A 230,686-nucleotide genomic window follows, 5' to 3' on the forward strand; every position below is an offset into this window, starting at 1 on the left:
GTCCGTCGCGTGGGCGGGCGTCGGCGGACAGCGCAGACTGCGCTATGCGAAGGGCATTGCATTCGTTCTTACTGCCGCGTTGATCTTCGAAGGCGATCATCACGGTCACTTCGTTCTTTCGATCCTGATCGGGCTCGCGTTTATCTTCGACGGCCTGTTGCAGGCGACATCGGCGCTTGTCGTGCGTTACCGGCGCTATCGTGTCGCACTCGGCTTCGCCATCTTCGAGATCGTCCTCGGCATCTTCATGATTCAACCGTATCCGACGCATTACAAAGGCACGGTGCCGTATTGCATCGGTGCGTTCTTTATCTTCGCGGGCTGGAATCTGATCATGATCGGCATGCGCGTGCGCAAGCTGACGAGCAATCCGGCCGTATGGGGCGATGCAAGCGCGGAAGCGGCGAGCGTTGCGGACAAGGCGCGCGATAACGAAGCGCGCGTCTTGCAAGCCAGCGAATGGGACGGCCCACCCGCCGATAACGAACCGGCGCTCACCGTGCATGTGTGGACGCCGGTCGGATCGTCGAAGGCCGAAACGCAATGGCACCCGATCGTCGATCGTTATATCGCCGCGGTGGATCGCAATGGCGTGATCTCGACGGGACACGCGGCGCTCGAATCGCCGGAAGGCATCTATGTGAGTCTCTATCCCGCGGTTGAAATCGACCGCTCGCCCGATGACTTCGCGCGCCTGCTGCGTGCCACGCGCGAGAACGATGTGCCCGGCGTGTTCCAGCCGAGTTATGCGATCGAATCGAAGGCATGGTGTCCATCGACCGTGCGCGTGCGTATCCGCAATTACGACCCGGCGCGGCTCGATAGTTTCTGGCGCAACTATCGCGCGGATACGACTTATAACCTCACGCACCGCAACTGTTCGAGCAGCGTGTCGCGCGCACTCGACGCCGCGCTCGAAGGGGCGGCAGGGCGCCTTTACGGTTCGCGCGCGGGTTGGGGCGCGCTCGTCAGGATGATCGTGACGCCGGAACTGTGGGTCGCGGCGCAGATACGCAAGCGCGCGGTGACGATGGCCTGGACGCCCGGCCTCACGCTCGACTATGCGCGCGCGCTCAGCATGGTTGCCGATCCGCGTCCCTATGGCTGGCTAAAGGTCGCGCGCATGGCGCTTACGAAGATGCGCAAGTCGCGGCGTGCATGGCGCGAGGAAGGTGCGCTTGCGCAGAACGGCGGATCGAATGCCGATCCGCCCGCACGCGTTTGATGCGCTGCGCCGCTACGCTATAGATCGAGGTCTTCGGCTTCCTTGCGTGCGCGGCGTTCCTCGTTCGCGCGCCGTGCGCGCAAGCGCTGACGCGATAGCTGAGCGATCACTTCGCCCGTCGACGCGCCCGGCGGAATCTCATTGCGAATGACCTTCGGTACCATCGGCAATCCCATGCGCTGTCGACGCAGCGCGCGGGCGATGGCGGTGCGGCATTCCTGACCGTGACAGTCCCATTCGTCACGGATTCGCTCGCAGTAGGGACATTTTTCCATCCCTCAAGTCTACCGCGAAACAGTGGCGGCTTCGTGCGTCACACATCCCATACGCCGCTCGCCGCGGCTCGCGTGGCGTAGTCCTCGAACGAGCAGGCTTCGCGATGCAACGCGGCGCGCACGCCATCGGCGGGCTTGTCGTTGGGGCCATCCAGCACGGTCGTGAAGAGATAGAGAATCAGGTCGGTCTCGGGCTTCGGCACGCCAGCCGCGAGCAGAGCGTCGCGAAATGCATGGGGCGGCACGGGCACGAGCCGCATGTCACGTCTCGTCGCTTTCGCGATGCATGCGAGCGCTTCGGCGAAAGTGATCGCGCGACGTCCGGTGAGTTCGTAACGCCGCTTTTCGTGGCCTGGCTGCGTGAGTGCGGCGACGGCTGCATCGGCGATATCTTCCGCATCGACGAAAGGCTCTTTGATATCGGCGACGGGCAGCGCGAGCGTGCCCTCACGGATCGGATCCAGCAGAAAGCTCTCGCTGAAGTTCTGCATGAACCAACTGCAACGCAGGATGGTCCAACTCGCCCCGGAGCGTTGCAGCGCTTCTTCCGCCGCCTGCGCTTCTTCTTCGCCACGTCCCGACAACAGCACGATGCGTTCGGCGCCGCTCGACAACGACGCGTCGAAGAATACATCGAGATCGCGGAGAGCCGCGCGTGCGGCGCATTGCTGGCGTCGGCGATCCGGCGCGTGATGCCGCGTGCGGACAGCAAGCGCGTCAATGCGCTCGCGTTCCTGATCTGGCAGCTAGGCGAAGAAACAATGCGCCTCGCCGTCGCGCACAAGCGCGGTGAGGGCGCATTGCTCGTCGATGCCTATAAGCGAATGAGCTTGCGCGCCATCGAAGAGGCGTGAAAGGGGGGCCGCGTCATCCGCTCAACTGATTGGACGTGCTCGGCCGCCGCGCCCGCTGATGATGATCGAGGCTGCGGCGCAACACCTTTTTCACGAGGCCCTTGAGGAAGTGGATCGAGCGGTCCGCGCGTACGTTCAGATCGAACGGCTTCAGTTCGACAACCTGACGCTTGCCGCCTTCGGTGAGTTTCTCGCGCATCTTCCGATGATCGACGGCCATGGCCGTGAGCGTCTCGGACGCCTGCTTGAACGAAGCGCGATCGACGCGCGCGCAAACGTGGCACGCACGCTGAAAGAGCTTGTCGAAGACGGTGAGCCAGAAATCGTCCATGTCACTGCCGTCGCAACGTGCGAGCGCTTCCTGCCCTGTGAGGCGCAGATTGTGCATGTCGCGCAGCTTGGCTGTCTGCGTGATGCTGCCGAAGCGCCGCCGATAGCCGATCAGCGGCGCGGGAATCCGATAGATGCTTTCTGCGCGCAGATAAGTCGAGGGCACGAGGGCCATGTCTTCGTAGTTTCGTCCTTCGGGAAAGGGCGCTGCGTCGAACAGGTCGGTGCGATAGACGCGCGCCCACGCAAAGGTATGGAATCGATCGGCAAACTGCTGCAGCGCCGCGCGATCCATCGGATGACCGCCGCTCGTCGCATGGTCGACGAGTTCGATGTTATCGAGCTCGCGGTCGTCGTCATCGATGATCTTGACGTTGTACTCCACCACATCCCACTTGCGCTCGGCGAGCACCGGGATCATCGCTTCGGTGAAGCCCTTCAGATAGATATCGTCGCCGTCCAGGAAGCCGACATAAGGCGTTCGCACCGCCGCGAGGCCGGTATTGCGCGCGGCGCTCAGGCCGCGATTTTCCTGGTGTATCAATTCGATGTGCACGCCGCGATCGCGCTCCACGACCGAGCGCGCTGCCGCATAGGTCTCATCGCGAGAACCGTCATCGACCACGATGATCTTCATCGCGTCGATATGAGGTTGGGACAGGAGGGATTCGAGCGCTTCCTCGATGTATCCCTCGATGTTATAAGCCGCCACGACGATGCTGAGCAGCGGACTGGTGTCTCGCAAGGAGTCACTCTCAAACGGCATGGATGACGCTCTCCGTCGATTGATTGGGCTCTGTCTCTCCGCACGCACCATGCGAAGAGCCGTTGTCGATGTCCCGCCGTGCCGCCGCGCGCAAACGCGCATCACCTTGTGATTGATTGCGGCACGACCGGACATGCAGCTGGTCTGATGGATGAGGCTGGCTCGATCACCGTACAAGACGGGAAGCTCTGGCAGCGCATTATTGTTGGAGCATGTCACGTCATATGGCGGGCCCCGGACACCCCGGCCTGACGTGCATGTCGATGGAACAATCGTTAATAGAGCCGTTTTTGCCGGGCGGGTTCCCCGAGCAACTGCATGCTAGTCCTTCAAAGCAACGAAGCGATGACACTCGCCTCTTTCAGCGTGCAGGCAAATGCAGTCCACCGGGACATACTAGTGGAAAAACGGCCGCGTGAAGCTGGGATTTCATCGCCGCCGCTTCATATCGGCGACGCAGGATGGCTCGCAAACGTTATCGTCCTGAGTCGATGGTCGCAGTTCGGTGCGCTCGGCCACATGCCCGAGCATCTTCAGCATTCAGTCGTGACAAACGGTTTCTGCGTGCAAGCGACTGTAGCAATGCCCTGCATATTTTTCTCATGACTTTGGCGTCATGAGGTCGAAGAAGAAAAAAATACGCATTCGGTTGAAGCGGCACGCTATCAAGCTCAGACGTTCTCCGGCGTATAAAGCTGCGCCGGCAGCGGATACTGGCTGGCCTGTGCTGCTTCGCCCGGCAGCGCTTGCAACGCGCGCAGCATTGCCTGAATGGCCGTCTCGGCGATGCGCTGAAGCGGCGTGTCGATCACGAGATCGATGACGCCTTCGACGAGCGCCTCGTACCGGTCGGGCATCAGGTCGCTGCACACGGTGACGATGCGTCGTCCCGCGGCCTCTTCGCGCAGCGCGCGTATCACGCCGCCCACGCCGCCGCCGGGGATATAGAGGCCGGCGAGATCGGCATGACGCGCGAGCATCGCGAGCGTCGCCTCGTAAGCGAGTTGCTTGTCTTCGAGATTGATCTGCGTATCGAGCACGCGCAATCCGGGCGCATGTTCGCGCAAGTACGAGCGAAAGCTGATCTCGCAGCTTTCCTGACCGAGATAACGCGGCGTGCCGACGAACACGCCAACAGTGCCTTCGTCGCGACGCGTGAGGCGGCTCACGGCCCACGCGGCCGTGCGTCCGCTCTTGCGCGGATCGACGCCGATATAACCCGCGCGTAAGGGCGCACTCAGATCCGATAGCAACGTGACCGTCGGCTTGCCCTGCCCGTGAAGCGTTTCGATTGCGGCGGTCACATGCGGATGGTCCACTGCGACCACGCCGAGCGCATCCACCTGCTCGCCGAGCGTAAGCAGCGTGCGTGCGATGGAAGCCGGATCGAGTTCATCCATGTACTCGATGACGGCGTTGCAATGCTCCGGTTCGTGGCGCGCGGCGGCATCCGTCAGAATGCGCGCGAACGTCTGATAGAAGGGATCCGCACGTTTCTGCAGACAGAAGCCGAGGGCGTAGCGTTCATGGCGCTCGCCGCGTTGCGCGCGCAGACGTTCGCGCATCAAGCCTGCGCCGTGATAGCCGATGCGCTCGGCTGCCTCGATCACGCGCAATGCAGTGCCTTCGCGCACGCTGAGACGTCCGTTGAAGACGCGATCCACTGTTGCCGGACTGACGCCGGCAGCATCGGCCACGGATTGAAGCGTGGGACGCTTGCTCATCTTTGATGTAATTGATGGGTTTCCAATTCGCGCGATGATGCCTAAAGATAGCAAATGCGCGTGAAGATTGCGCGGGCGATGCATCCGCTTTTATCATCGAATCAGCAATGACGAATGATGCAAATCCAATCATCGCTTGAGGTGACATGATGGATTCCGAGCAGGCGCAAGGTGCGGGCGCGCGGGACGGCTATCGCGATTACCGGCTCATCGGCGGCGCAGGCGAGCGTGCGAAAGCGTCGGGCCTGGTCAATGCGGACTGGTACAAGTGCGCGGTGCCGCGGCCGGTCATGAAGAGCCTGATGCAGCGTGGCGATGCACGCGCCATCCGCGACACCTTGCTCTGGTATGCGTCGATCATCGCGAGCGGCGTGCTGGCGTGGTTCGCATGGCAAGCGCATTCGCTCTGGGCGATTCCCGCATTTCTTCTTTACGGCACGCTCTATTGCAGCCCCGCCGATTCGCGCTGGCACGAAAGCGGTCACGGCACCGCATTCAAGACGTCGTGGATGAACAAGGCGCTCTATCAGTTCGCGTCGTTTCAGGTGTTTCGCCGGCCGACGATCTGGCGCTGGAGTCACGCGCGTCATCACACGGATACGCTGGTCGTCGGAAGGGATCGCGAGATTGCCGTGCCGCTGCCGACGGACTGGCTGAGTCTCGCATTGAACGTCTTCGCGCTGAAGCACGCAGCAGGCGAAGTGCCGAAGATCGTTTCATCCGCGTTCGGCGATATCGGCGACGAAGAAAAGACCTACGTGCCGGAATCGGAATGGCCGAAAGTCATTCTTGAAGCGCGCGTGACGCTCGCGATCTATGCGGCGGTGATTGGCGCATGCTTCGTGTCTCATTCCATCCTTCCCCTGCTTTATATCGGCTTGCCGAGTCTGTACGGCGCGTGGCTCTATCTCTTCTTCGGCCTCACGCAGCATGCGGGGATGCCGGAGAACGTGCTGGATCATCGCAAGAACTGCCGCACGGTGATGATGAATCCCGTGTTCCGCTTTCTGTATCTGAACATGAACTATCACGTCGAACATCACATGTTCCCGATGGTGCCTTATTACGCGCTGCCGCGCCTGCACGAAGCGGTGAAGCATGACATGCCGCCGCCTTACACGAGCACGATCGCGGCATATGCAGAGATCATTCCGGCGCTCGTGCGGCAAACGCGCGATCCGTCGTATCACGTCGAAAGACCGATGCCCGCCGCGACGCAGGCATGACCAAGGAGGCCGTTCCGATGACGCAATGGATCGATGCAGCTGCGATGGACGATATCGAAGACGAAGACGTGATGCGTTTCGATCACGATGGCCGCACCTTCGCGATCTATCGTGTGAACGATGCCGTCTATGCCAGCGATGGCCTATGCACGCACGAGCACGTTCATCTGAGCGACGGATTCGTGATGGACCACGTCATCGAATGTCCGAAGCACAACGGACGCTTCGACATTCGCGACGGCCGGCCGCTGTGCGCGCCTGTTTGCGAAAAGCTGCGGACGTATCCCGCGAAAGTCGAGGATGGCCGCATCTTCATCGAGGTCTGATGCCCCGTCGACGATCGACGTCGGTATGTGGCGCGCACGACGACGCGCCACGTCCGCTTGAACCGCTATGAATGCGCGAAGGCTTAAACGCGGAACATGCTGACGACGCGCGCAAGCCGCTCGGCCTGATCGCGCAGTTCGGCGGTGGAATGCTCCGCTTCACCGACGAGCGCGGCGTTCTGTTGCGTCGCTTCGCCGATCAGCATGACCGCGCTGTTCACCTGCTCGATGCCGCTTGCCTGCTCGCGTGACGCAACGCCGATTTCATCGACGATGGCATTCACGCGCGAGACTTGCTCGACGATGCCGCCCATCGTGCTGCTCGCTTCCTCGGCGATCTTGTAGCCGTGCGAGACCTTCGCGGCCGATTCGGCGATCAGCACTTCGATCTCTTTGACTGCGCCCGCGCTGCGTTGTGCGAGCGCGCGCACTTCCGATGCGACCACCGCGAAGCCCTTGCCGTGCTCCCCCGCGCGCGCGGCTTCGACGGCAGCGTTCAACGCGAGAATGTTGGTCTGGAACGCGATGCCTTCAATCGTCGCGGTGATGTCGGCGATGCGTCGTGCCGATGCGTCGATCTCGCCCATCGTCGCGACCACGCGCCCGACTGCATGACCGCCTGCGCGCGCGGCATCGGATGCGGACGCGACGAGCGTCCCCGCCTGCGCCGTATTCGCAGCGTTCTGCTGCACGGTGCTCGTGATTTCTTCCATGCTCGCAGCGGTTTCTTCGACGCTCGCGGCCTGGGTTGCGATGCGCGTGGCGATATCGCTGCTGCCCGATGCAATGCGCGCCGTCCCTTCGTTCATGTCAGCCGATGCGCTGCGCACCTGCGCGACGATGCCCGCGAGTCCGCGCGCGATGCCGTCGATCGCACGCATCAGCCGGCCGATATCGTCCTCGCGCGCGCTGTCGATACGCACGGTCAGGTCGCCCGCGGCGATGCGTTCCGACGCGCGCGTCACGTCGTCGATGGGACGGCCCACGAGTCGCGTGACCGCATAGAGCAGCACGCCGACGAGCAGCGCCACGATGACGAGCCCGAGAACCAGGAAGCGATTGCGGCTCGCGTGAACGTCGGCGAGCACTTCGTCGCGATATGCAATGCCGCCGATCATCCATTGCCATTGCGGCACCGTCATATAGATGATTTCCTTGTTGCCGCCATGCACGCGCGAATCCGCGCCCGCGATATCGGGGCCGTCGAACGAGAGCTCGCCTTCGTGCGTGTCGAGCATCTGCTTGAAGGGCGCAACGCGCTCATCGGCCAGTTCGCCTTTCGAACCGGGATGCACGAGCAGCTTGCCGCGGTTCGGGCCAGTCGATGCATCGACGACGAAGTGATAGCCGCTCGCGCCGATCGCGAGCTTCGCGATGGTGTCCTGCAACGCTGCGAATTCGGATGTCACGTCGACGCCAACGAAAAGTGCGCCGATGATGCGTCCCGATGCATCGGTGACGGGCTTGTACGCGGTGATGTACTGCTTGCCGAAAAGCGCCGCGATGCCGATATAGGGCTTGCCTGCAAGGATCGGCGCATACGCGGGGCCCTTGCGGTCGAGCAGCGTGCCGATCGCGCGCGTGCCGTCCTGCTTCTTGAGCGACGTCGTCACGCGCACGAAATCGTCCCCGGTGCGGGCGAAGATCGTCGCGATGGCGCCGCTTTCCTCGAGGAACGCGTCGGGAATCGTGAAGTCGTTGTTCAGCGCCTTGTCGCCCGCGAGGAAAGTCGGCGTGGCTTTACCGTCGATGTCCACGGTGCGGGTTTCATCGAGCGCGAACGTCGAAGGCAGACGATGCGCGAAGATCGTCATGAAGCGCGTGACTTCCGCGCTCACGGCCTTGTCGAAGAGGCAGATCATCGTCGCGATCGAGCGATTCTCGCTTTCGACGCGCGCGAGCGCATGCGTATCGACTTGCTCGCCCGCGCTGCGCGTGACGGCGACGGTGAAGAACGCGACGACGACTGCCGTGAGCGCGCAGGCGAGCACGGCGAATTTGGTCCCGACGTTGGTCCGGGCCAGAACATTACGAAACATGGGGAATCACTGGGCGATAAGAGTTGTGATGATCCTTATCGGCAGATGCTTAAGAAACTTTAATTTGCCGCAGGCATGAAAGCCGATGCGATGGCATCGCGCGCGCCGAGCGGCTCCTGTTTCCCAAGACAAATCCTAGAAAACGATTAACTTTTCTTACGCGTCGATACGGGTGCTGAAAGGGCTTCCAACTCGCCCGTCAGCAACAGTTCTGCCACAGATTAGGGCAAATACTAGGATAGCCAGTAGGCAGCAAACCCACTATTCTTCGAAAAAACGTTTTCCAAAACCTCGGCGAGCTTGCGCTTTTAACCGGCGCAAAGCCATCGCCCACGGCGCTCGTCGCCGTTCACGCAACAAGAAACGCGGCACGACGAGCGCCGCCGCGTCCGGAGACTTACATGAACACTGTCGTTGCCGGCGTCGTGCGTACCGCCAGCCGCTATCGCTGGACCGTGTGCGCGCTGCTGTTTTTCGCCACGGTCATCAACTACATGGACCGGCAGATCCTCGGTCTGCTCGCCCCCATGCTGCAGCACGACATCGGCTGGACGCAGGTGCAGTACGGCCGCATCGTGATCGCGTTCTCGGCTTTCTATGCGATCGGCCTGCTGTGTTTCGGGCGTATCGTCGACTGGCTCGGCACGCGCATCTCTTATGCGCTCGCGATGTTCGTCTGGAGCATCGCCGCGATGCTGCACGCGGCCGTCGGCTCCGTGATGGGCTTCGCCATGGTCCGCGCGCTGCTGGGCATCGGCGAGGGCGGCAACTTCCCCGCGGCCATCAAGACGACCGCCGAATGGTTCCCGCGCCGTGAGCGCGCCCTCGCGACTGGTATTTTTAATTCCGGCGCGAACATCGGCGCGGTCTTCGCACCGGCACTCATTCCCGCGCTCGCGGTGGCCTTCGGGTGGCGCGCTGCGTTCGTGATGGTCGGCGCGATCGGCCTCGTGTGGCTCGTCGTGTGGTTCGTGATGTACCGCCAGCCGGACGGCCGCGCGCACGACGACGAAATCGCCGACGAAGGCGATGACACCAACGCCGCCGACGCGGCCAACGCCAAGGCGCGCGCGCCGGGGTTCAAGGAACTCATCAGGAAGCGTGAGACGTGGGCGTTCATCGTCGGCAAGTTCCTGACGGATCCGGTGTGGTGGTTCTATCTGTTCTGGCTGCCGAAGTGGCTCAACGAATCGCGCGGCATGGACATGCAGCACATCGGCTTGCCGCTCGTCGTGATCTACGCGATCACGACCATTGGCAGCATCGGCGGCGGCTGGATTTCTTCCGCGCTGCTGCGCGCGGGCTGGACCGTAAATGCGGCGCGCAAGACGGCAATGCTGATCTGCGCATGCGCCGTGTTGCCGATCGCGTTCGTTTCGCAGGCAGAAAACCTGTGGGTCGCGGTGGCCATCGTCGGTCTCGCCGCAGCGGCGCATCAGGGCTGGTCGGCGAACCTCTTCACGACGGCATCGGACTTGTTCCCGCGACGTGCGGTGGGCGCGGTGGTCGGCATCGGCGGCATGGCCGGTTCGATCGGCGGCGTGCTGTTCTCGGAAGTGATCGGCCAGGTGCTGCAACGCACGGGTCACTACTGGGTGCTGTTCGCGATCGGCGCATCGGCGTATCTCATCGCCTTCGGGATCATGCACTTGCTCACGCCGAAGATGACGCCGGCGAAGCTCGCAGCGTAATTCGTATTAGCGATTATTAGTCAAGACATGCGCCGCGCCGCCCGCACTCGCAACTTGCAGGCAGCGCGGCGTACGTCATGCAGCGGCAGCAGTCGATTCACGCACGATGAGCCGCGGCTCGAACATGGAGTTGCCCGGATCGGGATGACCGGCGAGGGCGTCGATGAGCTTCTGCATCGCGAGTTCGCCCATCTTCTCGCTCTGAATGTCGACGGTCGTGAGTCCCGGCGCGGCGTATGCGCCGTAGGGCACGTTGTCGATGCCGGTCACCGAGACGTCCTGCGGCACGCGAATGCCGAGCGAAGCGGCTTCCTTCATGAAGCCGAGCGCGATCAGGTCGTTGTAGCAGATCACCGCTTGCGGGCGCTTCGGACCGAGCATCACGCGCGAGCAAGCCTGTTCGCCGGCAAGCGACGTTGGCGCATGGGCTTCGTAGATGTCGAGTTCGAGGCCCGCTTCGGCGAGACACTCGCGCGCGCCGCGAATGCGTTCATCGTTGATGCGCGCGTGCTCGAAGCCGAGATACGCGATGCGGCGATGCCCGAGATCGAGCAGATGACGCGCGAGCATGTAAGTAGCGAGGCGGCTGTTGATGCCGACGCTCGGAATCGGCAGCTCGGCGTTACGCAGCAGCACGACGGGCTTGTCGAGATCGAGCATCCACTGCGCGTTTTCGTCTGCCAGGCGCGAGCTGACGAGCAGGCCGTCCACGCGTTGCGCGAGCGCTTCGATGAGCGGCCGCTCGCGCGCCTGATTCTCGTCGATATCGACGAGCAGCAGCGTGTAGTCGTGCCGCAGCGCAATGCGGTTCGCGCCTTTCACGACATGCGTGAAGTGCGGATTGCTGATGTCGAGGATCGTGAGACCGATGGTGCGCGTCTTGCCGGTAATCATCGAGCGCGCAAGCGGGTTCGAGCGGTAGCCGAGCGAATCGATGGCTTCCTTGAGCTTGGCCTCGACCGGCGCGGAGAAGCGCTGCGCGCCATTGATGTACTTCGAGACGGTCGCGACGGAGACGCCTGCCGCAGCGGCGACGTCGCGAATGGTCGGGGAAATTTTTTTCATTCGGAGGGTAACGTTTTCGCACTGTTAACGGATTGTCGCAGAAATTCGGGAAACGATGACATCGAAACTTGCGTTTTGCATGCGGCGTTTTGCATGCCAGACGGCGATTGACGGCGCGTCGCGCCGATCGATATAGTCCCGAAAACGTTTTCTTCCTTATTGCTTTCAACGCATCAGTACGTATTGACAGGAGTCTCGATGAATCAGCCAAACGCAGCGGCCAAGCCGTTCAAGCGTCTGCTTCTGACCGGCGCGGCCGGCAATCTGGGTCGTCAGTTGCGCGGCGCGCTCGCTCAATGGGCCGACGTCGTGAGGCTCTCCGACATCGCGCCGCTCGACGATGCAGCGAGCCATGAAGAGATCAGCGCCGTCGATCTCGCGGATCGCGACAAGGTGATGCAGCTCGTCGAGGGCGTCGACGCGATCGTGCATCTCGGCGGCATCTCGATCGACGCGCCGTTCGACGATCTGATCGAAGCGAATATCCGCGGTACGTACAACATCTATGAAGCGGCGCGCCGTCATGAGGTGAAGCGCATCGTGTTCGCGAGCTCGAACCATGCAATCGGCTTTCACCCAGTCACCGAAGTGCTCGACGCCGATTCGCCCCATCGCCCGGACAGTCTTTATGGCGTGACCAAGTGCTTCGGCGAATCTCTGTCGCGCTATTACTTCGATCGCTTCGGCATCGAGACGGTGAACCTGCGCATCGGTTCGTCGTTCGAGGAGCCGAAGAATCCGCGCATGCTCGTCACGTATCTGAGCTACCGCGATTTCATCGAGCTCGTGCGCTGCTCGCTGTTCACGAATCGCGTCGGTCATGCGGTGGTGTACGGCGCTTCTGACAATCCGGTGAAGTGGTGGGACAACTCGAAGGCGGGCTTCCTCGGCTTCAATCCGCAAGACAGCTCGGCCCAGTTCGACGGGCTCTTTCCGGTGACCGGACCGAGCGCCGATCGCGATGATCCGGCGCAGCGCTTCCAGGGCGGCCCGTTCGTATTGGGCGAGCCGATGGAGCGCAAGCGATGAGCGCCGCCGTGCGCGCGGAACGCATCGACGCGGCCGGGCGCGCGACCGTCGGCGAATGTCCGGTATGGCGCGCGCAAGAGGGCGCGCTGTATTGGGTCGATATTCCCGCGCGACGGATCGTCAGGCTCGAGATCGAAAGCGCGAGACGTACGGAATGGGCGTTCGACGAACAGGTGGCATGCTTTGCGTTCGACAAGGCTGGGCGCGTCGTCGCGGGCATGGAAAGCGGCATGTTCGGCGTGACGCTCGCCGACGCGAACCAGGCGCACGCCGTGAAGCTCGCCGCGCCTTCGTTTCCCGCGACGGGCATGCGCTTCAACGATGGCCGCTGCGACAGGCAAGGGCGCTTCTGGGCCGGAACGATGGTGATGGACATGTCGCTCGCGAGTGCCGTCGGCGCGCTGTATCGCTTCGATGAGCAGGGCGCTTTGTCGGAGCCGGTCGTCGATGGTCTGATCACGCAGAACGGCCTGGCATGGTCGCCGGATGGCAGAACGATGTATTTGTCGGACTCGCATCCGCAACGGCGCATGATCTGGGCATTCGACTTCGACCCCGACACCGGCACGCCGCACGCGCAGCGCGCATTTGCCGATCTGCATCACTACGCGGGCCGTCCCGATGGCGCCGCGGTCGATGCGGACGGCTGCTACTGGACGTGTGCGAACGACGCCGGCCGCCTGCTGCGTTTCACACCGCGCGGCGAACTCGATCGCGAGATCGTGCTGCCTGCGAGCAAGCCGTCGATGTGCGCGTTCGGCGGCAGCGATCTGAAAACGCTCTATGTCACGACTATTCGTCCGGCAATGAATGCCACTGACGACGACGGTCACGTGTTCGCATTCAACCCCGGCGTGCAAGGATTACCGGAGCCGGAGTACGCCGCGCTGTTACCGGTAGCATAAACTTCACGAAAACGGGGCGATCATTCGCCCCGTCCGCATTTTTTTCGCATGATTTGGGACGCAAACGATTCGAGCGCACTTTATTGGCGCGCATCGAAATGATGGACACGTCCCCCTTCGGAACCGATACCAAGCACAAACACCAATGCTGCAAGTCCTTCTGAAAGAGTAGTCTCCGCAGGTATCTCAAGCACCCGCGATCAACAGATTCTCTAATCCGGAGGAGACATTGATGGACCTTGAAGCTCGCACCATGAAGCGCGTGATGGTTCGCCTCGTGCCGTTCCTGATCTTGTGTTACTTCATCGCATATCTGGACCGCGTCAACGTCGGCTTTGCCGCATTGCAGATGAACAAGGCGCTCGGTTTCACTGCGAGCATGTTCGGTTTCGGCGCCGGCATTTTCTTCATCGCCTATTTCTTTTTCGAGGTTCCTTCGAACCTGCTGCTCGAACGATTCGGCGCGCGCCGCTGGATCGCACGCATCATGTTCACGTGGGGCATCCTCGCAGCCGCGATGGCCTACATTCCGCATATCGCGCAGGCGACGGGCCTCTCCAACGCATACGTGTTCTATGGCTTGCGCATCCTGCTCGGCGTCGCGGAAGCGGGCTTCTTTCCCGGCATCATCTTTCTGCTGACCTTGTGGTTCCCGGCGAAGTATCGCGGCCGCGTCGTCGGCTATTTCATGGCGGCGATTCCACTGTCCACCGTGATCGGCGGACCGATCTCCGGCGCGCTCTTGCAGATGGACGGCATCAACGGCATGGCGGGCTGGCAGTGGCTGTATCTGATCGAAGCGATTCCCGCGTTGCTGCTCGCGTTCGTCGTGTACTTCTATCTGACCGACAAGCCTTCCGACGCACACTGGCTTGCAAAAGAAGAGCGTGACTGGCTCGTCGATCGTCAGGCGCAAGAGCGCGCGCATCGCGAATCCGTGCATGCGTTCAGCGTGAAGGAAGCCATTTTCAATCCGCGCGTGCTCGCCATTGCCCTGATCTACTTTGGCGCGAATGCCACGAACTATGGGCTGAGCTTCTTCCTGCCGCAGATCGTCAAATCGTTCGGTCTTTCCAACTTGCAGACCGGCTTCGTCACGTCATTGCCCTATGCCGTGGGCGTGATCAGCATGGTGCTGTGGGGCCGTCATTCGGATCGCAAGCTCGAACGGCGCTGGCATGTCGCGATTGCGTTGATGGTCGCGGCGGGCGGCATCGCGGCATCGGCGGGCCTCGACGATCCGGTGATGAAGATGATCGCGCTGTCGATCGCGGGCTTCGGCATCTTCGGTTGCCTGCCGGTGATCTGGACGCTGCCGGCCTCGTTCCTTTCGGGTGCGGCGGCGGCGGGCGGCATCGCGGCGATCAACTCGCTCGGCAATCTCGCGGGCTTCTTCGGTCCCTATGCGATGGGCTGGATCAAGGACAGCACGGGCGGCTTCGGCGCGGGCCTGCTGTGCCTGGCGGGGGCGGGCATGGTCGGCGTGGCGGCGGTCCTGCTGCTGCATCACGATCAGGCACTGGAGACGATTTCCGGCGCGCATGACGTCGAGGATGGCGAGCCGAACATGGCGCGTTGATGTTGCATCGCGAGTACCGCGCCAACGCGCGGTACTCGCGTATTCATTCAAGCGACGACTGCGCGCGTCGCAATCTCTCCCGGCTGTTGATCAGATGCAGACGCATCGCGGTGCGCGCCGAATCGGCATCGCCGCGTTCAATGGCGTCCGCGATCTGTTCATGCTCGCGATTCACGCGCATCAGGTAATCCGCGTATTGATCGCGCGGAATCGGCGTCGCCGTGATGCGCGTGCGCGGAATCATGCGCGTGCCCAGATGCTCCATGATCTCGACGAAATAGCGATTGCCCGTTGCATGCGCGATCTCCATGTGAAAGCGCAGATCGGGCGATACGGTATCGCTTGCTTCGCCCACATTTCTTGAAAAGTCCGCGAGCGTCGAGCGCATCGTCGCAAGACGCGCGGCATCGCAACGCATTGCGGCAAGTCCCGCGCTTTCGGTTTCGAGACTGATGCGCAATTCGAGGATGGCGAGCGCATCCATAGAACCGGCGACATCGGCGGGATCGAGTTGCAGAAGAGGCGACATGCCCGCTTCACACACGAACGTACCGATGCCATGCCGCGTTTCCACGCGTCCTGCCGCTTGCAGACGCGACAGCGCCTCACGCACGACGGTGCGGCTCACGCCGAAGCGCTGAACCATTTCCGCTTCCGTCGCGAGCCTGCTGCCGCCCTTCAGTTCCTGTGCATCGATCTGGGCGCGCAAGGCGTCGACGAGTTGCGCGGTCAGACTGCGTCGCGCTTGCGGCGATGCAATCGAGGATGCGTCGGTGCCGGCATGAAGATCGGGCGATAGCGTCACGGTATTCTCGTTGGCGTGGGTTTTACACACATTGACAAATCGTTCGGCAAATGATGATATGCGTCATGCAGTGATATGACAACGTACAAGAAGATGCGCGCAGGGTAATCCCTAGCGACGACAGCCTTCAGGAGACACAACACGATGGAACAACAAACCAGCACGCCGTCCGCCGACGAAGATGCGCAATTCGATCGTCTGTTGCTGACGGGCGCCGCCGGCGGAATCGGCCGCGCGATCCGGCATCGCGTCGCCGAGTTCGCGCGGCATGTGCGGATCTCCGACTTGCCTGGCGTGTTGCAGGGCGACGCCGCGCCTCACGAAGAGATCGCTCCTTGCGATCTCGCCGACCGCGACGCCGTCGATGCGCTTGCGATGGACTGCGACGCGATCATTCATCTCGGCGGGGTATCGGTCGAGCGTCCGTTCGAAGAGATTCTCGAAGCCAACATCAAGGGCGTTTTCAATCTTTACGAAGCGGCGCGCCGTCAGGGCGTGAAGCGCATCGTGTTCGCAAGCTCGAATCACGTCACGGGTTTCTATCGGCAGGACGAACGAATCGACGCCACTGCGCGCAAGCGCCCCGATGGCTACTACGGCTTGTCGAAGTCCTTCGGCGAGGACATGGCGCAAATGTATTTCGACCGGTACGGCATCGAGACGGTGAGCATTCGTATCGGCTCCGTGTTTCCGGAGCCGAAGGACCGCCGCATGATGGCGAGCTGGATGAGCTACGACGATTTTCATGACCTGTTGCGCCGCAGTCTCTTCACGAAAGACGTCGGCCACACGATCGTCTTCGGCATGTCGGCGAACGCGCATACATGGTGGGACAACCGCTGCGCCGCGCATCTCGGCTTCGTTCCGCGTGACTCGTCCGAGCAGTTCCGCGAAAAGGTCGAAGCGACGCCGCCGCCGGCGCCCACCGATCCCGTGGCGGTGCTGCAGGGCGGTGCCTTCACGACGACTGGCCCGTTCGATCCGGTTTAATGCATGCGAAATGCAGTATCACGGCACTCGTAGTATGTCGTCATACATCCAGAGCGGGCGCACAGCGTGTTAGCGCCCACACCTGACAGGAACTCTTGCCGCCATGTTCTCTCTCGATTTTTCACCGCTGCTGCCGTACTGGCCGACGTTCCTGCTGGGCGCATGGCTCACGCTCAAGATGACTTGCGTGGCTGTGTTCTTCGGGCTGATTCTCGGCATGCTGGTGGCGTTCGCGAAGCGCGCGAAAGTGCCGGTCCTGACGCGCCTGTGCATCGTCTATATCGAGGCGGTGCGCAATACGCCGTTCCTCGTGCAGATCTTTCTGCTGTACTTCGGTCTTGCGAGCATCGGCTTGCGCATGCCGACGTTCGCGGCCGCCGCGCTCGCGATGACGATCAACATCGGCGCATATGCGGCCGAGATCATCCGCGCGGGACTCGAATCGGTGCCACGCGGACAAATCGAAGCGGCCGAATGCCTCGGGCTTCCGAAGTGGCGCATCGGCTGGCATGTGATGTTGCAGCCGTCGATCGAAAAGGTCTATCCCGCGCTGACGAGCCAGTTCCTGCTGATGATGCAGGCCTCCGCGATCGCCTCGCAGATTTCGGCCGAAGAGCTCACGGCGGTCGCGAACACTGTGCAGTCCGATACGTTCCGCTCGCTCGAAACGTACATCGTGGTCGCGGCGCTGTATCTGGCGTTGTCGCTCGTCATCAAGCTCATCGCGTGGGCGGTGGGAGAGCATCTCTTCAAGCGCCGCCGCGCGATCCGGCTTGCTGCTAAACGCGCCGGCAAGACGCCGCCCGATCCGCAGCGCATCGATACGGTCATTCCCGGAGGTGCGGCATGAGCGGCGGATTCACGTCATCGCACCTTGTCTATCTAGTGCAATCGATCGGCTGGACGCTCGTGCTTTCCGCGCTTGCGTTCGTGCTCGGCGGTATCGGCGGCTTTGCCGTGATGCTCGCGCGCATCTCGCCGCGCGCATGGCTTGCGCGCGTGGCGCTCGTGTATATCGAGGCGATTCAGGGCATACCGCTGCTGATCCTGCTGTTCATCGTGTACTTCGGCCTGTCGGTGTACGGCTATCAGGTGCCCGCGCTCGTCGCGGCCGGGCTCGCGCTGATGATCTATTCGAGCGCATATCTCGGCGATATCTGGCGCGGCTGTATCGAAGCGATGCCCAAGCCGCAGTGGGAAGCGTCGGAATGCCTGTCGCTCACGCGCTGGCAGACGCTGCGCCTCGTCATCATCCCGCAGGCGATGCGTCTCGCGCTGCCGCCGACCGTCGGGTTTCTCGTGCAGCTCATCAAGATGACGTCGCTTGCTTCGGTGATCGGCTTCATCGAGCTGACGCGCGCGGGGCAGATCATCAATAACTCGATCTTCCAGCCGTTCCTCATCTTCGGTCTGGTCGGCGCTTTCTATTTCGTCCTGTGCTATCCGCTTTCGCGCTGGAGCCAATCGATGGAGAACAAGCTCAATGTCAGCAATCGTTAAGGTCGGCGATATTCACAAGAGCTTCGGCTCCAATCATGTTCTCAAGGGCGTTTCCTTCGAAGTCAACAAGGGCGAGATGATCGCCGTGATCGGCGCGAGCGGTTCGGGCAAGAGCACGGCGTTGCGTTGCATCGACAGGCTGGAGACGATCGACCAAGGGCAAATCGAAGTGTGCGGCATTCGCGTCGATGATCCGAAGGTCGATCTGCATCTGTTGCGCCGCGAAGTGGGCATCGTGTTTCAAAGCTACAACCTCTTTCCGCATCTGACGGTCGAAGAGAACATCATGCTCGCGCTGCGTCACGTCAAGAAGATGTCGCGCGACGAAGCGCGGCGCATTGCGATGAACGTGCTGGAGCAGGTCGGTCTCGGACAGAAGGCCGATGCGTATCCCGAGCAATTGTCGGGCGGACAGCAGCAGCGCGTGGCGATCGCGCGCTCGCTCGCGATGTCGCCAAAGGTGATGCTGTTCGACGAAGTGACCTCGGCGCTCGATCCGCAATTGACGGGCGAAGTGCTGCGCGTGATGGAAGACCTCGCTGCCGACGGCATGACGATGCTGCTCGTCACGCACGAGATGGCCTTCGCGAAGCGCGTGGCGGATCGCATCATCTACATGCATCAGGGAAAGGTTTGGGAAGTGGGCGACGGCAGCATGCTCGATGCGCCGCGCACACCCGAATTGCGCGCATTCCTCGATAACGGACTTTGATAATCGCAGCATCAATTCAGCAACATTAATAACGACGGAGACGTAACTTGAAAGCGAAATCAATCATTGCACGCGCAACGCTCGCAACGTTGATGATGGCAGGCGCGGTTCACAGCGTGATGGCCGATGAACTCGACGACATCAAGAAGGCAGGCGTCGTGCGCGTCGCGATCGCCATCGGCACGCCGCTCTTCAGCTATGCCGACCAGAACCTGAAGCCCGCGGGATCGGACGTCGATACTGCCGCCGCGCTTGCGAAGGATCTCGGCGTGAAGCTAGAACTCGTGCAGATCACCAACGCCGCGCGCATTCCGACGCTGCAGGCGAAGCGCGCGGACCTCGTGATTTCCTCGCTGTCGGTCACGCCGGAGCGCGCCAAAGTCGTCGATTTCTCGAACCCGTATGCGGTCATCTCGATCATCGTTGGCGGCGTGAAGGCGGCGAACGTGAAGAGCTATGCGGATCTCGACGGCAAGACCATCGGCCTCACGCGTGCAACGGTGAACGACACGCTGACGACACAGCAGGCGAAGGGCGCACAGATTCAGCGCTATGAAGACGATGCGACGCTCATCACGTCGATGGTCACGGGACAGGTCGACATCTTCTCGAGCACGCCTTCGAACTTGAAGGAGATGCAGGATCGCGCTCCGCAACGCAACATCGAGATGAAGTTCGAGCAGAAGACGTTCGATCTCGGCATCGCGATGAACAAGGACCAGCCGCGCCTGAAGGAATGGGTGAACAACTGGGTCGGCGCGAACATGAAGAGCGGCAACCTCAACACGATCTACAAGAAGTATCACGGACGGGATCTGCCGGAGAACATGCGCAAGGGCGCCTGAGCGCAGGGTCTCGCTTCAGTCATGCGCAACGGCGGCGGGTCATCGATCCGCCGCCGTTGTCGTTTGCATTACGCATACCGGATTCCTTCCGGAATGATGCATTCAAAATACCGCGATCGCCTATCCTGAACGCCCGCACCACGCGGTCTCGACACGGTTCAGGACAAACCGCCGCGCTCCGGCGTACACTCCTTTTGCGTTTTGAATCCTGCATGCATTGAGCCAACACGGATGCGCGCCACGTCATTCCGTGCGCGGCTCCGTCGATCACTGGACATCCTCTCTTCATCACGGGACACATCATGGCCAAGGGCACGATAGCGGACTATCTGGCGAAGACACTGGCGGCGGCGGGCGTAGAGCGAATCTGGGGCGTGACGGGCGACAGCCTGAACGGTTTGGCGTTCAGCCTCGATCGTGTCGGCTCGATCCGCTGGATGCATACGCGTCACGAGGAAGCAGCCGCTTTCGCGGCCGGAGCCGATGCCGCCGCGACAGGCAAACTCGCCGTATGCGCGGGCAGTTGCGGCCCAGGCAATCTGCATCTCATCAATGGTCTTTACGACTGTCATCGCAATCATCAACCGGTGCTCGCCATCGCGGCGCACATTCCATCGACCGAAATCGGCCTCGGCTACTTTCAGGAAACGCATCCGCAGGAATTGTTCAGGGAATGCAGTCACTTCGTGGAGCTGGTGTCGAATGCGTCGCAGTTTCCGCGCGTGCTCGAACGCGCGATGCGCGCCGCGATCGATCAGCGCGGCGTCGCGGTGATCGTGTTGCCGGGCGACGTCGCATTGAGCGAAGGCCCGGCCGTCGAGCCGCGCTGGACCGCGAGCGCGCCGGGCGCGATCGTGCCGGCAGACGCCGATCTCGACAAGCTCGCGAGCCTGCTGAACGGCTGCGAAGCGGTGACGATCATGTGCGGCAGCGGCGTCGCCGGCTCGCACGACGAAGTGGTCGCGCTCGCCGATACGCTCGGGGCACCGATCGTGCATGCGTTGCGCGGCAAGCAGTTCATCGAGTACGACAACCCGTTCGATGTCGGCATGACAGGGCTCATCGGTTTCAGTTCGGGCTATCACGCGATGATGTCGTGCGACACGCTGCTCCTGCTCGGATGCGATTTTCCGTATCGCCCGTTCTATCCGCCGCAAGCGAAGATCGTGCAGATCGACTGGCGCGGCTCGCAACTCGGACGCCGCGCGCCGCTGGAAATGGGGCTCGTCGGCACGATCAAGGAAACGCTCGCGGCGCTCTTGCCGAAGCTCCAACGCAAGGACGAGCGGCGTTTTCTCGAGAACGCATTGAAGCACTATGCGACCGCCCGCAAGGACCTCGACGATCTCGCGACGCCATCCGCGCCGGGACGTCCGATTCATCCGCAATATCTGACGAAGCTCGTCGATGAAATCGCAGCCGACGACGCGATCTTCACCGTCGACGTCGGTACGCCGACACTGTGGGCCGCGCGTTATCTGACAATGAACGGCAAGCGCCAGTTGCACGGCTCGTTCAATCACGGCTCGATGGCAAACGCAATGCCGCAGGCGCTCGGCGCTCAGGCCGCGCGGCCGCAACGGCAAGTCGTTTCGCTATCGGGCGACGGCGGTTTGTCGATGCTGCTCGGCGATCTGCTCTCGGCCGTGCAACTCGATCTCCCGATCAAGGTCGTCGTGTTCAACAACAGCCTGCTCGGTTTCGTGTCGATGGAACTGAAGGCTGGCGGCTATCTCGACACCAACGTCGATCTCAGCAAGACCGATTTCTCGCAGATCGCGAAGGGCGCGGGCATCTGGTCGGTGCGCGTCGAGGAATCGGAGCAACTCGAAAACGCGCTGCGCGAAGCGTTCGCGCACAAGGGACCGGCGGTCGTCGATGTCGTCACGTCGAAGCATGAACTCGCGATGCCGCCGACCATCGAACTGTCGCAAGCGAAGGGCTTCAGCCTCTATATGTTGCGAGCGATCCTGAGCGGGCGCGGCGATGAGATCGTCGAACTCGCGCGCACGAATCTGCGTTGAGCCATGAACGAATCGAACGATACGCTGCCACTCGATCACGTTTTCGAATACGAAGGACAAGCCGTGCGCTACGGCATGATCGGCGAGGGCGCGCCGCTCGTGATGGTGCACGGCACGCCGTTTTCATCGCAGGTGTGGCGACGCATCGCACCGGTAGCGGCGCGTTTGCGGCGTGTGCATTACTTCGATCTGCTGGGCTACGGTGCGTCGGAGATGCGCGAGGGGCAGGACGTATCGCTCGGCGTGCAGAATCGCGTGCTCGCGGCGCTTCTCGCGCACTGGTGCGGTGAGTGGAACGGTGCCTTGCCCGATGTGCTCGCACACGATTTCGGCGGCGCGACATCGCTGCGAGCCGCGTTGATCGACGGCTGCGCGTATCGTTCGCTGATGCTCGTCGATCCGGTCGCCGTCGCGCCGTGGGGATCGCCCTTCGTGCGTCATGTGCGACAGCATGAAGCCGCGTTTGCGGGTGTGCCGCCGTACATGCATCAGGCGATGCTCGATGCGTATCTGCAGGGTGCGGCGCATCGGCGGTTGCAGCAAGAGACGCTGCGCGTCTATACGCGGCCGTGGACCGGCAAAGTCGGGCAGGCCGCGTTCTATCGGCAGATCGCGCAGATGGATCAGCGCTACACCGATGAAGTGCAATCGCGCTATGGCGAATTGAAATGCCCCGTATCGATTCTTTGGGGCGAAGAGGACGAGTGGATACCGGTCGAGCGCGGTGTCGAACTCGCATCGCTGATTCCGGGCGCGCGCTTTACGCGCGTGCGCGGATCAGGGCATCTGATGCAGGAAGATGCGCCCGAAGCGATCGTCGGCGAATGGCTGACGTTCGCGGACGCAATCCAGTAACGCGATCAGAAGCGCTATCAGAAGCGCGATCAGAAGCGATAAGTGACGCCGACCTTTACGATTGGATAGAAGCGCAACTTGTCCGCCTTGTTCTGCAGATCCTGCTGTTCGGCGTCGATGTTTTCTTGTCCCGCCGCCGCGACGATGTCCGCCGGAACGTCGAGCGTGACGCGCGGGCGGCCATACGCGACGCCTGCATCGAAGAACGCGGAAAAGCCTTTCTCGGCAACAGGCGTATGCCCGAAGCCGATGCCGATATACGGACGCACGGCCGGGAACTTAGCCTTGGCGTGAATGCTTTCCCCGAAAGTCGGATAAGCGATGCCGTCGATGGTGTAGGTGCCGTTCATGCTGGTCGCGGTGCCATCGACATGATCGCCGCCGATGAGCGCGCCAGCCGTGATGCGAAAACCGACCGTTCCCGGCGCCGGAAAAAAGTCGAAATAGAAGCCGCCGTGATAGATGCTCGCGGTGCCGTCGTAGTGGAGACCGCCAGCGTCGAAGTTATGCGAGAACTTCAGGCCGTTGAATTCGGCGCGCACGTTGTCGCGCGTGCCGAGCGGTTCCGAGTAGCCGATGCCCACGCCTTCGGTGCCGATCTGACCGTAGATTTCGCGGGCGTGCGAGAGCGGAGCGGCAAGCGCGGCGAGCGTGCCGATAGCGGCCGCGCATGCGGCCAACGACTTCTTCATTGCAGATTATCCGTGGAGGAGATGGACGAGAGGGCGTCCAGGCGAAAGCGGCGAATAGTGCCGGCTGGTGCGGGAGAGCCGTGCGCGACGGAGGCGTCGCTGTTGATGATTGTGTTTACGGAAACGTTTGCTGAAAACTTTAGCTAAATCGTTCCACAAAAATGCGGAACGGAACCGGCAAGAAATGATGACCGGTTCCGCATTCAACATCGCTCGTTTTTAGACCTTGTTCCTTGCGCTTTCAGCACGGAATGCCGCTTCGCCGGCATCGGAGATTTCGACCCATTTTTTATCGGGCGGCGCATCGTCGACATAACTGTCGTGCCAGTTCCACCACTTATAGGTCGGTGTCTGCGGATAGCCTTCAGGCGAGTCTTCCCAGAGTTCCTGTCGGCCGAGCGGCGTGATGTCGAGATAGTTCCAGGTATTGCCCATCTGCTCGTCGCCGCGATTGTTGAGAAAGTACGTGCGAAATGCACGTTCTCCTTCGCGGAAGAACACGTTCGTGCCGTGCCACTCGTCGACGCCGAAGTCGGCATCGAAGCGATCCGTCAGCGTGAACCAGGGAATGGTCCAGCCCATGCGTTCCTTCACCCGCGCGATGTCCTGCTGCGGCGCGCGCGATACGAAGACGAGCGTCGTGTCGCGCGCATTCAGATGTGCAAGATGCGCGACCTGATCCGCGACCAGCGAGCAGCCGCGGCACGCGTGCTCCGGCCATCCGAAGACGCCCGGCTCATAGAACGCGCGATAGACGATCAACTGACGCCGGCCATCGAAAAGATCGAGAAAGCCGATCTTGCCCGCGGGGCCTTCGAACATGTAGTCCGTCTTCACGGCGGTCCAGGGCATGCGGCGGCGTTCAGCGGCGAGCGCGTCGCGCGCGCGCGTCTGGGCTTTCTCCTTCACCAGCAACTGCTGACGCGCTGCTTCCCATTGCTCCTGCGACACGACGGGCGGCGTGCGCATCCCTGTTTCGTCGGATGTAGTCATGGCCTTGCAACCTCCTGAGTTGGACTCTTGCTCGTTGTTTGCCGTGATTCAGTCTGACTCGGATAGCGGAAAACGGAGAGTAACAAGTGTGACGCCATTTGCCCGATCGCGCGTTCCGATGGCCCGACGCGCGACCGCAGCAATCAGGATCAAGCCCACGAAGCGCGCAGCGCGTGCATCGTTTTCCAGTACGTGAAGAAGCGTCCCGCGAAGATGCCCGCGACGATGCCCGACACGGCGGCGTCGATTGCCGCATAGGTCGTGAGCGCGGGCAGATAGGCGACGGTCGCCATCTCGAAGCCGAGCCAGAACTTCGCGATGAACGTCGCGAGGATCAGCAGCATCGGCAACATGGAGCCGGGCAGCATCACGGTTCGCGCGATCGGATCGACGATGAAGCGGCTCTGGCTCGCAAGGAACACGCCGCCGACGATGCCCGCCCCCAGCGTGGCGATCCACACGGCGACGGCCATCCATCCGGCGAGCGGCGACGCGACGAGATGCGCGATGCCCATGCCCGCGAAAATAATCGGAACGATTGCGAGCTTCGACAGCGGGGTGGTGCTGGCCTGCATCGCCTTGATGCCGCGATACAAAAGGAATGCGAGCAGCACCCAGACCCACGTCGGCGTGCCTTGAACGATGGCGATTGGCGTCATGATCATCTCCTTGCAAGTGGTTGTTTGATGCGCATGATGACGCCGGAGAATGAGCCGCGAATGAGTTGGCGAGCGTATGCGCGCGTCGCGGGAATTAAGCGAATTCCGAAAACCCGTCGCGCGACGGGTAAAATGCGGCGCCTGCCCGACGATCGGCTAGAGAGACCGCGCGTGACCCGCGCGCGCCGGCATCGCGGGCAGCGTCCGCCCCACGAGGGCAAGCTTTCGTCCGTATGCGCCTGTCCGGTCAACCCGCGCACCGCCGCTTTCGCTGAACCACACACGACACGCAACGACATTCGAGGATCGTTTTCATGCTTGCCCGCATCACCCGCCTTTTCCCGCTCTGGGCCGTGCTGGTTTCCATCGCCGCCTATAGCGCGCCTTCATCCGTGACGGGCATCGCGCCGCACGTCACGACGCTTCTCACGATCATCATGCTGTCGATGGGCGTCACGCTTTCCATCGACGATTTCAGGCGCGTGTTCACGCGGCCCGCGCCGGTCATCGCGGGCATCGTGCTGCATTACCTCGTGATGCCGCTCGCCGCGTGGGTCATCGCGAAAGCGCTGCACATGCCGCCCGATCTGATGGCGGGCATGGTGCTCGTCGGCAGCGTCGCGAGCGGCACGGCGTCGAACGTGATGATCTATCTCGCGCGTGGCGACGTGGCGCTGTCCGTCACGATCAGCGCGCTCTCGACGCTCGTCGGCGTGTTCGCGACGCCGCTGCTCACGCGCCTTTATGTCGATGCCTCCATCGCCGTCGACGTGCACGGCATGCTGATGAGCATCGTGCAGATCGTCGCGCTGCCTATCGTCATCGGCCTCGTCGTGAACCATCTGTTCGGCAAGCTCGTGCGCAAGATCGAGTGGATGCTGCCGCTCGTGTCGATGGTGGCGATCCTGCTCATCATCGCCGCGGTGGTCGGCGGCACGCAGAAGAGCATCGCGTCGGTGGGCATGGTCGTCGCGGTGGGCGTGGTGCTGCACAACGGCATCGGTCTATTGGGCGGCTATTGGGGCGGGCGTCTGCTCGGCTTCGACGAAGCCGTCTGCCGCACGCTGGCAATCGAAGTCGGCATGCAGAACTCGGGGCTCGCGGCGACGCTCGGCAAGCTGTATTTCACGCCGATCGCGGCGTTGCCCGGCGCACTTTTCTCGGTGTGGCACAACCTGTCGGGGTCGATGCTCGCGGGCTATTGGGCGGGACGTCCGGCGAAAGGCTCGACGCGCGAAGCCCACGCGCAGGCCGCCGTCGCGCGGCACGGCTGAACGTGTGAATCGATCGAAAAAAAACGCGCCGATTGTGGCGCGTTTTTTTTCGGACGCGAAATCAACTCGCCGCGAGCGATGCTTCCGCGACCGGCCGGTCATCGATCGGAAAATGCAGCAGCGCCGCGACGAGTCCGGCGATTGCCGTCGCGGCCCAGATCAGCGAGTACGAGCCGGTCGTGTCGAGCACGTAGCCGCCGAGCCACGCGCCGAGAAACGATCCGAGCTGATGACTGAGAAACACGACGCCGAATAGCGTGCCCAGATGCCGCGTGCCGAACACCTTCGCGATGAGTCCGTTGGTGAGCGGCACCGTGCCCAGCCACGTCAGGCCCATCACGGCGGCGAAGACGACGACGGATACGCTCGTCGTCGGCAACAGGACGAAGAGGGCGATCGCGCCGCCCCGAATCAGATAGAGCCACGCGAGGACGTGATGCTGCCGCCAGCGTCCGCCGAGCCAGCCGCATCCCCAACTGCCGATCATGTTGAAGAGGCCGATCAGCGCGAGCGCGGTCGCGCCGAGTCCGACCGGCATGTGGCACAGCATCAGATAGCCGGGCAGATGTGTCGCGATGAACGCAAGCTGAAAGCCGCAAGTGAAAAAGCCGAGCGTCAGCAGCCGATAACCGCGATGCCGCGACGCATACGCGAGCGTTTCGCGCAACGGCATCGCGGCGGCTTGCGCGTGCGTTTCGTGCGATGCCGAAGATGCCTTGCTCCGGCGGCTCGCGCGATCGAGCGCGATGCCGAGCGGCGCGGCGAGCAGCAGCACGAAGGCGAGGGCATAGAGCGACGCCGGCACGCCCGCATGCACGCGCACTTCCTGCGCGAACGGCACCATCAGCACCTGGCCGAGCGAGCCGCCCGCGCTGGCCAGGCCCATCGCGACGCTGCGTGTTTGCGGCGACGCCACGCGTCCGACCGTCGCGAGCACGACGCCGAAACTCGTGCAACTGATGCCGATGCCCACGAGCAAGCCGAGACCGAGCACGAGCATCCAGCCGGAACTCGCGGCGGCGGCGAGCGCGAGCCCGGCGGCAAACGTGGCCGCGCCCGTCGCGACGACCGGCGCTGCGCCGTATCGATCGGCGGCCGCGCCCGCGAACGGCTGCGCGAAGCCCCACACGAGGTTGTGCAGCGCGATCGCGAAGGCGATCAGCGTGACGGGCATGCCGCGATCGAACGAAAACGGCCCGATGAAAAGCCCGAACGTCTGGCGCACGCCCATCGCGGCGCTCAGGATCAGCGCGGCCGCGCCGATGAGCACCCACGTCGTCGCGCGGTCCGTGGCCGATCGTGTGGTCGATAAAGACGACATGGCTCGTTCCTCCTTGCGGCCATCGTCGCAGGCGAACGTCCGTGCTGACAAACGAAAAGATTTCGCCGTCGGATGAGCGCAGTTCAACCGTTATCGACGAAACCGGCCGCTTGTTCGATCAGCCAGTTGCGAAACGCGACGAAATCCGCGCGCGCGCTCGCTTGCGGCGTCTCGCAGAGCCAGTAGGCGGTTTGCGTCTCGACGCTCGTCGCGGACGCTTCGACCAGCGTGCCCGCCGCCAGCTCGCGATCGACGAGCGGACGCCTGCCGATGACGACGCCAAGCCCGGCCGCGGCGGCATCGAAGCCGAGCTGAACGGTATCGAAGCGAAGGCCGCCGTGCAGATCGAGACCGTCGATGCCCGCGCCGTCCATCCACGCTTGCCAGTCCTGACTGGCCGTATCGATGTGAATGAGTGCGGCGCGGGTGAGATCCGGAACGGCGCCGGCGCCGGTCAGCATCGCGCGATAGGCGGGGCTGCACACCGGCACGAGTCGCTCGCTGAAGAGACGTTGCCACGACGATGCGCCATCGACCGGGCCGCGCGAGAGGCGCAGGCCGAAGTCGAAGCCGTCGACGGGAAAGCCCGCCTGGCGGCGCGAAGTGTCCACGGTGACGTCGATGTTGGGCCAGCGCGCGCGGAAATCGGCGAGGCGCGGCACGAGCCAGCGGGCCGCGAGCGTCGGCGCGCACGTAACCGAGATCGCGCGGCGCTTGCGCCTGTCGGGCAGCGACTGCGTGCCGACGACGATAAGCGAAAACGCTTCGGCGATGTACGGCAGATAGTGTTCGCCGGCGGCGGAGAGCGACAGCCCGCGCGGCTCGCGCACGAAAAGCTCGACGCCGAGCATCGCTTCAAGCGCGCCGATGCCGTGGCTCACGGCGCCCGGCGTCACGTTGAGTTCGGCGGCCGCGAGCTTGAAACTGCGATGGCGCGCCGCGGCTTCGAAGAGACGCAGGGCGTTGAGCGGCGGGAGGCGCTGAGACATGGTCGCGTGGGAATCGACGAAAGGTGCGCCTATATTGCCATTCCCCGACAGCGAAGAGGTCAGGCCGATGTCTGCCGCCGCGCCTTCCACCAGTCGAGAATGCGCCGCGCGATGAGCGCGAACGGCGGATTGGCGAACAGCACCGCCGCGCTCAACGCGATGCATCCGCACACGAGAAACGTGCCGCGATAGCCGAGCGCGGCCACGAGCGCGCCGGACAGAACGCCCGACAGGATCGATCCGACGCGCGACGCGTTGAAGAAAAGCGCCGTCGCCGATCCGGGGCTTTGCGGCATCAGATCCTGCATGTACGTCATGCCGAGGCACGACGTCACCGAGACGACGAAGGCGTTGAAGGCTTGCATCGGAATGAGGAAGTGGACGTTGGGCGACGCCGCCACCGCAATGAAATAAATCAGATGCACGACGGCGCACGACGCGAGCCATCGCTGCTTGTCGAGACGCGAAGCACGCGCGCCGAGCGCGAGCATCATCGGAATTTCGAGGAATGCGCCGAGGCCCAGCATGATCGATACGTCGATGCGCGTGCCGTGCATGCCGTGCACGACGTAGAGCGGCAGGACGATCATCGTAGCGCTCGCGGCGAGCCCGATGAGCGTCATCGCGACGGTCGCGCGCCAGATCTCGGCGCGAGAGTGCGACGCGCCGGGGTGCGGCGGGACGAGCTCCTCGGTGTCGGGCGCGGTGACTTCGAGCAGCGATGTCGGGTCGCCGGCGTAGTGCGCCGGTGCGCTGTGCGGGTCGCCCCTGGGCGAGCCGTGCATGCGCCAGACGATCGCGCCGCACGCGACGAAACAGGCCGCCGCGAACAGAAACAGGCCGTAGAAGCCGGCGCCGGCCAGCACCAGCGCGCCGACGGAGGGCCCGAAGACCCACGCCATCGAAAGAACGGTTCGCAAGGTGGCGAGCGCGAGGGACCGCTCGGCTTCGTCGTCGACGGGCAACGCGGCGCGCGCGAACGAGAACACGAGCGACATCGCGGAGCCGCCTGCGCCGAGAAACAGGATGCCGATCACGACCAGCGCGGTGTAGTTGCGCACGACGCACATCAACAGAAAACCGAGCGATGAAGCAATGAGCGCCGCGAGCAGCAATTCCCGATGATGGCCGTGCCTGTCGGACCATTTTCCGGCAAACGCGCTGGCCACGACGCCGCTCGCGGCGATGACCGTCATGAAGACGCCGAGCTTCAAGGGGCTCATATCCGCCTGTTCGACGCTGAACAGCGACAGATACGGCGCGGTGAACGACATCGCGACGCCGAGCATCAGGGTCGCGCTGGAGAGCGGCAGGAAGAACGGGATGCGGGTGAGACCGAGCAGGCGTGTGTTCATCGGGACGTGGGTCGGCTTGGGGACTCGGGCCGAAAAGGCAGGTCGTGCTTTGAGCGCAAGCGGCGTACCGCTTTGAATGCGGCAACGCGCGGAACTTGCGCAGTTTGCCATCGTTGTCGGAGGATGCGTGTAGCGATTAGTTAATCGACATTGACATAATGCAAATTAGCGCAGGAATTGATGCCGAGGCTCAATTGAAATGTCGTACTTGGAATTGCGACAGCTAGCGAATCGTCTATCCGTACGTGCCGCGGGGCGCCCGGTCGAACCCGACCGTGCGCGCTTCGGACGGCATTGGCAACGGCCGCGTTCAATGTTCGCTCTTGGCCGACTCCTTGCTGCGTTCCGCCGACTTTGCCCCGTTCTTCTTGCTCGCTGGACCGGACTTGTTTTGTTTCGGCTTCGCTTCGCCCTCGACCTTGGCGAACGTGATCGCGTCCTTGTCCTTGTCGTAGCTCACGTCTACCGTGTCGCCCGGAGCGAGTTTGCCGCCGAGAATCTCCTTCGCGAGCCGGGTCTCCAGTTGCTGGCGGATCTGGCGTTTCAGTTCGCGTGCGCCGAATTCGGGCCGATAACCCACATCGGCAAGATGATCGATGACCGGGTCCTGCACCCTGAGCGTGATGTCCTGAGCCGCCGCCGTGCGCGCGACGCGGTCCAGCTGTATCTGCACGATCGAGCGGATGTTCTCGCGCGAAAGCCCGTGGAACACGATGATTTCGTCGATGCGATTCAGGAACTCGGGGCGAAAGTGGCCTTTCAGCACGTCCATGAGCTTCTCGCGCATGGCTGCCTCGGTGTCGCGGTCCTTCTCGGTTCTCTCGAGGTTGTCCATGATGATGGACGCGCCAAGATTGCTGGTCGAGATGATGACGGTGTTGCTGAAGTCGACGACGCGGCCCTTGCCATCGGTGAGGCGGCCATCGTCGAATACTTGCAGCAGCACATTGTTCACATCGGGATGCGCCTTCTCGATTTCGTCGAGCAAGATCACGCAGTAGGGACGGCGGCGCACGCGTTCGGTCAGCTGTCCCCCTTCGTCATAGCCGACGTATCCCGGCGGCGCGCCGATCAGCCGCGCGACTGCGTGGCGCTCCATGTACTCGGACATGTCGATGCGGATCACCGCCTGCTCGTCACCGAACACGGTCTCCGCTAGCGCCTTCGCAAGCTCGGTCTTGCCGACGCCCGTCGGTCCGAGGAACAGGAACGTCGCGATGGGCCGGTGCGCTTGCCCCATGCCCGCGCGTGACAGCCGCACCGCATCGCTCACCGCGACCACGGCTTCGTCCTGACCGATCACGCGTTCGCGCAGCTTGCTCTCCATCTCGAGCAGTCTTTCGCGTTCTTCCTGCGTGAGTTCGGTGACCGGAATGCCGGTGAGACGCGAGACCACTTCCGCGACCGCTGCAACCGTCACTTCGAGCGTCTCCGATCCGGTCTTGCGCTGCCATGCCTCGGTCAGGTCGTCGAGCTTCGTCTGCTTCTCGTTGATGCGTTCCTCGAAGTTCTTCGCTTCATCGAAACGCTTGCGCGACGAGGCATAGGCCTGCTCGCGCTTCGACTGGGCGATTTCCGCTTCCAGCTCCTGCATTTCGGGCGGGCGCGACTTCGAGCCGATTCGCACGCGCGCCGCAGCCTGATCGATGAGATCGATAGCCTTGTCGGGCAAATAACGTGACGTGATGTAGCGGTCCGACAACTCCGCTGCCGCGACGAACGCTTCATCGGCGAAAGTGACCTGATGGTGCGCTTCGAGTTTGTCGCGCAAGCCGCGCAAAATGACGATGGTTTGCTCGACCGTCGGCTCCGGCACGAGCACCGGCTGAAAGCGCCGCTCGAGCGCCGCATCCTTCTCGATGTGCTTCTGGTATTCGTTGAGTGTCGTCGCGCCGATCAAACTCAGCTCGCCGCGCGCGAGCGCCGGCTTCAGCACGTTCGCGATGTCGAGTCCGCCCTCGCCGCCGCCCTGACCCGCGCCGACTATCGTGTGCAACTCGTCGATGAACACGATGAGTTCATCCTGCTTCGAAGTGATCTCGTCGATCACCTGCTTTGCGCGCTCTTCGAATTCGCCGCGATACTTCGCGCCCGCGACCATCGAATTGATGTTGATCTCGATGAGCCGCTTGTTGCGCAAGTCTTCGGGCACGTCGTCGTTCACGATGCGCTGTGCCAGCCCTTCGACGATCGCAGTCTTGCCCACACCCGGCTCGCCGATCAACACAGGATTATTCTTCTTGCGCCTCGCGAGCACCTCGATGGTACTTTCGATTTCCTGTGCGCGTCCGAGCACCGGGTCGAGTTTGCCTGCGCGCGCCATCGCGGTGAGATCGCGGCCGAACTTGTCGAGCGTCGGCGTGCCGGTCGGCGTATCGACGCGGCCGTCTTCCGCACCCTTGCCCACGACCTTCACCACTTTCTGGCGAAGCGCCTCGGGCGTGACGCCGTACTTTCTGAGGAGCCCCCCGGCGATGCTGTCGGTCACGGACGCAAGCCCTATCAGCACATGCTCGGGACCGACATAGGAATGGCCGAGTTCTCGCGAGGCCTGGAACGCGTACTGAAAAGCCTTCTTCAAGCGCGGCGAAATCGTCATCTTTTCGACCGGCGTATCGGGCGCGGCTTTGCCCTTTTGCGCGTGCTCGTCGATATAGCGGCGGATGTCGTCGGCAGAAAGCTTCAACTCTTTGAAGAGCGCCTGCACGACGTCCATGTCGGCCAGCACGTAAAGCACCTGCTCGGTGTCGAGTTCCGTCTTCTGCAATTCGTGCGCCTTTTCGGCGGCGCGTTGCAGAAGTTCCATCGTCTGCTCGCTGAAGGCATCGGTCACGTCGACGGACTCGCGCGGCACCGAAGCGACGATATCGTCCTCGTCTTCCTCGCCAGTGCCGTCCGTGTCACCCATCAGACGCGACAGCCCTCCGCCGCCCAGTAAGGAATCGAAAGGATTCAGCATGGTTTGATGCCGCATCAACTGGCGATAGTCGTACTCGCAAATCGACATCGATTTGCGGCGGCCGTTCTGCACGACGGTTACCTGCGCAACCGCCGGACGGGCATGACAAATCTCGCAAAGGGCTGGCATATCAATCGTCTCCGGTTGGGGCGATTCGATACCTATGGCGCACAGCGCTGAGTTCTTTCGAACCGCCGGGTGTCGAGGGGCATCTCCTGACAAGTCTCTTTCGAATGTGTTCCTCCGTGCGGCGTGTCGGCTAATTCGCCGGCCGCGATGAAACGGATGCCTGACTCATCGCTAACCTTCATCGTGAGTGAGCGGTGGTATCGGACAGCATTCGACGTTCCGTTAAATGCCTGCTCTCTTGCACCGATCTTCTTTTCGCGTTGAATCATCGCGACCACGGGCAACGGGTGGCCGGTGGCTTGCATCGGTGTCCACGCCAGGGGAAGCATCTCCGTGTGCTACGCGATGTGAGCGGTTCGCGAAACGGCTCGTCTCTGTGTCTGATCCGCGGCCCGTCACCAGATCGGTGCGCTTCGTCGTCCTGGACACGTGCTCATGACAAGGCATCACCGATGCAGACTATGCGTGCGCGTCAACTGACCGAATGGCGACCCTTCCGGTTCGCGAGCCGAGCCGCTGTTGCAACATCTGCAGCCAAGTGCAAGTTCTCCGCGATTACGCGATTACACGTCGCGCGCCACGCATCGATTAGATAGCCGTACCAATCGCACCGAATCTCGATGCTCATCCGCGAGCCGACTCTGTCGACATGAATCGGGCACGCCGATAGCTGCCGATTTCATCACGCACCGTCACGAATAATGCGCGTCGTTGGCACTCACTGTTTAGGATGGCGATAGATTGTCCGGATTCAACCAGCAATAGCAGAAGCTGTCTGCAAGGTGCCGGTCTGCATGAGAGGGGACGTCCCGCAGGGATGGGCTCGAGCGTCGCGAGCATGTCTGAGCACTCGCGTTGCACGAATCCGCAGGCGGGCCGCACTGGAGAACCAACCTATGCGAATCGCACAAATCGCACCGTTGCACGAAGCGGTTCCCCCGAAGTTATACGGCGGCACTGAGCGCGTGGTGTCGTATCTGACAGATGCACTCGTCGACCTCGGCCACGATGTGACCTTGTTCGCAAGCGGCGATTCGCAGACCCGCGCGAGGCTCGAACCAGCCTGGCCGCGCGCCCTGCGGCTCGATCCGGGCATCCGCGATTCGCTTGCCCCGCACATGCTGCTGCTCGAAACCGTTCGCCGCCGCGCGCATGAGTTCGACGTCTTGCACTTCCATCTCGAGTACCTGCCGTTCCCGCTGTTCTCTCAAAGCGATACGCCGTTCGTCACGACGCTGCACGGCCGTCTCGATCTGCCCGAGCTGCGCGCGATCTTCGCGACGTTCACGCACGCGAACATCATCTCGATCTCGGACGACCAGCGTAGCCCCTTGCCGCGCGCAAACTGGCTGAAGACGGTGTATCACGGCTTGCCGGACGGCCTGCTCACGCCGCAGCCGCACAAGAAGCCGGAATATCTGGCGTTCCTCGGCCGCATCAGCCCGCAAAAGCGTGCCGATCTCGCCATCGAGATCGCGGCGCGAAGCGGCTTGCCGCTGAAGATTGCGGCGAAGGTCGACAAGGCTGATGAGAAGTATTTCGCGTCGACTGTCGAGCCGCTGCTTTCGCAGGCGCACGTCGAATTCATCGGTGAAATCAGCGAAACGCGGAAGCCGGATTTTCTGTCGGGTGCGAAGGCGCTACTGTTTCCGATCGACTGGAACGAGCCGTTCGGCCTGGTGATGATCGAATCGATGGCGTGCGGGACGCCGGTGATTGCGTTCAAGCGCGGAGCGGTGCCCGAGGTGATCGATCATGGCGTGACCGGTTTCATCTGCGAAGACGTGCAAGACGCGGTCGGCGCACTGCATCGGATCGACGAGCTGTCGCGCCCCCGCGTCCGCGCACAATTCGAGCGCCGCTTCAGCGCCAGCAGGATGGCGCAGAATTATGTCGATGCCTATACGTCGATGCTGCACGCCGCCAAGCGCCCCGTGCCGCGTTGGGAATCGCCGAGGTGCGCGATGGACGGAAGACGGAACCATTGGAATGCCGACCGTAAGCGAAGCGACGCACTGACTTGCGAAACCATCGACGACAACAAGCCTGTGCCGCAACGAAAGTTTCAACGCGCTCGCTTCGGCGGTCCGAACATCGGCAGCGACAATCCCTGGACCTTCGCCCTTGCCATTCTGCGAGGCCTAGGCAGCTTGGCCACCCTAGGCTGGGCTTTGGGCACGGTTGTAGCCGTGGCCGTCACGAAGCTGCGCACGCGCGGTGATCACGCGCTTCGTCTGGAGTCGTCAGCGCTCCGATGACTGATTGCCGGCGTGTTCCCTGCAGTTCAGCCAACGTGGACTGCCGCGTTGAAGATCAGCGCCATCACCAGGCCAACCACAGCCACGATGGATTGAACCACCGAGATCGTTTTGGTGGCTTCGCCCATCGTCATGCCGAACGATTCCTTCACCATCCAGAAGCCGGCGTGGTTCGCATAGTTGAAGAACAGCGAACCGCAGCCGATGGACAAGGCCAGCAAAGGCAGGTTAAGGCTCGGATCGGCGCCGGCCAGCGGAGCCAGCAGACCCGCCGCGCCGACGATTCCCACCGTCGCCGATCCGGTGGACACGGACAGCAACATCGCGATCAGCCATCCGAGGATCAGCGGGGGAAAAGCGAAGTGCTGCGTCAGATGCACGATCGCCTCACCCACCTTCGCACTGGTCAGCATTTCCTGAAACGCGCCGCCGCCGGCGATGATCATGATGATGGAAGCAATCGGCTTGAGGCTGTTGCCGAGCGCGTGACGCAGCTTTTCGGCATCGCCGCCCCGGGCGAGGACCAGCGCCGCAACTGCGAAAAGTACGCCCAGCAGCATGGCTATCAGCGGATTGCCGAGGAAGCTGGCAACGTGCAGCATCGGTGCGTTCTTCGGCAACACCATCTCCGCCACCGCATGAACCAGCATCAGGATGGCGGGCAACAGGGCCGCCAGCACGCCGAGACCGACCCCGGCGCGGTGGCCATTGTCGGACTGTTCGACGACGGTGAACTGGTCCAGCAAGGCCTGATCGGGCCTGGTGCTCATGCGCGGCGAGATGAACGCGCCATAGAGCGGGCCGCCCAGAATCATCGCGGGAATGGCCGCCAGAAAGCCGTACAGCATGGTCGGCCCCACCGAAGTCTTGAGCGTGGCGATAGCCGTCAAAGGACCCGGATGGGGCGGCACCATGCCGTGCATCGCGGCAAGAGCCGAAATCACGGGCACGCCGACGTACACATAGGCCGAGCCCTTGAACCGGGCATGGCTTTCCAGCTTGCGCGCCACGCTGAAAATCAAGGGAAGCATGACGACCAGCCCCACTTCGAAGAACATCGGAATGCCGACCACGAAAGCCACGAGGGTCATCGCCCAGGGAATCATACGGTCGGAGGCACGCCTCAGAATGGCCTCGGCAATCTGCTCGGTAATGCCCGCATCCGCGAGGATTTTGCCGAGCATCGCACCCAGCGCGATGACGACGCCCACCGCGCCCAACGTCTTGCCCGCGCCGTTGGTCAGATGCTTGACGATGCTTCCCGGCTCCATGCCGGTTGCGAACCCTACGCCGATTGAAACGACGAGCAAAGCGAGAAGCGGATGCATCTTGATGCGCGACACGATGAGCGCGACAAGCAGCACCACGCTGATCAGCGCGGTCAGCAACAAATCGATATCTAGACTGGTCATGGAATGAATCTTAGGTTTGGAATGGTTTGCCGAGCGTGCTCGTCAATCGATCGTGCTCGGAAAGGGAAGCATGGTCGCGTCGGCTTCAGGCGAACGGCCCTGAACCGGCTGCGCATGCCGTCTCCCAATCGCGGTTCTTTGGCTAGCGGATCTCCGCCTGATAGATGAATTCGCTGGCGGGTCCGCGCGAACGGCGCCACTCGAGCGGCTGCCGATCGTAGCCGAAGGCGAGACGCTCGATGACCACGGCAGGCGTCCCCGGCTCGATGTTCAAAAGCTTCGCGTGTCGCGAGCCGATGGCTTCGACGGTAAGGGTTTCCGTGGCGGATGCCACGATCTGATTGCACTGCGTCTCGTAGACCGGGTAAAGGAGGTCGCCGATCTCGCCCACGTCCATCTTCGCAAACGCCGCAAAACGTGCGTAGGGCAACCAGATCTCTTCGGCGAGCATCGGAACGCCGTCGATCAGCCGCACGCGCGACATCTGGATCACGCGCGCCGTGCTCGATATCTGCAGTCTCGCGGCTACCGCCGATGGCGCATCGACCACGTCCCGGCGCAGTATGCGACTCTCCGGAATGCGCCGTTCGCCTTGCCGTGTTTGAAAGCGGAAGAAGCGAAACAGGGAGCCGTCGAAGTTCGCGCGCCGTACGAAGGTCCCTCTTCCCTGAAAGCGCTCGAGCATGCCTTCCGCGACGAGCAGATCGACGGCCTTTCGCACTGTGCCGACAGCAAGGCCGTAGCTTTGAGAAAGCGCCTGCTCGGTCGGGATCGCTTCGCCCGGGCGCCATTCACGAGCCGCGATCAGGGCAACCATTTCATCCCGCAGGCGCTGATAACGGGGTAAGCGGCCATCGGCCTGCATGATCGTCTCCATCGAATTCATATATATGATTACATGTTTTCTCTCCGAATGGATCGGGGATAACCCTGTCGGATCATGACGCGACCGTCGCCCGTCGGCTTGAACGACGCGAGGTTTGGCGTAGTGATGCTCGCGGTCAAGGTGTGGGCGGCGTGCCCTCGCCCGCCTGATTCGCCAGTCCCGCGCGCTTCACATCGAACGCGAGCCGCTTGTTCTCCGCGTCGTAGTGGCACTTCACTTGTGCGCCCTCGGTAACGTCGCCCTTGAGCATTTCCTTCGCCAACTGGTTTTCGATCGACTGCCTGATCTGCCGACGCAGTTCGCGCGCACCGAACTCGGGACGGTAGCCGACGTCCGCGAGATGATCGACGACGGATTCGTCGAACTCCAGCACGACGTCCTGGCTGTGCGCGAGGCGCTGCACCTGATCGAGCATCAGCCGAACGATCTGGCGCACCTCATCGCGGCCGAGCGAGGAAAACAGAATGATGTCGTCGATCCGGTTCAGGAACTCGGGCCTGAAATGCTGGCGCAGCACGCTCATCACGCCATTCTGAACCGATGCGTCCGCATCGCTCGCGTTGGTCGTGAATCCGAGCGTCGCGCGCTTCTGACCGGCGATCACGTCAGAGCCGAGATTGCTCGTCGCGATGATCAGCGTGTTGCTGAAATCGACCACGCGGCCTTTGCCGTCGGTCAGGCGCCCGTCGTCGAAGACTTGCAGAAGCACGTTGTACACATCGGGATGCGCCTTTTCGATCTCGTCGAGCAGGATCACGCTATAAGGCCGACGCCGCACGCGCTCCGTCAATTGCCCGCCTTCGTCATAGCCGACATAACCCGGCGGCGAGCCGATGAGCCGCGACACCGCGTGACGCTCCATGTATTCGCTCATGTCGACGCGCAGCATGGCGTCTTCATCGCCGAAGACGACTTCCGCCAGCGCTTTCGCAAGCTCCGTCTTGCCCACACCCGTCGGCCCGAGGAACAGGAACACGGCGATCGGCCGGTTGCGGCCCTGCAAGCCGGTACGTGCGCGCCGCACCGCGTCCGACACCGCAACGACCGCTTCTTGCTGCCCGATCACCCGCTTGTGCAGGCGCTCTTCCATTTGCAGCAGACGGGCACGCTCCTCCTCGGTCAGTTGAGTCACGGGAATACCGGTGATCGTCGCGACGATCTCGGCGACGTGCGCGACCGTCACCGTCGACGTGTTCGTGCCGACGCGCTGCTTCCAGCTATCCGTGGCATCGCCGAGTTGCTTTTCCTTCTGCGCGATCTCGCTGTCCAAAGCATGCGCGCGGTCGAACTGCTTGCGCGATGCCGCATAGTCCTGTTCGCGTCGCAATTGCGCGAGCTCGGACTCCAGTTCGAGGATATCGGCGGGGCGCGATGTGGCCGACAGATTCACGCGCGCCGCGGCCTGATCGACGAGATCGATCGCCTTGTCAGGCAGAAAGCGCCCCGTGATATAGCGATCCGACAGTTCCGCCGCGCCGACGATCGCATCGTCCTGGATCGTGACCTTGTGGTGCGCTTCGAGCCGGTCGCGCAGTCCACGCAGGATATTGATGGTCTGCGCGACGGTCGGCTCCGCGACCAGCACCGGCTGAAAGCGCCGCTCGAGCGCCGCGTCCTTTTCGATGTGCTTCTGATACTCGGCAAGCGTGGTCGCCCCGATCATGTTCAGCTCGCCGCGCGCCATCGCCGGCTTGAACACGTTGGCGATATCCAGTCCGCCTTCGCCGCCGCCCTGCCCCGCGCCGACGATGGTATGCACTTCATCCACGAACAGCAGCAGCTTCTCGCGATTCGCGGTGATTTCATCGACGACCTGCTTCACGCGCTCCTCGAACTCGCCGCGATACTTCGCGCCCGCAACCAGCGAGTTGATGTTCAGCTCGACGAGGCGCTTGTCGCGGAGCGACTCGGGCACATCGCCGTTGACCATGCGCTGCGCGAGCCCTTCGACGACCGCGGTCTTGCCCACACCCGGCTCGCCGATCAGCACCGGATTGTTCTTGCGCCGGCGCGCGAGCACTTCGACCATGGTTTCGATTTCGCGCGCGCGTCCGATCACGGGGTCGAGATGCCCTTCACGTGCGAGCGCGGTGAGATCGCGGCTGAACTTGTCGAGATGCGGCGTGCGTGACGGCGGCCCGTCGCCGCGCGGCGGTCCGCCCGCGCCGACCGTCTGCGCGGTCTGCTGCCTGAGCGCCTGCTGATCGACACCGAGCTTGCCGAGCAATTGGCCCGCGAAGCTGTCGGGTACATCGGCAAGGCCGATCAGCAAATGCTCCGGCGCGACGTAGCTATGCCGCAGCTGACGCGATGCGAGAAAAGCGCGGTCGAGCGCGCTCTTCAGACGAGGCGACACGGCGATCATGCCGTCCGGCGGCGGGCTCGCGCGCTCGCGGCGTTGCGCGTTGGCGTCGATGAAGCCGCGGACTTCGGCCGCATCGATGCCGATGCTCTTGAGAATCGACTCGATGACGGCGTTGTTTGCAAGCTCGTAGAGCAGATGTTCCGTGTCGACCTGCGAGCAGCCGGATTGCACGGCGCGCTCGGCGGCGCGCATCAGCATCTCTTTCGCGCCGTCGCTGAAGTATCGGTCGATGTTCGCGCCTTCGTTTTCGTTGCGCCGCACACCGGCATCGCGCGGTTCTTGCTGTGCGGCACTTTCGGGCGCGGACGCCTCGCCGGGCGCGCCGCCCATGAACAGCGATTCGAGCGGCGAGAGCGCGCGCTGGTGCCGCGTGAGCTGCGCATAGTGAAAATCGCACACGTCGATGACGTGACGGCGGCCGTTGCGCAGCACTGCGAGGCGCACGGTCGCGGGCCGTGCGCCGCATACGTCGCACAAGTGAGCCATATTCGTCTCCTAGGTCGTGGCAGGGCACGCCGCCCCGGAGAGGAATTTGCTGCAACCGTTGTTCCTGCGCCCGGCGGAACGACGATTGCTACTCGCCCGTCTAGTTTTTCGCGAGGAACAGCTCAGCGACGACAGAGCGAAGCCAGCGGTTTCCCGCTTCGTCGTGATACTTCGCATGCCAATGCTGCCGCACCGCGAACTTCTCTACCGGGAACGGGCAAGAGTGAACCGCAAGGCCATTCACTTTTGCCAAGGTTTCTCCAATGTTTCGCGGCAGCGTCGCGATCAGGTCGGTTGATTTGACAATCGATCCAAGCCCAAGCATTCCCGGAAGCTCCAGCACGACATCACGTTCGATTCCATCGCGCAATAATGCCTGTTCGAGTAACTGCGCACCCGTGCCTGCGGCGATGATGACGTGCCCTTCGCTGCGGTATTGCTTCAGTGTCAGCTTCGCGCGGACGCGCGGATGGTCCGGGTTGGCGAGACACACCCAATCCTGCATATAGAGCTGTTGCTGATACATTCCGCCGCCGAGCCACGGAACATGACCGATCGCCAGATCGGCCTCGCCAGATTCGAGCGCGCGCTCGGTGTTGCCGTCGATCCGCGCCGCCTCGAGACGGATGCCCGGTGCCTTGGCGCGCACATAGGCCAGCATCCGCGGAAGCAAGGTGATATGACTCGCGTCGGTCATGCAGATGCGAAACCGTCGCTTCGCCGTGACCGGATCGAAAGAAATCTCCCACGACGAGAATCTGCGAAGCGACTCGAGGATTTCCCTGCACGGACCGATCAGCGCATCCGCCTGAGGCGTGGGCGTCATGCCGCCTGGCGTGCGAATGAAAAGGGGATCCTGCAGATGTTCGCGCAAGCGCGCGAGCCAGATGCTAACGGTCGGTTGGGCCTGTCCAAGCTGCTCCGCTGCACGCGTGACGCTGCGAACGTCATAGAGCAGATCGAAGAGCTGAAGCAGCTTGAGGTCGGGCAGATCGGGCGTGGTCATGCATCCATTGTAGAACGCAATGTCGCTCTCGCGACCATTGCATCAGAGATGACGCACACCGGACCTGACTTTGTTTGTCACGCTGCCGCGGACACCGCCGCGCGCAGACCAAGGGAATAGCTTTCGATACCGAACCCGCATATCTGCCCCTTGACGATTTCCGCGAACACCGAATGATGACGGAAAGCCTCGCGTGCATGGATGTTCGACATATGAATCTCCACGACGGGCACGGTCAGAATGGCGAGTGCATCGCGGATGCCGTAACTGTAATGCGTCCATGCGCCCGCATTGATGAGCACGCCATCGACCTTGTCGGCAAACGCCTGATGGATGCGTTCGCACATGTCGCCCTCGCTGTTGCTCTGATAGCTTTCGACCGTTACGCCGAGTTGATTCGCGAGCGCCTGCAATTTCTCATCGATGTCGGCGAGCGTGGCCGTGCCGTACTGAACGGGATCTCGCTTGCCGAACATGTTGTGGTTGACACCATGCAGCATAAGAAACGTTTTCATTCTTTCGTCCGAGTCTAATTGCAGACCGTTAATGTTCATTCCACCGATGTCTTCTCGACCGCTGCGCCTCTTTTCGCCGGATCAATCGAGCGGAACGGTCAGCCGCTCGATGAGCGCGCGCGTTTCTGGACGCACGCCCCGCCACCACGCGAACGCCTCCGCAGCCTGCTCGACCAGCATGCCCACGCCGTCAGCGATACTTTTCACCCCTGCATCGCGCGCCAGCCGCAAGAAAGGCGTGAGCCCCTTCCCGTAAGCGAGTTCATAGGCGCTTCCGCCGGCGCTGAAGACACTCGCTGGCACCGGCGGCAGTTGCCCGGTCAGGCTCGCGGATGTCGCGTTGATGACGAGGTCGAAGCGCCCCAGTGCCGCCAGGTCCGCATACCCGCACGCGGTGAGCGATCCGCCAGCAGTGTTCGATCGGGCGACCTGTTCGACAAGCGCACGCGCCTTGTCCACATGCCGGTTGGCGACGACGAGCTCGGCAGGCCGTGCCGCGACGAACGGCAGCAACGCGCCGCGCGCAGCGCCGCCCGCGCCGAGGATCAGGACGCGCTTGCCGACCATCGGCTGATGCAGGTTGACTTCGATGTCGCGCACGAGTCCGACGCCATCGAAGTTTTCGGCGATGATTCGGCCGCCCTCGAACTTCATCGCGTTGACCGCGCCCGAGAGCTGCGCTCGTTCGCTGCGCTCATCGGACATGGCGAATGCAGCGAGTTTGAACGGCGCGGTCACGTTCATGCCGCGGCCGCCCGCTGCAATGAAGCGCTTGACGCTATCGGAGAAGCCGCTGGCAGGTTCCACAGGCCCTTCGATGGCCTCATAGCTCATGTCCTGGCCGGTCTCTTGCGCGAAGAAGCCGTGGATGAACGGCGACTTCGTGTGCCCGATCGGATTGCCGATGACCGCGTATCGATCGCTCATCATGCCCCCGGCTTCGAGAACAGCACGCCGTCGGTCTGCATCGCATCGATCTCGGCCGCGCTGAAGCCCAGCGACCGCGCGACTTCCTCGTTGTGTTGCCCGAGATCGGGGCCGACCTCGCGAATCGACGTATCGCAGTCCGAGAAGCGAAACGGCAGGTTCGGCAGACGCAGCGTGCCCAGACGCGGATGCTCCTGTTCGATCACCATGCCGCGCGCGACGATCTGCGGATCGGCCACGACCTCGTCGATGCGTTGCACCTTCGCGCAGGGCACATCGACGCTGTCCAGCAGCGCGAGCACATCGGCGACGTTGCGTGCAGCGACCCACGGCTTCACGACCGCGAGAATGGCCTCGCGGTTCGCATTGCGCCCGTTCAGGCTGTGCAGGCGCGCATCGGTCGCGAAGCCCGCGGGGCCGCCATTTTGCTCGACGGCCGCGCCGAAGCGCTTCCACGATTCGTCGACCTGCGCGGCGATGACCAGGTCGCCATCGTTTGCGCGGAACACGCCGTATAAAGTCGATGTCGGCATGTCATGACCGGTCTGCTCGGGGACCACGCCCTGCATCGTGTAGCACTGGACGGCATATTCGTGCATCGAGAACAGCGTGTCGTATAGCGCCATGTCGATATGCTGGCCGCGTCCGCTCTTCACGCGGCCGAGCAAGGCAGCGTTGATCGCGGCCACCGCATGAATGCCGGTGTACATGTCGCCGAGCGAAATCCGCATGAGCGGCGGCGGTTCGCCCGGGTTGCCGATCATCTGCATGATGCCGCTCTTCGCTTCCGCGATCAGCCCAAAGCCTGCGCGATGCGCGTCCGGACCCGTGTGACCATACGCCGAGATCGAGCAATAGACGAGACCCGGATTGCGCTCGGAGAGCGCGGCATAGCCGAGGCCGAGCTTATCCAGCGCACCGGGGCGATAGTTCTCGATGAACACATCCGCCGAATCGCACAGGCGCTGCATGAACGCCTTGCCCCGCGGATCTTTCATGTCGACGCTCACGCCGCGCTTGCCCATGTTCAACTGGAGGAAGTAGGCGCTTTGCTGGTCGTCGAGGATCGTCGCGTGCTGGCGGCCTGCATCGCCGCTGCCGGGACGCTCGACTTTGATGACTTCGGCGCCGAGCGCGGCGAGACAGCGTCCGACATAGGGACCGGCGAGAAAGTGGCTGTAGTCGACGACGCGAAAGCCTTCGAGGGGACGGGCTTGCATCAGTAGGCTCCCGGACGGCGCGGGACCATCAGACGATGCTCGCCGCGTTGAACGACTTCGCCGTTCTGGTTGATCAGTTCGGACGGCAACACGACGATGCCCCAGCCCGGACGGCTCTTGCTCGCGCGCATGGACGTCACGCGAAACTTCACATGCAGCACGTCGTTGACCTTGATCGGCAGCACGAAGTCCCACGTCCAGCCGAGCGACATGCCCGGCAGGAAGCGATAGTCGCTCTGTGTCTTGAGGCCATCGGCGATCGACAGCCCGAACAGGCCATGCGCGACGATCGACCCGAAGTGGCTCGCGTTGGCATAGTCCTCGTCGACATGCACCGGCGTATGGTCGCCCGTGAGATCGGCGTAAGCGAGAATGCGTTCCTTCGTGACGGTGTAGGTCGGGCTGACGCACTCGTCGCCTTCCTGCGCATCGTCCCAGTATTTCTCGGTGATGTTGATGGTGCTCATGCTCACGCCTCCGCGCGTGGATTGATCGACAGCGCCTGCGCGACGCATGTGGCGGGTCTTGCCTGAATGAGTTCGATGGCGAGCCCGTCGGGCAGACGCAGCCAGTTGCGGCCCTGCGTCATCTCCGTGACGCCGAACGGCTGCGCGGCGGCGAGCGCGGCTTCGAGGTCCTCGCACATCACGCCCAGATGCGCGAGCCGGCCTTCGGGACCGTCGTAAGTCGGATCGCTGATGAACTGGAGTCCGCCGAGTGCCCAGTACTGACGCGGCTCGTCGCGCGGGCCGTCCACTTCGCGCATGGTCATGCCGAGCACTTCTTCGAAGAAGCGAATGTGCCAGTGGATATCCTTCACCCAGATCGCGACGTGTTCGAGATAGGCTTTGGTTGCGCTCATGCCGCGCGCTCCTCATTCTGGCGGTCGGTCATGCCACGCTCGATGCCTTTTATGCACGCCACGAGCGTCGAATTCACCGGCGTCGGCACGCCGAGCCGTTCGCCCCATCGCACGACCGCGCCGTTGATGAAGTCGATTTCGGTGACGGACGACTTCTCCAGGCTTTGCAGCATGGAGGTCTTGAACGCGGCCGGCAGTCCTTCGGCGGCCATGTTCCAGGCGTCTTCCGCACGCGTGATGGAAAGTTCGATGCCGGCCGCCTTCGCCGCGGCCATCGCTTCCTCGATGGCGGCAAGCGAGGTCGCCTTCAGCACCGGTTCGCTGTAAAGCTGCCCATACGTCAAACGCGTGATGCCTGTGATGGCACCGGTCGCGACGTTGATCAGCAGCTTGTCCCACATCGTGCCGAGGATGTTGTCGCTGACCGTGGTCGTGAGCCCCGCGCTGTTGAACGCTTCCGCCACGGCTTGGGCGCGAGGCGTCACGCGGCCGTCGAGCTCGCCGATGATGGTGATCTTTCCGGTCACGCCGGACTGGATGTGTCCCGGTGCGCGCAACACGCCACCGACGTAAGTCTTGCCCGCAAGCACGCGCTCGCGTCCGACGATATCGCTCAGCACGTCTTCGTGACCGAGGCCGTTCTGAAGGGACAGCACGAGCGTCTCGGGGCCGATGAGGTCGAGCGCGCCGCGCATCGCCGGATCGGTGTGGAAGGATTTGACCAGTACGATCACGACGTCCACCGGCCCGACGTCGGCGGGGTTCATCGTCGCGCGCACCTTGACGCGGCGCGTGCCGCGTTCGTCGTCGACTTGCAGGCCGTCGCGGGACATGGCCTCTACGTGCGCCGCGAACTTGTCCACGAGCCACGTCTCGTGACCCCCTTCGGTCAACGCGGCGCCGATGGCGCAGCCCAGCGCGCCCGCGCCCAGAAATGCGATCTTCATACATGTCTCCTCGAATGGAGACGAAGATACGATTCCGCGCACACTCTGGCAATGCAATGAATGCAATAGCGATATTGCCTATGGCAATTCAGATGTGGACTGAGCTATTCGGTAAGGGAAAGTACCAGGACGCTCGGTGCGGTTTTGTACCGGACGACGAGACGTCCGGCATATCGGAGGCTTCAGCTCGGAATGATGCGAAGCGTCTTCAAACGATCGAATAGCGCAATGAAAGAGTCGGGCGTGCTTTGATAGTCGAGAAAGCCTGCCTTGCGGCTCTTGCTCATATCGGTGAGCATCTCCATGGGCCGCCCCAGATCGGCGTCCGTGTGCCACCAGGACGCGAGCTTGCCGATATCGGCTTCGGCAAGATGGTGGCGCGCGGCGATTTCACGCCACGCCTCGCCCGCATCCTGCATGCGATCTTCGAGCGGACGCATCGTGCCGTCGAATTCCACCGGCTCGATTCCGAAGTAATTCGCGACGAGCGACCACATCCACTTCCAGCGGAACACGTCGCCGTTGACCACGTTAAATGCTTCGTCGCGGGCGTTCGGTGACGTCGCCGCCCATTCCAGATGACGCGCCAGCAGGCGGGCATCCGTCATGTCGGTAAGGCCGTTCCATTGGGCTGCGGACCCGGGAAATATGAACGGCGCGCCGCTCGCCTTGCAGAGCGTCGCGTACACCGCGAGTGTCACGCCCATGTTCATCGCATTACCGACCGCGAAGCCGATGACCGTATGCGGACGATGAACGCTCCAGCCGAAACCGAACTGCCTGGCGGCGTCGAACAGCCGATCCTCCTGCTCGTAGTAGAAATTATCGACATCCTGCCGGCCCTGCTCCTCGCGAAACGGCGTCAGCGGCACGCTGCCCTTCGCATAGGCTTCGAACGGCCCCAGATAGTGCTTGAGCCCTGTGACGAGCGCAGCGTGCTTCAGCGTGCCGGAAGGTCCGAGCGCCTCGAGTACATGACGAACCATCGCGCCGTTGACGCGGATATTTTCCTGCTCCGTCGCCTGTCGCGACCATGCCGTGAAAAACACATGCGTGAATTGCTTCCCGCTCAACGCGCGCTGCACCGATTCGGCCGATGTGAGATCCGCCGTAATCGATTCGACACCGTCACGCAAGGCGGAACGTCCGCGCGAGAGTCCGGTGATGTGCCAGTCGCCGGATGCGAGCAGATGGTCGGCCAGATTGCCGCCGACGATGCCGGTGGCTCCAATGATGAGTGCTCTTTTGTCCATGATGTGAATGGTTCGCCTTTCCAGGTACGTGCGCAGTGACGCGCGTTATCGATCGACATAGGGTCGACCGAAAAGCCCTGGATTGGTTTCATGCCGATGCGAACGAGCGGCAAGGCTCGTCGGCCGTTTCGGGCGACGCGCATCATTCATCGATGACCCAGGCGGCGCGATACGTCGATGTCGGCGGCGCTCCGCGATTCGCGTCGTGTTCAGCGCAACTGCGCCGCACTGCCCGTTGCGGCTTCGAACATGTGATGCCTCAGAAGCGCCATGGTATCCGCCTGTTGGCTGCTGAACTCGGCGCCTATCAGGACGCCGCCGTCGACGCGCCTGACATTGCGCGCGATGCAGTTGAACACGACCGCGTGAGACTTACCTCCGGCGCGCAGGCGCAGTCCTAACCGGAAGTGTTCGGCGACGTTGACGAGGGCGTCGGAGGCACGGAAGGCGACTCCGCCCAGACTCACGTTCGTGACCGAAATGTCGAACCCGGCGGCGATACAGTCGTTTCTAATGAGCCGTCCCGGCATCTCCGTCGAAACGCGCACATGGTTGCGCACGACCTGAGTCTTCACGGACTCGGGCCATGCGAGATAGATGACGCGTACCGGCGTCTCGCTTCGTCCGATCACGGTGCTGCGAAACTGATGGATGTGACGCCCTCTGAGCGCACTGCAAGCGACCTCGGCGCCGGTTTCGAACAACTCGTGTCCGTCCGTAGCGGTCACGAGCAGCGCGCGGCCGGTAATGGAACCAACGAAGTCGGTCTGACAACGCAGCGTTCCGCTTCCGTCGACCGTCACCTGGATGCTGTCCAGCGTCTTCGGCAGCATTCCAGTGTTCGCTATGGGCTCGTCGAGGATGGCCTCGCCCGATTCCTCTTCATGTTTGGCAGTCGAGATAAGTATTCCGGCTGGCCGGGGTGCGCTTTCGTTCGATGCACTCGTCACCGCATCCTCGCTGCGCAAGCCCCCGGCCGCCAGAATCCGGTCGCGCTGGCTCTCCGACTGAACCCGATATCCGCGCGCCAGAAGGAGCTTGCCGGCTGCGGAATACACGGCGAACGGAAGCGGCGTACCAATTTGCAGTTCGCGGGCGGTGATCTTGACGAGGGCCATGTCCGTTGCCCCGAGACATCGCGGACCACCGCGGCGCTGGGACGCATCAGTTTTGGAAGCGCTAACTTAACGCTCGGCGCACCGGCCTGACGTGCGCCGTCGCACAATTGTCTGCAGAAAGCGGCTTCGCGGCGGTTTCTGCCATGCGAGGATGGCCGGCCTGCCAATCATGCGAAGACTGTCTCCAGCGTGATCGGCAAATCCCGTACGCGTTTGCCCGTCGCATGCCAGATCGCGTTGGCGACCGCCGCCGCGACGCCGACCACGCCGATCTCCCCCACGCCCTTCGCGCCGAGCGGATTCACGATGTCGTCATGCTCGTCGACGAAGAGCACATCTATGTCGTGAATGTCCGCGTTCACCGGTACGTGGTATTCGGACAGGTTGTGGTTCATCTGCCGGCCGAGCTCGTGGTCGAACTGCCCGTGCTCGTGCAACGCCATGCTGATGCCCCAAACCACGCCGCCCGATATCTGACTCGCCGCCGTCTTCGGATTGACGATGCGTCCTGCCGCCACCGCGCTGACCACGCGCGTCACGCGCACCGTGCCGAGCGCGGCATCGACGCGCGCTTCGACGAATACCGCCGAGTGCGTGGCAATGGAATACGACTGCTGCCTGTCGTGCGGCGTGACCGTTACCTGCGCGTCGATCGTGTCGAGGCCGGCGCGCGTCATCAGCTCCCGCAGCGACACGCGTTGCGCCTTGCCCTCGCCGCAAACGACGTATTCGCCATCGAGTTGCATCGTGTCGGGCTGCGCGCGAGCGAACGCATCGCCGCCGTGTTCGGCCGCGAGCGCCGTCAGCTTCCCGCGCAAACGCGTACAGGCCGCGTGCACCGCGCTGCCGACCGATGACACTGTCCACGATCCGCCTTCGAGCGGCGCCTTCGGCAGACGGCTGTCGCCCAAACGAAAATCGACGTGCTCGAGCGGCACGCCGAGCGCATCGGCGGCGAGTTGCGTCATCACCGTGTAGGTGCCGGTGCCGATGTCCGCCGTGGCGCTCGCCACGACGACACGTCCGTCCGCCCCGATTTGCGCGAGCGCGGAAGCCTCGTTCTGCATCGCGTCCCAGATGCCCGTCGCCATGCCCCAGCCGACGAGCTCGTTACCCTCGCGCATCGAACGCGGCGCGAGCGGGCGCCTGTCCCAGCCGAAGCGCGCGGCGCCTTCTTCGAAGCACTGACGCAGCGCCTTGCTGGAGAACGGCAGGTTCTTGTTCCCGTCGCGCTCCGCGTAGTTGATGAGGCGCAACTTCAGCGGGTCCATGTCGAGCGCCTCGGCGAGCTCGTCCATCGCCATTTCGAGCGGAAAGAGCCCCTGCGCTGCGCCCGGCGCGCGCATGTCGGCGGGCGTCGGCACGTCGAGCTTGCTCACCTTGTAGTCCATCCGCACGTTGTCGCACGCGTAGAGCTGTCCGGCCCAGTTCACCATGACATCGCAATAGTCCTCGTATTGCGAGGTTTCCGACACCGCCTCGTGGATGACCGCCTGCAGTTTGCCGTCGCGATTCGCGGCGAGCGCGACGCGTTGCAGGCTCATCGGCCGATGCGCGAAGGTGAACATCTGCTGCCGCGTCAGCACGAGGCGCACGGGCCGCTTCAGATCGCGCGCGGCCATGACGGCAAGCGGCAGATGATATTGCGGACGCAGCGCCGAGCCGAACGCGCCGCCGACGAACGGCGAGACGACTTCGAGCGCGTCGTCGTCGAAGCCGAAGAGCTTCGTCAGATACTGCTTCGTGTTGAGCACGCCCTGCGTCTTCTCGTACACGACGAACTTGCCGGAGGCTTCGGGAATCACCGTGCAGCCGTGCAATTCGATCGGGTTGTGATACTCGGCCGGCGTCGAATAGCGGCTGTCGATTTTCACGGCGGCTGCGGCAAGCGCGCCGTCGGCATCGCCGCGAGGCGGCGGCGGAGGCTCGAAGCCGCCCTTTTCGGTCGATGGCGGATAGCTCTCGGCTTCCACCTCGCGCAGATCCGTGCAGTGGCTGCTTCGCTCGTAGGTGACTTCGATCAGCGAAGCGGCATGACGCGCCAGTTCATGGCTTTCCGCGACGACGAGCGCGACCGGCTGGCCGCTGTACCAGATGCGGTCGTCCCAGAGCGGCCGAAACGGCATGCCGCCCGGCGCGGACTGGTCCTGCCACGCCGCGTCGCGCAGCGGCAGTTCGGGCCGGTTCTCGTGCGTGAGCACCATCAGCACGCCCGGCAATTCCAGCGCGCGCCGCGACTCGATCGACACGATGCGCCCGCTCGCGATGCGGCTCGGGAGCACGAAGCCGTAGGTCATTGCATCGGAAAAAAATTCGGCTGCGTAGCGGGCCTCGCCCGTCACCTTCTTCCTGCCGTCGACCCGGCTGACGGGCTTGCCGCTGACATGCGCGCCCCGTTCGGCGATGCGTTCCAGTTCGTTCGGAAAGTTCATGATGCGTCGTCCTCTCTGGCGGCGAGGCTGATCCCCGATGCCTGCTCGAAAGCGCGCTCGATGGCGCGCGCGGTCAGTTCGATCTTGAATGCGTTGCCGGGCAGGCCGCGCGCGTCGCGCATCATCGCGCTCGCGAAATCGCGCACCGTCGTAGCGTCGAGCGTCTTGCCCCGCAACGCGGCTTCGGCATCGCGATTGCGCCACGGCTTGTGCGCCACGCCGCCGAGCGCGCAGCGGACCGCTTCGATGCGCGTGCCGTCGAGCTTGAGCGCGAGCGCGACCGACACCAGCGCGAACGCGAACGACGCGCGGTCGCGTACCTTGACGTAGGCGTAGCGATCGGCGAAGCCCTCGGCGGGCAACGTGACAGCGACGATGATCTCGTCGTCGCGCAGGTTCGTATCGATATGCGGCGCATCGCCGGGAAGCCGGTGAAACGCGTCGAACGGCACGACGCGCTCGCCTTCGCCGCCTGTCACGCGCACGGAGGCGTCGAGCGCGGCGAGCGCCACGCACATATCGGACGGATGAACGGCGATGCAATGCTCGCTCGCGCCGAGAATGGCATGAATGCGGTTGACGCCATTCATCGCGCCGCAGCCGCTGCCGGGCCGGCGCTTGTTGCATGGCGTGGCGGTGTCGTAGAAATAGTGACAACGCGTGCGCTGCAGGAGATTGCCGCCGACCGTCGCGACATTGCGAATCTGCGCCGAAGCGCCGGACAGAATCGCCTTCGACAGCAGCGGGTAGCGCGACTGGATGCGTTCGTCGTAGGCCACGGCGCTGTTCGTGGCGAGCGCGCCGATTTCGATGCCACCGTCCGCGCTTGGCTGAATCGCCGCTATCGGCAGGCGGCGGATATCGACGAGCCGCTCGGGACGCGCGACGCCTTCCTTGATGAGATCGACGAGATTGGTGCCGCCCGCGAGAAACGGCGCCGACGGTGCGCGGTGCGCTTCGAGCGCCGCGGACACATCGTTCGCGCGCGTGTAGGAGAACCGGTTCATGAGTGCGTCTCCCCGTTCTCGACGGCGGTCTCATCGACGCCGTTCGCGCTCGATACTTGCAGAATCGCCTGCACGATGTTCGGATACGCGCCGCATCGACAGATGTTTCCGCTCATCGCCTCGCGCACTTCCGCGGCGTCGTGTGCATGTCCTTCCGCGAGCATGCCGACCGCCGAGCAGATCTGGCCCGGCGTACAGTAGCCGCACTGGAACGCGTCACAGTCGATGAACGCCTGCTGCATCGGATGCAGCGTGTCGCCGCTCGCGAGCCCTTCGATTGTCGTGATCTCCGCGCCGTCGTATGAAACGGCGAGCGCGAGGCACGTATTGATGCGCTGGCCATCGACGAGCGCGGTGCAAGCGCCACACTGCCCGTGGTCGCAGCCCTTTTTCGTGCCGGTGAGCTGGCACCGCTCGCGCAGAAGATCGAGCAGCGTCGTCCACGGCTCGATGTCGAAGGTCTGCGTCCCGCCGTTGATCGAGAGCGTACAGGCGACGCGCTGCGCATGCGGCGCGCCCACGTCCAGGGCCGTCGCAGTCGGTGTGGTGTTCATGGAATCTCCTGTCTGGAATGCTGATTGCCAGCATGCCGCGTGCCGCGGAGCCAAACGCCGTCACGGCGTGGCCGGACAGTGCAAGGCCCCGTATCGAGATTCTTGCGAAAGGCGACCGCGTACTTCGTGAAAGGATTGCGGTGAATACGCCGAGCCGATGAGCACCGTTCGACGGCTAGACGATCCCATCGAGCAGTTCGTCGTGCAGCTCGCGCAGGACCTCCACGAACGCGGATGCAAGCCGCTCACGCGGCCGATGCGGCGGAAACAGCAGATACGTCGGAAAGCGCGTGACCGGCTGAAACGGCCGGATGACGATGTCCGGTCCGACGAAGTCTCGCGCCACGATCGGATGCGCGAGCGTCACGCCCATGCCGTGCCGAACCATCTCGCAGCACATGGCCGTGTATTGCGCCTCGATGGCCAGCACGCGCTGCACGCCCGCGCGCTGAAAGACTTCATCCATCACGGCGCGCGTGCCATCGCCGTGACAGAGCGAGATGAACGATTCGCCTTCGAGATCCTTCGGCCGAATGTTGCGCTTCGCCGCGAGCCGATGATTCGCCGGCATCACACACACGGCGGCCACGTTCGATAACTGCTCGACCTCGCAATCGGACGCTTCGCTCACATACACCGCGACCCCGAGATCGCAAAAGCGCGATGCCGTCCAGTGATTCACCGTCCCCGACGTATTGACATGCAGCGAGACCGTCACGTCGGGAAACAGCGCATGAAATCGCTTGATCGCATGGGGCACGAGCGTCATGCCGGCCGATGGCATCGCCGCGATGCGCAACCGCCCGCTGCCGAGATTGCGGATCTGCGCCGCCGCATTCGCGAGACCCTGCAAGCCGACGAACGCGCGCTCCACTTCACGAAAGAACGCGGTGCCTTCGCTGGTCGGAATCAGACGCACGCCGCTGCGCTGGAAAAGCTGCAAACCGGTGTCGCGTTCGAGTTGCGAAATGAGCCGGCTGACGTTCGGCTGCGATGTGAAGAGCGCCTTGGCCGCGGCCGTCATCGACCCGGAAACCATGACCGCGCGAAACGCCTCGATGTGCTTCAGGTTCATGCGCGCTTTCCCTTAAGTAGTCACCATGACACGATGAAATGTATATCAACCATGTATAGGTAGGTATTTTATTTGTATTGGACGATATGAATTGACAGCGCGACACTCGATCCGTCGATGGGCCAGATGTCTTCCAAATCCCACCCGCCCACGCCCCCGCAATGGAGATCCTCGTCATGAAAAAAGCGTTGCATCGCCGTCCGTCCGCTCTTCCCGCACGTCGCGTCATCGCCGCTCTCGCGTTCTCGGCGGCCGTTGCCGCGCCGATGCTCGCGCAGGCCGACACGACGCTGTACGTCGCCAATGTCGGCGGTTCGAACGAACAGTTGTATCGGCAGAAAATCATTCCGGCGTTCGAGAAGGCGCACAACGTAAAGGTCGTCTATGTGGCGGGCAATTCGAGCGACACGCTCGCGAAGTTGCAGGCGCAAAAGGGCCATCAGCAGATCAATGTCGCGGTGATGGACGACGGCCCGATGTATCAGGCCATGCAGATGAACCTGTGCGCGAAGCTCGACGACGCGCCCATCATGAACGACGTGTATCCGCTCGCGAAACTCGGCCCGACGGCGATCGGCGTCGGCATGGTGGCGACGGGCATCGGCTATAACGAGGAAGCGTTCAAGAAGGCCGGCCTGCCGCCGCCGGACTCGTGGAAAGTGCTCACCGATGCGCGCATCAAGGGCAAGCTCGGCGTTCCGCCGATCACCAACACTTACGGCCTGCATACCCTCGTGATGCTCGCGCGTCTCTCGGGCGGCGGCGAGAAGAACATCGATCCCGGCTTCACGGCGATGACCAAGCAAGTCGCGCCCAACGTGCTCTCGTGGGCCCCGACGCCCGGCGAAATGGATGGCCAGATGCAATCCGGCGACGTGATTCTCGCGCCCTACGGCAGCGGTCGCGCGGTCGCGTTGCAGAACACCGGGTTTCCGCTCAAGTTCGTCTATCCGAAGGAAGGCGCGGTCGCGCTGCAAGTGGCGGCGTGCGTGCTCGCGGAAAACGCGCAGCCCAAGCTGTCGCAGGAATTCGTTCAATACTTGCTGACGCCCGAAGTGCAACTGCTGCAAGCGCAGAACATCGGTCTCGGGCCGGTCAACAAGACCGTGAAGCTCGCGCCGGAAGTCGCCGCGCGCGTGCCTTACGGTCCCGAGCAGGTGTCGAAGCTCACCGCCGTCGACTGGGCGACGATCAACCAGCATCGCACGGAATGGACGGAACGCTGGAACCGTTCGGTCGAGCGCTAAAGCCGCGCATCCGCATCTGTCGAAGGAGTCACGCGCATGGCATTCCTGACGCTTCAGGGCATCTCCAAACGCTACGGCGATTTCACGGCGATCGAACATGTCGATCTGTCCGTCGAACGCGGCGAATTTCTCTCGCTGCTCGGTCCGTCCGGCTGCGGCAAGACCACGACACTGCAGATGGTCGCGGGCTTCGTCACGCCGACGAGCGGCCGCATCCTGCTCGATGGCCGCGACATCACCAACGAGCGCCCGGAGAAGCGCGGCATCGGCGTGGTGTTTCAAAGCTACGCGCTGTTTCCTCACATGACGGTGGCGGGCAACGTCGGCTTCGGGCTGGAGATGCGCAAGGTGAAGCGCCGCGAGCGCGAAGAGCGCATCGAGGAGGCGCTCGCTCTGGTGCGGCTCAAGGGCCTCGGGCATCGCTATCCGAAGGAACTGTCGGGCGGGCAGCGGCAGCGCGTGGCGATTGCGCGCGCCATCGCCATGCAGCCGGAACTGTTGCTGCTCGACGAACCGATGTCCAATCTGGACGCGAAGCTGCGCGAGGAAATGCACATCGAATTGCGCGCGATCCAGAAGCGTCTCGGCATCACGACGATCCTCGTCACGCACGATCAGGTCGAGGCGATGACCATGAGCGACCGCATCGCCGTGATGCATGGCGGCAAGATCGCGCAACTCTCCACGCCCTACGATGCGTACGAGCGTCCGGCGACGCCCTTCGCTTCGACCTTTCTCGGCCGCACGAATGCGTTCGCGGGCGAAGTGCTGCAGCGCAATCCGCGTTGCGCGGTCGTGAACGTCGCCGGGACGGAACTGCATGTGCCGCACGAAGGCCGTCACGTCGATGGCGCGGTGAATGTCTATATTCGCCCGGAGAAAGTGCATCTCGCCAACGGCGATGCGCGCATCAGAGGACGTATCGCGACGCGTGTGTTCATCGGCAATCAATGGCTGATCGAAGTGGAGACGGCGCTCGGCAAGTTGCGCATCGCGCAGCCGAACCACGGCGCGCCGCCGCCGCAAGAAGGCGACGAAGTGGGTCTCGACTGGACCGACGACGACCTGCGCGTGCTCACGCAAGACGGCAAGGAGACGCTGCATGGCCACGCTTGACGACGCTCGCCCCGGCGCTGCGCCGTGGCTCTTGTCCGGCCCCGCGCTGCTGCTGTTCACCGGCCTGCTGCTGGTGCCCTTGATCCTCACGCTCGTCCTCTCCTTCCGCGTTTTCAGTGATACGGCCGGCATCACCAGCGCGTTCACGCTGTCGAACTATTGGGAAGTCGTGAGCGACCCGTACTACGGCACGATCTTTCTGCGCACGGCGGGCCTCGCAACGGGCGTGACGCTCCTGTCGATCGTGCTCGGCGTGCCGGAGACGATCATCCTCGCGCGCATGAAGAAGCCGTGGCAATCGCTGTGTCTGCTGATCGTGCTCGGGCCGCTGCTGATCTCGGTCGTCGTGCGCACGCTCGGCTGGCAGATTCTGCTCGGCAACAACGGCGTGCTCAATAACGTGCTGCAAGCCCTGCATATCACCGAGGAACCCATCCGCCTCGTCTTCACGATGACCGGCATGATCATCGCGCTGACGCACGTGCTGGTGCCGTTCATGGTGATGTCCGTCTGGGCCAACATGCAGAAGCTCGACCCGCAAGTGGAATGGGCGGGCCGCTCGCTCGGCGGATCGCCGCTCAAGGTGTTTCGCCGCGTGGTGCTGCCGCAGATCATGCCGGGCGTGCTGTCGGGATCGATCATCGTCTTCGCGCTGTCGGCGTCGGCGTTCGCCACGCCCGCGCTCATTGGCGGACGGCGGCTCAAGGTGGTCGCGACCGCCGCCTACGACGAGTTTCTCGGCACGCTGAACTGGCCGCTCGGCGCGAGCATCGCCGTGTTGCTGCTGATCGCGAACGTGGCCATCGTGATGGGATGCAGCCGTCTCGCCGAGCGCCGCTTCAAGCACATTTTCGACTGACCGCGAGGACACGCACATGAAGCAGAACGGCCCGCTCGCGCTCGTATTCAACGCGCTTTTCCTGACTTTCATTCTCGCGCCGCTCGTCGTGGTGATGCTCGTCTCGTTCACCGACAAGGGCTTCATTTCGATGCCCTTCGACGGCGCATCGTTGCGCTGGTTCCACGCGATCATCGAGAACGGCGACATCGTGTCGGCGTTCTGGCTGTCGATCAAGCTCGCGTTCGCGGCGGCGACCATCGGCGTACTGCTCGCCGTGCCGGCCGCGCTGGCGATCGCGCGTTACCGCTTTCCCGGCCGCGCCGCGCTCACGAGCTTCTTCCTCTCGCCGATGATGATTCCCGCCGTCGTGCTCGGCATCGCGTTCCTGCGCTTCCTGTCGATGCTGAATCTGTCGGGATCGTTCTGGTCGCTCGTGTGCGCGCATGTGGTGATCGTACTGCCGTATGCGCTGCGGCTCGCGCTCTCGTCGGCGGTCGGCCTGGACCGCGATGCCGAACGCGCGGCGCTGTCCTGTGGCGCGAGCCGCTTCACCGCGTTTCGCCGCGTCGTGTTGCCGATGATCCGCACCGGCGTCGCGGGCGGCTGGGTGCTGTCCTTCATCCAGAGCTTCGACGAACTGACGATGACGATTTTCGTCGCCACGCCCGGCACCACGACGCTGCCGGTCGCCATGTACAACCAGATCGCGCAGACGATCGATCCGCTGGTCGCGAGCGTCTCGGCGGTGCTGATCGTCGGCACGGTGCTCCTGATGATTCTGCTCGACCGCATGGTCGGACTCGACCGTATTCTGATCGGAGAAGCCCGATGACTTCTGCTAGTCCCGACGTACTCGTTCTCGGCGGCGGCCTCGTCGGATCCGCCGTCGCCTATGGTCTCGCCCGCGAAGGCGCGCGCGTGACCGTGCTCGATGAAGACGACGGCGGCTTGCGTGCCTCGCGCGGCAACTTCGGCCTCGTGTGGATTCAGGGCAAGGGCTACGGCCTGTCGCCGTATGCGCGCTGGTCGCGTTCGTCGGCGGTGCGCTGGCCTGCGCTCGCGGAGTCGCTTCACGCCGAATCGGGCGTCGATGTGGCGCTGCGCCAGCCCGGCGGCTTCCACTTCTGCTTCAACGACGCCGAACTCGCCGACCGCGAGAAGCGGCTTTCGACACTGCAAGCCGAACTCGGCGATTACCCGTATCAGATCCTCACCGGCGCCGAAGTGCGCGAGCGCATTCCGCAAGTCGGGCCGAAGGTGATCGGCGCGAGCTATACGCCGATGGACGGCCATGTGAATCCGCTGAAACTGCTGCGCGGCCTTCATACGTCGATGCAGACGCGCGGCGTGCGCCTCGTTTCCGGCGAGCGCGCCGAGCGCATCGTGCCCGAAGCGAACGGCTTCGTCGTGCAGGGCAAGCGCGGCACGTATCGCGCGGGACGCGTGGTGCTGGCGGCGGGTCTCGGCAATCGCACGCTCGCGCCGTTCGTCGGGCTGAATGCGCCGGTCGCGCCCAATCGCGGACAAGTGCTGGTAAGCGAGCGCGTCGCGCCGTTCCTGCACTATCCGACGCTCAACGTGCGTCAGACCGACGAAGGCAGCCTGCAATTCGGCGATTCGATGGAAGAAGTGGGCTTCGACGATTTCACGACCACGCCCGTCCTCGCCGATATCGCCCGGCGTGCGGTGCGCGCCTTCCCGCTGCTGGAGCATGTGCGCCTCGTCCGCATGTGGGCCGCGTTGCGCGTCTACAGCCCCGACGGCTTTCCCGTCTATGACCAGTCGGAGCGGCATCCCGGCGCGTTCGTCGTGACCTGCCACAGCGGCGTGACGCTCGCCGCCGCGCACGCGATGCGCATCGCTCCGTGGATTCTCGGCGCACCGGTTCCCGACGAACTGCCCACCTTCTCCGCGCGCCGCTTCGAGCACGCCAAAGAACTCATCTCCGCACATTGAGCACGCACGACATGACTTCATCGACACCTACGCTTTTCAAGCCGCTGCCGGGCGCGGACGGCGCGAGCATCGACATCTTCTTCAACGACCGGGCGCTGACCGTGCAAGGCGGACGCTCCGTCGCGGCGGCTTTGCTCGCGGCGGGCGTGTCGCGGTTTCGCGCGACGCCGGTTTCGGGCGCACCGCGCGCGCCTTACTGCATGATGGGTGCGTGCTTCGAATGCCTCGTCGAGATCGACGGCGTGCCGAGCCGCCAGAGCTGCATGGTCGAAGTGAAAGCCGGCATGCGCATCCGGTCGCAGGAAGGCGCGCGCGATCTGCCCCCTTCGATCGGCACCGATACCGCCGACGCATCGCTGGAGAACGCACATGGCCGCTGAACTCGTTTCGTCGCATGCCGAAGCCGTCGATGTCGTCGTGATCGGCGCCGGTCCCGCGGGCATGAGCGCCGCGACGCGTGCCGCGCGCGCGGGCCTCAAGACCGTGTTGATCGACGAACAGGACGCCGCCGGCGGACAGATCTATCGCGGCATCGGCCGGGCGGACGCGCGCCGCAAGGAGATCCTCGGTCCCGATTACGCGGCGGGCGGCGCGATCGCCCAGGCGTTCGCGGCATCGGGCGCGCGGCATCTGACGGGCGCGACCGTGTGGCAGGTCACGCGCGAGCGCGGCATCAACTATCTGAAGGACGGCAGGATCGGCAGCTTCGACGCCCAGCGCGTGATTCTCGCGAGCGGCGCGATGGAGCGGCCTTTCCCGATTCCCGGCTGGACGCTGCCCGGTGTGCTGACGGCGGGCGCCGCGCAAATCCTGCTCAAGAGCGCGGGCGAAGTGCCTGCCGCGCCGCCGATTCTCGCGGGATGCGGACCGCTTCTGTATCTGCTCGGCTGGCAGTACATCCGCGCGGGCGTGCCGATTCGCGCGCTCGTCGACACGACGCGCCACGAAGACCGCTGGCGCGCGAAGCGTCACATGCTGTCGGCCTTGCGCGCGTGGCCGTATCTCAGCAAAGGACTGCAGTTGATGCGCACGCTGCGCGAAGCGGGCGTGCCGATGTTCGAGGCCGCCGACGACCTGCGCGTCGAATCGCGCACCGGCGCCGACGGCGTGGAGCATGCGAGCGCGCTCGGCTTCACGACGCAGGGCGCGGCGCACCGCATCGAAGCGGACGTGATTCTGCTGCATCAGGGCGTCGTGCCGAATACGCAGTTCACGCAGGCGTTGCGCGCGACGCATCGCTGGGATAACGCGCAACTCTGCTTCACGCCGAAGACCGACGCATGGGGCGAGCTCGACGTGCCCGGCATCTTCGTCGCGGGTGACGGCGCGGGGATCGGCGGCGCGCAGGCGGCGGCCTTGCAGGGCGCGCTCGCGGGCGTCGCGGTGGCGGCGCAACTCGGCGCGATCGATACCCGCAAGCGCGATCTCGAAGCGATGGCGCTCAGGCGCGATCTCGCGGGCGCCCTGCGCATCCGTCCGTTCCTCGATTCGCTGTATCGTCCGCGCGATGTGAACCGCATTCCGAAGAACGAAACCATCGTCTGCCGATGCGAGGAAGTCACCGCGGGCGAGTTGCGCAAGTTCGTCGAGCTGGGCTGCGTCGGGCCGAACCAGGCGAAGTCGTTCGGGCGCTGCGGCATGGGACCGTGCCAGGGCCGCATGTGCGGGCTGACGGTGACGGAAGTCATCGCGGATGCGCGGCGCGTGTCGCCTGCCGAGGTCGGCTATTACCGCATTCGGCCGCCGATCAAACCGCTCACGCTCGGAGAACTCGCCGGTGAATGAAATCAGCGAAGCCGATGTGATCGTCGTCGGCGGCGGTCTGCACGGCACCAGCAGCGCGTTGCATCTGGCGAAGCGCGGCGTGAAAGTCATCGTGCTCGAAGCGGATTACGTGGCGCGTCATTCGTCGGGCGTCAACGCGGGCGGCGTGCGCACGCTCGGGCGTCCGCTGCCCGAAATTCCGCTCGCGCTGATGTCGCGCGAAATATGGCACGGCATGACCGATCTGCTGGGCGAGGATGGCGGCTTCGTGCCGTCGGGGCAACTGAAGATCGCGGAAACGGAAGCCGAGCTCGAAACCTGCCGCGAACGCGTCGCGCTTTTGGCGTCGCATGGCTTCACGCACGAGAAGATCATCGATCGCGAAACCGTGCTCGAACTGGAACCGGCGCTCGCGAGGCACGTGACCGGCGGCATCTGGGTCGAGCGCGATGGCTACGCGTTGCCGTACCGCACGACGACTGCCTTCAGGCTCGCGGCGCAACGTCTGGGCGTGCGCTTTCTGGAAGGCACGCCGGTGAGACGCATCGAACAGCGCGGCGAGCGATGGTTCGCGCAGACGCCGCGCGGCACGTTCGGCGCGCAGAAGATGCTCATCGCGTCGGGCGCGTGGTCCGGCGAGTTGTCGAAGCAGGCGGGCGAGCCGGTGCCCGTGCATCCCGAAGGCCTGATGCTGATGGTCACGCACCGGGTCGCGCCCTTCTGCCGCGCGACGCTCGGCGCGACGGGCCGTCCGCTGTCCTTCAAGCAATTCGACAACGGCACGGTCGTGATCGGCGGCAAGCTGATCGGCATCGCGGAACTGGCGAACCGTCACGGCGAAGTCGATTTCATGCGCCTCGTGAAAAGCGCGCAGACGGTCACGGATCTTTTTCCGCATCTGCGTCATCTCGGCGTGAATCGCGCGTGGGCGGGCGTCGAAGCATTTACCGAAGATGAACTGCCGGTGATTTCGGCAAGCCGCACGGCGTCGAATTTGTACTACTCGTTCGGCTATTGCGGCAGCGGCTTTCAGCTCGGGCCGGGCTGCGGCAAGCTCGTCTCCGAACTCATGCTCGACGGCGAGCCGTCGCTGTCGCTCGATGCATTCGCCATCGACCGTTTCCATGCGCGCGCCACGTCGGCAGTCGCCGATGCGTTGCCGCTCGTCACGCACTGATCCGTATTCCCCAACCCTTTCGTAAGGAGAACAAGTAATGAGCGATATCGTTCGCATCGACACCAATCAGCGCATGAGCCGCGTCGTGAAGGCGGCGGGACTCGTGTTCATCGGCGGGCAGACGTCCGCGGATCAGACGCCCGATATCAAGCTGCAGACGGCAAAGGTGCTCGAAAAGATCGATGGCTTCCTGGACAAGGCGGGCATCGACAAGACCCGTCTCGTGTCGGCGCAAGTGTGGCTGTCGGATATCGCGCGTGATTTCGCGGGCATGAACGAAGTGTGGGATGCGTGGGTTCCCGAAGGCTGCGCGCCGACGCGTGCGACCGTGGAAGCGAAGCTCGCGTCGCCTGCGTTGCTGGTGGAGATCGCCGTCATCGCGATGAGCTGACGGCGGCCGGGGCGGTCTCGTTGCAGGCAACCGGCGACTCGATTCTCCGGTTGGCGACGCGACGCCGCCCCCCTGAAAGACGGCGCGCGGTACTATGTTCACGGACCGTCCCGCACACCCCGTCTCATGGAACTGAAGCAGATTCAGTACTTCATCGCGCTTTTCGAGGAAGGCACCGTCACGCGTGCCGCAAAGCGGCTGAACATTGCGCAGCCGGCGCTCAGCATGCAGGTCGCCAAACTCGAATCCGAGATCCGGCAGAAGCTCTTCGAGCGCGGGCCGCACGGCATGGCGCCCACCGAAGCCGCACGATTGATGTACCGCCTCTACACGCCGATCCTGCGCGACATCGACCACGCAAGGGAGCACCTGAGCCGTCGCGATGTCATCGTGACGGGCCGCGTGTCGCTTGGGATGGTCTCGTCGGAAGCGCAGAGCGTATTGCCCGAATCGCTCGCCCGCTTCGATGCGCTTTTCCCGCAAGTCGAAGTATCCGTCGCCGATGGCTTCAGCGCGCAACTGATCGACGCCGTCGAATCGGGCCGGCTCGATGCGGCCATCATCAACAAGCCGCGCGGACGCCTGATGCTGGACGTCAAGCCGTTGCTCGTCGAAGAAATGGTGCTGGTGACGAGCGCGCTGCACGGCCCCGAGCTTCCCGGCACGATCGATCTGACCGGGCAGCCGGACATCGAGCTCGTGTTGCCTACGCGGCGCAACGGTCTGCGCGGCGCGCTCGATGCCGCCCTGATGGCGGCCGATGTCGTCATCCAGCCGAAGTTCGAGATCGATCTGCTGAGTACCATCGTGCAGTTCGTCGAGCAGAGCAGCGTCGCGACGATCCTGCCGCGCGTCGTGGTGCAGGCGCAAGCGGACGAAGGCCGCTTGCGCATACGCACGATCTCGGCGCCGCCCATCGTGCGCCACATCATTCAGGTGACGCATCCGAAGCGGCCGATCGGGCCGGCCGCCGAGGCATTGATCGCGATCATCGCCGAGGAGATCGGACGCGTGACGACGCGCGCGCCGGAATGACGCGCGCCGTGAAGGTCACGAAGGACTGCCCGCGTTGCCGTTCTCGAGCTTGCCGAGCGTCTCCGGCACCACGAACGCGCCGACGAGAAAGATCACGCTGATCGCGCCGACGAAAATCGCGAGCGTCGACGGCAACTGGCTCGCATCCTTCGCGACGAGCGAGACGAAGGTCGGCATCATCCCGCCGATCGCGAAGCCGATGTTCCACGAGAGGCCCGTTCCGGTCGCGCGAATCGCGGTCGGAAAGCGCTCGTTCAGGAAGATCAGTATGGGCGCGTAACCGGCGCTGCCGAGCGCGGACAACAACACCGCATAGACGCCGATCATCGTGATGCTTTCTGCCGTCGGCAACAGCAGAAAGAGGCCGGGCAAGGCGACGAGCCGGATGATGCCGATCCAGATGAACGCGCCCTTGCGCCCGATGAACGTGCTGAGATGCCCCGCCAAAACCGATGCGATCACCACCGCCACGCTGCAGATCATCAGGATCGCGGCGGCCGCCCCGTTCGGCGCGTGGCTCACGACCTTGAGGAACGTCGGCAGATAGCCCGACGTGAGGTAGTAGCCGCTGCCGCCGCCGATGGTCAGCAGGAGATTCACGAACAACACGCCGCGGTACTCGCGCGAGAACAGCGTGCGGATCGGCGAGCGCACGACTTCGGCCTTTGCGCGCTCGGTATTCGCCGCGGCCTTCGCAGCTTTTTCGGCGGCGAGCTTCTTCCACAGCGGCGACTCTTCGAGACTGTTGAAGACGAAGAGACCGAGCACCGAACTCACGATCCCGGTGAAGAACATGCAGCGCCAGCCCCACACGTCGAAGGCATCGCCGGGAAAGAGCGCGGACATCGCGAGAAAGGTGAGCGATGCCAGAAGCGCGCCGAGTCCCGCGCCGCCGCCGCCGATCAGCCCCGACACCGCGCCGCGATATTTCGGCGCGACCGATTCGGTGCCGATCGTATGCGTCGACGCCACCACGCCGCCGACGAACACGCCCTGCACGAGACGCAGCAGCAGGAAGAGGATCGGCGCGACGATGCCGGCCTGCGCGACCGTCGGCAGCGCGCCGAAAGCCGCAGTGGACAACCCGACGCCGACGACCGCGAAGATCATGGCGCCCTTGCGGCCGCGACGATCCGCATACGAGCCGAAGAGCGCGGAGCCGAGCGGACGCATCAGCAGCGTCACCGCGAATGAAGCGTAGACCGCCGCGAGCGAGAGCATCGCGTGTTCGGACGGGAAGAACAGACGCCCGACAACCGGCGCCACATACAACAACACGAACAAGTCGAACAGATCGAGGGCCCAGCCGATGCACGACGCCATCACTGCACCCATGATCTGCCGCTGATTTGCCGGAAGCACGGCGGCTCCGTCTTGCGCTGCTACGGACATGTGTATCTCCTTTGGATTACCGCAGGCACGCTTTTATGGATGCGTGCTCTTGTTACGATTGAAAAACGAAATTGCTCGAGCAGTGTCAGTACGCGGCGGCGAGCGGCGGGGCCATGCTCGCGCTTCGCTGCGCGACCATCGCGTCGGCGATCTTCTCGGCGATCATGATGGTCGGTATGTTCGTATTGGCCGATGGCAGCCTCGGCATCAGCGATGCATCCACGACGCGCAAGCCGCGCGCGCCGTGCACGCGCCCTTCGGTATCCGTGACGGCATCGCGATCCTCCGCGCCGCCCATGCGGCATGTGCCGCTCGCGTGCCACACGCCGAACACGTTCGCGCGGATGAACGCGGCGAGCGCGCGGTCGTCGGCGAGCAGCGCGTCCATCTTCAGTCCGCGCGTGAAGAAGCGTTCGATGAGGAAACGGCGCACCGGCGCGGGCGCATCGAGCAGCACGCCGAGAACGGACGTGAGGCGCGCATTGCCCTCGCCGACCCGGCTCAGCGCCTTCACTCGCGCAGAAAACGCCGCCGGAAAGAAGTCGCGCGAACTGCGCCCGAGTCCCGATGCGTGGACCACGCTCGCCAGCATCCGCACGCCCGCGGCGAGGCGCTGCACGTCGCGTTCGTCGTCGAGCAGATTGAGATCGACGCGCGGCGCGGCGGCCGCATCGGGCGATGCGAGCTGCACGCGGCCACGCGAATACGGCCGGTTGCACCACAGAAAGAAGAGTCCGAGCCGGTTGCCGAGCGCATGCCACGCCGCACGCGTCGCGCTCGACAGATACAGGTCCGAGGCATCGCAGTCCGCGACGCCGGAACTCAGACGCGCGGCCATCATGCTGGCGCGGCGTCGTGCGAGCGGCATGCGAAAGCGCGGCTCGAGAAAATGACAGAACGTCAGCGACGGATGATCCTGCAGATTGCGTCCGACGCCCGGCAAGTCCACTTCGCACGCGATGCCGAGCGCCGCGAGCTCGCGCGCATCGCCGATGCCCGCGCGCATCAGCATCGCCGGCGACTGCAGCGCGCCCGCGCTCAGCACGACTTCGTCCGCATCGAACTGAACGCGCTCGCCGTTCTCCGCAATCGCGACGACACCGCGCGCCGTCGCGCCGTCCATCACGATGCGTTCCACGCGCAGCTTCGCGTAGACCGCGAGATTCGGACGCCTGCGCGTGGCCTCGTCGAGATAGGCGATGGCCGTGGACACGCGCCGATCGTCGATATTGGAGAACGCGCCGGGAAAGAACCCGTCGCCGAACTCGCCATTCTGGTCCTGCAACTGCGCGACCCCGTTCTCGCGCAGACCCTTTGCGAACGCGTGGCAGAACGCCGGCCAGTCGTCGGGCATGATGCGGCGGATCGGCACCGGGCCGTCGCTGCCGTGCATCTCGCCGCCGGGAAAGTTCACGTCGCGTTCGAGCTTGCGAAAGTACGGCAGCACGTCGCGCCACGCCCAGCCATCGGCGCCGTTCGCGGCCCATTCGTCGTAATCGCGCGGCAGGCCGCGATTGGCCGACTGCACGTTGATGCTCGAGCCGCCGCCCATCACGCGGCCCTGCTCGTACACGCGCGGCGCGGCATCCTTCGTGGCCTTCGCTTTCAGGTCGGGCCAGATGTAGGTATCGCCGCAGAAGACCGGCATCGGATAGCTGTCGAGAATGGCCTCGGGCACGGCGCCGGGCGGCGTATCCGCGCCCGCCTCGATCAGCGCGACGCGCAGCGACGGCACCGCCGACAGCCGATGCGCCAGCACGCATCCCGCCGAGCCGCCGCCCACGATCACGACATCGAAGCGCTCCATCGCCTGTCTCCTTTTATTGTGCAAAGCGCGGGATCAGGACCCGCGAAACACCGGCTTGCGCTTGCCGTGGAACGCTTCGACGCCTTCGCGGAAATCGTCCGACGAGCGCAGGCGGCTATAGCAATGGCCTTCGAGTTCGATCGCGATCGAAAGCGGCGCGTCTTCCGAGTCGTTCAGCAGCTTCTTCGCCGTGCGCTGTGCCAGCGGCGAGAACGCGCGCAGTTCGTCGACGAGCGCATCCGTCGCCGATTCGAGTTCCGCGTCGGCCACGCAGTCCACCGCGATGCCCCATTCGTACGCCTGCTTGCCGGGAATGCGGCGCGAGCGCATCACAATGTCCTTCGTGCGGCCGATGCCGACCATCGACTGCAAGCGCGCCGAGCCGCCCGAGCCGGGAATCTGCCCGAGCTTCTGCTCCGGCAGCGCATAGAACGTCGTATCGGTGACGATGCGGAAATCGCACGCGAGCGACAACTCGAAGCCCACGCCGAAGCAGAATCCGCGATTGGCCGCGATGACCGGCTTCGAGCAGCGCGCGGGCGCCGCGATATTCCACGCGAGCTTCGACACATGTTCCGGCGATGCCTCGAGAAAGCCCTTGATGTCGCCGCCGCTCGAGAAGTGCTCGCCCTTGGCGCGCACGACGATCACGCGCACGCGGTCGTCCTCGTCGAGCGCCTCGAATGCAGCGCGCAACTGGTCGCGGGCGTGCATCGAAATGACGTTGAACGGCGGGCGATGCAGGATGATGTCGGCGCGCTCGCGGGCGGCGTCGATCTCGACTGAAAAGCCGTCCAGGTCTTGCAGCAGCGTCTGGCCGCGATGGTTCAAATCGCTCATGTTCGGTTACTCCTTGGTGGTCTCTGTAGAGGTTGCGTGGGTCTCGCTCGCGTATTCGCCGGCCTGCAGCTTGCGGCGCAGGATCTTGCCGACCGGAGACTTCGGTATGTCGTCGACGAACACGTATTCGCGCGGCCGCTTGAAGTTGACGAGATCGGACTGACGGCACCAGCCGTCGAGCGCTTCTGCATCGACGAACTCGCGGCGCTTGATGAACGCGACGACGCGCTGGCCCCATCGCTCGTCCTTGACGCCCGCGACCGCGACTTCGTCGACGGCCGGATGCAGCGACAGCACCGATTCGATATCCACGGGCGAGATGTTTTCTCCGCCGCTGATGATCATGTCGTCGACGCGGCCGGTGACGTACAGGTCGCCGTCGGCATCGAAGTAGCCGGTGTCGCCGGTGAAGTACCAGCCTTCGCGCAGCGACTTCGCATTCGCGTCCGGGCGATTCCAGTAGCCTTCGAAAGCCTCGTCGCCGAGCAGGTCCGCGATGATCTGGCCTTCCTCGCCGGCAGCGGCGATCTGATCGGGCGATACGGCATCCAGCTTCACGACGCGCAGCCGCGTGTTGATGCCCGCGCGCCCCGCGCTGCCGGGCTTCTTCGTCGCGTCCTGATCGATGCTGAACGTATAGACCTCGGACGAGCCATAGTGATTGACGAAGAGTTCCGGCTCGAAGGCGGCGGACAGGCGCTTGAGCAGGCCGTCGTTCATCGGCGCGCCCGCGAAACCGAGCTTCCTGACCGACGACGTGTCCGTGGCCGCGAACGTCTTGTCGGCGAGCAGGTCGTGATAGAGCGTCGGCACGAGGTAGAGGCACGTGAGCCCGTGCGCGGCGATGGATTCGAGCGCGAGCTTCGCGTTCCAGCGGCGCACGCAGACGAACAGGCCGTCGACGAGCGCCATCGCGAGCAGCGAGCGCACGCCCATCGTGTGATAGAGCGGCATCACGCCGAGCGTTCTCTCGCCCCGCCGATACAGGTTCTGCGCGACATGCGCGAGCGCGCCCGCGCGTTCGTGACGATGACGCCGCGGCACGCCCTTGGCCTTGCCGGTGGTGCCGGACGTGTAGAGGATCAGCGAGATGTCGTCGGCGGTGGCGCGCGTCGTCGCGTCGTGGCGCGCTTCGCTGCGGTCGGCAACGAGCGCATCGAAGCCCAGGTTGCGGCCGGGCGCATCGTCGAGGCCGATGCGCGGCACGTTCTGCGCAGCCGGACTCTGGATGACGGCATCGGCGCAAACGGGCTCGTAGACGATCGCCTTCACGCCGGCATCGGTCACGCAATAGTCGAGTTCCTCCGGCTTCGCGCGCCAGTTGAGCGGCACGATCACGATGCCGGCGAATTGTCCCGCCCAGTGCAGCGTCGCCATTTCCCAGCGGTTCTGCAGCACGACGAGCAGCCGGTCGCCGCGTTCGAGACCGAGCGCGCGCAGGCCATCGGCGACATTCAGGATCACGCGATGCCACTGTGCATAGGTCAGTTGCAGTTCGCCATCGACGAGCGCGAGCGCGTTCGGACTGCGCTCGACGCTTTGCAGAAAGGTGCGGCCGAGATCAAGCATGTTCGACCTCGCTCGTGTCCGCTTGCGTCCGGCGGCGCGCCGCCACGTCGAGCACCGCCGCCACGATCGGCGTGTAGCCCGTACAGCGGCAGATATGCCCCGACAGCATTTCGCGCACTTGCTCCTCGGTCGGATTCGGCACGCGTTGCAGATAATCCGCGCACGACATGAGAATGCCCGCCGTGCAGAAGCCGCACTGCAAGGCGTGATGCCGCTGGAACGCCTGCTGCAGGTCGCCGAGCGTCTGCTCGGGCGCGAGACCTTCGACGGTATCGATACGCCGTCCGTCCGCCTGCACCGCGAGCATCAGGCACGCGCGCGCCGCGACGCCATCGACGTGCACGGTGCATGCGCCGCAGACGCCGTGTTCGCAGCCGACGTGCGTGCCGGTCGCGCCCAGTTCGTGCCGGATGAAATCCGACAGCAGTTCGCGCGGCTCGCAATGGCCGCTGCGCTCGCGGCCGTTGAGCGTCAGCGCGATGCGCTGCCGTTCGTCCCGCCGCATGATGTTTGCCGACATGTCGCTCACTTCGCCTCCTCGATCACACGCCATCCGAGTTGCCGGACCAGATTCCGGCGATATTTCGCGCTGATATGCGCGTCGTCCTGCGCGTTCAGTTTCCAGCTCAAATCGTTCAGTGCGCCGCGCAGGTCGTCGCCTGCGAGACGCGGCCAGCTTTCGACCACGGGCCTGTCGGCGACGCCGCCCACCGCGATGCGAATCGCATCGTCCGATACGACCGCCGCGCACGCGACGATCGCGAAATCGCCGTGACGCGCGGAGAATTCGCTGAACGCGTAGCGCTCGCCAGCTTTTCGCAGCGGAAAGCGCACCGCTTCGACGAGTTCGTCCGGCTCGCGCGCGGTCATCAACATGCCCTGAAAGAAATCCTGCGCGGCGAGCGTGCGCCGCTTCTTCTTCGAGCGCAGCATCACGTCGCCGCCGAGCGCCGAGAGCACGAGCGGCAGTTCCGCGCTCGGGTCCGCATGTGCGATCGATCCGCACACCGTTCCGCGATTGCGGATCTGAAAATGCGAGATATGCGGAAAGGCCATCGCGAGCAGCGGCACTTCTTCTGCGAGCGTCGCGCGCCATTCGACGCTGCCTTGCGTCGCGGCCGCACTCACGACGAGCCGCCCCGCTTTCTCGTCGATGCGCACGGCACTGAGTTCGGCGGTGCGGGATATATCGACGAGCATCTTCGGCTGCGCGAGCCGCATGTTGAGCACGGCCATCAGCGACTGTCCGCCCGCCAGCACGCGCGCGTCCTCGCCGTATTGCGCAAGGGCGTCGAGCGCGTCCTGCGTGGTCGGCGCGCGCAGATAATCGAACGCTACCGGCTTCATGCGCGCCTCCTGAAACGTGCGAGGAATCTCGCGAGCCACGATCCGCGCGTCTGCACCGGCTTGCCCGCCGCCTGCCGCCCGAGCGATTCGAACAATTGATTCAGCACGACCTTCGTCGCGCCTTCGAGCATGCGGCCGCCGACCGCGGCGACCTTGCCCGACACCTGCGCTTCGTAGTCGTACGTGAGCCGCGTGCCGCTGCCTTGCGGCTTCAGTTCGACGAGACCGCTGCCGCGCGCGCTGCCGAGCGGCGACGTGCCCGCGCCCGCCAGCCGCAGACGATGCGGCGCGTCGATCTCCGACAAGCCGATGCGCGCCTCGAAACGTGCCTTGATGAGGCCGACGCCCACGGTCACGTCCGCGCGATACTGGTTCGGCGCGGTTTCTTCGAGCGCATGACAGCCCGGAATCACGTTAGCGAGCGCCTTCGGATCGAGCAGCACGGCGAACACGGCTTCCGGCGTCGCGGGCAGATCGACGCTTCCCTGCGCCGTCAGTGCGCGTCCGCCGCCCGGCGTCGCGGGCTTCGCCGCCGGCGCTTCGCGATATTCGGGGCGCGACGGCTCCGGATCGTCGATGCCGATCATCGCCATGACCTTGGACGGCGTGAGCGGCAAGCGAATGTCTTCGACGCCGAGCGCATCGGCCACCGCGTTCGCGATGCACGGCGGCGTGCTCATGTTGTTGCCTTCGCCGAGCCCTTTCGCGCCGAGCGGCGTGAACGGCGACGGCGTCTCCAGATGCACGATCACCGGATCGGGCACTTCGCAGGTCGTCGGCATCAGATAGTCGGCGAGCGTGCCGGACTGGAAGCTGCCGTCCGTGCCGTAGCGGAACTCCTCCATCAGCGCCGCGCCGACGCCCTGCGCGAACGCGCCGCGAATCTGGCCATCGGCGAGCGCGGGATTGAGGATCGTGCCGGCATCGTGCACGGTGACATAACGGTCGATCCGCACGCGCCCGGTCGCACGGTCCACTTCGACCCCGCACATGTCGAACGCGAAGCCATACGCCGCCGACGTGTTGATGCGGTCGGCCTCGTCGGGCGCGTCCATGTGCGGCGGCGACCAGAACACCGTCTCGCGCAGGCCCGGCTCCTCGCCTTCGGGCAGGAGCGCGGGCGCCCAGTGCGGCGCATTGCTCGCGGCGCGCGCGAACGGCAGCGCGCGATCCTCGGCGTGCACAGGAAAGATGCGCGCGCCTTCGAAGCGGATCTCGTCGGGCGAGCAGCCGAACTGCTTCGCGAGCACGCGCGACAGCTTCTCGCGCACGCGCGTGGCGGCCAGATGCACCGTGCCCGCCACCGCGCCCGCGAAGCGGCTCGAATAGTTGCCCGCCGCGACGGACCACGCGTCCTTGTGCGTATCGAATTCGACGTTGACGACGATGTCCTTCGGGTCCAGCCCGAGCACATCGGCGACGACTTGCGCGCACACCGTCATGTGCCCCTGCCCCGCGGGCGTCGATGCGATCGTCACGACGACGCCGCCCAGCAGATCGACGCTGACTGTGGCGCTCGCGATCGCGCCGTTCTTCGGCCCGGCCTTGCGGCGCGCGTCGGCGGGCATGACGGTCGTGATGTAGCCCATGTTCGATACCGACGGCTCCACGATCGCCGCGAAGCCGATGCCGAAGAGCCGCCCTTCCCTGCGCGCGGCATCGCGGCGTGCGACGAGTTCGGCGTAGCCGCCTTCGTCGATCGAGCGGCGCAGCGCTTCCTGATAGTTGCCTGAATCGAGCAGCGCGCCGGCCGCCGCGCGATACGGAAACGCATCGGCGGGAACGAAGTTGCGGCGATACACGTCGAGCACGTCGAGCTTCAGTTCGATGGCAATGCGCTGAATCAGCCGCTCGAGCGCGAAGTACACCTGCGGTCCGCCGAAGCCGCGCACGAGGCCGGTCGGCGTCTTGTTCGTGAGCACGACCCGATTGCGCACGAGCAGATTCGGGATCGCATACGCGCCCGTCAGACAGCCGTGCATCCGGTAGAACGTCGCGGGCTCCGGCGCGCGCACGTAACCGCCGACGTCTTCGAGCTGGTCGTAGGACAGCGCGACGATGCGGCCATCGCTTTGCACCGCCGCCTCGATGGTCGAGAGGCGCGCCGTCGCGGAGGTCGCCGCGCTCAGGTGCTCCAGCCGGTCCTCGACCCATTTCACCGGCGCGCCCGCCTTGCGCGACGCGAGGCACATCAGCACGACATACGGAAACACGGCCTGCTTCACGCCGAAGCTGCCGCCCGAGTCGCGCGGAGCCTTGTGACGCAGACGGTTCGCGGGCACGTTGAGCGCCATCGCCATGACGGCGTGCAGCGAGAACGGCCCCATGAAGTTCGACGTGACGTCGTAGCCTTCGTCGCCGGACAGATATTCGGCGATCACGACGCCGCACTCGATCGGCGCGCAGGTGTTGCGCGGATACTGCGCGACGAGCTTCACGCGATGCGGCGCGTTCTCGAACGCCGCTTCCGGCTCGCCGTAGCGGAAATGCCGGTCGCTGACGACGTTGCTGCCGACGCGCTCGTGCAGCAACGGCGCGTCGTCCCGCACCGACTGCTCGATCGACGTGACCGGATCGAGCGTCGCGTATTCGACCTTGATGAGATCGAGCGCGTCTTCCGCGAGGGCACGCGAATCCGCGATGGCGACCGCGACCGGCTCGCCCACATAGCGCACGCGGTCCATGGCGAGCGCCCACTGTTCCATCGGCGATTTCACGCCGACGACGAACGGACGCGACCACGCACGCAGATCGTCGCGCGTGAGCACCGCATGCACGCCGTGCAGCTTCAACGAGGCGTCCGTGTCGATAGAAACGATGTCGGCATGAGCGTGCGGCGAGCGCAGGATCGCGGCGTGCAGCGTGCCTGGTTTCACGGCGATGTCATCGCCGTAACGGCCGCGGCCCGTGAGAATCGCCGGATCTTCGAGGCGCTGCATGGCGCGGCCGACGTGGCGCTGCGGCGTGGCAACGGCGTCGTCGGCGACGCGTGCATTGATATCTGCGAAGGCGGTATCGCGCTGATTCATCGCATCATTCCTCATCTTGCGCGCGGCGGCCGAATGCATCGGCGAGGCCGCTCCAGCGTCGCGCGATCTCCTGATGCTCGATGCCGAAGAGATCGAGAATGCGCCCGACCGTGTGATCGACCACATCGTCGATGCTCTTCGGATGCGCGTAGAACGCGGGCACCGGCGGCATCACGATCGCGCCCATTTCGGTGGCGAGCGTCATGTTGCGCAGATGCGCGAGATTGAGCGGCGTTTCGCGCGCGACGAGCACGAGGCGGCGGCGTTCCTTGAGCATCACGTCGGCGGCGCGCGTGAGCAGGTTGTCGGCGAAGCCGTTGGCGACGGCCGCGAGCGTCTTCATCGAACACGGTGCAATCACCATGCCGTCGCTGACATACGATCCGCTCGCGACCGACGCGCCGATATCGCGCACGTTGTGGACGACGTCGGCGAGCTGGTCGATGTCGCCGCGCGTCAGCCCGAGTTCCTGCGCCGCCGTCACCGCGCCCGATGCCGACACGATCAGATGCGTCTCGTGCGTGCCGAGCCGCCGCAACGCAGCGAGCAGGCGCACGCCGATCACCGCGCCGCTCGCGCCGGAAATGCCGACGACGATGCGCTTCTTCTGCTCAGCCATGATTGCGCGCCAGGTAGGCGTCCAGTGCGCTGTTGTCGGCGGCGACGAGCGCGTCCAGATCGACTGCGTCCTGTCCGGGAATGCGCACGCGCGTAAAGACGTGCTCGGCATAGACGACGGGGCGCGTCGCATCGAGGCCCATCTTCGTGCTCATGCCTTGCAGATGCGCGGGCGCATCGGCGGGCTGGCCGACAGTCGTCGACGGATCGAGCGGCGAACCCTGCGCGCCCGCGATCACGACGAGATCGCGGTCCGCCTGAAAACGCGTCGCGATGGCCCATTCGATTTCGGCGGGATCGTGCACGTTCACATCGGGATCGACGACGACCACTTGCTTGATGTCGTAATGCGCGCCGAACGCGCAGAGGATCACGTTCTTCGCTTCGCCCTCGCGCTTCTTGTCGAACTGCACCCACAGGTGATAACGGCACACGCCGCCCACCGAAAGATGCACGTCCTTCACGTTGGGATGGCTGCGTTGAAGGTGCGCGAGCAACGTCGCTTCGCGCGGAATCGCACCGAGCAGCAGATGCTCCATCTCGGCGGGCACGATCGTATGAAAGACCGGATCGAGCCGATGCGTCACCGCCGTCACTTCGATGACTTCGCGCGCTTCCTTTGCACTGTAGTACTTCGGGAATTCGCCGAACGGTCCTTCCGGCTCGCGCACGTCCGGCAGAATGCGCCCTTCGATCACGATCTCCGCGAACGCCGGCACATGCACGCCGTTCGTCACGCACGCGACGACGGGCAGCGGCGCGCCATGCAGCGCACCCGCGATCTCCAGCTCGTCGTGATCGATCGGCGTGATCGCTTGCGAAGCGAGCATCGTGAGCGGATCGACGCCGATGGCTACGGCGACATCCAGCGCATCGCCGGCTTCTTCCGCCGCGCGCTGAAAGGCATAGAGGTGGCGCGGCAGCAGCAGGATCGCCATGCGGTCGCGGCCATGCACCTGAATGCGGTTGATCGAAACGTTCTGCACGCCGGTCCGCGGATTGCGTGCAATCACGAGACCCGCGGTGATGTACGGGCCGTTGTCGTGTTCGCTATGCGTCGGAATCGGCAACAGCGCGTGCAGGTCGATGCCGTTCGTATGCACGACTTGCTGGCACGGCGCGTTTTCACGTTCGACGCGTTTCGATGGAAGCGGCGCAGCAGCAGCAGCCGAGAAGCGGGCGAGCAGTTCGGTTTCGTCGACGCCCATCGCTTCCGCGATCCATGCACGCTTCGCCATGAAGCCGCTGACGACAGGCACCGCGTGACCGCCCGGCTGCGTGAAGAACGCCGCCTGCGTGCCGTCGAGGCGCTTGGCGATGGCAGCGAGTTCATGTTCGAGCGCAACGGGCTTGTCGATCGTCGCGACGCGGCCGGTCCGCGCAAGATGCGCGAGCCAGTCGCGCAGCGAAAGGGAGCCGGTATCGGTGCGATCCGGGGCCCACGAGAATGCGGGATTGCCGTTCGTTGCGGCATCGCGTGTGTTCATCAGCGTCTCCATCTGGGCGCGCCTGCCAAAGCCAGCGCATTGGATGAAGCGTAGCGAGATCGCCCCATAACGGCTAATACTGTTTATTGATGCGCCGAATCATTCGTGCTTATAACGGTGCTAGCCCGGATGACACGGTTGTTGCGCTCACGTATCAATGGAGCACGCGCGAATGGGCGCTTGAGCAGCAAGCCTGAACAAACGCCCGGCGCGGTCCATCGAAGCAGTCTGATAACGGTGCGGTCGCCTATTAGCATCGCTGATACCCCACGGAACATGGACCTCAAGCAAATCCAGTACTTCATCGCGCTGTTCGAGGACGGCTCGGTCACGCGCGCGGCCAAGCGTCTCAACATCGTGCAGCCCGCGCTCAGCATGCAGATCGCGAAGCTCGAGGACGAATTGCATCAGCAGCTTTTCGAGCGCGGCGCGCACGGCATGGCGCCGACCGCCGCGGGACGGCTGATGTACCGCCTGTTCTTGCCGATCATGCGGGACCTGGCCCACGCGCGGCAGCAACTCGTGCAACGCGACGAAGTGGTCACGGGACATGTCGGCATAGGGTTGATCGCATCGGTGACGGAGAGCGTGCTCGCGGATTCGCTGTCGCGCTTTCACGCGCGTTACCCGGATGTCGAAGTCACCGTCGCCGATGGCTACAGCGCCACCTTCATCGACTGGGTCGCGGGCGGTCAGCTCGATGCCGCCATCATCAACAAGCCGCGCGCGCGTCTTTCGCTCGACTCGCGCCCGCTGCTCGACGAAGAGATGGTGCTCGCCACCAGTGCGACGCATGGACCGGATCTGCCGCACGCGATCGAACTCGCGCAACTGCCGGAACTGGAACTCGTGCTGCCGACCAAGCGCCACGGTCTGCGCGGCGTGCTCGACAGCGCCGCGCAGCACGAAGACATCCTGCTTGCGCCGCGCTTCGAGATCGACGTGCTGTCGACCATTCTCAAGCTCGTCGAAAATACGCGCTTCGCGACGATCCTGCCGCGCATCGTCGTCGAGCGGGCCGCGCGGCACGGCACGTTGCGCGCATGTCCGATTCTCGCGCCGCGAATCGTGCGACACATTCTCTGCGTGAGCCATCCGCGCCGCCCGTTGAGCGCGGCGGCCGAAGCGCTCATCGCGATCATCGGCGACGAGTTGCATCGGGCGTCGAACTTTTCGGGTGACGAACCCTCCCCCTTAATCAAGGAAAGCTCCGCATGAACGCACGACACTGGATCGCCGGCGAATGGACCGGCACGCCGACGCTCGACAGCATCGACCCCGCGACGGGGGAAGCCATCGGCCAATATGCCGACGGCGGCGCGCACGAAGCCGACGCAGCCATCGCCGCCGCGCGACATGCGTTCGATCGCACGACGTGGGCGCAGGACGCGCGTTTGCGTCAGGACGTGCTGCTGGCGTGGGCCGCGGCGCTGGACCACGAGCGCGAGTCGCTCGCGACGCTGCTCACGCGCGAGAACGGCAAGACGATCGCGCAGTCGCGTGGCGAGATCGCGGGCGCCATCTCGGAGGTGCGCTATTACGCGGGTCTTGCGCGCCATATCGCCGGGCATGTGCTGGAGCCTGAGCCCGGCACGATATCGACGATGCTGCGCGAAGCGGCCGGCGTCGTCGCGATCATCGTGCCGTGGAACGCGCCCGCCGTGTTGCTCGTGCGCTCGCTCGCGCCCGCGCTGGCGGCCGGTTGCACGGCGATCGTCAAGCCCGCCGCCCAGACTTCGCTCGTGACGGCCGCGATGATGCGCTGCTTCGAGCTCACCGCGTTGCCCAAGGGCGCCGTGAATCTCGTCAACGAGCGCGGATATGCGGCGAGCGAGCGGCTCGCGGATTCACACGGCGTCGATGTCCTCAGCTTTACGGGATCGACCGCGACGGGCAAGAAGATCATGGTCGCGGCGGCGGACAGCATCAAGAAGCTGTCGCTCGAACTCGGCGGCAAGTCGTGCTGCGTCGTGTTCGGCGATGCGGATATCGACGCCATCGCGCCGCGTCTCGCGCGGGCCGCGACGATCATCTCGGGTCAGCAATGCACCGCGGCGCGCCGCGTGCTGGTTCATGCGTCGCGGGCGGCGGACATGCGCGAGAAGCTCGCGTCGGCGCTCGCGTCGCTGAAGGTGGGGCCGGGCATCGATCCGGCGACGGATATCGGCGCGCTCATCGACGCCGCCACGCGCGATTCCGTCGAGCACACGATCGAACGTGCGTGCGCGACTGCCGATCGCGTGCTGCTGCGCGGTGCTCCATCGGGACATGCGTTTCTGTCGCCGACGCTCGTCGAGCATGCCGACCCCAAGGCGTTCTTCTGTCAGGACGAGATATTCGGTCCGTTCGTCACGCTGGAGGTGTTCGAGAACGAGCAGGAAGCGATTCTGAAAGCCAACGATACGGTTTTCGGCCTCTCCGCGAGCGTGTGGACGAACGATGGTCCGCGCGCGTTTCGCATGGCGCGGGCGCTGCGCAACGGGACGGTGTGGATCAACGATCACAACAAGCTATTCGCGGAGGCGGAAACCGGCGGCTATCGTCAAAGCGGGCTGGGACGGCTTCATGGCTATGATGCCCTTGCGGATTTCACCGAGCTCAAGCATATCTGCATGCCAGCCGGCGTCGCGGACGGGATCGCGCCGCTGCGGTGATGGCGGGTGGCGGGCCGGCTTCGTCATGCCGAGCCAAGGCACCAAAAAGAAAGGCAAGAGTCATCCTGTGTAATCCCGATATAAGAAAGTTTTATCCGAGCCATCACGCGATGCTATTAGAACTGGTGGACCTTTCTGCCTAGAATTCAGGTCTCTCAGGTTCGTCGGAATCTCGCTTCTTTGACGGACTTTCAAGCGCCGCCCCCGTAATGGAGTCGGCGCTTTTTTGTTGGCGACTCGGACCCGACTCGCTGACCGAGCGAGGGGCACCGAGTTCCGCCGGCAGCGGATTCCAACGCTCTGCAAGTCGCGAGAAGATAGGAACAAAGACTGCACAGTGGACAGGATAACAACCAGCCCAATCGAGTCACGACCATGATCGTACGCATCGCCCAATATCCACCGAAACAGCGCCTGGTCTTCGGTATTGCAGCTACCGCCGTTATCGTGACAGCTCAACAGGCGCTGACGATGGTTGCCCACGGACGGCTGACATTCCTCTTCTTCAGCGCGACGCTTCCGTTGATCACGGTGCTGTTCGGCGCGTGGTCGGGATCGCTGCTTCTCGTGAGCGGCATGGCCTTCGGCGCGCTCTGGATGCCGCCCGTCGGCAGTCTGGCCGTTCTGCAACACGACGACCGCATCGTGCTGGTGGCATACGCGTTGGTCGGGGCATTTCTGGTGGCGGCCGGGCAGCAACTCGCCAAGGTGGCGCGGCGTGCAGGAAGCGCCGAAGCCGCTACGCAGGAGGCCACGGATCGCCTTCTGCAGGTCGAGCGCCAGGCGCGACACCGGTTCGACGTGGCCCTGGACAGCGCAGGCGTGCCGTTCGTCATCCTGACCCCGGTCGTTCGCGAGGGCCGCATCGCCGAGTTTCGATGGGACTATCTGAACAAGGCGGCCGCCCAGCTTTTCAATCAGAACGCCGCAGTCGTGATCGGCAGTTCCACGGCATATGTGCGTCCGGCCGGGTGGGAGGCGAACATGCTGCTCGAGCGGCTCACACCGCTCGCCCAGCGCCCGGGAAGAGAGGCCTTCGACATACGCGTCTCGGGTGAAAACGGCGAGCAGTGGTTTCACGTCGTCGCGGCGTCTCTGGACGGTTCGGTCGTGGCGTGGTTCGGAGACGTGACGCCACGCGTGCGGGCCGAACAGGCCCTTTCGGAGGCTGACCGCCGCAAGGACGAGTTTCTCGCGACGCTCGCACATGAATTGCGTAATCCGCTCGCGCCGATCCGACACGTCGCGGAGATACTCGAACAGCCGAACTTGACGGAAGAGCGCAGGATCTGGTGCATCAGCGTGCTGCGCCGGCAGTCGGCCGCGATGGCGCTTCTGCTCGACGACTTGCTGGACGTGTCGCGCATCACGCGCGGCGCGCTCAAGCTGCGCAAAGAGGCCGTGGCGATGCGCGAAGTCGTCGACGAAGCGGTCGAAATCGCGAGACCGATCCTCGCAGGCAAGGGGCACGAGCTCGTCATCAAGCCGCCCGTCAGACCATTGCATATCGAGGCGGACCGGCTCCGGCTCGCGCAAGTGCTGGCCAACCTGCTGATGAACGCGGCGAAGTACACGCCACCGGGCGGGCGCATCGAACTCGCGGCGACGGCTGACGACGCCGAGATCGTCCTGTCGGTCACGGACAACGGTATCGGCATCGAGCCGGACAAACTGTCGGCGATCTTCGCGATGTTTTCCCAGGTCAATCGAGATCAGCATCGGCAGGGCGGTCTTGGCATCGGACTCGCGCTGTCCAAATCGCTCATCGAGCTGCATGGAGGCCGACTCACCGCGTCGAGTGGCGGAAAGGATCGGGGGAGCTGCTTTGCCATTCATCTGCCCGCGACGTCGCGCGTGTTGCCCATGCCGGCGCCAACACGCGCTGCGCTTGCCGTTCACGCGTCGGCCCCGAAGCGCCGGATCCTGGTCGTCGACGACAACGTCGATGCAGCGGACGCAATGACGGCGTTTCTGGAGATGCAGGGACACGATGTACGAACAGTCTATTCCGGCGAAGAGGCGATCGAACTCCTCGGCGAATACAACCCGAACGTGATCTTGCTCGACCTCGGCTTGCCGGGCATGAGCGGGCTCGACGTCGCGCGCCGCATACGGGCAACGCCCTCGACGCACGACCTGACGCTCATTGCCGTCACCGGCTGGGGTCAGCAACAGGACCGGGCGCGCACAACAGACGCCGGATTCGATTTTCACTTCACGAAGCCGGTCGATATCGCGCAACTGACTCAAGCCGTCGACAGTGCGGTCGCCGCGCCATAGAAGAAGGCGGCTCGCGGCAGTGACATTCGCGGTGCTTCCGTCCATGATCGTGCGACCGTTTCAACGGTCACGGCGGAACGTCCGCACCAGCGGATTCAGGCAAGCCGCCGTCTTCCCGACTAAGGCTTAAGCACGACCTTGATGCAGCCATCTTCCTTGTCGCGGAATGTCTTGTACATCTCGGGTCCTTGATCGAGCGGCACCGTGTGCGTGATGACGAACGAGGGATCAATCTGCCCTTCCTGAATGCGTCGCAACAGGTCGTCCGTCCAGCGGTTCACATGGGTTTGGCCCATGCGCCATGTCAGCCCCTTGTTCATGGAAGCGCCGAACGGAATCTTGTCGATGAGACCGCCGTACACGCCTGGAACCGACAGCGTGCCCGCCGGACGGCAGACGTAGATCATCTCCCGCAATACGTGCGGCCGGTCCGTTTCCAACATCACGGCCTGCTTGGCCCGGTCGTACAGGGAATCGAATGAGCGCGTCGCATGCGACTCCATGCCGACCGCGTCGATGCACTTCTCGGGGCCCTTGCCTTGTGTGAGATCGGCCAAGCGCTCGAGGACGCTCTCTTCTTCGAAGTTGATGACCGTGGCCCCGCCCGCACGCGCCATGGCGAGACGCTCGGGCACCCGGTCGATTGCAATCACCTGCTTCGCGCCGAGCAGAACGGCGCTGCGAATCGTCATCTGGCCGACGGGCCCTGCCCCCCAGATCGCAACGGTGTCTGTCGGCTCGATGTCGCACTGAGCCGCCGCCTGCCAGCCGGTCGGAAAGATGTCGCCGAGGAAGAGCACCTGCTCGTCGGTGAGGCCGTCGGGAATCTTCACGTGCGTTCTGTCCGCATACGGTACGCGCACGTATTCGGCCTGACCGCCCGGATAGCCGCCTGTGAGATGCGTATAGCCGAACAAGCCCGCAGTCGTGTGGCCGAACACCTTGTTCGCGACGTCCTGGTTCCGATTGCTCCGCTCACAGACGGAAAAGTTGCCGCGCTTGCATTGTTCGCATTCGCCGCAGATGATCGTGAAGGGAACGACGACCCGATCGCCGATCTTCAGCGTGCTATTCGCGTTGCCGACTTCCACCACCTCGCCCATGAATTCGTGGCCCATGATGTCGCCGGATTCCATGCCGGGCATGAACCCATCGAACAGATGCAAGTCCGAGCCGCAGATGGCACATGTCGTTACCTTAATGATCGCATCGCGGGGATGTTCTATGACCGGGTCCGGAACCGACTCGCACCGGATGTCCTTCTTGCCTTCCCAGATGAGCGCTCTCATCGCTAGCCTCCATTGTGAGTGAGCGGTTGTATCGCGCGGCATCCTCTTCGCTTCACAGCAACGCGGCAACCGCCACGCAAACAGCATTCGACGTTCCGTTCAACGCATGCTGTCTTGCCCGCATCGTTGGTTGTCCATCGGGCCATCGACGCCGGCCGGGAATCGGAGTCGCTGGTCCTGCATCGGTGTCCATGTCAATGAGTGTCCTTATGCGCTGCCGTGTCCGATCTGCGGGCGCGCCGAGCTTTTTTGTCATGGACAACTGTTTCGATAATCGACCGGCGATGCGGGTTAAGCCCGCGAGTCAACTGACCGAATAGCGACCCTTCCGGTTCTCGAACCAGGCCGCTCTTGCAAGATCTGCAGCCCGGTGCAAGTTCTCCGCGACTACGCGATTACACGTCACCCCCACGCATCGATTAGATAGCCGTATCAATCGCACTGAATCTCGATGCTCATCCGCGAGTCGCCTCTGTCGACCCGAATCGGGCACGCGGATAGCTGCCCTTACATCGCGCACCGTCACCAAAAATCCGGAAGCGCATGGCACTCACTATTTAGGATGGCGATAGATTGTCCGGCTTCAACCAGCAATAGCAGACGCTGTCTGCAAAGTGCCGGTCTGCATGAGAGAGGGACGTACCGCAGGTGGGTCTGCGGGTTTGTCGACGCCGACAGCCGCCGAAGGTTTCGCGGCTCAGGCTCTTCGCAGTTGAACTCTCGGGAGAAACATATGAAAGCCGTTGTGTATCGCGGTCCTCGTGAAGTTACGGTCGAGAATGTTCCGGATCCCAAGATCGAGCGTCCGACCGACGCCATCGTCAGAATCACCAGTACCAACATCTGCGGTTCCGATCTGCATATGTACGAGGGCCGAACCGACTTCGAGCAAGGCCGCATCTTCGGTCATGAAAATCTGGGCGTCGTTCAGGAGGTCGGGCCTGCCGTGGAGCGGATCAAGCCCGGCGACTGGGTGTGCCTGCCATTCAATGTAAGTTGTGGCCACTGCATGAACTGCGAGCGCGGCCTCACGGCGTTTTGCCTGAGTGCGAACCAGCCGGGAATCGCCGGCGGCGCGTTCGGCTTTGCGGACATGGGTCCTTGGCCGGGCGGACAGGCCGAATATCTCCGGGTGCCTTGGGCCGACTTCATGTCCTTGAAGCTGCCGCCTGACGCCCAGCAGAAGCAGACCGACTACGTGATGTGCGCCGACATCTTCCCGACCGGCTGGCACGCGACCGAACTCGCCGGCATGAGGCCCGGCGACGCCGTGGTGATCTACGGCTCCGGCCCCGTCGGTCTGATGGCCGCGCACTCGGCGATGATCAAGGGCGCCCGCAGCGTCATGGTGGTCGATTGCCATCCCGACCGGCTCAAGCTCGCTGAGTCCATCGGCGCGATCGCGATCGATTATTCGAAGGAAGATCCGGTGCAGCGGGTCATGGATCTCACCCAAGGCATGGGCGCGGACGTGGGATGCGAATGCGTTGGCTACCAGTGCCACGATCCGGCTCCGCAACGCCACGAGAACCCCAATCTCACGATGAACAACCTGGTGTCGTCGGTCAAGTTCACCGGCGGGATCGGCGTGGTGGGCGTGTTCATTCCCGAGGATCCGGGCGCGCAGGACGAACTGGCGAAGAAAGGTCAGATCGCGTTCGACTGGGGCAAGTGCTGGTTCAAGGGGCAGCACATCGCCACGGGCCAGTGCAACGTCAAGGCATACAACCGGCAGTTGCGCGATCTGATACACGCGGGCCGCGCGAAGCCATCGTTCATCGTGTCGCATGAGTTGAAACTCGACCAGGCGCCTGACGCCTATCAGCACTTCGACGTGCGCGACCACGGCTGGACCAAGGTGGTCTTGCATCCGGGAGGTTAGCGAAGCGACGCAGCGATCGTGGTTGCATGAGCGCTCGGGCTCATCGCTCAATCATTGCCACGCGTGCAATGGGCTCGAGCGTCGCCAACATGTCTCGTCGATCCCGCTGCACGGTACGAACCGCGTAGCGGGCACCACGGCGATCAGTAACCTTTGGAGCATTTGTTATGGCAAGCAACATTCTTGCTATCCGGCCGCGCGAATCACTGAGGCGCGGCGGCCATTCTTCGGGCGTGTCGGCCGGAGAAGCCATGCAAGGCATTGGCTGGATCCCCGTCGCGCTCAGCGCGGCCTTGATCGTGTCCGGACTCGCCGGACGAAAGAAAGGCGCCGTGGCTCTCGCGCTCACTGCCTGCGCGGGCATGGCAGCGGCGAGTGCCGGGTACGGTGTCCCGCTCCATCGCGGACGGGCAGACAACAAGGGGCGAAGTGGGATCGCCGGCGCGACGCCGGAGGTGGAGCGCGCAATCACCATCGGCAAGACTGCGGACGAGCTTCGTCGGCTCTGGCTTGCGCCCGGGACGCTCCCGCAACTCGTGGCAGGCTTCGCGACGTTGCACCCGGCGGGCGACGGCCGCATGCGCTGGGAAATAAGGACGCCGCTCGGTCGCGCCTACCAATGGGAATCGGAGATCGTCGACGGCCCCGGCGGAGGCGTCGGCTGGCGCTCGCTGCCTGGCGCCGCCATTCCGAACGAGGGATCCGTCCGCTTCGACGCCGCCCCGAACGACCGCGGCACCGTGGCGACGCTGCACGTCCGGTTCGACCCGCCCGGCGGCGCGCTCGGTGAAGGCCTGCTGCAACTTCTCGGGACCACGCCGCTGAATCTGGTCGCGGACAACGCGCTGCGGCGCTTCAAGAGCCTCGTCGAGACCGGCGAGATTCCCACCACTGAGCGGCAGCCCGCTGCTCGCGCAACCACGCGTTAAGGAGAGTGAGCATGCGAGCACTGTACTGGAACGGGGTAAACGACCTGCGCGTCGGGACTGTGAAAGACCCGGAGATCATCAATCCCCGCGACGCGATCCTGCGCGTCAGTCTGTCGACGACTTGCGGCTCGGATCTTCACTTCATCGACGGCTACATCCCGACGATGAAGTCGGGCGATGTCATCGGCCACGAGTTCATGGGCGTGATCGAGGAGATCGGCCCCGAGGTGAAGCGCCTCGCAAAGGGCGACCGCGTCGTGGTTCCTTCATTCATCGTTTGCGGGCAATGCTGGTATTGCCAGCACTCCCTCTACTCGTTGTGCGACAACACGCATCCCAAGCCCGAGCTACAGGCACCGCTTCTGGGCGGACATACGACCGCAGGCATCTACGGCTACACGCACGCGTTCGGCGGCTATGCGGGCGCGCATGCGCAATACGTGCGCGTACCGTTTGCCGACAACGACTGCTTCAAAGTCCCTGACGGCGTCCCGGACGATACGGCGCTGTTCCTCTCCGATGCGGCGCCGACCGGCTACATGGGCGCCGACTTCTGCAACATCCAGCCGGGCGACACGGTCGCGGTCTGGGGCTGCGGCGGCGTAGGGCTGATGGCGCAGCAAAGCGCGCGTCTGATGGGCGCGGAGCGCGTCATCGCGATCGACCGCTTTCCCGAGCGCTTGCAGATGGCGCGCGAGCACGCCGGCTCCGAGACGATCGACTATACGGCGGTCGACAGCGTCCTCGAAACGCTCATGGAGATGACCGGCGGGCGGGGCCCCGACGCGTGCATCGACGCGGTAGGAATGGAAGCGCACGGCACCGGGCCGCAATACGCGTATGACCGCGTCAAACAGGCGCTGCGTCTGGAGACGGACCGCGGCCAGGCGCTGCGCGAGGCCGTGATGGCCTGCCGCAAAGGCGGCACGCTGTCGGTGCTCGGCGTCTACGGGCTGATCGATAAGTTCCCGATGGGCGCCATCATGAACAAGGGCATGACGGTGCGCAGCGCGCAGCAGCACGGGCAAGCCTATATGGATCGGCTGCTCTCGCACGCGCAGAAAGGCGAGCTGAACCCTGCTTACCTCGCCACTCACCGCTTCTCGCTGGAGGACGGGCCACGCGGCTACGACATGTTCAAGCACAAGACCGACGGCTGCGTCCGCGCCGTGTTCGCGCCTTGAATTCGCCGCGCATCCCGAGTGCCGCCATGCAAAGGAAACGACCATGATCCGAATCGCAGCCGCGTCCGCCATCGTGGCGATGACGCTTCTCGCCAATGCATCCATCGCACAGCAGCACGCGGGGCCTACATCCGATACGCCACAACTGCAACAGGTCGCAAAATTCGAGCACCAGGTTACGGGCGTGACCGTTTCGAAGGATGGGCGCATCTTCGTCAATTTTCCGCGCTGGACAGAAGATGCGCCGGTCTCGGTTGCAGAAGTGACGCGCGACGGCCAGATCAAACCCTACCCGGACGACGAGTGGAATGCATGGCGCAACGAGAAGAAGAACCAGATGTCCGCCGGAGATCATTTCGTGTGCGTCCAGAGCGTCGTGACCGATGCACACGGCAATCTTTGGGTCGTCGATCCGGCCGCGCCAGCCACGGCATCGCTCGTGCCGGGCGGACCCAAGCTCGTCAAGATCGACCTCAAGGCGAACCAGGTCGCGCAGGTGATCCGCTTCGACGAGAGCGTCGCGCCTCAGGGAAGCTATCTGAACGATGTGCGGTTTTCGCCGGATGGTCACTATGCCTATCTGACCGATGCCGGGGCCAAGGGAGCGCTCGTGGTCGTGGATCTGCAGACCGGCAAGGCCAGGCGCGTGCTCGGCGGCCATCCGAGCACGCAGCCGGAAAAGGACGTGGTCGTCAGGATCGACGGGCAGCCGCTACGCCGACCCGACGGACGCGGAGTCGAATTCGCCGCCGACAGCCTCGCGCTCTCGCGCGATGGGCGCACGCTCTACTGGAAAGCACTGACCGGTCGCACGCTCTATCGCATCGCGACAAACGCATTGCAGAACCCGCGTCTGTCGGAGAAGGACCTCGAAGCGCGCGTGGAGCGTGTCGCCGAGACGGAGCCGACCGACGGTCTTTGGATCGATGAGCGCGGGCGGCTTTATCTGAGCGCGATCGAGCAGGACGCAGTCAGAGTCCGTGACGGCGATCGCATCACGACCCTCGTGCAGGACAAGCGGCTGCGCTGGCCCGATACGTTCTCCGAGGGCCCCGACGGGACCCTCTACGTTACGAGTTCCCACATCCAGGACATGAGCTGGTTCAAGCCCGAGACAGGCCCCCGCCTCGAGACGCAGTTGTGGCGCATCGAGGGGATCGGAGCGAAGCAGTGACGCGCAGGACGGGCCGCCCTTCTGGAAATACAAATCGCGATCGCGATAGCCGAGGATATTGACCGGGTTACGCTAGTGTTTTGATCACATCACGGTGAGCCGAACATGAACGTATCCGAACGCCTTGCACAAGCGGGGATCGAACTGCCGGCGCCCATCGCGCCGCTCGGCTCCTATCGAACGGTTTCGATTGCGGGCAGTCAGGTCTATGTTTCCGGTCTCGGGCCTTTCGAAAACGGCAAGCCAATCGTCGGAATGGTCGGCGGCGACATGTCTGTCGAAACGGCGCGCCACGCGGCGCATCTGACGATGCTGATGATCCTGGCTTGCGTCGATCAAGCCTGCGGTCTGGACAACATCGAGCGATGCAGCCGGCTGACGGTCTACGTGCGCGCCGAACAGTCGTTCACGCAACATCCGCAAGTGGCCAACGGCGCCAGCGACCTCTTGCTGACATTGTTCGGACAAGACAGGCTTCCCGCTCGAAGCGCGCTCGGCGTGCATACTTTGCCAATGGGCATCCCGGTCGAGATCGACAGCATCTTCGAATTGAAGCGTTAAATCGCGTGGCAGCTTCGCTGGCGAACGCGCCATTTATCCACAAAGCGATTTTTGCCGTCCGGCAATTCTGGCGACGCGCAGCCCTTTGATAAGCTTCCCGTCCATGCACGCTACCCCGCTCACCGTTATGGCCGACGCAAGCCTTGTCAACGCGCAAGACGCCGCGCTGTCGCGCGCGGATCATGTTTATTACACGCTGCGCGAGGAAATCTTCGACATGCGGATCCTGCCCGGCGACCGGCTGACGGAAGGCGCCATTGCGGAACGCTTCGGCGTATCGCGTACGCCTGCACGCGAAGCGCTGCAACGCCTGCAAAGCGATGGCCTGATGCAAGGCTATGTGCGCGGCGGCTGGGAAGTGGTGCCCATCGACAACAAGCGTTTCGACGACCTCTACGAGATGCGTCAGATGATCGAGGTCTTCGCCGTGCGCAAGCTCTGCAATGGCGAAACGCCGCAAGCCGATCTTCACTTGCTGCTCGATGCGCTCGATCGCATCTGGCGCGTTGGCCGTGCGCGCCGGGTCGTCGATGGACGAAAGCTCGTCGAACTGGACGAATCGCTGCATCATGCGCTGGTAGCGGCCGCGGGCAACGATGAACTCACCGCGACGATGCAGCGCGTCACCGACCGTATCCGCGTGGTGCGCCGGCTCGATCTCGTGAAGGGCGATGGCATCGCGGAGACGTATGAAGAGCATGCCGCCATTCTCGATGCCATTCGTCGCGGCGACAGCGCATCGAGCGTCGAACTGGTGTCGCGTCATATCAGCGGCAGCCAAGCAAGCGTGAGCGGCCTCACGATGCGGCGCCTGCTCGCCGCCCGCACCGAAGCGGGGCGTTCGAGCGTCGCGCACGCACCGGCGCGACCGCGGCGCACCATCTGACGGCATCGCCGCACTTCCTTCAAACATGCGGCAAACCACGCTGCAAGGCATAGCCAGCAAGGTTCCATAGGGTTTTCACGGACGCCTGGCACGGAACTCGCATTGACGATTTCGTTGTATACAAGGAAACGTCGATGTCTCTGGAAGTCTCTGCTGCACTCAATCCCACACGCGGCTCGCGCGGCATGGCCGTGGCGCCGCATGCGCTTGCATCGCAAAGTGCGCTCGCCGTCCTTCGAGAAGGCGGCAACGCCGTCGAAGCGATGATCGCGGCCGCCGCCACCGTCGCGGTGGTTTATCCGCACATGAACAGCATCGGCGGAGACGGCTTCTGGCTGATCTCGCGTCCGGGTCACGCGCCGATCGGCATCGAGGCGTGCGGTGCGGCAGCGATGCGCGCCGACATCGGCACGTATCGCGCGCTGGGCCTCGACGCCATTCCTGCACGCGGCCCGCTCGCGGCCAACACCGTCGCGGGCACCGTCTCCGGTTGGGACTTCGCGCAGCGCTTCTCGAAGAACACGCTCGGCGGACGCCTACCGGTTGCGCGTCTGCTGGAAGACGCGATTCATTATGCGAAGGCGGGCATTCCCGTCACGCGCAGTCAGTCCGACTGCATGGCGGGCAAGTGCGGCGAACTCGGAAACGTGCCGGGCTTCGCGCAAACCTTCATGCCCGATGCCCGCGTGCCGCGCACCGGCGAGCGCTTCGTCAACGCGCGTCTCGCCGCAACGCTGCAACAGCTCGCCGATGCCGGTCTCGACGACTTCTATCGCGGAGATCTGGCGCGCAGCATCGCGCACGACCTGTCGTCGCTGGAAACGCTCATCACCCTCGCCGATCTCGAACGGCACACGGCTCGCGAACGTACGCCGCTCGCGCTCACGCATACGCTGGGCACCGTCTACAACATGCCGCCGCCGACGCAAGGTCTCGTGTCGCTGCTGATTCTCGGCGTGCTGGACCGCGTGCTGACCGACGACATGAACCCGCTCGGCCCCGAGTTCGTCCATGCATGCGTCGAAGCGACGAAGCTCGCCTTCAAGGTGCGCGACGAACACGTGACCGATCCGGACCACATGCGCATCGATGCCGTCACGCAACTCGATCCCGCCGCGCTCGATGCGATGGCCCGGCAAGTGTCGATGTCGCGCGCCGCGCCCTGGGGCCGTGGCCGCGGTCCCGGCGATACGGTCTGGATGGGCGTCATCGATGGCGATGGCGTTGCCGTCAGCTTCATCCAAAGCATTTATCACGAGTTCGGCAGCGGCATCGTCCTGCCGCAGTCGGGCATCAACTGGCAGAACCGGGGTTGCAGCTTTTCGCTCGATCCGTCGTCGCTCAATCCGCTGATGCCGGGCCGCCGTCCGTTCCACACGCTCAATCCCGCGCTCGCCCGTTTCGCCGATGGCCGCACGATGGTCTACGGCAACATGGGCGGCGACGGCCAGCCGCAATCGCAGAGTGCGGTGTTCTCGCGCATCGCGCGATTCGGCTGGAATCCGCAGGCCGCGATCGATGCGCCGCGCTGGCTGCTTGGCCGCACGTGGGGCCAGTCGACCGACTCGCTCAAGCTGGAAGCGCGCTTTCCCGACGAGACCATCGACGCATTGCGCGCGCTCGGTCACGACGTCGAAGTGCTCGCCGCCTACGACGAAGCGATGGGGCACGCCGGCGCAATCGTTCGGTATCCCGATGGATTATTCGAAGCCGGTCACGATCCACGCAGCGACGGCTCAGCCGCCGGCTGGTAACGCTCAACACGCTCTTGCTTCGAAGTGATCCGGTTCCGCGCTCGTCGAACCGGAGGGCACGACTCATCCTTTTTTATCCGCACATCAACCGGGGAACGCCTATGAACACACGCATCCAGACACTGCACGACGATGCGGCCGCGCCCGCGATCGCCGCTCACAACCGCTGGCTGCAACTCGGTCTCGGCCTGCTTTGCATGATGTCGATTTCGAGCCCGCAATACGTGTGGACGCTGCTGACCAAACCGCTGTCGGCGAAGCTCGGCGTGCCGCTGCCCGAGTTGCAGGTCACGTTCTCGCTGCTCATCATCCTGCAGACGTTCTTCTCGCCGTTTCAGGGCAAGCTGATCGACCGCTTCGGTCCGCGCCTGCTGATTTCGCTCGGCACCGTCATGTCGGGCCTGAGTTGGGTGCTCTCGTCGATGGCCGCGAGCACATCGATGCTGTATCTCACCTACGGTCTCGTGGGCGGGCTCGGCACGGGCATCGTGTATGTCGGCGTGGTCGGGCTGATGGTGCGCTGGTTCCCCGACCGGCGCGGCTTCGCGGCGGGCGCGGTGGCCGCGGGCTACGGCATGGGCGCAATCGTGACGACGTTCCCGATCTCGGCCTCGCTGGCGGCGCGCGGTCTCGATGCGACGCTGTGGATCTACGGCATCGCGTTCGCGGTCGTGGGCTTCGTCGCATCGCAAGGCTTGCGCGTGCCGCGTGACGAAGCGCCGGCGAAGGCATCGGCGGTGGCGGTATCGAACGTGCCGAATCTGCGTCCTTCGCAAATGATGAAGTCGCCGCTCTTCTGGCTCATGTTCGCCATGATGACGATGATGTCCACCTCGGGCCTCATGGTCACATCGCAGATGGCGACCTTCGCGGCGGACTTCGGCATCACGCAGGTCGTCGTGTTCGGCATGGCCGCGCTGCCGCTCGCGCTGACCATCGACCGCTTCACCAACGGACTCACGCGCCCGCTGTTCGGCTGGGTCTCCGACAAATTCGGCCGTGAAAACACGATGTTCTTCGCCTTTGCGCTCGAAGGCGTGGCGATGGCGCTGTGGCTCCTGACGCGTGACAACGCCGTCTTCTTCGTGCTGCTCTCGGGCGTCGTCTTCTTCGGTTGGGGCGAAATCTTCTCGCTCTTCCCGTCCACCTTGACGGATACCTTCGGCACGCGCCACGCCACCGAAAACTATGGCTGGCTGTATATCTCGCAGGGCATCGGTTCGATCTTCGGCGGACCGCTCGCGGCGCTCTTGCATCAGCACGCGGGAAGCTGGGTGCCGGTGTTCAGCGTCGGGATCACGCTCGACATCGTGACGGCCGTGCTCGCGATGTTCGTGCTGAAGCCGATGCGGGCGAAGTTTCTCCAAAGAGCCGGCGCTTGAATGCTCGAATCGTGCGCGGCGCTAAAGCCGGAACTGCTGCCGCAGCGCCGTTGCGAGCAGATCGATGGCCTCGGTTGCGCGTCCGGTGTCACCGCGCATCAACACCACCTCGTGATCGGCTACATGCGCAAGACCGTCGATCACGCGCATGTCCGCGGTGACTCTTGCCCGGTCGAGCAGCGTCACCGCGAGCCCTGATTCGACGCACGCCTTGATGACTTGCGTCGATGCGCTGTCGAGCACGACTCGCCACTTGCGCCCCGCGGCTTCCAGTGCGTCTGTCATCGCCAAACGATAGGGACACGGCTCGGCGTACAGCGCCAATGGAACCGGACGTGACTCGTCGAGCGCGAACGTCGGACTGCCGACCCAGACGGGCGTCGTCAGCGTCAATACGTTCGCCGATCTGCTTCGGTGCGCGGGCTGAACGAAGATCGCCAAGTCGAGCTTGCCGCGCGCGATCTGATCCCGCAGCTTGAAGCTCGGCGCGGTCTTCACTTCGAGCACCACGTCGGGCCAACTCGTCGCGAAGTCCGGCAGGATGTCATGAATCACATGAGCAGCGTATTCGTCGGGGATGCCGAGCACGACGCGGCCCGCCAGCCGTTTGCCCTTGATCTCGTCGATTATCCGGTCGTGAGCCGCCAGCAACTCGCCCGTGCTCGCCAGCAACCGTTTGCCCAACACGGTCAGCGTGACCGACTGATTGTCCCGCTCCAGCAATCTGCCGCCCGCAGCGGCTTCCAGACGCTGAATGTGAAGGCTGACCGCCGCCGGACTTCGGTTGACGTGCTCGGCCGCCGCCCGGAAGCGCCTCAGCCGCGCTATCGCGTGAAAGGTCCGCAGCAGTTCGATGTCTAGCACTGTGCTCATCGTGTGATCCCGGGTGGTTTAGCGTTGTTGAACGACCGGATCAGTATATTTTGATTTTCGAATCCACGGCGGCGCGCTAGTGTGGATGCATGGCGAGAACATACACAGACCAGCCCGTGCCGGGACGGAGCCCCATGCCGCTGCCTTTTCTCGAAGCGGCAATGGTGCTCACGTGGAGTTCGGGCTTCATCGGAATGCGGTTCTCCGCGGACTATGCGCCGGTCTACCTGGTGACGTTGTGGCGGTTCATCGCGCTGTCCATCGGCTTGTTTCCGTTTGTGGCGCGGGAGATGCGGCATGCGCCCAAGTCTGTTCTGATCCGGCAATCATGCATCGGCGCATTGGCGATGGCCGGCTATCTTGCGGGCGTCGCGGGTGGCGTGCAGCTTGGCGTGCCCGCCGGTCTCGCGGCCCTCATCGCGGACTTGTTGCCTGTCGGCGTGGTGCTGATGACCACGTGTCTCTTTCGCCAGCGCAGCCCGGCTGTCGTGTGGGCCGGATTAGGGCTCGGTCTTGCCGGGACGCTGATCGTCTGTCGCGATGCCCTTTCTCTCGGCAGCGCGCCCGCATGGGCCTATGGACTGCCGGTCGCGGGGATGCTATCGCTCGCGGCGGGCACCGTCTGGCAGCAACGTTCTTCGCACTGCGGCACCCTGACTCCGCTCGGCATGCTCTGGCTGCAGAGCTTGGTGTCGTGCCCGATCTTTCTCGCGTTGCAAGCATCTCAAGGCCGCATTGCACCGATGCTGTCCGCCGGTTTCGCGGCGAGCGTCGCGTGGAGCGTCATCTTCGCGACGCTCGGCGGATGCGGTCTTTACTGGGCGTGTCTGCGGCGGACATCGTCTGCTCGCGTGACGAGCGTTCTGTTCCTCAGCCCGCCCGTCACGCTGATCTGGGCATGGGCGATGTTTCGCGAGCCGCTATCGTGGCTGATGGCTCTCGGCACGGTGATATCCGGCGCGGGAATACTTCTTGTCGTCAATCGCAGCAGCGCCGATGGCGGCTAGCGCGGGATTCGTGCGGCCCGCCCGCAAAGGCGAGCCATTCGACGCACGCGCGTGCAACCCGCGTCAGGCGAGCACAGGCGCCTTCCGCTTGCCCGCGCCTTGCTCATACGCATAGGCCAACGCGAGCAAGGCGCCTTCGTCCCACTGGCGGCCCACGAAGATGAGGCCGAACGGCGAGCCCGACGCGTAATAACCCGCCGGCACCGCGACGCCCGGCAGACCCGCGATATTGATCTCGCCCACGGTCGTTTCCTGAATGGTGTCCTTGCCGTGTAGCGGCGGAAGCTCGCAACGCATCTGCGGGAAGACGAGGGCATCGAGTCGTTGCTCGTCGAACACCTTGTCGAAGATACGCAGATAGCGCGCCTTCAGTGCGACGAATTCGGGCATCTCCGGCGGCAGCGACGGATTCGCCAGCGCGGCCTTGAAATCCGCCAGGTTATGCATGAAGTTCAACACGCCGTCCGGACCGAATGCGTCTTCGTCCTGCGTGGCCTGCGCGAACTCCGCGAAGGTGTTCAGCGCCGCGCCCTTGCCGAGCCGTTCGAGATACTTCTCGACATCGTAGGGAATGGATTCGAGACCGCGCGCATCGAAATTGGCCAGCGGCGCCGTCGTCTTGCGCAAATCGGCGAAGCCCGAGCCTTGAAACGGATCGTCGATCAGCGTCGCGCCGAGCGATACCAGTTCGCCCTTCGCACGCTCGTATAACGCGGCGGCTTCGTCGGAAAGCGGCTGATTGCGCCACCCGGGACCGTAGAGCCCGATGCGTTTGCCTCGCAGCGCGTTGCCGTCCAGCGCGGCCGCATAGCCGCCTTCCGGTTGCCGGCCCACGCTCGCGAGCGTCTTCGGGTCTTCGCTCGTGTAGCCGGCGAGCACGTCGAGACACAGCGCGGCGTCTCTCACGTTGCGCGCGATCGGCCCGACGACATCGCGGTTGCCCGACAACGGCACCACGCCCGCATTCGGCACCAGACCGATGGTCGGTTTGATGCCCACGAGATCCTGCGCCGATGCGGGATTCTGGATCGATCCGCCGGTTTCCTCGGCGAGCCCGAGCACCGCCATGCCCGATGCCACCGCCGACGCCGTGCCCGCGCTGCTGCCGCCCGGCACGCGGTCGCGCATTGGGACATTGATCGTGGGGCCCGCCCAGCTATCGTTGGCGTGCGAGCCGGTGTGGCTCAGGATCGGCACGTTCGTCTTGCCGAGCAGAATCGCGCCCGCACGACGCATGCGCGCGACGACCGGCGCATCGCGCTCGGGCATCAGATCGACGCCGCCCGTCTTGCTGTACAGCTTCGACCATCCCGCGGTGGTCGGGAAGCCGACCATGTCCATCGGGTCCTTGATGACGACCGGCACGCCCGCGAGCGGCCCCAATGCTTCACCGGCCGTGCGCCGTTCGTCGATGCTGCGGGCATCGTCGAGCGCCGCCGGATTCAGAAAGATCAGCGCGTTATAGGTGCCGTTATGGCGCTCGATCCAGTCGAAGCAGGCCCGCGCCAGTTGCTCGGCCGTGAACTTGCCGCGCTTGAATCCGTCCTGCACGCTCTCGACCGTGAGGTTGACGAGATCGATGTCGATCGCACTGCGTGTTTCCATTCGATGCCCCCGTTGAGTTGCCCGGTTTGTCAGAGTTGAACGCCGCGCGTGAGCGCACCATCGACGACGATGTTCGCGCCGCTCACGAAGCTCGCCGCCGGACTCGCAACGAACGCCACCGCATTCGCGATCTCCTGCGGCTTGCCCATGCGGCCGGTCGGATTGAGCGCCAGCGCGCGTTCGAACAGCGCCGGATCGTTGTGCTCGATCCAGTCCCACACGCCGCCTTCGAAGTACACGTTGCCCGGCGAAACCGTGTTCGCGCGAATTCCCTTCGATGCGAGTTGATTCGCGAGCCCCTGCATGTAATGCACGAGCGCGGCCTTGAAGACGCCATAAGGTCCCGCAGCGAAGTCGATCTCGCGTCCCGATACGCTCGAAATCGCGACGATCGAAGCGGCCTTGCTCGCGGTGAGATACGGCATGGCGGCATCGACGAGATTGACCGTGCCGAGCAGATCGGTCTCGAACTCCTTGCGCCACGATTCGATGTCGTTGCCGATAGCAAGCGCGCTCACGTTGGCCACGAGGATATCGAGCCCGCCCCACTCCGCACCCACGCGCTCGACCCACGCCTTGAGCGCCGCGCCATCCGACACATCGACGGCCGCGCCCGATGCCCGAGCGCCGCTCAGTTCGGACAGCGCGCTCGCAGTCGCCGCGACGCTGACCGCGTCGCGTGCGCAAATGGCCACGTCGGCGCCCTCGGCAGCCAGCGTCCGCGCAATCGCGAGACCGATGCCCTTGGTTCCGCCGGTGACGATCGCCTTCAAGCCCTTCAGTTGCAGGTCCATGTTCGTCGCTCCTTTGTACGTCGATGAAAATGGCGGCACGACGCGCTCACTCCCGGTCGCGCCCGTCCTCCGTTGAAAGTCCGCGCGCGATCTGCAGGACTTCGCCCGCCTGAATGACGGAGTGGCAGATATCGTCGATGGTCACGCGCTTTTCCATCGCCTGCGCGCGCAACATGTCGTACGCTTCGCGCTCGCTCACGCGATGCATGATCATCAAAATGTTCTTGGCTTCCTGCAGATGCCGGCTGTCGAGCAGCTTCTGTTCGAGCCTCGCGATGCGTTGCGTATGCTGACGCGCGCGCCTCGCGTGATAGAGCGCCATCACCACGGTGGACAAGAGACCGGAGGCGCGAATGGGCGTCGTGACGATGCCGTCCGATCCCAGCTTGATGGCCTGATCGATGAACGTCGGGTTCTCATACGCCACCACGCAGATGACGGGCGGCGCATCCGGACCGCTCCACTCGCCCTTCGGCGCACGCTCTTCGGGCAGCAACGCGCGAAACACCAGATCGGTCTTCTCGGGCAGCGTGTCCGTGGGCGGCCAGCATCGCTCCACCTGAAAGCCCATGCGCCTCAGATGATTCGTGAGCGTCAGTCCGTCATCGTCATCGGGATGAAACACGACGACGCGCGCATTGCGCTCGAGAATCGAACCCGTCAGGCTTCGCTGGCCTCTGTCTGTTCGCGCGCTCACGTCAGTACTCTCGCGTGCTCAGCTTCGTGACCCAGTCCCCGAGCGTCTGACGCGTCATGTACGGATCGGGGCCGACGGCGAACTTGGACTCGCGCAGGATCGTGAACTGGCCGTCGGCATTCGCGCGGCCGATGCGCGGATAGAGCGCCATGTGATGATTGACCGGATCGATACGCACGCGGCCTTGCGGCGCAGCGTATTCCGAGCCGAGCAGATGCGGCATGATCGCGCCGATCTCGTCGGAGCCCGAGCGCGCGTAGGCCTCGGCGAACATGTGCATCTGATAGTACGCGGCCTCCCAGTTCATGTCGGTCGGGGTATCGGAGCCGTAGCGCGACTGATGATGCGCCACCGCGCGATGATTCTCTTCCGTGTCGATGCTCTGAAAATACGGCGCCGCCGTGATGTGCCCCGCCGCGATGCCACGCTGCATCGCGTGGATTTCCGTCTCCGATGTGTTCAGGCTGCCGATCGGCATGCGCGACGGATCGAAGTCCGCGTGCGCGTAGGCATCGTAGAGATACGGCACGGTCGCGCCGATGACCGTGCTGAAGATCCAGTCCGGCGACTTGCGCAGGATGTCCGCGACGACCTGTTCGAACTGCTCGCGCGTGGCGTCGAGCGAAAGATAGCGTTCGCCGAGGATCGCGCCTTCCGGATGCTGAAGCAGCAGCTCCTGCATGGTGCGGTTGCATTCGTACGGATAGACATAGCTCGAACCGACGAAATACACGCGCGCGCCGAACGTCTCCGTCATGAAGTCCGCGAGTTGCACGCCGTTCTGATTGGGCGACGCGCCGCTGTAGATGATGTTGTCCGAATACTCGAAGCCCTCGTACATCTGCGCGTAAATCAGCAGACGGTTGTGCTTTTCGACGACGGGCAGCATCGCCTTGCGGCTCGTCGATGTGTATCCGCCGAAAATCGTATTGACGCCGTCCTTCACGATCAGACGCTCCGCAAGCTCGCGGAACGCAGCCGGATCGGACGCGGGATCGTAGTGGACGGCGACGAGCTCGCGCCCGCCTATGCCGCCGCGCGCATTGATCTCTTCGACGGCGAGGCGCGCACCACGCCATTGAGACTGCTCGAGCAACGCGGTCGAGCCGCTCGTCGAGCACAACAGGCCCACTCGGATGGGATCGGACAAAGCCATTTCGTGACACGCTCTCGAATGCGCGCGGAACGGCGGCCCCGCGCGTGATACCAACTGCTCTGGATTCGTCTGACTGACGCGTTATTTGAGGTAGTGCTTGGCGACCATTGCGCCAACCGTATATTTTGGATCGACAAAATTGCCCAGTCGAACCTTGCCGACCTGACTCAGCATCATGTACGCGTCCCACTTGTCGAAGCCGTATTCCGCGGCCATCCACAGCACGAGTTCACGGTACGCGATGCGCGTCGCGTCTTCCAGCGGCCGCGCGCTGCCGATGCTCATCAGCGCATCTTCGTTTTCGAGGCGCGGCCAGTCGATCTGCCACTTCTTGATGAGATCGACGCGCACGGTCGTCGTGCTCTGATACTCGACGGCCGTGCCGCAGACTTCGCCGTCGCCCTGACAGGCGTGTGCATCGCCGATGAACAGCCGTCCGCCCGGCGAGCGCACCGGCAAGTACGTGATGCTGCCCGGCCCCATGTCGGGCACGTCCATGTTGCCGCCGTGATTGTCGGGGGTGAGCGAGTTGATGGAATCGATTTCGGGTGAAAGACTCAGCGTGCCGATATGCGGCTTGTACGGCAGCGTGTTGCGTTTGCTCCAGTAGACGTTTTCTTCGTCGATCTTGATCTTGCGCACCACTTCGGGCAGCGGCTCGTTCAGGAGCGCGGTGTAATCCGTGCCCGTCAATCCGCCGAAGTTCGGGATCATGCAGCAGAAGCCGTGCGGATCGTCGCCGCGCGGCGCCATCTTTTCGATGTAGACGGCGACCACATCGCCCTTCTCCGCGCCCTCGATCATGATCGGCCCGTTCTGCGGATTGAGGAACGGCACCTGCAGCACTTGCGACGGCTTGTCCGTCTCCTCCCTGATCTTGCCTTCGAACGCGTCGCGCGTTTCCACGACGACGCGATCGCCGGGCTTCACATGCAAGACCGGCTGCGAGTACGGGCCGATCGTGTAGTGATACGTCTTCTGCATTTCCTCGGTCAGATGGTGTTCCACCGGCTCGCGATCGGCGCCGACGCCACGCTTCATCATGATCGAGTCTTCAAGCCATTTCATGTTTCGTCTCCGTCACAGTGCCAGATACTGGCGAATCAGTTGTTCGTCCGCGAGCTGCGCGGGGCTCAGCGTCTCGACGATGCGGCCCTTGTCCATCACGCAGCAGCGCGTCGCGATGCGTTCGACCATCCCCATGTCCTGCTCGACCAGCACCACGCCGATGCCCGTTTCACGCGCGATCTGCTGAAGCGTCTCGCCGATCAGATCGACGATCGATGGCTGGATGCCTTCGGAGGGCTCATCGAGCAATACCACTTTCGGCGAACTGATGAGCGCCCGCGCGATCGCGAGCTGCTGCTGTTCGCCGCCGCTCATGGTTCCGGCCTTCTGCTGGTAGCGCTTCTTCAGAATCGGAAAATAGCCGACCACCTTGTCCTTCATCTGCGCCGCCTGCGCGCGATTCGCCTGCGCGCCGACCTGCAGGTTTTCCGCGACCGTCAACGCGCCGAAAATCTCGCGGCCTTGCGGCACGTAGCCCATGCCCTTCTGCGCGCGAACATACGGCTTTTCGTGGCCGATGGATTCGCCATCGAGTTCGATGCTCCCCGCATCGAGATCGATCAGCCCGATCAACGCGCGCATCAGCGTCGTCTTGCCGACGCCGTTGCGCCCGATGAGCGCCAGCACTTCGCCCGCCCCGACGCTCAACGACACGCCGTTGAGAACGCGTCCGCCGCCGTATCCCGCTTCCACGCCCGACACTTGAAGCAACGCGCTCATTTCTTCTTCCCCAGATAGACTTCCGCGACATCGTCGCGTGCGAGGATCTCGTCGAGCGGGCCATCGGCGAGCAGGCTTCCTCCGTGCAACACCGTCACGCGCGACGCGATCTGCTTGACGAAGGTCATGTCGTGCTCGACCACCATCATCGTGAGACCCGCAGCCGACAGACGCTTGATGAGCTCGCCGGTCGCATGGGTTTCCTCGACGGACATGCCGGCGACGGGTTCATCGAGAAAGAGCAGCTTCGGACGCAGCGATACGGCCATCGCGATTTCGAGCCATTGCTTCTTGCCGTGCGACAGATTGCGCGCGAGCACATGTTCCTCGTTTTCCAGCATGAAGCGCTGCAAGAGTTCATCGAGGCTTTCGGGGCGATCGTCCTTCGCGCGATGCAGCGACAGTTGCAAGTGCTGACGCACGCTCAGGTCCGGGAACACGCCGGGAATTTGAAACTTGATGCTCATGCCCATGCGAATGCGTTCGTGCGGCAGCACATGACTCATGTCCTGGCCGAGAAATATCACGCTGCCTTCCGACGGCCGGTGCTCCCCCGTGATGAGCTTGAAGAACGTGCTCTTGCCCGCGCCGTTCGGCCCGATCACGCAGCGAATCTCGCCTGCATCGATGCGGAAGTCGATGCCGTTGATGACGTGCGCGCCGCCGAAGTGCTTCTTGAGTCCGCGCGTTTCCAGCAGCGTGGTCATGACTTGCCCTCCTCCCGTTTGAGACATGCGCCGCCGCGAGGCGCATCCTGACCCGCGCGGCCCTGCATGCGCCGCAGATGCCGCGCGACGAACGGCAGCAGACCTTCCGGCGCCGCGAGCACGACGATCAACAGGATCGCGCCGAGCAGGATCAGCGCGTACTGGCTGCCGTACACCGCGAGATTCTGCGAAAGCCACACGAGGAGCGCCGTGCCGAGAATGGTCCCGCCGATGCTCTTTCTGCCCGACGTCGCCACCCAGATCACAGGCATGGCGGCGGACGTGAGGCCCATCGTCGAGGGCGTGATGTAGGAACCCCAGATCGTGTACAGGGCGCCCGACAATCCGCCGAGCGTGCAGCCGAGCACGAACACGAGCAACTGATGCCGGCGGATATCGACGCCCAGCATCTCGGCGCGCTGCGGATTCTCGCGAATGGCGATGAGCGTGAGGCCGAACGTGCCGTCGAGCAGCTTGCGCATCGCGGCATAGACGACGATCAGCAGAATCAGCACGAGGTAGTAGAAGCTCGCGTTTTCCAGCGTGAGCGGTCCGCCCGGCCAGGGAACCGTGAGCGGCGGCATGCCGCCCATGCCGTTGTAGCCGTTCAGGCGCGCTTCGCCGATCGCCCATTGCGGACCGGCCGTCTGCGACATGAACGTTTCGAGCACGAGCGTCACCGACAACGTGACGATGCCGATGAACACGCCCTTGATGCGGCCATAGAAGATCATGTAGCCGATCAGCGCCGCCGCGACGATGCTCACCACCAGTCCCGCGCCGAGACCGAGCCACGAATCGAACCAGGCATCGCCGTAATTCAGCGTGAAGATGCCGTAGCTGTAGCCCGCCAATCCGAAGAAGGCGGTCTGCCCGAAGGACAGGATGCCGCCATAGCCCCACATTGCGGCGAGGCCGACCGCGCCGAACGCCCACAACAGGCAGTACGCGAGATTGCCGCTCGTGGTGGCATCCACGACGAGCGGCAGCGTGAGCGCCACGAGCCAGGGCACGTAGTGCGCCGCGCGAGTCGTGGCGCTCGCGGGAGATAGCCGCGAAGGCTCTTTCGTTTGCTTCACATTGCCTCCTAGCGCGCGCGGGAAAAGAGGTTGCCGAGACCTTGCGGCATCAGCCGGATCACGACGATGACCGTCACCAGCAGGCCGATCTGCCCGAACAACTGACCATACGAGGCCGTGAGCGCGGTCTGGATGACGGCGAGCACGGCCGCGGCGGGCGTCGTCCCCGCGATCACGTTCGCGCCGCCGACGACCACCGACACGAACGCCTGCACGATGAAGTTGCTGCCCATCGTCGGCACGGCGGTCATGGTCGGCGCATAGAGCGCGCCGGTCAGGCCCGCGAGTCCCGCGCCGAGCGCGAACGTCAGCGTATAGAGACGGTCCGTGCGCAGGCCGAGACATTGCGCGATGCTGGCGTTCTGGATCGTCGCGCGGGCGCAGACGCCGTAGTTCGTCTTGAAGAACAGCAGATAGAGCGCGAACAGGATGGCCAGGGCGATGCCGGGCAGCACGGCGCGGTACGTCGAAAACGAATAATCGCCGAGCGAGAACGATCCGAACGGCGTGCCGATGCCTTCTATCGAAGGTCCGGCGACGAGCAGCATGGTCTGCTGCACGATGAGGCTGATTGCCCACGTCGCCACCACGGAATCGAACAAGCGGTCGTACAGGTGGCGAATCACGAGCCGCTCGATCACCACGCCCGCGAGCGCCGCCGCGAGCGCCCCGAGCAGCATGGCGAGAGGAAGCGGCAAGCCGCGCTTGGCCGCGATGATCGTCACGTAGGCGCCGCACATGATGAACTCGCCATGCGCGAGATTGATGACGCCCATCATGCCGAAGATGACCGCGAGACCGAGCGCCGCGAGCACCAGATAGGCGAAGCTGTCGCCGAACTGATAGACGAGCGAATAGAGAACCGAAAAGGTGGCCATGCATGCTCCACGTTCAAGAGACCTGCGCGCGCCCGTCGTGTGCGGCGCGCGCGCCGGCCCGGATCAGGACGATCAGGACTTCTTGGGCAGGTTCGACGGCGTGTACTGGCGATGATCCGGCTTGTTGGGCAGATCGCAGCCCACCTTGCCGAGCCAGTACGGCTGGACGTCGTCCCAGACCTTCGGAATATCGACCGAGTGATCGTCCTTCACATGCACGAGGTAAATGGTGTGGCTCGCGTGATGGCTCTTCGGGTCCATGCACACCTTGCCCTGCGCGCCTTCCGTGCAGATGCCGCTTTCGAGCGCCTTGCGCACCGCGTCCTGATTCGTCGTTTTGGCTTTTTCGACGGCGGCCTTGTAGAGATAGATGGCGTCGTACGCGTTCGCTGCTTCCTGATTGATGTACGGCTCGTTCGGGAACTTCGCGTGGAAGCGCTTCTTGAAGTCGTTGCTGGCGGGCGTATCGACTTCTTCGACGTAGTTCGCCGTCACGTACATGTCCTTCAGCGCAGGCGGTTTGAAGCGCTTGTGCTCATACGCCTGACCGACGTTGACCGAACTCGCCATCGGCAGATTCAGATGTGCCGACGCCTGCTGCTCGTAGTACGACGCCTGATTCGCGCCGACCAGCAACGTCACCACGAAGTCGGGCTTCGCCTTCTGGATGTTCTGGATCGTCTGTCCGAACTGCGATACCGACAGCGGAATGAATTCCTCGCCGGCCATCGTGCCGCCGTTCTCCTTGACGATGTTGCGGACCCACTCGGCGGAAATCTGCCCGAAGTTGTAGTCGGCGGCGATGGTGTACACCTTCTTGCCGTACTTCTGCATCATCCACGGGATCAGCGTCGAGAATTGCTGTTCGGGCACGGCGCCCGTGACGAACGTGTTGGTATCGCACACGCCGCCTTCGTACTGATTGTCGTACCAGTAAAGCTGTTTCGCGCGGTCCATGATCGGCCGAATCGCTTCGCGAGATGCGCTCGAGAATGCGCCGAAGATCACATCGGGCTTGTCCGTCTGAACGAGACGCCGTGCCAGTTCCTGGAACTTGGTGTTGTCGGATTGCGTGTCGTAGGCGATCAGCGAGACAGGACGTCCGAGGATGCCGCCCTTCGCGTTGATCTCATCGACTGCGAGTTGCGTGGCGTGAATTTTCGGAATGGTCGCCAGTGCGAAGTTTCCCGAGGCATCTTCCAGCAGGCCGATCTTCACGGGATCGGCGGCACTCGATGCGAGCGAAGTCAGTGCAAGTCCTGCGGTAAGGGCGAGACGCATCCAGCCCGACGGCTTCAGCAACATGCGGATTCTCCAGAAATGAGCGCTAGAACAGGGGGAAAAACGCGGACAAAAAAAAGCCCCCTGACGAACCGCGGGTTCGTCAGGGGGCTTCTGTGCCGGATCCTCGGGCGGACATCTTTGTCAGGCCGCGAGGTATGGAACCCAGTCTAATGCGTCAAATTTTTCCTTGTCAACGGTGGACAAAAATCGCCGGATGGCCGAAATCGCACGCGCGGCACAGGCGCCGGTGAAGCGGCGGGCCGGACGATATGCATAAATCCTATTCCGGATAGCCCCTGAATCCGCCGAAAGTCCGCTTCTATACTGGCATTCCATACCTTCACGAGGAGACGAAACGATGTTGATGGACGCCAAGGACTCGGTCTACAGTCCGACACAGGACGACCTGATTTTTCCGCAAGAACCGACGTTTTCGAGTTCCGCCGAGGAACGCCGCTATCGCAAGGAGCATCTCGCGGCCGCGTGCCGGATCTTCGCGCGTCATGGCTTCAGCTTCGGCTTCGGAGGCCATCTGACGGTGCGCGATCCCGAGCATCCGGAGCTTTTCTGGACCAATCCGATGTGCGTGCCGTGGTCGCGCACGAAGACATCGCAACTGGTGCTCGTCGATCATTCGGGCACGGTGATCGAAGGCAAGTACGCCGTGAATCGCGCGGGCTATGTGCTGCATTCGGCGATTCACGCGGAGAACCCCGACATCATCGGCTCGTGTCACGCGCATACCGTCAACGGCGACGCCTGGGCCGCGATGGGCAAGCCGCTCGACTACGTGACGCAGGACGCGTGCATGTTCTACGGCAGCCATACGGTGGTGCGCGATGGCGCGGGCAAGGTGCCGGTCGCGAATGAATCGGGCAATCCGATCGCGCGCGCCTTCAACGATCACAAGGCCATCATCCACCAGAATCACGGGCTGCTGACCGCGAGCCGTCACAGTATCGACGATGCCGTGTGGACGTTCATCGCGCTCGATCATTGCTGCAGGATGCAACTGCTGATGGACGCGGCCGAGTCGCGCCCGATCGAGATCGATCCGGAGTTCGCGGAGTATTCGCATCGCCATCTGGGCAATTCGTTCATCAGCTGGCTGCATTTCCAGACCATGCTCTACGAAATCAACGAGCAGGAGCCGGATTACCTCGACTGACCCATCGGTGTGCGAGGTACGGCGGCGGCATGCGCCATGTCGCAACTTGCCCGCGCATGCCGCCCGAGAGCGCTCAAGAAAATCTATATTGGAGACACGCATGGACGCGCTATATGGCGAAGAAGCCGTCAGACAGACGGACATGAGCCGCACTTACTACCGAGCCTACTGGCGGCTGTTGCCGCTATTGCTGATCTGTTATCTCGTTGCCTATCTCGACCGCGTCAACGTTGGCTTTGCGAAACTGCAGATGCTCGACGCACTGCGTTTCGACGACGCGATCTACGGCCTCGGCTCGGGCATCTTCTTCGCGGGCTACTTCTTCTTCGAGGTGCCGAGCAACCTCATCATGCGCCGTGTCGGCGCGCGTAAGTGGATCGCCCGCATCATGCTGACGTGGGGCGTCATCTCGGCGGCGATGATCTTCGTGCAGACGCCGATGCAGTTCTACGTCGCGCGCTTTCTGCTCGGCGCCGCCGAAGCCGGTTTCGCGCCCGCGATCATGTATCTGCTCACGCTGTGGTTTCCGGCCCGCTATCGCGGCCGCGCGATGTCCATCTACGTGATGGGCGCGCCGCTCGCGTTCGTCGTCGGCGGTCCGATCTCCGGCTACATCCTGCATGCGTTCTCCGGCAACGCGCATATGGCTGCGTGGCAATGGCTTTTTCTGATCGAAGCGATTCCGGCCGTCGTGCTCGCGTTCGTCGTGCTTGCCTTTCTCGATGACGATCCCGCGCGCTCGCGATGGATCAGCGAGGACGAGCGCTCGAACGTGCTGGCCGAAATTCGCGCGGAGAACGCCGGCAAGATCGATCATCCGAGCGTGCGCGCGTTTCTCGCCAACCGGAAGCTGTGGTGGTTCTGCGCTATCTTCTTCTGCCTCATCATGGGCCTCTACGCGCTCGGCTTCTGGATGCCCTCGCTCATCAAGCGCAGCGGCGTGACCGATCCGTTGTCCATCGGCCTGTATTCGGCGGTGCCGAACGTCGTGGCGGCGATCGCGCTGTTCGTGTCGAATCGCAGCGCCGACCGCACCGGCGGACGCCGCGCGCATTTCGCCCTCTTCATGCTGATCGGCGCGGTTGGACTGGCCACGAGCATGTGGCTTTCGGCAGGCCCGATCATGACGACGCTATGTCTGTCGATCGCGGCGGCGGGCGTCTATTCGTGCGTCGCGCTCTTCTGGGCGCTGCCGACGAGCCTCTTCGTCGGCGCATCGGTCGCGGCGGCGCTCGCGTTCATCAATTCGGTCGGGAATATCGCGGGCTTCGTATCGCCTTATCTCGTCGGCATGCTCAATGTGATGGTCGGTCACGCGGAAATCGGCATGTACGTGATCTCCGCGTTTCTCGTGCTCGGCGCGGCGATGACCATGCGTCTGCCGAAGACGCTCGACGACAAGTGAAACGCCGGCTCAGGCGGCCCACGGCGGCCGCTTGAGCCTTTCCGTCACGTAGTCGATGAACGCCCGCACACGCGGATGCAGCGACGAGTCGCGCGGATACAGCGCATAGATCGCGGTTTCGTCCTTCGGCTGGAAGTCGGTCAAGAGCGGCACGAGCATGTTGCTGCGAATCGACGGAAGCACCATATGCTCGGCCATGCGCGTGATGCCGACGCCAGCGAGGCACATGTACACCGAGCTCACGCCGCTGCTCGTCTGAAAGTTGCCGTCGATGAGCATGGACGTGCGCTCGCCATCGACCATGAAGGGCCAATGGTTGAGATGATCCATCGGCGGCTCCCACATCAGGCAATTGTGGTTGACGAGATCCGCCGGCACCGAAGGCACGCCGTGCCGCGCGATATACGAAGGCGACGCGGTCACGACGCGTTGCAGATGACACAGCTTGCGGCTGACGAGATTCGAGTCCTGCAGGCTTCCCATGCGGATCGCGACATCGAATCCTTCGCCGATCACATCCGCGAGCGTATCCGACAGCGACAGGCGCACCCGCAGGCCGGGATAGCGCTCCAGAAAGCCCGGAATGAGCGGCACGATCTGATCCATGCCGAACGAAGTCGCGACCGTCACGCGGATACTGCCGGTCATGTGCTGACCCGCGCGCGCGAGTTGGGCTTCGCCGGTGTCGATGTCGTCGAGAATGCGCTTGCACAGCGCGAGATATTCGTTGCCTTCCTGCGTGACCTGCAGACTGCGCGTCGAGCGCCTGAGCAGCGCGACGCCGAGGCGCTTTTCGAGCGCCGAGACCGCGCGGCTGACATACGGCTGCTGAAGGTTGAGCATGAGCGCCGCAGCGGTGAATCCGCCGGTTTCCGCGACGGCCTTGAAAATCCTCATTTCGACGAGGCGTTCGTCCTTCATGTACTCGGTGCGGCCTAAGCGATGATCAACCAGCGATCTTAGCCAGCGGCTGCTTACTTCTATATCGGGAGTTGCACGGGTATGGATTCCCGGCGGATTCGAGCGGCTCGAGCACGGGCTCGCGACCTCAGAAACCGTCTCGCCAACCGTCTTCAGACGGTGCTCGCCGCGCGCTTCACGCCGTTTCCGACCAAAAGACCCAAGTCGTAAGCGCGTTCGAGCGCGCGCCCGATTTCGTCGACGCGACACATGCGGATGTCCGCGCTCGGCTTGCCGATCGGATCGAACGATTGAATGCCTAGCTCGTCGCGCGCGATTGTCAACAGCGGCTCCCAATAAGCTTCAGTCTTGTTGCGGTAGGTCATGGTTTGCGCTCCTTTCTCTTGCATTTGTTACTTAACAAGCTTAGTAGCGCGAGCCCCCGTTACCTGCGACGGATCGCCGCGATTCGAATGTCGTCTCTAGAAATCGTCATTGCGCCGCGAAACAATAGCGCGCTTTTTGCCGCCACTGCTCTTGAAAGCAGAACGCGGCGTTTCAGAATCCGAATCGATGTGGGCATTCCGGCACGTACTGCGTGCTTTTGCGAACGCACATCCATTCGGTCAGCGAATCATGGAGCCGTTGCCTATGATTGATCTCAGGCCGGTTCCAGCTCATCGTCAAAGGACAAGGAGTCGTTCACATGAAAGCTCCTCAACGTTTGGCACGAATCGAGTTGATAGCGCCGTTGTCAGGCGTGATGGTCCAACTCGACACCGTGCCCGATCCAGTTTTCGCGCAGAAGATGGTCGGCGACGGCGTATCGATCGATCCCACTTCGGACGAATTGCTCGCCCCGCTCTCGGGGACAGTCACGCAGCTGCATCGAGCGGCGCACGCGGCGACGATCACCGGCGAAAGCGGTCTCCAGGTGCTGATCCACATCGGCCTCGACACCGTGATGCTGCGCGGGGAAGGCTTCACGCCGCTCGTCAAGGAAGGCGACACCGTCACGACCGGCCAGCCGCTGATCCGCTTCGATCCGGTCGTCGTCGGCGCGCGGGCCGTGAGCCTGCTCACGCAGATGGTCATCGCCAACGGTGAGCTCGTGACCCGCTACGTGCCCGCCACGGGCCTCGTCACGGCGGGCAAGGACGTCGCGTTGACGGTCGAATTCGTCGGCGCCGCCGCGGACGACGCGAGCGGCGGCCCAGCAGGCGCCATCCGGTCAGACGAAATCACGCTGCCGAATCCGCAAGGCCTGCACGCGCGGCCCGCTGCGGTATTTGCCGCCGAAGCCAAGAAATACAAATCCGACATTCGCGTCCTGCGCGGCGACGACAGCGCGAACGCGAAATCCGTCGTCGCGCTGATGGCGCTCGCGACGAGCTTCGGCGACAAATTGCGCGTCGAGGCCGCCGGCCCCGATGCCGGCGAAGCCGCCGCCGCGCTCGCGCGCCTGCTCGCGTCGGGCTCGGGCGAAAAGCCCGGCGACGCGCCCGCGCCCGCCGTTGCCGTTGCCGCGTCCGAACCGGTCGCACCGGCGCGCGCCCCGTCCACGAACGCCAACGAATTCACGGGCGTATCCGCGTCGCCGGGACTCGCGGTCGGCAAGATCGTGCAGTTCCGCCGCGAAGTCATCGACGTGGCCGAGGCGGGCGAATCGCCGCAACGCGAACGCGCACGGCTCGACGCCGCGCATCACGAAGCGCGTCAGCAAATCGAGGCGCTGAAGGCGAATCTGACCGATCCGTCGAAGGCGCAGATCCTCGACGCGCACCTCGAACTGCTCGACGATCCCGATCTCACCGACGCGGCCATCGCCGGCATCAGCGACGGCAAGAGCGCGGGTTTTGCGTGGCGCGCCGCGTTCGAGACGCAGGCGAGCAATCTGGAGAGGGTCGACAACGCGCTTCTGCGCGAGCGTGCGGGCGATATCCGCGATGTCGGCCGCCGCGTGCTGGCGCTGCTCGCGGGCGTAAAGCAGGCGCATATCGACGTGGCGGACGAATCGATCCTCATCGCCGAGGAGCTTTCGCCCTCGGACACGGCCTCGCTCGATCGCAGCAAGGTGCTCGGTTTCTGCACGACGACCGGCGGCGCGACGAGTCACGTCGCGATTCTGGCGCGCTCGCTCGGCATTCCGGCGATCTGCGGCATCGACGAAGATGCGCTGCAATTGCCCGATGGCACGCTCGTCGTGCTCGACGGTTCTCACGGCAGCCTGCGGCGCAATCCCAGTGCGGACGATCTGGCCAAGGCGCGCGAGCGCATCGACCGTCAGACGAAAAAGCGCGAGGAAGAGAAAGTCGCCGCGAGCAAGCAGGCCGTCACGGCGGACGGGCATCGCGTCGAGGTCGTTGCAAATATCCGGAATGCGCAGGAAGCGCGCGATGCGGTCGCGGCGGGCGCGGAAGGCGTCGGACTGCTGCGTTCCGAATTTTTGTTCGATAACCGCGACACCGCGCCGTCGGAAGACGAACAGGCCGCCGAATATTGCGCCGTGGCCGAAGCGCTCGGCCGCGAGCGTCCGCTCGTCGTGCGAACGCTCGACGTCGGCGGCGACAAACCGCTGTCGTACCTGCCGCTGCCGAAAGAGGACAACCCGTTCCTCGGGCTGCGCGGCGTGCGCGTGAGCCTCGATCGTCCCGATATGTTCCGCACGCAATTGCGCGCGATTTTGCGGGCCGCGCCGATCGGCAATCTGCACATCATGTTCCCGATGGTCGCGTCCATCGAGGAAGTGCGCGCGGCCAAGCGGCTTCTTCAGGAAGAAGCCGGCGATCGCATCGACAGCGTCAAGGTCGGCGTGATGATAGAAGTGCCGTCCGCCGCGCTCATCGCCGAGCCGCTCGCGCGCGAAGTCGATTTCTTTTCCATCGGCACCAACGATCTGACGCAGTACACGGTCGCGATGGATCGCGGACATCCGAAGCTCGCGAAACAGGCGGACGCGCTGCATCCGGCGGTGCTGCGTCTGATCGGCATGACCGTCGATGGCGCGCACAAGCATGGCAAGTGGGTCGGCGTGTGCGGCGGCATCGCGTCCGATGCGATGGCGGTGCCGGTGCTCGTCGGCCTCGGCATCGACGAGCTGTCGGTCAGCGTGCCTGCCGTCGGCTCGATCAAGGCGCAACTCGCGCGCCTCACGATGGACGAAGCCCGCCAGCTCGCGGCAAAGGTAATCACGTTGGGCACGGCCGCCGAAGTGCGCGCCCTGCTCGCCCCGTACGCGGAATAAGCGGAACAAGCGGAGACAAAAAAATGTTCAAAAACGCATTCGGCGTGGTGCAGAAGGTCGGCAAGTCGCTGATGCTGCCGGTCGCGGTGCTGCCCGTCGCCGGCCTCTTGCTCGGTCTCGGCGCGACCGATTTTCATGGCTACGTGCCCGCCATCATCCTCGAACTGATGAAGAACGCCGGCGACGTGATCTTCGGCAATCTGCCGTTGATCTTCGCGATCGGCGTGGCGCTCGGCTTCACGGAAAACGATGGCGTATCGGGAATCGCCGCGACCATCGGCTATCTCGTGATGACGGCGACGCTCGGCGTCATCGCGAAGCTCGAAGGCGTCGAGCCGACGATGATCATGGGCATTCCGTCGATTCAGACGGGCGTGTTCGGCGGCATTCTCGCGGGCGGTCTCGCGGCGTGGATGTTCAACCGCTATTACCGCATCACGCTGCCAGCCTATCTCGGTTTCTTCGCCGGCAAGCGCTTCGTGCCGATCGTCACGGCCATCGGTGCGATCGTGCTCGGCGCGGTGCTGTCGGTCGTGTGGCCGCCGATCGGCGGTGTCATCAAGGCGTTCTCGCAATGGGCGGCGGTCTCCGATCCCCGCACCGCAGCCACCGTGTACGGTTTTGTCGAACGTCTGCTGATTCCGTTCGGTTTGCATCACATCTGGAACGTTCCGTTTTTTTTCGAGGCGGGCAGCTTCCTCGATCCGACGACAGGCAAGATCGTTCATGGCGACATCAACCGTTTCTTCGCCGGCGATCCGACCGCGGGCATTCTGTCGGGCGCCTTCCTGTTCAAGATGTTCGGCCTGCCCGCCGCAGCGATCGCGATCTGGCATTGCGCCAAACCCGAAAAGAAGGTTGCGGTCGGCGGCATGATGGTGTCGGCAGCGCTGACTTCCTTCCTCACCGGCATCACGGAGCCGATCGAGTTCGCGTTCCTGTTCGTCGCGCCCGTGCTGTACTTCATTCACGCGTGTCTCGCGGCGTCGGCGCAATTCGTCGCCAATACGCTGAACATGCACATGGGCTTCACGTTCTCGCAAGGCGCGATCGACTTTTTGATGTTCAACCTGATCGGCAACAAGGCGACGCACGCGTGGTACGTGTTCATCCTCGGGCCGATCTATGCGGCGATCTATTACGTCGTGTTCCGTTTCGTGATTACGCGCTTCAATCTCAAGACGCCGGGACGTGAGGACGATACGGCGGCCACTGCCGCGGTAAGTTCCAGTGGCGTCGGCGGACGCTCGCGCGATCTCGTGCTCGCGTTCGGCGGCCGCTCGAACATCAAGAGCCTCGATGCGTGCATCACGCGCCTGCGCATCACGGTGAACGATCCGTCGCTCGTCGATGATGCAAGGTTGAAGGCGCTCGGCGCTGCGGGCGTCGTGCGCGTCGGCAACGGCGTGCAGGCGATTTTCGGGCCGCTGTCGGAGAACATGAAGACCGACATGCAGGACTATCTGAAGACCGCGGGAAGCGACGCCGATCTGCCAGTGGCGGGCGCAGCATCCACCGCCACAGCTTCCGACGCGATGAGCGCCCCGGCTGCGGCGCCCGCGCAGGATGCAGCGCAGCAGAAGGCGCGCGCGGAAAAGATTCGCGCGGCGCTGGGCGGCGCGGCCAATATCCTCAAGCTCGAACCGCTCGCGGCCACGCGCTTGCGCGTCGCGCTCGGCGATGCGTCGCGGCTCGATGGCGCCGCGCTGAAAGCAGCGGGCGTGCCGGCGACGCAGCCGCTTGCCAACGGCGAACTCGATCTGATCGTTGGACTCGAAGCGGAGAACCTTGCGGGCGCGATGCGTTGATTCACGCGGGCACGTCGCCCGAGCGCGGCTTTTCCACGGCGTAGTAAGCGAGGCACCCCGCCACGACGCCCCAGAAAGCCGCGCCGATACCAAGCAAGGTCACGTCGCTGAGCGTAACGACGAACACGATCATCGCGCTCAGCGGCAACGCCGAACGAAACGCGCTGACGAAAGACTTTTCGAGCACGCCCATCATCGCGAGCCCGGCGAGAATCGCGATATACGCGGCAGGCAGATTCGCCAGCAGAAACACATATGCCGTGGCGAACACGCCGATCGCCACGCATATGACGCCCGCGATCAACGCGCCGATGTAATGCCGGCCATACGTGCCGCCCGACACGAGAATCGCATTGCTCGGCCCCGCAAGCACCGAAGGACAGCCGCCGAACGGCGCGGTGATCGCGCTCAGCACGCCGCTATAGATCGTCACGAGCCGCAACGACGTGCGATATCCCGATGCCCGCGTCACCGCGATTCCCTGCGCGTTCTGCACGAAAATCACGGTGATGAGCATCGGCAACAAGAGTTGCGAGATCGCGTGAATATCGAAGCGCGGCGCGACGAGCGCAGGCGTCGCCGTCCATGCGCCGCCGCTGTGACTCGGCAAACGGAAGCCCGTTGCGAAGAGAATCGCCGCGCCTGCCAGCATCGCGCCGATGAGCGGCGGCATGGGCGCTGCGTTGCGTCGCTCGAGCCACATCAGCCCGAAGAACGCGATCGACATGCTGGCGCCTATGAGCGGCGCGGCTATCGTCGAATGCACGACGGCCAGCACGTACTTGATGAAGAGTCCGGCGATCATCGCCATGACGATCGCCATGGGCACCCATCGGTCGAGCAGCGCGACGAGGTTCGTCACGCCGAGCACGAGCAGCACCGCGGCGCACACGAGATACGTGCCCACGGCTGCGCCGAATCCGTATTGCGCGATCACCGGCGCGGCGAGAATCGCGCCGGGAATCGTCCACAGAAAGAGCAAAGGCTGACGCGTCTTCCAGCTGATGACGATGCTCGCCAGCCCGTTCATGCCGATCGACGCGAACAGCCACGACGATGTCTGCGCGAAGCTCAAGCCGCCCTCGCGCGACGCGGCGATGATGATCGCGACCGGTCCCGTCGCGGAAAAGGTCATGCTCGCGAACGCAAGCGAAAAGTACAAAAGCCATGACCGGCCGATGCCGCTATCGGATGCGCCGCCAACAGACATGTGTCTCGCTCGAACGGAAGCGTTTTCTCGCGTCGGCATCGACGCAGAAAAACGCTGCGGATTGAAGGGCCGGCCTCAATGCGCCGTCGATTCGGCATGTATGGGCGCACGCCATGCGAGACCGATGATCACGCCGAGCACGCAAAGCGCGCCAATGTACCAGGCGGGGGCCATCGTGATGCCCTGCCGCCCTACCAGAAACGAGGCGATTGCGGGCGCGGTGCCGCCGAAGATCGCATACGCCGTGTTGTACGAGAGCGCGAAACCGGTGAAGCGCACTTCCGGCGGAAAGCTCTTCACGATGATGTAAGGCCCGAGCGTGATCGTCCCGATCAGGAAGCCGCCGAGGATATACAGCGCCCACACGGACTGACTGCCCGCGTTCAGGTTCATGTAGAACGCGCCGGTGACGAGCAGCATCGCGACACTGCCGATCGCATACGCGCGCCCGCCGCCGATCTTGTCGGCTGCCCATCCAGCGAAGGTGCTGCCGACGATCAGCCCGAAGATCGACCACGAGTTGTTCGTGAAGACATCCTTCGGCGCGAAGTGGAACTGCGATTGCAGGAACGTCGGCGTGTAGAGGAAGTACAGCACGAAGATGCCGGAGAACACCCACGTCGCCAGCAGCGAGACGATCACCGCGCCGCGATGCTCTTTGAGCACGACCGCGAGCGGCAGACGCGCATCCGCTTCACGCTTCGCACGCAGCGCTTCGAACACCGGCGTTTCCTGCAGATAGCGGCGCAAATAAACGGAGATCAGACCGAACGCGCCGCCCGCGATGAACGGCAGACGCCAGCCCCAGCTCTTCAGATCCGCCGGCTCCATGTTGCCGATGAGAAACTTCGCCGACAGCGCGCCGAGCAGAATGCCGGTGCAAAGACCCGACATCAGAAGACCGCATGCGAGACCGATACGATCGCGCCTCACATGCTCGGAGCAGAAGATCCACGCACCCGGCACTTCCCCGCCGACCGAAAGACCCTGCAAAACGCGGCACAAGAGAAAGAGCAACGGCGCGACGATGCCGAGCGTCGCATAGCTCGGCAACAAGCCGATGAGCAACGTCGGCGCGGCCATGAGAAAAAGGCTCAGCGCGAACATCTTCTTGCGGCCGATGCGATCGCCAAAGTGCGCGAAGAAGATGCCGCCGATCGGACGCACGAGATAACCCGCTGCGAAGATGCAGAACACTTCGAGCTGCGCGAGCCATTCGGGCGTCTGCGGCGGAAAGAACACGGTGGCGAGCAGCTTCGTGAAGAACACCGCGACGATGAAGTCGTAGTACTCCAACGCGCCGCCTAGCGACGCCAGCATCAGCGTCTTGATATCGTTGCGTGACATCGACCGCCCATGAATGGCGACGTCGTCCGTCTGTACCGGGGTAGAACTCATCTTTGGCTCCAAACTCTGAGTGAGGTGACGTTCAACGCATTCGCCATTTAATCAGTATGCTGATTATTCATGCGCGCCTTCTTCACCTGCGCATGACCCTGTGCGACGCATCGTTCTATTGACTTCGCGTATTGACTTCAATCATTGACATCCGGCGCTCCAGCCATCAGCATTTCGTCAGTACGCTGACGGATAGATTTGTATCCGGAAAAAATTAGGAGCGCAACTGTGATTGCACCTACAATCTTTAGATTCCTGCGTGGCAAAACTTCTTCGATAAAGGGTTAAGGATGAGTACCGTTGCCGATAAAAAAGCTGCTGTTTCCGATGGCGGCATCGAAACCGGACACTTGTGGCAGCGGCCGGGGTTTCTGATCCGGCGGCTCAATCAGATCCATATCGCGCTCTTCTTCGAGTGCTGCAAGGACTTCGCCATCACGCCCGTGCAGTACGGCTTGCTGACCACATTGAGCGAGCGGCCCGGTCTCGACCAGACATCGCTGTGTGCGGAAGTGGGCGTCGATCGCACGACGATGGCCGACGTGCTGCGCCGTCTGGAGGAACGCGGACTCGTCAAGCGCGAGCCGAGTCCGCACGACGGGCGCCTCAAGATCGCGAACATCACGGCGAAAGGACGCCGCACGATGAAGGACATGTACGGCAGCATGCGTGAAGCTCAAGTCAGATTCCTTGGCCCGCTGAGCCCCGAAGATCGCGCTCATTTCGTGCGAATGATGATGCAGCTCGTCGAAGGCAATAATCAGTACGGCCGCACTTCCCTCAAGCATTTCGACTGACTATCGCGTGATATCGCGGCGGTACGTTTCGGGCACGAAGAGCGCGCCGACCGCGAACGACACTACCGCGATCACGATCGGATACCAGAGCCCGAAGTAGACGTTGCCGCGCGCCACAGCCATCGCCGACACCACGAACGGCAGCATTCCGCCGAACCAGCCCGAACCCAGATGGAACGGCAACGATAGCGACGTATATCGAATGCGCGCCGGAAACAGCTCGACCATGAATGCGGCCATCGGGCCATAGACCATCGCGAGATAAAGCAGCAGAAGCCACATCAGAAATACGACCATTGGCGCGTTGATTTTCGATGCATCCGCATGCGCCGACCAGCCCGAGGCGATCAACGCCTTTTCCAGTTCGCGTTTGTCGCTTCCATGAACGACGATCGAGCCGATTTGCGTCGATGCCGCTTCTCCCGCTTGTAACGGAGCGCGGTCATACGAAACACCCGATGCGCTGAGAAACGAGCGTATGCGATCGCATTCCGTCACTGGCGCGGAGAACAGCGTAAAGCGGCAATCGTCCGCGTGGACCGTGACAGGTGCGCTCTTCTGAAACGCTTCCAACCGAGGATTCGCGTAGTGCGTGAGCGCATGAAAGATCGGTTGCGTCGTCGCGGCGAGCAACAGGCACGCGAGCATCATGATCCACTTTCGTCCAATGCGATCCGATAGCCAGCCGAACACGAGGTAGAACGGGAATACCGCGATCAATGCAATCGCGAGGAACAGGTTCACCGTATTGGGCGCGACTTTCAGCGTGTTCTGCAGAAAGTACATGGAGTAGAAATGTCCAGTGCCGAAGACGACACCCACGCCCGATGCCGTGCTGAACAGCATGATCAACACGTATTTGAGGTTCGCCCATTCGCCGAAGCTCTCGCCTATCGGCGAAGTCGATAACCTGTTCGCGCGCTTCATCTCACGAAAGGTCGGCGATTCGGCGAGCTTCGTGCGCAGATACACCGAGATCGCGAGCAACACGATCGACACGAGGAACGGCACGCGCCAGCCCCAACTCTGGAATGCGGCTTCGTCCATCGATGCACGGCTGATGCTGACCGCCGCGATCGATGCGAGCAGGCCCAGCGTCGCTGTCGTTTGCAGCGAGCTCGTATAAAAGCCGCGCCGATCCACAGGCGAATGTTCCGCGAGATAGGTCGCCGCGCCGCCCGTTTCGCCGCCGAGCGCGAAGCCTTGCAAGAGCCGCAACGCAACGAGCAAGCCAGGCGCCAGCATGCCGATCTTGTCGAACGACGGCAGCAAGCCCACGCCGATGGTCGCGACGCCCATCAACACGATGGTCGCCATGAACGTGTACTTTCGCCCGATGCGATCGCCGAGCCTGCCAAAGAAGAGCGCGCCGAGCGGACGCACGAGGAAGCCCGCACCGAACGTCGCGAGACTCGCGAGAAAGGCCACCGTATCGTTGCCGCTCGGAAAGAACAACGTGCTGAACGTGCCCGCTAGCGCAGCGTAGATATAGAAGTCATACCATTCGAGCAACGCACCGAACGAAGACGCGACGATCAGCGTGAATTCATGACGCGTGACTGCGCGGTGCGACCGCTCCGAAAGAGACGTGGCCATGTCGATCCCATGCGCCCTGGCATCAGGCGAGCCGTGCTACGAGATGATCAAAGATCTTTGAGCAATTCGAGCGCTTCATCACGCTTCATCACGGCAGCGTATTTCTGCGCCATGTCGAAGAGATTCGCCTCGTGCGGCGCAATCGCGCGATCACCGACGCAATCCGACAACACGAATGGACGAAATCCGTATTGCATCGCATCGACGACGGACGACCGCACGCAACCGCTCGTCACTGCACCCGCGACGACGAGCGTTCGCACGCCATGCTGCGTGAGCCATGCCGCGAGCGACGTCCCGAAGAACGCCGATGGCGCTGTTTTGCGCACGACGAGTTCGCCTGCGCGCGGCGTGAGCTGCGACACGATCGCGCTGTCGTGCGAATCTTCCTTCAGCGCTAGCAGGCCCGGCACTTTCATCGTGAAGACGTTGTGATCGGAGTCATCGTCGGCGAAGACGATACGGCTATGTGCAACCGGCCAGCCCTTCTCGCGCGCATGCGCAAGCAAGGGCACGGTGTTCTCGATGGCTTGCGGAATATTGCCGCCGCCGAACACGTCGGGATTCGCGAAGCCGTTCACCAGATCGACGATCAAAAGGCCGACCGGCGCTTTCGGTTCGAGCGTCGAGCCGAAGCTCTGACGCTTGTAGGTTTCGATATCGTGGGACATGTGCGGGGTTTTCCTGGGTCAGCGGTCGAGGACCACGCCATCGCGCACGACGGCTTCGCCATCGAGGAATACATCGCAATGACGCAGCGGAATGTCGATATGACAGGTCGTCGAGCGGCTGCCGCCGGCTTCGTTATTCGGTCCGAGCGAAAACAGGAAGTTGCCTTCGAACGCGCGCGCATCCATGCCGATGGTCGCCTCGCGATCGTAGAGCCCGAGCGTCGACCAGTGAGCGCGCGGCTGCAGGCCCCAGCCGATATGCGAAATCGCGTAGGCCTCTGGATCGTTGAACGTCGCCATGTATTCGCTGAGCAATTGCGCGTCGATGCCGCCTTCGATGCGCTTTGCATAACCGCCTTCGACGGTCAGTTCGATGCGTTCCTGCACATAGCTTTTCTGCGGCAACAAAATATCGCCGCGATCGATCACGATGCGGCCATGCGCCTTGCCATCGTTAGGAAACGTCAGCGCGAATCCGCTTGGCCAGTGATCCCAGCGCCCCGGTTCATCGACGAAACCGTATTCGGCGATCGGTTCGAACTCGCCGAGCGGACAGCGAAAATCCGTCCCCGCGGCGGAGACGATATGCATCTCCTTAGCGCGCGCGATGCGCGCCCGTGCGGCGAGCACGCGTTCGCGATCGGCGGGTGTCGGCACGAGGCGCGTAAGCACTTCGGGTGGCTCGACCGCGAGCAGGATCTTCGTGCCGGCCTTGAGTATGTCGAGTTGCTCGGGCGAGAACAGCAAGGTCATCAGATCGAGCACGAGATCGCTTTCCTTCAACGCGGCAATCGCGGCCCGGTTGCCGGTCAACGGCGTCGTGCCGAGATACGCGAGGGAATCGCGGCTCAACGCCTTCTCGCCGTTCACCGGCGGCAAGTCGAGGCGATTGACGATTGCGCCCATCGCTTGCGTCGCGATCAGTGCGGTCGATAGCGTTTGCGGATGCGTCGACGCGCTCGTGAGAATGGTGACGGTCTGCCCTGCTTCGAGACGCGAGAGCTCGAGCACCTTCGTCCACGCATCGACCATCTGATAATCACTGACTGGCATGATTGCCTCCTTCAACGAGCGTCGGAATGGATGCGCCGAGGAAATCGCCGAGCGCGGCGTGAAAGCCGGCTTCGTCGTCCCACGGAATCATGTGACCAGCGTCACGCACGCGCGTGTGCTGAAGATGCGGCACGAGTGCGCGAATCTCTTCGACGTCTTCGTCGCGCACAACGTCGCCTCTGCCCGCGGTGACGAGCAGCGCGGCAATCCGCAGATGCGCGAGATCGGCGTGAATGTCGTCGGTATGGAAGCCTTCAAAGCTCGCGCGTATCGCGCGTTCGTCACATGTATGAAGCCATTCCGCGCGCAACGCGAGTTGTTCATGGGTCCATGTGGGGCAGAAGGCGCGCATTGCGTCGGCGGTCATGCCTTCGCGCGACTGCCGGATCGAATCGATGTACCACGGCAATTGCGACGGATAGACACGACGTCCCGGTCCCGAAACGGGCGGATCGATCATCGCGAGACGCGTCATGCCCGCGGGCTGCGAACGCGCAGCGCGTATGCCGATGCGCGCGCCCATCGAGTGACCGACGACGCTGTAGCGCTCGAATCCCAAGGTAGTTGCGAACGCAACCAGATCGGCGGCTTGTGCGTCGAGGCTGTAGTCGAGCGAATCCGATGCCGACGACAAGCCTCGTCCGCGCACATCGAGCACATAGGTATCGAACACTTGTCCAATATGCTCCGCGACGAAGCCCCACGTCACCGCAGGACTCGTAATGCCCGGCACGATGATCACCGGATCGAGTCCCGTGCGTGCGCCACCGTAACGCAGATAGTGCTGACGGATGCCATTCGCCTGAACGTTCGCGCCGTACAGATAGGTCGACATGTCGCCCTCGCTCAATATGCGCCGGACAGCAACGCGCCCGCGCCCGGCACGACGGCTTCGAGACCGAGTTGCTTGAGCATCGCATAGGTCGTCGCGACGGCCGCGGTGACGACCGGCTTGCCCGTCATTGCCTCGACCTTCGCGATCACCGGCAACGAAGGCATCTGCACGCATGCCGACAGCACGATGGCATCGGCTTCCTCATATCGCATCGACATGACGATCTCGGGAAGGCGGCTCGGATCATGACGCGCGACTTCGAGATTGTCGGGAATCTCGAGCGCGCGATAGTCGATCACGTCGTAATCCTCATTGCGGATATAGTCGACCACGAGTTCGGTCAACGGCTTCATATAAGGCGTGACGACGACCACGCGCTTCGCGCCGATCACCTTCAATGCATCGACCAGCGCGCCCGCGCTCGTGATGACGGGCGCATCGCCGCCGTTGTCGACGGTGCGCTCGTGCAAGCGCTTTTGCGATACGCGATGATAGCCATGACCCATCGCCATGATCGCGACGAGACACGCATAGCCGAGCACATCGACGCGCGCATCGGAGAGTTCAACTGCGCAGCGGTCCGACTCGGCATCCATCGCGGCGAGTTCTTCCTTCACGACCTTTTTCATCCGCATGCGGCTCGAATGAAACGTGAAGCGCTCGGGGCGAATCGTCTGGCGCGCGAGCAACATCGCGGGAATCTCGGTCTCCATCGTCGTGTTCGAACTCGGCACGATCTGGCCGATGCGGTAGTGCTTGGTCATGTGCTGCTCCATGTGCTTGTGTTCTTCGGGGTGGTCAAAGGCGGAAGAGGCGTTCCGCATTGCCGTGACAGACGAGCGCTCGCGTGGCGTCGTCGAGCGGCGCGCGTTCTATGAAGTCCGCTGCGATCTCCGTCGATTCATACGGATAGTCAACCGAGAACATCACCGCTTGCGCGCCCATTTCGCCGATCGCGCCGATGAGCGCCGGGGCCGAGCACACGCCCGAGGTCGTGATCAGGATGTTGGTGCCGATGTAATCCGAAGGCGCCCGTTCAAGACTCAGGCCATGCGAATAAACCGCGAAACGGCTGTCGAAGCGCCAGCGCAAGAACGGCAGACCTTCGCCCATGTGCCCGAGAATGATCTTCAGATTGGGGAAGCGATCGAACACGCCGCTGAACAGCAGGCGCAATGCGTGGCTGCCGGTTTCGATGCCCCAGCCCCAAGTCGCGCCGGTGAGTTCGGGATGACCGTCGAGCACGCGCGGGGTCACGAATGCATCCGTCGGATGCAGATATAAAGGTACGTCGAGTTCCTGCATCGTCGCCCAGAAGGGATCGTAAGCGCGGTCGTCGTAGTAGGTGCCGAGTGTGTGACCATTGACGAGCGCGCCCTTGAAGCCGAGTTCGCGCACGGCGCGCGTCAGTTCATCGGATGCGGCCTTCGCGGTATGCATCGGCAACGTCGCAAAGCCGCCGAAGCGCAACGGATGACGCGCGATCTGCTGCGCGAGAAAGTCGTTGCTCGCCCTCGCGCGGCTGATCGCGAGCGCCGCATCCGGCTCGCCCTGCACGCTCGGGCCCGTTTGCGAAAGTATCGTGTAGTCGATGCCCGCGCGATCCATTTCGACGATGCGCTGTTCGTCGAAATCGGTCAGGCGCGCGGCGAGATCGCGCAGGACTTCAGGCGCGATGTGCTGCGTGAAGCTCTTCGAATAGCTCTGGAAACCGGGCGTGCCGAAATGCTCTTCCAGGGCGATCTTGCGAATCCGCTTGTTCATTTGAACTCCATTTGATCAGTAGGCTGACGATATGATCGTGCGACGAGCCGGGACCGGCTCATCTCGCGTGCTCAATCGCCCTTTCCGAAAAGCTGTTTGATGCGCGCCCAGATGACGCTCCACACGAGGCTGCCCGCATTGAACTTCGCGGACGATGACGACAGCGCCGCCTCGGGCGCCGCGTTACCGCCGAGCTGCGCCGTGATGCGCGCGCCGAAATCCGCGATCATCCTGCGCACGAAATCCTTCACGAGGCCCGAACGCGAGAACTGCGCGAGCGGTCCTTGCAACATGTATTCGAGCGTGACCGCGACCCGCGTTTGCGCGCCCCCGCCTTCGCTCGTCAATGCATATGTCACATCGCCATTCGCTCGCGAACGGCTGATGTTGTCCTGCCCCGCTCCACGCATGACCGCGCGATGCGCGGCATCGTCGCGTTCCAGGCGCGCCGCGCCAGCGAAGTTCGCCGACATCGGTCCGAACTTGATCGCGATCTTGCCCTTCACGCTTTCGCCGTCGTGCTCCACGAGTTCCGCGCCCGGAAGACACGACGTGACCGAAGGCAGATCGCCCATGAACGCCCACACCTTGTCGAGCGCGAAGGGAACGACGAAGCTGTCGTCGATTGCGGTCCACCCTTTGCGTTGCGCGGCGGGTTGATCCGTCGATGCAGTGCTCGCGGCCACGGGTGCCTGCGGCGCGGCAACCGGTGTAGCGGCGAACGTCTGAAATGCTGGCGCCGAAATAGTTGCACCGCTAACTAATGCGCGTGCGATAGGCGCATCCGCGATCGGTTCCGCTTTCAGATCGGCGAGAACCGCCTTGATCGCAGCGACGATGCCCATATAGCCTGTGCAGCGGCACAGATTGCCAGACAGTTCAAGCCGGATGCGTGCTTCGTCCGCATCGGGAAAGCGGCGCACGATATCCCGCGCGGTGATCAGCATGCCGGGCGTGCAATAACCGCATTGCAGGCCGTGATGGATCGAGAACGCACGACGCAGACGCTTCATCAGTTCGTCGTCCTCGAAGCCTTCGATGGTGCGTATTTTCTGCTGATCGCAAGCGACGGCGAATGTGATGCACGAGCGCACAGGTTCGCCATCGACGAGCACGGTGCAGGCGCCGCACACGCCGTGCTCGCAACCGAGGTGCGTGCCGGTCAGGTTGTGTGCATCGCGAAGAAAGTCGCCGAGATGCACGCGCGATTCGACATCCTCGCGCACGGATCGATCGTTGATAGTAAGTTCGATGACGGACATGGCAGTCTCTTTAAACCGTATTCGCGTTCGACACGCCGAACGCCTGCAGAAGACAACGTTCGAGCGCTGCGGTATGAATCTGCCGATCGATGCCATCCGCGTTCGGCATCGCACTCGTCACGGCTTGCGCGAGCGCTTCGCCGTTGGCGGCAGACGGGCCGCGTTGCGCGATCTGCCGTGCGAGATCATCGAGTGCGGCCGGCGGGCCATCGAGCGCGCCGAGCACGATGCGCGCGAGTCCCGTGCGTGCATCGAATGCAGCCGCTGCGCTTGCATGTGCGAATTCGCCGGTCTTGCGGCACAGCTTGTAATAACCCCAGCGAAGCGTCGGACCGAACTTCGGCAGCAACACGGCGGTAATGATCTCGCCGTCAACGAGCAACGTCGTGAACGCACCCAGCATGAATTCGCTCACGCGGACTTGCCGCGCGCCGCCTGCTTTCGATAGCTCCAGACGGGCATCGACAGCGGACAATGCAAGCGGCCAGTCGGCGGCGGGATCGGCATGAGCAAGACTGCCGCCGATGGTCCCGCGATTGCGAATCGCACGATACGCGATGCCGCCCGCCACATGCTGCATGTACGGATGACGCAGCAGTGCGTGCTTGCCGTCTTCGATCTCCGCATGCGTGACCGCCGCGCCGATACGCACGTGATCGCCCGCGTCGGAGACACTGCGCAGGTCCGCGATGCGCGATACATCCACTACGCGGCCAGGCCGTGCAAGCCGCAAGTTGAGCATCGGGCCCATCGACTGACTGCCTGATATCGGCTTTGCGCGAGTCAACTCCTTGAGCGCGTCGGGCAATGAGATCGCCCTTACATACTCGAACGCAGCGGCTTTCATCCCGCCACCTCCTGACTGAGTTCTTCCTTGCGCGCCGCCTTGCGAGCCTTCGCGGCCTCGATCGCGGCGAGCAAACGGCGCGGCGTCAACGGCGTTTCCGACACGAGCGCGCCGATGGGCGTGAGCGCATCGTTCACTGCATTGAAGAGTGCAGCCGGCGGCGCGATGGCTCCGCCCTCGCCCACGCCCTTCGCGCCGAATTCCGTATAAGGCGACGGCGTTTCCATATGGATGATCGTCAGCGACGGCAACTCGGTCGGTCCCGGCAACATGTAGTCGGCGAGTGTCGACGTGAGCGGTTGCGCGTTGTCGTCGTAGAGCGTTTCCTCATAGAACGCGGTGCCGATGCCTTGCGCCGTGCCACCGATTGTCTGCCCTTCGACGACCATCGGATTGATCATGCGACCGCAATCTTCGACGATCACATAGTCGAGAATCTCGACGTCGCCTGTCTTCGGATCGACGGCGACTGCCGCCGCGTGCGTCGCATAGCTGAACGCGCCGGTATCGACCTTCGGCTTGAAGCCTTGCGTCGCTTCGAGACCCGCGAGATTCACGCCCGCAGGCAAGCGCTCGGGACGGAGATACCATGCAGCCGCGATCTCCTGAATCGTCACGCGGCCCGTTAAGCCGATCACTTCACCGTTCTCGAAGCGCACCACCTCCTGTTCTTCCCCAAGCAGATGAGCACCGATGAAGAGCAGGCGCGGCACGAGTTCGCGGCACGTCGCGGCCACTGCGCCGCCAGCCATGACGATGCTGCGCGATGCGTACGTGCCTGTCGAATACGGCGTAAGCGCGGTATCGCCATGCACGACCTTGATCTTTTGCAGCGGCACGCCGAGCACTTCGTTCGCGATCTGCGCGAGCGTCGTCTCCATGCCTTGTCCGTGCGAGTGGATGCCCGCGCGCAGTTCGAGTCCTCCATCGGCCGTGATACGCACGGTCGCGAGATCGTATCCCGGCACGACCGGCAAGCCCCATGATGCGAACACGGCCGTGCCATGCGCCGATTGCTCGGTGAACGTCGCGAATCCGATGCCGACGAGACGCCCATCCTTCTCGCCCTCTTTCTGCCGTGCGCGCCACTTCGGCACATCGAGTTGCGCCACTGCGCGTCGCAGGCTCTCCTGGAAGTCGCCGCTGTCGTAGTGTTTCTTCACGACATTGGTATAAGGCATGTCCGCGCCACGCACGAGATTGTCATGGCGCACTTCCCACGCTTCGCGTCCGACCGCGCGCGCGATCGCATCCATCGTGAGTTCGATTGCGAAGCACACGCCCGTGCGCGCTACGCCGCGATACGGCAGAAAGCCCGGCTTGTTGGTCGCGGCGCATTGCGTACGGCAGCGATAGCCGCTGAAATCGTAAGGCCCCGGAAGGTTGCCGAGCGCCTGCCCTGTTTCAAGACCGATCGTAAAGGGCCATGCGGAGTATGCCCCGCCGTCGATCAAAAGCTCCGCATCGAGCGCGAGCAGACGGCCGTTTGTATCGGCATACGCAGTGAGTTCGTAGTGATGCTGACGCGAGTTCGCGCCCGCGATCAAATGCTCGCGCCGATCCTCGATGAAACGAAAAGGCTTCTTGTACGTCAGCGCGAGCCACGCAATGCACAGCTCTTCCTGCTGCAACACGCACTTGTAGCCGAACGCGCCGCCGACATCGGGCGAAATGACGCGCACCTGCGCATGATCGATGCCGAGACATTGCGACAGCACCGTGCGAATCATATGCGGCACTTGCGTCGAGGTGATGACCACGAGTTGCGAATGCGTATGGTCCCAATACGCGAGCACGGCCTTGCCTTCCATCGGCACCATGCATTGACGCGCGAGATCGACCTTCTGCTTGACGACAACGGGCGCGTCCTTCGAACGCTCGTCGAAGTCGATGTCCGCCTTGAGGTCCAGAAAGAGATTGTCCGTCCAGTGATCGTGCACGCGCACGTCGGTGCGTTCGCGAGCGGTGAACGCGCTGGCGAAGGCTGGCAGCTCGTCGAGATCGAGCTCGATTTCCTCGGCGATATCTTCGGCTTGCGCGCGGGTCTTCGCGAAGCACATCGCGACCGGCTCGCCGACGAAGCGCACCTTGCCCGATGCGAGCGGCGGATGCGACGAAGGCTTGTACGTCGGCAGGCTCGAATCGGCGACGATATCCGTGGCGTCGTGCATGTCGTCGCGCACGATCACCTGTGCCGCATGACTCGCCGGCTTGCCGATACGCACGATACGCGCATGCGCAACCGGACTGCGCAAGAACGCGACCTCCTGCAGATCGGGAAACGTGTAGTCGGCGACGAACTTGCCCTTGCCATGAAGATGCCGCTCGTCTTCGCGCCGCCTCACGCGCACGCCGACGCCACCGCTTTCGGCTGGCGCTTCCATGTGTTCCGTGTCACTCATGCGCTCTCTCCCAACGATGTTCAGACAGGGTAGGCGAGATCGTTCGCGATCATCGCGGTGTCGTAGACAGCCTGTCTTTCCTTCAGCAGAAGAACGTTACCATTGCGCGCGAAGCGGTCAAAAAGCCTGCCCGCCTGATGCAGCGTAGTCGCGCCTTCGACGAGCGTTTGCAGCAGCATGTAGTTGCTCTGCGCGACGATTTCCTCGTCGGTCGCGTTCAAGATACGCACGTTGGAAACGAAGTGCAGCATTTGACGCGGCGCGAACATCTGCGTGCGTGCAATCGCGACCGCACGATCGCGCAGCATGTCGCGTCCTTCGGCGTAGACGAGCCCGACGGGAAATCCATTGGCCGCGTTCTCGTATTCGGTCACGCGATAAAGGCAGTTCTCGGTAAAGAATTCAGGCCAGCGCTCGATGTCCCCGCCATCGAGCGCCGCGCAATACTCCGCATGAAAGTCTTCGACCGCCGCGCGTGCGATCAGCGCCTTGTCGTGCGCGATGTTCTGTTTTTCGAATCCTGGCAGCATCTAGAACCCCATCACTTCACGATAGTGCTTGTACATGGCGCGAATGGCGGCTTCGGAGATCAGGTTGTCGGCCGTTCCGATCTTGTCGCCATCTAGCTTGATGATGCTGCGGTCGCTCACCGAGCGGCGCACGCCTTCCTGAACGAACTTCATCGCTTCGTTGTCTTCGAGGCCGAGAAAGCCCGACGGTCCCATCAGATTGCCCTGACGCAAACGGTGACGCACCATGTCTTCCGTGTCGTCTTCATAACCGAACATCGTCCAGAGCATGATCATGCTGTTCGGTCCGTTCGGCACGATATGCCTAATGCCGAGCGTATTCATCTCGCGCTGCACGATGAGGTTCGGCCAGATGGTCTGCATCGTCACCGACCATTCGGAATCGAACTCCTTGATGAATTCGAGGAAGCGCTCGTCACGCAAGATCATGCCGTCGTGGAAGGAACGCATCTCCTTCTTCTTGTCTTCATCGATGGTGGCGTAGAGCGAATCGCTTTTTGCGGAGGCCATCGTGCCGTGAATGCCGTATTTGCTGTCCGCGACCATCGCCGAACGATTGCCCGCCACGAGCAGGCCGAACACGACGAGGAACGAGTGCAGCAACGTCGCGTGATACGGGTCCTTCAAGTTCTCGTGATACATCTTCCAGTTGCACGGCAGCTCGTTCTTGTAGAAGCCGAGCACGCGCAGGCGCTTGCCGTTGAACACCGCGTCGAAGTCCTCGAGTATCTCGGGCGTGAGATAGTCTTCAAGCGATTCCATGTCGTGCGCGAACGATGCGAACACGACCCCATTGCGCGTCGCAACCGCAAGTTTGCGAAGACCGTGATCATCGTTGCGGAAATCCTTCGGCATGCCGCCCAGCTTGTTCACCCCACGCCGGAACGGCACGCCTTGCAGATTGCCCTTGAGGTCATACGACCATTGGTGATACGGGCATACGAACTCCTTGTTGTTGCCGCGGCTATGCCGGCAGAACTCCGCCCCGCGATGCGCGCAGCGGTTTTCGAACACGTTGATCGAGCCGTCTTCCGCGCGCGATACGACGACCGGCGTCGGGCCGACATAAGAGCGCTTGAAATCGCCGGAATTGGGCACTTCCGCTTCGAGCGCGACGAAGTTCCAGGTGCGCCCGTGGAAGATCCGTTCGACTTCGCGCGTATAGACCGCCTCGCTCGTGTACACCCAGTCCGGGATGCATTGCAGCCCTTCTTCGGGCCAAACGAGCCCTTCTATCGGCGGGTTTTTCGTTTGAGGCGTATGAATGCCGATGATCGTTTCAGACGAGTACACCTTGATCTCCCGAGTGTGTTGAGCGAACCAGCTTGTCGAGCTGGCGCAGCTTGATCGTGGGGTCGGCGAGCATGCGGGGATCGACCGCAACGCCTTCTTCGACGAGCCTTCTGATGGCGCGCAACTCGCCGCCTTGATTGATCGCGAGCACATGCGCGATGACGCCGCCGCGCAGACCCATCAGCACGGTCTTGTCATCGACGCCCGCGCGTTCGATCCACTGATCGATCTCGCCATCGGGCAGGCCGAGCATCTGGATGTTCCAGTCGTATTGGTCGGTCCAGAACCACGGCGTCGGTGCATAAGCAATCTCTTCTCCGGCGATGTTGCGCGCCGCCACGATCGCCTGTTCCTGCGCGTTCTGCCACGATTCGAGACGCGTCGCGCGACCGTTTGCGCCGTATGGGAAGTTGGCGCAATCGCCTGCCGCATAGACATTCTCGGCGGACGTGCGGCAATGCCGATCGACGACGATGCCGTTGTTCGTCGCCATGCCCGCAGCTTTGGCGAGTTCGTCGTTCGGCTCCTGGCCGATAGCGATCACGCCCAAGTCGAACGGCGTTGCATCGACTTGCACGCCGTCCGCGTGCTCCGTGACTTGCAGATGCTTCACGTCGAATATGAAGCGCACGCCGTGAGTTTCGTGCTTCATGCGCAGACGTTCGGCGAACATGGGCGGCAGCGCGCGGCTCAGCAAGCCCGATGCCGTTTCGAACACGCTCACGTCGAGGCCGCGCGTTCTTGCGCTCGCCGCGAATTCCAACCCTAGAAATCCAGCGCCGATCACAGCCACCGATTGCGCCGTTGCGAGCCGCGCACGCAAGCGCATCGCATCGTCGAGCGTGCGCAGATAGAACGTATGCGGACCTTCCGGCGCGCCCGGCAACTGCCGCGCACGACCACCCGTCGTCAGGATGCAATGGTCGTAGCGCAGTTCGCCATTACGTTCGAGCGTCGCGACGCACGATTGCGTATCGAGCCGCAGCACTCGATCGTTGAGCCATTCGATGCGCGCATCGCCGTATCGCTCGACGGCATGCACCCAGCCGTTGAAGCAATCGTCATCGTCCTTCGCGATGAGGACATCCTTTGACAGCGGCGGCCTTTCATACGGCGCATGACGCTCATCGCCGACCAGCACGATGCGCCCTTCATAACCATGCGTGCGCAACGCTTCTGCCGCGCGCGCGCCAGCCTGCCCCGCTCCGATGATCAATGCAGTCCGAGTCATGATTTGCGCGTGCATCAAAGATCGACGTAGATCTCGCCGCCTTCCACCTGCACGCCGTATACGCGAATCGGTTGCGTGACTGGCGCGCAAAGGGCAGCGCCCGTGCGGATATCGAAACGCCCCTGATGCAGCGGACATTCGATGCAGCCGTCTTCCATATAGCCGTCGCTCAAGAGCGCGAACTGGTGCGTGCAAACGTTGTGCGTGGCATGCACTTCTCCGTCGAGCAAATAGAGCGCGATGCGCTCTTCGCCGATCGTCACGCCGAGCGGTTCGTCTTCCACTAGATCGGCGAGCTTCGCCGCGAACTTGAGTGCCATTCGTCGCCCCTTCGAAAATCGATCAGTATGCTGATGAATCTGTTGTTCGTATGCTAGCAGGACTTTTCGCCGAGTCAACCGATCAAAAATAATGGCTTTCCCGTAGAGAATCCGGCAAGAACGCGTTCGTGCGATGATTCGAAGATTCGTCCCATCGATCAGCGTCATGCCTTCCACCGCCGTCACGCGCACGAGCCCGCTGCCGCTCGCGAGCATTGGCTTCATCCTTGCATCGATGCTGTGCCTCGCAATTGTCGATCCGCTCGCGAAAGCCATCGCGCTGCGCTATCCCGCCAACGAGCTCACGTTCTTTTGCATGTTGTTCGGCCTGATTCCGCCCGTGGCGATGTGCGCTGTCGGCCAGCGCTCGCTGATCGATCGCGTGAAGCGCCTCCACTTCAGGGGACAGACCTGGCGCTGCCACGCAACGGCGATAGCGCTGCCGACGGCACCGATCGCCTGATCATCGCTCGACCAAGGACATCATGAATCTCGAAGCACTCGACACGCCCGCCGCGATCATCGATATCGCGCGAATGCAGCACAACATCGACCGGATGCAGACGCGCATGAACGCGCTCGGCGTGAAGTTCCGGCCGCATGTGAAGACGACGAAATGCGCCGGCGTCGTGCGCGCGCAGATTGGAGCAGGCGCGCAAGGCATCACCGTATCCACGCTGAAAGAAGCGGAAGCATTCTTCGCGGCGGGCATCGACGACATTCTCTACGCGGTGGGTATCGTGCCCGCGAAGTTGCCGCGCGCGATGGCCCTCAAGCAAAAAGGCTGCGATCTGAAGATCATCGCCGACAACGCGGCGGCGGCATCGGCGATCGTCGCGTATTGCAAGCACGCGAACGACATATTCGAAGTGTGGCTCGAAATCGATACGGATGGTCATCGCTCAGGCCTCGCGCCCGATGACGACGCGCTCATCAAGATCGGCCGCGTGCTTCAGGAAGGCGGCATCGAAGTCGGCGGCGTGATGACGCACGCTGGCTCCAGCTACGAATTGAACGATCAAGAAGCGCTCGCCGCGCTCGCGGAACAGGAGCGCGCGGGATGCGTGCGCGCGGCCGAACGGCTTCGCGCTGCGGGCATCGCATGCAGGACCGTGAGCGTCGGCTCGACGCCGACCGCGCTCGCCGCGAAGCATCTCGAAGGCGTCACCGAAGTGCGCGCCGGCGTTTATGTGTTCTTCGATCTCGTGATGGCGAACGTCGGTGTTTGCGATGCAAACGATATCGCGTTGAGCGTGCTCACGAGCGTCATCGGTCATCAACCCGACAAGGGCTGGGTCATCGTCGATGCGGGATGGATGGCGATGAGCCGCGACCGCGGCACGTCGAAGCAGACGCACGATTACGGTTATGGACTTGCATGCGCGCTCGACGGTACGCCTCTCGAAGGCTGCGAACTCGTCGGTGCGAATCAGGAGCACGGCATTCTCGCCGTCGAATGTCGCGATGAGATCACGAAGCGGTTTCCCATTGGCATGAAGCTGCGCGTCCTGCCGAATCATGCATGCGCGACGGGCGCGCAATACCCCGAGTACCAGGCGTTAGCCGCCGACGGCAGCACCATCGCATGGCCGCGCTTTCACGGCTGGTGAGATCGACGAGCGGAAAGCCGCTCATAAACGATGAGACCGCCAAACACGATTCCCGCCGAAACACTCGTGCAGCCGCTATAGCTGACGAGGCCGAGCGCCCATCCTTGATAGTCGACGATGAAGCGCAGCGCGAGCACGAGACCGCACCATCCTGCTATTCGAAAGCCGCGCGTTTGCCCTGCGCGAAGCGCGCGGCCGAATAGCATCATCTGATGACGATCCATCGAGACCGCGAGGCAAGCGAAGGCCATCAGGCAGAAAACGATGCTCAAGAGATGCGTCATGCGCTTTCCTTTTCGCGCTCGGGCATGACGGCACGCGCCGCGATGCGCTTGCCAACGGGCTTCGCGCGCGGACGATGGCGTGTCACGCGTATCGCCAATGCCGCATGCAGCAGGGCGAATGCCCACATCATCAGATCGAAGCTGGCGAACACCCAATCGCCTTGCGCGATGCTGCGCCACAAGGGCCGGTTCGTGGTCAGCGCATTGAGCGCCGGCACGAGCGCGAGCATCGCCGTGGCGAGCCAAAGCAGTTCGATCCACGCGCGCCTTGCGGGACGCACGAACGCATATAGCAGCGTCGCGCCCCACATCGCGAAGAAAACATTGACCTCGGCATCGTCACGCGCGGCGATGCCGAGCGGCAGCAGCCGATTGCCCCACAGAAAGCTCGTCATCGCGATGGAAAGTCCCGCGATGCTCGCGATATTCAAACGTTCGACGAGCCAGAAGCCGACGTACGGCCGCGCCGGGTCGGCCAGCTTCTGACGGCGCTTGACCGTCCACATGACAAGCCCCGTGCCGACCATCGCCGTGCCCGCGAGACTGACGATGAAGTACAGCCAGCGCAGTTGCATATCGCTGAAGCGTCCGAGATGCAGCGCATACAGCACGCCGCGCGTTTCGGCCGCGCCGCCGACGCTGTCCTTCACTTCGATGAGCTTGCCCGTCACGCCATCGAAGAGCATGTACTGCGGACTCATCGACACGCGCGACGCCTCACCTCGCGAAACAGCCACGCGCGCGGTGCTGTCGCCGGGATTGGTGATCGTCACGCGACCGACCTTGTCGCGGCCCCAGCGCGCTTGCGCTTCGCGCACCATCGCATCGACGCGTGCAAGCGGCGCGTTCTGTCCGGAAGACTCGCGAGGCTGAATGAACGCGCTGAGTTGCGAAGTCATTGCGGCGCGTTCGGCGGGTGTCCTGAAGGCGGTCTGCGCGCCCCACGGCATGTACATCGCCATCAACGTGACGAGGCCGGTGTAGGTGATCATCGCGTGAAATGGCAGACCGAATACCGACAACGCGTTATGCGCGTCGAGCCATGAACGCTGACCCTTGCCCCATCTGAATGTGAAAAAGTCGACGAAAATTTTCTTGTGCGTAATGACGCCGCTCACGATCGCGACGAGCATGAACATGGCGCACAGGCCCGCGAGCCAGCGCCCCCATAACACCGGCATGTAATAAAACTGGAAATGAAAGCGATAGAAAAATTCACCGCCGAGGGTCTCGCGCGCGGTTGTGCGCTCGCCCGTGACCGGATCGAAACGGGCTAATTCGAATGCGCGCTTGCCCTTGGATGCGCCCGGCGTACGCCAGAACGAATCGATGACGCTCGTGCGTTCGTCCGGCAATGCGAAGCTCCACTGCGTACTGCCCGCCGCGATCTTGCCGAGCGTCTCGACGACGCGTTGCGCGACGAGCGCCGCATCCGGCATGTCGCGCTGCTGCGCTTGCTCGGGCCGCATCCATTGCGACGTTTCGTCCTTGAAGTAGCTGACGGTCCCGGTAAGGAACATCGCGTAGAGAATCCAGCCTGCCAGCAGGCCCGCCCACGTATGCAGATCGGACATGCTCTGGCGAATGCCGCGGCCTTTCGCTTTGGAATCGCGCGCGCTTTTCACGAGACGTGTCCTCCCGGCCATACCGTCCATGCGGCCATCAACAGCGGCACGGCGATGAACGCGAGCCCGCTCCATGCCCGACGCGCGCTGCGAACCGCGAACACCCAGATCACCGCGCACACGTAGACGACGAAGCTCACGAGCATGCCGGTGAGCACGGCTTGCGGCTTGCTCATCGGCAGGGCGAGTGCCGCGACGCTCGCGAGCGCGGCGAGCGCGTATCCGCCGAATATCGCGGCCACGATGCGAGAGACGAGCGGGCCGTGCCGGACGAGCGCGCTCATTGGTCGTGTACGCGTCGGCGCGTCATAGGCTTTCAAGGCGTTCTTATGCGAAAGATTGGCCGGATGCACGTCTGCAACGACGAGACGGAATCAGGCGCGTTGAGGTGCGCGTTGCGCGGCGTAAATGATAATAATTATCAATAACGCTCCGCAAGGTTGTCAAGCAACGCTTAAAAGTGGAACGCTGTGGCGCGATCGCGCGAACAGAATGCGATGCGCGTGTGGCGCATCGGCGAGCACAAAATGGACGAACTGGCGGCGTTTATTCTTTGCCCGTGACCCACTTTTTCGTCGCGTGATAGCCGCGCTTCGACGTATCGGCGATGGCATGTCCGGCCGATTTCGCGCCGTCGCCGATGGCGTGCGCCGCATCGCGCGCCGCATGTCCGGTCTGGCGCCCGGCCGATTTCACGTCTTCCTTGAACTGATGGGCGCCCGATTCGACGCTCGCATGTGCCAACGGGCCGAGCGCGATCAGCAAGGCCGGAACGATGAGCAAGGTAGTCTTTTTCATGCCGGCGATTTTCGCATATCGCGCGGACCGCTCCGTTCCGCAAAAAAACGGAACGAACGTGTCACGCGCGGTGTGACTCTCAGCAAGCCGTCGGCCGCACGCGCTCGACTTCGAGTCCGAAAAACGGACGCAGTCGCGTGCCGACTACATTGCCGAAGAAGGCCGCGACGAGCCACAGCCAGCCATGCAGGCTGCCCGATACGATGCCGCTGAAATACGCACCGATGTTGCAGCCGTACGCGAGCCGCGCGCCATAACCGAGCAGCAAGCCGCCGACGATCGCCGCGATCAGCGAGCGCATCGGCACGCGCCAGACGGGCGCATAGCGGCCCGCGAGCGCGGCGGCGAGCATCGCGCCGAGCACGATGCCGATATCCATCACGGATGTAACGTCGTGAGAAATCGGCGCGGCGAGCGCGGCCGCGTTGGCCTTGCTCATCCAGTATGGCCAGCTCGCGGTATCGACGCCGAACAGGGCCGCCGCTTTCGCGCCCCACAACGCGAACGCGGACGTGATGCCCCACGGACGCCCGGACAGTGCGAGCGTCGCGAAGTTGAGCACGGCGAGGGCGATGCCGCCTGCCACGAGCGGCCACGGTCCATGCAGCCATGGCGATGTATGCGCCGGCTGCACGTGCGCGGCGACGAGCTTGCCATGACGGCGCTTCTCGATGACGACCGTTACCGCCGCGATCAGCGCGAACACGATCCAGTTGACGGCGAGCGCGGGCCCCGCGCCGAGCGTCTTCACGAGCGATACCGGTTGCATTTGCGGCAATGCGGTCCAGAACGGCATGTGCGCGGTCGCGATGACGGAACCCGCGATGAACGCAGCGAGCGTCACGATCATTCGCGTGCTGCCGCCGCCGACCGTGTACAACGTGCCCGACGCACAGCCGCCGCCCAGTTGCATGCCGATACCGAAGATGAACGCGCCCACGACCACCGACGTCCCTACCGGCGACACGAGCCCGGTCACCGGCGTGCCGAACAGCGACCCTGCCGCGAGCGCGGGAAAGAACAGCGCGACGCCGACCGCGAGCATCAGCATTTGCGCGCGCAGCCCGGCGCCGCGGCCATCGGAGATGAACACGCGCCACGCCGACGTGAAACCGAACGCCGCGTGATAAAGCGAGACGCCGAGCAGCGCGCCGACCACGTAAAGCGCAGCCTGGCGCGCGCCGACGGTTTGCCCGAGATACACCGCGCCGAGCACGATCAACAACGCGGCGATGCCGAGCGGCTTCGGATCGATATCCGCGCGGCGTGCAAGAGGAGTAGCGAGATCTGACATGACGATAAGCGTTGCGAAAAAATGCGGAAGAGCTACTTATTTTCTCGCGTTTGGCTGATCTTCGCAGGCGGCACAGCGCTTGCATCGGCCGTTGCATCGAAGCCCTTTCCTGCACGGAGAAGAAGATGCATATCGTCTGTCACATGATGTCGTCGATCGACGGCCGCAGTCTCACCGATAACTGGAACCTCGATTTCGCGTCGCCCACCTACGAAGACACCGCCGCGCGCTTCAACGCCGATGCGTGGGTATGCGGCCGCGTCACGATGCAGGAAATCTCGCATGGCAAGGACCGCGACTATCCGCGCGGGCTCGCGAAGGGTCCGATTCCACGCACCGATCATTTCGCGAAACGCGACGCGAGCCAGTACGCGATTTCCATCGATCGGAAGGGACGTGTCGCCTGGAAGAGCAATACGGCGCTCGAATCGCATATCGTCGAAGTGCTGAGCGAGAGCGTCGATGACGATTACCTCGCGTATCTGCAATCGATCGACGCATCGTATGTGTTCGGCGGCAAGGACGATATCGAACTGAAGCGCGTCGTCGAAACGCTCGAACGCGAGTTGAAGATCAAGAAGCTGATCGTCGAAGGCGGCGGACATGTGTCGGGCGCGTTCGTCAATGCGCAGCTTGCCGACGAAGTCAGCGTGCTGATCATGCCGCTCGTCGACGGACGCGAAGCGCATACGTCGTCGTTCGAAGTCGCGATGGACAAGTGGAAAACGCCCGCCTACCTCAAGCTGGATTCCATCGAAAAACTGGAACACGACGTCGTCTGGCTGCGCTATACGCGCAAGTCCTGAACCTCGGGATTTACCCGCGCCGCCGCATGCAAGCCGTTAAAAATGCGGCTTGCATTGTTATAATTCTTTCATCCCGCGAATAAAAGCTAACATCATTCCTCGCGCCGCTCCGATGGCCAAGAACGACCGCCTGCGTGCCCTTTCCGGCGCGCTCGAAAAACAGAACGTGATGCGTCTGCGCGATGCGGCCGCGCTGCTCGGCGTTTCGGAGATGACGGTGCGCCGCGATATCGCCGCGCATCCCGGCCAGTTCACGTATCTCGGCGGCTATATCGTCAGCGCCGCCGATGTCCCCAACGCGGGCTACACGATCGAGGAAGAGAAAGACCATTTCGCGCAAGCGAAGGCGGTCGCTTCGAATCACGCGGCGCGTCTGCTCGCGGATAGCGAAACCATCTTCATCGATTGCGGCACGACGCTGACCACGCTCGCGCGGCAGATTCCCACGGAGATGCATCTCACTGTCGTGTGCTATTCGCTCAATGTCGCGGAAATTTTGCGGCGCAAGCCCAACGTGCGGATGATCCTGCTCGGCGGCGTCTATGTGCCGTCATCGGAATCGTTCGCCAGCGACGAGAGCGTCGAAACCTTGCGGCGCATGGGCATCAACAAGGCGTTCATGTCGGCGGGCGGCGTCGATGAAGCGCGCGGCGTGACGTGCTGGAACTTTCATGAAGTCGCCATCAAGCAAGCCGCGATGGCGAGTTCGGTGGAACGTCATCTCGTCGTCGATGCGAGCAAGTTCGGCAAGGTCAAGGCCGTGCGCTTCTCGCAGCTTTCCGAGTTCGATTCGGTGATTACCGAGGAAGGTCAGAAGCTCCGCAAACGCGTCTGAATCGTTCCGATAAAAATCAGAAAGGCTCGTTCAGGTTTCGAACGAGCCTTTTTTGTTCCGCTTTTCGAAGGGCGTTACTGTCTGCGTCCCAGCGCGAACAACGTCCCCGCAACGAGAATGAACGCGCCGATGATGACCTTCTGCCAGGTGCTCGGCACGCCGATGAGAATCAGCACGCTATTGATGAGCGTCACCAGCACGACGCCCAAAAGCGTACCCACCACCGTTCCCGTACCGCCCGTGATGCGGGCACCGCCGAGAATCACCGCCGCGATCACATCGAGTTCCGTGCCGACGAGATCGAACGGGTTCGCAAGCCGGTTCGTCGACACGTGCAGGATGCCCGCCACGCCCGCCAGCAAGCCGGTATAGCCGAACACGAAAAGATGAATGGCGCGCAAGTTATAACCGAGACGTTCTGCAATGGCGAGCGAGCCGCCCATCGCATAGACGCCGCGGCCCATCATCGTGCGATTGAGCAGCCACCAGGTCACGATCGCCGCGATCACGAGCGCGAGCACGGACACCGGCAAAACCGCGCGCAAGCCATCCGGCGTGTGATAGAAAAACAGCGGCAGGCGCCCGAACGTATCCATGCTGTGCGGAATGTTCATGAAGAACTGCGTGCCGACGAACGTCAGCAACAATCCGCGATACAAATATTGCGTGCCGATGGTGACGATCAGCGAAGGCGCTTTTAATCGATGCACGAGCATGCCGTTGATGACGCCGAGAATCACGCCGCCGATTGCGCCCGCAAGCAGAATCAGCACGAACGGGCACTCCGGCCACCAAGCGAAGACAGCCTTCGTGATCGAATACATCGTCAACGCGGCGATTGCCGTGAACGACACGTCGATGCCGCCCGACGCCAGCACGACGAGCGTGCCGAGCGCGAAGAGCGAGACCGTCGTCGCGGAATGGAGCATGTCGAACAGTGTCGCGAACTGGAAGAAGCGCGGATTGATGCTGCCCACGACGAGACACGTCACCACGATCAGCCCGACCGTGAACCACTCCGGATTGCGCATCAGCTGCGCATACAGATTGCCCTTGCGCACGCGCGGCGCGACCTGGGCCGCGTGTTGCGGCATCGTCTCGCTTCCCGTGCGGCGGATGGATTCGCTCATGCTCATGCTGCCTCTGAAAGTAGCGCGTGATAAAGATCGGCCTCGTTCAAGCGATCCGCGCGATATTCGTTCGCGACGCGGCCTTTCTTCATCATCAGAATACGGTCGCAGTTCTGCAGCAGTTCGGGCAGGTCGTCGCTGATCAATATGATGCCGATGCCCTCCTTCGACAGCCGCTGCATGATGCGATAAATGATGTCCTTCGATCCCACATCGACGCCCACGGTCGGACCATGCAGGATCAGCACGCGCGGATCGATCGCGAGCCAGCGGCCGATCAGCACGCGCTGCTGGTTGCCGCCCGAAAGCGATTGCACCGGCTTGTCGACATCGGGCGTCGCGATCTGCAAGTCCTTCACGGTGCGCTCGGCAAGCTCTTGCGCACGCTTGCGATCGATCTGACCGAAGCGGTCACGCAGGCTCGCGATCATCGCGGTGACGACGTTGTCGCGAATCGGCTTGTCGAGAAAAAGCCCTTCGTTCAGGCGGTCTTCGGGCACATAGCCGATACGTTGCGCCTTCGCATCCGCGGGCGAATGCAGACGCACGCGCATACCGTCGAGCGTCACCGTGCCCGTATCCGCAGGCGCGACGCCCGCAAGCGCACGCGCAAGTTCGTTGCGGCCCGAATCGAGCAGACCTGTCACGCCGAGAATCTCGCCCTTGTGCAGCTTGAACGACACATCGGCGAACTGGCCCTTGCGGCCGAGACCTTGCACGTCGAGCACGATCTGCGACGCGCCTCCGTCACCTTCCGCGCGATAGCGTTCCGTCGACAGATGCTTGCCCGTCATGAGCTCGCTGATCTGCGCCTTCGTATAGTTTTCGATTGGACCTTGCGCCATCTTCTGGCCGTCGCGTAGCACGATCACTTCGCCGCCGATCGCATAGCACTCGTCGAGCTTGTGACTCACGAACAGCACGGCGACGCCATCCGCGCGCAAACGCGCAAGCACGGCGATGAGGTTATCGACTTCTTTCTGCGTGAGCGATGTCGTCGGCTCGTCCATGATGACGAACTTCGCTTCGCTCGCAATGGCGCGCGCGATCGCAACGAGCTGGCGCGTCGCGAGCGGCAGTTGCTCGATGAGCGTCTTCTGGAAATCCGCGTCGCCCGGCAGTCCGACGGCTTCTAGCGCACGCGCGGCGGTTTGTGCGAGCGCTTTGCGATCGAACGTGCGCGCGAGCTTGCCCGCATGTTCCGCGAGTTCGGATGTCAGCGCGACGTTCTCCGCGACGCTCATGTTCGGCAGCAGCGACAAGTCCTGATAAACGGTTTCGATGCCCGCCGAAAGCGATTCGAGCGGCGAAAGCTTCTTATGACGCGCGCCTTCGATCACGAGCTCGCCTTCATCGGGCGGTTGCGCGCCCGAGATGATCTTGATGAGCGTGCTCTTGCCGCAACCGTTCTCGCCGAGCAAGTGATAGATCTGGCCGCGCTCGAACGAGAGGCTTACGCCACGCAGCGCATAGACGCCGGTGAAACGTTTATGGATATCGACGACTTCGAGGAGCGGTGTCATATCGTGTAGTCGAGCGAGGCACACCGCAGTGCGCCTCGCGAATGGCATCAGAAGTTGTATTGCTTGTAGTTCGACTTGTCGACATCGACCCAGCCGGTGCCGCGCACGATCACGCCCTTGCCCGGGCCCTTCGTGACCGTCACCTTGTTATAGCCGGTGATGCCGAGGTCTGCGCCGTTCTGCACTTCCTTGCCGTCGACGAGCATCTGCGCGACCTTGTTCATCGCGAGACCGGCGAGCTTCGGATCCCAGAACGCGATGCCGTTGATCGCGCCGCTTTCGAGGAACTTGGCCGCTTCGGTCGGCAAGCCGGTGCCGTACACGCAGATCTTCCCGACCTTGCCGGCCTCTTCGACCGCGCGGCCGATACCGATGACGTCGAGCGACGACGAACCCTGGAAGCCCGTCAGATCCGGATGCTTGCGCAGCACTTCCTTCGCGACCTGATACGCGCGCTCGCCATCGTTATTCGTTTCGAGCTTCGGTTCGACCAGATCCATCTTCGGATACTTGGCCTTCGCATTGCCGATGCCGCCATCGGCCCATTGCACCTGCGAGCGCGAGCCGAGCGAGCCGACCAGCACCGCCCACTTGCCCTGATTGTTCATGCACTTCGCGAGACGCTCGTTCAGGCCCGCGCCGTATGCGGTGTTGTCGAAGGCTTCGATGTCGACCATCGTGTTCTTCGCGTTGTCCGCTTCATGCGTGACAACCTTGATGCCCCGATCCATCGCTTTCTTGAGGGCGGGTTCGAGCGTCGGCGGATCGTAGGGCACTACCGCAATTGCCGTGACCTTCTTCGCGATCAGATCCTCGATGATCTTGAGTTGCTGCGCGGCGTCGGCGCGGCCCGGACCCGTCTGATATGCGTTGATGTTCGGATTCTCCTTGCCGAACTCCTTCACGCCTTCGTCCATGCGATTGAACCAGTTGATGCCGGTCACTTTCACGACCGTCACGATGGTTTCGTTAGTCGCGGCCTGCGCCGCTGCGATCGCGCCCGCCGCGAGTGCGATCGCGGTGAGTGCGGTGCCCAGTTTGCTCAGCTTCATTGCGTTGTCTCCTTTATCTATCCATTGGTCTCTTTGAACATCACACGCAACACTAACGTCCGGTCGATGCGGGCGGCGGTGGAACATTGCTCTTGGGCGCGGCTCCGCCGATGCCGAAGATCGCGCGCACGCGATCGCCGCCCGCGAATGCAAGCGATGCGAGCAGCAGGAAGCCCCACGCGCAATCGCCGAAAAACTGCGATACGCCGAGCAGATTGAAGAGGCTCGACAGAAATTGCAACACGGTCGCGGCGAGAAACACGCAGACGATGCGTCCATAACCGCCCGCCGGATTCACGCCGCCCATCACCGCGATCAGGATCGCGATCAGCAGATACGAATTGCCGTAGTCCCACTTCGCGCTCGACGTATGCGTCGCGCTGATGAGACCCGCGAGCGAGGCGAGCACGCCGCACATGCCATACGTGAGAATCAGCATGCGCGCGCGCGGAATGCCCGCGTAGAACGCGGCCTTCGGGTTCGTGCCCATCAGATAGAGACGCAGGCCGAACGGCGTACGCTTCAGAATCCAGCCGAGCAGCAGAACCGCGGCGATGAAGATCCACAGTGAAATGGGCACTTGCAGGAAGGTGCCGTTGCCGATGTTCGACAGCGGATCGACGTATTCCACGCGCACGGATGCGCCGTTGCTCAACACCACCGCGATGCCGGTGAAGAGCAACTGCGTGCCGAGCGTGCAGAGAATCGGCGTGAGCTTCAGCTTCGCGATGACGACGCCATTGAGCAAGCCGCCGAGCGCACCCATCACCATGACGATGCATACGAATACCGCGGTATAGAGCGCGGGCGAATCGTCGGCGGAGACCATATGCGGCAGCATCATCGCGGCGACCATGCCGGAGAGATTCGCAAGGCCCACGCCCGACAGATCGATGCCGCCGTTGCCCGACACCATCGACAGCATGATGCCGAGCGCAAGCAGGCCGAGCTCGGGCAACTGGCCGCCCATCGACTGAAGATTGTCGATGTCGAGGAACTGGCCGTGCGACATCCACGTTGCGACGATCACCACGAGCACGTTCACGCCGATCAGAAAGTTGAACTGGCGATCGGCGAGCCACTTCGACGCTTTCATTGCGTGACGCTCCTTTCCGCTAGCAGCGCGTTGATTTCATCGAGACGCGGCATCGACGGCGCGGTGCCCGGACGCGTCACCGAAATGCTCGCGAGCGCGCAGCCGAAGCGCACTGCATCCACAGGGCTTTCGCCGCGTGCGAGCGCCGCCGCGAAGCCGCCGGTGAAGCCATCGCCCGCGCCCGCCGTCTCGACGACGCGGCCGCATTCGAAAGCAGGCACGAGCGTCGATTCGTTCGACGTATGCAAGAGCGCGCCCGCTTCGCCGAGCGTGACGATCACGGCGCGTGCGCCTTTTTGGAGCAGTACGTTCGCGGCGCGGCGTGCGTCGTCCGCCGAAGCGATCTCGATGCCGGTGAGCGCCTGCGCTTCGGTTTCGTTCGGCGTGATGTAGTCGCAAAGCGGATAGATATCGTCCGTCAGCGGCAAGGCGGGCGCGGGATTGAACACCGTCGTCACGCCATGTTTGCGCGCGAGTTCGAGTCCACGGCGCGCGGCCGGAATCGGTTGTTCGAGCTGCGTGACGAAGACGCCGGCACGCGCGATATCGTCTTCGATCGCATCGACGTCTTCGGGCGCGAGCGTGCCCGCAGCGCCCGCCGCGACGATGATCGCATTGCCGCCCGTGTTCTCATCGACATAGATATGCGCGGCGCCCGTCGCGACATCGTTCATTACCGTTGCGCGCGATGTGATGCCTTCGGCGCTCCATGTCGCCTGCGCGATATCGCCGAACGCATCCGCGCCGATGCGGGTGCAGAAGATCACGTCCGCGCCCGCGCGTGCGGCGGCCACCGCCTGATTCGAGCCCTTGCCGCCCGGTCCCATCTGGAACGCGGAACCCGCGACCGTTTCGCCGAGCAGCGGCATGCGTTGCGCGCGAAACGCGAGGTCCGTCACATAGATGCCGAGAATGACGACGCTTTTCATCGCGTGCCTCCGTGCGCGGCTTCGGGCGCATCCGGCGCGAGTTGCACGCCCTTCTTGAAGATGAAGCAGCCATAGCCGCGCGCTTCGCCCGTCGCGATCACGCAATATGCGTTCTTCGCGCGCTCGTAGAACGCGAAGCGTTCGACCGGCGCGAAGGGCAGCGCGCGGCCTTCGGCATCGTCCACTTCGCGTTGCGCTTCCCGTTGCACGGCGGGCAAGGTAGTTGCATCGCCAACTATCTCCATGCGGCCCGCGGGATCGTCGACGAACGTATCGAGCGGCAGCACCGACAACACGGCGCGCACCGCACGCGGCGCGCTCACGCCGTCCATGCGCAGCACGCGGCCGAGCACCGTTTTGCGCGCGACAGAGTCAGCGGGAAAATGGGCATCGCAGATCACCACTTCGTCGCCGTGGCCCATCGCGGCAAGCGCGTACAGGATATCGGCGTTCAAGAGCGGATCGATGTTCTTCAGCACAGCGTCTCCTCCATGCATGAGCGCGTTCCGTATCGGAATCGCGCCGAGTCAATTCCTTGATCAGTCTCCGTACGGCACCCAGATGTTCTTCACTTGCACCGCCTGTCGAAGGAAAGGCAGCCCTTCGCTTGCGGCATCGTGCCAGTCGAACACGCGGCCCTGATCGACGAACGTGCGCTTCAGATTGCCGATCGACTCGCGCTCCACCATCGCCGATAGCGACGCGCCGTGGAAGCACCAGAGCGCATCGACGTCATCGTGTTGCGCGAGCGTTTGAGCCAGCGAACGCGCATCGCCGGTGACGATGTTCAGCGCGCCGCCCGGCACATCCGATGTCTCGACGACCTGATAGAAGTCCGTCGCCATCAGCGGACACGTCTCGCTCGGCACGACGACCACGCGATTGCCCAGCGCGAGCGCGGGCGCGACGAGCGACACGAACCCGAGCAACGGCGCTTCATCGGGACACACGATGCCGATCACGCCCAGCGCTTCGTGCATCGCCAGCGCGACGCCATGCAGCGGGGGCGCATGCACGGCGCCGTCGTACTTGTCGGCCCAAGCGGCATACGTGAAGAACCGCGCGATCGATGCATCGACTTCGCGCTTCGCATCGCGCTCGCTCGAACCGGCGCGCGTGACGAGCTGCTTCGCGAATTCATCGGCGCGTGCGCTCAGGTTTTCCGCGAGGTAGTACAGCACTTGCGCGCGGTTGTGCGCGCTCGCCGACGACCATTTCGTCATGCCGCGCGCGGCCGCGACCGCATTGCGTATGTCCTTGCGATTGCCTTCGCCCACTTCGCCGACGATCTCACCGGCGGGCGAATGCACGAGCCGCGAATAACCGCTGTCGGGCCGCGCCTGCTTGCCGGCGATGAAGAGCTTCGCCGTGCGATCGAGCGCACTCACATTGCCCGCATCGACGAGCGAATCCGGTTGCGCCTGCAACGATTTCGTTTCGCCGCGCACCGGAAGCTTGGCCCATGCGCGCGGCTTCAGGTATTCGTAGATGCCCTCGCGTCCGCCTTCGCGTCCGAAGCCCGACTCGCGATATCCGCCGAAGCCGACCGCCGCATCGAAGAGATTGGTCGCGTTGATCCACACGACGCCGCATTGCAGGCGCGGCGCGACGTCGAGCGCGCGGCTGATGTTCTCGCTCCACACGCTCGCGGCAAGGCCGTAGCGCGTGTTATTTGCGAGCGCAACGGCTTCTTCCGGCGTGCGGAAGCTCATCGTCACGAGCACGGGCCCGAAGATCTCTTCCTGCGCGAGCGTCGATGCGGGCGCGACGTTGGTGACGAGCGTCGGCGGAAAGAATGCACCGCTCTCGGGCAACGTGGCACGCGGCGATCGATAGACTTCGCAGCCTTCGCGCTCGCCCTTGTCGACGAGCGCGCGAATGCGTTCGAGCTGAATGTCGTCGACGACCGCGCTCATGTCGATGCCCTTATCCAGCGACGTGCCGACGCGCAGCGTATCCATGCGGCGCTTCAGCTTCTCGACGAAGCGCGCTTCGATGCCTTCCTGCACGAGCAGACGGGAGCCCGCGCAACACACTTGTCCCTGATTGAACCAGATCGCATCGACGACACCTTCGACGGCGCTGTCGATATCGGCATCGTCGAACACGATGAACGGCGACTTGCCGCCGAGTTCGAGCGTGAGCGACTTGCCCGAACCCGCCGTGCTCGCGCGAATCTGACGGCCCACTTCGGTCGATCCCGTGAATGCGATCTTCGCGACGCGTTGATGTTCGACGAGTGCCGCGCCCGTGCTGCCATCGCCGGTGACGATGTTGAGCACGCCCTTCGGCAAGCCCGCGCGATGCGCCAATTCAGCGAACAGCAACGCCGTCAACGACGTGAATTCCGCGGGCTTCAGCACGACGGTATTGCCGAGCGCGAGCGCCGGCGCGATCTTCCACGCGAGCATCAGCAGCGGGAAATTCCACGGCACGATCTGGCCGATCACGCCGAGCGGCGCCCAGTCCGCGAACTCCTTGTCCTGCAGTTGCGCCCATCCCGCGTGATGCAGAAAATGCCTTGCTACAAGGGGTATATCGATATCGCGCGACTCGCGGATCGGCTTGCCGTTGTCGAGCGATTCGAGCACGGCGAAGAGACGGCTGTGCCGCTGCACCATGCGCGAAAGCGCATAGAGATGACGCGCGCGCCCCGCTCCGCCGATGGCTTGCCAGCCTTCGAGCGCATCGTGCGCGGCTTGCACAGCGGCATCGACATCCGCTCCCGTGCCTTGCGCGATCGATGCGAGCACGCGGCCGGTCGCGGGTTCTCGTGAGTCGAAGCGCGCGGCGTCGTCGCTGTCGCGCCATGCGCCGTTGATGAAGTGACCGAAGCGCCCGTCATGCTGATCGAGCCATGCGCGCGCGGCGCGATCGTCTTCCGGTGCGGGTCCGTATTCCATCGAAGAGAAGTATTCGGCAACGCTCATGAGGCTGTTTAGTGAAGTCTGTTGGATCAGGCGACGGGATGGCGATTGAACGACGAATAACGTCCGCTCACATGGTGTTCGAGCTGGCGTTCGATATCCGCGAGCAGGCTCGATGCGCCGATGCGAAACAGATCCGCTTCTAGCCATTCGCGCCCGAGCTCTTCCTTCATGAGGATCTGATACTCGAGCACCGACTTCGCAGTCGACACGCCGCCCGCCGGCTTGAAGCCGATCATGACGCCCGTGCGCGCGAGATAGTCGCGGATCATCCGCACCATCACGAGCGACACGTCGAGCGTCGCGTTGACGCTTTCCTTGCCCGTCGATGTCTTGATGAAATCGGCGCCGGCCATCATGCAGATCATCGATGCCTTCGCGACATTCGACAGCGTGCGGATATCGCCGGTCGCGAGAATCGCCTTGACGTGCGCGTCGCCGCATGCCGCGCGGAAATCGCGCATCTCGTCGTAGAGCGCTTTCCAGTTACCCGTCAGCACATGCTCGCGCGTGACGACGATATCGATCTCGGAGGCGCCATCTCTCACCGATGCCTCGATCTCGCGCAACTTCAGTTCGTGCGGATTGAGGCCAGCGGGAAAGCCCGTCGATACGGCCGCGACCGGAATGCCGCTGCCCTCGAGCGCGTTCACTGCCGTCCTGACGTAACGGTGATAGACGCACACCGCCCCCGTTTTGATCGACAGAGGCGGCATGCCGAGCGCGTCGAGCAGATCGTCGCGCAATGGACGGCGCGCCTTCGCACAGAGACGTTCGACGCGGCCATGCGTGTCGTCGCCGGAAAGCGTCGTGAGATCGATGCAGGTGATGGCCTTGAGCAGCCACGCCGCCTGCGCGTCTTTCTTGACCGCGCGGCGCGTGCCGAGCGTCGACGCGCGGCGCGTCACCGCCGACTGATTCACGCGCAGGCCGTCGAGCCAGGCGAGATCGAACGGCACGCCGGGATTGCGCGCGCTGGCGTGAACCTGGGCCTTGCCGGGCCACGCGACGATGGACTTCGATGCAGTTTCCAGCATGAGATCGGTATGCCGGCGTCTTGTGCGACGCACAACAGTTTTTGATAGATTGATCTCAGTTTATAGCATTCTTGTTAGGATCGTGACATAGGGAAAGTTCGGAGACGACCGCGCCGAGTCTCACTCTTCCGTGCAAACCCTCGGTTGACGTCTTTGCGTTCATCGACGCAAACTTGAAGCGCTTCAAATCCAACCGATCAACCCAAACAGAGCAAATTCGGCAACGCAACCGAACTTTCTTGCTTTCGATTTGAAGCGCTTCAATTTCGAACGATACAAGGAGACACCGCATGTCCTCGCACTTTCCCCGCACTGTCCTGCGCGCGCTCGCCGCCGCGTGCGTCGCAGCATCGAGTCTCACTGCCGCGCACGCCGCCGACATCAAGATCGGCGCGCTCTTCCCCTTCAGCGGCGGACTCGCGCTGCTCGGCGACGAAAGCTATCGCGGCGTGCAACTCGCCGTCGACGAGCGCAACGCGGCGGGCGGCATCAACGGCGAGAAAGTGGTGCTCGTCAAGGCCGATGCCGTCGATGCCAATCAGGCCGTCGGCGAAGCGCGGCGTCTGACGTCGGTGGAAAACGTGTCGGCGGTGTTCGGAAGTTATTCGTCGGCGGTGTCGTCGGCGGCGACGCAAGTGACCGAGCTCGCGGGCGTGCCGTTCTTCGAACTCGGCGCGACGGCGGACACCATCACGAGCCGCGGCTTCAAGTATCTGTATCGCAGCAACTCGACCACGAAGACCTTCGCGGACGGCACGCTCGAAGCGCTGACCAAGGTCGTCGCGCCGCAACTCAAGGTGGATCCGAAGACGCTGAAGATCGCGATCATCGCGGAAGACGGGCCGTACGGCACGCTCGTCTCCGGCTTTCAGAAGGAAGGCGCGAAGAAGCTCGGTCTGAACGTCGTGCAGGTGTTGCCATATTCGGCGAAGAGCGTCGATCTGTCGTCGCTGATTTTGCGTCTGAAGGGCGCGGACGTCGATATCGTGTTGCAGACCTCGTATCAGAACGACTCGATCCTGTTCTTCCGCCAGGCCGCGCAGGCCGGCTTCAAGCCGAAGGCGGTCATCGGCGCGGGCGGCGGCTACTCGCTCTCGGATACGGCCAAGGCCGTCGGCGCGCAAATGAACGGCGTATATGACATCGACTTCCCGCAAGTCGCGATGAACGAGAAAGGCGCACCCGGCCTCGAAACATTCACCGCCGAATATCAGAAGCACTTCGGCATGGCGCCGCGCTCGGGCCATAGCCTCGTGAACTATGTCGGCGCGAAAGCGTTCCTCGATGTGCTCGCCAACGCGAAATCCACCGACAAGGACAAGATCCGCGCCGCCGTGCTCGCCTACAAGAAGCCGACGGGCACGACCGCCGCTGGCTGGGGCTTCCAGTTCGCCGACAACGGCCAGAACCAGCTCGCGACCACCAACGTGATGCAGTGGCAAGGCGGCAAGCTCGTCACCGTCTATCCGGAAGCGGTCGCGATCGCGAAGCCCGTCGCGGCGCAGTAAAACCGCCGCTGTCGACCCGCATTTCTCTTTCACTCGAACCGTGCGGCGCGTGACACGCGCTGCGCGGTGTCCAGGAAACGAGCATGTCCATTCTTCTGCAACTTCTGGTCAACGGCCTGTTGCTGGGCGGCGCGTACGCGATCATCAGCATCGGCCTCACGCTGATCTTCGGCGTCGTGCGCGTGGTCAACTTCGCGCACGGCGAGCTGCTGATGGTCGGCATGTACGCCGTCTGGCTGCTCGCCGCGAAGCTCGGCTGGCATCCGTATGTGTCGGCGGTGCCGGTCGCGCTGCTGCTCTTCGCATTCGGCGTGCTGATCCAGCGCTTCATCATCCAGCCGCTGCTTTCCGCCGACGCGCACATTCAGATTTTCGCGACCGTCGGCGTGTCGACCGCGCTCGTGAATCTCGCGCTGATGATCTTCGGCGCGGACGTGCATCCCGTCGATGTGAGCTTCGGCACCGAGCATCTGCAGTTCGGCGACATCAACATCGTGAGCGGGCAACTGATCACGTTTGCCGCCGCGCTCGCGGTCGCGGGCGGGCTGCATCTGTTCCTGCAACGCACCTACACAGGTCGCGCGTTTCGCGCGGTGGCGCAGCATCGCTACGCGGCCTCGCTGATGGGCGTCAACGTGAAGACGACGTACGTGCTCGCGTTCGGCATCGGCGCGGCGCTGGTCGGGCTCGCGTCGGGCTTGCTGGTCGCGCAGTATCCGGTGTTCCCGACCGTCGGCCAGTACTTCGTGCTGACCGCGTTCGTCATCGTCGTGCTGGGCGGTCTCGGCAGCTTGCCGGGCGCGCTCGTCGGCTCGATCGTGATCGGGCTCATCGACAGTCTCGCGGGCTACTACATCTCGCCCGACATGAAGGAAGTCGTCTACTTCGCGATCTTCCTCGTGATTCTCGTGGTGCGCCCGACCGGTCTCTTCGGTCTCGGACGCGGCTCCGAATAACGTTCAGCGAGGCATTCGATGTTTCCCAATCTCCTGCATCCGCGCGGCTACATGGGCGCGCTGGCGCTCGTCGCGCTGCTCGCCGTGCCGTTCGCGCTGCAATCGCCGTTCGCGTTTCACCTGGCCGTGCTCGTGTGCATCTTCGGCGCGCTCGCGACGGCGTGGAATATCGTCGGCGGATTCGCCGGACAATTGTCGCTCGGACACGCGGTGTTCTACGGCATCGGCTCGTACGCGGCGACGCTGCTCGTCATCAACTTCGGCATCACGCCGTGGCTCGGCATGTTCGCGGGCGCGGTGATCTCGGCGATGGCGGCGATCGTCATCGCGTATCCGACGCTGCGTCTGCGCGGACCGTTCTTCGCGCTCGCCACGATCGCGTTCCTCGAAGTGTGCCGCCTGCTCACGGTGCACGAGGAAAGCTGGACGGGCGGCTCGGCGGGCCTGAACGTGCCGCTCAACATCGGCCTGCAATGGATGGTGTTCCGCGAAAAGTGGGCGTATCTGCTGATCGCGTTCGGCTTTCTTCTGGTGACGTTGTGGGCCGCGTGGCTCATCCGCCGCTCGCGCTTCGGCTTCTATCTGATCGCCGTGCGCGAACGTGAAGATGCGGCGCGCGCGGTCGGCGTGAACGCGGTGAAGGTGAAGATCGGCGCGGCGGTGATCTCGGCGGTGCTGACGAGTCTCATCGGCTCTTTCCACGCGATGTATCTCACCTTCATCGATCCGTCCGCGGCGTTCTCGCTGGAACTGTCGGTGCAGATCGCGATGTTCGCGCTGATCGGCGGACTCGGCAGCGTCGCCGGGCCGCTGGCGGGCACCGTCCTCGTGCTGCCGATCGCCGAGCTTGCGCGCGGCTGGCTCAGCTCGTTCGGCAGCGGCACGCACGGCTTCGTCTACGGTGTCGTGTTGGTGCTCGTCGTGCTGTTCATTCCGCGCGGACTCGTCGGGCATCTGGGCGGCTTCGTGCTGCGCTTCATCGACCGTCTGCCCGGCGCGCGCACGCCGCCGCCCGCACGGGCGAAGTCGATCGCGCCCGCCGATGCGTTGCCGCTCGGCACGCCGCTGCTCGTCGCGGAGCATCTGAAGAAGCGCTTCGGCGGACTCGTCGCGACCGACGATGTTTCCCTCACGCTGCACGCCGGCGAGATTCTCGGTGTGATCGGCCCGAACGGCGCGGGCAAGACGACGGTCTTCAATCAGCTTTCGGGCTTCATCCGGCCGAACGAAGGCATCGTGAAGATTCGCCTCGCCGATGGCACCTGGGCCGAACCGCGCACGCCCGATGCGTTCGCGAAGGACGGCGTCGGCCGTACTTTCCAGATCGCGCAGCCGTTCGCGGGTCTCTCGGTGCTGGAGAACATCATGCTCGGCGCGTTCATGCATACGCGGGTCCGCGTCGAAGCGGAATCGATCGCACGCGAAGTCGCGGAGATCACCGATCTCACGTCCTTGCTCGATGCCGAAGCGCGCAGCCTCACGGTCGGCGGCATGAAGCGTCTCGAAGTGGCGCGCGCGCTCGCCACGCGCCCGCGCGCGCTTCTGCTCGACGAAGTGATGGCCGGTCTCAATCCCGCCGACATCGCGCGCGCGATCAACATGGTGCGGCGCATCCGCGATTCAGGAATCGCCGTGCTGATGATCGAGCACATGATGCAGGCGACGATGGCGCTGTCGGACCGCATCATCGTCATCAATGCCGGGCGCATGCTGAAGGAAGGCAAGCCGTCCGATGTCGTCAACGATCCTGAGGTGATTCAGGCCTATCTCGGCAAGGGGTATCTCGATGCTCAAGCTGCATAACGTCTCGGCCGGCTACGGCAAGAGCGAAGTTCTGCGCGGCGTCTCGCTCGATGTGCAGGAAGGCGAGATCGTCACGCTCGTCGGCGCGAACGGCGCGGGCAAGACCACGACGCTGAAGACGCTATGCGGAATCGTCGCGGCGCGCGGCGGCAGCATCACGTTTCAGGGACAGGAACTCGTCGGCAAGTCCTCGCACGACATCGTCGCGATGGGCGTCACGATGATTCCCGAAGGCCGTCAGCTCTTCCCGTTCCTGAACGTCGAAGAGAACCTGCTGATGGGCGCGTTTCGTCACGCCGCACGAAGCGCGCGGCGCGAACGCATGGACGAAGTGCTCGAGCTCTTTCCGCGCGTGCGCGAGCGTCTCACGCAACTTGCCGGATCGCTGTCGGGCGGCGAGCAGCAGATGGTCGCCATCGCGCGCGGCATGATGTCCGCGCCGAAGCTCCTGATCTTCGACGAACCGTCGCTCGGTCTTTCGCCCTTGCTCGTCGAGCAGATGTTCGAAGTCGTCGGCACGGTCGCGGCGCGCGGCGTGACGGTGCTGCTCGTCGAACAGAACGTGTTCCATACGCTCAAGCTCGCGAACCGCGGATACGTGCTCGAAAACGGCGCCATCGCGCTTTCCGGAACGGGCGCAGAATTGCTCGATAGTCCCCACGTGCGGCGCGCCTATCTCGGTCATTGATTCAGCGAACCGGCGCATCGCATCCAGAAACCACGGAGATTAAAACTCATGCAAACCGAAGTGAAACCCGACGAACAAGTCATCGCCTATCAGTTGCCGCAAGTGCCGTACATGTCGAAGGATCTCGTGCACGGCGGCGTCATGACCGACTGGCTCGAAGACGACAACCTGTGGGTGCCCGCGACCGAAACCGTGTCGTTCAAGCCGCTCATTCTCAACGCGAGCCAGGGCTATTACGTGAATCTGCTGCGCGTGCGCCGCAGCGGCGTGATCTCGCGGCATCGTCATAGCGGCGCCGTTCATGCGATGGTGCTCAAGGGCCGCTGGTACTACCTCGAACACGACTGGGTCGCGGAGCAAGGCGGCTATGCGTTCGAGCCCGCGGGCGAAACGCACACGCTCTTCGTGCCCGAAGACGTGCCCGAGATGATTACCTGGTTCCATGTCACGGGCGGCTATACCTATGTCGATCCGCAAGGCGTCGCGCAGGGTTACGAAGACGTCTTCACGAAGATCGAGGCGGCGCGCCGGCACTATACGTCGATCGGTCTGCCCGCCGATTACATCGAATCCATCATCCGATGAACGCCATGACATCCACTCTTCCCGCATCGATGCAATACGTCGACCACGGCGCGGGCGGCGCGCCCGACTGCATGCGGCTCGCGCAGGGACCGCTGCCCTCGCCCGGCCCGAACGACGTGTTGATCGAAGTCGCCTACGCAGGCGTGAACCGTCCCGACGTGCTGCAACGCTCGGGTTCGTATCCGCCGCCGCCGGGCGCATCGCCGCATCTGGGACTCGAGGTGTCGGGGCGCATCGTCGCAACGGGCGCGGAGGTCACGCAATGGCGCGCCGGCGATGAAGTCTGCGCGCTCGTGCCCGGCGGCGGCTACGCGCAATACTGCATCACGGATGCATCGCATTGTCTGCCGCTGCCGAAAGGTTTCACGCTGCTGCAGGCCGCGGCCTTGCCCGAAACGTACTTCACCGTCTGGACCAACGTGTTCGAGCGCGGCCGCCTGCAGGCGGGCGAAACGTTTCTCGTGCACGGCGGATCGAGCGGCATCGGACTGACGGCGATCCAGCTCGCGCACGCATTCGGCGCGCGCGTCATCACGACCGTCGGCAATGCGGAAAAAGCGCAGGCCTGTCGCGAAGCGGGCGCGGATCATACGATCAACTATCGCGACGAAGATTTCGTCGATGCCATCGCGACTCTCACCGATGGAAAAGGCGTCGACATCATCCTCGACATGGTCGGCGGCGACTACATCGCGCGCAATATCCGCGCGCTCGCGCTCGAAGGCCGGCTCGTGCAGATCGCGTTTCTCGAAGGCAGCCGCATCGAACTGGATGCCATGCCGATCATGCTGCGCCGTCTCACCTTTACCGGATCGACTCTGCGCGCGCGCAGCATCGAACAGAAAGCGGCGATCGCGAAAGCGCTGCACGCGCACGTCTGGCCGCTGCTCGAAGCGGGCCGCGCGCTGCCCGTGATTCATCGCGTGCTGCCGCTCGCCGACGTCGCGGCCGCGCACGCGCTGATGGAATCGAGCAGGCATATCGGCAAAATCATGCTAAAAGTGGGAGACCAATAACGTGCGGCACGACAAGCGTGTGGTCCTGGTGACGGGCGGCAGCGGCGGCATCGGCGAGGCGCTCGTCGAGCGCTATGCGCGCGATGGCGCGGCCGTCGGCATCGTCGATGTCAACGAAGAAACAGGCGCGGCGCTCGCAAGACGTCTCGCCGATGCGGGCCTGCGCGTGCATTTCGCCCATGCCGACGTCGGCGATTTCGCCGCGTGCGAAGCCGCGTGCCGTGCGATCGAGGCCGCGCTCGGTCCGGTCGATACGCTCGTCAACAACGCGGGCATTTCGCCGAAACACGCGGGCAAGCCGATGCCCGTCTGGCAGATGTCGCCCGACGAATGGCGCCGCGTGATGGACGTGAACGTGAACAGCGTCTTCAACTTCTGCCGCATTCTTGCGCCGGGTATGGTGGAGCGGCGCTTCGGACGCATCGTGTCGATGTCGTCGGTGGCGGGCAAGGCGTACCTCGACATCGTCGCCGCGCATTACAGCACGACGAAAGCCGCGCTGATCGGCATGACGCGGCATCTCGCGGGGGAGCTCGGGCCGCACGGCATCACGGTGAACGCGATCGCGCCGGGGCGCATCGATACGCCGCTCGTTCGCGGCGTCGCGCGGGAGGCCAACGAAAAGGTCGCGCAAGAAACGCCGTTGCGGCGGCTCGGCGCGCCCGACGAAGTGGCATCGACGTGCCTGTTCCTCACATCCGATGAAGCCGCGTTCGTCACCGGCCAGGTGATCGACGTGGCCGGCGGATGGCTGATGACATGACGACGCACGCGCCGTTGAGAACCATCGGCTTTCCGGGGCGATACACGCAAGGGCCGGGCGCGTTGTCCGCGCTCGGATCGACGCTCGCGGAACTCGGCGCGCGACGCGCGTTCGTGCTCGTCGATGCCGCGGTCATCGCTCGCGTGTCGGTGCAAGTCACGCGATCGATCGAAGACGCGCACATCGTCACGTTTCCCGGCGAATGCACGGCCGCGGTCATCGCGAAGCTGAGCGACGATGCGCGCGAACTCAACGCGGATGCCGTCGTGGCCATCGGCGGCGGCAAGACGATCGACTCGGCGAAAGGCGTCGCCCGGGCGCTGAACGTGCCGATCGTGATCGCGCCGTCCGCCGCTTCGAGCGATGCGCCGACGAGCCGCCTCATCATCCTGTACGACGACGCGCATCGCGTCGCGGGCATCGACATGTTGCCGCGCAATCCGGACGCGGTGATCGTCGATACCGCGCTGATCGCCGCCGCGCCCGCGCGTCTCTTCGCGGCCGGCATCGGCGATGCGCTCAGCAAGAAGTACGAAGCCGCGCAATGCCAACGCGCCGATGGCCTGAACTCGTACGGCACGCCGCCGCTGCCGGGCGCGCTGCTGCTCACGCGCGCGACGCTCGCGATCCTGCTCGAAGACGGCGCGCGCGCCTACGCCGACATCCGGCGCGGCGAACTCACCGATGCCGTCGAACGCGTGATCGAAGCGACCGTGCTGTTGAGCGGCGTCGGCTTCGAGAGCGGCGGCCTGTCGCTCGCGCATGCGCTGATCCGCGGACTCACGGCGATTCCCGCGATGGCCTCGATGATGCACGGCGAACTGGTCGCCTTCGGCACGCTTGTACAATTGTTCGTCGAAGATACATCGCCCGAAGAGATCGAACCGTTGGCCACGCTCATGACCGCAACCGGATTGCCGCTCACGCTCGCAGAACTGGGGCAGCACGCCCCGCTTACATCGGCACAGCAAACGCTCATCGCAAACGCCACGCTCGCCACGCGCTATAGCCGGCACATGTCGCCGCCGCTGACGGCTGCGCGGCTGATCGAAGGCATCGCCCGCGCCGATGCCTATGGACGCGCGCGCAGCCCATCATGAAACCCACGCGCGCTACGCTCGCGGATGTCGCGCGGCTGGCGGGCGTCTCGCTCGGCAGCGCGTCGCGCGCGTTGTCCGTGCCGGATCAGGTCAAGCCGCAAACGCTCGCCAATGTGCAGCGCGCGGTCGAACAGCTCGGCTACGTGCGCAACGGCGCGGCGCAGGCGCTTGCCTCGCGCAAGACGCGCACGGTCGCGGCCATCTATCCCACGCTCAACAACCCCATTTACGCCGATTCGATTCAGGCGCTTCAGCAGACGCTTTGGGGTTATGGGTATCAGTTGCTGATCGCGAGTCACGAATACAAACCGGCGCGCGAACTCGAATTGCTCCGTGCGATTCTGGAACGCGGCGTCGACGGGCTCGTGCTCGTCGGCACCGATCATCCGCCTGAAGTTTTCGAACTCACGCGCCTGTACGCGTTGCCTTATGTTCTGACGTGGTCGGTGGATGAAACGCAGTATCCGCATTGCGTGGGTTTTTCCAATTTCGACGCGGCTTACCGGCTGGCGAAACGCATCGTCGGATTCGGGCATCGGCATGTGGCGATGTGCGGCGGCTCGACCTTCGGCAACGAACGCGTGCGCGCACGGCAGGCCGGCACGCGCGCCGCGCTCAGGGAAGCGGGATTGGATCTGAGACCCGAATGGATCGTCGAAGCGCCGTTCACCTTTGAAGGCGGCAGGCAGGCGCTGCGCGAACTGTGGGACGGCGAAGCGCGGCCCAGCGTGGTCATCTGCGGCACCGATCTACAGGCAATCGGTCTGCTGGACGAATGCCGCGCGAAGGGCATTCGGGTTCCCGACGATCTTTCGGTAACGGGCTTCGACGATATCGAACAGGCGCGGCTCACCCAGCCGCCGCTCACGACGGTACGCGTTCCGTCGCTGGAGATCGGCACGCGCGCCGCGCGGCATCTCATGGCGCTGATCGACGGCAAGGACGGCGACAACGAGCTCGTGCTCGATGCGTCCGTCGTGGAACGCGGCACGCTGGCCAAACCCGCGGCCTGAACGCATCGTTCCGATTTTTGGTTTCATCGCCCGCGATGCGTCGTAGGCCCGCTCTTTGCTCGTTATCGTGACACCCCACATTCCGAAAAGGAGTTCACGATGCCGCGCCAACCCTCCACCCAGCCGACGACCACCGCCCCGTCCGGCGCCGCCCGCAGCCAGGACGCGATTCAGGTGCTGACCGACGATCATCGCGCCGTGCAAAAGCTGTTCGACGCGTTCGAGAAAGCGGAGAAAGACGATCTCGACGCGAAAGCCACGCTCGTGCGCCGCGCCTGCGAAGAACTGACGGTTCACGCGATGATCGAAGAAGAGTTGTTGTACCCGGCCGCGCAGGAAGCGCTGGACGAAGACGACCGGCCCGATGTCGAAGAGGCTTACGTCGAGCACTATCTCGTCAAGGTGCTGATCGAGAAGTTCACGCAGCTGAAGCCGTCCGACAAGGGTTTCGACGCCACGTTCAAGGTGCTGTCCGAAATGGTGAATCACCATATCGAAGAAGAAGAATCGGAACTGTTTCCGAAATTGCGCAAGTCCGGAGCCGATCTGGACGCGCTCGGCAGCAAGCTGATGCAGCGCAAGGAACAGCTCGAAGCGAAAATCCCGAAGGACGCAGGCGATAACACGATGCGCCTGCATTGACGCTCTTGAGCGCGCACCGGAGCCGAATCATGAAAAACCCCTGGGCGAAGAAGAACCCTTTCCTCAGCATGTGGCTTTCCGGTGCGAACGCGGTCATCGGGGCGACGCGCGGCCGCGCGACCACGCAAGCGAAACGGCGAGCGTCGACTCTTTTGACGGCCGCGCTCACGCCGCCGCGCAAGCCGAAGAAGCGGCGCGCGCGGCGTTGAACACCATTAATCCGCGAACGATCATTCGCGCAGCGCGTTGAGCAGATCGCCGAACGCCCGGTGAGTCGACGCGCTCAATCCCGCGCCAACCGCCGTCTGCACCGTGCGACGCAAGCCAAGAATCGCGACACCCACCAGCGCGAGCGCGACGAGTTCCGCATTGGGCGTGCGCAGAAACCATGGCGCGGGACGGGCGCTTGCCGGCAGTGCGCGGCGCGGCGCACGTGCGATTCGCATCGGTTCGTCGGCCATATGCGCGGCGATCAGCTCCGCGCGCGATTCCGCCATGCGCGCGAGCACGACGCTCTGAGCTTCGGCGTGCTTCATTGCGTCGCCTCCTTGATGGCATCGACGTCGCGGCGCAACTCGCTGCGCAGCAACTGGAACGGCTCGGCCGGCTTGCGCGACATCATCACGATGACCGCGATCACCGCAACCGCGAGCCACGCAGCCGCGACGCACCACGCCGTCAGCACGAGATGCGGCGTGCCGACAGCCGTCACGATCACCGCGATCGATACGAACGACAGCGTGAACAGCGCGCCGATCGCGAGCGCGACGAGTGCGACGACTTCATGCAGCACGCGCTTCTTGGTTTCAGCGAGTTCGATCGGAATCAACTCGCCGTAGTCGACGAGGCGTCTCGTGCAGAAATGGCCGACCCTGCGCCAGTTGGCGATTTTTCTCTGAATTGTCATCGTTACTTCTCCGGCGAGTTTTTGTCGAAACGGAGTGTTACGGATGACCAACAGCAGTGTGCATGCCAGCGCAACGCAACTTCATCGTGTCCGCTTGGCCGCGGTCTTGGCGTGAGCGCGCGCGAGACGCCGCGCGATGTCGGCGGCCGCGCCGTCGTCGGTCCGCGCCGGAGCTTCGCCGCCCTGCTTTTCCGATGCGAGTTGCAAATAAGCGGCGGCCAGCTTGCGCAGTTCTTCCTCCGTTGCATCTTCGATACCGATCAGCTGATTGCTCGCCGTGCGATGCGACGCGAGCAACTCGTTGAGCTTCAGATGCATCGCCACGCTGTCCTTGTTCGCGCTCTGCTGAATCAGGAACACCATCAGAAACGTGATGATGGTCGTGCCCGTGTTGATGACGAGTTGCCACCCGTCCGAAAACTTGAATAGCGGTCCGGATATCAGCCAGACCACGATGCAAATGACCGCCAGCCCGAACGCGACCGGCGAGCCGGCCCATCTCGTGACTGCGCTTGCGAAAGCATCGAACGCGCGAGTGACGGGATGTGCGTTCGCATAGGCCGGGCTGGACGTGTTGGGCACCGTGTCCAGCGGCGCCGCGTCGGAAATCTGGTCTCTGTCGTTCATGTTTCTCCCCTGCATACTGCAAAAGAAAGGTTCGAGCTACCGTGCCTTTCGATGGACGCGTCGTGCCTTCCCGGAAATGCGTCGTCCGTATCGTTTTTTTCTTGTTGTTTCGACCGTCTGGCGGACGACGCACGCTTCGACCTGCCATCGCGCGCGTCTTCCGTCTGATGAAAAGCGTCGCTTACTTGAGTTCGTCCGGCACCTTGCCGCCGTTTTCCGCGAGCTTCTGCATGACCTGCTTATGAAGCCAGATATTCATTGCAGCGGAATCTTCCGTGTTGCCCGAGTAGTGCAGTTCCGCAGCCAGTTCCTTGCGCGCGGACAGGCTGCTGTCCAGACCGAGCAGCTTCATCAGATCGACGATCGACGTGCGCCAGTTGAGCTGCTCGCCGTGATTCGCCTGCATCTTCGTCAGCACGGCCTCGACGTCCACTTCCTGCATCGGCGCGGCGGCTTGTGCGGCCGGTTGTGCGGGCGTGGACGCGGCGGTGGACGTCGTCGGCGCGGCCGCAGCGCCTCCGGCCGGCGCTGCCGCCTGACCCGCAGCCGTGCCCGTGCCGGTGCTCGCCGGTGCGCTGTCGTGGTGGAAGATCTTGTTCAGGATATTGGAAAAAATACTCATGGCCCCTCCTTCAGAAGTGAGTTCACGAACGATGCAAGTCCCGTGCCGCTACCGCCGCGCATGCGATGCGGAATAACGCTTGCTGATCGCATGTCGTGCCGGAGCGAGCACGATAACGCGTCTTTCCCCACCACCACAGCAGAGCTGCAAAGCCGCCAAGGAGTCACCGTGGATATGCCTTCCTGTTCCCCTTCCATCACGACGATGATCCGCACGGATCACACGCATGTCATGGCGGCGTTTCATCGCTATCACGCGGAGACATCGTGGTGGAGAAAGCGCGCGATCGTCGAGCTTGCGTGTACTGCACTTGAAATTCACGCGCAACTGGAGGAAGAAATCTTTTATCCCGCGTTGAGCGAGGCAATGGCAGGCGACGAGCGTCTCGCCAAAAGCAAGCCCGAGCACGACCAGATGCGCGAAGACATCGCGAAGCTGCGCGCGATGGGTCCGCAGGACGCCGCCTACGACGCGCGTTTCATGCAGCTCATGCGTGAAGTGATGCACCACGTCGCCGATGAGGAAACCGTCTTGCTGCCCACTGCCGAACGCGCGCTCGCTTCGCAGTTGTCGGAACTTGGTGCGCGCATGACAAAGCGCCGCATGCAACTCGTCGCACAGAGTCGTCCGTCTGCGATTGCGGCGAATACGTTCGGAACGTTTCCGCTCGCATCGCTCGCCGTGATGTCCCTTGGCGCGCTTGCGATCGCGCATTGCTTGCGGCCCGCTTCCGCGCGCCGCATCCGTCGATCTGCATGATTCAGTGTTCGCGCGGCGCGCCGTTGACTTCGACGATGAACACCGGAATCGACTTCGCGCCCGGCACCTTGCTTTCCTTCGCGCAATGCCATAGCGGGAGCAACGGATTGCACTCGGGGTAATAACCCGCGATGCATCCTTCCGGTATGTCATACGGATGTATGCGCAGGCCCGCCACACGCCGATCGAAACCATCGTCGGCAATGGTGCGCAGCGTGATGCGGTCATCTTTCTTCAGGCCGTGTCGCGCCATGTCGGCTTCGCACATGAAGATCACCATGCGATCGCCCTTGACGCCGCGAAAGCGATCGTCGTGACTATAGATCGTCGTGTTGAACTGACTGTCGCTGCGCAGCGTCATGAGGCGCAGCGAATCGGGTTCGCGTTCGGGCATGTCCGGGTCTTCGCCGAGCGTTTCCGGCACGAAGAATTCCGCCTTGCCGCTCTTCGTCTGCCACTTGCGTTCGCGCGCGGGCAGAGCGCGAGGAAAACCGCCGGGCGTCCACATTCTTTCGTTGAAGTCGTGAAAGCTCTCGGGATACGTCTTCGCGATTTCATCGCGTACCAGCGCATAGTCGTTGCGCCAGCGATCCCAGTCGATGGTCGATCGCTCGCCGAGCGTATGCTTCGCCAGTTCCGCGACGATATACGGCTCCGAGCGCGCATCCGGCGACGCGGGCTCCGCGACGCCGCGCGAACCGTGAATGCAGCCGGTGCTGTCTTCCATCGTGACAGCCTGCGCGCCGCTCGCTTGCGTATCGATCTCGATGCGGCTCAGACACGGCAGAATGTACGACTTCTCGCCATGCACGAGATGACTGCGATTGAGCTTTGTCGCGACATTGACGGTGAGCTTCAGACCGCGCCACGCCGGTTCGATGCGCATGCGGTCGGGCACCGAACGCACGAGGTTGCCGCCAAGATTGATGACCGCGCTGACCTTGCCATCGAGCATCGCTTCGAACGCTTCGACGATATTCATGCCCTTCTCGCGCGGCGGCTCGAAACCGAACTGGCTCGCGAGCTTGTCGAGCGGCGCGAGCTCCGGCTTCTCGGTGATGCCGACAGTGCGCTGCCCCTGCACGTTCGAATGCCCGCGCACCGGCGACGGTCCCGCGCCCGGCTTGCCGACATTGCCGCGCAGAAAGAGCAGATTGCACAGCATGCGTACGTTCTGCACGCCCTGCCTGTGCTGCGTGATGCCCATGCCGTAGTGGGCCATCACTGCGTTCGCGCGCATGTATTCGTCGGCGGCGGCTTCCATGTCAGCGCGCGGCAGTCCCGCCACGCGCTCGATATCGTCCCACGATGCAGCGCGCACGTAATTCGCGAAGGCTTCGAAGCCCACGGTATGCGTTTCGATGAAATCGACATCGAGCACGCGCGGTTCGTTCGCTTCCTTCGCGCGGTCGTCGGCGTGAATGACGGCCTTGCAGATGCCGAGCAACGCAGCGGTATCGCCGCCCGTTTTCAGCTGATGATATTGCGTGCTGATGAGCGTATGCGCGGGCGTCATCATCTCGACGGGCGACTGCGGGTTGGCGAACTTCAGCAGTCCCGGCTCGCGCAGCGGATTGAACGTGATGATCGGCACGCCGCGCTTTCTTGCTTCCTGCAGCTGATGCAGCATGCGCGGGCTGTTGGTCCCGACGTTCTGTCCGAGGAAGAACATGAGGTCGGTCTTCTCGAAGTCCTCGAGCCTGACGGTGCCGACGCCCACGCCGATCGCTTCCTTCAGTCCGACGCTCGTGCTTTCATGGCACATGTTCGAACTGTCGGGCAGATTGTTGGTGCCGTACATGCGCGCGAAAAGCTGATACATGTACGACGTTTCCAGCGATGCTCTGCCCGATGCATAGAACACGACGCTTTTCGGATCGAGCGCGCGCAGTTCGCGGCCGATGTCCTCGAAGGCTTCCTGCCACGAGACGCTCACGTACTTGTCGGTGGCCGCGTCGTAACGCAGCGGCGCGGTGAGACGACCCGCGTCCTCGAGATCGTGGTCATGCCACGCGCATAGCTGCGTCACCGTATGAAGCTCGAAGAACTGCGGCGTCATGCGCTTCGCCGTCAGATCCCATGCGGTTGCTTTCGCGCCGCTTTCACAGAACTCGAAGGTGTGCGGATCGGCGGGCTTGGCCCACGAACAGCTCACGCACGCGAAGCCTTCGGGCTTGTTCTGCTTCATGAGCACGGTGCTCGCCTTGAGCGGCACCTTCTCGTGAACGAGCGCGCCGGTGACGGCTTTGAGCGAACCCCATCCGCCCGACGAATAGGGATAAGCGTCGTTCTTGCGAACGGCATTGTCTGATTCGGCCATGTCTTTGCCTCGCGCGTTGTGCGTTTATCTGCATGTATTTGCCTGATGCGCGAGCAATTGCCGTTCCTTTCTGATTGCTTAAGCGAGCGCAGTTCCCTGGCCGCAATTCAGCGCGCCGTGCAAAGATGCGTGTTGACCTGCACGGGCGGCGCATCGTCATCGAATGGCTTCTGCCGCTCGAAGCTTTCGATCACGCCGGGCCTGAAGACGAGGCAATACGTGGAACCTCCGTATTGGAAGTAGCCGAGCTCTTCGCCCTTGCGCACGCGCTGGCCCGGCAACGCCTCGATCATGCATGACGACACTTCCGCCATGCCGACGAACACGCACGCAACCTCGCCGATGTCCGGATCGTCGCAATCGATGACGATGACCGCGCGCGCCGCGACCGCAGTGATATAGCCTTGCGAATCGTTGAGGCTGCCGGGATCTTCGCCTTCCGAGTCGGCATCCGAGAAGTAGGTGCCGTCGACGAGATATGCCTTCACGATCGTGCCGCTCACCGGCGCATGCCAGCGATGATAGAAAAACGCGCTTAGAAAGGCCTGATACACCGTGCCACCGACGAATCGCTTCGCGAGTTCCGCTTCTTTCGCCGTGAACATGTCCATCAGCGAATAAGGCTGCGACTTGATCCAGAACGAGTCTTCCAGTTGCACATCGTCCTGGACGTTATAGGGCGAAGCCTCGCACGCACTGACGATGATCTTGGCGTTATCCGGCTCTGCAACAGGCCGCGCGCCAGGCTTGAATTCGCGCGTGAAGAAATGATTCCACGACGCGAAGCCCCAATACGGCTTATGCGGATCGCAGAGAAACTGGTGCAGTCCGATCTTGCTATCGGCCTCTTTGCTGAACCAGCCATCGGGCGCGTCGGTGTTCAGATGCGTGCGCGAATACGGTCCGCTGAGAAAGCCGGACCACACGTTCAGCACGCGCTTCAGATGCGCGTTGAATGCGGGATCGCGAAAGAGCGCATAGCCCGACGGCATGACCATCGGCCAGTCTAGCAATGCGTTGATGGGGCAATGGATCAGGCTCGATTCGCTGAACGGCGGCGCGTACGTCAGCATCGCATCGAGCAATACGATGAATTCGTCGATGCTCGCATAACCGAGCTTGAATCCGGCTTCATGCGCCTGACGGATCGCGCGCGTGAAGTCCATGCGCACGACCGGATCGTCGTGGATGAAAGCCGCCATCTCTTCGATGACGCTGTTGCGTTTCGTTCTGCCCGCGCGCTGCCGGGCGTACTCGGCGAATGTCTCGCGAAAGCGCGCGATCGCCTGCTCTTCGCGCGGGAGCCATTCGCCCAGTCTGTGGCGCTGATTCGTCGCCATTGTCGTCTCCGATCGATGTACCGATCGAAGACGGCCAGCAGTTTGTATGCCTCCCTTACTTCTGCACGCCCGGCCGCAGCGCAGCGACGTCGCGCCCTTCGCGAGGCGTCATGCGAGCGAGGAACACGACGCCCGCAGCGAGAATCGACATCACGGCGAGGCCTGTCAGGCCGCCCTGAATCGAACCCGTCTTTTGCTCGAGAAAGCCGAAGGTGGCCGGCGCGACGAAGCCGCCGAGATTGCCGATCGAATTGATCAGCGCAAGCACGGGCGCGGCGATGCGCGCATCGAGATAGCCTTGCGGAATCGGCCAGAACAGCGACGATGCAGCCTTGAACCCGATAGCGGCAAAGCAGATTGCAACGAACGAGAACACCGGACTGCCCTGGCCCGCTGCGTACATGCCGGCGGCCGCGATGAGCAACACGCACGCGACCCATGCCTGCTGAAACTTGAAGCGCGCCGCGAGCGCCGCGAACAGATACATCGCGACGATGGAAATGAGCCACGGAATCGAGTTGAACAATCCGACCTGGAAATCGTTCAGGTGCCCCATCTTGCGGATGATGCTCGGCAGCCAGAACGTCGCGCCATAGATCGTCAGCGACACCGAGAAATAGATCAGGCAGAAGATCAGGATCTGCGGATCGCGCATCAGGCTCCACGACGACGGCGTCTTCACATGCGCGGCGTCGCGGCGGCGCTGCTCGTCTTCGATTTCCGTGACGATCGCGTCCTGCTCGGCGCGCGTGAGCCACTTTGCATCGCGCGGCTTCGAATCGAGCCAGAACCAGACGAAGCCGGCGAGCACGACCGACGCCATGCCTTCGATGATGAACATCCACTGCCAGCCGCGCAGGCCCGCGCCTTCGATCAGCATCAGACCGCCCGAGATCGGGCCGGAGAACACGGAAGCGAGCGCGGAACCGCTCAGGAAGACGGCCATCGCCTTGCCGCGTTCATCGCGCGGCAGCCATTGCGTGAAATAGAACACGACGCCCGGAAAGAAGCCCGCTTCGGCCGCGCCGAGCAAGAGACGCATCGCATAGAACGAGGTCTCGCCCTGCACGAAGGCCATGCCCACGGCCGCGAGTCCCCACGTAATCATGATGCGCGTGAGCCACGCTTTCGCGCCGAAGCGCTGCATCAGCATGTTCGACGGCACTTCGAACACGGCATAGCTCACGAAGAACAGGCCCGCGCCGAGGCCATAAGCGGCCGCGCCGATGCCGAGGTCCGCGCTCAAATGCTGACGCACGAATCCGATGTTCACCCGGTCGATGTAATTGACGATGAACATCACGACGAAAAGCGGCAGCACATGCCACTTGATCTTGCGAACGGCGCTCGACAGCGCGCTGGAACTGCTCATGAGGGTGTCTCCTTGAATGCCTTGTGTTGTTGTTCTATGGCTCAGAAGCGCGGATTCTTGCCTGAGAATTCCGGCTGATATCTGCGCATCTGCGAAAGGTCGTCGCGATTGCGCACGCCGCACGTCTTGTACTGCTCGTGCAATTCGGCGAGCTTCTCGCGATCGAGCTCGACACCGAGACCGGGCGTCGTCGGCACGCGCACCGCGCCGTTATCGAACTTCACGCGGCCGCCCTTGATGACTTCCTCTTCCTGCCACGGGTAATGCGTGTCGCATGCGTAGGTGAGGTTCGGCACACTCGCGGCGACATGCGTCATCGCCATGAGGCTGATGCCGAGGTGCGAGTTCGAATGCATCGACATGCCGAAGCCCCAGAGCTTCGCCATGCGCGCGAGTGTCTGCGTGGCGCGCAGGCCGCCCCAGTAGTGATGATCCGAAAGCAGCACCTTGATCGAGCCCATGTTGCAGCCGCGGCGGAAGTCGTCCATCGTCGTGATGACCATGTTGGTCGCGAGCGGCAGTTTCGTGTGCTTCTGCAGTTCGGCCATGCCTTCGAGGCCGGGGCACGGATCCTCGTAGTATTCGAGAATTTCATCGAGCTGCGGCGCGGCCTCGATGCTGGTTTCGAGCGTCCAGTTCGCGTTCGGATCGAGACGCAGCGGCATGCCCGGGAACGCCTTCGCGAGCGCCTGCATGCACGCAATTTCATGCGCCGGCTCGAACACGCCGCCCTTCAGCTTGATGCTCTGGAAACCGTAGAGGTCGATCATGCGCTGCGCCTGCGCGACGATCTGCTCCGGGCTGATGCCCTCGCCCCACGCATCGGGCGCATACGGCTTGTCGATGTGCTCGGCGTACTTGAAAAACAGATACGCGCTGTAGGGCACGGCGTCGCGCACCTTGCCGCCGAGCAAGTCCACGACCGGCGCGCCGACGATCTGGCCTTGCAGATCGAGCATCGCCACTTCGAGCGTGCTGATGACCTTGGGCGCGTTTTTCGCGGCGTGCGAGCCGGGCGCGAGTTCGAATTCGACCGCGCCGGGCGTCGCGGTGATCGTCGCGCGCACGCGTTCTTCCATCACATTCAGATCGAAAGGAGACAGGCCGATAACGAGCTCCTTCGCCTGATCGAGCACCCGCAGCATCGGCTCGTCGCCGTAAGTCTCCGAGATGCCGACGCGTCCGTCGCTCGTCTCCAGTTCGACGATCGCGCGCAACGCCCACGGTTCGTGGATGCCCGCGGCGTTGAGCAACGGACCATCGCGGAATGCGATCGGCGTGATTCGAATCTGGGTGATGGCGATATCGCGGGTCATGTCGGGCGTTCCGAAAATTAATGGAATGGCCGAATGGTAAAGCACTAATATATTAATGTGTCAGTCGGGTAAACGCCGACCCGCCAACGGCTTACTCATCGGGCATGGGCGCGGCTATAGTACTAATGTTTCAGTCGCCTTCCTTTCAATCCGAAATGAATAATTCCGCTTCCGTGCATCGCCTGGACCGTTCTCGTCATGCCGCGCCGCAGGTGTTCGAGCGGCTGCGCGACATGATCCTGTCGCTCGAACTGGAACCGGGCACGGTGCTGTCGCGCACCGAACTCGCGACGCGCTACGGCCTGAGCCAGACGCCGGTGCGCGACGCGCTGATGAAGCTCGGCGAAGAAGGACTGGTCGATATTTTTCCGCAGCACGCGACGGTCGTAAGCCAGATCAGCGTGGCATCGGCGATGCAGGCGCACTTTCTGCGTCGCTCGATCGAACTGGAAATCGTGCGCACGCTCGCGCGGGAGCATAAGGCGTCGCTGATCGCGCGGCTGCGCGCGACGATCGCGGAACAGATGGAATGGATGGAGCCGCAGGACGTCGAGCAGTTCTCAGCGCTCGATCAGGCGTTTCATCGGCAGATGTATGAAGCCGCGGGCGTGCCGCAGTTGTGGGATCTCGTGCGCAGACTCAGCGGGCATATCGACCGGTTGCGGCGGCTGCATCTGCCGGTCGAAGGCAAGACGATGGCCGTGGTGCGCGACCACACGGAAATCGTCGATGCCATCGAAAAAGGCGATGCCGATGCCGCCGATGCCGCGTTGCGCAAGCATCTTTCCGGCACGCTCAGTCAGGTGGACGAGATCCGCACGCGCCACCCGACCTTCGTCACGGATCACTGATGTTCAAACGCCGTGCGCGCTCAGGCGCGCCGAATACCAGCGCGAAAACTGCTCCACGTAGCTTTCCGTGAACGGCGAGAACACCGCTGGCCGATACGCCGGATCCTGCGTGCCTTCGTGCGTGATTTCGACGAGATGCTTGTCCTGCGCGTTCGTCGCGACCCACACTTCCGTCAGATCCTGAAGCTGATAATCGACGCCTTCGACGGCATCCGCGTGCACGAGCCATTTCGAACGCACGAGCGTTTTATCCGGCGCGAGCGGGATGATGTACGAAATCACCGCATGATCGCTCATGACGTGCGTCCATGAGTTGTGCGTCCAGAGATGCGTGTCGCCGAGATCGCGGCGCTGCAGATTGCCGAGCAGCTTCTGGCTCGCGACCTTCGTGCTGATCGTCTGCGATTCGCCGTAGCCCGCGATCACGAGTTGTTGCGTCCGGAATTGCGTGACCGCATCTTCGTCCAGCCATTCGACGGTCGCGCTCGTGAAGCCGTCGTTCTCCCAGCTCGCCTGACACGCCGCGTTCCGTTTTTTATAGGCTTCGATTTCGAGCAGCGATTCTTCGCTGAGATTCTCCGGACAGAAACCGAAATCTTCCGGCAAAAACGAGGCAGTGAGTTCCGGATGCGTCGCGGCGCAGTGATAGCACTCGCGATTGTTCTCGATCACGAGCTTCCAGTTGCCGTTTTCGATGATCTCCGATTCGAACGCGATCTTCGTGTTCGTGAGGTCGTAGGGCGCGAAGCGCGGCGCCATCGTGTCTTCGAGCTTCGCGATGTCCGCCGGCGGCTCGTCGGCGAGGCACACGAAAATATGTGTCCCGACGATCCGCGTATGCACCGGCAACAAACTGCGGCACTTCGCGTCGAAATCCTTGCCCATGTGCGCGGCGTGGCGCAGGCTGCCGTCGAGATCGTAAGTCCATTGGTGATACGGGCAGACCAGCATGCCGACGGTCGATTTCCCCGGTTCCTTCAGGCGCGCGCCGCGATGCCGGCAGACGTTCCGATAAGTGCGGATGTTCTCGTCGTCATCCCGAACGATGATGATCGAAGCACGGCCGATATCGACGGTCGACACATCGCCCGGCTCGGGCACGTCGGCCGTCACGCCGACCAGCATCCAGTGCTTCTGGAAGAAGACCTCGACGTCCGTCTCGAACACGTCCTGCCGTCCGAACAGCTCGCCGGGCAAGCCATGCCCGGGCTCGCGGCTGCGGATCAGTTCGCCATGCGTCTTCATTTGCACTTCGGACATCGTCGCTCTCCAACGTTCAGGGTATCGGGACTTCGAATGGTCCCGCCATATTCCGAGTATTGGATCGCTGAAAAATAGCGTCAATGCGCTTTATTTTCGGTGTCGCATGACTTTGGTTTATGCGAGCGCGCCGTCGCGCAGCCATTCGATCAGACCGCCGATGGCAGGCGTGAAAGCGCGGCCATGCGGCACCACGGCGAAGTACGAATCGGTCGGCCTGAACGATGCCACTTCCAGCCTGACGAGATCCCCGCTCTCGATAAAATCCTGAACGAGCCGGCCCCATCCGAGCGCGACGCCCTGGCCGTAGCGCGCGGCCTGGATCGCATCGGTATAGAGGCTGCAACGCAGCGCGAAGTTCAGGCGCATCGGCCGGCATCCGAGCGCGTGGAACCACTCTTCCCAGCCCATCCAGCCTTCGGTCGTCGAATCCGACTCGACGAGCACCGCGCCAGCCAGTTCGTCGAGCGTCGCGGGCGCGGGCTGCTTTTGGAGCCATGAAGGCGCGCAGACCGGAAACACCTCCTCGTCGAACAGCAAAGTCGCCGTGCCGTCCGGCCACAGCCCGTTGCCGAAGCGCACGGCGACGTCGATTTCCTTGTGCCGCAAGTCGGCCGTGAACATCTGCGTCGACAGCCGCAGCTGCAGGTCGGGCTGCAACGCCTTGAGCGACGCAAGCCGCGGCAGCAGTCGAAAATGCGAAAACGCGGATGTCGCCGCGAGCACGAGTTCCTGCTGAACGGGCCCGCGCGCGAGGCGATCGAACACGCTCGCGATCTTCTGCATCGATTCCGCGACGACGCGATACAGCGCCTCGCCTTCGTCGGTCAGTTCGATCGCGCGATGCAGACGGCGAAATAGCCGCGTGCCGAGCGTCTCTTCGAGAAAGCGCACCTGCCGGCTCACGGCGGCCTGCGTAACGCCCAGTTCATGCGCCGCGAGCGTGAAGCTGCCGAGCCGCGCGACGGCCTCGAACTCCACCAGCGCCGTCACCGACGGAATGAGCCGCCGATAACCCTTCGTTTTTTCGGTTGCCGGTTTCATGCGGCGCTCATAGAACGGCCTTCGATTCGGCGGCGGGCCATCCCTGCATCATCGTGCCGATTTCCTCGTCGAGCCATTGGCGAAACTGAATGTATTCCGGGCGTGCTTTCGCGTTGCGATGCGTGATGATGTAGTGATGACGATCGTGGAACACCAGCGCATCGTCGACGGGACGCACCAGCTTTTTCTGCTCCACCTGACGATGCACGAGGTGATGCCAGCCGAGCAAGGTGCCCTCGCCCGCTTCGGCCTGAGCCACAAGCAGGCGATAGTCGTTGCTTTCGAAATCGTCGTGCTGATCGAGCCGCTCGGAACCGTCGCCTTGCTGATACCAGTTTTTCCACACGCGCCAGTCGACGTGCTCGCACACCTGCGCGCGCCCGAGCAGCGACAGGCTCAGCGTCGGATGCGCGAGCAGATCGAGCGGCTTTAGCGTACGGCCATGAAAATAGCGCTCGAAAAACGGAACGCTACATACCGGATAAACGATGTCGTGAAAAAGCGGCTCGACTTCGTACTCCGCTTCGCGCGGCGGATTCTTCGTGATGATGACATCCGGCTCCATCAGATCGTCGAGCTCCATGAAGTGCTCGGTCACCATCACATGCAGGCGGATGTTCGGAAAACGCTGGCGAAACGCGGGTAATCGGAACGAGAGCCAGAGCGCCGAAAACGTATGAGAGATGCAGAGCGTGAGCGCATGCCGGTCGACGCGCCGCACCGCCTGCGCCGCCTCCGCGATGTTCATGATCGACAGATACGACGCGTTGTAGAGAATGCGGCCGGCGTCGGTCAGCGCGATGTGCCTGCCGGTGCGCTCGAAGAGCGCGACCTCCAGCGTGTCCTCCAGCTCCTTGATCTGCCGGCTGACGGCCGCCTGCGTGACGCACAGCACTTCGGCGGCTTGCGTGAAGCTCTCGTAACGCGCCGCGGTGACGAAGCACCGAAGCGCGCGCAGCGACGGCATCTGGGCGAGAAGCCTGTCCGCGAACTGCTGTTTCTTCTGCATGTGACTCACCTTCGAGGGCTCGCGATCAGCGCTTGTTCTTCGTGTTCACTCGCGCCCTTGCACGCGGCGCATGATCGCGTCGAGCGCCTTCGAGTAGTGCGCGTAGGTGCCCCGCTCCGACAGTTCGCGATTGAGCTGCTCGTTGAGGCCGCCTGGCGTGCTGACACGCCCGATCATCGACGAGAAGGGTTGCGTATCGAGCGTCGTTTCATGAGCGAGGCCCACATGATAGCCCGACAAAAACGAACGCGCGGACGCATACGGCACGCCTTGCCGCGCGAGCCACGACGCCTGCTCTTCGAGCAACGCGAAAAACGCCGCCATCGTCGCGGTGGCGGCCGATAACGCATTGAACTGGTGTTCGTCGTCCACTTCGACCGCTTCGCCGAGCGGCGCGAAGAGCGCGCGTGCGATGTCATCGCGCGGACAGAGCGCCGTGCTGCCCTTGCCCGACGCAACAGCGGGTAGCGGAATCGCGCGCACGACCTTGGCCGCGCGGCGCACGAGGGCGCGCATCTCATCGAGCGACTTGGCCGCGATGAAGCTGATGACGTGATGCCGCGCATCGAACGTGAGTTCGCCCAGCACGTCTGCCGCGATTTGCGGCAAGACCGCGAGACACACGACATCCGATGCATCGAGCACGCCCTGATTGCTGACGCAAACCTCGATGCGCGCGTCGAGTTTCGCAAGACGCGCGGCGGTCTGCGCGTTGCGCGGAGACAGCGCGACCCGCTCGAAGGGAACATCGAAACGAATCATGCCGGTCACGACCGCCTCCGTGATCGTGCCCGTGCCGATAAAGCCAATACGCATGTTGCCTCGTCCGATAATCAGTCGAGCTTCAGCCAGGTCGTCTTCAGCTCGCAATATTGGTCGTGCGCGTAGACCGACTTGTCGCGTCCGCCGAAACCGGACTGCTTGAAGCCGCCGAACGGCGTCGACAGATCGCCCTCGCCGAAGCAGTTGACGGTCACGGTGCCCGCGCGGATGCGCGCCGCCACTTTGTGCGCCTGGTTCACGTTGTCGGTCCACAGCGAAGCCGCGAGTCCGTAGCACGTATCGTTTGCGATCCGCACGGCCTCGTCGACGTCAGCATATTCGATAAAGCACACGACCGGGCCGAAGACCTCGTCGCGCGCGATGCTCATGTCCGGCGTGACGTTATCGAAGATGGTCGGCTCGACGAACCAGCCGCCCGTTTCCGCGAGCGTCGCGTTGCCGCCGCAAGCGACGCGCGCGCCTTCTGCCTTCGCCTTCTCGATGTGGCCGAGCACCTTGCGGTAATGCGCTTCCTCGATGAGCGAGCCGAGCTTGACATCGGGATCGAGCGGATCGCCCGTCTTCCAGCCTTCGAGCACGGCCTGCATCTTTTGCAGCAGTTCGGCCTTGTGGCTCGAATGCACCAGAATGCGCGATCCCGCGCTGCAGTTCTCGCCCATGTTCCAGAACGCGGCGGCGACGGCCTGCTCCGCGACGGCATCGAGATTGGCGACATCGGGCAACACGACTTGCGGATTCTTGCCGCCGCATTCGAGCACGACGCGCTTCATGTTCGTTTCGGCGGAATAGCGCAGGAAGCGCTTGCCCGTTTCAGTGGAACCCGTGAACGCGATGAGATCGACATCGGCGTGCGTGCCGAGCGCCTGCCCCGCGCTTTCGCCGAAGCCCGTCACCACGCTGAACACGCCGGGCGGGACGCCGGCTTCGAGCGCGAGATCGGCAATACGCAGCGTCGATAGCGACGTCTGCTCCGCGGGCTTCACGATGACGCTATTGCCCACGGACAGCGCCGGCCCGATCTTCCACGCGAGCATCAGCGCGGGGAAATTCCACGGCAGCACCGCACCGACGACGCCAATCGGCTCGCGCGTGATCATGCTCACGACGCTCGCCCCCGATGGCGACAGCGCGTCGTAACGCTTGTCCGTGACCTCGGCATGCCAGCGAACGCACGCCGCCGATTCCGGAATGTCGAGACCCATGCATTCGCTGATCGGCTTGCCTGCTTCGAGCGCTTCGAGCAGCGCGAGTTCTTCGGCGTTGTCGTCGATGAGTTGCGCGAGACGCTGCAAGACGGCCTTTCTCTGCGATGGCGCGGCCTTCGACCACACGCCCGATTCGAACGACTCGCGCGCCGCGACGACCGCGCGATCCACGTCCTTCGCTTCGCACCTGGCGATCTGCGCGAGCACCTTGCCCGTCGACGGATTCAACGTATCGAACGTTTCATTCGATGCCGCGTTGCAGCGTGCGCCCGCGATGAACGCGCGGCCATCGAGCGACAGATGTTCGGCCTGACGTTTCCATTCCTGATGCGTCGTCATGTCATGTCCTCAAAGATTCAAAGCTCGGCGCCCGCCGAGAATTCCTTCATCCAGATTGCCGCCGATACCGCCACGTCCGCGATCGGCCGCATCGGCAGAGAACGCGGATGCGGTTGTTTCAGCAGTTGATCGATCAGCTCGTTCGAGCGCCCGAGCACATGTTCGGCGATGAGCTTCCCCGCCGCCGATCCGCGGCTCAAACCAAGTCCGTTGCAGCCGACTGCTTCGTACACGCCGTCGTCGCGCTGGCCGAAGAGCGCGCCATTGTTCGCCGAGAGGCACAACGCGCCGCCCCACGTGTATTGCAGCTCGACATCCTCGAGCATCGGAAAACGTCGATCGAACGAACGTCGATGCAGATGCTTCGCCTTCGTCAGATCATGTTCCGAGACCGACAGATTCGGCCGGAACGCGAAATGGTTGCGTACGCAAATACGGTTGGTCGCGAGACGTCGCACGGTCGTACCCATCGGGTCCGCGGGAATGAGCGCCCATGAATCCGTTCCGCCGAGCCGCGCGATTTCATCGTCGGTCATCACGCGCGACATCGACGCGAACGTGTAGACCGGCAGCAAGCCATTCGGATGGCCGCCGAACGTCGCCGCATACGCGTTGGTGCAGAGCACGACGCGCTTCGCTTCGATGCTGCCGTTCGCGAACGTCAGCAGCTTCGTCTGGCCGCGCGCTTCCATGTTCTTCACCGCGCTCAGTTCCAAGACCGTCACGTTCGACGGCTGCGTGGCCGAGAGACCGCGCATGAGTGCCGCCGGCTGAACCGTGCTGCATCCCGGCGTGAAGAGCGCGCTTTGATAGAAGCGCGTGCCCGTCACCTTCGCGATCGCGGCTTCGTCGAGCCATTCGCACGGCTCGTCGATACGCGCGAGTCCGTCCGCGAAATGCGTCAGCGCCGTGTGGCCTTTCTTGTTGACCGACGCGTGATACTTGCCGTCGTCGCGCCAGTCGCAATCGATGCCGTGCCGCTTCACCGTATCGCGCACATAGCCGATGCCGTGCCGTTGCAAGCGCACGTCCGCCTTGTCTGCCTCGACACTGCGCGAATAGCTTTCGCTGCTGATGTCGTGCGGCAGATCGACGAAGAAGCCGGAATTGCGGCCCGCCGTCGAGCGCCCGATGCGATCGGCCTCGACGAGCGCGATCGATGCATCCGGCGCAAGCTCGGCGAGCCGCCGCGCCGCGCACAAACCGGTGATGCCGCCGCCCACCACTACGTAGTCGAAGCGCAGCTCGCCCGTCACGCGGTTCGCGGGCGCGGCGGGCGGCAGGCTTTCCCACCATCCGTTGACGCCATCAGGTGCGGGAAGCCGCATGAAATCCAGTTTCGAGGCCATTCACGTATCGCGTTACTGAGCGTTGCGCAGCAAGGGTTGAACGAGCCTCGCGAAGGCGCTGCGTTCTTTGTCGTTCAACGTGCCGAGCGGCGCACGCGCGATGCCGACTTTCGTGCCCGCGAGCTCGCAGCCATAGCGCACGTACTGGATGAACTTGCCGCTGCGCTCCAGCAATTCGAGCACCGGAAGCAACTGCGTCATCAGCTTGCGGCCGGTGCTGAAATCCCCGCGTTTAACGCACGCTTCGAGCAAATCCGTATGCGCTTCCGGCAGAAAGTTCGACGCGCCCGCGACCCAGCTACGCGCGCCCCATGCGAAGAATTCGAGCGCCTGATCGTCCATGCCGCAACTGAGAACGAAGCGCTCCGGCAGTTGCGTGGCCAGATGATGCAGATGCGCGATGTCGCCCGTGCTCTCTTTCATCGCGGCGAAGTTCGGGCGTTGCAGCAGCTTGTCGAGCACTTCATCGCCAATGGCCGTGCCGGTGCGCGCCGGAAAGTTGTAGAGCATGATCGGCATGTCGAGCGCGTCGTCGACCTTCAGCAAGTGATCGAGCAGCTCGTCTTGCGTCGGCTGCACGTAGTAAGGCGCCGCGACCAGCAATGCGTCGTAGCCCGCGCGCTTCGCTTCGTTACCGAGACGCACGACTTCCTTCGTCGTCGTCGCGTTGATGCCAGCGGTGAGATAGGTCTTGCCGCCGACCGCCGACGCTACCGTCTCGAGCGTCTTCACACGCTCTTCGAAACTGAGCGCATAGTATTCGCCGGTCGTGCCGCCGACGCCCATGCCCGTAACGCGGCCAACGAGACTCTGAGCATGCTTGCCGAGCATGTCGTGATCGATTTCGCCGTCGGCCTTGAACGGGGTGACGAGCGGTGTATGTACGCCTTCGAAGCTCATGTTTGTCTCTCTGATGGATGGATCGTGCGAAGTCATGCGCGGCACACGTCGGACGAGCGCTTTGCAAGCGTCCTGCAATACGCCTTCACTGTGTCAGCCACGCGTTGACCTTGTCCGGATGCGCGTCGACGAATTTCTTCGCGGCCGTCGCGTAGTCGTTGGTCGAATTGCCTTCGAATTCGATCGATTCCACGTCCGCGAGCGTCAGCTTGAAATGCTTGAAGAACACGTCTGCGCGGGGGAACTTGCCCGCGAACTGCTTCGAGGCGAATGCATGGACCTGCTCTTCGCCGCCGAGCGTGCCCTTCGGGTCCTTCAGATAGCGCATCTGCCACTTCTGGAACAACCAGTGCGGGCTCCAAACGGTCGCGACGATCCATTGCTTCGATCCGTATGCGCGCTGGATTGCCGCGAGCATGCCGGCCTCGCTCGCCGATTGCAGCTTGTAGCCCGACAGGTCATACGCCTTGATGGTTTTCTCCGACGCCTGCATGAGACCGCCACCCGGCTCGATGCCCTGGATCACGCCGTTGAGCTGCTTCTGCACTTCAGGCTTCTTCAGATCCTCGATCGAAGAAACCTGCGACTCGGGCACATACGCGGGCACCGCCCAGCCGTTCTTGCCGCCCGTATAGATGATGCCGACGTCGTCGAGCGTGTCCTTGTAGCGCGCGACATACTGACCGTGCGTCACCGGCAGCCAGCCGCCGACCATGATGTCGAGATCGCCGCGCGATACGCCCTGATACTGGATGCCGATATCCGCCTGAACGAATTGCACCGGCTGCTGAAGCTTCGTCTCCAGCACGTACTTCGCGACATTGGCGACCGCGAGCACGTCGGCCCAGTTCGTGACCGCCACTTTGATCGGCTCGGCGGACGTCGCCGGGCTCGCGCCGACCCCGAACGCCACAATGGCCGGCGTCACTATCTTGACGATCAAGGATTTGATCAGGTTGTTTTTCATTACGGACTCCGTATCTTTCATAGCATTGTGGTTGAGTAATCGATGCTCGTATCGCTCAGGTCTGCGCGTTCGCTTGCGCCGCGGCGGGCTTCGCCGGCGTGGAGATGACCTTCTTCTTTTTCTTCGCTTTCACGCCGAAGCTTTCCGTCAGGCGATCGAGAATGATCGCGAGCAGCACCACGCCGAGACCGCCCTCGAAACCGATGCCGATATCGAGCCGCTGAATGCCGCTCAGCACGTACTCGCCAAGGCCGCCCGCGCCGATCATCGAAGCGACCACCACCATCGACAGCGCCATCATGATCGTCTGGTTCACGCCCGCCATGATCGAAGGCAGCGCGTTGGGCAACTGAATTTTCCAGAGCAGTTGCGCATCGGTGCTGCCGAACGAGCGGCCGGCTTCGAGCAATTCCTCGCGCACCTGGCGGATGCCGAGCGTCGTCAATCGAACGACGGGCGGCATCGCGAACACGATCGTGGCGATCACCGCGGGCACGCGGCCGAGGCCGAAGAGAATGACCGCGGGAATGAGATACACGAACGCGGGCATCGTCTGCATGAAGTCGAGCAGCGAACGCAGCACGACTTCGACACGCCTGTTGCGCGCGCCCCAGATGCCGAGCGGCACGCCGATCACGAGACTGAAGAACGTCGCCGCGACAACGAGCGCGAGCGTCGATACCGTCTGCGCCCACAGGCCCATGTAGTTGATGACATAGAGCGCCGCGCCGACGAACACCGCGAACACGACGCCCTTTCTCCACAGCGCGAGCGCCGTGAGGATCACGAGCATCGCGATGAACGGCACCGCGCCGAGACCGTCTTCGAGGAGCTTGATGACCGCGCCAAGAGCAGCCGAGAAGGCATCGAAGCCGCCGCGAAAGTGCGAGAAAAGGAAGTTGACCGCGTCTTCGGCGAATCGTCCAAAAATCGAGGAATTCATGCTGCTCTCCGCTCCATGACCTGCTTGAGAATCGTGCGGCAGGACACCACGCCCGCGAGCCTGCCTTGTTCATCCGTGACCGGCACGTCGTGCTCCTGCCCCAGTGCAATGGATGCGAGCTGATGCAGATCGGCTGTCAGCGGAACCGCCGCGACATCGCGAAGCAATGCATCGCTGATCGGCCGCTTGCCGCTCTTGTGCAGCGATGCAGGCGTCACGCAACCCTGATAGCGCCCTGCTTCATCGCAAACGTATCCGCACTCCGCGCCGCTGTCGATGAGGCTGTTCAGATAGCGCTCGGAAGGCGCGCTGGTATTGCACGCGATGAGACCGCGCTCGACCTTCGTCATCAGGCTCGATGCTTCGAGGAAGCGCGACACGTCGACGTTGCGGAAGAAATCGCGCACGTAGGCGTCGGCGGGTGACTGGATGAGTTCTGCCGGCGTGCCCACCTGAATCAGACGGCCGTCCTTCATGATGCCGATGCGCCCGCCGATCTTCACCGCTTCCTCGATGTCGTGCGAAATGAAGACGATCGTGCGCCGCTCTTCCTTCTGCAAACGCAACAACTCGTTCTGCATTTCGAAGCGGATGAGCGGATCGAGCGCGGAAAACGCTTCGTCCATCAAGAGCACCGAGGGATTCACCGCCAGCGCGCGCGCGAGACCCACGCGCTGCTGCATGCCGCCCGACAACTCGCTCGGCAGCAGCTTCTCGTAAGAAGCGAGACCGACGCGCGTCAATGCGGCGCGTGCGATGTCATAACGTTCCGATTTTTTCTTGCCCGCGACTTCGAGCCCGTAAGCAATGTTGTCGATGACCGAGCGGTTCGGCAGCAGCGCGAAAGACTGGAACACCATCGCCATTTTTTCGCGGCGCACGGCGCGCAGTTCGGGCGTGCTCATCGGCGCGATGTCGCGGCCTTCGAGAATCACTTGCCCCGAAGTCGGCTCGATCAGGCGATTGAGCAGACGCACGAGCGTCGATTTTCCGGAACCGGAGAGGCCCATGATGACGAAGATCTCGCCCGCGTTGACGGCAAGGCTGACATCGTCGACGGCGACCATATTGCCTGTCTGCGCGAAGATTTCGTTTCGGCCGAGGCCTTGTTTCAAGAGCTCCTGGGCGCGCTCGGGCTTCGCGCCGAAAATCTTCGAAAGGTTCTTGACCGTGAGAATCTCGGTCGTGGATGCCGCGACAGGACGCGCCGGCGATACGGTGCCGGACTGCGCGGAAGCCGTGCTCGTGACTTCGTTCGGTGCGAGCGTCAGGTTGGGAATCATCGGGTCATTCCACCTAGCAGGTTCAAAAAGGAGTTTGTCGCTGCCGGAAACAACCCGGCGTTCTTTGCGTTGAATGAAGCGTACATGGCCAATTTCGATCATCCACCGACATTTTCTGAGCCCTTTTCGATACTTCTGGTAATGCATGTGCCCGTCGCATTCGATGCCTGAAAAAAACGGAACGCAGCGTGAATGCCGTAGAGCCAGCACGGGCGCGGCTTTGCAGGCGACGGGCGCGCGCGTGGCCGCCGTTTGCCGCGAGACCGCTCGAAAGCGACGCTAGGGAATGCCCCTAAGCGACGCCCTTCGCATGACTTTTTCGGATGGTAGGGGCGGAGATTTACGCGAATGCCGTCACTGCACTTCGAGTATGAAGTGGGCGATCACCGCCGCCGCGGTCGCTATCGTGGCGAGCCAACTCAGCGCGCGAAGCGCCCAATGCGCGGCGAGGTCGCCCACGGCTTCGCGCTTCGAACTGAGCAGCACGAGCAGCACGAGGACCGGCGTCACGGTCATGCCGTTGACCACCGCGCTCCAGTAGAGCGCGCGCACCGGGTCGACGTGATAGTGCGTGAGGACCACTGCTGCGATCGTGCCGAGCGCGATCGTGGCGACGAGCACATACGCGATCCGCCGGTCTCGCCGTTCGCCGCGTTTCCAGCGGAACGAACTGGCTACGGCCTGAGCCGCCGAGCCCGCGAGCGGCGGCAGCGCCAGCAAGGCCGATCCGAGAAGCGCAAGTGCGAGAACCTGCCGCGCGTAACCGTGCGCGAGCGGCTCGAGTACACGCGACATCGAGACCGTATCGCCGACGGATGCATGGTCGAGCAGATGGAGCGTCGCGGCCGCGGCGATCATCACGCAGATCGCAACCGCGTTCGAGCACGCCGTTCGCCAGAGCGTGTCGCGACGCACGCCGCGCATCGTCCGCTCCAACGCTTCTCCACGATCGCCGCGCTCTCGTGCGTCGCGGACCTCCTGCTCCGCTTGCGCAAACATCAAGTAAGGGCTGACGGTCGTGCCGAGCACCGCGATCAGCATCGACATGTAGCCCTCCGTCCACTCGACGCGTGGAATCACCGAGCGGATGGCAACCAGTCGCCACGGCACGTCGACGAGCAGGATCACGCCGACGTACGCGAACATCGCGAGCGTCAGCCACTTGAGGACGCGCGCGTATCGCGCATAAGCGACGCTCCATTGCAACACGAGCGAAGCGCATCCCGAAGCAAGCGTGAGCCACAGGAGCGAACCGCCGACGAGCGAACTCAGCGCGATGCCCATGGCGAGAACATCGACCGCGATATTGAACGTGTTGGCGATCACGAAACGCGCGACCGCAAAGTAGAAGAACAGCCGCGAATAGTGTTCGCGCATGTTCGTCGTCAGGCCTCGTCGCGTGATGGCGGCGACGCGAGCGGCGATCAATTGAAGCGCGACGGTCGACGGGTACGTGAGCACGCACACCCACAATAGGTCGAATCCGTACCACGCGCCGGCGAGCGTATAGGTGGCGAGGCCGCTCGGATCGTTATCCGATGCAATCGTGACGAGGCCCGGTCCGACGTCCGCCGCCCATGAGTGCGCGGGCCGCGCGGCGCCGGACATGCGGCCGTCGAGCGCCGTCTTCTTCTGACGAAAACGCATGTGCCAACTCGATGACGAGATGCACACGCGATGCACGAATCGTTCCGCTCGCCTTCGCTTCGAAACGAATAGTTGACCATTTCTCTTGGAATTGGCATAATGGTCGTTGAAGTACAAGAAGTCGATTGCTGCTCATCAATAGTCCGATTTTCCCCGGTATTCGTTGTCCATTCCCCTCCTTGCCGCTTCATCCCGCTCGATCGAGCAACTTATCTATTCATTTCAGGATTTTTATGGACACCGGTACGGTTAAATGGTTTAACGACACCAAGGGTTTTGGCTTCATCAGCCCGGATAATGGCGGCGACGATCTTTTCGCGCACTTCTCGGAAATTCGTTCGGACGGTTTCAAGACGCTGGCCGAAGGCCAGAAGGTCAGCTTCGAAACGAAGCGCGGCCCGAAGGGCATGCAGGCTTCGAACATCAAGCCGCTGTAAATCTGCCGCTGTAGCGCTGTAGATCCGCATCACGCCGGGAACCGCAACGCCGGTTCCCGCGCTCTTGTTGTCCGCCTCCGTTTCCCGCCTTTTCTCTCCCAGGCTCTGACAGCCTTTCGACGATCGCGTTATCAGCGCGCATCGCTCCTGCGCTTTCGGCATCTGGCCGCAAAGCATTTACATCTAAAACTAAAATGACATCACTCAATCACTACCGTGGTTATACGGTGCACGCGTCCGCGCATCGGCTCCGCGACAAGACGTTTTCAGCCAATCTGATGCTCGAGCGTTCGAGCGAACATCCGACGGATGCGCAGTATCGCTTCTACTCGCTCGACTACTTCGCGAAGGAAAGCGAGGCGGTCGAATTCTCGCGCCGATGGGCGCGCGAATGGATCGACACGCGAGGCTGACAGCCGCAACGATTCGGCCCGTGTCGGCCCAGTGCTTTCGATTGATCGATCAAGCACCGGTCGACCGGACCGCATCGCGTGGATGAACGCGTCAGACCACCGTGATCGTCACATCGATATTGCTCTTCAGCGCCTTCGAGTACGGACACGTTTGATGCGCCATCTGCGCGATCTCTTGCGCCACCGCGCGCTCGATTCCCGGCAGGCTCACGTTCAGGCGCGCACGCAGCAGATACGCATCGCCGTTCATGCCGAGGTCCACTTCCGCATCGACGGCGGTGTCGGCCGGCAGGCGCGTCTTCAGCTTCGCCGCGGCCTTGCCCATCGCGCCGATGAAACACGCCGACCAGCCCGCCGCGAGCATCTGCTCGGGATTGGTGCCCGCGCCGGCCGATCCGGGCGGCGAGAGTTTGACGTCGAGACGGCCGTCGGTACTCTTCGCATGGCCTTCGCGGCCTCCGACGACGCGCGTTTTGCCCGTGTACAGGACGGTGTCGATCTGGGTCATGATGCGTTCCTCTTTGAATTCGAAAAGTTGACTGGCTTAGTGATGCGCGAAGAGCCGGGCGACGTCGTTCGTGGCCACGCCGCGCGCGCCCGATTGCGAAACCGTGTCGCTCATGCCGCCGTATGCCTGCATCGGCGCGGCGGCGCTTTCGCTGGCGATGGTCTGCGCGCTCACGCCGCGCTGCGACGAAGGCGCGCCGGCAAGCGGATCGTAGTGCGGCGCGGGGCCGTAGCCGCTGCTGGCGAAGGCGGAACCGGCGGCGACGGCGCTGACGGCGATGACTGCGGCGGTGACGAATTGCTTGATCATGATTCGAACCTCGTTTGCGTGATTCAGGAAATGGATTAGCTGCCTTGATAGAGACTGCGCAACGCCGCGATCTCGCCATCGCGTTGTGCCTGTGCCAGCTCGGCCTTCACTTCGGCGCGCGTCTTGCCGGCATACGCGTGGTTCGCGACGGCCTGTTGGGTCTGCACGTTCAGCGGCACGTTCTTCACGGCGGCGTGAGCAACACCGGTCATGGCGCCGGCGACGAGAGCGAAAGCAACGATCGTGGATTTCATGGTGTTTCTCCTTGAATGCTGATGATTCGGTCGGTTGAGTGAGTTACGGCGATCGGGCATCGCGGGTGTCGGTCTTGGGTGTCACTCGTGAGCCGTCGTTGTGTGTATTTGAAGGCCCGCACGTATCTGGCTTGTGTCGGCGATGCGGGTCTTGTGCAATGTTTTGTATCGCGCACGTTGCAGATACATTGCGATACAGAACCCCGCCTAGCGCTCGGCCAGCAGCTTGCCGATCGCAGCTTCGGTCTGCGCGTAATCGCCTTCGCCGAAATGCGTGTAGGCCACGCGCCCGTGCTTGTCGATCAGATAGAACGCCGGCCAGTACTGATTGCCGTACGCGGCCCACGTCGCGTAGCGGTTATCCAGCGCGACGGGATACGTGATCCCGTTGCGTTCGATCGCGCGCTTGACGTTGTTCGTATCGCGCTCGAACGGAAACTCGGGCGTATGCACGCCGACGACCACGAGTCCTTTGTCCTTGTACTTCTGATTCCACGATTTCACGGCCGGCAGCGTGTTGAGGCAATTGCCGCACGCGAAGGTCCAGAAATCGACGAGCACGACCTTGCCGCGCAATTGCGCGAGCGAGAGCGGCTCGCTGTTGATCCACTTGTCGATGCCGGCGAATTCCGGCGCGACGTTGTCGCTCGTGTGAGCGCTTGCGGGTGCGGCGGCCTGCGCGGGCGCGATGGCCGCACACGCGGCGATTCCGGCGCACACGGCGGCGTTTCTGATGGCGTCGAGCATGACAAAGTCCTCTTGAATGCGGTGAATATCGGAGCGGCGTGAGATGGCTGGTGAGATCGCCACATCGCTCCGGCAGGCCGACGTTCGCATCGGCATGACCGCATTGGACTGCGCGCGCGTATCCCGCTTGTGTCGGATAAAGGCGCGCTGCGCAATGTTATGTATCGCGCGACATGCGGGATACACTGCGATACAAAACGTCCGCCGAAGCGCGCTATAACCCAGTCATCGCAATCGGCGGGAGCTTCGAATGAAACGCATGCTGGCGGTCTTCGCCTTTCTCATCGGCGGGATCGCGACGGAAATGGCCCATCCGGTTCAGTGTCTGCTGGTCAGCCCGAGCCGGATGCAACTCAAGCGTCAACGACAACGATCCATCGATGGAAACCACTGATCACGTTTTGATCGTCGACGACGATCGCGGCATCCGCGAACTGCTCGCCGAATACCTCGAAAAAAACGGAATGCGTGTATCGCTCGCCGCGAACGGCCGGCAGATGCGCGCCGTGCTGGAGCAGCAAGGCGCGCCGGATCTGATCGTGCTCGATCTGATGCTGCCCGGCGAGGATGGCCTCGTGCTGTGCCGCGAGCTGCGCGCGGGCAAGTTCCGCCATGTGCCGGTGCTGATGCTCACCGCGCGCAACGAGGAAGCCGACCGCATTCTCGGCCTCGAAATGGGCGCCGACGATTACCTTCCCAAGCCCTTCGCCGTGCGCGAATTGCTCGCGCGCATCAACTCCGTATTGCGCCGCACGCGCATGCTGCCGCCGGGCATGGAAGTCACCGAAACCTCGCAGATGCTGGGATTCGGCGACTGGCGTCTCGACACGACCGCGCGCCATCTCCTCGACGCGGAAGGCACGATGGTCGCGCTCTCGGGCGCGGAATACCGTCTGCTGCGCGTGTTTCTCGACAATGCCCAGCGCGTGCTCACGCGCGATCAGTTGCTGAACCTGACGCAAGGCCGCCAGGCCGATGCATTCGATCGCTCCATCGATCTGCTCGTGTCGCGCTTGCGTCAACGGCTGCGCGACACCGCGCGCGAGCCGCGTTACATCAAGACCTTGCGCAGCGAAGGCTACGTCTTCTCCGCCGAAGTCAAACCGGTCGAGTCTTCTCAATGAGCACCGTTTCCTCCAGTTCACCGCTGCACTGGCCGCGCACGCTGTTCGCGCGCCTCGCGCTGATACTCGTCGTCGGGCTCGCGCTCGCCCAGACATTCTCGTTTCTTCTGACCATGCGCGAGCGCGACGAATCGATGACCAACATGATGGTCGGTTACGTCGAGCGCGAGGTCGCGAGCTCGGTCGCGCTGCTCGATCATCTGCCGCCGGAGGAGCGTGCGCAGTGGCTGCCGCGTCTCGCGCGTCGCAGCTACGAGTTCATCCTCGGACCGGGTGATCAGACCGGCGCGAAGCCGGATGCAGAGTTGTCGGAACGCTTCGCGAACTCGATCGGCGCGGGCATCGCCAATCGTTATCCGATGACGGTCAATGCCGTTCCCGGTCCCAGGGAGCGTTTTCAGGTGCATCTGAAGCTGTCGGATGGCTCGCCGCTCACCATCGACATGCGTCCGGTCGCCGGCATGCCGATGTCCGGCTGGCTCCCGCTCGTGCTGACGTTGCAGTTGATCGTGCTCGGCGCGTGCTGCTGGCTCGCGGTGCGCCTCGCAACCGGCCCGCTCAAGCGCCTCGCCAAAGCCGCCGATACGCTCGGCCCGGATCTCAAGGCCGAGCGTCTGCCGGAATCGGGACCGGAGGAAGTCGCGCGCGCCGCCAAAGCGTTCAACGCGATGCAGGACCGCGTTTCGATGTACATGGCCCAACGCATGCAGATCCTCGCGGCGATCACGCACGATTTGCAGACGCCGATCACGCGTATGCGGCTGCGCGTCGACGTGATGGACGACGAATCGACCGGCGCGAAGCTGCAGCAGGATCTGAAGGAGATGGAATCGCTCGTGAAGGAAGGCGTGACCTACGCGCGCACGCTGCACGGCACGAACGAAGCGCCGCGCCGCATCGATGCCGACGCGCTCATCGAAACCATGGTCGACGATTATCTCGATGCAGGACAATCGGTGAGGTTGTCGGGCAACATCGGCGGTGCACTGATGGCGCCGCCGCAGGCCTTGAAGCGCGTTATCGGCAATCTCGTCGATAACGCGATCAAGTATGCCGGCGAGGCGGAAATCGAAGTCTCGACGCGCGACGACGGACGCGCCGTCATCTCCGTGCTCGATCGCGGGCCGGGCATTCCGGAAGAATCGCTGGACGCGGTGTTCGAGCCCTTCGTGCGGCTCGAAGATTCGCGCAACCGGCAAACGGGCGGCACCGGACTGGGGCTCGCGATCGCGCGCCAGCTCACGCTCGCGATGGATGCGTCGCTCACGCTGCATCATCGGGAAGGCGGCGGGCTAGAAGCGCGGCTCGCGCTCAAGAAGACCGCTTGAGACATTTTTTCCGATCCATCACATACGACGTCTTATATTTCCTTACGCGTTTGCACCGAGTTGACGCGTCTCCTGCGTGTTGGATAACGTTTGCCTTGTACGCAAACTGATACGACATCCGATAAATAAACGATCAGGAGACGATCGATGAAGCACCCACAAAACCGCGCGCGCCGCGCGTTCGTGAAGTTCGCGGGGCTGTCGGCGGGCGCCCCGCTGCTCGGCGCGATGAGCACATTCGGCGCGCTCGCCGGTTGCGGCGGCCACGACGACTCCGATTCCGCCTCCGGCTCGCCGACGCCGCCCGCCGCGCAAGACCCGATCTGGGGCCCGTCCGGCTCCGCGACGCAGATCGTCAACGCGCTGCAGAGCGTCTCGACGTCGATGTTTCCGAGCCGCCAGTTCCTCGTCACCGATTACGGCGCGAAAACGTGCGCGGTCGTCGCGGCGGCGAATCCATACACCGATCCGGCGAAGTCGCCATTGAGCACCGGCGCGGACCAGACCCACGCGCCCGGCTCCTTCGATTCGCGCCCCGCGTTTCTCGCGGCCATCGCGGCCTGCAACGCGGCGGGCGGCGGACACGTCGTCGTGCCGTCGGGAACGTGGTATTGCGCGGGACCGATCGTGCTGCTGTCGAACGTCGACTTTCATCTGTCCGCGAACTGCACGATCTACTTCAGCCCGAATCCCGCCGACTACGCGAAGGATGGCCCGGTCGATTGCGGCGCGAACGGCAAGCTCTACTACAGCCGCTGGCAGGCGAACGACTGCCTCAACTACGGCCCGCCGGTCTACGCGCGCAATCAGACGAACATCGCGGTGACGGGCGAAGGCGACAGCTCCGTGCTCAACGGCCAGGCGATGACGCCATTCGCCGGCAGCGGCAACACCGCGACGTGCTGGTGGACGTGGAAGGGCAATAGCGGCGTCTACGGCTGCGTGAATTCGTCGACGCCATCGCAGGCATCGGTCAATGCGAACAACGTCGACCTGAAGACCGCCGTGCCCGGCATCGCCGATGCGCTCTACACCAAGCTCACCGATCCGGCCACGCCGTGGCAGCAGGACCAGAACTATCTGCCGGCGCTATCGGAAGCGGGCGTCGCCATCGAAAAGCGCATCTTCGGCATCGGCCATTATCTGCGGCCGTGCATGGTGGAATTCATCGGCTGCACGAACGTGCTGATGGAAAGCTATCGCACGAACAACACGCCGTTCTGGCAGCATCATCCGACCGATTGCCGCAACGTCGTGATGCGCAGCGTGACGGTGGACAGCATCGGCCCGAACAATGACGGCTTCGATCCCGACGCCTGCGACACGGTCCTCTGCGAGAACGTGACGTTCAACACCGGCGACGACTGCATCGCGATCAAGTCGGGCAAGGATCTCGACACGCAGTACGGCCCGGCGCAGAACCACGTCATCCAGAACTGCACGATGAACAGCGGCCACGGCGGCATCACGCTCGGCAGCGAAATGGGCGGCGGCGTGCAGAAAATCTACGCGCGCAACCTGCAGATGCTCAACAAGTTCTGGGCGACGAATTCGCTGAACATCGCGATCCGCATCAAGACGAACATGAATCGCGGCGGCTTCGTGAAGGACTTTTACGTCGACAACGTGACGCTGCCCAACGGCGTGAGCCTCACGCCTTCCGGTTACGGCAGCAGTCTGCTCGCGGGCAGCCCGATCAACGCGACGGTGCCGCTCGGCGTGGCGACGGCGACGGCGGCGAATCCATCGGCGGCGCAGGGCGGCATCATCACGTTCGATTGCGACTATCAGCCGTCGAAAGATGCGATCCGCACGCGGCCCGCGCTCGTGCAGAACGTGAACATCTCGAACCTGAAGGCGAGCAACGTGTCGCTGAACGGCGTGAGCGGATCGTGTTTTCAGGCAATCGTCGCGCAAGGCCCGGTCGCGTTCGATTACAACGGCCCCGCGCCGACGCCCGCGATTCCGGCGATCACCGGCGTCACGATCACGGATTGCGATTTCGGCACACCGGTCGCGGCCGGACCCGCAACGGCGACGACGCCCGGCCCGATCTACGCGTACAACGTTCACGACATCGTGCTTGCGAACACGCTGATCGCGGGCGTCGCGATGAACTCGACGGTCAGCGACGCGCGCTGAAACGACGCCACGCAAGCCAGGGCAGGCGCGCGAGGAAGCCGAGGAAAAGCCGCATGTGCATCCACGTCAGCAGCGCGTTGTCGCGGCCGTAGTGGAAGTGCGAGACGCCGCCTTCCTCGGCCGTGAAGTAGCGCACGGGCGCGTCGATGTTGATCGGGCGCACGCCGCGCCAGCACAGGCGCACGACCGCTTCCGGATCGAAGTCGAAGCGGCGCATGAAAGTCTGCGTATGCATGAGCGCGGCGAGCGGCGCGATCGGATAGACGCGAAAGCCGTAGAGCGAATCGCCGATGCCCATCCACAGCGTTTCGAGATTCGCCCAGCCGTTCGAGATGCGCCGTCCCTGCACGCGCAGTTGCGGCGCGCTCGCATCGAATTTCGGGCGGCCGAGGATCATCGCATCGGGCGCCTTCATCGACGTTTCCATGAACGTGCGGATCAGCGCGGCGGGATGTTGTCCGTCCGAGTCCATCGTGAGGACGTGCGTGAAGCCGAGCTTCGCCGCTTCGTCGATGCCCGCGAGAATTGCCGCGCCCTTGCCGCGATTCTGTGGCAGCACGATCACGCGCAGCCCGTCGTCGGCTTCGGCCATTTTGACGAGGCGTTCGGCGCTGCCGTCGGTACTGCCGTCGACGACCACCCACACCGGATTCCACTGCTCGCGCGCCCCGCGCACGGTTTCATCGACTTTCTCGCCGGGGTTGTAGCTCGGAATGAGGACGAAGTGCGTGGACGATGCGCGTGTGGAAGGCATTGCAAAAAAAAGCGGAATGAGTTGCGACGAATTTTAAAGTCTGCCGATGCCGATGCTTTCAGTCGCGGATGCGATGCGCGTCGAGTTCGCCCGCATAAAAGCGCTGCAATTCGGCGATGAACGCCTGCAGCGCAGCGTGATCGCGTCCCGGCGGCGCGAAGCGGCGGCCGAGCGTCACGCGATAGGTGATCGGCAGCGCGGGCTTCCTGAAGATCTGCCAGCCCTTGCCGAGAAAACCGGAATCCGTTTCGATAATCAACGTCTGGACCGGCGCCTGCGCGCGCGCCGCGATCAGCGCGATGCCGCCCTTCAGCGGATTCACCGCCGCGCTTTCGGTGCGCGTGCCTTCGGGAAAAAGCAACAGCGGACTGCCACGCTGCAGTTCGGCGACGGCGGCGCGAATCAGCCCGACGGGCGTATCGTTGACGATATAACCCGCGAGCAGCGCGCCCGGCCCGAGAAACACGTTGCCGGCGACATCGCCCTTCATGACGCAGCAGGTGTCGGGCACGCGCGACGCGATCAGCAGCGCATCGAGCAGGCACGGATGATTCGGCGCGAGGATCATCGCGGGCTGGCCCGCGAGCGCGTCGAGTCCGGAGAGATCGAAGCGGCATACGCCGAGCGTGCGCAGCAGCACGAAATAGCCGTGCCACACGCGCTGCACGACGGCTCGTCCGACGCGCCGGCCCGCATCGACGCTCAATACGCGGCGCAGAATCCACGCGAACGGAAACCACGCGAGACAGACGAGCGCGAGCACGACGAGCGCGAAATAGAACGCCACGCATTGCCATGCGGATTCGAGCGCGCCGGCAAGCGAACCCTTGCCGTCCGCCGCGCCGAATTTCCGATGAGCGTCACTCATCGCGCCACCCGATCGAGCATCATCAATTGGCCGATAGCTCCGCGCGTTGCGCATCGCGCAGATTGCGGCGGCGCTGACGATACGCGCGCAGCGAATTGCGCCAGTCGAGCGCGGCCGCGATGTAATAGATGCCCTTGAATGCGCGCAGCGAAGGCCAGATCGGCGTCGAGCCGAAGATATCGCCCGCGAGCAGCGACAGCAGCGCTTCCTTCATGCGCAGCGGATTTCTCGGGCCCATGAAGAGATTGCGCATCGTCGGCGAGGTCATGCGATAGATGAACCACGAGAACTCGCGCGGACCGTGACGCACGTCGCAGTCGAACTTCGCGAGCGCGGCTTGCGCGTTCGCGGGATTCGTCAGCGCGGCGTCGATCGCATCCGCGCCCGCGAACGCGCTCTGCATCGCAAGCATCACGCCGGACGAGAACACCGGATCGATGAACGCGAACGCATCGCCGAGCAAGAGGAAGTTGCGTCCGTGCGTCATGTCGCCGGTGTACGAGTAGTTGCCGGTCGCGTGGACTTCGCTGATCAGTTCGGCATCCTTCAGGCGCGCGGCGAGCGGCGGGCACATCGCGATGGTCTCGCGAAAGAACGTCTCGACCGACGTGCCCTTCGGACGCTGCTTCAGATACGCAGGCCACACGACCGCGCCGACGCTCGTCGCGCCGTCCGCGAGCGGAATGAACCAGAACCAGCCGTGCTCGAACCAGAACACGGTGATGTTGCCTTCGTTTTCGCCTTCGTTGCGGCGCGCGTTGCGGAAATGGCCGTACAGCGCCGACGAGTTGTGCCGTTCGTTGCGGCGCTTCGTCTTGAAGTGATTCGCGAGCAGCGTGTCGCGCCCCGAAGCATCGACGACGAAACGCGCCCGCACGTGCTCGATGCGGCCATCGTCGTGTTCGGCGTCGATCGTCGCGCTCGAACCATCCGGCGCGAACGCGACATCGCGCGCGCGGCAGCCTTCGCTCACCTGCGCGCCGTGCTTCGCGGCGTTGCGCAAGAGGATGTCGTCGAGCTCGGAGCGGCGCACCTGATACGCGCTCGGCATCGACTTGTCCCACGCATCGGCGAAAAGGAAACGCTGCATGCGATTGTCGTGCTGCGGCGATACGAACTCGGCCGCGAGCTTGACCATGCCGATGGCGCGCACGTCATCCGCGATGCCGAGCTTTTCGAACAGCCGCAAGTTCGCCGGCAACAGCGATTCGCCGATATGAAAACGCGGATGCCGCGCCTTCTCCAGCACGCGCACGCGATAGCCGCGGTCCGCGAGCAGAGTCGCGGCGGTCGATCCGGCCGGTCCGCCGCCGATCACGACGACATCCCAGGTTTGCGTCGTTTCACTCATCTGCGTCCCTCGGTGTGCTGTTCAGGCGATCCCGCCGTTGATCGACAGGACCTGCCCGGTGACATAAGCCGCCGCATCCGACACCAGATACGCGACCATGCCCGCGATTTCTTCCGCCGTGCCCGCGCGCTGCGCCGGCACCAGTTGCTTGATGCGCTCGGGCGGAAAGGCGCTGCCGAGCATCGGCGAATCGATGACGCCGGGCGCCACCGCGTTCACGGTGATGCCGCGCGACGCGAGTTCCTGCGCCAGCGCACGCGTCGCGCCGATCAGCCCGGCCTTCGCGGCGGCATAGTTCACCTGCCCGCGATTGCCCATTAAACCCGACAGCGACGACATGTTGACGATGCGTCCCCAGCGCGTGCGGATCATCGGCATCAGAAGCGGCTGCGTGACGTTGAAAAAACCGTCGAGCGTGACGTCGAGCACGCGTTTCCATTGCTCACGCGTCATGCCGGCCATCGGCGCGTCGTCGTGGATGCCCGCGTTGTTCACGAGAATCTGCACCGGGCCGTCCGCGAGGATGCGCGCGAGCGCGGCGTCGGTGGCGTCGGGATCGGTCACGTCGAAACCGATGGCATGCGCCGTGCCGCCCGCCGCGCGAATGGCTTGCACGCAGCTTTCAGCACGCTCGATGCCGCCGTTCGCGTGAATCCAGACTTCGTGTCCGGCCGCGCCGAGCGACCGGCCGATGGCTTGTCCGATCGCGCCGCTGCCGCCTGTCACGAGCGCGCGCATGGCCTTATCGCGTGCGATGCGCGGCGACGTGCGCCGCGAGCGCGCCGAGGCTCGCGAAAATCTTCTGATTGTCCGGATTGTCCGAGCGCAGTTCGAAGCCGTACTTCTTCGAGATCAGGAGCGCGATCTCCAGAATATCGATGGAATCGAGCCCGAAACCTTCTTCATACAACCGCGTATCGGCCGAGACGGCCTTGGGATCGACGTCCTCGAGATTCAGTTCGGCGACGATCAGCTCGGCGAGCTCTCTTTCCAGTTCATTCATCGTGTGTACAGGCCAGCGCAGGGAGGCGCCAAGGGCGGCTCGGAAAACGTGCGCCCCGCTTATCCGCACGTCGTCGGCTGCCTGTTATCGAGATAATTGCAGTGGCGAAATTCTAGACGATGCCCCTTGGGACGCCTAGTAGGAAAGGTAACTGGCCGCATGGCATCCGGCACCGGTGTAATTTTGAGAAAAATCAGGGAGTTCGCCGCGTGACGGGACCCCTGCGTCGGTAGGTTAAAATTCGCGCGTCTGACGAATGTAAGATCATCGAACAATCGGTTACAGACCGCCCGCGCACCGGCGCGGGAAAATGATCGTCAGGCGGGCGACTGCCGAGTTTTCTTCAACAACCGAGCGTTCACTAAAGAGCGCCGCAGCCGCATCCCATGTTGCGTACCTTTTTTCATCGACCAGCGGTTTTCGAGCGCCCGTCGCGTCCCGCGGGAGCGCGCCGATGAACGCCACCCGCTTTCTGCGCGCGGCGGGCGTCGTTGCCGCGATCGTCGCGTATCAGCTTGGCGCGCACCATGCCGCGTCCACGCCCGGCGCGCACGGACTCGGCCTCGCGCTCGTGCTCGCACCCCTTTTGTTGATCGCGCTGAACGCCGCCGTGCGCTCGAACGCGCGCGCGTGGCTCTTGCCGCTCTGGGCGCTCGGCTGCATGGCGCTTTGGCTCGCGCGTGCGCCGCTCACCGCGCATTTCGGCTGGGGGCTGTGGATCGAACACACGAGCTTCAATCTCGCGCTCGCGTGGATGTTCGGCCGCACGCTCGGACCGGGCCGCGAGCCGCTCTGCACGCAGTTCGCGACGATGGTCCACGGCAAGCTGGAGCCGCGCGTCGCGGGCTACACGCGGCGTGTCACCTTGGCATGGACGCTCTTCTTCGTCGCGACCGCGTTCGTATCGACGACGCTGTTCGCGTTCGCATCGATCGTCACGTGGTCCACGTTCGCCAACTATCTCGCGCTGCCGCTCGTCGGGCTCATGTTCGTCGCCGAATACGCGTGCCGGCGCATCGCGCTGCCGGACATGGAGCCGTCGAGCATCATGGACGCCGTTCGCGCCTACGCGCGTTCGATGCAGATGCGTCGCAGCGGAGCGCAGTGATGCCGTCGAATTCATCGCACATGCAGACTTTTCCGCTGGTTTTCCACACATCGCCGGATCAGACCATCGCCTGGCGCGACGGCGCGAGCGTCTCCGTGCGCGACTTTCTCGCCGATGTCCGCGCGCTCGCCGATGCGCTTCCCGAAGGCGGGCATGTGTTCAACGTGTGTACGGACCGGTATCGCTTCACGGTGAGCCTGTGCGCGACGCTCGTCGCGGGCAAGACGAGCCTGCTGCCTTCGACACACACGCCGGAAATGGTGCGCGCCCTCGCCTCGTTCGCGCCCGACGCGTTTTGCCTGCACGACAGCGACGATTGCGCGATCGATCTGCCGCGCTTTCGCTATCCGGAGGTTGCGCACGTGGACGTTTCCGGCGAAGCGCAGGTTCCGCATATCGACGGGGCGCGCGTCGTCGCGTACGTGTTCACGTCCGGCTCGACCGGTGTGCCGGTGCCGCATCGCAAGACGTGGGGCTTTCTCGTGAAGAACGTGCGCGCCGCCGCCGACCGGCTCGGCCTGCTCGGGCAAGCCCGCGCGACGCTCATCGGCACGGTGCCGCCGCAGCACATGTACGGCTTCGAATCGACGGTGCTGCTCGCGCTCATCGGCGGCCTCGCGTTCAGCAACCGTCAGCCGTTCTATCCTGTCGATATCCGCGCGGAACTCGACGCCGTGCCGGAACCGCGCGTGCTCGTCAGCTCGCCGATCCATCTGCGCGCGCTCTTTGCCAACGACGAAGCGTTGCCGCGCGCATCGCTCGTGCTGTCGGCGACCGCGCCGCTTTCGGAAAAACTCGCGCTCGACGCCGAAGCGCGCCTCGACGCGCCGCTGATGGAAATCTACGGCAGCACCGAAACGGGCCAGATCGCGACGCGCCGCACTGCGCGCACCGCCGCGTGGGAATTGTTTCCCGACATCGCGCTGACGCCACGCGCCGACGATGCCGACGATCCCGGCGAACCGACGATGTGGGCGTCGGGCGGACACGTCGAAACGCCGGTGCCGATGGGCGACGCGCTCGAACTCATCGACGAGACGCATTTTCTGCTGCACGGGCGCAAGGCGGATCTCATCAACATCGCGGGCAAGCGCACGTCGCTCGCGTATTTGAATCATCAGCTGAACGCGGTGCCGGGCGTGGTCGACGGCGTGTTCTACATGCCCGACGAAACCGAAGCCGACAGCGAACCCGTGCGCCGTCTGATGGCGCTCGTCGTCGCGCCGAGGCTTGCCGTGGCGGATTTGCAGCGCGCGTTGCGCGAGCGCATCGACGCCGCGTTCATGCCGCGTCCGCTGCTGTTCGTCGAGACGCTGCCGCGCAACGCGACCGGCAAGCTGCCGCGCGACGTGCTCACGCAACTGATCGAGCAGGAACGCAAGCGGCGCGCGGCGTTGAGCTTCACCGTGCCGCCGGATCATCCCGCGCTCCCCGGACATTTCCCCGGCCATCCGATCGTGCCGGGCGTCGTCCTGCTCGATCACGCGCTCGACGCGATCGGCGCCGCGCTCGGCACGAGCGTTGACGCGTGCAGGATCGAATCGGCGAAATTCCTGAGTCCGGCGAAACCGGGCGAGACGCTCGATATCGCCTACCAAACGGCGGCGAGCGGCGCGATCCGCTTCACGATTCGCGCGGGGGCACGCGCGGTGGCGAGCGGCGCGCTCGCGGCGCCGTCCGCCGGCGGGGACGCTCGAGCATCGTGAACAAGCCGCGCAACCGCGACGACTGGGCCGACCGCCAGGAACGCAGCAACCTCGCGTTGCTGCGCTTCATGACGTGGATATCGCTGCGCTTCGGACGGCGCATCGGGCGCGTGCTGCTGCGGATCATCACCGCGTATTTCGTCGTGTTCGCGCCGCGCGCGCGGCGTGCGTCGCGCGGCTATCTGAATCGCGCGCTCGGGCGGCATGCGGGCTGGCGCGACGGGTATCGGCATGTGTTTTCGTTCGCATCGACGATTCACGACCGCATCTATCTGCTCAACGAGCGCTTCGATCTGTTCGATATCCGCACGCACGGCGTCGAGGATGTCGAAGCGGCGCTCGCCGGCGGACACGGCGCGTTCTTGATGGGCGCGCATCTCGGCAGCTTCGAAGTGGTGCGCGCGATCGGGCGGGCGCAGCCGCATATCCGCATCGCGATCACGATGTATGAAGAGAACGCGCGCAAGATCAACGCGATTCTCGCCGCCGTGAATCCGGCCGCGCATCACGATGTGATCGGTCTCGGCAAAGTCGATGCGATGCTCAAGGTGCGCGAGCGGCTCGATGCGGGCAGCCTCGTCGGCATTCTCGCGGACCGCACGCTGCCCCAGGCCGGCGACGCGCTCAGGGAACGCGACTTTCTCGGCGCGCCCGCCGCGTTTCCGCTCGGGCCGCTGCATATGGCGGCGGTGCTGCGCCGTCCGGTCGTCTTCATGACGGGGCTGTATCTCGGCGGCAATCGCTACGACATCCATTTCGAAACGCTCGCCGATTTCTCGACGATCGAGCGCGGCGAGCGCGCCGCCGCCGTCGATGCCGCGCTCACGCGCTATGTCGCGCTGCTCGACAAGTATTGCCGCGCCGCGCCGTACAACTGGTTCAACTATTTCGATTTCTGGCAGACGAGCGCCGCGCAGGACCACGCGCCCGCGAGCGCGGCGCCGCTGCGGGAAGCGACGAGGGATTCCTGAACTCATGCGAATTTTCGCCGCCGTTCTGACGGCCGCCTTGCTGTCGGCTGCATCGACGATCAGTGCCGCCGCCGACACCCCCTGGACGCTCGATCGCCTGATGAACACGCTCGGCGCGAAGAAATCGGGCCGCGCGCATTTCACCGAGACGCGTTATCTTAAGATCGCGCAGGCGCCGCTGGAATCGTCGGGCGAGCTCGTGTTCGTCGCGCCCGATCATCTGGAAAAGCACACGACGAGTCCGAAGCCGGAGAATCTCGTCGTCGATGGCGACATGCTGACCGTCGACCGCAACGGCCGCAAAATCACGATCCCGCTGCGCAACTATCCGGAACTGGGCGCGTTCATCGAAAGCATTCGCGCGACGCTCGCGGGCAACCGCTTCGCGCTCGAAAATGCGTACAAGGTTTCGATCGACGGCAAAGGCAACGACTGGACGATGACGCTCGTGCCGATCGATTCGCGCATGCAGCAGAAAGTCAGCTCGATCACGCTCGCAGGCACGGGCGCGGCGCTCGCGCGCGTCGAGATTCGCCAGGCCGACGGCGACCGCTCGCTGATGCGCCTGCAAGACGCGTCGGCGCACTGACCGCGGCATGCGCGCGGTCTCGCGGTCCTTGCGTCAGCCGGCGGTCATCGTCTGGCTGTGCTTTCTCGCGGCGTGCGCGGCGATCATCGCGCGCGCGAGCTTTTCCGCCGATCTCTCCGCTTTCCTTCCGCGCACGCCGAGCGAGCAGCAGCGCGTGCTCGTCGAGCAGTTGCGCGACGGGCTCGTGTCGCGGCTGATTCTCGTCGGCATCGAGGGCGGCGATGCCAACGCGCGCGCCGAACTCTCGCGCAAAATCGCGGCGACGCTGCGCGAGGACAAGCGCTTTTCGGCGATCAACAACGGCGAGCCGGTCGGACAGGCGCGCGACGAGCGCTTCGTGTTCGAGCATCGCTATCGACTGAGTCCATCGGTTACGCCCGAGCGCTTCAGCGAATCCGGCCTGAAAGACGCGCTCGCCGACAGTCTGGACCTGCTCGCCTCGTCCGCGGGCATGATGACGAAGGACTTGCTGCCGCACGATCCGACCGGCGAAGTCACCGCGCTCGTCAGCCGTCTCGACAGCGGCGCGCAGCCCGCGATGCACGGCGGCGTGTGGGCATCGCGCGACGGCCAGCGCGCCGTGTTGCTCGCGCAGACCGCGAGCCCCGGTTCCGACACCGACGCGCAAGCGAGCGCGATGGCCGCGATCCGCGCCGCGTTCGACAAGGCCGCGCCGGGCGCGACGCCTTTTCGCCTGCTGCTGACGGGGCCGGGCGTCATCGCCGTCGAATCGCGCGACACGATCATGCGCGACGTGCGCTGGCTGTCGGCGGCGAGCATCGTGCTGATCGTCGTGCTGCTGCTCGCGGTGTATCGGTCGGTGCCGACGCTCTTGCTCGGCCTGATGCCGGTGCTTTCCGGCGTCGCGGCGGGCGTGGCCGCCGTGAGCCTCGCGTTCGGCACGGTCCACGGTCTGACGCTCGGTTTCGGCACGACGCTTATCGGCGAGGCGGTCGACTATTCGATCTATCTCTTCGTGCAATCGGCGGGCGTTCAACGGCGCGAATCGCTGAAGGACTGGGTCGCGGGCTTCTGGCCGACGATCCGTCTCGGCGTGCTGACGTCGATCTGCGGCTTCGCCTCGATGCTCTTCTCCGGCTTTCCGGGCCTCGTGCAGCTTGGGCTGTATTCGATCGTCGGTTTGTCGACGGCGGGCATCGTCACGCGCTTCGTGCTGCCGCATCTGCTGCCGCAAGGCTTCGCGATTCGCGATGTCTCGCGCCTCGGCAATGTGCTCGCGCGTTTCGCCGCGCGCGCGTCGCACTTGCGCGTGGCGCTCGCGGTGCTGCTTTTCGCCGCGCTCGCGACGCTGCTCATGCAGCGGCACGGCTTGTGGAGCCAGGAGTTGTCGTCGCTCAGCCCGGTTCCAAAGGCGAGCCAGGATCTCGACGAACGCCTGCGCGCGGATGTCGGCGCGCCGGACGTGCGCTATCTCGTCGTGGTGTCGGCGGCGAGCGAGCAGGCCGCGCTCGAGCGCGCCGAAGCCGTCGCCCGGCAATTGCAGCCGCTCGTCGATGCCCGCGTGATCGCCGGTTTCGAAAGCCCGGCGACGTATCTGCCGAGCGACGCCGCGCAGCGCGCGCGCATCGCGAGCCTGCCGGATGCCGATACCTTGCGCGCGCGTCTCGCGCCCGCCCTGCGCGATCAGACGATCCAGGTGAAGCCCGAGGTTTTCGAGCCTTTCATCGCCGATGTCGAAGCCGCGCGCGCGCAACCGCTCTTGCGACGCGCCGATCTGCGCGGCACGTCGATGGCGCTCGCCGTCGATTCGCTCCTCACCGAACGCGACGGCCGCTGGACCGCGATGCTGCCCTTGCGCGCGGCCGAAGGCTCGGACGTGCGGGTGCACCAAATTCGCGCGGCGGTCGCGGCGGCGCGCGTGCCGGACGCGCTTTTCGTCGACATGAAAGCGGAAGCCGATCGCCTCTACCGGAACTACGTGCACGAGGACATTCGCCTGTCGCTCGGCGGATTCGCCGCGATCGTCGTGCTGCTGGTGCTCGCGCTGCGCTCACCGGTGCGCGCGGCGCGCACGCTGGCGCCGCTCGTCGCGGCGGTGATCGTCGTGATCGCGGGCCTCGCGCTCGCGGGCAAGTCGCTGACGATCCTGCATCTGATCGGCATGCTGCTGATTGTCGCGGTCGGCTCGAATTACGCGCTCTTCTTCAACTATCGCGCGCACGCCGAAAACGACGCGGTTTCGCCGCAAACGCTCGTCTCGCTCGTGATCGCGAATCTCGCGACCGTGCTCGGCTTCGGGCTGCTCGCGCTGTCGAACGTGCCGATGCTCAAGACCTTCGGGTTGACGGTCGGTCCCGGCGCGATTCTGGCGCTGCTGTTCTCGGCGATTCTCGCGCCGCGCTCGGGATTGTCGCGATGAACGCGCCCGGCGAGCCGCGCCGCTGGACGCCGACGCCCTTGATCGGCGGCGCGGCGGCCGTGCACGCGGGCGCGCTGGCATCGCTGATCGTCGCGCCCGCGACGTGGCCGTGGGCGGCGGGCGGCGTGATCGCGTCGCATCTCGCGCTGACGGCGGCGGGACTCTGGCCGCGAAGCGCCCTGCTCGGCCACAACTGGACGACGCTCCCCGAATCGGCGGGTGCGTGCATCGCCATCACCGTCGACGATGGCCCCGATCCCGACGTGACGCCGCGCGTGCTCGATCTGCTCGACGCGCATCGCGTACGGGCGACGTTCTTCTGCATCGGCGAGCGGGCGCGCGTCTATCCGAACATCGTTCGGGAAATCGTCGCGCGCGGACATGCCGTCGAGAATCACAGCCAGCGGCATCGGCATGATTTTTCGCTGATGGGACCGGGCGCGTTGCGGCGCGAGATCGACGCTGCGCAAGCCACGTTCGAGGAAATCGTAGGCACGCGGCCCCTCTTCTTTCGCGCGCCAGCGGGCTTGCGCAATCCGTTTCTCGAACCGGTGCTGTGCGCGCTCGGCCTGCAGCTCGCCAGCTGGACGCGGCGCGGTTTCGATACGCGCACCGGCGACGCATCGCTCGTTTCGCGACGTTTGCTGAACGGATTCGCTGCGCGCGACATTCTGCTCGTCCACGATGGCCACGCCGCAAGGGACGCAAACGGCGCGCCCGTCCTGCTCGCCGCGCTCGACACCGTGTTGCGAGCGGCGGCGGATCGCGGGCTTGTCACCGTCACATTGCGCGAGGCGATCGTCGGATAGACGGCGCGGCCCCTCCGCTCGATTCTGGTGAGCACCCCATTCACTCCGCGCACACTATTGTTTCGGATTGCAAATAAGAATCTTCCGGAAGAGAAAAGCCACAGTCGCAAAGTATGCTTGGATCCGAAGCGATGTGTCTTTTTCCGTAAACAATATGTCGGATGACGAAGATAAGGGGTGACTGTGAGAGGGCTTGAACGAATTGCTTTTGATGCACCGAAGTCACTGGCGGAGATCACCGAGGAGCGGCTACGACAGTTGATCGTCAATGGAGAACTGGAGTTTGGGGAACAAGTCACGGAATCCAGGCTGTCCGACCTTTTTGGCTTAAGCAAAACGCCCGTCCGTGAAGCGCTCCTTCGATTGAGCATTGCCGGCCTCGTCGAGATAAAAGCGCGGTCGGGAACCTATGTGTTCTCGCTGACGGACAAGAACATCTGCGACATCAGTACGCTACGCATTACGCTCGAACAGGCCGCCATTCGCTCCGCCATGCGCGAGAACGCTGCCCGCCTCATGGAAGAACTGAACCGGAACCTCGACGCTGCACGCGCCTTGCACGCAACGTTCGAGTTGGCAACGTATCGCGCGCTCGATCATGAGTTTCATCAGATTCTCGTCAGGCATTCGGACAACCCTTATCTGATCGATTGCTACTCGACGATAAGCACGAAGGTATTGGCGATGCGCAATCGCCTGACGTTCTCGCGCGAGTACATCAATAAATCGATTGACGAGCATCGTGCAGTCACCCGCGCGCTGGTCGAAAACGATGTCGACGGAGCCTGCATCATTCTTGCAGAACACGTCAACTGTGGCTTCACGGAGCGCACGCGACGTCTGTTGACAGACATCGCGCGAATGCAGTAAAGCCGGGCGCGTGGTGCGCTTATTCGATCGTGAAGGCGTGATACCGCTTCACGACGTCATCGCTCAGTTCTTGCCCAAGCCCCGGCAAATCCGGGACTGAGAAGTCGCCGCGCTCGGGTTGATAGTCGTGAATGCACAACTCGCGCACGCAATCCTTCAGGCTGTGCGTGTGATGCTCGTGAATGATGAAGTTCGGTACCGCGGCTTCGAGGTGGAGCGCTGCCGCAGTCGAGACCGGCCCGCCGCAGATATGCGCCTGCATCGTCGCGTCGTACAGGTTTGCATAGTCACAGATTTTCTTCGCCTCCGTCAGTCCGCCGCAAAGGCAAATATCCGGCTGTATCACGGCCACGGCCTGTTTTTCGAACAGATCGCGATAACCCCAACGCGTATAGCAGCGTTCGCCGGTCGCGATCGGGATAGACGTATTGCGCGCGACCATCGCCATGTTGTCCATGTTGAGCGGATGAACCGGCTCTTCATAGAACAGGATGTTGTACGGCTCGACAGTCCGCGCGAACTGGATTGCTGCGTTGACTCCAAGCAGCGCGTGGGCTTCGATGATGATGTCGACGTCCGGCCCGACAGCTTCGCGCATGGCCGCGATCCGTTCCTCACCCATGCGCAACTGGTCCGCTCGTAACAGCCCGAAGTAGTTCTGGTTGACTTCCCAATCGAGCGGCGGGCCGCCGTTGCGGTCGACTTGCAACGGGTCGACCTTGATCGCCGTATAACCCTGCGAGACGGCTTTGCGTGCTGCGTCGGCGTACTGCTCGGGGCGTGTGAGCATTTGATGCGTGTCGCTCCAACCGAACTGAAGTTGACTGGCATAGGCGCGCAACCGCTCGTTTGTCTTGCCGCCGAGCAACTGATAGACCGGCGCGCGCAGGGCTTTGCCGCGAATGTCCCACAGCGCGATATCGATCGCGCTCATGCCCGCGTAGAAGACGTTTCCGCCGCCCATGCCCCAAAACGTTGCGCGGAACAGGTTTTCCCAGATGGCTTCGACCTTCATCGGATCTTTGCCGATGATGCGCGGGGCCAGGTCGCGCACGATGCCGACGCCCGCCTTTGCGCCCGCGCCATAGGCCAAGCCGACTTCGCCGATGCCGCTGATTCCTTCATCGGTATTGATACGGATAAGGACCGGATTGAAGCGCGCCATGCGCGGATCGGTTCGGCTGACTTCACAATCGAATATTTCGACGTTCGTTATTTTCATTGATCAATATTCCAGAGAGACTTCGATGGAGCCCGATGCGACGATGTCAGGCGTTCGCGGTTTGCGCCGACGGACCGACCTTCGGTGTCTGGCGAGGAATGCTCATCGTGACCAGCACACAGAACGCGGCGACGCACAAAGCCGCCTCGACCATGAACACGCCATATGATCCGTAAGCCTGAGAGACATGTCCGAGCGCCTGGTTCGCGAGAAAGCCGCCGAGACTGGAGCACGAGTTGATAAAAGCGATGCTCAACGCGAGACCGGCCGGGGACAGCATTGCAGGGGGAATGGCCCAATACGGGCCGTAGAAGCTCAGAATGCCAACGCCAAACAACGCCATGCCAGCCATGCGAAGCGACATGGACGGAACGCTCGCAATGACGAAGAAGCCGACACCCGCAAGCAGCATCGGTAGCGCGGCGTGCCATTTGCGCTCGCCCGTGCGGTCCGAGTGCGCGCCCCAAAGCGGCATCGATATCATCGCGCAGACATACGGCAGCGCCATGATGAGCCCGGTTTGCGTATCGGTCAGGGACGCCGCGAATCCCTTCACCTGCCCCGGAAGCCAGTAATTCGATGCTTGCGAGGCCGCTTGAATCAGCATGTATGAGAGCGCCAGTTTCCAGATCGTCGAATTGCCCAACACCATCTTCAGCGTCGGCTGTTCGTCGGCGCCCTGCGCGCTTCTTTCCCGCTGCAACTCCGCTACGAGCCACGCTCTTTGATCCTTGTTCAGCCATTTGGCATCCGCAGGCGCGTCGACCAGAACGAAGAAAGCCAGACCGCCCAGCAGAATGGTCGGCACGCCTTCGATCGCGAATAGCCAGCGCCAGCCGCCATACCCGGCCATGTGGACGTGCTCGACGATCCAGCCGGACATCGGCCCCGCGACGACCGAGGAAAAGGCAATCGCCATCATGAAAAGCGACGTGACCTTGGCTCGCTCGCGAGCAGGGAACCAGCAGGCGAGATAGAAGATCATGCCGGGGAAGAAACCCGCTTCGAACACGCCGAGCAGCAGGCGCGCGATCGCGACGTGGGTCGCAGTCTGGGCAAAGAATGTCAGTGCTGTAACCGCGCCCCACACTATGACGATGAAGCTGATCCAGCGGCGCGCGCCCAGGCGCTGAAGCGCGAAGTTGGCCGGAATCTGGCACAGCAGATACGACGCAAAAAACATCGATGCGATCGTGCCGAACTGGGTCGGGGAAATGTCCAACTCCCGATTCATTTGCAGGGCCGCGAAACCGACATTCACCCGGTCGAGATAGTTGAAGAAGTAAAGAATGAACGCGAACGGCACGATCTTCCACATCACCGTTCGAATGACCTGCGGCCCAAATTCCTGACGCTCCAAAAATGCCTCCCGAATATCTAATGGTCAAGATACCTATCTAATATCGACAACACGGTATCCAGCAGCGTTTTCTCCGTCAACCCGAAGTATCTGATGTATGAGATACCAATTTGTGTGCCGTAGCGTGTCACGCTTCGCTTTGTTAAATCTTCGCAATTCTAAACATCCAAGAACGATCGATAGACAACGTCCTATTTGAGCGAAGACCTTCAGTCAGCGAATTTTCCGAAGCCAAAACCGAAACAGGAGAATGAAAGGTGCCAGCGCAAGAAGCATCACGATTTCCAGTGCCCCTTCGCACTCGAGGCAACGTGGTTCAGAATCCGGATGCCGTCGCCGAAGCGAGGCTGTGGTCTTTGCTCGACGCAAAAGCCGTCGCCATACTTGAAGCGACGCCTGAGCTCGACAGCATCATTGAACGCTTGCATCAAAGTCACGGATATCTCGCAAGAGCCGAGGCGGATCTCTTGCATCTGCGGAGCTCGCTCAGGATGCTGGCCACGCAAAAACGGGCCGCGCAAGCGGATATAGACGCGGCAGTCGAGCAAGCAACGACCGCCGTTAGCAGGACCGTCGAAAACCGCGTGCAACTTGCACTTGACGCGTCGCGAAACGGAATAAACGTCAGGTTCTTTTGCGTCGATCACTTCGAGAATCCCGCGAGCGCAGACGGTCTGTGAGGGCCGAAATCTTCGCGCAACGATCGATCCGCGCGCGGATGTGCTTCGTCGCGATGCGGAAAAAACAACGTGTTCAGACTCGAACATGTTCAACGATCTCCGGCGCTTTCGAAAGATTGAATCTATAGTCGAGGGCTGACCCGTCAGGGGCCGTTGCATACGTGAACTCACCCCTCGCCCGAATGCTGCCCGCCGCGCTCATCGAAACCGCCAGCCGCCCCTACCGCGCGGCGGGCCGGTTCGCGTGGCACTTCGCATCGGCCAAGCTGCGTCGCGATCCGTTCTTCGCCCATATCCTCGCGCACGGCCTGATTCCGGATGGCGCGCGCATCCTCGATCTCGGCAGCGGCCAGGGCTTGCTCGCCGCGTGCCTCGTCGGCGCGCACGCGTGGCATCGCGAACACGCCCAGCGTGCGTGGCCCGCGCGCTGGCCCGCGCCGCCCGTGCCGCGCTCGATTCACGGAATCGATCTGACGCCGCGCGACGTCGCCTGGGCGCGCATCGCGTTGCAGGCGCACGAGGCGCGCATCCGATTCGTGTGCGACGACATTCGCGCGGCGCCGTTTCCCGATGCCGATGTCGTCGTCGCCTGCGATGTGCTCCATTACGTCGATGCCGACGCGCAGGTGTCGATCCTCCGCCGCGCGCGCGCCAGCCTCGCGGCGAACGGCGTGCTCCTGCTGCGCGTCAGCGATGCCGCCGCGGGCTGGCACGCGCGCCTCGATCGCGCCATCGATTTCGGCATGCAGATCGCGCGTTCGGGGCGCGCGAACGGTCTGACGGTCCGCAGCGAGGCGCAATGGCTCGCGCTGCTCGGCGATCTGCGATTCGCGGTCTCCATCCGTCAGATGGGCCACGGCGCGCACGACGCCAATCGTCTGTTGATTGCGCGTCCCGTCGGCTGATTGGCGGCATCGTCCAAAGGCCTCGTTTGTTACAATTCATCGTTTTCGAACGCTCCCGACTCAAGGGAAACGAGCCCGTAGTGAATCCTCTTCTGCTTACGCATTTCACCGCGACGAGTTGCGCGGGCCGCGGGCTCGACGCGACGCTCGCCGCGCTCTCGAACGCACGCAGCGGACTCGCGCCGTGCGACTTCGAGGGCGCCGCGCTTGCCACTTATACGGGCCGCGTCGCGGGCATCGAGGATGCGCCGGTGCCCGCGGATCTCGCCGCGTTCGACTGCCGCAACAACCGGCTCGCGCAGCTCGCGATGACGCAGGACGGCTTCGACGACCGCGTCCGCGAAGCGATCGCGCGTTACGGCTTGGAGCGCGTCGGCGTGTTCATGGGCACGAGCACGGCGGGCATCCTCGAAACCGAACTCGCCTACCGGCGTCGCGACACCCGGACGGGCGCGCTGCCCGCCGATTTCAATTACGCCAACACGCACAACCCCTATTCGCTCGCCGCTTTCGTGCGCGCCTATTTCGGGCTGCGCGGGCCGGCGGCGTCGGTGTCGTCGGCGTGTTCGTCGGGCGCGAAGGTGTTTGGGTCGGCGCGGCGCATGCTCGAAAGCGGCGTGATCGATGTGGCCATCGTCGGCGGCGTCGATACGCTCTGTCTCACGACGCTCTACGGTTTCAATTCGCTGGAACTGCTCGCGCCGGGTCCGTGCAAGCCGTTCGACGTGAAGCGCGACGGCATTTCGATCGGCGAGGCGGCGGCGTTCGCGCTGCTCGAACGCGATTTGGCCGATCCCGCCGATGACGACGCGATCCGCCTGCTCGGCATCGGCGAATCGAGCGATGCGTATCACATGTCGTCGCCGCATCCGGAGGGACTCGGCGCGCGCATCGCGATGGAACAGGCGCTCGCCAGCGCCGGTCTCGATGCGAGCGACATCGGCTACGTGAATCTGCACGGCACGGCGACGCCCAGCAACGACGCCGCCGAGAGCCGCGCTCTTACGAGCCTGTTCGCGCGCGTGCCCTGCAGCTCGACCAAGGGCGCGACCGGGCATACGCTCGGCGCGGCCGGCGCGCTCGAAGCGGTGATCGCCGCGTTGACGCTGCAGCACCAGATGATTCCCGCAGGCGCCAATACCACCGAGCCGGACCCGGCGCTCAGCCTCGACTACGTGCTGACGACGCGCGCCGCGCCGTTGCGGGCTGTGCTGTCGAACTCGTTCGGCTTCGGCGGGACGAACTGCAGTCTCGTGTTCGGACGCAAGGGAGCGGCATCGGCATGACTCCATTGCGTGCATTTATCGAAGGCATCGGCGTGATTGGTCCGGGCCTGGCCGGCTGGCCCCATGCCGCCGACGTGCTGACGCAGCGCGCCGTTCGCGACGCCGCTCAAACCGTGCTGCCCGCGCCCGCCGGTCTGCCGCCGGCCGAACGCCGCCGCACCGGGCCGGTCGTGCGCGCGGCGCTCGCTGCCGCGCACGAAGCGGTCGCGCAGAGCGGCCGCGACGCCGCGACGCTCGCCGCCGTGTTCGCGGCATCCGGCGGCGACGGCGGGAATTTCCACGCGATCTGCGAAACCCTCGCGAGCGCCGAACCGCAGCTCTCGCCGACGCGCTTCCACAACTCGGTCCACAACGCGCCCGCGGGCTACTGGAGCATCGCGACGCGCGCAATGGCCGCATCGAACGTGCTGTGCGCGTACGACGGCAGCTTCGCGGCCGGCTTGCTGGAAAGCCTCGCGCAAGTGAGCGTCGATGGCGCCGCGACGCTGCTCGTCGCCTACGACACGGACTATCCCGAGCCGTTGCGCCAGGTGCGTCCCATCGTCGATGCGTTCGGCGTCGCGCTGGTGCTCGCGCCGCATGAGAGCGAGCGGACGCTCGGGCGCATCGAAGCGCATCTGTCGGACGCGGACGCTTCCGCTTTCGCCGATGCCGATCTCGAAGCGCTGCGCCTGTCGAATCCCGCCGCGCGCGCGCTGCCGTTGCTCGACGCGCTGGCGCATCGGCGGGCGGCGAACGTCGTGCTGGATTATCTCGACGGCACGCAGCTCGCCGTGAGCGTCGAGCCGTCATGATGTTCGGCCGCGACTGGATCGCCGCGCGCATTCCGCATAGCGGCTCCATGTGTCTGCTGGATGGCGTCGTCGCGTGGGATGCAAAGCGCATCCGCTGCACCGCGACGAGTCATGTTTCGCCGGATAATCCTTTGCGCTCGAAGGGACGTCTCGCGTCGGTATGCGGCATCGAATACGCGGCGCAGGCGATGGCGGCGCATGGCGCGCTCGTCGCATCGAACGAAGCGAGACCGCGCGTCGGGATGCTGACCAGCGTGCGTGGCGTGGAAACGCACATCGACCGGCTCGACACGCTCGACGCCCCGCTCGATATCGAAGCCCAACGCATGGGCGGCGACGACAACACCGTGCTCTACCGCTTCACCGTTCACTGCGCAGGCCGGCTGCTGCTGAGCGGCCGCGCTGCGGTGATTCTCGACGCCGCTCAGCGCGCCGGTTTCGTCGCGCAATAAGCGGAAAAGATGCCGAGCTCGACGTCGCGGCGCACGTCGATGAAACCGGCGCGCTCGATCGCGGCGATCACATCGGCGGGCGGCACGCAGGCCTCGATCGTGTCCCAGTAATAGCGCATCAACTCGACGCTTTCCCCTTTCTTGCCGACGATGCGCGCGATCGTCGGCACGACGCCGCGCATATAGAACTTCAGCGCAGCGATGCCGATACCATGCCCGGGCCGCGTGATTTCCAGCACGCAGAGCCGTCCGCCAGGCGCGAGCACGCGGAAGTATTCGTCGAAGGCCTTCGAAAGATCGCTTACATGACGCAGCGCGAAGCCCATGCTCAGAAAGTCGTAGGCGGCGTTCTCGCACGGCAGATCTTCCGCCGTGCCGATGCGCGTTTGCACGCCGATCGGCAGATGCGCCTCGCCGACCATGCCCGGACTCGGATCGACGCCGGTCACGAGCGCCGGATCGCCGGTGATCGCGACCGCTTCCCTCGTGACGAGCCCCGTTCCCATGCCGACATCGAGCACGCGCATGCCGCGCGCGAGTCCCGCCGATCGCAGCGCGCGATTTCGATACCACGAACCGGAACCGAGCGCCATCACGCGTTCGATCGCGTCGTAGTCGGATGCGGTGCGGTCGAAGATGCCGCGCAGCCAGACGCGCCTTTTCGATTCGTCGGCGTAGTAGGAGGTGAGCGGCTCGTGCGGAGCTTTCTTGTCGAGGGGATCGCGCCGATGAGAGGTCATTCAGTCTCCAGATTTCGCTGTTCGTTTTATCGCTTCAGTGAAGCGCCGTCCACGCAAGCGCGATGGAGAACGTGGCCAGCACGATCGATGCCCCGCGCTGAACGCGATCGGGACTCAGCCACGCGAGACGCCCGGTGCCGAGCGCCGCGCCGAAGGTGATCCACAGAAAGCCGATCGGAATCAGCGCGGCGGCGAAGATCGACATCGTCTGAAGATAAACGACGGCATTGCCGAAGGCGCTGGCCGGAAAGATCGCGCTCGCGAAGAGCATCGCCTTTGGATTGAGCAATGTGGTGACGAAGAGGGTGCGCATGCCGACCGTCTTTTGCGCGGACGTCGGCAGGGAGACGGCAGTGCGCCACATCAGGACGGCGAGATAGGCGATGTAGACGCTGCACGCGACGCGCAGAAATGTCGGGAGCCAGGTGAGAAAGCCGGCCGCGTGCGTGACGAGATAGCCCCAGACGGAAATTGCGATGAGGTAGCCGGCGAGCTCGGCGGCCATGAGCGGCGTGGCGCGCCTGACGCCGCGACGCAAGCCCGCGGTCGCGAGCAGTGTGTTGGTCGGTCCGGGCGTGATCAGGATGATGACGATGCCGAGCAAAAGGAGCGCGGCCTGGGAGCTCGAATGCATGGAACGGTTTTGAATATTGGATGCAACGTGCTTAATACCATAATTCGATGCCGTTTCTGCCGCGCGGCAAGGTTTGCTAGCCGTGTCCAGGGGCGCATCGACGGCGTCAGCGCGCAAGCGGCTTCGCCTGCTCCATCGACGACGCGCGCACGAACTTCCCCGCGCCGAGATGGTGAATCGTGTGTAGCGGCTGATTCGATTCGTCGATGATCCAGTGGCCGTCGACGAACACGCGCGAATCGGCAGCGGCTGCGACGACTTCGGCAAAACAGGTGTCGTAGGCGTCTTCCGTGTGCTTCTCGTCGATCAGCCTGCATTCGAGCCAGGCCGCGCAATTCGTTTCGATGAGCGGCAGACCGAGCACCGGCCCTTCCACGATGTCGATTCCGAAGGCCTCGAACTTGTCGATCTCGCGCCCGCTCGTCGAGCCGACGGCGTACGTGAGATCGATCATCGCCGCACCCGGCACGACGATGCCGAACGTGCCGCTCGCGGCGGCGAGCTCGCGCGTGTAGGTGCGCTTGTCGATCACGACGGCGATGCGCGGCGGCGTGAACTCCACCGGCATCGACCAGGCGGCGGCCATCACGTTGCGGCGCGCGCCGTGCGCGCTGGTGACGAGAACGGTCGGACCGTGGTTGATAAGGCGGCTGGCGTGCTCCAGCTTGACGGGACGGAAATGGCTCATGGTTTTATGTGTGCAAAAGACAGTGCGGGCCATTGTATGCGGCGTTCAAAATGCGCGCGTCCGCCGATCGATCCTAAGAAGATCTTCTTGACAGACACTCTTACGATATATATCTTTAGATATGTTTTACGACATATCTGGAGTGTTCCCTATGAAATCCCGCTGCTTTCAACGTGCGCGTGACGGCGGTTTCCGCGCATTCGGCTTTGATGGTTCTGCGTTCGACGCCCCAGCGTGGCACGAACGATTCGCTTTCGAACGTTGGGGAATGATCGGCCGTCATCGCCATGGCGGCGGCGGTCGCTTCGGCGGCGGCCCCGGTGGCATGGGCGGCATGGGTGGCATGGGCGGGTTCGGCGGCGAAGACGGCATGCCGCGCGGCCGCAAGTTCTCGTCGGACGACTTGCAACTGTTGCTGCTCGCAATGCTCGCCGAAGCACCGCGTCATGGTTATGAACTCATCAAGGCGCTCGAAGACCGCTCCAACGGCTTCTACGCGCCGAGTCCCGGCATGGTCTATCCGGCGCTCACCTATCTCGAAGAGCTCGGTTATACGACCGTCGAGCTGGAAGGCAACCGCAAGCGCTATGCCCTTTCCGACGCGGGCCGCGAATACCTCGCATCCAATCGGGAACGCGTGGACATCATGCTCGCGAAGCTCACGCATTTCGCCCGCAAGATGGATCTCGTGCGCCGCGCGTACATGGGCGAAGAAGTCGACGACGCCGCCGCCGACAACGGCTGGGCGCCCGAGCTGATCGCCGCTCGCCGCGCGCTGAAGAAGGCGCTGCTCTTGCGCACCGACGCATCGCAGGAAGAACAACGCCGCATCGCCGCGATCCTCGCGCGCGCGACGGCCGAAATCGAACAAAACCCGGCGCCGAAGCAGGCGTAAGGAGCCAAAGACGATGACCGATTCCATCCTGCAAGACCGGCCCGATCTCGAAGTCACGCGTGTGCGCCACGCGCTCAAGTTTCGGCTGCTGAAAGTCACGCGCGTCCAGGCGCTCAATCCGCGCTTCGTGCGCGTGACCTTCACGGGTGACTCGCTCGACGATTTCGTCAGCGCATCGTTCGACGATCACGTCAAGCTGTTTTTCCCCGCGCCGGGCGAGACCCTGCCCGCGCTGCCGCAAGCGGGTCCGAACGGTCCCGAGTTCGATCCGGCCAAACCGCGTCCGATTGCGCGCGATTTCACGCCGCGTCGTTTCGACCGTGATGCGCGCGAGCTCGATATCGAATTTGCACTCCACGAAGCCGGTCCCGCAACGGCCTGGGCCGCGCAGGCCGCGCCCGGTCAGCATCTCGGTATCGGTGGACCGCGCGGTTCGTTCGTCATCCCAACTAACTTCGACTGGCATCTGATGATCGGCGATGAAACCGCGCTGCCCGCCATCGCGCGTCGTCTCGAAGAACTGCCCGAAGGCACGCGCGTCGCGACGCTCATCGAAGTGGCCGATCCTTCCGCGCGTATCGAATTCGACACGCGCGCCGATCTGTACGCGCAATGGCGTTATCGCAACGAAAGCTCACATCCCGGCGGCGCGTTGCTGCTCGCCCTTCGCGAAACCTATGTGCCCGATGGCGAAGGCTATGTGTGGGCGGCGGGCGAAGCCACGCTCATGCGCGAAGTGCGCAAGCTGCTATGCGACGAACGCGGCATCGACAAGAAACGCATTCGCGCTTCGGCTTACTGGAAACGCGGCGAACAAGGCGTGCACGAAACGATCGACGGTTGATTCGTGATCGCCCGACGATAAACCGGTGATAATCGAGGCACGGAGACGTTCAACGCTTATCACACGGCAGGGCGACCATGACCGACACGTTCAAGAAAAAGTCCGACGACGAACCCGCGCAACAGAGCGGCCTGCGCAAATCGCTGACGAGCTATGGCGACAATGGCTTCTCGCTTTTTCTGCGCAAGGCGTTTATCAAGGGCGCGGGTTATACCGATAGTGCGCTCGATCGGCCCGTCATCGGCATCGTCGATACGGGCAGCGCGTATAACCCGTGTCATGGCAATGCGCCGCAACTCATCGAAGCCGTCAAACGCGGCGTGATGCTCGCGGGCGGCTTGCCGATGGATTTCCCGACCATATCGATCGCCGAATCGTTCTCGCAACCGACGAGCATGTATCTGCGCAATCTGATGTCGATCGACACCGAAGAGATGATCCGCGCGCAACCGATGGACGCGGTCGTGCTGATCGGCGGATGCGACAAGACCGTGCCCGCGCAGTTGATGGGCGCGGCATCGGCGGGCATTCCCGCGATTCAACTCATCACCGGCTCGATGCTTACGGGAGCCCATCGCGGCGAGCGCGTCGGCGCATGCACCGATTGCCGGCGCTATTGGGGCCGCTTTCGCGCGGAGGAGATCGACGAAGCGGAAATCGCAGTGGTGAACAATCAACTCGTCGCGAGCGTGGGGACATGTTCCGTGATGGGCACGGCGAGCACGATGGCGTGCATCGCCGAAGCGCTCGGCATGACCGTGCCGGGCGGCGCCTCGCCGCCTGCGGTGACGTCGGATCGTATGCGCGTCGCCGAGCTCACTGGCACGCAGGCCGTGCAGATGGCGCGCGAGAATCTCACCATCGACAGGATCCTCACGGCTCAAGCATTCGAGAACGCAATGCGCGTGCTGCTCGCGATAGGCGGCTCGACCAACGGCATCGTGCATCTCACGGCGATCGCGGGACGCATGGGTTATGACATCGATCTGCAAGCGCTCGATCGCATGGGACGCGAGACTCCCGTGCTCGTCGATCTGAAGCCGTCCGGATCCCATTACATGGAGGACTTTCACAAGGCCGGCGGCATGGCTACGCTGTTGCGCGAATTGAAGCCGCTATTGAACCTGAACGCGCTGACGGTGACGGGCCGCACGCTCGGCGAAGAGATCGATGCTGCGGGCCCCGCTTTCGCGCAGAATGTCGTGCGCCCCTTCGACAAGCCGATCTATCCGCAAGGCGGTATCGCGGTGCTGGACGGCAATCTCGCGCCGGGCGGCGCGATCATCAAGCAATCGGCGGCGAATGCGAAGTTGATGGAACACGAAGGGCGCGCGGTCGTGTTCGAGAACGGCGCCGATCTCGCGGCACGCATCGATTCGGATGATCTCGATGTCACGCCCGACGATATCCTCGTGCTTAAGAACATCGGGCCGAAGGGTGCGCCGGGCATGCCCGAAGCGGGTTATATCCCTATCCCGCGCAAGCTCGCGGTAAAGGGCGTCAAGGATATCGTCCGCATCTCGGATGGACGCATGAGCGGTACTGCGTTCGGCACCATCGTGTTGCACGTGACGCCTGAAGCGGCGGTGGGCGGTCCGCTCGCGCATGTTCGAACGGGCGACCGCATTCGCCTGAGCGTGTCGAAACGCGAAATCAGTCTGCTCATCAGCGATGAAGAACTCGCAGCGCGCGCTAAAGGATCGCCGGTCACGATTCCCACTGCGGATCGCGGTTATCGCAAGCTGTTCTATGACACCGTCACCCAGGCGGACAAAGGCGTCGACTTCGACTTTCTTCGAGCTACGCAGACCCGCGGGGTGATACCGCGCCGATAGGCTCGAAAGGCCACTTGAGCGTGGCCTTTTTTTCAACCGGGACTCGATCCGTCAGCCACGGCTTCCGAAGGATCTTTGGAACTGCGATAGACATACACTTGCGTGCCCACAGGACTTGTCTCCCACAGTCGCTGCATGACTGCCTCTGATCCTACTCCCATGCAGCCATGGCTGGCGCCCTCATATCCTTGGTTCTGAAAATCGTATGAGAGGTGGAAGGCCTGACCGGAGTGCTTGTCTTGATCCTTGTCCCATGCAATGAACATCGCATAGGGCATGGGCGTTCCATAGGCCTTTGAAATGTGATGGCGGCTCTTGAAAGCTATGCGTCCGCGACCTTCGCCTGTGGCATATCGCGCACCGCGGGCATCGCCGGGACGCACATAATACGACCACTGCGCTATGCCATTTTTATAAACCGTTGCGGTGAAAGTCGTCTTATCGACACAAATGATGTGCTTGGCTTTGGAGCAAATGGAAGGCACCGTCGTGGATGCGGGTGTCGGTGCCCTATCGAAGCTGAAACCATCCGGGACGACGGGGCCGGCCGTCTTTCCATCGTGAGGTTCAATGGCTGGATTCGCAGCAAACGATGCACTGGCCTGAGCCTGAATCACCTCGATTGCATCGACTACAGACAGCCCTTTCAAGGGATCCGAAGCGAGCACTGGGCTCGACGCGACCGCTTCCATCGATACATTTGCCGCCGCGTCAGAAGGCATGACATTGACGCTTGCGGCTAGCGCGCCTAACGCCAGCACAGCTACGACACCTACAGCCAGCCATTTCCAACGGCGCTGGCCCAAACAGAAACTACGCACTCCCTATCCCTCTTAGAACGAAGTCGTCGCAAAAATTGAAGCGATGCGATTATCAACGCTCTCCGAGGGGTTGTCGATCAGCCACTTCTGGTTGTACCGCGACATATCGCAGCACGCGTTTCTCTACGCGTGGGTGAAACGGTTTCCGATACCGTCGCATAAACGCATCAGGCGTGATGCGTTTGCAACGCCGCGCCGCGAATTTCCATCACGTCCGCCGAATCAGCGACGCATACGGTTGCGATCAGCACTTCCCGATTCGTATGGCGGCACACCACGTTACGAACACGGTCCATGCCGAAGCTGAAGACGCCGCGCTTCCTTGCACCGAGCACGACGAGATCCGCATCGAGGCGATTGGCTTCATCGGCGATGATGCGGCCGACGCTGCGCCCGTCTCGCGGCAACGTGCGCGTTTGCCAGTCCGCATCGATGCCCGCACGCCGAAGCATCTTCTCGCTGCTGCCGCGAATCAAGAGCGCGAGCTGATTCACGAGCGCGGGCAGGTCCGATAGACACTCCATCTGCCATCCCGCCCACCACGGCGACGATTCGATCACATACAGCACGGTCAGACGCGCGTTGTTTTCGCGCGCCCGCGCAATCGCGGTCGACAGAGCGGCTTCGCTGAAACTCGGGCCCACTGCGACGAGGATATGTTGATACATGGCGCAACCCTCCGATCAATCGATGACATCCATCGCTCTATGCATGACATCATGATCGGCGACGACAATTAGGGGAAAGTGAGCGCGAAGCGCACGAGCCTGTACGATGCGATAAATCAAACTGATGCCATCGGGCACCTTCACATGGACAATCGGGAACTGCTCAATCTCGCGTATCTGCGCGCATTTCGGCTCGTCGCGCAAACGGGCAGCGCCACGCGCGCCGCAGCGGCGCTGTTCCGCGCGCAATCGGCGGTCACACGCTCGCTGCAGGAACTCGAAGCGGCGGTCGGGGAAACTTTATTGGAGCGTCGTCCGTCGGGCATGTTGCCCACGCCTGCGGGACGCGCTGTGCTGTTGCGCTGCCAGCGCATCTTCGCCGAACTCGAAGAACTGGCGCAGTGGTGCGCCACGCGCCAGTCACGGCGTCGGACCGCGACAGGCGGCACGCTCCCGGCCTTTCTGCTCAATACACGGCGGCTTCAGTTGTTCTCGGCACTCGCGCGCCATCGTCACATGCCGAGCGCAGCGCAGACGTTGGGGCTCAGTCAACCGGCCGTCAGCAGCGCGATCCGCATCATGGAGACCGGCGCTGGCATGCAACTGTTTTATCGCAGTCCGCGCGGGTTGCTGCTCACCAGCGAAGGCGAAACTTTCGTGCTGCATGTGCGGCGCGCGCTGAACGAACTGCGCCACATTCCTGATGATCTCGCGGCGCTGCGCGGCACGATTCAAGGTTATGTCACGGTCGGCGCGCTGCCGCTCGGCAGAACGTTGATCCTGCCTGGCGCGATCGCGCGCGTTGCCGCGCAATATCCAGGCGTGCGCGTCGTGACGGATGAGAGCTCGTATGAAACGCTGGTCGCGGGACTGCGTGCCGGCGATATCGATTTCGTGCTCGGCGCGTTACGTCAGAACGATGCGTCGAGCGGACTCGTCAATGAGCGCCTCATGTCGGAAGATATCGTAGTGATCGCGCGGCGCGGGCATCCGCTTGCAGCGCGAAGTGGCCTGACGCTCAAGGACCTGATCGCTGCACAATGGATTCTGCCGCGTAGCCAGGCACCCGCGCGCGGAATGTTCGAAGCGCAGTTCAAGCGATGGAAACTGAAACCGCCGATGCCGACCGTCGAGACCGCCGATCTCGCGGTCATTCGCGGGCTCCTGATGCATACCGACATGCTCGCTGCCGTATCCGCACAACAACTGCACTACGAATGCGAGTCGGGTCAGCTAACCGTAATGGACATTCCGCTGCAAGCCACGCGCCGCGAGATCGGGCTTACGATGCGCGCAGGCGGCACGCCCTCGCCGGCCGCGCGTGCATTGATCGACGCAATCCGCTTGACCGTCGATCAACTCGGGCATGAGTTGCGGCGCGAGTCGCGCAGTATCGTCAAGACAGTCGGCGCAGATGTGTCACCTTGATTGCGAACTGCTTTCAAGGTCATCTGAATTGTTTATGGCGCAGACGCATTTTGTACGGGGCTCCATTCGTGTTGTATCGTTCGAGAGAACGCGATAACCGCAACGGCAAGGAGATGCCATGAACGAACAGCAATGGCTGGCGATGGACGAATACTTGTGCGATCGAACGCAAACGCCGGACGCCGCACTCGAAGCCGCATTGAAATCCAGCGCGGACGAAGGGCTGCCTGCGATCAACGTCGCGCCAAACCAGGGCAAGCTGCTGCAGATGCTCGCGCAGTTGCGCGGCGCGCGACGCATTCTCGAACTCGGCACGCTCGGCGGCTACAGCACGATCTGGCTCGCGCGTGCCCTGCCTGCGGACGGTACGCTCATCACGCTCGAAGCCGTCGAGCACCATGCTTCCGTCGCGCGCAAGAACATTGAACGCGCCGGATTGTCGGGCGTTGCGTCGGTGATTGTCGGCGACGCTGTGGATACGCTCGAATCATTCGTGCGCGACGGCATTCCGCCTTTCGATTTCATCTTTCTCGACGCCGACAAGAAAAGTTATCCCGCCTATTTGCGCCTCGTGTTGCGCCTGAGCCGGCCCGGCACGGTGATCGTCGCGGACAACGTGATCCGCAGTGGCCGCGTGGCGGACGTCGGCAGCGCCGACCCGGACGTCATCGGCGTGCGCAAGTTCTTCGACATGCTCGCAGCCGATACCCACGTGACGTCCACGGCGATTCAAACGGTCGGCAGCAAAGGGTGGGACGGATTCTCGATCTCGATCGTCTCGTGAACGGCGCCCGCAACGGTTGGTGCATCGAGACGCCTCGTTCGACTTCCTCTTACTCCGACGACATCTCCTGCCTGCGCAAGCCGAGCCATCTGCCTCGCAATGCGGGCGCACCACTTTGCGAGCGAGGATGCGGCAGCTTTCTGCATTCGACATGCATGTCGCGCGAAGCCGCCGCGGCCACGAACCTGTCGATCTCCTCGCGCACGTCGGGGTCGATATAGTCCGCGCGTGAAGCGTCGAAGATCACCGTCGCGCCGTCGGGTATCGTGCGCAGATGATGTTTCAGCGTGACCTTGCCAAGAAATGAAACGTCTTTTCTGAACGACACCAGATAGTGATCGTCGTGCTGCGCAATCGTAATGGGACGGCTGAGGTTCGCGCGCATGGCAAGCAGAAGACTGCATGCAATGCCGAGCAAAATGCCCATCAGCAGATCGGTCAACAGCACGCCGGCAATCGTCGCGATGAACGGCACGAAGCGCTCGATGCCCTGTTTCGCGACCGCTGCGAACAACGAAGGCTTGGCGAGCTTGAGACCCGTGAAGATCAGGATCGCCGCGAGACAGGCCAGCGGAATCAGGTTGATGACGCTCGTCAGCGCGAACACGCTCACGAGTAGCAATGCGCCATGCATGAACGACGACCATCGGCTCTGCGCGCCCGCATGCACGTTCGCCGAACTGCGCACGATGACGGAAGTTATCGGCAGCGCGCCAATCGCACCTGCCATCATATTGCCGATGCCCTGCGCCTTCAGCTCGCGATCCGGATGCGCCGCGCGCTTCTTGGGATCGAGTTGCTCGACAGCTTCGAGGCTCAGCAGCGTTTCGAGGCTTGCGACGATAGCAAGCGTGAATGCGAGCCGCCACACATCGGGGTTCGCGAACTGCGAGAAGTTCGGCAATTCGAGCGCATTCGTGAACGCGGTGAACGACTCCAGCGACGGCAGCGCGACGCGATGTTGCGCGGGCGGTGCGAAGCCAGGCGCGAACAGATCGAGCAGCAGAGTCGCACCGATGCCGAACGCGACCACTGCGAGCGGCGCGGGCACGGCGCGCACGAGCGCAAAGCGACGCATCGAGCGTGTTTCCCAGCCTGCGAGCATCGCAAGCGAGACTACGGCGACAATGCACGCCGCTGCGGATATCGGACCGAAGGGCGTGTCGAGCATGCCCGGACCGTTCGCTGCAGGCGCGCCTGCATTCGCGAATCCCGCAGCAAGCGGAATCTGCTTGATGACGAGCAATAGGCCAATAGCCGCGAGCATGCCTTTGATAACCGACGAAGGCACATAGGCCGCGAAGCGCCCCGCTTTCAACATGCCGAAGCCGAATTGAATCGCGCCTGAAAGCAGCACCGCGAGCAGAAACGCGGAGAAGCTGCCAAGCCCGGCGATGCCATCGACGACGATGACGATCAAGCCCGCGGCAGGGCCGCTCACGCTCAATTGCGAGCCACTCAGCAACGCGACGACGAGGCCGCCGATAATGCCCGACAGCAGACCGGCGAACGGCTCCACGCCGGATGCATTGGCGATGCCGAGACACAAGGGCATCGCGACGAGAAACACGACAGTGCCCGCGAACATGTCTCGCGGAAAAGTGGCTAGACGGTTATTCGAGTTCATGGTTTTTTTCGAACGAGTTGGGTCCTGCGAATGTCGCGAAAGCGACCTCGCATCGATAAGCGATCGTTAGAAATGAGCGGGCTTAGGCGGCCCGAAGCGATGTGACCTGCGCGCTCGCAATGTCGCGACTGTCGCTCTCTTCGGCATAGCCCGAAGCGAGCACTTTGATGAGCCCGTCGTGCAGGCCGAAGATCCAGCCATGAACGCGTGGCGGCACGTCGTGCTCTCGCACGATGGCGTGTTCTCGCAAAAGCCGCACTTGTTCGAGCACGTTCAGTTCGGCGAGTCGATTTGCGCGCGCGTCGAGCTCGCCGAATGAATCGAGTTCGTGCCGATGTCGTTCGCCCAGCGCGCACAGCGGCGCGATCCGGCGATTCACATGCGGCAAGTCGCTCGATTTCGGCAGGAGCGAGGCGCGCACGCCACCGCATCCGTAATGGCCGCAAACGATTACGTGATCGACCTTCAAAACGCGCACCGCGTATTCGAGCACGCTCAACGTGTTGTCATCGGATGGAGAAAAAAGGTTAGCGATGTTGCGATGTACGAAGAGGTCGCCAGGATTGGCGTTCGTCACAGTCTCGGCGGGCACGCGGCTATCCGCGCAGCCTATCCACAGCACTTTAGGGCTCTGTCCTTGGGCGAGACGCGGAAAAAATTGCGCGTCGGCGTGCGCGGTCTCGCGTGCCCAGGCAATGTTTTCCAGAAGCATTCGTTTCGGTCGATTCATGCAGATCTCTCCAGAACGGGCGCGCCATAGTTGCACACGCAAGTATTCGAATAAGGGCCGCATCTGCGTTGCAGTGCAGCGAGATTCTTACGAATAACTTTCGCAGAAAAAGTTCAGCGCTGTCCAGAGAAAAAAACAGACAAATAAATTTATTTTTTTTGAAAGATCGCGCAGGACCAATGATGCATTCGCCAGTCGGGTTCAAAGCTGCAGGCGCGCCGTCTGATAATCTTTGTACTTCACGCTCAGCATTCGCAAACAGATGACCGACCCTGCAGCAAGCATCGACACGACGCGCTTCGTCGAACTGAATGGCGCCGCTTCTTCGGTGCGCATCGAATATCAGTGGCTGAATCCGGAGCGCGCCGATGCGCCTATCGCAGTGTTCCTGCATGAAGGACTGGGCTCGATCGCGCTATGGAAAGGCTGGCCGCAAATGCTTTGCGATCGCCTGAACTGCAGGGGACTCGTCTATTCGCGGCCAGGTTATGGCCGATCCACGCCACGGCGCGCCGAAGAAAAGTGGCCGGTCGAGTTTCTGCATCTGCAAGCGCAAAAAGTATTGCCCGCATTGCTCGATGCGCTCCACATCGACGCACGGGAACGTGCGCGCATGTGGCTCGTCGGGCATAGCGATGGCGGCACGATCGCCCTGCTCTACGCCCGCGCATTTCCCGAATCGCTTGCCGGTCTCGCCGTCCTCGCTCCGCATTTGTTCGTGGAACCGATGACCGTGGAAGGCATCACAAAGGCGCGTGAAATGTATGAAACGACGTCGTTCCGAGAAAAGCTCGAGGCTTATCACGACGATGTGGATTCAGCCTTTTACGGATGGAACGATGCGTGGCTGAATCCCGCGTTCTTGCATTGGGACATCACGGAACAAATATCGTCGATCAAACGGCCATTGCTCGCCATTCAAGGCCAGGACGACGAATATGCGTCGATGCTGCAACTCGACAAGATCGCGGCGGCTGTCGGGCACGCGCAGCTCGTCAAGCTCCCGCAGTGCCGCCACTCGCCGCATCGCGATGCGACCGATGCAGTGAACGATGCGATCGCCGCTTTCGTGCGAACGCATCAGCAGTGAATCAGCGTTTGATCTTCAGATAAGCTCGGCTTATCGCGGGCCGCGTATGCACCCATAAACGCGATGCCAGCCACGAAGCCGGCCGGTCGCGCACTTCGAGCCGCTTGATCGTGCGTTCGGTATCGTCGGATGCAGCGCGATCCAGCGGATTCGCGCCGACGTTCGTTCCAGTGTGGCATGTGTAGAAGTGCCTGAATCCCGCATTCAACGCGACTTCCCGATAGTCGTCGTCGTAATAACCTTGCGGCCAACACAGATGATCGGATACTTCGCCGAGGCGCGTGCGCAGTGCGCCACGCGCGGCGCTCAGATCGTTCTGCAACGCCTTGCGTTTCTTGTCGCGCGAACCCGCAACCTGATCCCAGCGCACATGAGAATGCGTATGGCTATGAAATTCGAACGTGCCGGCTTCACGCATCGCTTCGATTTCGGACCAGCGCAGGATCACATCATCGGCGTATCCATTTTCGATTGCGCGCTCCCCCGCACGATGATCGAGCAATCTCGGCATCGTTGCCAAGTTGTCCGATGCATTCGGACGAACGCCGCCTTCGCCGGGCCAACTGCTGACAAGAAAGCACAGCGCCGTAAAATCATGGCGCTTCAATACCGGATGCGCGTGCACCCAGTTGTCGAGATAACCATCGTCGAAAGTGATGACAAACGATTTCGCGGGCACGTCCTCGCCGCTCAGAAAACCTGCGAGTTGCGCCGCGCCGATGGTGCGATAACCCGCGCGCGCAAGGTAGTCCATTTGCGCGGTGAAGTTATCGGGCGTCACTGTGATCATGCCGGGCGATGTGCTGACGTGGTGGTACATCAGCACGGGAACGGCGCGTGCATACTTCGCGCTCATCTGCGATGACCTCGTTCGTGCAATGCGCGCTGATAGAAGCTGGCCGTTTCGTCCGCCATATCGCTTACGGTGAAGCCACGTTCGGTGATGCGAAGGCTCTCGTCGCGCAGACGCTGGCGCAACGCCGGATCGTCGATCATGCGGACAATCGCCGCACGCAATGCAACGGGATCGTGCGGCGGCACGAGCAGTCCATTCACGTTGTCTTCGATCAGTTCCGGCACGCCATCGACATGCGTGCCGATGACCGGCAAGCCCGCCGCCATTGCTTCGATGAAAGCCTGGCCCAGCGCTTCTTGATGCGTGGGAAGAACGAATAGATCGGAACCGCGAAAGATATTGGGGATATCGGTGCGAAAGCCCAGCAGGTGAATGCGATCGGCAAGGCCGAAGCTATCGACGATTCCCTTGATGCGTTCGAACAAAGGACCATCGCCCGCCATCACAACATGCAGGTTGGGATGCGTGTCGACGAGCGGGCGCACTGCCGCAATAAGATCTTCATGTCCCTTCTTGTCGCGCATGATCGCAACCATGCACGCAACGAATGCGTCCTCACCGAGACCGAGTTCCGCGCGCAAAGTCGAATGCGAGACATGCTGAGGTTTCGGAATGCCATCGTAAATAGTCTGCACGCGCTTCTCCGCAACACCCGCCGAAATCAGATAGCGGCGCACGTAATGACTCACGGCGATCACGCGATGCGGAAGCCATGTATAAGTTGCGAGCGACGAGATGGGCAATGCCAGATGCCGCGTACGCACGATGAGCGGCGTGCGCGCCAGCCGCCCCGCCGCGCCGGCAACGAGACTGTCGTGGCCACTATGCGTGTTGAGCACGTCGAACGCGCGGCGACGCAGAAGCGCTTTGATGGCCAGAATCGATCGCATGTCGCCGCCACTGCGCATGCGCGCGTGGTGAACGGCGAACCCAAGTTCGGCGCAACGTTGCCCGAGCCGCGCATCGCTCGGGCAAATCAGCTCGACGGTATGGCCGCTTTCGCGCAACGCGACCATCTCCTTCAACGTCCGTATTTCTTGACCGCCCCATCCCTTCGAGGACTCGCTATGTAGGATCTTCAAACGCCTGGTCTCCACGTCCGACACATTCCTGTCGGAAATATTTCGTAATATTCACATTACCTTACTGGCCTTGGCGATTCGTAAAAAAGCGCAAGGAATTTGATATGGCCTCGAACGAGGCTTATCGAAAGAAAGAATGCAAGCAGATGAACGCGCGCCGAAGTGGCGATCCGTCGCTAACGATTCTTCGACGAAGTGAACCGAGTGCGTGAAAGGCTAACGGCTCACTTACGCGTTCGGTTGACTCGTAGCTGGCAATTTCGTCAGCTTAGCTATTCGGATCCTAGCGTGGAATTGGGGGATTCCGAACTAACCCGTCGGACATGCGGGTGCTTAAGCATGCGATAAGAATTGGGCCGATTGCGCAAACGTTTGATGCGCACGCGCTTAAGCAAGCCTTTTGGACGATAGATCGACAACCCATTGGAACAGTAATTAGGCGCGTTTGGAACGAACGCAACGCCGTCTTTCGGTCGATTTTTCTCGGCCGGCAAGCATCATTCGAGCGTGATAACTTCAACCGATATCCGGAGGAAAAAATCATGCTGCTCTCAGACGATGAACTGGCCCGCTTGCAATCCGTCGCGCCGTTTTTACGAAACGAAGCGCACGCGGCACTGGAGCTGGAAGCGAACTATGAAGTGACGATGGAGCTCGAATCGCATTTGCAACCGGGCCTGCGCATACGCGCGCCGGATTCGTCGCGGACGACGGCCGCTTCGGATGCGCCGCCTTACGCGCTCGATCTGTTCGTTGGCTTGCCGCTGAATGAGTTGCGCGCGCTCTCACATGCCGATGACGCTACACGCGAAGCCGAGATCGCGCGTTTCGGCGCGCGCTTCTCGCCGCGTCTTCTGCGCGCGATCGCCAGGATGGCGCCGCACGAGATCGATCTCGATGCCGGCGTGCAAAGCGAAGCCGGCACGCTTTCGATCATGCTTGAAGAAGATTAAACGACGCACTGCGATCAGTCATTCTTCGATGCGGCCTCATGCGCGCGCCGCAGCCGCTCCCGGCTGTTCGACAAATGCATCCGCATGGCCGCGCGTGCTGCTTCGGGATCGCGGCGTTCGATCGCATCGAAAATATCTTCATGCTCGCGATTCACGCGATCGAGATAGCCAGAAGGATCGTTATGCGCAAGCGCCGCCGAATTGACGCGCGTGCGCGGAATGATCGTGTTGCCGAGCTGGCTCAGGATGCTATGGAAGTAACGATTACCGGTAGCCTTCGCAAGCTCGAGATGAAAGGCCACATCGGCCGCGACCGCGCTGCCTTCGCCCGCTTCGATGAGCCGCTCGAATTCGTCGAGCGCCCGGCGCATTTGCGCGAGGTTTTCATCGGTGCGGCGCATGGCCGCGAGACCGGCCGCCTCGGCTTCGAGGCTGATGCGCAATTCGAGAATCGCCATCACGTCGCGCACGGTGAGATCGCCCGCGGCCTCGATCTGGAACCGCTCCTGATCGCCCGCTTCGAGCACGAATGTACCGATGCCGTGCCGCGTCTGAACGAGGCGCGCAGCCTGCAATCGCGAAATGGATTCGCGCACGACAGTCCGGCTCACGCCGAGTTGCGCCATGATTTCCGATTCGGTCGGCAGCTTGTCGCCGGGCTGAAGCGCGCCGCTGCGAATCCGCTCCGATAACTCGGCGACGACTTCCTCGGTGAGATTTCGGGAGCGGCGAAGCGCGCCGGACGCGAGTGCTTGGGACATTGAAAGGCCGATCTTTGTATGCTCGATGAGCAATTATAGGGCGCGGGACAGCTTGTACGATGACTATCGTTTTCAGCGCGGAACTCGGCAATCCATCGAGGCAATTTCTAGAACCAACAATCGCTTCATTGAGCGAGCCGCATGACGCGGCGAGCTCTGTTCGACGCTGTGCCGGTCATGATGGAAATCCCTATCGAAAACGTCCGAATAGGGACAAAGCAAAGCGTTGATAAACCGTTCGTTGCGGCGTAAAGTTCATGTACCGCATGAAGTAAAACGCGCCCGCCAGACGGCATCAGCCGCACGTCGGCAAATATCCTTTTTGTCCGCGCATTGGCGGTTCGCTTCATCGTCCGGCTCGCGAGTCCATGCCGCATCCGTTGGATTCGCCATCAACTCGCGCAGTCGCGAGCCCGATCACAGCGGTTCACCGGTTAATCGCCACGCATGTCTATGCGTTGCACCACACGTCTTTCGCCTCTCGCGCAAGTCACTCATCGGACAGGCGCTCAACCGGTGGACATCCGTATTCACATTCGCAATTTTCACAGCGATACTGAGACGCGGCATCGAGGTTGGCAGGCAAGGAGACGAGCAAATGATGCGTGAAGTAAGCGGAGCGTTCTACGGCTCCCGTAAGCTGGATGAAGCACTCGAAGACCTGCGCGCAGAAGGAATCGCGGCCGACCGCGTGCGCGTGGCGAGCATGAGCGGCTTCGCGGATTTCCATACTTCGCAAACGCAGAGCAACAATGCGCAGACACAATGGATCGCGGCGGAATACGCGGGGCACGGGGAACATCTGGGCGTGGTAGATACGCACGACTATCCCTACGGACTCGACATGTCGAGCGACGACATCCTCCCCTCGTTCGGCGCGGACGGCGGCGACGCTGACGTGGCATGCAGCATTACACGCGTCATCGTGAGCATTCGCGACGAAGCGGAGATGCGGGCCGTTTGCGACATCTTCTCGCGCCTCGGCACCGACGATATCGACATCGAAAGCGTCGCGGTCTGATCGGCAACGCCCGCCGCTACGATCGGCCCGTCACTGGGTCGTCGTCGCGGGCTTCGCTTTCTTTTTGTGCTTGGAGTGGAAGCTGCCCGGGCGCGTACTGCCGGGCGTGGACGTGTTGTCGCCGCCGACGGTCGGCCCGGCCGTTGCCGCGCCGTGAGCGTTGCCCCTGCCCGATCCGCCATTGCCGTTGCCGCCCGACTGCGCCATCGCAACGCCCGACCCGCCTATCGTCACACCTGCCGTCAGCGCGACCGGAACCCGCACCGGCATTGTCCTCATTTTTTCCCTCGTCGATCAGGTTCACCACCGGTCTGAATGCGATCGCATGCATGATGCGTAATTCAAAATGCCATCTGGTATATGGCATGCTGCATGCGAATTCCTTACTTCCGCCGCCGCGCCCGGCCAGACAACCCGCCCGACTCATGGATGCCCGCAAAACCCAACGCGAATCCCCCTATCGCGACGATGCCGCGCCTGCATCGAGAGCAGGTTTCGTGCGCGTGCGCGGCGCGCGCGAGCACAACCTGAAAAACGTCGATGTCGACGTGCCACGCGACGCCCTCGTCGTCTTCACCGGCGTATCCGGTTCCGGGAAGTCCTCGCTCGCATTCGGCACGCTCTACGCCGAGGCGCAGCGCCGCTATTTCGAATCGGTCGCGCCGTATGCGCGGCGGCTCATCGAACAAGTCGGCGTGCCGCAGGTCGATTCGATCGAAGGCTTGCCGCCCGCCGTCGCGCTTCAGCAGCAGCGTGGCGCACCGAATGCACGCTCGTCGGTGGGCAGCGTGACGACGCTCTCCAGCCTCGTGCGTATGCTCTATTCGCGCACCGGCAGTTATCCGCCGAAGCAGCCCATGCTGTACGCGGAAGATTTTTCGCCGAACACGGTTCAGGGCGCGTGTCCCGTGTGCCATGGCCTCGGCCGCGTCTACGAAGTCACGGAAAAGTCGATGGTGCCCGACGACTCGCTCACGATCCGCGAGCGCGCCGTCGCGGCCTGGCCGCCCGCGTGGCACGGACAAAATCTGCGCGACATACTCGTGACGCTCGGCTACGACGTCGACACGCCGTGGCGCGACTTGCCGAAGAAGGATCGCGACTGGATTCTGTTCACCGAAGAGCAGCCGACGGTGCCGGTGTACGCCGGTCTAACGCCGAAAGAGACGCAAGCCGCGCTGAAACGCGGCGCCGAACCGAGCTATCAGGGCACATTCACCGGCGCGCGCCGCTACGTGCTGCATACCTTCGCGCACACGCAAAGCGCGCTCATGAAAAAGCGCGTGTCGCGCTTCATGGTCGGCAGCGATTGTCCCGCATGTCACGGCAAGCGGCTCAAGAAGGAAGCGCTATCGGTGACGTTCGCAGGGCTCGACATCGCCGAATTCGCGCGTCTGCCGCTCATCCGACTCGCCGATCTACTTGCGCCCATCGCACGCGGAGAATGGCCCGCCAGTGATGAAGCGCCGGCTCCCGCGCTCGCGAGGAAAGACCGCATCGCGGCGACGGCCAAGCGCGTCGCGGCAGGCGGCTCGGCGCACAAGGCCGCGCCGGACGTGCGCCGCACGGCCAATCTTTCCGAGGAGAAACGCGCCGCCGCCGAGCGCATCGCGGCGGATTTGCTGGAGCGGCTCGGCACGCTCATCGATCTGGGTCTGGGCTATCTCTCGCTCGATCGCGCGACGCCGACGCTCTCATCCGGCGAACTGCAACGATTGCGGCTCGCGACGCAACTCGCGTCGCAGCTCTTCGGCGTCGTCTATGTGCTCGACGAGCCATCCGCGGGCTTGCATCCGGCCGACAGCGAAGCGCTCTTCGCCGCGTTGCAGCGATTGAAGGCAGCAGGCAATTCGCTGTTCGTCATCGAGCACGATCTGAACACCATGCGGCGCGCGGACTGGCTGATCGATGTCGGTCCGGCCGCCGGTGAGCGAGGCGGACATGTGCTGTATAGCGGGCCGCCGGAAGGCCTCGCATCGGTGGAGGAATCGCAGACGCGCAGGCATCTGTTCGCGCCGAAGCAAGCGATCGAACGCGTCGCACGCGAACCGCGCGGATGGTTGCGGCTCGAAGGCATCACGCGCAATAACCTGCATGGCATCGATGCCGCGTTTCCGCTCGGCGCCTTCACGACCGTCACCGGCATTTCGGGCTCGGGCAAGTCGAGCCTCGTGAGTCAGGCGTTGCCGGAACTCGTCGCGGAGCGGCTCGGACGCGCGCTCGACGATGCAGAAGAAGACGAGCAGGACCCGCTCTTCGCTCGAGCCGACGCTTCGGCGGGCGGACGCATCGTCGAAGGCATGGAGACGATCCGGCGTCTCGTGCGCGTCGACCAGAAGCCGATCGGCCGCACGCCGCGTTCGAATCTCGCGACCTACACCGGCCTCTTCGATCACGTTCGCAAGCTCTTCGCCGACACGCCGGCCGCGCGAAAGCGCCGCTATGGCGCAGGACGCTTCTCGTTCAACGTCGCGCAAGGACGCTGCCCGACATGCGAAGGCGAAGGCTTCGTCAGCGTCGAGTTGCTGTTCCTGCCGAGCGTCTACACGTCGTGCGCGACATGCCACGGATCGCGCTATAACCCGCAGACGCTGGAAATCGAATGGCATGGGAAGAACATTGCGGATGTGCTCGGCATGACTGTCGATAGCGCATGCGACTTCTTCGCCGATGAAGCCAGCGTCATGCGCGCGCTCGCCGTGTTGCGCGACATCGGCCTCGGCTATCTGCGGCTCGGGCAGCCCGCGACGGAGCTATCAGGCGGAGAAGCGCAGCGCATCAAGCTCGCAACCGAACTGCAGCGCGCGCATCGCGGCGACACGCTCTACATTCTCGACGAGCCGACGACGGGGCTTCATCCCGCAGACGTCGATCGCCTGATGGCGCAACTGCAAGGGCTCGTCGATGCGGGCAATACGGTCGTCGTCGTGGAGCACGACATGCGCGTCGCATCGCTTTCCGATTGGATCATCGACATCGGCCCGGGCGCCGGTGAAGATGGCGGCCGGATCGTGGCGACGGGCACGCCGCAACGTATCGCCGAACATGTTGCAAGCCGCACGGCGCGTTATTTGAGCGACGCGCTGGCCTCAGGCGACCACGTGTCCTGAAGGGATGCCCTTGCGATAGACCTCATCGAACACGGCTTCGAGTTCCCGGTGCGTGCCGCGCAATTCATCGACGACACGCTTCGCCCAATCGAAGTATTCGCGCTTTCTCTCATCGCTCCAGCCGGACGGCGGCGCGGCGAGAATATCGCGCAAATTGCAAATCTTATCGGCGAGTTTCACGAGCTTCGCGCCGTGACTGATATGCGCCGCGTGTTCGACCTGCAAACGCTTCCTTTCGGCCTTCGACAAGGACTTGTCGTCCGTCACTTCGTCGACGATGCGCCCGATCTCCGCGCCGAACCGCCGCACGAGTTCATCGCGCGATGTGTCCGTGTCTTCGATCGTGTCGTGCAATATGGCGGCGATCAGCACGCGCTCGTCTTCGACCCCGCCTTCGTTCGCGAGCACATGAGCGAGCGCGATCGGATGATTGATGTACGGCGACGCGTCCGCATCCTTGCGGCGCTGCTTGCGATGTTTGTCGGCCGCGAACGCGACGGCGTGGATGAGTTGATTCACTGGATGGCCTTCCGTGTCGTCTTTACCGGAAGTATAGGTCTTGCGCCGACGCGCCAGTCTCAATACAACCCGACCCACCTCCATACATAAAACCGCACGATACCAACCAGCTCATGCAACGCGCTGTTCGAATCGAACCATCCTCTTCGATGCGGACGCCACCACATGAACTGCGGACGAACATAAGCGACGGTCGGCTGTGGATGCAAACCGAAGGCTTCGAACGCGAGCATCGCGCGACGCATGTGAAGCGACGACGTTATCAAAACCGACGTATCGTAGGGCCGCGACCGCAGTATCTTCTCCGTATTGCGCGCGTTCTCATAAGTGTCGAGACTCTGATTTTCGAGGATGAGATCTTGGCGCTTCACGCCTGCGTCGAGAAGCAGGCTTCCATATAAGTCTGCTTCGCTTTGCTCGTGATGCTGCGGGTTGCCTCCGCTCATGATGACAAAACACGCCTTCTCCATCTCGACGCAACGCTTATAGAGCGACGCCGCAAGATCGATGCGCGTCATCGCGTCACCCTTGGGCACGAGACGCCGATTATGGTCGTACCAGGTCCCCCCGCCCAGCACGATGATCGCCGTGCGCGGGCCGAACGTCGGATCCTTCATCGACGCGTAGTGATCGTTCGCGAGCCGCACGAGCGGCCCCGGAAACCAGCTTCCGAGCCCCCAGAAGACGATAGCCGTCATCACCAGAATCAATCCGCGCCGTTTTCTCCAAACGAGGAACAGCGCAATGAATAAAAGCAGCAGCGATATCAGAACCAATCAATTCACTCCGGAAAGTTATCGTTTCAAAATGCTTTCAGTGTACGCATCGTTTTTGCTTATCACTCATTCGACCATGCGAAGGAGTTACCTATTTATCGAATATGAAGCGCTGACGTGAGTGTGAATCATCGCATCCGATCGCGACGTGCTTGATATCGCACAAAACGATGCTTTCTCGACGAAGCCCTCCGTGCGCCATCGCACGGACGCATAGGCCCGCAAATTCGTTAAATACGATCAAACAATAGCTATAAGAAAACAGTGCGTGCGAGGGCTCTCGTGGAACCGTCTTCGCGAGACAACAACAACACCACTGCCGATTCGCACCGGGGTCAGCGACATTCGATAAGAACTCATCGTCGCGACCCGGGTTAGTTGCACCAATGGCCGGGTACAAGGGAAAACATAGACAATGAAAACTGAATTGCGCCGCATCCTCGCCGAGTCCGCTCGTCTCGACGTGCCCATCGATACGCTCGCCGACGGCGACGATCTCTACGCCGCCGGTCTCTCTTCGCTTGCCACGGTCCATGTGATGCTGGCGATCGAAGACGAGTTCGGCATCGAAATTCCCGATCACATGCTCACGCGCCGTCTCTTTTCGAGCGTCGATTCGCTCGCATCGGCGGTCGACGAACTGCGTCGTTCGCAGGCGGCAGCATGAACGCGCCCGCTCAGGAGCTTGAAGTCGCCGAGCTCGCGCAGAGCGCAATCTTGCGCAGCGAAAGCGAACTGATCGAAGCCGCGAAGCGCGTCGCGGCCGTTGCGGCCCAGTACGCCGACGCGGTCGATCGCGAAGCGCGCTTTCCCGCCGAAGCGGTTGCAGCCATGCGCAAGGAGCGTCTCTTCTCCGCGATGATCCCGACGGAATACGGCGGCGACGGTCTGTCGCTCACCGGCGTCGCGCGCTTGTGCGAGGCACTGGCGCAAGGCTGCGCATCGTCCGCGATGATCTATGCGATGCATCAGAGCCAGGTCGTTTGCATCGTCGATCATGGCGTGAACGTGCCGTGGCAGCGCGCTTTCCTTGCTCGCATGGTCAACGAACAGTTGCTGCTCGCATCGGCGACGTCGGAAGAGAACATCGGCGGCAACATGCGTACGAGCGCGTGCGCGGTCGATCTCGTCGACAACGCGTTTCGCATCGAGAAGCTCGCACCGACCATTTCGTACGGCAAGTATTCCGACGCCATTCTCGTGACGGCGCGCCGTCATCCGGACGCGCCGCCCTCCGATCAGGTGCTGATCGTCGCGCCGCGCGAAACGTTCACGCTCGAGCAGCGTGGGACGTGGGACACGCTCGGTATGCGCGGGACATGCAGCGAAGGACATCGACTGGTCGCGAGCGGCATCGCGGAACAGATTCTGCCGACGCCGTTCTCGAAGATCGCCGACGAAAGCATGCTGCCCGTATCCCATACCTTGTGGTCGTCGGTATGGTGCGGCATCGCGAGCGACGCGGCGAATCGCGGGCATCAGTTCTTCCGCAATCAGGCGCGCGGCAAGCCCGCGTTGCCGCCTTCGGCCGCGCGCCTTTCGCAAGTGCTCACGCTCATCAAGATGATGCAGGCGCGGCTGCGCGAATCGCTCGCCAATGTCGAAGCGGCGCAGACCGAACGCGCGGCGCGCAAGGCGAACCAGAGCAATGACGACGACGCACCGCTCGCGGCGTCGATCGGCATCAACGCCGATCTGAACATGCTCAAGCTGGCGATCTCGCAGTCGGCTTTGCATGTCGTGCAAGAGACGCTGATGATCTGCGGCATGGCGGGCTACAAGAACGACACGCCGTTCAGCGTGGGGCGCCATCTGCGCGATCTGCATTCGGCGCCGCTCATGATCAGCAACGATCGCATCGAATTGAACACGGCGAACCTGCTGCTTGCGCAGCGCGCCGCAACGGGGACCATTTGACGATGAACATGCCGACGGAACAGGCCGCCATGATGCAGGCCGAAGCACAAGCACAATCACAAGAGACACAGGCACCGTACGACAAATCGGACTTGACCTTGCGCGATCGCCTGATCGAAGCGGGCATTCTGCTCGATACCGGCGAAGACGGTCTCTATGGCCGCAGCGAAGTATTCGAGGATGTCGTCGAACGGCTCAATCAGGCCATCACGATGCTCGGCGCGGATCAACACGCGGAAGTGCTGCGCTTTCCGCCCGCGATGCGCCGCCGCGATTTCGAGGACAGCGAGTATCTGAAGAGCTTCCCGAATCTGGCGGGCACGATCCACTCGTTCCAGGGCAACGATCGCGGGCATCATCGCCTGCTCGAAGCGCTCGACAAGATCGTGCATATCGGTGAAGAGGAAGAGCGCTCCGACGAATGGATGGATCAGCAAAAGCCGACGCGCCTCGTGCTCACGCCGGCCGCGTGCTATCCGATCTATCCGCTCGTCGCGAAGCGCGGCAATCTCGCGGCTGACGGCGCGATCTTCGATGCGTTCTCGTACTGCTTCCGCCACGAGCCGTCGATCGATCCGGGCCGCATGCAGATGTTCCGGATGCGCGAATACATCCGCGTCGGCAGCCCCGAGCAAGTGATGGCGTTCCGTCAGAAGTGGATCGACCGCGGTTCGCTGCTCGTCAATCTGCTGCAACTGCCTTTCGAAATCGATCTCGCCAACGATCCGTTCTTCGGTCGCGGCGGCATGATCGTCGCCGATAGCCAGCGCGCGCAGCAACTGAAGTTCGAACTGCTCGTGCCCGTCGCGACGCCCGACCGTCCGACTGCGTGCCTGTCGTTCAACTATCACCAGGACCACTTCGGCGAGCTGTGGCACATCCGTCAGGCCGACGATCAGGTCGCGCATACCGCGTGTGTCGGCTTCGGCATGGAGCGCACGACGCTCGCGCTCTTCCGTCACCACGGTCTCGATGTCAAGGCGTGGCCGGAGAAAGTGCGTCAGTTGCTTTGGGGCGACAAGGCGCCGCTCATCGAGGAAGGCCTCGCGAACCTGGGAAACAAGGCATGAACGCACGCTCGCCGGCAGAAGCCGTGACCGACACGTCCATGCCTGCGGACACCGCCTACATCCAGCACGCGCTGCATCGCGAAGAGCGCGTCTGGCTGGAGACGAACTGCTATGTCGACTTGTGGATCGAGTTGCTGCATCACTACGGCTGCGATCCGCATGCGGCGCTCGGTTTCACGGTGACGCAGGCATTCGAGGGCGATCAGTTCACGTTCCCGAAGTTCTCGCTCGACGATATCGCGCGGCTCTATGGCCTGCAGGCGCAAGAGCTCGCGATCTACGACACGCTGGAAGCGCACGTACGCGAGCAGACGCGCCGCGGGCAGATCGTGGTGGTCGAGATGGACTCGTACTATCTGCCCGACACACGCGCGACCGCGTATCGGCAGACGCATACGAAGACGACCATCGCGATCGACGCCATCGACACGGAAGCGAAGCGCATCACGTACTTCCATAATGCGGGTTACTTCGCGTTGGCGGGCGAGGACTACGATGGCGTGTTCCGTCTGATGCCGGGCCTCGCAAGCGATGTGCACGCGCTCTTCCCGTACGTCGAGTTCGTGAAGCGCGCGCGTGCGCCGCTCGAAGGCGATGCGATGGTGCAACGCTCGGTCGAACTGCTCAAGCTGCGTCTCGCGGAACGTCCCGCGGTGAATCCCGTTGCGCAATGGCGCGCGGAATTTCCCGAGCATCTGCGTGCGTTGCTCGAACGCGATCCCGCGTACTATCACCTCTACACGTTCAACGTGATGCGTCAGCTCGGCTCGAACTTCGAGTTGCTGTCGAAGTATCTCGGCTGGCTGAACCGGCACGGCGTGGAAGTATCGAGCGATATTCAGACGAGCGCTCAAGCGATCGCGAGCGAAGCGATGGTCATGCAGTTTCGACTCGCGCGCGCCCGCATGCGCTCGCGCTCGGACCTGTGCGAAGACTGCCTCGATTCGATGCA

The 230,686-nt window shown here is 63.3% G+C and carries 215 protein-coding genes and 1 pseudogene (2 of these 216 running past the window's edge); 92 read left to right on the forward strand and 124 right to left on the reverse strand.

The window, feature by feature from the left end; genetic code table 11:
* Positions 1–1,225, forward strand: partial view of an HdeD family acid-resistance protein gene (locus NCS67_RS21575; protein ID WP_250436503.1) — the 3' portion only. The gene continues 188 nt to the left of window position 1, outside the view; only the last 1,225 of its 1,413 coding nucleotides appear in the window; its start codon lies off the left edge, out of view; it ends in the stop codon at positions 1,223–1,225.
* 17 nt (positions 1,226–1,242) lie between these two features.
* Here NCS67_RS21575 and NCS67_RS21580 read toward each other — a convergent pair whose 3' ends face one another.
* Both NCS67_RS21580 and NCS67_RS32105 read right to left on the reverse strand, forming a co-directional pair.
* On the reverse strand, positions 1,243–1,500 hold the full coding sequence (locus tag NCS67_RS21580; RefSeq protein ID WP_033536198.1) for a hypothetical protein: 258 nt from the start codon (positions 1,498–1,500) through the stop codon (positions 1,243–1,245).
* Positions 1,501–1,538: 38 nt separating this feature from the next.
* Entirely contained in the window at positions 1,539–1,991 is a 453-nt protein-coding gene (locus NCS67_RS32105; RefSeq protein ID WP_502801870.1) for a Rossmann-fold NAD(P)-binding domain-containing protein, read from the reverse strand.
* Between NCS67_RS32105 and NCS67_RS21590 the strand changes: the two genes are divergently transcribed.
* Entirely contained in the window at positions 1,899–2,354 is a 456-nt protein-coding gene (locus tag NCS67_RS21590; RefSeq protein WP_502801873.1) for a hypothetical protein, read from the forward strand. The two genes, NCS67_RS32105 and NCS67_RS21590, sit on opposite strands and share 93 nt — an antisense overlap.
* 13 nt (positions 2,355–2,367) lie before the next feature.
* Here the strand turns inward: NCS67_RS21590 and NCS67_RS21595 are convergent, their stop codons facing one another.
* Together NCS67_RS21595 and NCS67_RS21600 are read right to left on the reverse strand one after the other, a co-directional pair.
* A complete protein-coding gene (locus NCS67_RS21595) occupies positions 2,368–3,429 on the reverse strand; it encodes a glycosyltransferase family 2 protein (protein WP_250436506.1) in 1,062 nt (353 codons plus the stop codon).
* A gap of 692 nt (positions 3,430–4,121) precedes the next feature.
* Positions 4,122–5,174, reverse strand: coding sequence for a LacI family DNA-binding transcriptional regulator (locus NCS67_RS21600; RefSeq protein WP_250436507.1), 1,053 nt, complete (start codon positions 5,172–5,174; stop codon positions 4,122–4,124).
* Positions 5,175–5,320: 146 nt separating this feature from the next.
* On the opposite strand from NCS67_RS21600, the gene NCS67_RS21605 reads away from it, so the two are divergent.
* Both NCS67_RS21605 and NCS67_RS21610 read left to right on the forward strand, forming a co-directional pair.
* Complete coding sequence (locus NCS67_RS21605; protein WP_250436508.1) at positions 5,321–6,400, forward strand: fatty acid desaturase family protein; 1,080 nt, start codon at positions 5,321–5,323, stop codon at positions 6,398–6,400.
* Between the two features lie 17 nt (positions 6,401–6,417).
* Positions 6,418–6,726, forward strand: a complete 309-nt coding sequence (locus tag NCS67_RS21610) for a non-heme iron oxygenase ferredoxin subunit (RefSeq protein ID WP_008348011.1) — start codon at positions 6,418–6,420, stop codon at positions 6,724–6,726.
* Positions 6,727–6,809: 83 nt separating this feature from the next.
* Here the strand turns inward: NCS67_RS21610 and NCS67_RS21615 are convergent, their stop codons facing one another.
* A complete protein-coding gene (locus NCS67_RS21615; protein ID WP_250436509.1) occupies positions 6,810–8,765 on the reverse strand; it encodes a methyl-accepting chemotaxis protein in 1,956 nt (651 codons plus the stop codon).
* A 401-nt stretch (positions 8,766–9,166) separates the two neighbouring features.
* On the opposite strand from NCS67_RS21615, the gene NCS67_RS21620 reads away from it, so the two are divergent.
* Positions 9,167–10,456 carry an MFS transporter gene (locus NCS67_RS21620; RefSeq protein ID WP_175980811.1) on the forward strand — a complete coding sequence of 430 codons (1,290 nt, stop codon included), beginning with the start codon at positions 9,167–9,169 and terminating at the stop codon, positions 10,454–10,456.
* A 75-nt stretch (positions 10,457–10,531) separates the two neighbouring features.
* On the opposite strand, the gene NCS67_RS21625 is transcribed toward NCS67_RS21620, so the two are convergent.
* Positions 10,532–11,521: a LacI family DNA-binding transcriptional regulator gene (locus NCS67_RS21625; protein ID WP_008348017.1), complete on the reverse strand. Its 990-nt coding sequence runs from the start codon at positions 11,519–11,521 to the stop codon at positions 10,532–10,534.
* 198 nt (positions 11,522–11,719) lie between these two features.
* On the opposite strand from NCS67_RS21625, the gene NCS67_RS21630 reads away from it, so the two are divergent.
* The 3 genes from NCS67_RS21630 (at position 11,720) to NCS67_RS21640 (ending at position 15,034) form a co-directional block, all read left to right on the forward strand.
* Positions 11,720–12,550, forward strand: a complete 831-nt coding sequence (locus NCS67_RS21630) for an NAD-dependent epimerase/dehydratase family protein (protein WP_250436510.1) — start codon at positions 11,720–11,722, stop codon at positions 12,548–12,550.
* Positions 12,547–13,455, forward strand: a complete 909-nt coding sequence (locus NCS67_RS21635; RefSeq protein ID WP_250436512.1) for an SMP-30/gluconolactonase/LRE family protein — start codon at positions 12,547–12,549, stop codon at positions 13,453–13,455. The genes NCS67_RS21630 and NCS67_RS21635 overlap by 4 nt, the downstream gene beginning before the upstream one ends.
* A gap of 232 nt (positions 13,456–13,687) precedes the next feature.
* Entirely contained in the window at positions 13,688–15,034 is a 1,347-nt protein-coding gene (locus NCS67_RS21640; RefSeq protein WP_008348022.1) for an MFS transporter, read from the forward strand.
* Between the two features lie 43 nt (positions 15,035–15,077).
* Here the strand turns inward: NCS67_RS21640 and NCS67_RS21645 are convergent, their stop codons facing one another.
* The gene (locus NCS67_RS21645) at positions 15,078–15,839 is read right to left on the reverse strand and encodes a FadR/GntR family transcriptional regulator (protein ID WP_250436514.1); all 762 of its coding nucleotides are present in this window, start codon (positions 15,837–15,839) and stop codon (positions 15,078–15,080) included.
* A gap of 144 nt (positions 15,840–15,983) precedes the next feature.
* Here NCS67_RS21645 and NCS67_RS21650 point away from each other — a divergent pair, with 144 nt between their 5' ends.
* From NCS67_RS21650 to NCS67_RS21680, 7 genes are all read left to right on the forward strand, one after another.
* Positions 15,984–16,829, forward strand: a complete 846-nt coding sequence (locus NCS67_RS21650; protein ID WP_008348024.1) for an NAD-dependent epimerase/dehydratase family protein — start codon at positions 15,984–15,986, stop codon at positions 16,827–16,829.
* Positions 16,830–16,932: 103 nt separating this feature from the next.
* Positions 16,933–17,679, forward strand: a complete 747-nt coding sequence (locus NCS67_RS21655; RefSeq protein ID WP_175980815.1) for an amino acid ABC transporter permease — start codon at positions 16,933–16,935, stop codon at positions 17,677–17,679.
* Complete coding sequence (locus NCS67_RS21660; protein WP_008348026.1) at positions 17,676–18,329, forward strand: amino acid ABC transporter permease; 654 nt, start codon at positions 17,676–17,678, stop codon at positions 18,327–18,329. Before NCS67_RS21655 ends, NCS67_RS21660 begins: the two co-directional genes overlap by 4 nt.
* Positions 18,313–19,041, forward strand: a complete 729-nt coding sequence (locus NCS67_RS21665) for an amino acid ABC transporter ATP-binding protein (protein WP_008348027.1) — start codon at positions 18,313–18,315, stop codon at positions 19,039–19,041. The genes NCS67_RS21660 and NCS67_RS21665 overlap by 17 nt, the downstream gene beginning before the upstream one ends.
* Before the next feature lie 47 nt (positions 19,042–19,088).
* Complete coding sequence (locus NCS67_RS21670; protein ID WP_250436516.1) at positions 19,089–19,886, forward strand: transporter substrate-binding domain-containing protein; 798 nt, start codon at positions 19,089–19,091, stop codon at positions 19,884–19,886.
* A 302-nt stretch (positions 19,887–20,188) separates the two neighbouring features.
* Positions 20,189–21,910, forward strand: coding sequence for a ubiquinone-dependent pyruvate dehydrogenase (gene poxB, locus NCS67_RS21675; RefSeq protein WP_033536202.1), 1,722 nt, complete (start codon positions 20,189–20,191; stop codon positions 21,908–21,910).
* 3 nt (positions 21,911–21,913) lie between these two features.
* A complete protein-coding gene (locus NCS67_RS21680; RefSeq protein WP_250436518.1) occupies positions 21,914–22,765 on the forward strand; it encodes an alpha/beta fold hydrolase in 852 nt (283 codons plus the stop codon).
* Between the two features lie 29 nt (positions 22,766–22,794).
* Here the strand turns inward: NCS67_RS21680 and NCS67_RS21685 are convergent, their stop codons facing one another.
* From NCS67_RS21685 to NCS67_RS21695, 3 genes are all read right to left on the reverse strand, one after another.
* Positions 22,795–23,457 carry a hypothetical protein gene (locus NCS67_RS21685; protein WP_008348031.1) on the reverse strand — a complete coding sequence of 221 codons (663 nt, stop codon included), beginning with the start codon at positions 23,455–23,457 and terminating at the stop codon, positions 22,795–22,797.
* A 219-nt stretch (positions 23,458–23,676) separates the two neighbouring features.
* Positions 23,677–24,450, reverse strand: coding sequence for a DUF899 domain-containing protein (locus NCS67_RS21690; RefSeq protein WP_250436520.1), 774 nt, complete (start codon positions 24,448–24,450; stop codon positions 23,677–23,679).
* Positions 24,451–24,599: 149 nt separating this feature from the next.
* On the reverse strand, positions 24,600–25,109 hold the full coding sequence (locus NCS67_RS21695) for a DUF6622 family protein (RefSeq protein ID WP_008348033.1): 510 nt from the start codon (positions 25,107–25,109) through the stop codon (positions 24,600–24,602).
* Positions 25,110–25,423: 314 nt separating this feature from the next.
* Here NCS67_RS21695 and panS point away from each other — a divergent pair, with 314 nt between their 5' ends.
* Positions 25,424–26,383, forward strand: coding sequence for a ketopantoate/pantoate/pantothenate transporter PanS (panS, locus tag NCS67_RS21700; protein WP_008348034.1), 960 nt, complete (start codon positions 25,424–25,426; stop codon positions 26,381–26,383).
* Positions 26,384–26,444: 61 nt separating this feature from the next.
* On the opposite strand, the gene NCS67_RS21705 is transcribed toward panS, so the two are convergent.
* The 4 genes from NCS67_RS21705 to NCS67_RS21720 form a co-directional block, all read right to left on the reverse strand.
* Entirely contained in the window at positions 26,445–27,704 is a 1,260-nt protein-coding gene (locus NCS67_RS21705; RefSeq protein WP_250436521.1) for an MFS transporter, read from the reverse strand.
* 83 nt (positions 27,705–27,787) lie between these two features.
* Complete coding sequence (locus tag NCS67_RS21710; protein WP_250436522.1) at positions 27,788–28,693, reverse strand: LysR substrate-binding domain-containing protein; 906 nt, start codon at positions 28,691–28,693, stop codon at positions 27,788–27,790.
* Positions 28,694–28,752: 59 nt separating this feature from the next.
* Positions 28,753–30,048: a sugar efflux transporter gene (locus NCS67_RS21715; RefSeq protein WP_175980829.1), complete on the reverse strand. Its 1,296-nt coding sequence runs from the start codon at positions 30,046–30,048 to the stop codon at positions 28,753–28,755.
* Positions 30,049–30,358: 310 nt separating this feature from the next.
* Entirely contained in the window at positions 30,359–33,136 is a 2,778-nt protein-coding gene (locus tag NCS67_RS21720) for an ATP-dependent Clp protease ATP-binding subunit (protein ID WP_250436523.1), read from the reverse strand.
* 896 nt (positions 33,137–34,032) lie between these two features.
* Here NCS67_RS21720 and NCS67_RS21725 point away from each other — a divergent pair.
* Positions 34,033–35,079, forward strand: a pseudogene (locus NCS67_RS21725) (glycosyltransferase family 4 protein); the annotation flags it as partial.
* A 341-nt stretch (positions 35,080–35,420) separates the two neighbouring features.
* Here NCS67_RS21725 and NCS67_RS21730 read toward each other — a convergent pair.
* From NCS67_RS21730 to NCS67_RS21805, 16 genes are all read right to left on the reverse strand, one after another.
* Positions 35,421–36,806 (reverse strand): GntP family permease, encoded by a 1,386-nt coding sequence (locus NCS67_RS21730; RefSeq protein WP_008348044.1) that lies wholly within the window; start codon positions 36,804–36,806, stop codon positions 35,421–35,423.
* Positions 36,807–36,948: 142 nt separating this feature from the next.
* Positions 36,949–37,671, reverse strand: coding sequence for a GntR family transcriptional regulator (locus NCS67_RS21735; RefSeq protein ID WP_175980857.1), 723 nt, complete (start codon positions 37,669–37,671; stop codon positions 36,949–36,951).
* 136 nt (positions 37,672–37,807) lie between these two features.
* Complete coding sequence (locus NCS67_RS21740) at positions 37,808–40,543, reverse strand: ATP-dependent Clp protease ATP-binding subunit (RefSeq protein ID WP_034470945.1); 2,736 nt, start codon at positions 40,541–40,543, stop codon at positions 37,808–37,810.
* Positions 40,544–40,643: 100 nt separating this feature from the next.
* On the reverse strand, positions 40,644–41,549 hold the full coding sequence (locus NCS67_RS21745) for a LysR family transcriptional regulator (protein WP_008348049.1): 906 nt from the start codon (positions 41,547–41,549) through the stop codon (positions 40,644–40,646).
* A gap of 77 nt (positions 41,550–41,626) precedes the next feature.
* Positions 41,627–42,064 carry a type II 3-dehydroquinate dehydratase gene (aroQ, locus tag NCS67_RS21750; protein ID WP_033536205.1) on the reverse strand — a complete coding sequence of 146 codons (438 nt, stop codon included), beginning with the start codon at positions 42,062–42,064 and terminating at the stop codon, positions 41,627–41,629.
* 81 nt (positions 42,065–42,145) lie between these two features.
* Complete coding sequence (gene aroE, locus NCS67_RS21755; RefSeq protein ID WP_250436788.1) at positions 42,146–42,991, reverse strand: shikimate dehydrogenase; 846 nt, start codon at positions 42,989–42,991, stop codon at positions 42,146–42,148.
* A complete protein-coding gene (locus tag NCS67_RS21760; RefSeq protein WP_250436524.1) occupies positions 42,991–44,211 on the reverse strand; it encodes a CaiB/BaiF CoA transferase family protein in 1,221 nt (406 codons plus the stop codon). The genes aroE and NCS67_RS21760 overlap by 1 nt, the downstream gene beginning before the upstream one ends.
* Positions 44,211–44,678: a MaoC family dehydratase gene (locus NCS67_RS21765; protein ID WP_250436525.1), complete on the reverse strand. Its 468-nt coding sequence runs from the start codon at positions 44,676–44,678 to the stop codon at positions 44,211–44,213. The genes NCS67_RS21760 and NCS67_RS21765 overlap by 1 nt, the downstream gene beginning before the upstream one ends.
* 2 nt (positions 44,679–44,680) lie before the next feature.
* Positions 44,681–45,073 (reverse strand): VOC family protein, encoded by a 393-nt coding sequence (locus NCS67_RS21770; protein ID WP_250436526.1) that lies wholly within the window; start codon positions 45,071–45,073, stop codon positions 44,681–44,683.
* Positions 45,070–46,020 carry a ketopantoate reductase family protein gene (locus NCS67_RS21775; RefSeq protein WP_250436527.1) on the reverse strand — a complete coding sequence of 317 codons (951 nt, stop codon included), beginning with the start codon at positions 46,018–46,020 and terminating at the stop codon, positions 45,070–45,072. The genes NCS67_RS21770 and NCS67_RS21775 overlap by 4 nt, the downstream gene beginning before the upstream one ends.
* Before the next feature lie 182 nt (positions 46,021–46,202).
* Positions 46,203–47,273, reverse strand: a complete 1,071-nt coding sequence (locus NCS67_RS21780; protein WP_250436528.1) for an SDR family oxidoreductase — start codon at positions 47,271–47,273, stop codon at positions 46,203–46,205.
* Between the two features lie 209 nt (positions 47,274–47,482).
* Positions 47,483–48,391, reverse strand: a complete 909-nt coding sequence (locus NCS67_RS21785; protein ID WP_250436529.1) for a PilZ domain-containing protein — start codon at positions 48,389–48,391, stop codon at positions 47,483–47,485.
* A gap of 167 nt (positions 48,392–48,558) precedes the next feature.
* Positions 48,559–50,823 (reverse strand): xanthine dehydrogenase family protein molybdopterin-binding subunit, encoded by a 2,265-nt coding sequence (locus NCS67_RS21790; RefSeq protein WP_250436530.1) that lies wholly within the window; start codon positions 50,821–50,823, stop codon positions 48,559–48,561.
* Entirely contained in the window at positions 50,820–51,830 is a 1,011-nt protein-coding gene (locus NCS67_RS21795) for an FAD binding domain-containing protein (protein WP_175980869.1), read from the reverse strand. The genes NCS67_RS21790 and NCS67_RS21795 overlap by 4 nt, the downstream gene beginning before the upstream one ends.
* Positions 51,827–52,384, reverse strand: a complete 558-nt coding sequence (locus tag NCS67_RS21800) for a (2Fe-2S)-binding protein (RefSeq protein WP_008348069.1) — start codon at positions 52,382–52,384, stop codon at positions 51,827–51,829. The genes NCS67_RS21795 and NCS67_RS21800 overlap by 4 nt, the downstream gene beginning before the upstream one ends.
* Positions 52,385–52,559: 175 nt before the next feature.
* Positions 52,560–53,459 carry a LysR substrate-binding domain-containing protein gene (locus NCS67_RS21805; protein ID WP_008348071.1) on the reverse strand — a complete coding sequence of 300 codons (900 nt, stop codon included), beginning with the start codon at positions 53,457–53,459 and terminating at the stop codon, positions 52,560–52,562.
* A 176-nt stretch (positions 53,460–53,635) separates the two neighbouring features.
* On the opposite strand from NCS67_RS21805, the gene NCS67_RS21810 reads away from it, so the two are divergent.
* The 10 genes from NCS67_RS21810 to NCS67_RS21855 all read left to right on the forward strand — a co-directional run bounded on the left by NCS67_RS21810 (position 53,636) and on the right by NCS67_RS21855 (position 62,986).
* Positions 53,636–54,706: an ABC transporter substrate-binding protein gene (locus NCS67_RS21810; protein ID WP_008348073.1), complete on the forward strand. Its 1,071-nt coding sequence runs from the start codon at positions 53,636–53,638 to the stop codon at positions 54,704–54,706.
* Between the two features lie 36 nt (positions 54,707–54,742).
* Positions 54,743–55,822: an ABC transporter ATP-binding protein gene (locus NCS67_RS21815; protein WP_250436531.1), complete on the forward strand. Its 1,080-nt coding sequence runs from the start codon at positions 54,743–54,745 to the stop codon at positions 55,820–55,822.
* Positions 55,809–56,681 (forward strand): ABC transporter permease, encoded by an 873-nt coding sequence (locus tag NCS67_RS21820; RefSeq protein WP_008348076.1) that lies wholly within the window; start codon positions 55,809–55,811, stop codon positions 56,679–56,681. The genes NCS67_RS21815 and NCS67_RS21820 overlap by 14 nt, the downstream gene beginning before the upstream one ends.
* A gap of 16 nt (positions 56,682–56,697) precedes the next feature.
* Entirely contained in the window at positions 56,698–57,495 is a 798-nt protein-coding gene (locus NCS67_RS21825; protein WP_250436532.1) for an ABC transporter permease, read from the forward strand.
* Positions 57,492–58,619, forward strand: a complete 1,128-nt coding sequence (locus NCS67_RS21830; protein WP_175980880.1) for an NAD(P)/FAD-dependent oxidoreductase — start codon at positions 57,492–57,494, stop codon at positions 58,617–58,619. Before NCS67_RS21825 ends, NCS67_RS21830 begins: the two co-directional genes overlap by 4 nt.
* Before the next feature lie 11 nt (positions 58,620–58,630).
* A complete protein-coding gene (locus NCS67_RS21835) occupies positions 58,631–58,999 on the forward strand; it encodes a (2Fe-2S)-binding protein (protein WP_033536269.1) in 369 nt (122 codons plus the stop codon).
* A complete protein-coding gene (locus NCS67_RS21840; protein ID WP_008348083.1) occupies positions 58,989–60,404 on the forward strand; it encodes an NAD(P)/FAD-dependent oxidoreductase in 1,416 nt (471 codons plus the stop codon). The genes NCS67_RS21835 and NCS67_RS21840 overlap by 11 nt, the downstream gene beginning before the upstream one ends.
* Complete coding sequence (locus tag NCS67_RS21845; protein ID WP_250436533.1) at positions 60,397–61,560, forward strand: NAD(P)/FAD-dependent oxidoreductase; 1,164 nt, start codon at positions 60,397–60,399, stop codon at positions 61,558–61,560. Before NCS67_RS21840 ends, NCS67_RS21845 begins: the two co-directional genes overlap by 8 nt.
* A 37-nt stretch (positions 61,561–61,597) precedes the next feature.
* A complete protein-coding gene (locus tag NCS67_RS21850; RefSeq protein WP_008348087.1) occupies positions 61,598–61,951 on the forward strand; it encodes a RidA family protein in 354 nt (117 codons plus the stop codon).
* Positions 61,952–62,077: 126 nt separating this feature from the next.
* On the forward strand, positions 62,078–62,986 hold the full coding sequence (locus tag NCS67_RS21855) for a LysR family transcriptional regulator (protein WP_008348089.1): 909 nt from the start codon (positions 62,078–62,080) through the stop codon (positions 62,984–62,986).
* 15 nt (positions 62,987–63,001) lie between these two features.
* On the opposite strand, the gene NCS67_RS21860 is transcribed toward NCS67_RS21855, so the two are convergent.
* The 9 genes from NCS67_RS21860 to NCS67_RS21900 form a co-directional block, all read right to left on the reverse strand.
* A complete protein-coding gene (locus NCS67_RS21860) occupies positions 63,002–64,378 on the reverse strand; it encodes an MFS transporter (protein ID WP_008348091.1) in 1,377 nt (458 codons plus the stop codon).
* Between the two features lie 85 nt (positions 64,379–64,463).
* Positions 64,464–66,185 (reverse strand): GMC family oxidoreductase, encoded by a 1,722-nt coding sequence (locus NCS67_RS21865; protein WP_008348092.1) that lies wholly within the window; start codon positions 66,183–66,185, stop codon positions 64,464–64,466.
* 33 nt (positions 66,186–66,218) lie between these two features.
* The gene (locus NCS67_RS21870) at positions 66,219–67,025 is read right to left on the reverse strand and encodes an enoyl-CoA hydratase/isomerase family protein (RefSeq protein WP_250436534.1); all 807 of its coding nucleotides are present in this window, start codon (positions 67,023–67,025) and stop codon (positions 66,219–66,221) included.
* A 6-nt stretch (positions 67,026–67,031) separates the two neighbouring features.
* On the reverse strand, positions 67,032–68,594 hold the full coding sequence (locus NCS67_RS21875) for an AMP-binding protein (RefSeq protein WP_250436536.1): 1,563 nt from the start codon (positions 68,592–68,594) through the stop codon (positions 67,032–67,034).
* The gene (locus tag NCS67_RS21880) at positions 68,587–69,114 is read right to left on the reverse strand and encodes a (2Fe-2S)-binding protein (protein WP_085955302.1); all 528 of its coding nucleotides are present in this window, start codon (positions 69,112–69,114) and stop codon (positions 68,587–68,589) included. The genes NCS67_RS21875 and NCS67_RS21880 overlap by 8 nt, the downstream gene beginning before the upstream one ends.
* A 5-nt stretch (positions 69,115–69,119) precedes the next feature.
* Positions 69,120–69,941, reverse strand: coding sequence for an FAD binding domain-containing protein (locus NCS67_RS21885; RefSeq protein WP_175980890.1), 822 nt, complete (start codon positions 69,939–69,941; stop codon positions 69,120–69,122).
* A complete protein-coding gene (locus NCS67_RS21890; protein WP_250436537.1) occupies positions 69,938–72,970 on the reverse strand; it encodes a xanthine dehydrogenase family protein molybdopterin-binding subunit in 3,033 nt (1,010 codons plus the stop codon). The genes NCS67_RS21885 and NCS67_RS21890 overlap by 4 nt, the downstream gene beginning before the upstream one ends.
* A gap of 4 nt (positions 72,971–72,974) precedes the next feature.
* On the reverse strand, positions 72,975–73,589 hold the full coding sequence (locus NCS67_RS21895; RefSeq protein ID WP_175980894.1) for a UbiX family flavin prenyltransferase: 615 nt from the start codon (positions 73,587–73,589) through the stop codon (positions 72,975–72,977).
* Positions 73,582–75,075: a UbiD family decarboxylase gene (locus NCS67_RS21900; protein WP_034471030.1), complete on the reverse strand. Its 1,494-nt coding sequence runs from the start codon at positions 75,073–75,075 to the stop codon at positions 73,582–73,584. The genes NCS67_RS21895 and NCS67_RS21900 overlap by 8 nt, the downstream gene beginning before the upstream one ends.
* Before the next feature lie 276 nt (positions 75,076–75,351).
* On the opposite strand from NCS67_RS21900, the gene NCS67_RS21905 reads away from it, so the two are divergent.
* The 3 genes from NCS67_RS21905 (at position 75,352) to NCS67_RS21915 (ending at position 80,009) form a co-directional block, all read left to right on the forward strand.
* Complete coding sequence (locus NCS67_RS21905) at positions 75,352–76,293, forward strand: LysR family transcriptional regulator (RefSeq protein ID WP_008348104.1); 942 nt, start codon at positions 75,352–75,354, stop codon at positions 76,291–76,293.
* On the forward strand, positions 76,290–77,729 hold the full coding sequence (locus tag NCS67_RS21910) for an aldehyde dehydrogenase family protein (RefSeq protein ID WP_250436539.1): 1,440 nt from the start codon (positions 76,290–76,292) through the stop codon (positions 77,727–77,729). The genes NCS67_RS21905 and NCS67_RS21910 overlap by 4 nt, the downstream gene beginning before the upstream one ends.
* A gap of 375 nt (positions 77,730–78,104) precedes the next feature.
* Positions 78,105–80,009, forward strand: a complete 1,905-nt coding sequence (locus NCS67_RS21915) for a hybrid sensor histidine kinase/response regulator (protein ID WP_250436541.1) — start codon at positions 78,105–78,107, stop codon at positions 80,007–80,009.
* 119 nt (positions 80,010–80,128) lie between these two features.
* On the opposite strand, the gene NCS67_RS21920 is transcribed toward NCS67_RS21915, so the two are convergent.
* Positions 80,129–81,298 (reverse strand): zinc-dependent alcohol dehydrogenase, encoded by a 1,170-nt coding sequence (locus NCS67_RS21920; RefSeq protein WP_175980901.1) that lies wholly within the window; start codon positions 81,296–81,298, stop codon positions 80,129–80,131.
* Positions 81,299–82,031: 733 nt separating this feature from the next.
* Between NCS67_RS21920 and NCS67_RS21925 the strand changes: the two genes are divergently transcribed.
* From NCS67_RS21925 to oxlT, 8 genes are all read left to right on the forward strand, one after another.
* Complete coding sequence (locus NCS67_RS21925) at positions 82,032–83,180, forward strand: glutathione-independent formaldehyde dehydrogenase (protein ID WP_239294579.1); 1,149 nt, start codon at positions 82,032–82,034, stop codon at positions 83,178–83,180.
* Positions 83,181–83,347: 167 nt separating this feature from the next.
* A complete protein-coding gene (locus NCS67_RS21930) occupies positions 83,348–84,109 on the forward strand; it encodes an SRPBCC family protein (RefSeq protein ID WP_250436542.1) in 762 nt (253 codons plus the stop codon).
* 11 nt (positions 84,110–84,120) lie between these two features.
* Entirely contained in the window at positions 84,121–85,293 is a 1,173-nt protein-coding gene (locus NCS67_RS21935) for a zinc-dependent alcohol dehydrogenase (protein ID WP_250436543.1), read from the forward strand.
* 43 nt (positions 85,294–85,336) lie between these two features.
* Positions 85,337–86,467, forward strand: coding sequence for an SMP-30/gluconolactonase/LRE family protein (locus tag NCS67_RS21940; RefSeq protein ID WP_034470935.1), 1,131 nt, complete (start codon positions 85,337–85,339; stop codon positions 86,465–86,467).
* A gap of 105 nt (positions 86,468–86,572) precedes the next feature.
* Positions 86,573–87,028 (forward strand): RidA family protein, encoded by a 456-nt coding sequence (locus tag NCS67_RS21945; RefSeq protein ID WP_008348110.1) that lies wholly within the window; start codon positions 86,573–86,575, stop codon positions 87,026–87,028.
* Between the two features lie 127 nt (positions 87,029–87,155).
* Complete coding sequence (locus NCS67_RS21950) at positions 87,156–87,914, forward strand: GntR family transcriptional regulator (protein WP_250436544.1); 759 nt, start codon at positions 87,156–87,158, stop codon at positions 87,912–87,914.
* A gap of 134 nt (positions 87,915–88,048) precedes the next feature.
* A complete protein-coding gene (locus NCS67_RS21955) occupies positions 88,049–89,668 on the forward strand; it encodes a gamma-glutamyltransferase family protein (protein ID WP_250436545.1) in 1,620 nt (539 codons plus the stop codon).
* A 101-nt stretch (positions 89,669–89,769) separates the two neighbouring features.
* Positions 89,770–91,050, forward strand: coding sequence for an oxalate/formate MFS antiporter (gene oxlT / locus NCS67_RS21960; protein ID WP_250436546.1), 1,281 nt, complete (start codon positions 89,770–89,772; stop codon positions 91,048–91,050).
* 21 nt (positions 91,051–91,071) lie between these two features.
* Here oxlT and NCS67_RS21965 read toward each other — a convergent pair whose 3' ends face one another.
* Complete coding sequence (locus tag NCS67_RS21965) at positions 91,072–91,923, reverse strand: LysR substrate-binding domain-containing protein (RefSeq protein WP_250436547.1); 852 nt, start codon at positions 91,921–91,923, stop codon at positions 91,072–91,074.
* A gap of 134 nt (positions 91,924–92,057) precedes the next feature.
* Here NCS67_RS21965 and NCS67_RS21970 point away from each other — a divergent pair, with 134 nt between their 5' ends.
* Positions 92,058–92,930, forward strand: coding sequence for a DMT family transporter (locus tag NCS67_RS21970; RefSeq protein WP_250436548.1), 873 nt, complete (start codon positions 92,058–92,060; stop codon positions 92,928–92,930).
* Between the two features lie 63 nt (positions 92,931–92,993).
* Here the strand turns inward: NCS67_RS21970 and NCS67_RS21975 are convergent, their stop codons facing one another.
* The 10 genes from NCS67_RS21975 to NCS67_RS22020 form a co-directional block, all read right to left on the reverse strand.
* Positions 92,994–94,535, reverse strand: a complete 1,542-nt coding sequence (locus tag NCS67_RS21975; RefSeq protein WP_250436549.1) for an amidase — start codon at positions 94,533–94,535, stop codon at positions 92,994–92,996.
* Between the two features lie 29 nt (positions 94,536–94,564).
* The gene (locus tag NCS67_RS21980) at positions 94,565–95,329 is read right to left on the reverse strand and encodes an SDR family NAD(P)-dependent oxidoreductase (protein WP_250436551.1); all 765 of its coding nucleotides are present in this window, start codon (positions 95,327–95,329) and stop codon (positions 94,565–94,567) included.
* Positions 95,330–95,375: 46 nt separating this feature from the next.
* Positions 95,376–96,026: an ANTAR domain-containing response regulator gene (locus NCS67_RS21985; RefSeq protein ID WP_008348127.1), complete on the reverse strand. Its 651-nt coding sequence runs from the start codon at positions 96,024–96,026 to the stop codon at positions 95,376–95,378.
* A 1-nt stretch (position 96,027) separates the two neighbouring features.
* Positions 96,028–97,182, reverse strand: coding sequence for a transporter substrate-binding domain-containing protein (locus NCS67_RS21990; protein ID WP_250436553.1), 1,155 nt, complete (start codon positions 97,180–97,182; stop codon positions 96,028–96,030).
* Between the two features lie 81 nt (positions 97,183–97,263).
* A complete protein-coding gene (locus NCS67_RS21995; RefSeq protein WP_008348131.1) occupies positions 97,264–98,250 on the reverse strand; it encodes an acetamidase/formamidase family protein in 987 nt (328 codons plus the stop codon).
* A gap of 12 nt (positions 98,251–98,262) precedes the next feature.
* Positions 98,263–98,970, reverse strand: coding sequence for an ABC transporter ATP-binding protein (locus NCS67_RS22000; protein ID WP_008348132.1), 708 nt, complete (start codon positions 98,968–98,970; stop codon positions 98,263–98,265).
* Positions 98,967–99,677 carry an ABC transporter ATP-binding protein gene (locus NCS67_RS22005; protein WP_250436555.1) on the reverse strand — a complete coding sequence of 237 codons (711 nt, stop codon included), beginning with the start codon at positions 99,675–99,677 and terminating at the stop codon, positions 98,967–98,969. Before NCS67_RS22005 ends, NCS67_RS22000 begins: the two co-directional genes overlap by 4 nt.
* Positions 99,674–100,756: an ABC transporter permease subunit gene (locus tag NCS67_RS22010; RefSeq protein WP_250436557.1), complete on the reverse strand. Its 1,083-nt coding sequence runs from the start codon at positions 100,754–100,756 to the stop codon at positions 99,674–99,676. Before NCS67_RS22010 ends, NCS67_RS22005 begins: the two co-directional genes overlap by 4 nt.
* An 8-nt stretch (positions 100,757–100,764) precedes the next feature.
* Positions 100,765–101,634: an ABC transporter permease subunit gene (locus tag NCS67_RS22015; protein ID WP_250436559.1), complete on the reverse strand. Its 870-nt coding sequence runs from the start codon at positions 101,632–101,634 to the stop codon at positions 100,765–100,767.
* 72 nt (positions 101,635–101,706) lie between these two features.
* Positions 101,707–102,939: an urea ABC transporter substrate-binding protein gene (locus NCS67_RS22020; RefSeq protein WP_008348141.1), complete on the reverse strand. Its 1,233-nt coding sequence runs from the start codon at positions 102,937–102,939 to the stop codon at positions 101,707–101,709.
* Positions 102,940–103,276: 337 nt separating this feature from the next.
* On the opposite strand from NCS67_RS22020, the gene NCS67_RS22025 reads away from it, so the two are divergent.
* Together NCS67_RS22025 and NCS67_RS22030 are read left to right on the forward strand one after the other, a co-directional pair.
* A complete protein-coding gene (locus tag NCS67_RS22025) occupies positions 103,277–104,086 on the forward strand; it encodes a class II aldolase/adducin family protein (RefSeq protein ID WP_008348142.1) in 810 nt (269 codons plus the stop codon).
* 100 nt (positions 104,087–104,186) lie between these two features.
* On the forward strand, positions 104,187–105,491 hold the full coding sequence (locus NCS67_RS22030) for an MFS transporter (RefSeq protein ID WP_250436560.1): 1,305 nt from the start codon (positions 104,187–104,189) through the stop codon (positions 105,489–105,491).
* A gap of 9 nt (positions 105,492–105,500) precedes the next feature.
* Here the strand turns inward: NCS67_RS22030 and NCS67_RS22035 are convergent, their stop codons facing one another.
* Together NCS67_RS22035 and NCS67_RS22040 are read right to left on the reverse strand one after the other, a co-directional pair.
* Positions 105,501–106,412, reverse strand: coding sequence for a LysR family transcriptional regulator (locus NCS67_RS22035; RefSeq protein WP_008348147.1), 912 nt, complete (start codon positions 106,410–106,412; stop codon positions 105,501–105,503).
* Positions 106,413–106,564: 152 nt separating this feature from the next.
* On the reverse strand, positions 106,565–106,777 hold the full coding sequence (locus NCS67_RS22040; RefSeq protein ID WP_250436561.1) for a DUF6900 domain-containing protein: 213 nt from the start codon (positions 106,775–106,777) through the stop codon (positions 106,565–106,567).
* Positions 106,778–107,097: 320 nt separating this feature from the next.
* Here NCS67_RS22040 and ptsP point away from each other — a divergent pair, with 320 nt between their 5' ends.
* Together ptsP and ptsG are read left to right on the forward strand one after the other, a co-directional pair.
* A complete protein-coding gene (gene ptsP, locus NCS67_RS22045) occupies positions 107,098–109,635 on the forward strand; it encodes a phosphoenolpyruvate--protein phosphotransferase (RefSeq protein WP_250436562.1) in 2,538 nt (845 codons plus the stop codon).
* Between the two features lie 23 nt (positions 109,636–109,658).
* A complete protein-coding gene (ptsG, locus tag NCS67_RS22050) occupies positions 109,659–111,443 on the forward strand; it encodes a PTS glucose transporter subunit IIBC (RefSeq protein WP_250436563.1) in 1,785 nt (594 codons plus the stop codon).
* A gap of 1 nt (position 111,444) precedes the next feature.
* Here ptsG and NCS67_RS22055 read toward each other — a convergent pair whose 3' ends face one another.
* Entirely contained in the window at positions 111,445–112,653 is a 1,209-nt protein-coding gene (locus NCS67_RS22055; RefSeq protein WP_250436564.1) for a benzoate/H(+) symporter BenE family transporter, read from the reverse strand.
* 75 nt (positions 112,654–112,728) lie between these two features.
* Complete coding sequence (locus NCS67_RS22060) at positions 112,729–114,051, reverse strand: MFS transporter (protein ID WP_250436565.1); 1,323 nt, start codon at positions 114,049–114,051, stop codon at positions 112,729–112,731.
* A 290-nt stretch (positions 114,052–114,341) separates the two neighbouring features.
* On the opposite strand from NCS67_RS22060, the gene NCS67_RS22065 reads away from it, so the two are divergent.
* A complete protein-coding gene (locus NCS67_RS22065) occupies positions 114,342–114,848 on the forward strand; it encodes a MarR family winged helix-turn-helix transcriptional regulator (RefSeq protein WP_200889168.1) in 507 nt (168 codons plus the stop codon).
* Here the strand turns inward: NCS67_RS22065 and NCS67_RS22070 are convergent, their stop codons facing one another.
* From NCS67_RS22070 to NCS67_RS22130, 13 genes are all read right to left on the reverse strand, one after another.
* Positions 114,849–116,444, reverse strand: coding sequence for an MFS transporter (locus NCS67_RS22070; protein WP_250436566.1), 1,596 nt, complete (start codon positions 116,442–116,444; stop codon positions 114,849–114,851). It abuts the gene before it with no gap.
* Between the two features lie 47 nt (positions 116,445–116,491).
* Entirely contained in the window at positions 116,492–117,115 is a 624-nt protein-coding gene (locus tag NCS67_RS22075; RefSeq protein ID WP_250436568.1) for an N-carbamoylsarcosine amidohydrolase, read from the reverse strand.
* 18 nt (positions 117,116–117,133) lie between these two features.
* Entirely contained in the window at positions 117,134–118,168 is a 1,035-nt protein-coding gene (locus tag NCS67_RS22080; RefSeq protein ID WP_034470926.1) for a 2,5-dihydroxypyridine 5,6-dioxygenase NicX family protein, read from the reverse strand.
* The gene (locus NCS67_RS22085) at positions 118,155–119,003 is read right to left on the reverse strand and encodes an alpha/beta fold hydrolase (RefSeq protein WP_250436569.1); all 849 of its coding nucleotides are present in this window, start codon (positions 119,001–119,003) and stop codon (positions 118,155–118,157) included. Before NCS67_RS22085 ends, NCS67_RS22080 begins: the two co-directional genes overlap by 14 nt.
* A gap of 11 nt (positions 119,004–119,014) precedes the next feature.
* On the reverse strand, positions 119,015–119,767 hold the full coding sequence (locus tag NCS67_RS22090) for a maleate cis-trans isomerase family protein (RefSeq protein WP_034471022.1): 753 nt from the start codon (positions 119,765–119,767) through the stop codon (positions 119,015–119,017).
* 34 nt (positions 119,768–119,801) lie between these two features.
* Positions 119,802–120,767: an amidohydrolase family protein gene (locus NCS67_RS22095; RefSeq protein ID WP_250436570.1), complete on the reverse strand. Its 966-nt coding sequence runs from the start codon at positions 120,765–120,767 to the stop codon at positions 119,802–119,804.
* Positions 120,768–120,838: 71 nt separating this feature from the next.
* The gene (locus tag NCS67_RS22100; protein ID WP_250436571.1) at positions 120,839–122,029 is read right to left on the reverse strand and encodes a xanthine dehydrogenase family Fe-S subunit; all 1,191 of its coding nucleotides are present in this window, start codon (positions 122,027–122,029) and stop codon (positions 120,839–120,841) included.
* Positions 122,030–122,039: 10 nt separating this feature from the next.
* On the reverse strand, positions 122,040–122,876 hold the full coding sequence (locus tag NCS67_RS22105) for an FAD binding domain-containing protein (protein WP_250436572.1): 837 nt from the start codon (positions 122,874–122,876) through the stop codon (positions 122,040–122,042).
* Positions 122,873–125,278: a xanthine dehydrogenase family protein molybdopterin-binding subunit gene (locus NCS67_RS22110; protein WP_250436573.1), complete on the reverse strand. Its 2,406-nt coding sequence runs from the start codon at positions 125,276–125,278 to the stop codon at positions 122,873–122,875. Before NCS67_RS22110 ends, NCS67_RS22105 begins: the two co-directional genes overlap by 4 nt.
* A gap of 20 nt (positions 125,279–125,298) precedes the next feature.
* The gene (locus NCS67_RS22115) at positions 125,299–125,808 is read right to left on the reverse strand and encodes an aromatic-ring-hydroxylating dioxygenase subunit beta (RefSeq protein WP_034470910.1); all 510 of its coding nucleotides are present in this window, start codon (positions 125,806–125,808) and stop codon (positions 125,299–125,301) included.
* Positions 125,809–127,101, reverse strand: coding sequence for an aromatic ring-hydroxylating dioxygenase subunit alpha (locus NCS67_RS22120; RefSeq protein ID WP_250436574.1), 1,293 nt, complete (start codon positions 127,099–127,101; stop codon positions 125,809–125,811).
* Complete coding sequence (locus tag NCS67_RS22125; RefSeq protein ID WP_034471019.1) at positions 127,088–128,332, reverse strand: NAD(P)/FAD-dependent oxidoreductase; 1,245 nt, start codon at positions 128,330–128,332, stop codon at positions 127,088–127,090. Before NCS67_RS22125 ends, NCS67_RS22120 begins: the two co-directional genes overlap by 14 nt.
* A 14-nt stretch (positions 128,333–128,346) precedes the next feature.
* Complete coding sequence (locus tag NCS67_RS22130) at positions 128,347–128,652, reverse strand: non-heme iron oxygenase ferredoxin subunit (protein ID WP_175980970.1); 306 nt, start codon at positions 128,650–128,652, stop codon at positions 128,347–128,349.
* Between the two features lie 166 nt (positions 128,653–128,818).
* On the opposite strand from NCS67_RS22130, the gene NCS67_RS22135 reads away from it, so the two are divergent.
* Together NCS67_RS22135 and NCS67_RS22140 are read left to right on the forward strand one after the other, a co-directional pair.
* Positions 128,819–129,115 (forward strand): hypothetical protein, encoded by a 297-nt coding sequence (locus tag NCS67_RS22135; protein ID WP_250436575.1) that lies wholly within the window; start codon positions 128,819–128,821, stop codon positions 129,113–129,115.
* 22 nt (positions 129,116–129,137) lie between these two features.
* Positions 129,138–130,262, forward strand: a complete 1,125-nt coding sequence (locus tag NCS67_RS22140) for a DSD1 family PLP-dependent enzyme (RefSeq protein WP_250436576.1) — start codon at positions 129,138–129,140, stop codon at positions 130,260–130,262.
* Here the strand turns inward: NCS67_RS22140 and NCS67_RS22145 are convergent.
* From NCS67_RS22145 to NCS67_RS22165, 5 genes are all read right to left on the reverse strand, one after another.
* Complete coding sequence (locus NCS67_RS22145) at positions 130,250–130,546, reverse strand: DUF3325 domain-containing protein (protein ID WP_034470898.1); 297 nt, start codon at positions 130,544–130,546, stop codon at positions 130,250–130,252. The two genes, NCS67_RS22140 and NCS67_RS22145, sit on opposite strands and share 13 nt — an antisense overlap.
* Entirely contained in the window at positions 130,543–132,201 is a 1,659-nt protein-coding gene (locus NCS67_RS22150) for a PepSY-associated TM helix domain-containing protein (protein ID WP_502801871.1), read from the reverse strand. Before NCS67_RS22150 ends, NCS67_RS22145 begins: the two co-directional genes overlap by 4 nt.
* Positions 132,168–132,455, reverse strand: coding sequence for a DUF3649 domain-containing protein (locus NCS67_RS22155; RefSeq protein ID WP_034470895.1), 288 nt, complete (start codon positions 132,453–132,455; stop codon positions 132,168–132,170). Before NCS67_RS22155 ends, NCS67_RS22150 begins: the two co-directional genes overlap by 34 nt.
* A 262-nt stretch (positions 132,456–132,717) precedes the next feature.
* Entirely contained in the window at positions 132,718–132,969 is a 252-nt protein-coding gene (locus tag NCS67_RS22160; protein WP_033536209.1) for a hypothetical protein, read from the reverse strand.
* A gap of 79 nt (positions 132,970–133,048) precedes the next feature.
* Positions 133,049–134,263 carry a YeeE/YedE family protein gene (locus NCS67_RS22165; RefSeq protein WP_008348170.1) on the reverse strand — a complete coding sequence of 405 codons (1,215 nt, stop codon included), beginning with the start codon at positions 134,261–134,263 and terminating at the stop codon, positions 133,049–133,051.
* 125 nt (positions 134,264–134,388) lie between these two features.
* Here NCS67_RS22165 and NCS67_RS22170 point away from each other — a divergent pair, with 125 nt between their 5' ends.
* Together NCS67_RS22170 and NCS67_RS22175 are read left to right on the forward strand one after the other, a co-directional pair.
* Positions 134,389–135,069, forward strand: coding sequence for a dihydrofolate reductase family protein (locus NCS67_RS22170; RefSeq protein ID WP_250436580.1), 681 nt, complete (start codon positions 134,389–134,391; stop codon positions 135,067–135,069).
* A gap of 112 nt (positions 135,070–135,181) precedes the next feature.
* Positions 135,182–135,904 (forward strand): DeoR/GlpR family DNA-binding transcription regulator, encoded by a 723-nt coding sequence (locus tag NCS67_RS22175; protein WP_008348173.1) that lies wholly within the window; start codon positions 135,182–135,184, stop codon positions 135,902–135,904.
* Between the two features lie 74 nt (positions 135,905–135,978).
* Here the strand turns inward: NCS67_RS22175 and NCS67_RS22180 are convergent, their stop codons facing one another.
* From NCS67_RS22180 to deoC, 8 genes are read right to left on the reverse strand one after another with little or no spacing between them, the layout of a single operon-like run.
* Complete coding sequence (locus tag NCS67_RS22180; protein WP_235366231.1) at positions 135,979–136,998, reverse strand: ABC transporter permease; 1,020 nt, start codon at positions 136,996–136,998, stop codon at positions 135,979–135,981.
* A 38-nt stretch (positions 136,999–137,036) separates the two neighbouring features.
* The gene (locus NCS67_RS22185; protein WP_250436581.1) at positions 137,037–138,557 is read right to left on the reverse strand and encodes a sugar ABC transporter ATP-binding protein; all 1,521 of its coding nucleotides are present in this window, start codon (positions 138,555–138,557) and stop codon (positions 137,037–137,039) included.
* Positions 138,558–138,604: 47 nt separating this feature from the next.
* Positions 138,605–139,609 carry a substrate-binding domain-containing protein gene (locus NCS67_RS22190; protein WP_250436582.1) on the reverse strand — a complete coding sequence of 335 codons (1,005 nt, stop codon included), beginning with the start codon at positions 139,607–139,609 and terminating at the stop codon, positions 138,605–138,607.
* Between the two features lie 52 nt (positions 139,610–139,661).
* Positions 139,662–140,705: an ABC transporter permease gene (locus tag NCS67_RS22195; protein ID WP_008348180.1), complete on the reverse strand. Its 1,044-nt coding sequence runs from the start codon at positions 140,703–140,705 to the stop codon at positions 139,662–139,664.
* Positions 140,702–141,634 (reverse strand): ribokinase, encoded by a 933-nt coding sequence (gene rbsK / locus NCS67_RS22200; RefSeq protein ID WP_008348182.1) that lies wholly within the window; start codon positions 141,632–141,634, stop codon positions 140,702–140,704. Before rbsK ends, NCS67_RS22195 begins: the two co-directional genes overlap by 4 nt.
* Positions 141,631–142,113: an RbsD/FucU family protein gene (locus NCS67_RS22205; RefSeq protein WP_008348185.1), complete on the reverse strand. Its 483-nt coding sequence runs from the start codon at positions 142,111–142,113 to the stop codon at positions 141,631–141,633. Before NCS67_RS22205 ends, rbsK begins: the two co-directional genes overlap by 4 nt.
* Before the next feature lie 60 nt (positions 142,114–142,173).
* A complete protein-coding gene (locus NCS67_RS22210; protein ID WP_250436584.1) occupies positions 142,174–144,564 on the reverse strand; it encodes an aldehyde dehydrogenase family protein in 2,391 nt (796 codons plus the stop codon).
* Between the two features lie 26 nt (positions 144,565–144,590).
* Positions 144,591–145,598: a deoxyribose-phosphate aldolase gene (gene deoC, locus NCS67_RS22215; RefSeq protein WP_250436587.1), complete on the reverse strand. Its 1,008-nt coding sequence runs from the start codon at positions 145,596–145,598 to the stop codon at positions 144,591–144,593.
* 290 nt (positions 145,599–145,888) lie between these two features.
* On the opposite strand from deoC, the gene NCS67_RS22220 reads away from it, so the two are divergent.
* The 11 genes from NCS67_RS22220 to NCS67_RS22270 all read left to right on the forward strand — a co-directional run bounded on the left by NCS67_RS22220 (position 145,889) and on the right by NCS67_RS22270 (position 155,881).
* Positions 145,889–147,106: an ABC transporter substrate-binding protein gene (locus NCS67_RS22220; RefSeq protein WP_051996429.1), complete on the forward strand. Its 1,218-nt coding sequence runs from the start codon at positions 145,889–145,891 to the stop codon at positions 147,104–147,106.
* Between the two features lie 83 nt (positions 147,107–147,189).
* A complete protein-coding gene (locus tag NCS67_RS22225) occupies positions 147,190–148,062 on the forward strand; it encodes a branched-chain amino acid ABC transporter permease (protein WP_034470891.1) in 873 nt (290 codons plus the stop codon).
* A gap of 18 nt (positions 148,063–148,080) precedes the next feature.
* Positions 148,081–149,865, forward strand: a complete 1,785-nt coding sequence (locus NCS67_RS22230; protein ID WP_250436590.1) for a branched-chain amino acid ABC transporter ATP-binding protein/permease — start codon at positions 148,081–148,083, stop codon at positions 149,863–149,865.
* Entirely contained in the window at positions 149,849–150,553 is a 705-nt protein-coding gene (locus tag NCS67_RS22235; RefSeq protein WP_250436592.1) for an ABC transporter ATP-binding protein, read from the forward strand. Before NCS67_RS22230 ends, NCS67_RS22235 begins: the two co-directional genes overlap by 17 nt.
* Before the next feature lie 48 nt (positions 150,554–150,601).
* Entirely contained in the window at positions 150,602–151,138 is a 537-nt protein-coding gene (locus NCS67_RS22240) for a 2,4'-dihydroxyacetophenone dioxygenase family protein (protein WP_175980992.1), read from the forward strand.
* Entirely contained in the window at positions 151,135–152,154 is a 1,020-nt protein-coding gene (locus NCS67_RS22245) for an NAD(P)H-quinone oxidoreductase (RefSeq protein ID WP_250436595.1), read from the forward strand. The genes NCS67_RS22240 and NCS67_RS22245 overlap by 4 nt, the downstream gene beginning before the upstream one ends.
* A gap of 1 nt (position 152,155) precedes the next feature.
* Positions 152,156–152,917 carry an SDR family oxidoreductase gene (locus tag NCS67_RS22250; protein WP_239294834.1) on the forward strand — a complete coding sequence of 254 codons (762 nt, stop codon included), beginning with the start codon at positions 152,156–152,158 and terminating at the stop codon, positions 152,915–152,917.
* Positions 152,914–154,017 (forward strand): glycerol dehydrogenase, encoded by a 1,104-nt coding sequence (locus NCS67_RS22255; RefSeq protein WP_250436597.1) that lies wholly within the window; start codon positions 152,914–152,916, stop codon positions 154,015–154,017. Before NCS67_RS22250 ends, NCS67_RS22255 begins: the two co-directional genes overlap by 4 nt.
* Positions 154,014–155,030, forward strand: coding sequence for a LacI family DNA-binding transcriptional regulator (locus NCS67_RS22260; RefSeq protein WP_250436599.1), 1,017 nt, complete (start codon positions 154,014–154,016; stop codon positions 155,028–155,030). Before NCS67_RS22255 ends, NCS67_RS22260 begins: the two co-directional genes overlap by 4 nt.
* 99 nt (positions 155,031–155,129) lie before the next feature.
* On the forward strand, positions 155,130–155,672 hold the full coding sequence (locus NCS67_RS22265; RefSeq protein WP_250436603.1) for a hemerythrin domain-containing protein: 543 nt from the start codon (positions 155,130–155,132) through the stop codon (positions 155,670–155,672).
* Positions 155,673–155,701: 29 nt separating this feature from the next.
* Positions 155,702–155,881: a hypothetical protein gene (locus NCS67_RS22270; protein WP_250436606.1), complete on the forward strand. Its 180-nt coding sequence runs from the start codon at positions 155,702–155,704 to the stop codon at positions 155,879–155,881.
* Positions 155,882–155,902: 21 nt separating this feature from the next.
* Here NCS67_RS22270 and NCS67_RS22275 read toward each other — a convergent pair whose 3' ends face one another.
* From NCS67_RS22275 to NCS67_RS22290, 4 genes are all read right to left on the reverse strand, one after another.
* Positions 155,903–156,208 carry a hypothetical protein gene (locus NCS67_RS22275; RefSeq protein ID WP_175981002.1) on the reverse strand — a complete coding sequence of 102 codons (306 nt, stop codon included), beginning with the start codon at positions 156,206–156,208 and terminating at the stop codon, positions 155,903–155,905.
* Positions 156,205–156,579: a phage holin family protein gene (locus tag NCS67_RS22280; RefSeq protein WP_008348214.1), complete on the reverse strand. Its 375-nt coding sequence runs from the start codon at positions 156,577–156,579 to the stop codon at positions 156,205–156,207. Before NCS67_RS22280 ends, NCS67_RS22275 begins: the two co-directional genes overlap by 4 nt.
* Before the next feature lie 81 nt (positions 156,580–156,660).
* Complete coding sequence (locus NCS67_RS22285) at positions 156,661–157,206, reverse strand: low affinity iron permease family protein (RefSeq protein ID WP_008348216.1); 546 nt, start codon at positions 157,204–157,206, stop codon at positions 156,661–156,663.
* A 181-nt stretch (positions 157,207–157,387) separates the two neighbouring features.
* Positions 157,388–157,828, reverse strand: coding sequence for a DUF3597 domain-containing protein (locus tag NCS67_RS22290; RefSeq protein ID WP_034470889.1), 441 nt, complete (start codon positions 157,826–157,828; stop codon positions 157,388–157,390).
* 174 nt (positions 157,829–158,002) lie between these two features.
* On the opposite strand from NCS67_RS22290, the gene NCS67_RS22295 reads away from it, so the two are divergent.
* On the forward strand, positions 158,003–158,587 hold the full coding sequence (locus tag NCS67_RS22295; protein ID WP_250436609.1) for a hemerythrin domain-containing protein: 585 nt from the start codon (positions 158,003–158,005) through the stop codon (positions 158,585–158,587).
* Between the two features lies 1 nt (position 158,588).
* On the opposite strand, the gene NCS67_RS22300 is transcribed toward NCS67_RS22295, so the two are convergent.
* From NCS67_RS22300 to NCS67_RS22315, 4 genes are all read right to left on the reverse strand, one after another.
* Entirely contained in the window at positions 158,589–160,907 is a 2,319-nt protein-coding gene (locus NCS67_RS22300) for an FdhF/YdeP family oxidoreductase (protein WP_175981004.1), read from the reverse strand.
* 107 nt (positions 160,908–161,014) lie between these two features.
* Complete coding sequence (locus NCS67_RS22305; RefSeq protein ID WP_250436612.1) at positions 161,015–162,247, reverse strand: phosphatidylserine decarboxylase family protein; 1,233 nt, start codon at positions 162,245–162,247, stop codon at positions 161,015–161,017.
* Positions 162,248–162,302: 55 nt separating this feature from the next.
* A complete protein-coding gene (locus NCS67_RS22310; RefSeq protein WP_250436614.1) occupies positions 162,303–163,619 on the reverse strand; it encodes an MFS transporter in 1,317 nt (438 codons plus the stop codon).
* 41 nt (positions 163,620–163,660) lie between these two features.
* The gene (locus NCS67_RS22315; RefSeq protein ID WP_250436617.1) at positions 163,661–164,935 is read right to left on the reverse strand and encodes a glucarate dehydratase family protein; all 1,275 of its coding nucleotides are present in this window, start codon (positions 164,933–164,935) and stop codon (positions 163,661–163,663) included.
* Positions 164,936–165,090: 155 nt separating this feature from the next.
* Here NCS67_RS22315 and NCS67_RS22320 point away from each other — a divergent pair, with 155 nt between their 5' ends.
* A complete protein-coding gene (locus tag NCS67_RS22320; protein WP_033536277.1) occupies positions 165,091–165,786 on the forward strand; it encodes a GntR family transcriptional regulator in 696 nt (231 codons plus the stop codon).
* Positions 165,787–165,789: 3 nt separating this feature from the next.
* On the opposite strand, the gene NCS67_RS22325 is transcribed toward NCS67_RS22320, so the two are convergent.
* The 11 genes from NCS67_RS22325 to NCS67_RS22375 form a co-directional block, all read right to left on the reverse strand.
* A complete protein-coding gene (locus NCS67_RS22325; RefSeq protein WP_250436619.1) occupies positions 165,790–167,046 on the reverse strand; it encodes an aromatic ring-hydroxylating oxygenase subunit alpha in 1,257 nt (418 codons plus the stop codon).
* Positions 167,047–167,163: 117 nt separating this feature from the next.
* Positions 167,164–168,090 (reverse strand): LysR substrate-binding domain-containing protein, encoded by a 927-nt coding sequence (locus tag NCS67_RS22330; protein WP_008348236.1) that lies wholly within the window; start codon positions 168,088–168,090, stop codon positions 167,164–167,166.
* A 7-nt stretch (positions 168,091–168,097) separates the two neighbouring features.
* Complete coding sequence (locus tag NCS67_RS22335; protein ID WP_250436621.1) at positions 168,098–169,099, reverse strand: LysR family transcriptional regulator; 1,002 nt, start codon at positions 169,097–169,099, stop codon at positions 168,098–168,100.
* Between the two features lie 45 nt (positions 169,100–169,144).
* Positions 169,145–169,915 carry a pyrroline-5-carboxylate reductase gene (locus NCS67_RS22340; protein WP_008348239.1) on the reverse strand — a complete coding sequence of 257 codons (771 nt, stop codon included), beginning with the start codon at positions 169,913–169,915 and terminating at the stop codon, positions 169,145–169,147.
* Between the two features lie 17 nt (positions 169,916–169,932).
* The gene (locus NCS67_RS22345; RefSeq protein ID WP_250436624.1) at positions 169,933–171,426 is read right to left on the reverse strand and encodes an aldehyde dehydrogenase; all 1,494 of its coding nucleotides are present in this window, start codon (positions 171,424–171,426) and stop codon (positions 169,933–169,935) included.
* Between the two features lie 17 nt (positions 171,427–171,443).
* A complete protein-coding gene (locus NCS67_RS22350) occupies positions 171,444–172,775 on the reverse strand; it encodes an NAD(P)/FAD-dependent oxidoreductase (protein WP_250436626.1) in 1,332 nt (443 codons plus the stop codon).
* 12 nt (positions 172,776–172,787) lie between these two features.
* Positions 172,788–173,675, reverse strand: coding sequence for a dihydrodipicolinate synthase family protein (locus NCS67_RS22355; RefSeq protein WP_008348245.1), 888 nt, complete (start codon positions 173,673–173,675; stop codon positions 172,788–172,790).
* Positions 173,676–173,760: 85 nt separating this feature from the next.
* Complete coding sequence (locus NCS67_RS22360) at positions 173,761–174,642, reverse strand: glycine betaine ABC transporter substrate-binding protein (RefSeq protein WP_250436629.1); 882 nt, start codon at positions 174,640–174,642, stop codon at positions 173,761–173,763.
* 55 nt (positions 174,643–174,697) lie between these two features.
* On the reverse strand, positions 174,698–175,585 hold the full coding sequence (locus tag NCS67_RS22365) for an ABC transporter permease (RefSeq protein ID WP_250436632.1): 888 nt from the start codon (positions 175,583–175,585) through the stop codon (positions 174,698–174,700).
* Positions 175,582–176,868, reverse strand: coding sequence for a quaternary amine ABC transporter ATP-binding protein (locus NCS67_RS22370; protein WP_250436634.1), 1,287 nt, complete (start codon positions 176,866–176,868; stop codon positions 175,582–175,584). Before NCS67_RS22370 ends, NCS67_RS22365 begins: the two co-directional genes overlap by 4 nt.
* 354 nt (positions 176,869–177,222) lie before the next feature.
* Positions 177,223–178,515, reverse strand: a complete 1,293-nt coding sequence (locus NCS67_RS22375) for an NRAMP family divalent metal transporter (RefSeq protein ID WP_250436636.1) — start codon at positions 178,513–178,515, stop codon at positions 177,223–177,225.
* Between the two features lie 233 nt (positions 178,516–178,748).
* On the opposite strand from NCS67_RS22375, the gene NCS67_RS22380 reads away from it, so the two are divergent.
* Positions 178,749–178,952, forward strand: a complete 204-nt coding sequence (locus tag NCS67_RS22380; RefSeq protein WP_008348254.1) for a cold-shock protein — start codon at positions 178,749–178,751, stop codon at positions 178,950–178,952.
* A 194-nt stretch (positions 178,953–179,146) separates the two neighbouring features.
* Entirely contained in the window at positions 179,147–179,365 is a 219-nt protein-coding gene (locus NCS67_RS22385; protein ID WP_008348256.1) for a hypothetical protein, read from the forward strand.
* Positions 179,366–179,456: 91 nt separating this feature from the next.
* On the opposite strand, the gene NCS67_RS22390 is transcribed toward NCS67_RS22385, so the two are convergent.
* The 4 genes from NCS67_RS22390 to NCS67_RS22405 form a co-directional block, all read right to left on the reverse strand.
* Complete coding sequence (locus NCS67_RS22390; protein ID WP_008348258.1) at positions 179,457–179,873, reverse strand: organic hydroperoxide resistance protein; 417 nt, start codon at positions 179,871–179,873, stop codon at positions 179,457–179,459.
* A gap of 36 nt (positions 179,874–179,909) precedes the next feature.
* Positions 179,910–180,182 carry a hypothetical protein gene (locus NCS67_RS22395; RefSeq protein ID WP_008348260.1) on the reverse strand — a complete coding sequence of 91 codons (273 nt, stop codon included), beginning with the start codon at positions 180,180–180,182 and terminating at the stop codon, positions 179,910–179,912.
* Between the two features lie 35 nt (positions 180,183–180,217).
* Entirely contained in the window at positions 180,218–180,436 is a 219-nt protein-coding gene (locus NCS67_RS22400; protein ID WP_250436639.1) for a DUF4148 domain-containing protein, read from the reverse strand.
* A 207-nt stretch (positions 180,437–180,643) separates the two neighbouring features.
* Positions 180,644–181,183, reverse strand: coding sequence for a thioredoxin family protein (locus tag NCS67_RS22405; RefSeq protein ID WP_008348264.1), 540 nt, complete (start codon positions 181,181–181,183; stop codon positions 180,644–180,646).
* Between the two features lie 250 nt (positions 181,184–181,433).
* Here NCS67_RS22405 and NCS67_RS22410 point away from each other — a divergent pair, with 250 nt between their 5' ends.
* From NCS67_RS22410 to NCS67_RS22425, 4 genes are all read left to right on the forward strand, one after another.
* Positions 181,434–181,577, forward strand: a complete 144-nt coding sequence (locus NCS67_RS22410; protein WP_167561844.1) for a hypothetical protein — start codon at positions 181,434–181,436, stop codon at positions 181,575–181,577.
* Positions 181,564–182,307 carry a response regulator gene (locus NCS67_RS22415; RefSeq protein WP_250436641.1) on the forward strand — a complete coding sequence of 248 codons (744 nt, stop codon included), beginning with the start codon at positions 181,564–181,566 and terminating at the stop codon, positions 182,305–182,307. Before NCS67_RS22410 ends, NCS67_RS22415 begins: the two co-directional genes overlap by 14 nt.
* Entirely contained in the window at positions 182,304–183,635 is a 1,332-nt protein-coding gene (locus tag NCS67_RS22420) for an ATP-binding protein (protein ID WP_175981026.1), read from the forward strand. Before NCS67_RS22415 ends, NCS67_RS22420 begins: the two co-directional genes overlap by 4 nt.
* A 147-nt stretch (positions 183,636–183,782) precedes the next feature.
* Positions 183,783–185,777, forward strand: coding sequence for a glycoside hydrolase family 28 protein (locus tag NCS67_RS22425; RefSeq protein ID WP_250436645.1), 1,995 nt, complete (start codon positions 183,783–183,785; stop codon positions 185,775–185,777).
* Here the strand turns inward: NCS67_RS22425 and NCS67_RS22430 are convergent.
* From NCS67_RS22430 to NCS67_RS22450, 5 genes are read right to left on the reverse strand one after another with little or no spacing between them, the layout of a single operon-like run.
* The gene (locus tag NCS67_RS22430; protein WP_250436649.1) at positions 185,761–186,531 is read right to left on the reverse strand and encodes a glycosyltransferase family 2 protein; all 771 of its coding nucleotides are present in this window, start codon (positions 186,529–186,531) and stop codon (positions 185,761–185,763) included. The two genes, NCS67_RS22425 and NCS67_RS22430, sit on opposite strands and share 17 nt — an antisense overlap.
* 58 nt (positions 186,532–186,589) lie before the next feature.
* On the reverse strand, positions 186,590–187,399 hold the full coding sequence (locus NCS67_RS22435; protein ID WP_250436653.1) for a lysophospholipid acyltransferase family protein: 810 nt from the start codon (positions 187,397–187,399) through the stop codon (positions 186,590–186,592).
* Positions 187,400–187,421: 22 nt separating this feature from the next.
* Entirely contained in the window at positions 187,422–188,750 is a 1,329-nt protein-coding gene (locus NCS67_RS22440; protein ID WP_250436656.1) for an NAD(P)/FAD-dependent oxidoreductase, read from the reverse strand.
* Positions 188,751–188,771: 21 nt separating this feature from the next.
* Positions 188,772–189,488, reverse strand: coding sequence for a 3-oxoacyl-ACP reductase FabG (gene fabG, locus NCS67_RS22445; protein ID WP_175981033.1), 717 nt, complete (start codon positions 189,486–189,488; stop codon positions 188,772–188,774).
* Between the two features lie 4 nt (positions 189,489–189,492).
* Positions 189,493–189,753, reverse strand: coding sequence for a phosphopantetheine-binding protein (locus NCS67_RS22450; protein WP_008348277.1), 261 nt, complete (start codon positions 189,751–189,753; stop codon positions 189,493–189,495).
* A gap of 454 nt (positions 189,754–190,207) precedes the next feature.
* Between NCS67_RS22450 and NCS67_RS22455 the strand changes: the two genes are divergently transcribed.
* From NCS67_RS22455 to NCS67_RS22485, 7 genes are all read left to right on the forward strand, one after another.
* Positions 190,208–190,861, forward strand: a complete 654-nt coding sequence (locus NCS67_RS22455; RefSeq protein WP_250436659.1) for a COG4648 family protein — start codon at positions 190,208–190,210, stop codon at positions 190,859–190,861.
* 20 nt (positions 190,862–190,881) lie between these two features.
* Positions 190,882–192,567 (forward strand): ApeI family dehydratase, encoded by a 1,686-nt coding sequence (locus NCS67_RS22460; RefSeq protein ID WP_250436790.1) that lies wholly within the window; start codon positions 190,882–190,884, stop codon positions 192,565–192,567.
* Between the two features lie 68 nt (positions 192,568–192,635).
* Positions 192,636–193,538 (forward strand): lysophospholipid acyltransferase family protein, encoded by a 903-nt coding sequence (locus NCS67_RS22465; protein WP_051079015.1) that lies wholly within the window; start codon positions 192,636–192,638, stop codon positions 193,536–193,538.
* A gap of 4 nt (positions 193,539–193,542) precedes the next feature.
* Positions 193,543–194,127: an outer membrane lipoprotein carrier protein LolA gene (locus NCS67_RS22470; RefSeq protein WP_250436661.1), complete on the forward strand. Its 585-nt coding sequence runs from the start codon at positions 193,543–193,545 to the stop codon at positions 194,125–194,127.
* A 7-nt stretch (positions 194,128–194,134) separates the two neighbouring features.
* Positions 194,135–196,507: an MMPL family transporter gene (locus NCS67_RS22475; RefSeq protein WP_250436663.1), complete on the forward strand. Its 2,373-nt coding sequence runs from the start codon at positions 194,135–194,137 to the stop codon at positions 196,505–196,507.
* Entirely contained in the window at positions 196,504–197,316 is an 813-nt protein-coding gene (locus tag NCS67_RS22480; RefSeq protein ID WP_250436665.1) for a polysaccharide deacetylase family protein, read from the forward strand. The genes NCS67_RS22475 and NCS67_RS22480 overlap by 4 nt, the downstream gene beginning before the upstream one ends.
* A gap of 183 nt (positions 197,317–197,499) precedes the next feature.
* The gene (locus NCS67_RS22485; protein WP_160172879.1) at positions 197,500–198,186 is read left to right on the forward strand and encodes a GntR family transcriptional regulator; all 687 of its coding nucleotides are present in this window, start codon (positions 197,500–197,502) and stop codon (positions 198,184–198,186) included.
* Positions 198,187–198,205: 19 nt separating this feature from the next.
* Here NCS67_RS22485 and NCS67_RS22490 read toward each other — a convergent pair whose 3' ends face one another.
* Positions 198,206–199,408, reverse strand: a complete 1,203-nt coding sequence (locus NCS67_RS22490) for a mandelate racemase/muconate lactonizing enzyme family protein (RefSeq protein ID WP_250436666.1) — start codon at positions 199,406–199,408, stop codon at positions 198,206–198,208.
* 46 nt (positions 199,409–199,454) lie between these two features.
* Entirely contained in the window at positions 199,455–200,726 is a 1,272-nt protein-coding gene (locus tag NCS67_RS22495) for an MFS transporter (protein WP_250436668.1), read from the reverse strand.
* A 353-nt stretch (positions 200,727–201,079) separates the two neighbouring features.
* Between NCS67_RS22495 and NCS67_RS22500 the strand changes: the two genes are divergently transcribed.
* From NCS67_RS22500 to NCS67_RS22520, 5 genes are all read left to right on the forward strand, one after another.
* Positions 201,080–201,448 (forward strand): hypothetical protein, encoded by a 369-nt coding sequence (locus NCS67_RS22500; RefSeq protein WP_175981049.1) that lies wholly within the window; start codon positions 201,080–201,082, stop codon positions 201,446–201,448.
* 161 nt (positions 201,449–201,609) lie between these two features.
* Positions 201,610–202,353 (forward strand): class I SAM-dependent methyltransferase, encoded by a 744-nt coding sequence (locus NCS67_RS22505; RefSeq protein WP_250436670.1) that lies wholly within the window; start codon positions 201,610–201,612, stop codon positions 202,351–202,353.
* Positions 202,354–202,433: 80 nt separating this feature from the next.
* The gene (locus NCS67_RS22510) at positions 202,434–203,639 is read left to right on the forward strand and encodes a beta-ketoacyl-[acyl-carrier-protein] synthase family protein (RefSeq protein WP_250436671.1); all 1,206 of its coding nucleotides are present in this window, start codon (positions 202,434–202,436) and stop codon (positions 203,637–203,639) included.
* Positions 203,636–204,433: a beta-ketoacyl synthase chain length factor gene (locus tag NCS67_RS22515; RefSeq protein WP_250436672.1), complete on the forward strand. Its 798-nt coding sequence runs from the start codon at positions 203,636–203,638 to the stop codon at positions 204,431–204,433. The genes NCS67_RS22510 and NCS67_RS22515 overlap by 4 nt, the downstream gene beginning before the upstream one ends.
* The gene (locus NCS67_RS22520) at positions 204,433–204,885 is read left to right on the forward strand and encodes an ApeP family dehydratase (RefSeq protein WP_008348304.1); all 453 of its coding nucleotides are present in this window, start codon (positions 204,433–204,435) and stop codon (positions 204,883–204,885) included. The genes NCS67_RS22515 and NCS67_RS22520 overlap by 1 nt, the downstream gene beginning before the upstream one ends.
* On the opposite strand, the gene NCS67_RS22525 is transcribed toward NCS67_RS22520, so the two are convergent.
* The 3 genes from NCS67_RS22525 to NCS67_RS22535 all read right to left on the reverse strand — a co-directional run bounded on the left by NCS67_RS22525 (position 204,858) and on the right by NCS67_RS22535 (position 206,947).
* Positions 204,858–205,625, reverse strand: coding sequence for a class I SAM-dependent methyltransferase (locus NCS67_RS22525; RefSeq protein WP_175981054.1), 768 nt, complete (start codon positions 205,623–205,625; stop codon positions 204,858–204,860). The genes NCS67_RS22520 and NCS67_RS22525 overlap by 28 nt on opposite strands.
* Before the next feature lie 34 nt (positions 205,626–205,659).
* Positions 205,660–206,259, reverse strand: a complete 600-nt coding sequence (locus NCS67_RS22530; protein WP_175981056.1) for a LysE family translocator — start codon at positions 206,257–206,259, stop codon at positions 205,660–205,662.
* 106 nt (positions 206,260–206,365) lie between these two features.
* Positions 206,366–206,947 carry a flavin reductase family protein gene (locus tag NCS67_RS22535; RefSeq protein ID WP_008348308.1) on the reverse strand — a complete coding sequence of 194 codons (582 nt, stop codon included), beginning with the start codon at positions 206,945–206,947 and terminating at the stop codon, positions 206,366–206,368.
* A gap of 121 nt (positions 206,948–207,068) precedes the next feature.
* Between NCS67_RS22535 and NCS67_RS22540 the strand changes: the two genes are divergently transcribed.
* The 3 genes from NCS67_RS22540 (at position 207,069) to NCS67_RS22550 (ending at position 210,521) form a co-directional block, all read left to right on the forward strand.
* Positions 207,069–207,842: a PadR family transcriptional regulator gene (locus NCS67_RS22540; RefSeq protein ID WP_502801872.1), complete on the forward strand. Its 774-nt coding sequence runs from the start codon at positions 207,069–207,071 to the stop codon at positions 207,840–207,842.
* A 13-nt stretch (positions 207,843–207,855) separates the two neighbouring features.
* Positions 207,856–208,686 carry a siderophore-interacting protein gene (locus NCS67_RS22545; RefSeq protein ID WP_250436676.1) on the forward strand — a complete coding sequence of 277 codons (831 nt, stop codon included), beginning with the start codon at positions 207,856–207,858 and terminating at the stop codon, positions 208,684–208,686.
* 77 nt (positions 208,687–208,763) lie between these two features.
* Complete coding sequence (locus NCS67_RS22550; RefSeq protein WP_250436678.1) at positions 208,764–210,521, forward strand: IlvD/Edd family dehydratase; 1,758 nt, start codon at positions 208,764–208,766, stop codon at positions 210,519–210,521.
* A gap of 32 nt (positions 210,522–210,553) precedes the next feature.
* Here NCS67_RS22550 and NCS67_RS22555 read toward each other — a convergent pair whose 3' ends face one another.
* Positions 210,554–211,342 (reverse strand): L,D-transpeptidase, encoded by a 789-nt coding sequence (locus NCS67_RS22555; protein ID WP_250436679.1) that lies wholly within the window; start codon positions 211,340–211,342, stop codon positions 210,554–210,556.
* Between the two features lie 167 nt (positions 211,343–211,509).
* Entirely contained in the window at positions 211,510–212,010 is a 501-nt protein-coding gene (locus tag NCS67_RS22560) for a universal stress protein (RefSeq protein WP_250436680.1), read from the reverse strand.
* A 144-nt stretch (positions 212,011–212,154) separates the two neighbouring features.
* On the opposite strand from NCS67_RS22560, the gene NCS67_RS22565 reads away from it, so the two are divergent.
* Positions 212,155–213,438 (forward strand): LysR family transcriptional regulator, encoded by a 1,284-nt coding sequence (locus tag NCS67_RS22565; RefSeq protein WP_250436681.1) that lies wholly within the window; start codon positions 212,155–212,157, stop codon positions 213,436–213,438.
* A 118-nt stretch (positions 213,439–213,556) separates the two neighbouring features.
* A complete protein-coding gene (locus NCS67_RS22570) occupies positions 213,557–214,222 on the forward strand; it encodes an O-methyltransferase (protein WP_008348315.1) in 666 nt (221 codons plus the stop codon).
* 49 nt (positions 214,223–214,271) lie between these two features.
* On the opposite strand, the gene NCS67_RS22575 is transcribed toward NCS67_RS22570, so the two are convergent.
* Both NCS67_RS22575 and NCS67_RS22580 read right to left on the reverse strand, forming a co-directional pair.
* Positions 214,272–215,849, reverse strand: a complete 1,578-nt coding sequence (locus tag NCS67_RS22575) for a SulP family inorganic anion transporter (RefSeq protein ID WP_175981071.1) — start codon at positions 215,847–215,849, stop codon at positions 214,272–214,274.
* An 82-nt stretch (positions 215,850–215,931) separates the two neighbouring features.
* Entirely contained in the window at positions 215,932–216,579 is a 648-nt protein-coding gene (locus NCS67_RS22580) for a carbonic anhydrase (protein ID WP_175981073.1), read from the reverse strand.
* A 262-nt stretch (positions 216,580–216,841) separates the two neighbouring features.
* Between NCS67_RS22580 and NCS67_RS22585 the strand changes: the two genes are divergently transcribed.
* Positions 216,842–217,669, forward strand: a complete 828-nt coding sequence (locus NCS67_RS22585) for an alpha/beta fold hydrolase (RefSeq protein ID WP_081851882.1) — start codon at positions 216,842–216,844, stop codon at positions 217,667–217,669.
* A 1-nt stretch (position 217,670) separates the two neighbouring features.
* Here NCS67_RS22585 and NCS67_RS22590 read toward each other — a convergent pair whose 3' ends face one another.
* Together NCS67_RS22590 and NCS67_RS22595 are read right to left on the reverse strand one after the other, a co-directional pair.
* Positions 217,671–218,525 (reverse strand): polysaccharide deacetylase family protein, encoded by an 855-nt coding sequence (locus NCS67_RS22590; protein WP_250436682.1) that lies wholly within the window; start codon positions 218,523–218,525, stop codon positions 217,671–217,673.
* Positions 218,522–219,607 (reverse strand): glycosyltransferase, encoded by a 1,086-nt coding sequence (locus NCS67_RS22595; protein ID WP_033536220.1) that lies wholly within the window; start codon positions 219,605–219,607, stop codon positions 218,522–218,524. The genes NCS67_RS22590 and NCS67_RS22595 overlap by 4 nt, the downstream gene beginning before the upstream one ends.
* A gap of 542 nt (positions 219,608–220,149) precedes the next feature.
* On the opposite strand from NCS67_RS22595, the gene NCS67_RS22600 reads away from it, so the two are divergent.
* Complete coding sequence (locus tag NCS67_RS22600; protein ID WP_008348321.1) at positions 220,150–220,560, forward strand: hypothetical protein; 411 nt, start codon at positions 220,150–220,152, stop codon at positions 220,558–220,560.
* Positions 220,561–220,574: 14 nt separating this feature from the next.
* Here NCS67_RS22600 and NCS67_RS22605 read toward each other — a convergent pair whose 3' ends face one another.
* Positions 220,575–221,321, reverse strand: a complete 747-nt coding sequence (locus tag NCS67_RS22605) for a FadR/GntR family transcriptional regulator (protein WP_008348324.1) — start codon at positions 221,319–221,321, stop codon at positions 220,575–220,577.
* A gap of 598 nt (positions 221,322–221,919) precedes the next feature.
* Between NCS67_RS22605 and NCS67_RS22610 the strand changes: the two genes are divergently transcribed.
* Complete coding sequence (locus tag NCS67_RS22610) at positions 221,920–222,342, forward strand: hypothetical protein (RefSeq protein ID WP_008348325.1); 423 nt, start codon at positions 221,920–221,922, stop codon at positions 222,340–222,342.
* Positions 222,343–222,372: 30 nt separating this feature from the next.
* Here NCS67_RS22610 and NCS67_RS22615 read toward each other — a convergent pair whose 3' ends face one another.
* Entirely contained in the window at positions 222,373–222,621 is a 249-nt protein-coding gene (locus NCS67_RS22615) for a hypothetical protein (RefSeq protein ID WP_502800893.1), read from the reverse strand.
* A gap of 146 nt (positions 222,622–222,767) precedes the next feature.
* Between NCS67_RS22615 and NCS67_RS22620 the strand changes: the two genes are divergently transcribed.
* Positions 222,768–225,452, forward strand: a complete 2,685-nt coding sequence (locus NCS67_RS22620; RefSeq protein ID WP_250436683.1) for an excinuclease ABC subunit UvrA — start codon at positions 222,768–222,770, stop codon at positions 225,450–225,452.
* Here the strand turns inward: NCS67_RS22620 and NCS67_RS22625 are convergent.
* Positions 225,432–225,971, reverse strand: coding sequence for an HD domain-containing protein (locus NCS67_RS22625; RefSeq protein WP_008348331.1), 540 nt, complete (start codon positions 225,969–225,971; stop codon positions 225,432–225,434). The genes NCS67_RS22620 and NCS67_RS22625 overlap by 21 nt on opposite strands.
* A gap of 59 nt (positions 225,972–226,030) precedes the next feature.
* Complete coding sequence (locus tag NCS67_RS22630; RefSeq protein WP_250436684.1) at positions 226,031–226,669, reverse strand: YdcF family protein; 639 nt, start codon at positions 226,667–226,669, stop codon at positions 226,031–226,033.
* 493 nt (positions 226,670–227,162) lie between these two features.
* Between NCS67_RS22630 and NCS67_RS22635 the strand changes: the two genes are divergently transcribed.
* The 4 genes in view from NCS67_RS22635 to NCS67_RS22650 are tightly spaced (at most 2 nt apart) and all read left to right on the forward strand, a layout consistent with a single transcriptional unit that may run on beyond the window.
* Complete coding sequence (locus tag NCS67_RS22635; RefSeq protein ID WP_008348335.1) at positions 227,163–227,414, forward strand: acyl carrier protein; 252 nt, start codon at positions 227,163–227,165, stop codon at positions 227,412–227,414.
* The gene (locus NCS67_RS22640; protein WP_250436685.1) at positions 227,411–228,664 is read left to right on the forward strand and encodes an acyl-CoA dehydrogenase family protein; all 1,254 of its coding nucleotides are present in this window, start codon (positions 227,411–227,413) and stop codon (positions 228,662–228,664) included. The genes NCS67_RS22635 and NCS67_RS22640 overlap by 4 nt, the downstream gene beginning before the upstream one ends.
* 2 nt (positions 228,665–228,666) lie before the next feature.
* Positions 228,667–229,734 (forward strand): amino acid--[acyl-carrier-protein] ligase, encoded by a 1,068-nt coding sequence (locus NCS67_RS22645; RefSeq protein ID WP_033536223.1) that lies wholly within the window; start codon positions 228,667–228,669, stop codon positions 229,732–229,734.
* On the forward strand, positions 229,731–230,686 hold the 5' portion of the coding sequence (locus NCS67_RS22650) for a DUF1839 family protein (RefSeq protein ID WP_008348339.1). It continues 49 nt past the right edge of the window; the window shows 956 of its 1,005 coding nt (coding positions 1–956); its start codon is at positions 229,731–229,733; its stop codon lies off the right edge, out of view. The genes NCS67_RS22645 and NCS67_RS22650 overlap by 4 nt, the downstream gene beginning before the upstream one ends.

It is taken from the genome of Caballeronia sp. ATUFL_F2_KS9A (assembly GCF_023630765.1).
Lineage (GTDB): Bacteria > Pseudomonadota > Gammaproteobacteria > Burkholderiales > Burkholderiaceae > Caballeronia > Caballeronia zhejiangensis.

Coding starts and splice junctions, on each gene's coding strand:
- NCS67_RS21580 (WP_033536198.1), bottom strand. CDS start 1,500: ATGGAAAAATGTCCCTACTGCGAGCGAATCCGTGACGAATGGGACTGT.
- NCS67_RS32105 (WP_502801870.1), bottom strand. CDS start 1,991: ATGCAGAACTTCAGCGAGAGCTTTCTGCTGGATCCGATCCGTGAGGGC.
- NCS67_RS21600 (WP_250436507.1), bottom strand. CDS start 5,174: ATGAGCAAGCGTCCCACGCTTCAATCCGTGGCCGATGCTGCCGGCGTC.
- NCS67_RS21605 (WP_250436508.1), top strand. CDS start 5,321: ATGATGGATTCCGAGCAGGCGCAAGGTGCGGGCGCGCGGGACGGCTAT.
- NCS67_RS21610 (WP_008348011.1), top strand. CDS start 6,418: ATGACGCAATGGATCGATGCAGCTGCGATGGACGATATCGAAGACGAA.
- NCS67_RS21615 (WP_250436509.1), bottom strand. CDS start 8,765: ATGTTTCGTAATGTTCTGGCCCGGACCAACGTCGGGACCAAATTCGCC.
- NCS67_RS21620 (WP_175980811.1), top strand. CDS start 9,167: ATGAACACTGTCGTTGCCGGCGTCGTGCGTACCGCCAGCCGCTATCGC.
- NCS67_RS21625 (WP_008348017.1), bottom strand. CDS start 11,521: ATGAAAAAAATTTCCCCGACCATTCGCGACGTCGCCGCTGCGGCAGGC.
- NCS67_RS21630 (WP_250436510.1), top strand. CDS start 11,720: ATGAATCAGCCAAACGCAGCGGCCAAGCCGTTCAAGCGTCTGCTTCTG.
- NCS67_RS21635 (WP_250436512.1), top strand. CDS start 12,547: ATGAGCGCCGCCGTGCGCGCGGAACGCATCGACGCGGCCGGGCGCGCG.
- NCS67_RS21640 (WP_008348022.1), top strand. CDS start 13,688: ATGGACCTTGAAGCTCGCACCATGAAGCGCGTGATGGTTCGCCTCGTG.
- NCS67_RS21650 (WP_008348024.1), top strand. CDS start 15,984: ATGGAACAACAAACCAGCACGCCGTCCGCCGACGAAGATGCGCAATTC.
- NCS67_RS21655 (WP_175980815.1), top strand. CDS start 16,933: ATGTTCTCTCTCGATTTTTCACCGCTGCTGCCGTACTGGCCGACGTTC.
- NCS67_RS21660 (WP_008348026.1), top strand. CDS start 17,676: ATGAGCGGCGGATTCACGTCATCGCACCTTGTCTATCTAGTGCAATCG.
- NCS67_RS21665 (WP_008348027.1), top strand. CDS start 18,313: ATGTCAGCAATCGTTAAGGTCGGCGATATTCACAAGAGCTTCGGCTCC.
- poxB (WP_033536202.1), top strand. CDS start 20,189: ATGGCCAAGGGCACGATAGCGGACTATCTGGCGAAGACACTGGCGGCG.
- NCS67_RS21680 (WP_250436518.1), top strand. CDS start 21,914: ATGAACGAATCGAACGATACGCTGCCACTCGATCACGTTTTCGAATAC.
- NCS67_RS21685 (WP_008348031.1), bottom strand. CDS start 23,457: ATGAAGAAGTCGTTGGCCGCATGCGCGGCCGCTATCGGCACGCTCGCC.
- NCS67_RS21690 (WP_250436520.1), bottom strand. CDS start 24,450: ATGACTACATCCGACGAAACAGGGATGCGCACGCCGCCCGTCGTGTCG.
- NCS67_RS21695 (WP_008348033.1), bottom strand. CDS start 25,109: ATGACGCCAATCGCCATCGTTCAAGGCACGCCGACGTGGGTCTGGGTG.
- panS (WP_008348034.1), top strand. CDS start 25,424: ATGCTTGCCCGCATCACCCGCCTTTTCCCGCTCTGGGCCGTGCTGGTT.
- NCS67_RS21705 (WP_250436521.1), bottom strand. CDS start 27,704: ATGTCGTCTTTATCGACCACACGATCGGCCACGGACCGCGCGACGACG.
- NCS67_RS21710 (WP_250436522.1), bottom strand. CDS start 28,693: ATGTCTCAGCGCCTCCCGCCGCTCAACGCCCTGCGTCTCTTCGAAGCC.
- NCS67_RS21715 (WP_175980829.1), bottom strand. CDS start 30,048: ATGAACACACGCCTGCTCGGTCTCACCCGCATCCCGTTCTTCCTGCCG.
- NCS67_RS21720 (WP_250436523.1), bottom strand. CDS start 33,136: ATGCCAGCCCTTTGCGAGATTTGTCATGCCCGTCCGGCGGTTGCGCAG.
- NCS67_RS21730 (WP_008348044.1), bottom strand. CDS start 36,806: ATGACCAGTCTAGATATCGATTTGTTGCTGACCGCGCTGATCAGCGTG.
- NCS67_RS21735 (WP_175980857.1), bottom strand. CDS start 37,671: ATGCAGGCCGATGGCCGCTTACCCCGTTATCAGCGCCTGCGGGATGAA.
- NCS67_RS21740 (WP_034470945.1), bottom strand. CDS start 40,543: ATGGCTCACTTGTGCGACGTATGCGGCGCACGGCCCGCGACCGTGCGC.
- NCS67_RS21745 (WP_008348049.1), bottom strand. CDS start 41,549: ATGACCACGCCCGATCTGCCCGACCTCAAGCTGCTTCAGCTCTTCGAT.
- aroQ (WP_033536205.1), bottom strand. CDS start 42,064: ATGAAAACGTTTCTTATGCTGCATGGTGTCAACCACAACATGTTCGGC.
- aroE (WP_250436788.1), bottom strand. CDS start 42,991: ATGAGCGATCGATACGCGGTCATCGGCAATCCGATCGGGCACACGAAG.
- NCS67_RS21760 (WP_250436524.1), bottom strand. CDS start 44,211: ATGCAAGCCCGTCCCCTCGAAGGCTTTCGCGTCGTCGACTACAGCCAC.
- NCS67_RS21765 (WP_250436525.1), bottom strand. CDS start 44,678: ATGAGCACCATCAACATCACCGAGAAATACTGGGACGATGCGCAGGAA.
- NCS67_RS21770 (WP_250436526.1), bottom strand. CDS start 45,073: ATGAGCGCAACCAAAGCCTATCTCGAACACGTCGCGATCTGGGTGAAG.
- NCS67_RS21775 (WP_250436527.1), bottom strand. CDS start 46,020: ATGAAGATCGCATTTCTGGGCGCGGGCGCGCTGGGCTGCGCCATCGGC.
- NCS67_RS21780 (WP_250436528.1), bottom strand. CDS start 47,273: ATGGACAAAAGAGCACTCATCATTGGAGCCACCGGCATCGTCGGCGGC.
- NCS67_RS21785 (WP_250436529.1), bottom strand. CDS start 48,391: ATGGCCCTCGTCAAGATCACCGCCCGCGAACTGCAAATTGGTACGCCG.
- NCS67_RS21790 (WP_250436530.1), bottom strand. CDS start 50,823: ATGAACTTTCCGAACGAACTGGAACGCATCGCCGAACGGGGCGCGCAT.
- NCS67_RS21795 (WP_175980869.1), bottom strand. CDS start 51,830: ATGAACCGGTTCTCCTACACGCGCGCGAACGATGTGTCCGCGGCGCTC.
- NCS67_RS21800 (WP_008348069.1), bottom strand. CDS start 52,384: ATGAACACCACACCGACTGCGACGGCCCTGGACGTGGGCGCGCCGCAT.
- NCS67_RS21805 (WP_008348071.1), bottom strand. CDS start 53,459: ATGAACCTGAAGCACATCGAGGCGTTTCGCGCGGTCATGGTTTCCGGG.
- NCS67_RS21810 (WP_008348073.1), top strand. CDS start 53,636: ATGAAAAAAGCGTTGCATCGCCGTCCGTCCGCTCTTCCCGCACGTCGC.
- NCS67_RS21815 (WP_250436531.1), top strand. CDS start 54,743: ATGGCATTCCTGACGCTTCAGGGCATCTCCAAACGCTACGGCGATTTC.
- NCS67_RS21820 (WP_008348076.1), top strand. CDS start 55,809: ATGGCCACGCTTGACGACGCTCGCCCCGGCGCTGCGCCGTGGCTCTTG.
- NCS67_RS21825 (WP_250436532.1), top strand. CDS start 56,698: ATGAAGCAGAACGGCCCGCTCGCGCTCGTATTCAACGCGCTTTTCCTG.
- NCS67_RS21830 (WP_175980880.1), top strand. CDS start 57,492: ATGACTTCTGCTAGTCCCGACGTACTCGTTCTCGGCGGCGGCCTCGTC.
- NCS67_RS21835 (WP_033536269.1), top strand. CDS start 58,631: ATGACTTCATCGACACCTACGCTTTTCAAGCCGCTGCCGGGCGCGGAC.
- NCS67_RS21840 (WP_008348083.1), top strand. CDS start 58,989: ATGGCCGCTGAACTCGTTTCGTCGCATGCCGAAGCCGTCGATGTCGTC.
- NCS67_RS21850 (WP_008348087.1), top strand. CDS start 61,598: ATGAGCGATATCGTTCGCATCGACACCAATCAGCGCATGAGCCGCGTC.
- NCS67_RS21855 (WP_008348089.1), top strand. CDS start 62,078: ATGGAACTGAAGCAGATTCAGTACTTCATCGCGCTTTTCGAGGAAGGC.
- NCS67_RS21860 (WP_008348091.1), bottom strand. CDS start 64,378: ATGTCCGTAGCAGCGCAAGACGGAGCCGCCGTGCTTCCGGCAAATCAG.
- NCS67_RS21865 (WP_008348092.1), bottom strand. CDS start 66,185: ATGGAGCGCTTCGATGTCGTGATCGTGGGCGGCGGCTCGGCGGGATGC.
- NCS67_RS21870 (WP_250436534.1), bottom strand. CDS start 67,025: ATGAGCGATTTGAACCATCGCGGCCAGACGCTGCTGCAAGACCTGGAC.
- NCS67_RS21875 (WP_250436536.1), bottom strand. CDS start 68,594: ATGCTTGATCTCGGCCGCACCTTTCTGCAAAGCGTCGAGCGCAGTCCG.
- NCS67_RS21880 (WP_085955302.1), bottom strand. CDS start 69,114: ATGTCGGCAAACATCATGCGGCGGGACGAACGGCAGCGCATCGCGCTG.
- NCS67_RS21885 (WP_175980890.1), bottom strand. CDS start 69,941: ATGAAGCCGGTAGCGTTCGATTATCTGCGCGCGCCGACCACGCAGGAC.
- NCS67_RS21890 (WP_250436537.1), bottom strand. CDS start 72,970: ATGAATCAGCGCGATACCGCCTTCGCAGATATCAATGCACGCGTCGCC.
- NCS67_RS21895 (WP_175980894.1), bottom strand. CDS start 73,589: ATGGCTGAGCAGAAGAAGCGCATCGTCGTCGGCATTTCCGGCGCGAGC.
- NCS67_RS21900 (WP_034471030.1), bottom strand. CDS start 75,075: ATGAACACACGCGATGCCGCAACGAACGGCAATCCCGCATTCTCGTGG.
- NCS67_RS21905 (WP_008348104.1), top strand. CDS start 75,352: ATGGACCTCAAGCAAATCCAGTACTTCATCGCGCTGTTCGAGGACGGC.
- NCS67_RS21910 (WP_250436539.1), top strand. CDS start 76,290: ATGAACGCACGACACTGGATCGCCGGCGAATGGACCGGCACGCCGACG.
- NCS67_RS21915 (WP_250436541.1), top strand. CDS start 78,105: ATGATCGTACGCATCGCCCAATATCCACCGAAACAGCGCCTGGTCTTC.
- NCS67_RS21920 (WP_175980901.1), bottom strand. CDS start 81,298: ATGAGAGCGCTCATCTGGGAAGGCAAGAAGGACATCCGGTGCGAGTCG.
- NCS67_RS21925 (WP_239294579.1), top strand. CDS start 82,032: ATGAAAGCCGTTGTGTATCGCGGTCCTCGTGAAGTTACGGTCGAGAAT.
- NCS67_RS21930 (WP_250436542.1), top strand. CDS start 83,348: ATGGCAAGCAACATTCTTGCTATCCGGCCGCGCGAATCACTGAGGCGC.
- NCS67_RS21935 (WP_250436543.1), top strand. CDS start 84,121: ATGCGAGCACTGTACTGGAACGGGGTAAACGACCTGCGCGTCGGGACT.
- NCS67_RS21940 (WP_034470935.1), top strand. CDS start 85,337: ATGATCCGAATCGCAGCCGCGTCCGCCATCGTGGCGATGACGCTTCTC.
- NCS67_RS21945 (WP_008348110.1), top strand. CDS start 86,573: ATGAACGTATCCGAACGCCTTGCACAAGCGGGGATCGAACTGCCGGCG.
- NCS67_RS21950 (WP_250436544.1), top strand. CDS start 87,156: ATGGCCGACGCAAGCCTTGTCAACGCGCAAGACGCCGCGCTGTCGCGC.
- NCS67_RS21955 (WP_250436545.1), top strand. CDS start 88,049: ATGTCTCTGGAAGTCTCTGCTGCACTCAATCCCACACGCGGCTCGCGC.
- oxlT (WP_250436546.1), top strand. CDS start 89,770: ATGAACACACGCATCCAGACACTGCACGACGATGCGGCCGCGCCCGCG.
- NCS67_RS21965 (WP_250436547.1), bottom strand. CDS start 91,923: ATGAGCACAGTGCTAGACATCGAACTGCTGCGGACCTTTCACGCGATA.
- NCS67_RS21970 (WP_250436548.1), top strand. CDS start 92,058: ATGCCGCTGCCTTTTCTCGAAGCGGCAATGGTGCTCACGTGGAGTTCG.
- NCS67_RS21975 (WP_250436549.1), bottom strand. CDS start 94,535: ATGGAAACACGCAGTGCGATCGACATCGATCTCGTCAACCTCACGGTC.
- NCS67_RS21980 (WP_250436551.1), bottom strand. CDS start 95,329: ATGGACCTGCAACTGAAGGGCTTGAAGGCGATCGTCACCGGCGGAACC.
- NCS67_RS21990 (WP_250436553.1), bottom strand. CDS start 97,182: ATGGCTTTGTCCGATCCCATCCGAGTGGGCCTGTTGTGCTCGACGAGC.
- NCS67_RS21995 (WP_008348131.1), bottom strand. CDS start 98,250: ATGAAATGGCTTGAAGACTCGATCATGATGAAGCGTGGCGTCGGCGCC.
- NCS67_RS22000 (WP_008348132.1), bottom strand. CDS start 98,970: ATGAGCGCGTTGCTTCAAGTGTCGGGCGTGGAAGCGGGATACGGCGGC.
- NCS67_RS22005 (WP_250436555.1), bottom strand. CDS start 99,677: ATGACCACGCTGCTGGAAACGCGCGGACTCAAGAAGCACTTCGGCGGC.
- NCS67_RS22015 (WP_250436559.1), bottom strand. CDS start 101,634: ATGGCCACCTTTTCGGTTCTCTATTCGCTCGTCTATCAGTTCGGCGAC.
- NCS67_RS22020 (WP_008348141.1), bottom strand. CDS start 102,939: ATGTTGCTGAAGCCGTCGGGCTGGATGCGTCTCGCCCTTACCGCAGGA.
- NCS67_RS22025 (WP_008348142.1), top strand. CDS start 103,277: ATGTTGATGGACGCCAAGGACTCGGTCTACAGTCCGACACAGGACGAC.
- NCS67_RS22030 (WP_250436560.1), top strand. CDS start 104,187: ATGGACGCGCTATATGGCGAAGAAGCCGTCAGACAGACGGACATGAGC.
- NCS67_RS22035 (WP_008348147.1), bottom strand. CDS start 106,412: ATGAAGGACGAACGCCTCGTCGAAATGAGGATTTTCAAGGCCGTCGCG.
- NCS67_RS22040 (WP_250436561.1), bottom strand. CDS start 106,777: ATGACCTACCGCAACAAGACTGAAGCTTATTGGGAGCCGCTGTTGACA.
- ptsP (WP_250436562.1), top strand. CDS start 107,098: ATGAAAGCTCCTCAACGTTTGGCACGAATCGAGTTGATAGCGCCGTTG.
- ptsG (WP_250436563.1), top strand. CDS start 109,659: ATGTTCAAAAACGCATTCGGCGTGGTGCAGAAGGTCGGCAAGTCGCTG.
- NCS67_RS22055 (WP_250436564.1), bottom strand. CDS start 112,653: ATGTCTGTTGGCGGCGCATCCGATAGCGGCATCGGCCGGTCATGGCTT.
- NCS67_RS22060 (WP_250436565.1), bottom strand. CDS start 114,051: ATGAGTTCTACCCCGGTACAGACGGACGACGTCGCCATTCATGGGCGG.
- NCS67_RS22065 (WP_200889168.1), top strand. CDS start 114,342: ATGAGTACCGTTGCCGATAAAAAAGCTGCTGTTTCCGATGGCGGCATC.
- NCS67_RS22070 (WP_250436566.1), bottom strand. CDS start 116,444: ATGGCCACGTCTCTTTCGGAGCGGTCGCACCGCGCAGTCACGCGTCAT.
- NCS67_RS22075 (WP_250436568.1), bottom strand. CDS start 117,115: ATGTCCCACGATATCGAAACCTACAAGCGTCAGAGCTTCGGCTCGACG.
- NCS67_RS22080 (WP_034470926.1), bottom strand. CDS start 118,168: ATGCCAGTCAGTGATTATCAGATGGTCGATGCGTGGACGAAGGTGCTC.
- NCS67_RS22085 (WP_250436569.1), bottom strand. CDS start 119,003: ATGTCGACCTATCTGTACGGCGCGAACGTTCAGGCGAATGGCATCCGT.
- NCS67_RS22090 (WP_034471022.1), bottom strand. CDS start 119,767: ATGACCAAGCACTACCGCATCGGCCAGATCGTGCCGAGTTCGAACACG.
- NCS67_RS22095 (WP_250436570.1), bottom strand. CDS start 120,767: ATGAACAAGCGGATTCGCAAGATCGCCCTGGAAGAGCATTTCGGCACG.
- NCS67_RS22100 (WP_250436571.1), bottom strand. CDS start 122,029: ATGTCCGTCATCGAACTTACTATCAACGATCGATCCGTGCGCGAGGAT.
- NCS67_RS22105 (WP_250436572.1), bottom strand. CDS start 122,876: ATGAAAGCCGCTGCGTTCGAGTATGTAAGGGCGATCTCATTGCCCGAC.
- NCS67_RS22110 (WP_250436573.1), bottom strand. CDS start 125,278: ATGAGTGACACGGAACACATGGAAGCGCCAGCCGAAAGCGGTGGCGTC.
- NCS67_RS22115 (WP_034470910.1), bottom strand. CDS start 125,808: ATGCTGCCAGGATTCGAAAAACAGAACATCGCGCACGACAAGGCGCTG.
- NCS67_RS22125 (WP_034471019.1), bottom strand. CDS start 128,332: ATGACTCGGACTGCATTGATCATCGGAGCGGGGCAGGCTGGCGCGCGC.
- NCS67_RS22130 (WP_175980970.1), bottom strand. CDS start 128,652: ATGGCACTCAAGTTCGCGGCGAAGCTCGCCGATCTAGTGGAAGACGAA.
- NCS67_RS22135 (WP_250436575.1), top strand. CDS start 128,819: ATGCCTTCCACCGCCGTCACGCGCACGAGCCCGCTGCCGCTCGCGAGC.
- NCS67_RS22140 (WP_250436576.1), top strand. CDS start 129,138: ATGAATCTCGAAGCACTCGACACGCCCGCCGCGATCATCGATATCGCG.
- NCS67_RS22145 (WP_034470898.1), bottom strand. CDS start 130,546: ATGACGCATCTCTTGAGCATCGTTTTCTGCCTGATGGCCTTCGCTTGC.
- NCS67_RS22150 (WP_502801871.1), bottom strand. CDS start 132,201: ATGGACGGTATGGCCGGGAGGACACGTCTCGTGAAAAGCGCGCGCGAT.
- NCS67_RS22155 (WP_034470895.1), bottom strand. CDS start 132,455: ATGAGCGCGCTCGTCCGGCACGGCCCGCTCGTCTCTCGCATCGTGGCC.
- NCS67_RS22160 (WP_033536209.1), bottom strand. CDS start 132,969: ATGAAAAAGACTACCTTGCTCATCGTTCCGGCCTTGCTGATCGCGCTC.
- NCS67_RS22165 (WP_008348170.1), bottom strand. CDS start 134,263: ATGTCAGATCTCGCTACTCCTCTTGCACGCCGCGCGGATATCGATCCG.
- NCS67_RS22170 (WP_250436580.1), top strand. CDS start 134,389: ATGCATATCGTCTGTCACATGATGTCGTCGATCGACGGCCGCAGTCTC.
- NCS67_RS22175 (WP_008348173.1), top strand. CDS start 135,182: ATGGCCAAGAACGACCGCCTGCGTGCCCTTTCCGGCGCGCTCGAAAAA.
- NCS67_RS22180 (WP_235366231.1), bottom strand. CDS start 136,998: ATGCCGCAACACGCGGCCCAGGTCGCGCCGCGCGTGCGCAAGGGCAAT.
- NCS67_RS22185 (WP_250436581.1), bottom strand. CDS start 138,557: ATGACACCGCTCCTCGAAGTCGTCGATATCCATAAACGTTTCACCGGC.
- NCS67_RS22190 (WP_250436582.1), bottom strand. CDS start 139,609: ATGAAGCTGAGCAAACTGGGCACCGCACTCACCGCGATCGCACTCGCG.
- NCS67_RS22195 (WP_008348180.1), bottom strand. CDS start 140,705: ATGAAAGCGTCGAAGTGGCTCGCCGATCGCCAGTTCAACTTTCTGATC.
- rbsK (WP_008348182.1), bottom strand. CDS start 141,634: ATGAAAAGCGTCGTCATTCTCGGCATCTATGTGACGGACCTCGCGTTT.
- NCS67_RS22210 (WP_250436584.1), bottom strand. CDS start 144,564: ATGAGCGTTGCCGAATACTTCTCTTCGATGGAATACGGACCCGCACCG.
- deoC (WP_250436587.1), bottom strand. CDS start 145,598: ATGCTGGAAACTGCATCGAAGTCCATCGTCGCGTGGCCCGGCAAGGCC.
- NCS67_RS22220 (WP_051996429.1), top strand. CDS start 145,889: ATGTCCTCGCACTTTCCCCGCACTGTCCTGCGCGCGCTCGCCGCCGCG.
- NCS67_RS22225 (WP_034470891.1), top strand. CDS start 147,190: ATGTCCATTCTTCTGCAACTTCTGGTCAACGGCCTGTTGCTGGGCGGC.
- NCS67_RS22230 (WP_250436590.1), top strand. CDS start 148,081: ATGTTTCCCAATCTCCTGCATCCGCGCGGCTACATGGGCGCGCTGGCG.
- NCS67_RS22235 (WP_250436592.1), top strand. CDS start 149,849: ATGCTCAAGCTGCATAACGTCTCGGCCGGCTACGGCAAGAGCGAAGTT.
- NCS67_RS22240 (WP_175980992.1), top strand. CDS start 150,602: ATGCAAACCGAAGTGAAACCCGACGAACAAGTCATCGCCTATCAGTTG.
- NCS67_RS22245 (WP_250436595.1), top strand. CDS start 151,135: ATGAACGCCATGACATCCACTCTTCCCGCATCGATGCAATACGTCGAC.
- NCS67_RS22255 (WP_250436597.1), top strand. CDS start 152,914: ATGACGACGCACGCGCCGTTGAGAACCATCGGCTTTCCGGGGCGATAC.
- NCS67_RS22260 (WP_250436599.1), top strand. CDS start 154,014: ATGAAACCCACGCGCGCTACGCTCGCGGATGTCGCGCGGCTGGCGGGC.
- NCS67_RS22265 (WP_250436603.1), top strand. CDS start 155,130: ATGCCGCGCCAACCCTCCACCCAGCCGACGACCACCGCCCCGTCCGGC.
- NCS67_RS22270 (WP_250436606.1), top strand. CDS start 155,702: ATGAAAAACCCCTGGGCGAAGAAGAACCCTTTCCTCAGCATGTGGCTT.
- NCS67_RS22275 (WP_175981002.1), bottom strand. CDS start 156,208: ATGAAGCACGCCGAAGCTCAGAGCGTCGTGCTCGCGCGCATGGCGGAA.
- NCS67_RS22280 (WP_008348214.1), bottom strand. CDS start 156,579: ATGACAATTCAGAGAAAAATCGCCAACTGGCGCAGGGTCGGCCATTTC.
- NCS67_RS22285 (WP_008348216.1), bottom strand. CDS start 157,206: ATGAACGACAGAGACCAGATTTCCGACGCGGCGCCGCTGGACACGGTG.
- NCS67_RS22290 (WP_034470889.1), bottom strand. CDS start 157,828: ATGAGTATTTTTTCCAATATCCTGAACAAGATCTTCCACCACGACAGC.
- NCS67_RS22295 (WP_250436609.1), top strand. CDS start 158,003: ATGCCTTCCTGTTCCCCTTCCATCACGACGATGATCCGCACGGATCAC.
- NCS67_RS22300 (WP_175981004.1), bottom strand. CDS start 160,907: ATGGCCGAATCAGACAATGCCGTTCGCAAGAACGACGCTTATCCCTAT.
- NCS67_RS22305 (WP_250436612.1), bottom strand. CDS start 162,247: ATGGCGACGAATCAGCGCCACAGACTGGGCGAATGGCTCCCGCGCGAA.
- NCS67_RS22310 (WP_250436614.1), bottom strand. CDS start 163,619: ATGAGCAGTTCCAGCGCGCTGTCGAGCGCCGTTCGCAAGATCAAGTGG.
- NCS67_RS22315 (WP_250436617.1), bottom strand. CDS start 164,935: ATGACCCGCGATATCGCCATCACCCAGATTCGAATCACGCCGATCGCA.
- NCS67_RS22320 (WP_033536277.1), top strand. CDS start 165,091: ATGAATAATTCCGCTTCCGTGCATCGCCTGGACCGTTCTCGTCATGCC.
- NCS67_RS22325 (WP_250436619.1), bottom strand. CDS start 167,046: ATGTCCGAAGTGCAAATGAAGACGCATGGCGAACTGATCCGCAGCCGC.
- NCS67_RS22330 (WP_008348236.1), bottom strand. CDS start 168,090: ATGAAACCGGCAACCGAAAAAACGAAGGGTTATCGGCGGCTCATTCCG.
- NCS67_RS22335 (WP_250436621.1), bottom strand. CDS start 169,099: ATGCAGAAGAAACAGCAGTTCGCGGACAGGCTTCTCGCCCAGATGCCG.
- NCS67_RS22340 (WP_008348239.1), bottom strand. CDS start 169,915: ATGCGTATTGGCTTTATCGGCACGGGCACGATCACGGAGGCGGTCGTG.
- NCS67_RS22345 (WP_250436624.1), bottom strand. CDS start 171,426: ATGACGACGCATCAGGAATGGAAACGTCAGGCCGAACATCTGTCGCTC.
- NCS67_RS22350 (WP_250436626.1), bottom strand. CDS start 172,775: ATGGCCTCGAAACTGGATTTCATGCGGCTTCCCGCACCTGATGGCGTC.
- NCS67_RS22355 (WP_008348245.1), bottom strand. CDS start 173,675: ATGAGCTTCGAAGGCGTACATACACCGCTCGTCACCCCGTTCAAGGCC.
- NCS67_RS22360 (WP_250436629.1), bottom strand. CDS start 174,642: ATGAAAAACAACCTGATCAAATCCTTGATCGTCAAGATAGTGACGCCG.
- NCS67_RS22365 (WP_250436632.1), bottom strand. CDS start 175,585: ATGAATTCCTCGATTTTTGGACGATTCGCCGAAGACGCGGTCAACTTC.
- NCS67_RS22370 (WP_250436634.1), bottom strand. CDS start 176,868: ATGATTCCCAACCTGACGCTCGCACCGAACGAAGTCACGAGCACGGCT.
- NCS67_RS22375 (WP_250436636.1), bottom strand. CDS start 178,515: ATGCGTTTTCGTCAGAAGAAGACGGCGCTCGACGGCCGCATGTCCGGC.
- NCS67_RS22380 (WP_008348254.1), top strand. CDS start 178,749: ATGGACACCGGTACGGTTAAATGGTTTAACGACACCAAGGGTTTTGGC.
- NCS67_RS22385 (WP_008348256.1), top strand. CDS start 179,147: ATGACATCACTCAATCACTACCGTGGTTATACGGTGCACGCGTCCGCG.
- NCS67_RS22390 (WP_008348258.1), bottom strand. CDS start 179,873: ATGACCCAGATCGACACCGTCCTGTACACGGGCAAAACGCGCGTCGTC.
- NCS67_RS22395 (WP_008348260.1), bottom strand. CDS start 180,182: ATGATCAAGCAATTCGTCACCGCCGCAGTCATCGCCGTCAGCGCCGTC.
- NCS67_RS22400 (WP_250436639.1), bottom strand. CDS start 180,436: ATGAAATCCACGATCGTTGCTTTCGCTCTCGTCGCCGGCGCCATGACC.
- NCS67_RS22405 (WP_008348264.1), bottom strand. CDS start 181,183: ATGCTCGACGCCATCAGAAACGCCGCCGTGTGCGCCGGAATCGCCGCG.
- NCS67_RS22410 (WP_167561844.1), top strand. CDS start 181,434: ATGAAACGCATGCTGGCGGTCTTCGCCTTTCTCATCGGCGGGATCGCG.
- NCS67_RS22415 (WP_250436641.1), top strand. CDS start 181,564: ATGGAAACCACTGATCACGTTTTGATCGTCGACGACGATCGCGGCATC.
- NCS67_RS22420 (WP_175981026.1), top strand. CDS start 182,304: ATGAGCACCGTTTCCTCCAGTTCACCGCTGCACTGGCCGCGCACGCTG.
- NCS67_RS22425 (WP_250436645.1), top strand. CDS start 183,783: ATGAAGCACCCACAAAACCGCGCGCGCCGCGCGTTCGTGAAGTTCGCG.
- NCS67_RS22430 (WP_250436649.1), bottom strand. CDS start 186,531: ATGCCTTCCACACGCGCATCGTCCACGCACTTCGTCCTCATTCCGAGC.
- NCS67_RS22435 (WP_250436653.1), bottom strand. CDS start 187,399: ATGAGTGACGCTCATCGGAAATTCGGCGCGGCGGACGGCAAGGGTTCG.
- NCS67_RS22440 (WP_250436656.1), bottom strand. CDS start 188,750: ATGAGTGAAACGACGCAAACCTGGGATGTCGTCGTGATCGGCGGCGGA.
- fabG (WP_175981033.1), bottom strand. CDS start 189,488: ATGCGCGCGCTCGTGACAGGCGGCAGCGGCGCGATCGGACAAGCCATC.
- NCS67_RS22450 (WP_008348277.1), bottom strand. CDS start 189,753: ATGAATGAACTGGAAAGAGAGCTCGCCGAGCTGATCGTCGCCGAACTG.
- NCS67_RS22455 (WP_250436659.1), top strand. CDS start 190,208: ATGAACGCCACCCGCTTTCTGCGCGCGGCGGGCGTCGTTGCCGCGATC.
- NCS67_RS22460 (WP_250436790.1), top strand. CDS start 190,882: ATGCAGACTTTTCCGCTGGTTTTCCACACATCGCCGGATCAGACCATC.
- NCS67_RS22465 (WP_051079015.1), top strand. CDS start 192,636: ATGACGTGGATATCGCTGCGCTTCGGACGGCGCATCGGGCGCGTGCTG.
- NCS67_RS22470 (WP_250436661.1), top strand. CDS start 193,543: ATGCGAATTTTCGCCGCCGTTCTGACGGCCGCCTTGCTGTCGGCTGCA.
- NCS67_RS22475 (WP_250436663.1), top strand. CDS start 194,135: ATGCGCGCGGTCTCGCGGTCCTTGCGTCAGCCGGCGGTCATCGTCTGG.
- NCS67_RS22480 (WP_250436665.1), top strand. CDS start 196,504: ATGAACGCGCCCGGCGAGCCGCGCCGCTGGACGCCGACGCCCTTGATC.
- NCS67_RS22490 (WP_250436666.1), bottom strand. CDS start 199,408: ATGAAAATAACGAACGTCGAAATATTCGATTGTGAAGTCAGCCGAACC.
- NCS67_RS22495 (WP_250436668.1), bottom strand. CDS start 200,726: ATGTGGAAGATCGTGCCGTTCGCGTTCATTCTTTACTTCTTCAACTAT.
- NCS67_RS22515 (WP_250436672.1), top strand. CDS start 203,636: ATGACTCCATTGCGTGCATTTATCGAAGGCATCGGCGTGATTGGTCCG.
- NCS67_RS22520 (WP_008348304.1), top strand. CDS start 204,433: ATGTTCGGCCGCGACTGGATCGCCGCGCGCATTCCGCATAGCGGCTCC.
- NCS67_RS22525 (WP_175981054.1), bottom strand. CDS start 205,625: ATGACCTCTCATCGGCGCGATCCCCTCGACAAGAAAGCTCCGCACGAG.
- NCS67_RS22530 (WP_175981056.1), bottom strand. CDS start 206,259: ATGCATTCGAGCTCCCAGGCCGCGCTCCTTTTGCTCGGCATCGTCATC.
- NCS67_RS22535 (WP_008348308.1), bottom strand. CDS start 206,947: ATGAGCCATTTCCGTCCCGTCAAGCTGGAGCACGCCAGCCGCCTTATC.
- NCS67_RS22540 (WP_502801872.1), top strand. CDS start 207,069: ATGTTTTACGACATATCTGGAGTGTTCCCTATGAAATCCCGCTGCTTT.
- NCS67_RS22545 (WP_250436676.1), top strand. CDS start 207,856: ATGACCGATTCCATCCTGCAAGACCGGCCCGATCTCGAAGTCACGCGT.
- NCS67_RS22550 (WP_250436678.1), top strand. CDS start 208,764: ATGACCGACACGTTCAAGAAAAAGTCCGACGACGAACCCGCGCAACAG.
- NCS67_RS22560 (WP_250436680.1), bottom strand. CDS start 212,010: ATGTATCAACATATCCTCGTCGCAGTGGGCCCGAGTTTCAGCGAAGCC.
- NCS67_RS22565 (WP_250436681.1), top strand. CDS start 212,155: ATGGACAATCGGGAACTGCTCAATCTCGCGTATCTGCGCGCATTTCGG.
- NCS67_RS22570 (WP_008348315.1), top strand. CDS start 213,557: ATGAACGAACAGCAATGGCTGGCGATGGACGAATACTTGTGCGATCGA.
- NCS67_RS22575 (WP_175981071.1), bottom strand. CDS start 215,849: ATGAACTCGAATAACCGTCTAGCCACTTTTCCGCGAGACATGTTCGCG.
- NCS67_RS22580 (WP_175981073.1), bottom strand. CDS start 216,579: ATGAATCGACCGAAACGAATGCTTCTGGAAAACATTGCCTGGGCACGC.
- NCS67_RS22585 (WP_081851882.1), top strand. CDS start 216,842: ATGACCGACCCTGCAGCAAGCATCGACACGACGCGCTTCGTCGAACTG.
- NCS67_RS22590 (WP_250436682.1), bottom strand. CDS start 218,525: ATGAGCGCGAAGTATGCACGCGCCGTTCCCGTGCTGATGTACCACCAC.
- NCS67_RS22600 (WP_008348321.1), top strand. CDS start 220,150: ATGCTGCTCTCAGACGATGAACTGGCCCGCTTGCAATCCGTCGCGCCG.
- NCS67_RS22605 (WP_008348324.1), bottom strand. CDS start 221,321: ATGTCCCAAGCACTCGCGTCCGGCGCGCTTCGCCGCTCCCGAAATCTC.
- NCS67_RS22610 (WP_008348325.1), top strand. CDS start 221,920: ATGATGCGTGAAGTAAGCGGAGCGTTCTACGGCTCCCGTAAGCTGGAT.
- NCS67_RS22615 (WP_502800893.1), bottom strand. CDS start 222,621: ATGAGGACAATGCCGGTGCGGGTTCCGGTCGCGCTGACGGCAGGTGTG.
- NCS67_RS22620 (WP_250436683.1), top strand. CDS start 222,768: ATGGATGCCCGCAAAACCCAACGCGAATCCCCCTATCGCGACGATGCC.
- NCS67_RS22630 (WP_250436684.1), bottom strand. CDS start 226,669: ATGACGGCTATCGTCTTCTGGGGGCTCGGAAGCTGGTTTCCGGGGCCG.
- NCS67_RS22635 (WP_008348335.1), top strand. CDS start 227,163: ATGAAAACTGAATTGCGCCGCATCCTCGCCGAGTCCGCTCGTCTCGAC.
- NCS67_RS22640 (WP_250436685.1), top strand. CDS start 227,411: ATGAACGCGCCCGCTCAGGAGCTTGAAGTCGCCGAGCTCGCGCAGAGC.
- NCS67_RS22645 (WP_033536223.1), top strand. CDS start 228,667: ATGAACATGCCGACGGAACAGGCCGCCATGATGCAGGCCGAAGCACAA.